Below are 227004 nucleotides of genomic sequence, written 5' to 3'. Positions count from 1 at the left end.
CGACCTGCAGGACGCCATCGCCGTGCTGAAGGCCGGCAAGTTCGAACTGCCGCTGCAGTTCAACAACTTCCGCGATTGATCGACGCCGGGGTGTAGCGCCGGCCCCGGTTGCCGGCCTCACTCGCGCAGCAGTCTGTACAGCGTTGTCCGCGAGATTCCGAGCTGGCGTGCAGCGAGGCTGAGGTTGCCGTCGGCGGCACGTGCGGCGCGGCGCGCTGCATCGCGCTGCTGGTCACGCAGTGGCGCCGCCTGCACAGGTGCCGCGGCCGTAGCCGGCGAACGCGACCGTGCAGCGCGCGGTGCCTGCAGATGCTGCAGATGGACCGCACTGCCCTCGCCCAGCCGCACCCGATGCGCAGGACCGGGCTGCAGCAGTCGGCGTCGCTGTGCGGCGCTGGCGCCGGCAAACAGCGTGTCCAGCGAAAGCAGCGGCAGCGGCCCACGCCGTGGCAGTCCGAGCAGACGCCGGGCGACGCGGTTGGCGGCAAGTAACTGGCCGTCTTCCTGCACCGCCAACAGGCCCTGCAGCGGTGATGCCAGCCAGCGCGGATCATGCTGCACCGCCAGCAGATGCGCATCGCTGAGCGTGTGCATCAAGCGGTTCTCGATGGCCAGCGCTGCCTGCCGGAAATAGCCCTGCAGCAATGCCGGGTCGCGTTCCCCCAAGCCGGTGATGTCGATCGCACCGCAGACCTGCCCCTGCAGGTCATGCAGCGGCTCACTCAGGCAGAACACGGGGGCAAACCGCTGCAGATAGTGTTCGTTGCCGCGCACCAGGGCGGGCATGTCGTCGGCCAGGCTGACCGCAGGCGCGGTGGTGCCGATCTCGGCCTCGCCCAGCCGCCGGCCCACCTGGATCGGCCGCAGCAGCGGCGCATCTTCCAGGCCATGGGCGCGATGCACGATCACCATGCCCTCGCGGTTGGCGCAGAACATCGTCCATCCCCGCGCACCGAACGCAGACCACAACTGCTCCAGCTCGGGCTGCACGCAACGTGCCAGGCGACGATCGTCGCGGGATTCCAGGTGGTGCCCGTTGCCCTGCAATGGCGGGTAGTACGGCTCCTGGCCGGGGCGCACACCGGCCGCATGCGAACGCTGCCAGGACTGCTGCAACGGCAAGGGCAGCATCGCCAGCGACTGCACATCGCCCTCGGCGAACGCGGCACGCGCCGCCACCAACTGCTGTTGCCCGACTGTCGTGGCCATCATGGACGCAGAGTACACCCGCGCACGCAATGCCCGCGTTACGTCCCGGCAACGGAGCGTTTCCGTTTTCGTCAGGCATTCAGGTGTCGACCAAGGTCGACACCCACCAACAGCAGCGGAGATCTGTCGAAGGCGGGGTGGGTCCGGTCGCGGGGGTGTCCGCGGCATGGATGCCGCGGCCAAGCCCCCAGGGATGGGTTCACGGCGTCCCCCGCCACCGGACCCACCCCGCCATCCCACGGAATACCCGCTTTTGCCGTTGCCGTTGCCGTTGCCGTTGCCGTTGCCGTTGCCGTTGCCGTTGCCGTCGATTCGGCGGTTGCAGGGCGCAGCCCTGCAAACCCTCACCTCACGCCGCGATCCGCAGGATCGGCTTCAGCGTGATGCCCCGCGTACTGTCCTCGGCCGCCTGGTTGATCTGCTCCAGCGGATAGAACTTCACCAGCCTGTCGAACGGGAAGCGCCCCTGCTGGTACAGCGTCACCAGCTGCGGAATGAACACCTGCGGCACGCTGTCGCCCTCGACGATGCCGCGGATGCTGCGACCACCCAGCAGCAGGTTGTTCACATCGAAGCTGGCGGTGGTGCCCAATTTCGGCGCGCCAACCACGCCCATCATGCCCAGCCCGCCCAGCGCCTCGATACCTGCGGAGAGAACCTCCGGACGACCAGTGGATTCCAGCGCGAAATCGGCGCCGCCACCGGTGATCGCACGCACGGCCTCGATCACATCGGTCTCGCGGCTGTTGACCACGTGGGTAGCACCCAGCTCCATGGCCAGCTGCAACCGCGAGGGCACCACGTCGATGGCGATGATGGTGGTGGCACCGGCGACCCTGGCCGCCATCACCGCGCTCAGGCCGACCGCACCGGCGCCATAGCTGGCGAAGCTGCTGCCCGATCGCACCTGCAGCGAGTTGAGCACCGCACCGGCACCGGTCTGGATACCGCAGCCCAGCGGGCCGAGCAGCTCCAGCGGCGCATCCTCAGGCACCTTGATCGCGTTGATCTCGCGCGCCAACGCAAACGTGGCAAACGATGACTGTGCAAAGAAGTGATCGTGCAACGGCTGGCCCTGTGCATCGGTGATGGCGGTATGGCCGTGGCCATCAACGCCACCGAAGTTCAGCGCGAAGAAATCGCGGCAATACGCACCATGTCCACCACGACAGGGATTGCAGTGGCCGCACTGGCCGTAGGTCAGCACCACGTGGTCGCCGGCCTTCAGTTCACGCACGTTGGGGCCGACCGCCTCGACGATGCCCGCGCCCTCATGGCCCAGCACCGCCGGCAGCGGCACTGGATAGTACTGGTCACGCACGATCAGGTCGGTGTGGCACAGCCCGGTCGCCACGATCTTCACCAGCACTTCGTCGTCCTGCGGGCCGCGCAGGCGCGCCTGCTCGATGACGAAGGGCTGTTCCTTGCCGCGCACCACGGCGGCGGTGATGTCACGCGATCCACTGTTGCTGCTCATCGTTGCGTTCTCCTCGATCAGATGGGATAGGCCGGGGCTTCGCCCTTGACCGTCATCCATTGCCACTGGGTGAATTCCTCCACGTTGGCCGGGCCGCCGATGCTGGTGCCGTTGCCGGACGCCCCGACCCCGCCGAAGGGATTGATGACCTCATCGTTAACGGTCTGGTCGTTGATGTGCAGCAGCCCGGTACGCAGGCGCTCGCCCAGCTTCAGCGCGCGGCCGACATTGCGGGAGACGATCGCCATCGACAGGCCGTACTCGCTGTCATTGGCCAGGCGCACGGCTTCGTCGTCGTCATCGAACGGCACCACCACCGCCACCGGCGCGAAGATCTCTTCGTTGAAGGCCGGATTGTCCGCGCTGACGTTGCCGAGCACGGTCGGTGCGAAGAACAGGTCCTGGTAGGTGCCGCCGGTTTCAAGGGACGCACCGGCCTTCACTGCGTCGTCGACCACGCGCGCCGCATGGTCGCGTTGCGCGGCATTGATCAGTGGCCCCAGCGCCACGTCCTCGCGTGCCGGGTCGCCCACCTTCAGCGACTTCGCCTTGGCCACCAGCTTCTGCAGGAACGCCTGATGGATGCTTCGCTGTACCAGCACACGGCCGGTGGCCATGCAGATCTGACCCTGGTGCAGGTACACGCCCCAGGCGGTGTTGGCCACGGCCAGATCCAGATCGGCATCGTCGAGGATGATCAGCGCGTTCTTGCCACCCAGCTCCAGTGACACTTTTTTCAGATGCTTGCCGGCGGCTTCGCCGACCTTGCGTCCCGCCGCCGTCGAGCCGGTGAACTGGATCATCGCCACATGCGGATCACTGGTCAGCGCGGCACCAGCGGCGCCGTCGCCGGGCAACATGTGCAGCACACCCTGCGGAAGACCGGCCTGTTCGAACAGGCGTGCGATCACCGCACCACCGCACACCGCCGTGCGCGGATCGGGCTTGAGCACCACGGCATTACCGAGAGCGATGGCCGGGGCCACCGCGCGCATCGCCAGGTACAGCGGGAAATTGAACGGTGAGATCACCCCCACCACGCCGAGGGGACGACGCCGCGCCAGATTCAGCCTGCCGGGCTCGGACGGCAGGATTTCCCCCACGCTGCGCGAAGGGAGTGCGGCGGCCTCATGCAGTGCCTTGATGGTCACCTTGGCCTCGAAGCCGGCCTTCAGGCGGGTGGAGCCGCTTTCGCGGACCATCCAGTCGACCAGCGTGTCGATGTTTTCCTCGGCCAGGCGTGCAGCCTTGCGCAGCACCTCGGCGCGCTGTTCGTATGGCGCCGCCGCCCATGCCTGTTGTGCCTGCGCCGCAGCGGCAGCCGAACGCGCGACCTGCGCCGCGTCGGCCAGGCCGATCTCACCAAGCGACTGCCCGGTGGCGGGTTCGATCACCGGCTGGCGCTGCTCAGCGGCGCTCCATTGACCATCGAAGAAGGCGCCTGACCAGAGTGCGTCCGGCAGCCATGGGGAAGATGCAGTCATGTGAAGTCCTCCTGTGTCGTGCCGCCATTGCACGCCTGGCCCGCTGCGTCGGCAATCGGCCATTGGCGTGATATCGGCAAGGGATTGAATCGATGGGAATTTCCAGCATCGCCGTTGTCCAGTTCCTGCACAGTGAACGGCGCCCCCGCACCGGCACGCCTACAATGGCCACCCACGCCAGCCGATGCGCCCGCCATGACCGACACCCCCCTGCCCACCGATGACCCGATCGCCGCCACCCGCCTGTGGCTGGAGCGCATCGTCATCGGCCTGAACCTGTGCCCGTTCGCCAAGGCGGTGTACGTGAAAGACCAGGTCCGCATCGTGCTGAGCGACGCGACCACACCGGAAGCCCTGGTGGAAGAACTGGCCGAAGAACTGGTGCTGCTGCGCGACACGCCGGCCGAGCAGATCGATACCACCCTGATCGTGCACCCGCAGGTGCTGACCGACTTCCTCGACTACAACGACTTCCTCGACAACGCCGATGCGGCGATCGAGGCGCTGGACCTGCAGGGCATCCTGCAGGTGGCCAGCTTCCATCCGGATTATCAGTTCGATGGTGTCGCCGCCGATGACGCCAGCAACTACACCAACCGCGCGCCCTACCCCACCCTGCACCTGCTGCGCGAAGACAGCGTGGAACGCGCGGTGGATGTCTACCCGGATCCGGACGTGATCGTCGAGCGCAACATCCAGACCCTGGACCGGATCGGTGTTGAGGGCTGGCACCGTCGCCTGCGCGGTGACGACCTGTCATGAGCACGGTGCCGCCGATTGCCACCTGGCCGGTTGCGCCGCTGCGCGGCAGGGTCGTGCTGGTCACCGGTGGTGCCAATGGCATCGGCCGCGGCATCGCCCAGGCGGTGCTCGGGGCCGGCGGCCGCGTGCTGATCGGCGATCTGGATGTGGAGGCAGGCCAGGCCTGCCTTGCCGAATGGCAGCGCGGCGATGATGCGGCGTTCCAGCGGCTGGACATCACCGACGAAACCAGTGTGCGCGGCTTCATCGCGGTGGCCCTGCAACGCTTCGGCCGCATCGATGGCCTGGTCAACAATGCGGGCATCGCCGGGCCGCACGGCACCCTGCTGCAGGACATGGACTGGGAAGAATGGCAACGTCGGCTTTCGTCGCTGCATGGTGCGTTCCTGTGCAGCAAGCATGCGTTGCCGGCGCTGTCGGTCGATGCAGGCGCGATCATCAACATCGCATCGACGCGCGCCTGGCAGTCCGAACCGCACAGCGAAGCCTACGCAGCGGCCAAGGGTGGCCTGGTGGCCTTCACCCATGCGCTTGCGATCAGTGCCGGACCGGCGGTGCGGGTGAACAGCATCAGCCCCGGCTGGATCAGCACCGATGCCTGGCAGGCGCCGTCGCGCCGGCACGTACCGCAGTATTCGGCCAGCGACCATGCCCAGCATCCGGTGGGCCGGGTCGGGCAACCGGAAGATATCGGCGCGCTGGCGGTGTACCTGCTGTCCTCGTTGTCCGGATTCAGCACCGGCCAGGATTTCATCGTCGACGGCGGCATGACCCGGAAGATGATCTACGCCGAGTGATCCCGGGCCACGACACCCGGTAGATGCCAACCTTGGTTGGCATGGTTCCCGTGCCAACCAAGGTTGGCACCTACCAGGGCATCAGGCATCGATTTCCAGTAGATCCACGCCATGCGTGGATGACGGTAGCGTACTCACGCCATGCCGGAATGTCGCAGCAGCGCATCGATCTGCGGCGCACGGCCGCGGAACGCCTTGAAGTTCTCGGCGGCCGGACGACTGCCGCCACGCGACAGCACCTCGTCGCGGAAACGCGCGCCGGTTGCAGCCAGCGCCTGCGGCGCTTCCTCGAACGCGGCGTAGGCATCGGCGCTCAGCACTTCGGCCCACTTGTAGCTGTAGTAACCGGCAGCATAACCACCGGCGAAGATGTGGCTGAACTGATGCGGGAAGCGATTCCAGCTCGGCGGATGGTTCACCGCCACCTCCGCACGCACGCGCTCAAGCAGTGCCAGCACGCTGTCCTGCGCTGCTTCGAACTGACTGTGCAGCAGCATGTCGAACAGGCCGAATTCGAGCTGGCGCACGGTCGCCATGCCGCTGTGGAAATTGCGTGCGGCCAGCATGCGCTCGTACAGCGCGCGCGGCAGCGGCTCACCGCTGTCCACATGCGCGGTCATGCCCTGCAGGTGGTCCCATTCCCAGCAGAAGTTCTCCATGAACTGGCTCGGCAGCTCGACCGCATCCCACTCCACGCCGTTGATGCCGGCCACGCCCAGCTCGCCGATACGGGTCAGCAACTGATGCAGGCCGTGGCCCATTTCATGGAACAGCGTGGTCACTTCGTTATGGCTGAAGGTCGCCGGCTTGCCGTCGGCACCACGGCCGAAGTTGCACACCAGGTACACCAGCGGCGTCTGCACGCTGCCATCGGCGCGCTCGCGGCGGTTGCGGCAATCGTCCATCCACGCACCACCGCGCTTGCCTTCGCGCGCGTAGAGGTCCAGGTAGAACTGGCCCACCAGATTACCCTGCGCGTCCACCAGGCGGAAGAAGCGCACGTCCTCGTGCCAGACCGGCGCGCTGTCTTCCTGCACGCGCAGGCCGTACAGCTGTTCGATCACCGAGAACAGGCCGCCCAGCACCTTGGGTTCGGTGAAGTACTGCTTCACTTCCTGCTCGGAATAGCTGTAACGCGCCTGCTTCAGCCGGTCGGCGGCGAACGCCAGATCCCAGGCCTGCAGGCTGTCGATACCGAGATGCTCGCGGGCGAACTGCTCCAGCTCGGCACGGTCCTTGGCCGCGAACGGCTTGGCGCGCGCAGCCAAGTCACGCAGGAAGCCCAGCACTTCGGCGGGGTCCTTGGCCATCTTGGTGGCTACCGAATAGTCGGCGTAGGAATCAAAGCCCAGCAACGCAGCCAACTCGGCACGCAGTGCAAGGATGCGATCGATGTTGCCGCCGTTGTCCAGTGCATCGTCGCCGAACTCGGAAGCGCGCTGCGCGCTGGCGCGGTACAGGATCTCGCGCAGGTCCCGGTCTTCTCCCCAGGTCTGCACCGGCAGGTAGCACGGCATCTGCAGGGTCAGCTTCCAGCCCGCCTTGCCGTCTTTTTCCGCAGCGGCGCGTGCAGCAGCCTTCACGTCGTCCGGCACGCCAGCCAGGCGCGCCGAGTCTTCGACGATCAGCGACCACGCATCGGTGGCATCGAGCACGTTCTGCGAGAACTTCGCCGACAGCGCCGACAGTTCTTCCTTGATCGCCGCGAAACGCTGCTGCGCGTCCGCATCCAGTTCCGCACCGCCCAGGCGGAAATCACGCAGGGTGTTGTCCAGCACCTTGCGGCGCGCCTCGTCGAAACCGGCCGCCTCGGTGCTGGCAGCCAGGGCCTGATACTGGCGGTACAACGCCAGGTTCTGGCCCAGCGCACTGGCGAAGCGGGTCACCCGCGGCAGGTTGCTGTTGTACGCCTCGCGCAGCTCGGGGGTGTTGATCACGCCCTGCAGGTGGCCGACCAGGCCCCAGGCGCGCCACAGGCGTTCGGTGGCATCGTCCAGCGGGGTAACGAAGGTCTGCCAGCTGACCGGCTGCACCTGCTCGGCAGCGCTGACCGCCGCCTCGGCCTGCGCCAGCAGCACGTCCAGCGCCGGCGCCACATGCTCGGGGCGGATCGCCTCGAAGCGCGGCAGGCCGGAAAAATCGAGCAGGGGGTTGGCAACGGTCACGGCAGGTCTCCAGAGTACGGGCCCGGCAGCGCGGGCAGCCAGATCGATATGGCGCTTGCCGGGCTGGCAGACAAGGGGCGGCAGGCCATTGTTCACGTCGGCCTTACGGCCGTCGGCTGAAGCTTGCGGCGCGGGGGAGACCGCAGCGGAACGTGTCGAGGAGGCCCCACATGGAAGGTCTGGCTCCAGCTCCATCCGCAGTACGTTCACCATCGCTGGCGCTGTCGGCCAGCCCGACCGAACTGGCCTGGATCGCCGCGCTGTGCGATGCGGGCGACGATGCGCCGCGCCACCTGCAGCAGCTGCAGGCACTGCAACACCAGGGCGGCAGGTTCAGCGACGAGCAGGAATGGTATCCGTTCGAGGTGATCGAACGCGGTGCCAGCCAGGTGCGGCTGGGCCACGAGCGCGAGTTCGTCATCTGCGTGCTGCTGTGGCTGCAGGCCCTGGCCCAGGGCCGGGCCAGCAGCCTGGACCCGCGCCTGCACCTGGACGACCGCGCCGTGGAGATCGAGGCCCTGCCCGATGCCCTGCGCGATGCGGTACTGGATGCCTTCATGGCCGCGGGGTATTGAGCGCGATCCAATGCGCCGCTGCGCTCGCCGGGCATGGCCCGGCGCTGCCGACCTGTCCTGGTAGCGCCGGGCCATGCCCGGCGGATGCCTGACGGGCTTACAGCGCTTCCAGGCTGCACCACGGCAATCCAGGCAGGCCCTGCCCGGCCGCTGCCGCCGCCACCTGCGCGTCGGCGGTTTCCACATCGATTCCCTGCCGCACATACCAGGCAGGGTCGTAATAGCTGTGCGCGTAGCGATCGCCGCTGTCGCACAGGATGCTGACGATGCTGCCCTGGCGGCCAGCCTCGCGCATCCACTGCGCGGCCTGCAGCACGCCGATGAAATTGGTGCCGGTGGAGCCACCGACGCGGCGCCCCAGCTGGCGGCTGACGTGGCGCATCGCGGCAAGGCTCAGGGCATCGGGCACCTTCACCATGGCGTCGACACTGGTCGGAATGAAGCTCGACTCCACCCGCGGCCGGCCGATGCCTTCCACCCGCGAACCGCCGTTGCAGGTCATGCCGCGCCACTCGTTGCCACCGGCCAGGGCGGCCTGGTAGCCGTCGAAGAACACCGAGACTTCCGGGTCCGCACACAGGATGCGGGTGTCGTGCCGGCGATAGCTGACGTAGCGGCCGAGCGTTGCGGCCGTACCGCCGGTGCCGGGGCTGCACACGATCCAGTCCGGAATCGGGCTGGGCTCCTCGGCCATCTGCTTGAAGATGGATTCGGCGATGTTGTTGTTGGCACGCCAGTCGGTGGCGCGCTCGGCATAGGTGAACTGGTCCATGAAGTGGCCGCCGGTTTCGCGGGCCAGCTTTTCCGAATCGCAGTTGAGGTCGCAGGCGCGCTCGACCAGATGGCAGCGGCCGCCGTGGAATTCGATCGCCGCGATCTTCTCCGGCGATGTCGTGGCCGGCATCACCGCGATGAACGGCAGGCCGAGCAGTCGCGCGAAGTAGGCCTCGGACACGGCGGTCGAGCCGCTGGAGGCCTCTATCACCGGCCGCCCTTCGCGCAGCCAACCGTTGGCCAGCGCATACAGGAACAGCGAGCGCGCCAGCCGGTGCTTGAGGCTGCCGGTGGGATGGCTCGATTCATCCTTCAGGTATACCTCGATGCCATCGAACCCGGGCAAGGCCAGCGGGATCAGGTGGGTATCGGCGGAACGGTTGAAATCGGCTTCGATCTTGCGGATGGCGGCGGCCACCCATTCACGCTGCGACATGGCGGGCAATGGTCATCAGGACGGAACGGTGCGATCCGGCCATTGTACGTCGCGGTGCCGTCAGCTGCCGGCCCGTAGAATGACGCCCATCCGGCCGGCAACGGCCTTGTCTGAAGGACCTCCCCCATGACCATTCCCGCCCTGCGCGATGTCCCCGGCGTCGCCGCCCAGGCCCCGGCCGAAACCACCGGTTTCGTCTTCAACCACACCATGCTGCGGGTCAAGGACGCCACTGCCTCGCTGGACTTCTACACCCGCGTGCTCGGCTACCAGCTGATCGACAAGCGCGACTTCGCCGAAGCCCAGTTCAGCCTGTACTTCCTGGCCTATGTTCCGGCCGGCGCCACGGTGCCGGAAGATGACAACACCCGCCGCCTGTGGATGGCCGGCCTGCCGGGCGTGCTGGAACTGACCCACAACCATGGCACCGAGAACCAGGACGGCGCGGTCTACCATGACGGCAACAGCGACCCGCGCGGCTTCGGCCACATCTGCGTGTCGGTGCCGGACATCGAAGCGGCCTGCCAGCGCTTCGAAGCCCTGGGCGTCACCTTCCAGAAGCGCCTGACCGACGGCCGCATGAAGAACCTCGCCTTCATCAAGGACCCGGACGGCTACTGGGTCGAGATCATCTCCAACGCCTGACCCAGAAAGGGGCACAATTCCGGTAGCGCCGGGCCATGCCCGGCGGCCTTGAGCAGGCCGCGCTGCGCGCTCGCCGGGTACGGCCCGGCGCTACCGACTCCGCCCCCCTTTTTTGCGAGGTTCGTATGGAAACGATGGAACTGCACCGTGGCCGCCTGATCGACCACATCCAGCTGGTCGTGCGCGATCTGGCCGCCAGCCGCCGCTTCTATCAGGCGGTGTTCGACACGATCGGCATCCCGGTGGCCGGTGAAGGCGATGACTACTTCTGGGCCGACGAGCTGTTCATTTCCAGCGCCAGCAGCGAGGCCGCTGCCGGCCAGCTGACCGGTCGCCACCACCTGGCCTTCCAGGCCCGCGATACCGCCACCGTCGATGCTTTCCACAGCGCTGCGCTGGCTGCGGGTGGCAAGGACAACGGTGCGCCCGGCGAGCGCCCTTACCATCCCGGCTACTACGGCGCCTTCGTGCTCGATCCGGATGGCAACAACATCGAGGTGGTCTACCACGGCCCGGCGAACTACAGCGCCGATTCGGTCAAGGTCAGCTTCTGATTCCTGCGCTACGCGCTCGCCGGGCATGGCCCGGCGCTACCAACGACGAAGCCGGGCAATGCCCGGCTTCATCTCATCGCACTGCGCAGGCCTCAGTGGGCCGCCATGTAGATGTCCTGCAGCACGGCCTTTTCCAGCTCCAGCTCGCCCAGCAGGTTCTTCACGATGTCACCCAGGCTGAGGATGCCGACCAGCTGGTTGCCATCGGTGACCATCAGGTGGCGACGACGCGAGTAGGTCATCAGGGACATGGCCTGCTTCAACGTGGCGTCCGGCGCAATGCCTTCCAGACCGGTGGACGGCAGGCTGGAAATCACCCGTCGGCCGGCCTGCGGACCATCATCGGCCAGGCTGCGGACGATGTCCTTTTCGGAAATGATGCCGACCGGGGCATCATCCTTCATCACTACCAGTGCAGCGATCCTGTTCGCGCTCATCTTGTGCGCGGCGGCACCGATCGTGTCTTCCGTGTCGATGGTGATGACAGCTTCTTTCTTGGATTGCAGGAGCTCGCGGACGTTCATTCTTGTTTCCTGGTGCAGGTCACTGAAGTCAAAAAAGTGTGCTCTGCCGATTCGCCCCCTCCCCGGGAACAGACCCTTCAGCGCACGTCTGGCGCACTTTGCCGGATCTGGCATTTCGCCAGCAGGCGGGCTAGGTGCTGCAACGCGAACGAGGCGGATTCAACGGCTCAACCCGGATCTCGGTCAACTCGATTCTACGACTGCGTCCATCGGTCACTAGCGGCATCGATGGGACAGATTGTCGTGGGAACCGGCCAACGATCCAGAGAATGGCACCGTGGGTGAAACCGCCGCTGAATGCTGCTTGCAGGGAGCCCTAAAGTTTGCCGATTGCCAACACCGGTCCTCACCCTGGGCGGACATGCTTCCTGCCACGAAGCATCAGACTGCCAGCCGCACAGGCAAGCATGGCAATGCCTGCCACAAGGAAGGCATCGCTGTAGGCCAACAGCAATGCCTCACGATGAACGATCCTGTCCAGGATCGCGAACGCCTGCTGCCGTTCCAGTGCATGTCCATTGCCGAACAGAGCGGTTGCGCTGTCCATGGGGGCTTTGGCCAGCATCCTGACCAGCTCGACCACGCGCGCCTGGGTCGCTGGCGCGAAGGATGTGACCGATTCCCCGATGTGCAACGCATGCAGCCGCTCCCGTGTCACGATGAATTGACTGGCCACGGCGATACCGATCGCGCCCCCCACATTGCGCACCATCGGGAACACGCCGGCCGCCGAGCCGAGCTCAGCGCGTTCCAGCCCTTCCACGGCCATCACACTGAGTGCGACCACGATCAGCGATTGGCCGATGCCACGCACGATCAACGACGGCACGATGACGTTGCTTGCCGCGTTGGCATCCAGGTGGATGTTCATCAGGCAGCCCACCGCCATGATGACGAAGCCCAGCACGATGACGGTCCGCACGCTGGTGCGCTTCATCAGCGGCGGCGTGGCGAAGGACATGATGAACTGCACGATGCCGTACGGAATCATGGTCAACCCGATCTGACGCGCGTTGTAACCATGCACGTCGGCAAAGTAATTGGGGATGAGGAACACCACCCCGAACACCACCGCGCCGAAGGTGAACTGCATCAGGCTGGCCAACCCGAAGTTGTAGCGGGAAAGCAGCCGCAGGTTGAGGAACGGCTCGCTGCGGCGCAGCTCGATGGCGACGAACGCCACCAGGCCCACTGCGGCAATGAGCGCTGCCTCGATGATGAACGTCGAAGAGAACCAGTCCTTGCGACCGCCCTCCTCCAGCATGATCTGCAGCGCGGACAAGCCCAGGGCCATGGCGATGATGCCGCCCCAGTCGCCGGTCCGGAACTTGTGCAGTGCCATCGGCTGCGGCCGGATCGACCAGCCGATGGCAGCCAGCAGCAGCAGGCCGGGCGGCACCTGCAGATAGAAGATCGCCCGCCACGAATAGACATCCGTCAGCCAACCGCCGAGCGATGGCCCCGCCGCCTGCGCCACGTTGTTGGCAATGGCGAACAACGCCATGCCAAACGGGTGTTTTGATGATGGCAGCTCGGTCACGATGAGCTGGAACGAGAGTGGGATCAGCACGCCGCCGAACGCGCCCTGCAGCGTGCGCGCCAGGATCATCGCGTTGATGTTGGGTGCGAGCGAGCAGGCCATCGAGAAGAGCACGAAGCCTGCGGCCCCCACCATCAGCACGCGGCGCACGGTGAAAACCGATGCCAGCCAGGCCGCCAACGGAATGACGATGATCTCCGCGACAAGATAGGCCGTGGTGATCCACGATCCTTCCTCGAAGGTGGCACCCAACGATCCGCGCACATCCGGCAGCGACGCATTGGTGACGTGCACGTTCATGCCCGCCATGAAGCAGCCAACCACACCACCGATCACCGCGACCCACGCACGCAGTGATACTGCATCCTCGGCAGGGGTTGCCATGGTGGCGCTCATGGCGCGCGATCCTTGCGTGTGTCGATGGCCGCCACCACCGACATCCCCGGCCGCAGGAACGACAGCTTGGCCTGGCCGGCATCCACGGTGATACGTACCGACATGCGCTGGACAATCTTGGTGAAGTTCCCGGTCGCGTTGTCGGGCGGCAACAGCGCGAACTGTGCGCCGGAGGCAGGGGCGAAGCTCTCCACGCGTCCTTTCAATGCGCGTCCGCCGAGTGCATCGACCTCGATCTCCACAGGCTGGCCCGGCGCCACGCGTTCCAGCTGCACCTCCTTGTAGTTGGCGACGATGTAGATCTGGTCCGGCACGATCGCCATCAGCGGTGCGCCGGCACCAACGTAATCCCCCATCCGCAAGCTGCGTTGACCGACCGTTCCGGCCTGCGGTGCGCGGATCACCGTGTGTTCCAGGTCAAGGGCGGCAAGGGCCAGACCTGCCTGGGCCTGCACCAATGCTCCCTGCGCCTGGTCAAGCGCGGCGCTCGCGCGCTCACGCTCGGTCACCAGTACCTTGGTGTAAGCCGTGCTGGCAGCCACCGCAGCGCGCGCAGCATCCGCGTTCGCTGCAGTGCGCTGTGCGCTGGCATCTGCGGCCTCCAGGTGCTTCGCATCCGATGCCTGCTGGTCGGCAAGCAGACGTTCCCGGCGATAGGCCTGGGCGGCCTGGCGGAGATCTGCCTGGTGCGCCCGCAGATCTGCCGCAGCAGCGGCAATCACGCTCTGCTGCCGCGTGCTCTGCGCGTCGAGGTTGGCGATGGCCGCCTGCTGCGCCCTTACCTGCGCCGTCGCCACTGCGACCGCGCCCTCGGCCTGGAGCAGACGCGAGCGATAGTCCCGATCGTCCAGCGTGGCCAGAATCTCACCCTCGGCCACGTGCTGGTTGTCGCGCACCCGGACCGTGGCGATGTAACCAGCGATTCGTGGATTGACCGTTACGATGTCGGCCCTGACGTAGGCGTTGTCGGTGCTGACCTGGAAGCGGCCTACTGTCCACCAGCGCAGGCCGGCACCGCTGCCGGCCAGGACGAGCAGCACGATTGCGCCGATGACGATGGGCCTGCGCTTCATCCGCAGGAGGGAGTGGGGCGAACGAACGGGTGCGCCGCGTGGATTGTCTGTGTCTGTCATGTCGTCTGTCGGGGGAGTGCGGGGGAAAAGGGTGGATCAGCGCGCGGCGTCATCGCTGCGGGTAATGGTGGGGAGATGTACGGCAGGCGCCTGCTCCCAGCCGCCACCAAGCGACCGGAACAACGCAATCTGGTCGGCGGCGACCTCCGCCTCGGCGGAGGCAGCCATGGCCTGTGTCTCGACATCGCGGCGCTCCGCCTCGAGCACGTCCAGCTCGCTCACGGCACCGGCGCTTCGGCCCACCTGCGCCAGCCGAAGCGCCTCACCGCTCCGCACAGCAGCTGTCTTCAGCGCAGCGTGCTGACGCAGTGCTGCCTGGTAGGTCGCCAGCGCCTGCTTCACGTCTTTCAATGTGGCCAGGATCACCGCATCGAAACGCGCAAGCGCGGCGTGTTCCTGCGCTTCGGCATCGGCGATCTGCGCGCGCGCCGCGCTGCGGTTCGGGAAGCGCCAGGACAAGGCCGGGCCCAGGTTCCAGGCAATCGACCCGTGATCGGTCAACCCGCCGGGCGTCGGCGCCGAACTGGCCACGGTGCCCAGAATGGAAACCGTGGGATACAGGCTCGCGGTAGCCACGCCGATCCGCGCGGTGCTGGCTTCCAGCCGGCGCTGTGCCTCCCGGATGTCCGGCCGTCGCTGCAGCAGCGCGGTGACATCACCGATCGGAAGCGGGGTATCAAGCTGCGGAACCGCGGCGCAGCTGGTTGCGTCTGCGGGCAGGTCGTCCGGCGTCCTCCCGGTAAGCACGGCCAGTGCATACAGGGCATTCTGCCGACCGGCCTCCAGCGCGGGAATGGCAGCGCGTGTCTGTTCGACCAGCGCAGCGGCACGCGCGACATCCAGTGATGTGGCATCCCCCGCATCGCGCTGGGCCGTTTTCAGCGCCAGGCTGCGACTGACAAGGGCCAGCGAGCGGTGGGCAATCCCGGCGCGCGAGGCGTAGCCACAACTGTCCACGTAGGCGCGCGTGGTTTCGGCGGCAACGACGACCCGCACGCTGTCTTCGGTGGCCTGGATCGCCTCGGCATCCGCCCGCGCCGCCTGGATGGATCGGGCAATCCGACCGAACAGATCCAGGCTCCAACCGGTTGCGAATCCCGCGCCGTGGCGTTGCCCGGTGCGAACCTCGGTCTGCTCCAGTGCGGCCGCGATCTGGTCGCTCATCGTGCTGCCATAGCCGACATCGGTGGACACCGTAGTGGTCGGCAGCCGATCACCCTGGCGTTCGCGGAGCACGGCGTAGGCAGACTGCAGGTTGGCCGACGCAACCCGCAGATCGCGATTGTTTTCCAGTGCCTGGATGACCAGTGCATCCAGCGTGGCATCGCCATACAGGCGCCACCATCGGGGCACGGCGGGCGCCCCCGTGATCGCGTCGTTGTCGACGACAGTCATCGGCGGCGGGGCGAGGGTGGAATGCGGCGAACTGCTGGGACCGACCGCGCACCCACACAGCGCGGAAGAGACCAGAAAAGACAACAGCAAAGGACGGAAGACAATCATTGGCGGGGGTACTTGGGGTGGCGTGTGCCCAGGACACACATCACATCACCCGCAACGCTGTCCTTCTCCCGCCTGCCGGACTACCATCGTCTAGATATGGACAGAAAACGCACTGTCAGGGCATGTCACGCAACCGAGCGCCCCGTTGCGGCATTGGCCACCCGGCATCTCCACGGCGAACACATTGCCGCGCACCGCCATGCGCGCGCGCAGTTGATCCACGCGCTGACCGGGGTGTTGACGGTTATCAGCGCGGGGGGAAGCTGGGTCGTGCCATCCGGCAGGGCCGTGTGGATGCCGGAGGACGTAGTGCATCGGATCCGCATTGCCGGCGATGTCGCGATGCGGACCATCTACGTTGCACCCGGGATACGGCCGGACCTTCCCACCGGTTGCGAGGTCATCGAGGTCTCCGCGCTGCTGCGTGAGGCCATCATCGCCGCCACCGGCATACCGCTGGACTATCGCGATGGTGGGCGGGACCACCGCATCATGGAGCTGATCCTGGACGAGATCGAAGTGGCGCCGCGGCTTGGACTGCACGTTCCATTACCGCGCAACGCACATCTGCTGCGTCTGTGCGAATGGATGATCGCCGAGCCTGCCGAGCCTGTAACGCTGGACGATCTGGCCGCCCGGATGCACGTCAGCGGGCGGACGGTGGCACGGCTGTTCCACCGCGAGGTCGGGATGAGTTTCGGCGACTGGCGGCGGCGGATGTGCCTGCTGCTCAGCCTGCCCCGCCTGGCCTCGGGGGCATCCATCCTGGAAGTGTCGCTGGAGCACGGTTATCTGAGCCCCAGCGCCTTCTCGGCGATGTTCCGCCGCTCGCTTGGGGTGTCGCCCACCGAATACCTGGTTTCCAAAGCATGAACCGCGCAGACTGGTTCGACGTATTCCCTGCGGTGCGCGCCGCCGAAGCCTCTGCTCTTGCCGGTGGCGTGCAGTCTGGCCGGTGTGGATGATGCGGGCCGCCGCCTTCTGCTCCAGTCACCAGCGGTCCGGATTGCCAAGGCGATATCGAATCACCGCAGAAATGCAGAAGGGCGAGAGCAACCGCGCCCTCGCCCCTCGTTCTTGATCAGCACGTCGTGGAATACACGGTCGTTCAGGCGGCCTGAGGCTTGCCTACTCCATACAGCGAACACATCGCGGGCAGCACATCACCCGCCAGCCACGTCCGGCCTTACTCCACCGTCACGCTCTTGGCCAGGTTGCGCGGCTTGTCCACGTCGGTGCCGCGCGCCAATGCGGTGTGGTACGCCAGCAACTGCACCGGGATGGTGTGCACCACCGGGCTGAGCACGCCGGCATGGCGCGGGGTGCGGATCACGTGCACGCCTTCGGACTCGTTGAAATTGCTGTCCTGGTCGGCGAACACGAACAGCTCGCCGCCACGCGCACGCACTTCCTGCATGTTGGATTTGACCTTCTCCAGCAGGCTGTCGTTGGGCGCGATCACCACCACCGGCATGTCCTCGTCCACCAGCGCCAGCGGCCCGTGCTTGAGTTCGCCGGCCGGGTAGGCCTCGGCGTGGATGTACGAGATTTCCTTCAGTTTCAGCGCGCCTTCCAGGGCGATCGGATAATGCAGGCCACGGCCCAGGAACAGCGCACTGCTCTTGCGCGCGAAGCGCTCGGCCCACGCGGCGATCTGCGGCTCCATGTTCAACGCATGCTGCACACTGCCCGGCAGGAAACGCAGCTGCTCCAGGTAGTCCGCTTCCTGTGCGGCATCAACGCGGCCATGCAGCTTGCCCAGCACCACGGTCAGCTGGAACAGCGCGGCCAGCTGGGTGGTGAAGGCCTTGGTCGACGCCACGCCGATCTCGGCACCGGCGCGGGTGTAACAGACCAGTTCGCTGGCGCGCGGAATCGCGCTTTCCGGCACGTTGCAGATCGACAGCGTGTGCTTGTGGCCCAGCGACTTGGCGTACTTCAGCGCTTCCATCGTATCCAGCGTTTCGCCGGACTGGGAAATGGTCACGATCAGGTGCTTGGGATTGGCATACGCGGCGCGATAGCGGTACTCGCTGGCGATCTCCACGCTGCACGGCAGGCCGGCGATGGCCTCGATCCAGTAGCGCGCGGTCAGGCCCGAGTAGTAACTGGTACCGCAGGCCAGGATCTGCACGCCCTCGATGCCCGACAGCACCGCTTCGGCATTCTTGCCGAACAGTTCAGCCGGGAAGCCACCGGCGTCGATCGCCGCTTCGATGGTGTCGCCCAGTGCGCGCGGCTGCTCGTGGATTTCCTTCTGCATGAAGTGGCGGTACGGGCCCAGTTCCAGCGAGGCCAGCGAGACATCGGAGAGATGCACATCGCGATCGATCGGCTGATCGTTGCCGTCGAAGATGCTCACCCCATCACGGCGGATCTCGGCAGTGTCGCCCTCTTCCAGGAAGATCACCTTGCGCGTGGCCGACAGTACGGCCGACACATCGGACGCCACGAAGTTCTCGCCCTCGCCCAGACCCACAAGCAGCGGGCAGCCCATGCGCGCGCAGACGAAACGTTCCGGCTCGGCACGGCTGATCACGGCCAGTGCATAGGCACCAGTCAGTTCCTTGACCGTGTGCTGCAGCGCGACCAGCAGGTCATCGCCGTTCTTCAGATGGTGATGAATCAGGTGGGCGATCACTTCGGTGTCGGTCTGCGACTCGAAGGTGTAGCCCAGCGCGCGCAGCTTCTCGCGCTGTTCTTCATGGTTTTCGATGATGCCGTTGTGCACCAGCGCCACGCCATGGCTGATGTGCGGATGCGCGTTCGCCTCGGTGACACCGCCATGGGTGGCCCACCGCGTGTGGCCGATGCCGAGGCTGGCAGTGAAGCCTTCGGCCTCGGCAGCGGTGGCCATTTCAGAGACACGTCCGGTGCGGCGCACGCGGCGCACGTCAGCGCGCTCGGCATGGTCGATCACGGCGATACCGGAGGAATCGTAACCACGGTATTCCAGTCGCTTCAGTCCTTCGATCAGGACCGGCACCACATCCCGTTGGGCGATCGCACCTACGATTCCACACATGTCACGCATTTCCTTGAAGACGGTCGGCGCATTCTAGCCTGCGTGTCCGCCAGCCCCCCCTCCTGTCCGCTTAATGAAAGTGTCCGGAAAGGTGTCCGCGGACACCCGGACAGTAGTGCCGCCTCTGCAAATCATTGATGGAAAAGGAAATAAAGTTGGCACGCTGTGTGCTTTGTGTAGGGCACCACTCTGGCACCACCGACAGGCACGAACCCGATGATCCGCGACACCTCCGCCCAGGACCAGATCGTTTCCTCCGCTTCGGCCAGTGCTCCCAAGGCCGCATGGCACCGCTACCGCTGGCCGGCGCTGGCTGGCATCGCCCTGCTCGCCGGCATCGGCTGGGCCGTGCATGCCTGGTCCAACGCCAGCCGCTCGTTCGACAGCAGCCGGGTACGCGTGGCCGAAGTGCAGCGCGGCGACCTGGTGCGCGACATCGCCGCCGACGGCCGCGTGATCGCCGCCAACAGCCCGGTGCTGTATGCGATCTCCGCCGGCACCGTCGACCTGAAGGTCGTGGCAGGTGACGTGGTCAAGAAGGGCCAGGAGCTGGCGATCATCGACAGCCCCGAGCTGCGCAGCAAGCTCGCCCAGGAGGAGGCCACCCTGGCCGGTCTGGAAGCCGAGGCCAGCCGTGCCAACCTGGATGCCACCCTGGCCCGTGCCAAGTCGCGTAAGGAAACCGACCAGGCCAGCATCGAGCGCCAGGCCGCCGACCGCGACCTGCAGCGCTACCAGCGCGGCTTCGATGGCGGTGCGGTGCCGCAGATCGATCTGGCCAAGGCCCAGGACACCCTGAAGAAGGCCGACATCAGCCTGGCCAATGCCACCACCGATGCGCGGCTGCAGAGCCAGGGCGCGGATCTGGACGCACGCAACAAGCGCTTGCTGGCCGACCGCCAGAAGGCCGTGGTGGCCGAAGTGCGGCGCCAGGTCGACGCACTGACCCTGCGCGCACCGTTCGATGGCCAGGTCGGCCAAGTGCAGGCTGTTCAGTCCACCAACCTGGCCGCCAACGCGCCGGTGCTGGGCGTGGTCGACCTGTCCAAGTTCGAAGTCGAAATCAAGGTGCCGGAAAGCTTCGCGCGCGATCTGGCGATCGGCATGCCGGCGCAGTTGACCGGTGGTAATGGCCAGCCGTTCCCGGGCGAGATCAGTGCGGTGTCGCCGGAAGTGGTCAATGGCGAGGTCAACGCGCGCGTCCGCTTCGCCGCAGCCCAGCCGGAAGGCCTGCGCCAGAGCCAGCGGATGTCGGTGCGGGTGCTGCTGGATACCCGCAGGAATGTCATGAAGGTCGAGCGTGGCCCGTTCGTGGAACAGGGCAACGGCGTGGCGTACGTGATGGATGGCCGCACTGCGGTGCGCCGTCCGATCGAACTGGGCGTCAGCAGCCTGGGCGAAGTGGAAATCAAGTCGGGTGTGCAGCCGGGGGACCGCATCGTGGTCTCGGGCAGCGACCTGTTCAAGGACGCCGAACGCGTCTCCGTCAACTGACAACCCATACATCCTGGAGAGAGGACACCCCATGTACATGCTCGAAATGCGTTCGGTCGCCAAGGTCTTCCGTACCGAACAGGTGGAAACCCACGCGCTGCGTTCACTGGAACTGCAGGTCAAGGAAGGCGAGTTCGTCGCCGTCACCGGTCCGTCCGGCTCCGGCAAGACCACTTTCCTCAACATCGCCGGCCTGCTGGAAACCTTCACCAGCGGCACCTACATGCTGGATGGCCAGGACGTCAGCAAGCTTGGCGATGATGCGCGCAGCCGCCTGCGCAACCAGAAGATCGGCTTCATCTTCCAGGGCTTCAACCTGATTCCGGACCTCAACCTGTTCGACAACGTGGACGTGCCGCTGCGCTACCGCAAGATGAGTGCCGGCGAGCGCCGCGAGCGCATCGAGAAGGCACTGAGCCAGGTCGGCCTGGGCTCGCGCATGAAGCACTACCCGAACGAACTCTCCGGCGGCCAGCAGCAGCGCGCGGCGATTGCCCGTGCCCTGGCCGGCAGCCCGCGCCTGTTGCTGGCCGACGAACCGACCGGCAACCTGGACACGCAGATGGCGCGCGGGGTGATGGAACTGCTGGAGGAGATCAACGCCGCCGGCACCACCATCGTGATGGTCACCCACGACCCGGAACTGGCCGCACGCGCGCAGCGCAACGTACACATCGTCGACGGCCAGGTCACCGACCTGGTGCGCGAGCCGGTGCTGGCCACCCCGCGTCGCATCGTCGCCGTCAACGAGTGAGGGCACGACCATGTTCGCCTACTACGCCCGACTGGCGGTGCGCAGCTTCCGCCGCAACAAGGTACTGACCGCGCTGATGGTGGTGGCCATCGCGCTGGGCATCGGTGCTTCGATGACCACGCTGACCGTGTTCCATGTGCTGTCCGGCGATCCGATCCCGGACAAGAGCGACCGCCTGTTCTACGTACAGGTCGATCCGCGCCCGCGCTCGGGTTACCTGACCGGCGAAGAGCCGGAGACCCAGATGACCCGTTTCGATGCCGAAACGCTGCTGCGCGAGAAGCGTGGTGAGCGCCAGGCGATGATGAGTGCCGGCGATGTGACCGTCGAGCCGGAAGGCAGCACGTTGAAGCCGTTCAACATCGATACGCGCTGGACCTCGGCCGATTTCTTCCCGATGTTCAACGTGCCAATGCTGTATGGCCGCGCCTGGACGGCCAGCGACGATGACGGCCGCGCCCGCGTGGTGGTGCTGTCCAAGGTGATCAACGACAAGCTGTTCCAGGGTGCGGACAGTGTCGGCCGCCAGGTCCGTGTCGATGGCCATTCCCTGCGCGTGATCGGCGTGATGGACACCTGGAATCCAGAACCGCACTTCTTCGACCTGACCGTGGGCAACTACGGCCGCGAAGAGGATCTGATGATGCCGCTGTCCACCGCGATGGACCTGAAGTTCGGCAGCAACGGCAACATGAACTGCTTCCGCGACGGCGCCCCCGACGACGACAGCAATTCGATCAACGCTCCGTGTACCTGGATCCAGTACTGGGTGGAGCTTGACCCGTCCAAGGCCGAGGACTACCGCCGCTATCTGGTCAACTATTCCGACCAGCAGCGGGCTGCCGGCCGTTTCGAACGCCCTGCCAACGTGCGCCTGCGCAGCGTGATGGAGTGGCTGACCTTCAACAATGCAGTGCCCAGCGACGTGCGCCTGCAGATGTGGCTGGCGCTGGGTTTCCTCGGTGTCTGCCTGGTCAACACCGTCGGCCTGCTGCTGGCCAAGTTCCTGCGCCGCAGCGGTGAAATCGGTGTGCGTCGCGCACTGGGCGCCAGCCGCGGGCAGATCTTCCTGCAGTGCCTGGTCGAAGCGGGTGCGGTGGGCGTGGTCGGTGGCGTGCTCGGTATCGGCCTGGCGCTGCTGGGCCTGTACGCGGTACGCCAGCAGCCGGTGGACTACGCCAAGCTGGCCCACCTGGACGGCAGCATGCTGCTGCTCTCCCTCGGCCTGACCCTGCTCGCCAGCATCGCTGCCGGCTTCCTGCCCGCCTGGCGCGCGATGCAGGTCACCCCGGCCATCCAGCTCAAGTCGCAGTAAGCACGAGAACGAGGACTTCCCATGGACATCCGCCCCATCCTCAGCACCCTGCGCCGGCACAAGACCGCAGCCGCATTGATCGTGCTGGAAATCGCCCTCACCTGCGCCATCGTCTGCAATGCGCTTTTCCTGGTCACCCAGCGCGTGGAAAAGATCAGCCAGCCCAGCGGCCTGGTCGAGAACGAACTGGTGATGGTCCGGGTCAACGGCATCGGCAAGCAGACCAACGCCATGGCCCGCACCAACGAAGACCTCGCGTCGCTGCGCGCAATCCCCGGCGTGACCAACGTGACCAAGGTCAACCAGCTGCCGTTCCGCCGCAACTCGAGCAACACCAGCATCTCGCGCGAACGTGACCAGGAACGCCCCACCGCCTTCGTTTCACTGTACATGTTCAGCGAGAACGCTCTGCCGACACTGGGCCTGCAGCTGGTCGCCGGCCGCGATTTCCTGCCCAGCGAGTACATCGACTACGAGGAGGCGCAGAAGAATCCCAAGCCGGACCGCGCCGCGCCGGTGATCATCAACCAGCAGGTCGCTGCAAAGATGTACCCGGACCAGAGCGCGCTGGGCAAGACGTTCTACATGGGCAACCAGGCGCTGCATGTGGTCGGCGTGGTCGCCCACCTGGCCACCCCCACCGACTACAACGACAACAGCACCCTGTCGATGATGCTGCCGGTGCGTACCGACTTCACCCGCGGCCCGTACATGCTGCGCACTTCGCCGGAACGCCGCGATGAAGTGCTGAAGGGTGCGCTGGCCGCGCTGGAGCACAACGACCCCAACCGCCTGGTGCGCGAGAAACTGACCTACCAGGAACAGCGTGCCGACTACTTCAAGAACGACCGCTCGATGGTCGGCCTGCTGGTTACCGTGTGCATCGCGCTGCTGGTGGTCACCGCACTGGGCATCGTCGGCCTGGCCAGCTTCTGGGTGCAGCAGCGCAGCAAGCAGATCGGCATCCGTCGCGCATTGGGCGCCACCCGTGGGCAGATCCTGCGTTACTTCCAGACCGAGAACTTCCTGCTGGCCACGCTGGGCATCGTGCTGGGCATGCTGGCGGCCTATGCCATCAACCTGGCGCTGATGAACATGTACGAGCTGCCGCGCATGCCGCTGCTGTACCTGCCGCTGGGCGCGGTACTGCTGTGGATGCTGGGCCAGATCGCGGTGTTCGGCCCGGCCCGCCGTGCCGCTGCCGTGCCGCCTGCCGTCGCCACGCGGGGGGCGTGAGATGCGCGCCGGCCTGCTGCTGGTGTTGTTGGCCCTGCCGCTGCCGGTACTCGCCGGCAGCAGCAGCGCGCAGACGCTGGAGTGGCGCCAGGACGATGCGCGGCTGGCGCTGCGCTCGACCGAGGGCGTGGTGCGGGTGGATGTGGCCAGCCCGGAAGCCCGCTTCGGTGTGCGCAGCGGCGACCGCATCCTGCGCGTGGACGATTCGCCGGTGCGGCAGATCGAGCAGCTCGCCGATGCCATGCAGGCGGCATCGACGGCCACCGTCTACCTGCTGCTGCGGCGCGATGGGCGGATGCTCACCGTGCCGGTGAACGTGGCCCAGTGGCGCCCCGCGCTGACGCCGCCACCACCACCGCCGGCTCCCCCGCCTCCGCCACGGCGCTGAGGCCCGGCGGCTCCTGCGCCGCCATCGGTTTGGCTATGCTTGGTGGGTGGCGCCGAAAGCTCCGGCGTCATCCACCCTTTTCCGTGCGCGGCGCCGACGCTTTCCGGCGCTTCCCTGCCCTCCCAGAAGCCGCCGAATGCCCGCGATCCTCATCATCGACGACAACGCCAGCGTGGGAACCGCGCTGGACGTGCTGTTCTCCCTGCACGACATCGACACCCTGCTGGCGCAGAGCCCGGCCGAAGGGCTGGCGCTGCTGGAGTCGCAGGCGGTCGACCTGGTGATCCAGGACATGAATTTCAGCGAGGACACCACCTCCGGCGAGGAAGGCGAGGCGCTGTTCGCGCAGATCCGCGAACGCCACCCCGATCTGCCGGTGATCCTGCTGACGGCCTGGACCCACCTGAGCAGCGCGGTGGACCTGGTCAAGGCCGGTGCCGCCGATTACCTGGCCAAACCCTGGGATGACCGCAAGCTGCTGACCACGGTCAACAACCTGCTGGAACTGTCCGAAGCGCGGCGCGAACTGGACCAGCGACGCCAGCGCGAGCAACGCCAGCGCCATGCACTGGAAGACAAGTACGCGTTGTGCGGCGCGGTGTTCGCCGACCCCGCCAGCGAACGGGTGATCGCCCTGGCCTGCCAGGTCGCGCGTTCGGAGCTGCCGGTGCTGATCACCGGCCCCAATGGCGCGGGCAAGGAGAAGATCGCGCAGATCATCCAGGCCAACTCGCTGGTGGCCAAAGGCCCGTTCGTTGCGGTGAACTGCGGCGCCCTGCCCTCCGAACTGATCGAGGCCGAACTGTTCGGTGCCGAGGCCGGCGCCTATACCGGCGCCAACAAGGCGCGCGAAGGCAAGTTCGAGGCGGCCGACGGCGGCACGCTGTTCCTGGATGAAATCGGCAACCTGTCGCTGGGCGGGCAGATGAAGCTGCTGCGCGTGCTGGAGACCGGGCGCTTCGAACGCCTGGGCTCCAACCGTGAACGCCAGGTCAAGGTGCGCGTGGTCAGCGCGACCAATGCCGATCTGCCGGCGATGATCCGCGAAGGTACGTTCCGCGAAGACCTCTACTACCGGCTCAACACGGTGGAACTGGCGCTGCCGCCGCTGGCCGACCGCCCCGGCGACATCGTGCCGTTGGCCGAGCATTTCCTCAGCATCGGCAAGCCGCTGTCCAGCACGGCGGCCACGGCGCTGCAGCGACACCTGTGGCCGGGCAACGTGCGCGAGCTGCGCAACGTGATCCAGCGTGCCGAACTGCTGGCCACCGGCAACCGCATCGAGGTGGCCGATCTCAATCTGCCGCGTGCGCCTGCGGCACCGCGCCCGACGCCAAGCGCCGGCAATGATCCCGACCGCGCACGCATCGAAGAAGTGCTGGCGCGCAACCACGGGGTCATCGCACAGGCGGCCAACGAACTTGGACTGAGCCGGCAGGCGCTGTACCGGCGCATGGACCGTCACGGTATCCCACGCGAATGAAGCGACGCTCCTTCACCTTCCGCCTGTTCCTGCGCCTGCTGCCGGTGCTGGCGCTGGCTGCCGCGCTGCCGTGGCTGCTGGCGTACTGGATGGACCATGGCTGGGTGGTGACCACGGTCTCCACGATCATCCTGCTGTCATTGATGTGGTGGACGCTGCGCCGCGCCACCGCACCGGTGCGCTCGTTGATGCGGGCGCTGTCCGGCACCACCAGCAGCTACCGCGACGGTGAGTACAACTTCGGCGTCTACTGGCCCGGCAATGACGAACTGGGTGACCTGGTGCAGGCACACCGCGAACTGGGCGAAGTGCTGCGCGCACAACGCCAGGGCCTGGTGCAGCGCGAACTGCTGCTGGACACCATGGTGCAGAACACACCGGTGGCGATGCTGCTGATTGCGGCCGGTGGCGATGGTATTTCCCGCGTGGTGTTCTCCAACCTGGCGGCGCGCAAGCTGCTGCACGGCGGCTGGAAGCTGGAAGGCCAGCGCATGGAGGACGTACTCGAGCAGCTGCCGGTGGAGCTGCGCGATGCCATCAGCCGCGGCGGCGACAGCCTGTTCGCGGTGAAAGCTGAAAACGAAGACGGTGTGGAGGGCGACGAGGATGACGAACAGGTCTATCACCTGTCGCGGCGCGCGTTCCAGCTCAACGGCCGTCCGCATGACCTGCTGCTGGTGCGCCAGCTCACTGCCGAACTGCGCCGGCAGGAAGTACAGACCTGGAAGAAGGTGATCCGGGTGATCAGCCACGAACTCAACAACTCGCTGGCGCCGATCGCATCGCTGGCGCACTCCGGTGGCGAACTGGTCAAGCGCGAGCGCTTTGACCGGCTGCCGGAGATCTTCACCACCATCGAAGACCGCGCACGCCACCTGGAAGGCTTCATCCGCGGCTACGCGCGTTTCGCCAAGCTGCCGCAGCCGCAGCTGCAGACCGTGCACTGGGCGCCGTTCCTGTCCAGCCTGTGCCAGCAGATTCCGTTCACGATGGAGCGTGAACCCGACGAGGAGCTGAGCAGCCGGATCGACATCGCGCAGTTCGGCCAGGCCCTGCTCAACCTGCTGAAGAACGCGCACGAGGCCTGCGCCGAAGCAGATCCGCCGAACGACGACGTGCAGGTGCAGCTGACCCGGCTGCCGCAGTGGTTGCGGCTGGATGTGCTGGACCGTGGCAAGGGCATGAACGAGCAGGTGCTGCAGAATGCGCTGATGCCGTTCTATTCGACCAAGCGCAATGGCACCGGCCTGGGGCTGGCACTCACCCGCGAGATCGTCGAGGCGCACGGTGGCAGGGTATCGCTGCAGAACCGCACCGACGGCGGACTGTGTGTGTCGATCCTGTTGCCGGTGGGGTAGGTTTGTCCTTCCTTCTTCTGTTGATTGCTGAAGGTTGATCATTGTTCATGGGTGTCACTTTTCTTTTCGCGCGAAAAGAAAAGTGACACCCATGAAAGATGAGCAACCATCAGCAATCAACAGAAGAAGCAAAACTAAAGCACCCGTCGCATTGCCACCCGCAGGTGCATCGGGAACCCCAGCCCCGCTTCCTCGGCCATCACCCCTCGCAGGCCCGCGCCCCACCCTGCCTCCGGCAGCACGTTGAATCCTTCGCTGGCATAGAAAGGCGCATTCCACGGCACATCGAACAGCGTCGTCAGCACTGCGGCCGCGTAGCCACGTACCTTGGCCTCGGCCAGCGCATGGCGCAGCAGCGCTCGCCCGTAGCCACGCCGCGCGTGGCTGGGATCCACATCCATCTGCAGCACATGGAAATCACCGTCGAGCGCACCGCCCAGCAGGTAGCCGGCGATGCCGCCATCGGCGCCTTCGATGATCCACAACAGACCACGCTGCAGTCCAGCCTCCAACGTGAGCAGGTCCAGTCCATGGTCGGCGAACACCGGGTACGCCTCGTGCCCGCGCAGCAGTTCGCCCGCACGCTGTTCGATGCGGCGCAACGCGTCGAGCTCGTCGACGCGCGGTGGCCTCGGCTCAGCTCTTCTTGATGGGACGCTGCCAGCCATCGATCGTTTCCTGGCGCGCGCGCGCCACGGTCAGCTTGCCATCCGGCGCAGTGCGGGTGATGACCGAACCTGCAGCAATCGTCGCCCCTTCACCGATCAACACCGGCGCCACCAGCGAACTGTTGGAGCCGATGAAGGCGTTGTCGCCGATGGTGGTGGTCGACTTGTTCACGCCGTCGTAGTTGCAGGTGATGGTGCCCGCACCGATGTTGACCTTGCTGCCGATCACCGCATCGCCCAGGTAGGTCAGGTGGTTGGCCTTGCTGCCTACCCCCAGGGTGACCTTCTTGGTTTCCACGAAGTTGCCCACGTGCACGCCATCGGCCAGCACCGTGCCCGGGCGCAGCCGCGCGAACGGGCCGATCTGGGCCGCGCCCTCGCTGACGACGCCTTCGACATCGCAGTGCGCGCGCACTTCGGTGCCCGCGCCAAGGGTGACGTCCTTCAGCCGGGTGAACGGGCCGACGGTCACGCCATCACCGAGCACCACCTTGCCTTCAAGGATCACATCGACATCGATCATCACGTCTCTGCCGACGATCACCTCACCACGGATATCCACCCGTGCCGGATCCCGCACGCGCGCGCCCTGGATGCACAGCGCGCGCACCGCGCGTCGTTGCCAGGCGCGTTCCAGCTGCGAGAGCTGCCAGGGATCGTTCGCGCCTTCCGCGTCCTGCGCATCGGCCACCAGGGCCATCTCCGCCGGAGTGAACTCGCGGGCGGCGAAGGCGAACACATCGGTCAGGTAGTACTCGCCCTGCGCGTTGCTGTTGGACAGCTGCGACAGCCAGCGGCGCAGCGCGGTCGATTCGGCAGTGATGATGCCGGTGTTGATGATGCGCACCCGTCGCTGTTCGTCATCGGCGTCCTTCTGCTCGACGATCGCTCCCACCTTGCCTTCGGCGTCGCGCAGCACGCGACCATAGCCGGTGGGATCGTCGACATCGGCAACCAGCACCGCCAGCCGGCCCGGCTGGGCCAGCAGCTCGCGCAGGGTCTGCGCACGGATCAACGGCACATCGCCGTACAACACCAGCACCTGTGCGGCGTCGGGCACCTCCGGCATGGCCTGGGCCACGGCGTGGCCAGTACCCAGCTGCTGCGCTTGTTCAGCCCACAACAGGTCCGGCTGGTCGGCAAAATAGCTGCGCACCTGGTCCCCGCCGTGGCCGTACACCACATGGATGGCAGCCGGCTGCAGTTCGCGCGCGGTGGCGATCACATGCGCCAGCATCGGTTGCCCGGCAATCGGCTGCAGGACCTTGGGCAGCACCGATTTCATGCGCTTGCCGGCGCCAGCGGCGAGGATGATGACGTGCAGGGGTTGGGTCATGCGGGCGGTCCACGATTCGATGGCGGTGATTCTAGAACGAGGGCCGTTAACATGGAGCCCCCACCATGACCCCGGCGCCATGAGCCTGCTCCGCCAAGGCCGTTCCTATCTCATCATCGGCGTGCTGCAGCTGCTGCTGGACTGGGCGGTATTCGTCCTGGCGACGGCCGCCGGCATGCCTGCTGCGCCCGGCAACGTCTGCGGACGCGTGGCCGGCATGCTGCTGGGTTTCTGGCTCAATGGACGCATCACCTTCGCCGACGCCAACGGACAACGCCTGGGGTGGCGCCGCTTCGCGCGATTCCTGCCGCTGTGGTTGCTGCTGACCACGGCCAGCACGCTGCTGGTGGCCGCCGCCGACCATGCGCTGGGCCTGCAGGACGCCTGGCTGGCAAAGCCGCTGGTGGAAGCGGGCCTGGCGGTGGTGTCTTTCCTGCTGCTGCGCCACGTCGTGTACCGGTAACGGCGTTTCCGCTGCGTCGTCGGCACATACAAAAACGCCGGCACGTGGCCGGCGTTCCTGCTTGATGGCGCTGGACCTCAGTGCTTGAGTGTCTTTCGCAGGCGCTCCAGCGCCTGCAGCTGGACAACGGCTTCGGCCAGCTTCTGCTGGGCTTCGGCCACTTCCATCGCTTCGCCACGGTTGGCCAGGATGCGCTCGGCTTCTTCCTTGGCCTTGCGGACCGAGGCTTCGTCGATGTCCTGTGCGCGGATCGCGGTGTCGGCCAGCACGGTCACCACCTGCGGCTGCACTTCCAGGATGCCGCCGGAAATGGCGAAATCCAGCTGCTCGCCGCTCGGCGTGGTCACTACCACCTTGCCCGGCTTCAGGCGGGTGATCAGCGGTGCGTGCTTGGGCGCGATGCCCAGTTCGCCCAGCTCACCGGTGGCCACGACCAGGGTCGCTTCGCCACGGAAGATTTCCTGCTCGGCGCTGACGATGTCGCAACGGATGGTGCTCATGTAACTCTCTTCGCTAGGGGGCGGGTCGAACCCACCGCAGGGATTCCGCAGCGGTGGGCGCAGGCCCACCCCGTGTCACGGTCGGGACGGGCGTGTGCCCGTCCCTGCCGCATCAGGCCTTCTCGGCCATCTTCTTGGCCTTCTCGACCGCTTCTTCGATGCTGCCGACCATGTAGAACGCCTGCTCCGGCAGGTGGTCGTACTCGCCATCGACGATGGCCTTGAAGCCACGGATGGTGTCCTTCAGCGACACGTACTTGCCCGGCGAGCCGGTGAACACTTCGGCCACGTGGAACGGCTGGCTGAAGAAGCGCTCGATCTTGCGGGCGCGCGACACGGCCTGCTTGTCTTCTTCGGACAGTTCGTCCATGCCCAGGATGGCGATGATGTCCTTCAGTTCCTTGTACTTCTGCAGGGTCTGCTGGACGCGCTGGGCGGTGTCGTAGTGCTCGTGGCCGATGACCAGCGGGTCCATCTGGCGGCTGGTGGAATCCAGCGGATCGACCGCCGGGTAGATACCCAGCGAAGCGATCGAACGCGACAGGGTCACGGTCGAGTCCAAGTGGGCGAAGGTGGTCGCCGGCGACGGATCGGTCAAGTCATCGGCCGGCACGTAGACGGCCTGGATCGAGGTGATCGAACCATTCTTGGTCGAGGTGATGCGCTCCTGCAGGACGCCCATTTCCTCGGCCAGGGTCGGCTGGTAACCCACGGCCGACGGCATACGACCCAGCAGTGCCGACACTTCGGTACCGGCCAGGGTGTAGCGGTAGATGTTGTCGACGAACAGCAGCACGTCCTTGCCCTTGCCGTTCTCGTCCTTCTCGTCGCGGAAGTACTCGGCCATGGTCAGGCCGGTCAGGGCGACGCGCAGACGGTTGCCCGGCGGCTCGTTCATCTGGCCGTACACCATCGCGACCTTGTCCAGGACGTTGGAGTCCTTCATCTCGTGGTAGAAGTCGTTGCCCTCACGGGTACGCTCACCCACGCCGGCGAACACGGACAGACCGCTGTGCGCCTTGGCGATGTTGTTGATCAGTTCCATCATGTTGACGGTCTTGCCGACGCCGGCGCCGCCGAACAGGCCGACCTTGCCGCCCTTGGCGAACGGGCACATCAGGTCGATGACCTTGATGCCGGTTTCCAGCAGCTCGGTGGCCGGGGACTGGTCTTCGTACGACGGAGCAGCACGGTGGATTTCCCAGGTGTCGCTGGCGGCGACCGGACCGGCTTCGTCGATCGGACGGCCGAGCACGTCCATGATGCGGCCCAGGGTGCCAGCGCCGACCGGCACGGAGATGCCGCGCTCGGTGTTGGTGGCCACCAGGTTGCGCTTCAGGCCATCGGTGGAGCCCAGCGCGATGCAGCGGACCACGCCGTCACCGAGCTGCTGCTGCACTTCCAGGGTGATTTCGGTGTTGTCCACCTTCAGCGCGTGGTACACCTTCGGCACCGACTCGCGGGGGAATTCGACGTCGACGACGGCGCCGATGATCTGAACGATCTTGCCCTGACTCATTGCTGCATCCTCTAAATGTGTGCTTTTAACGAACGCGGTCAGACTGCTGCCGCGCCGCCGACGATTTCGGAGATTTCCTGGGTGATCGCTGCCTGGCGGGCCTTGTTGTAGACCAGCTGCAGGGTTCCGATCAGCTTGTTGGCGTTGTCACTGGCCGACTTCATCGCCACCATGCGAGCGGCATGTTCGGAAGCGACGTTTTCCAGCAGCGCCTGGTACACCAGCGACTCGATGTAACGCGTCATCACGTGCTCGAGCACGGTCGCGGCATCGGGTTCGTACAGGTAGTCCCAGTCGTGGTGCGCAACCTGCTTCTCGGCGGCCGGCAGCGGCAGCAGCTGATCGAAGCTGGCCTTCTGCACCATCGTGTTGACGAAGCGGTTGTAGACCAGATACACGCGGTCGACCTTGCCTTCGGTGAAGGCGTCGAGCATGACCTTGATCACACCGATCAGCGATTCCAGCTTCGGCGTGTCGCCGATGTGGGTCACCGTGCCGACCATGTTCACCTTGACCCGGCGGAAGAAGGTCGATGCCTTCTGGCCGATGGTCACCAGGTCCACTTCGGCGCCCTTGTCCTGCCAGGCCTTGGCTTCACCAAGCATCTTGCGGAACAGGTTGTTGTTGAGGCCGCCGGCCAGACCGCGATCGGAGGAGATCACGATGAAACCGACCCGCTTGACCTGCTCACGCTCGACCAGGAACGGATGCTGGTAATCGGTGCTGGCCTGCGCCAGGTGGCCGATCACCTGCTTCATCGCCTGCGCGTACGGACGCGAGGTCTTCATCCGATCCTGCGCCTTGCGGATCTTGGAGGCCGAGACCATTTCCAGGGCGCGCGTCACCTTGCGGGTGTTCTGCACGCTCTTGATCTTGGTTTTGATTTCGCGTCCGCTTGCCATCTTTTATTCCCGTGGCGCGGGGCCTGGGCCCCGCGTTGTTCAACCGTTTGATCGTCTGGTCCAGCGGAGCATCGCTCCGCTCTACAGGACCTCGATTACCAGCTGCCGGTGGTCTTGAACTCGACGATGCCCTTCTTGAAGGCACCTTCGATGTCGTTGTCCCAACCGCCGGTGGCGTTGACCTTGCCGATCAGCTCGCCCTGGGTATTGGCGAAGTGCGCGTGCAGGCCTTCTTCGAACGCCAGCAGCTTGCTGACCGGCACGTCGTCGAGGTAACCCTCGTTGACGGCGTAGATCGACAGCGCCTGGTTGGCGATCGACATCGGTGCGTACTGCTTCTGCTTCATCAGCTCGGTGACGCGCTGGCCGCGCTCCAGCTGCTTGCGGGTGGCTTCGTCCAGGTCCGAGGCGAACTGCGCGAACGCAGCCAGCTCGCGGTACTGGGCCAGCGAGATACGGATGCCGCCAGACAGCTTCTTGATGATCTTGGTCTGTGCCGAACCACCGACGCGCGACACCGAGATACCGGCGTTCACGGCCGGGCGGATGCCGGCGTTGAACAGATCGGTTTCCAGGAAGATCTGGCCGTCGGTGATCGAGATCACGTTGGTCGGAACGAACGCGGAGACGTCGCCGGCCTGGGTTTCGATGATCGGCAGCGCGGTCAGCGAACCGGTCTTGCCGGTGACCTTGCCTTCGGTGAACTTCTCGACATATTCCTCGGACACGCGGGCAGCGCGCTCGAGCAGACGGGAGTGCAGGTAGAACACGTCACCCGGGTAGGCTTCACGGCCCGGCGGGCGCTTCAGCAGCAGCGAGATCTGGCGGTAGGCCACGGCCTGCTTGGACAGATCGTCGTACACGATCAGCGCGTCTTCGCCGCGGTCCATGAAGTACTCGCCCATGGTGCAGCCCGAGTAGGCGCTGATGTACTGCATCGCGGCCGATTCGGACGCGGTGGCAGCCACCACGATGGTGTGCGCCAGGGCGCCGTTCTCTTCCAGCTTGCGCACGATGTTGGCAACGGTCGAGGCCTTCTGGCCGATCGCTACGTACACGCACTTGATGCCGGTGCCCTTCTGGTTGATCACCGCATCGATGGCCAGCGCGGTCTTGCCGGTCTGGCGGTCACCGATGACCAGCTCGCGCTGGCCACGGCCGATCGGGATCATCGAGTCGACCGACTTGTAACCGGTCTGCACCGGCTGGTCGACCGACTTGCGCCAGATCACGCCCGGCGCAACGCGCTCCACCGGAGCGGTCAGGTCGGTGCCCAGCGGGCCCTTGCCGTCGATCGGCTCGCCGAGTGCGTTGACGACGCGGCCCAGCAGTTCCGGACCGACCGGCACTTCCAGGATGCGGCCGGTGGTCTTGGCGACGTCACCTTCGCGCACTTTCTCGTAGCCACCCAGGACCACGGCGCCGACCGAGTCGCGCTCCAGGTTCAGGGCCAGGGCGAAGGTGTTGTTCGGCAGTTCGATCATTTCGCCCTGCATCACGTCGGCCAGACCGAAGATGCGCACGATGCCGTCGGACACGCTGGTCACGGTGCCTTCGTTGCGCGATTCCGCGGCCAGCTTGACCTTCTCGATGCGGTTCTTGATCAGTTCGCTGATTTCGGAGGGGTTGAGCGTGGTTGCCATCGTCAAGTCCTAGTGCCGGCAGCAGGGCCGGACGTTAAATGAATTCAGTTAGCGAGCGCGGTCTGCAGACGGGCCAGCTTGCCCTTCAGCGAACCATCGATGACCACGTCGCCGGCGTCGATCACAGCGCCGCCGATCAGCGAGGCGTCGACCGCGGTGGCCACTTCGACCTCGCGGTTGAAGCGCTTGCGCAGCGCGGCCTTGATCGCGTCCAGCTCGGCAACCGACAGCTCGGCCGCGGAGGTCACCGTGGCCTTGACCACGTGCTCGGCCTCGGCGCGCAGCGCGTCGAACATGCCAGCGATTTCCGGCAGCAGCGGCAGACGATGCGATTCGGCAAGCACAGCCAGGAAGCGCGAGTAGGTCTCGCCGCGGGACTCCGGCGCCAGCAGGGCGACGGCGTCATCGCGACCCAGCTCCGGGTTGGCGAGCAGGGCCGCCACGCGCGGGTCGGCGGCGACGTGGGCGGAGAACGCCAAAGCGTCCGACCACGGCGCGAACGCGCCTTCGTCACGCGCGGTCGCGAAGGCGGCGCGGGCGTACGGGCGGGCAAGCGTGAGGGCCTGGCTCATCCTTAAATCTCCGAGGCCAGCTCGTCGAGCAGCGCCTTGTGGGCGTTGGCGTCGATTTCGCGCTTGAGCAGCTTTTCGGCACCGGTCACGGCCAGCGCGGACACCTGCTTGCGCAGATCTTCACGGGCACGGTTGGCGGCGGCGTCGATTTCGGCCTGGGCCAGGTCCTTCTGACGGGTGGCTTCGGCAACAGCTTCGTTGCGGGCCGCGTCGACGATCTGGTTGGCACGCGCGTGGGCCTGGTCGATGATCTCGTTGGCCTTGGTGCGGGCTTCCTTCAGCGCTTCATTGACCTTGTCCTGCGCCTGGGCCAGATCTTTCTGGCTGCGGTCGGCAGCAGCGAGGCCTTCAGCGATCTTCTGCTGGCGCTCTTCGATCGCGTTCATCAGCGGCGGCCAGATCTTGGTCGCGATGAGCCAGATCAGGGCGGCAAAGGCCAGGGCCTGGGCGATGAGGGTAAAACCGATATCCATGGGGTTCGCTCAGTCGGTTGTGACGGGATGGACGCGCCGCCACATGGGCGGCGCCTCCGAACCTTCATCCGCGACCAGGCGCCTGCGGCGCCCGGTCGTTTCGCTTTCGCTGGATCAGCCAGCGATTGCCGGCAGGCGCGAGACGAACTCGCCGACCATCGGGTTGGCGAAGGCGAACAGCAGGCCCACGGCGACCGAGATGATGAAGGCGGCGTCGATCAGGCCGGCGGTGATGAACATGCGGACCTGCAGGACCGGGATCAGTTCCGGCTGGCGCGCGGCCGACTCCAGGAACTTACCGGCCATGATGGCCAGACCCAGACCGGCGCCCAGCGCGGCCAGGCCGATCATGATGCCGACGGCGAGGACGGTGGAGCTCTGAACTTGGGCGAGATTGGTCAGGACGGCGAAGTACATGGTTTTCTCCAGGAACTTGATTGCTAAGGGTTTAGAAACAAACGGATGAAGGGTGAAGCGAAACTCAGTGAGCGTCTTCCGACAGGCTCAGGTACACGATGGACAGCATCATGAAGATGAAGGCCTGCAGCGGAATCACCAGAAGGTGGAACAGCATCCAGCCGAAGCCGGCGAACGCGCCTGCAAACATGCCGGCGATACCTGCACCGCCCAGCACCCAGATCAGCAGGAACACGATTTCACCGCCGAACATGTTGCCGAACAGTCGCATCGCCAGCGAGATCGGCTTGCTCAGCCACTCGACGATGTTCAGGATCAGGTTGAACGGCATCATCCACTTGCCAAACGGTGCGGTCAGGAATTCCTTGGCGAAACCGCCAAAGCCCTTGGCGCGCAGCGCGAAGAACAGCATCAGGAAGAACACGCTGATCGACATGCCCAGGGTGGCATTGACGTCGGCGGTGGGGACCGGCTTCCAGTACGGCACGCCCATCAGTTCGAGCGGCTTGGCGATGAAGTCGGCCGGGATCATCTTGATGAGGTTCATCAGGAGGATCCAGAAGAAGATCGTGATCGCGATCGGGGTCACCAGCTTGCTGGTGCCGTGGTAGGTGTCCTTGGCCTGGCGGTCAACGAACTCCAGGCAGATCTCGACGAACGCCTGCCACTTGCCCGGCACGCCGGAGGTGGCCTTGCGGGTGCCGAGCCAGAAGGCGACGACCATCACCAGGCCCATCAGCAGCGAGGTCACCAGCGTGTCCACGTGGATTGCCCACGGAGAGCCATGACCTGCCGTCAGATTGTGCAGGTGATGCTGGATGTAGGAGGTGGGTGTAAGCGCCTCGCCTGCCATGTGTCCGGAACCTTAAGTTAAATGAATTCGATTAGCGCCTGGCCATGGCCAGGACCTGGAACATCAGCCCGACGGCGATACCGGCCAACAGCGCCAATGCAGGCAGCTTGAAGACCAGGAACCCCACCATCAGGACACCAAAAACGAGCGCCCACTTGGCCACGATCGCAACGATCAGACGCGCCATGGCCGAACCGGCCCCCAGCGCACCACCACCCAGTGCCATCCGTGCCGCCACCCAACCACCGGCCGAAACCGCCACACCGGATGCCAGGGCACCAAGGGCATATTTCGGCCCTACCAGCAGGAAGGCCAGAGCCAGGACAGCCACTGCGGCCAGCGGGTAGACCGCGGCGCGCAGCATCAGTCGCCGACCCGTTTCTACGGAGTTCAGCACAGGACGTCCCGCGTGGTTACAAGTGGATGGCTGAGGCGACTACAGCAGGGGGGCCTCATCGAGCCGCCAAATTATAGCAATGGGACAATTTGCGAGACAACCGGTGCCTGTTCATATCGGAACAGCGCAAGTTGCGGTAAGGGCTGCGCTTCTACAGCCCACCACGGGGACAATGACATCTGCGCGATGTTGCGCCGCAACGTATTGAACTTTGGTCGCAGGCGACGGAACTTTCCGCCGACGGCGATGGTCCGATCCTGCGACCTGCCTGCAGCTACCTCGTCGACGCTTCGCCTCCAGGTCCCCATGATGGCCCCGAAGCGCCGCTCCGGGGCCATCTTTTTCGCACGGCAGCGACAGCGCTGAACCGTCCACACCGCGTGGACCATACTTTCACGAATGGTGGACAGCGACGTCCGGCAAAGTGGCCTTCATTCCGATGAACCACTGCAAGGACTCTTTCGATGCGCTCCGTCCCCACCCTGCTTGCCCTCTCGCTTTTCGCCGCCGGCGCGTCGTTCGCCTCCGCCGCCCATGCCGCCGAAGGCGATGACCGCTTCGCCCTGCGCCTGGGTGCGATGAACATCGACTCGGACAACACCCTGCGCGGCAATACCAATGTCGCCGGCCAGGACATCGGCTTCTCCGAGGACTTCAAGCTGGGTGGCAAGGAATGGGAGCCGCGCATCGACGGCATGTTCCGCATCAGCAACCGCCAGCGCCTGCTGTTCAACTACTTCAAGTACGACAAGGACCGCCGCGAGACGCTCGGCCAGGATATTTCCTTCGGCAACGTCAACGTGCCGGCCGACAGCTTCGTCAAGGCAGAGCTGAAGTATCAGGTGGCCAGCCTGGTGTATGACTACTCGGTGGTGGACACCGAGAAGTTCGACCTCGGCCTGCAGCTGGGTGCCGAGTACGCGAAGGTCAGCACCAAGGGCTACGCCGACCTTGGCACGGTGTACGAAGGCCAGTTCCTGGACGAGAAGACCGACGGTGTTGCGCCGGTGGTCGGTGCACGCCTGAGCTTCACCCCGTCCGAAAAGTGGATGATCACCCTGCAGGGCCAGTACCTCAACACGCGCTGGGGCAGCTTCGACGACTACAAGGGTGACCTCAGCCGCGCCAACGCGATCGTCGATTACCGCTTCACCGACAACTTCGGTGTGTTCGCCGGCTACGACTGGTTCAAGCTGGACGCGGACAAGAAGGGCAGCGACGGCACCATCGGCCTGAAGCAGGAATTCAAGGGCCCGGTGGCCGGTATCAGCGTGACCTTCTAAGCCCTACGCCTCTTCCACAACGCTCTCTCCTGGCGCGGCCTCCGGAACATCGGGGGCCGCGTTTTTTGTGCTGTTGTTCCGTGCAGGGGCAAGAGCAGGATGGTCGAGCGCTGGAGGGAGAGGGGGCTGGGTGCGAATGTCCCCCGGCGCCGGCCTGCGGCCGTCACCTCCTCCTTTACTTCGCACCCAGCCCCCTCTCCCTCCGTGTGTCAGGCATCCACGCGGCCGTTGCCGTGGCAGCGGCTGTGGCTCCTCTTTCCGCAAGCCGAGCCGCTGCGCGGACGGCAGGCGTTTCGACAAAGTAAAGGAGGAGGCGACCGCCACAGGCGGGCGACGGGGGACATTTGTCGAAATGCCTGCCGCCCGTGCAGCGGCCCCACCGCTCGCAATGAGATTGATCGAAGCCCAACAGAAAACCCCGGCAGATGCCGGGGTTTTTTGTTCGGAAAGGCGCAGGCGCCTTATTTCTTCTTCGGCATGTACAGATCGGTGATCGTGCCGTCGTAGATTTCCGAGGCCATCGCCACCGATTCGCTCAACGTCGGGTGCGCATGGATGGTGTGGCCGATGTCCTCGGCCTCTGCACCCATCTCGATCGCCAGGCCGATCTCGGCCAGCAGATCACCAGCATGCACACCGACGATGGCACCACCGATGATGCGGTGGCTGTCCTCGTCGAAGATCAGCTTGGTGAAGCCCTCGGTGCGACCGATGCCGATCGCGCGGCCGCTGGCGGCCCACGGGAACTTGGCCACGCCGACCTTCAGGCCCTTGGCCTTGGCTTCGGTCTCGGTCACGCCGACCCAGGCGATTTCCGGGTTGGTGTAGGCCACCGACGGAATCACACGGGCCACCCACTCCTTCTTGTGGCCGGCAGCCACTTCGGCCGCCAGCTTGCCCTCGTGCGTAGCCTTGTGGGCCAGCATCGGGTTGCCGACGATATCGCCGATGGCAAAGATGTGCGGCACGTTGGTGCGCATCTGCCGGTCGACCGGAATGAAACCGCGGTCGGTGACCTGCACGCCGGCCTTGTCCGCGTCGATCTTCTTGCCGTTCGGCGAGCGGCCCACGGCCACCAGCACGCGGTCGAAGGTGCCCTGCGCCAGTGCCGGCGTCTGCCCTTCCTCGGCGGCTTCGAAGGTCACGGTGATGCCCTTGGCGTCGGCGGTCACGCCGGAGGCCTTGGTCTTCAGATGGACCTCGATGCCCTGCTTCTTCAGGCGGTCGGCCAGCGGCTTGACCAGGTCCTTGTCGGCGCCCGGCATCAGCTGGTCCATGAACTCGACCACGGTCACCTTGCTGCCCAGCGCACCGTACACGGTGGCCATTTCCAGGCCGATGATGCCGCCACCGACGACCAGCAGCGAACCCGGCACTTCGGCCAGTTCCAGTGCGTCGGTGGAGTCCATCACGCGCTTGTCGTCCCACGGGAAGTTCGGCAGCTTCACCGCCTGCGAACCGGCGGCGATGATGCACTTCTGGAAGCGCAGCAGCTGGGTGCTGCCGTCTTCAGCCGTGATCAGCAGTTCGTTGGCCGACACGAATTTGCCCACGCCCTGCACGTTGCGGACCTTGCGCTGCTTGGCCATGCCGGCCAGGCCCTTGGTCAGCTGGTTGACGACCTTTTCCTTGTACTGGCGCAGCTTGTCCAGGGTGATGGTCGGCTTGCCGAACTCGACGCCAAAATCACCGGCGTGGGCGACTTCGTCGATCACCGCTGCGGCATGCAGCAGTGCCTTGGACGGAATGCAGCCCACGTTGAGGCAGACGCCGCCGAGGCTGGCATAGCGCTCGACCAGCACCGTATCCAGGCCGACGTCGGCGGCGCGGAAGGCGGCGGTGTAGCCGCCCGGGCCCGAGCCCAGCACGACCATTTCGCATTCGATGTCGGCGGCCTTGCCACTGGCCAGCGCCGGCTTCGGTGCTGCCGGCTCGGCCGGGGCGCGGTGCGACGGGGTCACCGGCGGCTTGCTGGCCGGAGCGGCTGCAGCCGGGGCCGGCGCAGCAGCCTTGGCTGGCGCTTCAGCGGCGCCCTCGGTCTCCAGCAGCACGACGACCGCGCCTTCGGACAGGGTGTCGCCCAGCTTGACCTTGATTTCCTTGACCACGCCGGCAGCCGAGGACGGCACTTCCAGGGTCGCCTTGTCCGACTCCAGGGTCACCAGACCCTGGTCTTTCTTCACCGTATCGCCAACGGCGACCAGCACTTCGATCACCGGTACATCGCTGTAATCGCCGATGTCGGGAACCTTGATTTCAATCGTGGCCATGGTGGATTTTCCTCGTGCCCGACCGGCGTGGCCGGCGGGCTGTCACTGCGTTTCGACAGGCGGCCGCGCCAGGGGCAGCGGCCGCACGGTGGGGGCGAAGCGGTGCCTTACAGCAGCACGCGGCGCATGTCGGCCAGCACCTGCGAGAGGTACGTGGTGAAGCGTGCGGCCAGGGCGCCATCGATGACGCGGTGGTCGTAGCTCAGCGACAGCGGCAGCATCAGCTTCGGTGCGAATTCCTTGCCGTTCCAGACCGGCTGGATGGACGACTTGGAGACGCCGAGGATGGCCACTTCCGGTGCATTGACGATCGGGGTGAACGCGGTGCCGCCGATGCCGCCCAGCGAGCTGATCGAGAAGCAGCCGCCGCTCATGTCGGCCGGGCCCAGCTTGCCGTCGCGCGCCTTCTTGGCCAGCTCGCCGGTTTCCTGCGCGATCTGCACCACGCCCTTCTTGTCGACATCGCGGATGACCGGAACGACCAGGCCGTTCGGGGTATCGGCCGCGAAACCGATATTGAAGTACTTCTTCAGGGTCAGGTTCTCGCCGCTGGCATCCAGCGAAGCGTTGAACTCCGGGAACTGCTTCAGCGCCGCAGCGCTGGCCTTGATCAGGAAGGCGAGCATGGTCAGCTTGATGCCGGCCTTCTCGTTCTCCTTGTTCAACGCCACGCGCAGGCCTTCCAGGTCGGTGATGTCGGCCTGCTCGAACTGGGTAACGTGCGGGATCATCGCCCAGTTGCGGGCCAGATTCGCACCGGAGATCTTCTTGATGCGCGACAGCGGCTGCACTTCAACGTCGCCGAACTTGCTGAAATCGACCTTCGGCCACGGCAGCAGGTTGAGGCCACCGCCGGCGGCCACGGTGCCACCGGCAGCCGCCGGAGCGCCGCCGCTGAGCGCGGCCTTGACGAATTTCTGCACGTCGGCCTTGGTGATGCGGCCGCCCTTCTCGCTGCCGCTGACCTGCAGCAGGTCGACACCCAGCTCACGGGCGAACACGCGTACCACCGGCGATGCGTAGGGCACCTTGGCCGGCAGCACGCCATCGGCGTTGAACTGCACCGGCGGGCTGCTCGGCGCGCCGGCCGAGGGGGCGCTGGCGATCTCGCGGGCGGCCAGCTTGTCCGGCTGTGCCGGCACGGCGACCGGCTCGACCTTGGTGGCCGTCTCGGCGGCGGCCGGGGCGGCGGCAGCGGCGGCCTTGCTCGGGGCCGGGGCGGCAGCGCCTTCGGCTTCGATGATGGCGACCACGTTGCCCTGCGACAGATTGTCGCCGACCTTGACCTTGATTTCCTTGACCACGCCAGCGACCGACGACGGCACTTCCATGGTGGCCTTGTCGCTTTCCAGCGTGACCAGGCCCTGGTCCTTCTTCACCGTATCGCCCACGGCGACCAGCACTTCGATGACCGGAATACCGCTGTAGTCGCCGATATCCGGCACCAGCGCTTCAACCGCGCCGCCGCTGGCAGCGGGGGCGGCAGCGGCCGGAGCCGGGGCGGCAGCAGGAGCCGCCTGGGTGGCAGCGGCCGGAGCAGCGGCCTTGGCCGGCGCCGGTGCAGCGGCAGCAGCGGCCGGCTGGGCAGCCTCGCCGTCGGCCACTTCGATCAGTGCCACGACCTTGCCTTCGGACAGGCTGTCGCCCAGCTTGACCTTGATTTCCTTGACCACGCCGGCCACCGAGGACGGCACCTCCATGGTCGCTTTATCGCTTTCCAGCGTGACCAGGCCCTGGTCCTTCTTCACCGTATCGCCGACGGCAACAAGCACCTCGATTACCGGGATATCGCTGTAGTCACCGATATCGGGGACACGTGCTTCCTTGATTTCGGCCATGGGGAGAACTCCGGCAATCTGGTGTAGGGAAACGTCTATTGTGCGGCCAGCGGGGGCCTGCGCCAACCGTTACAGGTGTTTTCAGTACGCACGCAGCCGGGACACGCTGTTGCTCACGGCCTGCCGGCGCTTCCAGTCGGTAGCGTATTGTCCTGTCGATGTCCGCTTGATGTCGCCAGTGCGACGGCCACCGGCTGCCAGGCCTGGCGCAGGCGCGGCAACGACCATGCTGCATTGGCCGGGCTGGTGGACGGCAGCGCCAGCACTGTTGGCGAGGCGGCCAGCTGCGGCAGCACCCAGCGCTGGAAGGCCTGCATCGCTGCGCCGCCATTGCAGCCGATCAGCTGCAGGTCAGGCAACGCGGCGATCAGTGCGGGAAGCGCATTGGCCACTTCCGTGCCACGCACGATGTCCGCATCCAGGCTGCCGCGTCGCTCGCAGCGGCCGATCACATCCCACAGGCCGACCCCATTGGCTGCCAGTGCCTGCAGTCGCTGCGCGTACGGCAACGACGGATCGAAGCCGCACAGATCGCCGAGCAAGGGCCAGAAGCGATTGCGCGGGTGCGCGTAGTAATGCTGTGCCTGCAATGACGCGATACCGGGCATTGAACCCAGCAGCAACACCCGGCAAGCCGTGTTCACCTGCGCAGGCAGGCCGATGCACAACGTTGCGGTGCTCACATCTTCTCCAACTGCATGAATATTCCTGGATGACAGAAACCGCATGAAAACAAGCGTTTCGCGCTGTTCGCTGAACAATGCGAACTAATTTTTAACGCGCGTCGGATTCGATTCATGTTGGGGCGACTACGGTGTGCTCGCCCCGCAACCGGGGGCCCAAAACAAGAAACATTAGGAGATTCCCCCATGCGCTCCATCCGTATCCTGAGCCTCGCCCTGCTGACCTCCGCCGCGTTCGCACCGGCTGCCTTCGCGCAGGACAGCAGCACCGACACCGCCTCGGGCAAGCATTTTGCCGTGGTTGGCGGCGTCTCGCTGCTGCAGCCGAAGAATGACCCGATCGACGGCATCAAGAAGGTCGATGGCGGCCCGGCACCGACCGTCAGCTTCAGCTACTACATCAACGACAACTGGGCCGTTGAACTGTGGGGCGCTGCAGACAAGTTCGACCACAAGGTGAAGGGCCCGGGCAATGCCCGCCTCGGCAGCGTCGAGCAGCAGCCGGTCGCACTGAGCGGCCAGTACCACTTCGGCCAGGCCGACAACGTGTTCCGTCCGTTCGTGGGCGTGGGCTACTTCCAGTCGGCTTTCAGCAATGAAACCCTGGCAGACGGCAGCGACTCCGACATCCGCCTGAAGGATGCCAAGGGCGTGATCGGCACCGTCGGTGTGGACATGAACATCAACTCGACCTGGTTCGCCCGTGCCGACGCCCGCTACATGCGCTCGCGTCCGGACGTGAAGGTCGGCGGCGAGAAGATCGGCGAAGCGAAGATGGATCCGTGGACCGTCGGCTTCGGCATCGGCGCCCGTTTCTAAGCGCTTCTGCGTCATTGTTGTACCGCGACGGGCCCTTCGGGGCCCGTCGTCGTTTCCGTCACCCGCATTGGGTAAAGTCGACAAACGGGATGCGGAGGCGCGATGGACGAGGTCGACCTGCTGGTGATCGGCGGTGGCATCAACGGTGCCGGCATCGCCCGTGATGCCAGTGGCCGTGGCCTGAAGGTACTGCTGTGCGAACAGCACGATCTGGCAGCGCACACTTCCAGCGCCAGCAGCAAGCTGATCCATGGCGGCCTGCGCTACCTGGAGCAGAGCGAGTTCGGTCTGGTGCGCAAGGCGCTGGGCGAGCGCGAGGTGGTGCGCCGGCAGGCGCCGTTCCTGGTGCGGCCGCTGTGTTTCGTGCTTCCGTGGCAACCCCACCTGCGTCCACGCTGGATGCTGCGCCTCGGGCTCTGGCTGTACGACCACCTGGGCCGGCGCAGCCCCGCCTTCCCTGCGTCGCGCGGCGTGGATCTGCACGACGATCCGCTCGGCGAGCTGCTGTCGCCCCAGCTGCGGCAGGCCTTCAGCTACGCCGATGCGCAGGTGGATGATGCGCGGCTGGTCATCCTCAACGCGCTTGACGCTGCGCGACGGGGCGCACGCATCCTGACCGGCACGCGCTGCGTGGATCTGCGACGCGAGCACGGGCGCTGGCGCGTCGTGCTGGAAGGCACGTCAGGCCATCAGCAGACCGTGCAGGCGCGGGCGGTGGCCAACGCCGCAGGCCCCTGGGCGGGCGGCCTGCTGGAGCGCATGCACGCCCGCAGCGGCGGACCTGCGCTGCGCTTGGTACAGGGCAGCCACATCGTGCTGCGCCGCCCCTGGCCGAACGACAGGGCCTGCCTGCTGCAGCAGCCCGACGGCCGCGTGGTGTTCCTGCTGCCCTTCCACGACCATCTGCTCGTCGGCACCACCGACACCGACTATAGCGGTGACCCCGCACGCTGCAGTGTGCTGCCTTCGGAGGTGGGCTACCTGTGCAGCGCGGCCAACGGCTACCTGCGCGACCCGATCACACCTGCCGAGGTGGTCTGGCAGTTTGCCGGCGTGCGCCCGTTGCTGGCCGACCCGGACCCGCGCGCGGCGAAACTGAGCCGCGACTATCGCCTGCAACTGGACGCCGACGGTGCGCCCGCGCTGCACGTGCTGGGCGGCAAGCTGACCACGTACCGGGTGCTGGCCGAGGAAGCACTGGATCTGCTGCGCCCCCATCTGCCCCACGCAGGCCCGGCCTGGACAGCGGCAGGCGAGCCGCTGCCCGGCAGCGACTGGGGCGATGCCGGGCAGGCACGGCAGCAACTGCAGCAGCGGGCCCCTTGGCTGCCGGAAGCCACACGGCGACGCTGGGCAAGCGCCTATGGCAGCCGCAGCCTGGATCTGCTGCAAGGCGCACACAGCCTGCTCGATCTGGGCGAAGACTTTGGCGCGGGCCTGCACGCACGCGAGGTGGCGTTCCTGTGCGACCACGAGTGGGCCCGCAGCGCCGAGGATGTACTGTGGCGACGGAGCAAGCTGGGGCTGCAGATGGATGCGGCGCAGGCGGCACGGCTGCAGGCATGGATGGATTCACATTGCCGGTAGTGCCAGGCGCGGCCCGGCGCCGCCGATGCATTACGATTCCAACATCGCCACCGGAGACGCTGCATGACGCCCCGCTACGTGCTGGCCATCGACCAGGGAACCACCAGTTCGCGCGCGATCTTGTTCGATCGCGCCGGCGACACCGTCGGCAGTGCGCAGCGCGAGTTCGCCCAGGTGTTTCCACAGCCGGGCTGGGTCGAGCATGACCCGCGCGAGATCCTGACCAGCGTCTACGCCACGATCACCGAACTGCTCAGCCGCGAACAGATCGATCCCCGCCATATCGCGGCGCTGGGCATCACCAACCAGCGCGAAACCACTGTGGTCTGGGACCGCGCCAGCGGCCAGCCGATCCACAACGCCATCGTCTGGCAGTCGCGGCAGAGCCAGGCCATCTGCGAGCGGCTGAAGTCCGGCGGCCACGAAGCGCTGATCCGCGAACGCACCGGCCTGCTGATCGACGCCTATTTCTCGGCCACCAAGATCCGCTGGATCCTCGATCACGTCGAAGGCGCGCAGCAACGCGCCGAACGTGGCGAGCTGCTGTTCGGCACCATCGACAGCTGGCTGGTGTGGAATCTCAGCGGCGGCCAGGCGCACGTGACCGACTACAGCAATGCCGCGCGCACGCTGCTGTTCAACATCCATACCCTGGAATGGGACGATGACCTGCTGGCACTGCTGGACATCCCACGCGCGATGCTGCCGCAGGTGCGCGATTCCAGCTCGGTGTATGCGCACACACGTCCGCAGTTCTTCTTCGACCACCCGATCCCGATCGCCGGCATCGCCGGTGACCAGCAGGCTGCGCTGTTCGGCCAGGCCTGCTTCCAGCCGGGCATGGTCAAGAACACCTATGGCACCGGCTGCTTCATGCTGATGCACACCGGCACGCAGGCCGTACGCTCGCGCAATGGCCTGCTGACCACCATTGCCTGGGGCTTGGATGGAAAGGTGGAGTACGCGCTGGAAGGATCGATCTTCGTCGCCGGCTCGGTGGTGCAGTGGCTGCGCGATGGCCTGCGCATGATCGATCGCGCCGCCGACAGCCAGGCCTTGGCCGCACAGGTGCCGGACAGCGCGGGGGTGTATCTGGTGCCGGCCTTCGTCGGCCTGGGTGCACCCTACTGGCGCAGCGACGTACGCGGTGCGATGTTCGGCCTGACCCGTGGCACCCGCAAGGCGCACTTCGTGCGGGCAGCACTGGAGGCGATGGCCTACCAGACCCGCGACGTCCTGGACGCGATGCAGTCCGACGCGGGCATCTCGCTCAGTGAACTGCGCGCCGATGGGGGTGCGATCGGCAACGACTTCCTCGCCGGCTTCCAGGCCGACATCCTCGGCGTGCCGCTGCTGCGCCCGCGGCTGACCGAGACCACCGCGCTGGGTGCGGCCTACCTGGCGGGGCTGGCGGTCGGCTTCTGGGAAAGCCGCGAACAGATCGCGGCACAGTGGGGGCTGGATCGCCGCTTCGAACCGCAGATGGCGGTAGCCCGGCGCGAGAAGCTCTACGCAGGGTGGCAGCAGGCCGTGGCCGCCACCCTCGCCTTCCACGTCGATTGACATTGTAGAGCCGAGCCATGCTCGGCTGCCGTTGGTGGAATGCCGAAAACAGCAGAGCCGAGCGTGGGCTCGGCTCTACAGGAAGGGCAGTGTCGACCAAGGTCGACATCTACCTTTCAAATCAACAGATCAGCCGCAGTCAGAACGCCGGCAGCACCGCGCCCTTGTACTTGGTCTCGATGAAGGTCTTCACCTGCGGACTGGTCAGCGCCTTGGCCAGCTTCTGCACGCGGGCGTCGTCCTTGTTGTCCGGGCGGGCAACCAGGAAGTTCACGTACGGTGAGTCCTTGCTCTCGATCGCCAGCGCGTCCTTGGTCGGGTTGAGACCGGCATCCAGCGCATAGTTGGTGTTGATCAGGGCCAGATCGACCTGGTCCAGCACGCGCGGCAGCATGGCCGAATCCAGCTCGCGGAACTTCAGGTTCTTCGGGTTGGACACGATGTCGCGCTGCGTGGCCAGCGCATTGGTCGGGTCCTTCAGCTCGATCACGCCGGCCTTGTGCAGCAGGATCAGCGCACGGCTGTTGTTGCTCGGGTCGTTGGGGATCACCACGTCGGCCCCTTCACGCAGCTCGGCCAGCGACTTGATCTTGCGCGAGTACGCACCGAAGGGCTCGATGTGCACGCCCACCACCTTGGTCAGGTCGGTCTTGCGATCGCGGTTGTAGGCGTCCAGGTACGGCTCGGTCTGGAAGTAGTTGGCATCCACCTGCTTCTGCACCAGCTGGTCGTTGGGCTGCACGTAGTCGTTGAACACGCGCACGTCCAGCTCCACGCCTTCCTGCTTGAGGATCGGCTTGACCACTTCCAGGATCTCGGCGTGCGGCACGGCGGTGGCGGCCACCACCAGCTTCTGCGAAGGCTCGCCGGACTTGCCGCAGGCGGTCAGTGCCAGCGCAGCGGCGAACAGGGGCAGCAACAGGGTCTTCTTCATGGGCGCAATCGATCTCGGGGGGGAGGTGTCAGGATTTTTCGTAGTTGGTCAGGGCCAGTTCCAGCAACGCCTTGGCCTGCTCGCGCAGCATCATCGGCTCGACGATCTCGGCATCGGACCCGTAATGCAACACGTCCATCAACAGTTCGCGCGACACGCTGTAAGGCACCTTCAGTTCGTAACGGCCATCGGCGAGGAAGCGGCCCTGCTGCTTGGAGTGCCAGTGCTCATCGGCCACCCAGCGTGCGGCCTTGGCACTGAACAGGATGGTTGCCCAGCCCTTCGGCGCACCGGAGAAGATGCCGTAGCTGGCGCCCAGCTGCTCGTCCAGCTCGCTGTCGGCGACATCGCGGGCGGTGCTGTCGATCACCCGCGCCTTGTAGATGCGGTCCACCGCAAAGCTGCGCAGGGCCTCGCGATCATGGTCCCAGCCGTCCAGATACCAGTTGTCGCGGTAATGGGTCAGCCGCTGCGGCGATACCGTGCGCTTGGTCGCTTCGTCGGTCGAGCGGGCACGGTATTCAAAGCCCAGCTGCTTGCGCTCCAGCACCGCCGAGGCGACCGAACGGAAGCTGGCTTCATCGAACTTGCGGCCACGGTGCGGAATCACCCGGACCCGGTCCACCGGCCAGCTGGAAACACCTGCCTGGGCGGCCAGCAGGCTCTCGATGCGCTGCTGCAGCGGCGCCAGCACCGAAGACAGCACGCCGCCGCCGGTACGGGCCAGCAGGTGCTGCGAGGCCAGCAGGGCGTGCAGCTCCTCCGAGCTCAGCCACAGCCCGGGCAGCTCGAAGCGGTCGCTCTCGTCGGCCATGTAGCGGAAGCCGGCCTCGCCATCGCCCTCGATCGGCGCCATCAGCGCATCGCGCAGGAACGCCAGGTCGCGGTAGACGGTGGCCCGGGAGCAACCGAGCTTGTCCTGCAGGGTCGCCACCGTCACCGGATAGCGTGCGGACTTGAGCAGACGATGCAGGGCGGTGATGCGTTCGTATCGGTCCATGCCCCCGATTATGTCCGAGTCTCGGGCGTTGTGGCGGACGATTGGGCTATCGTGGGCGCCCCCTGCCCTGCGGAGCGCCCGATGCGCCGGTTGTCTGTCCTGCCCCTGCTGGCCTGTTTGCTGCTGGCCGCCTGCGACCGCGCACCGGCGCCCACCGGTACTGCAACGCCCGTCCCCGCTGCCGATCCGGCACAGGCAGTGCTGTCTGCCAGCCAAAGGTTTGCCGCCCTGCGCAGCTTCCACGCCGAGCTGGAGGTGCTGGGCGCGCAGCAGCCGGTGCGCACCGCGATGGACTTCGTCGCCCCGGATCGCTTCCGGGTGCAGACCCCCGCCGGGCCGCAGGTGATCATCGGCGACACCATGTTCCTGCAGGCCGACGATGCGATCCGCCAGGTGCCGACCCCACCGGGGTTGCTGGAGCAATGGCGCAGCCCGCTGCCCGCCGATATCCCCGCACAGACCCTGCAGGCCGAAGACCTGGGCGAGCAGACGCTGGATGGCGTCAGCATGCGCCACTACCGCCTGCGCGGCGCCACCGCTGGTGAACGCCTGGAGTACTGGGTGGATGCGCAGGGCCTGCCACGGCAGATCGTGCGCAGCGGCCACAACAACGGCAAACCCTTCCAGCTGCGGCTGCGCTACTCGCGCTTCAACGATCCGGCCCTGCAGGTCGATCTGCCCTGAATGGGGCTCGCCGACAACGCCTGCTGAAGCAGGCGGGACGGGCGATTCGGACGGTCATCACGCTTCCAGTATCATCACTGGCTGCCAATCGCTTCGGAGAAGCCTCGATGTCCCTGCGCGTGTCCCTGCTGGTCCCCTTGCTGCTCTGCGCCCCGCTGGCGTATGCGCAGGATGCCTCCGAACTGGCGGCGATGTCCTCGCCGTGGAGTGGCAGTGGTGGCGAACTCGGCTTCGCGTCGGCCCGTGGCAACAGCAGCACCGAGAGCTTCAACGGCCGCCTGCGCCTGCGCTATACCGATGGCGACTGGGTGCACAGCATGGACCTGTTCGGCCTGCGCTCCAGCTCCAAGGTGATCGAGACCAGCGACGACGGCACCACCACCCGCCGCAACAACACCACCGCCAACCGCTACACCGGCAGTGCTGGCAGCGCGCTGCAGCTGGGCGAACATCGCCAGTTGACCGCCACGGTACGTACCGAGCGTGATGATTTCGCCACCTACGATCGGCAGAGCTCGTTCGGTCTGGGTTACGGCACCCGGTTGTGGAACACCGAGCGCTTCTCGTTCGACGCGCAGATCGGCCCCGGTGTGCGCCGCACCCACAGCACCGAGGACGACCGCACCCGCACAGGCCTGATCGGTCGTGGCCTGTTCGACCTGAAGTACTCGCTGACCGACAACACCGACCTGATCAACACCCTGCTGGTCGAATCCGGTTCGTACAACACCTTCGGCCAGAACGATTTCGGTGTCTCGGTGAGCATGAACGAGCACCTGGCGCTGAAGGCCGGCTGGCAGGCGCGTTACAACAGCGACGTCGCCGTGGACAAGCGCAAGACCGATACGCTGACCACCATGAACGTGGTCTACAAGTTCAAGTAAGCGAAACGGGCGCCAGGCGCCCGTTTTCTTTTCCGGTAGGTGCCTACCTTGGTGGGCACGATCCAGCGAACTCAGACGTTCAACAGCTCACCAGCGCCGGCATCCAGCAGCATCTTCGCCACGCGCTGGCCCAGCGCTTCCGGGTCGCTGGCCGGGCCCACGGCGTCGGCACGCACCGCGCGGCCGTCACTGGCGCTGCCGACCAACCCCTGCAGATGCAGGTTCTGGCCCTGCCACTGCGCGATCGCCGCCACCGGCACATGGCAGCTGCCGTGCAGCGCGCGGTTCATGGCTCGCTCCGCTTCCACACAGGCGCGCGTGGCGGCGTCATCCAGGCCTGCAAACAGCGCCATCAGCGCGGCGTTGCCGCCATCGCACTCCACCGCCACCGCGCCCTGCGCCGGTGCCGGCAGCCACTGCGGCGGCTGCAGGCGGGCGACGATGCGCCCCCCAAGGCCCAACCGCTCCAGCCCAGCCACGGCCAGCACGATGGCGTCGTAGCCACCGTTGTCGAGCTTGGCCAGGCGGGTGTTAACGTTGCCGCGCAGGTCCAGCAGTTCAAGGTCCGGGCGCAGCGCGCGCAGCTGGGCCTGGCGGCGCAGTGACGAGGTACCGACGCGCGCACCGATCGGCAGCGCATCCAAGGATGCGTACAGGTTGGAGACAAAGCCGTCTGCCGGATCGTGCCGGGGGAGCATCGCCGGCAGCGCGAACGGCGCATCCAGTTCCATCGGCACGTCCTTCAGCGAATGCACCGCGCAATCGGCCTCGCCCCGCAGCATGGCCAGTTCCAGTTCCTTAAGGAACAGGCCCTTGCCACCGATGGCTGCCAGCGAGCGATCAAGCACTTCATCGCCGCGGGTGCTCATCGGCACCAGTTCCACGTGCAGATCGGGATGTGCCTGGCGCAGGCGGTCGGCGACGTGTTCGCTCTGCCAGAGGGCGAGCGGGCTCTTGCGGGTGGCGATGCGGACGGTTTCCATCCGGTCATTATCGCGCCTATCGGCGGGATACGGCCAACGGCGGAGCCCCTCGTGGCTGAGAGCAACAGCCGGGCTTGGCCGGGCTGGGTGGGTGCGCGGGGGACGCCGTAAACCCATCCCTGGGGGCTTGGCCGCGGCATCCATGCCGCGGACACCCCCGCGCCCCCACCCCGCCCGGCCTCTGACAGTTTCCGTGTGCGTCAGCCACGGAAGATCAAAAGAAAAGCAGAGCAAAAGCGGGTCGCTTCGCTCGGAGCCGAGCGTAGCTCGGCACTACATTTTTCTCCCCACCCGATAACAACAATGCTTTTGCCGTCCGTCACCTGGAAATTCGCGAGGGTGAGGCGGGATGGGCGGGTGGGACCGTTGGCGCCATGGATGGCGCCATCGAGCCCCCATGGATGGTTTACGGCGTGTCCCGCCCGCCCATCCCGCCTCACCCAACACGCAACAGCACAGAGCCGACAACCTGCTGTCGCTGTCGCTGTTGATTTCGAAGCAGTCGCGGCCGCAGGCCGCGCGGAACACTCACAGATGCCGCAATTCCTGCTTCAGCGTCGCCACGCAGCGCCGACTCACTTCCAGCGGCTGCTTGCCATGCCGCAGCACGGCCTGCACCTGGCCACCACTGCCACGCCGCAGCTCCACCAGCTCATGGCGCGCCACCAGGCAGTTTCGGTGGATGCGCACGAAGCGGCTGGCGAACTCTTCCTCCAGCGACTTCAACGATTCCTCGATCAGGTCCTCGCCACGGGCGTGATGCACCACCACGTACTTTTCTTCGGCCTGCAGGTAGTGGATGTCATCCAGCGGAATCAATCGCAGGCTGCCACGCAGGCGTGCACACAGCATGCTGCGGGCCTGGCCGCCGGTGTGCTGGGGTTGGCCGTCGCGGCCAGCAAGGAACGTGCGGGCGCGGGCGATCGCCGCCGCCAGCCGTTCGGCGCGCACCGGCTTCATCAGGTAATCGATGGCCGCCGCCTCGAACGCCGACAGCGCGTGCGCATCGTAGGCGGTGCAGAACACCACGGCCGGCCTCGGCTCGAAACTGGCCAGATGGCGGGCCGCTTCCAGCCCGTCCAGGCCGGGCATGGCGATGTCCAGCAGGACCAGGTCCGGCTGCAGTTCGGCGCACGCGTGCAGGGCCTGCTCGCCGTTGCCGGCCTCGGCCACTACGTCCACCCCTTCCTGCGCGGCCAACAGGCTGCGCAGGCGCTCACGCGCCAGCGGTTCGTCATCGGCGATGACTACCCTCACGATCGTCCCCTCACTGGATCGGCACTGTCACCTGGCAGGCATAGTAGCCCTCGCTCCAGCCAGCCGTCATCCGCGCGGCGCGGCCAAAGCGCCAGGTCAGGCGATGGCCGATGCTGTGCTGGGCATGGCCCGCTCCCTGCGCCAGGGCCAGCCCGGGCACCTGCGGATCGGGCGCGGGATTGCGTACGCGGATCTGCAGCTCGCTGCCCACACAGGCCAGATGCAGCTCGATGGTGCCGCCTTCGGGCAGACGCGAGATGCCGTGCAGCACCGCGTTTTCCACCAGTGGCTGCAGTACCAGCCGCGGCATCGGCAGATCCCAGGGCAGGGGTTCGTCGCGCTGCCAGTGCACCCGCAAGCGGTCGCCCAGACGCAGCGATTCAATCGACAGATAGCGCTCGGCCAGTTCGCACTCATCGCGCAGGGTCGAATCGCCCTCGCCCGCGCCCAGTGCGGCGCGGAACAGATCGGACAGGTCGAGCACGGCACGCTCGGCCACCGCCGGGTCGCGATGCAGCAGGCTGGCGATCAGGTTCATGCTGTTGAACAGGAAGTGCGGGCGGATGCGCGCCTGCAGAGCGTCGGCCTGCGCGCGGGCATTGGCCTGCACCTGCGCCGCCCAGCGGTCGCTGACATAGAAGTAGCGCAGCGCCAATGCGGTGATCAGCGCCGTGGTGGCCGCGCTGCCCAGGGTGAAGCGCCAGAAGCCGATGCCGCGCGCGAAGTTGTCGCCCAGCACGGCATACAGGGCATGGATGATGCCCGCACACAGGATGGCGATCAGCGCGGCCAGGCCGACAGCCGCGACGGCACCCAGCATTTCCGGCAGCTTCGACAGTGCCTGCCGCAGCAGGCACAGGCTGGCGGTCACCGCCAGCGCCAGCCACAGTGCGAAGCCGCTGGCCGAGGCCAGTTCACCCATCGTCCAATGGCGGCTGCCATCGGGCGCCAGCGCCAGCACCACAACCACCAGTTCGGCCAGGCCGAGCATCGCCGCCAGCCGCGGCAGGCGGCACAGTTCCGGCATCCACGGGGTGGCAGCGCTCGCGGCCATGGCTCAGGCGGCGCCCAGGCGTGCCTGCAGCCAGTCGCCCAACGCGTCGATTTCCTCGGCGCAGACCTGGTGGGCCATCGGGTAGCTGTGCCACTGCACGTCCAGCCCAAGCGCGCGCAGCTTCTCGGCGCTGTGCGCGGCCACTGCCTGCGGGATCACCGGATCGCTGCTGCCGTGGGCCATGAACACCGGCACGTCCACTGCGCCATCGACGCGTGACGCGCTTTCGGCATCCGGCAGGTAGGTCGACAGTGCGATCAGGCCGGCCAACGGTGCAGTGCGTGCCAGCGCGGCACTGAGGATCACTGCCCCGCCCTGCGAGAAACCGGCCAGGAAGATGTGATCGGTGGCGACGCCGCGTTCGATCTCGCGGGCGATCAGGGCATCCAGCTGCACCACCGACTCCTGCACGCCGGTCATGTCGGCGCGCGAGCGGAAGTCCATGCCGACGATGTCATACCAGCCGCGCATCGGCACGCCGTTGTTGATCGTGATCGGCCGCACCGGTGCGTGCGGGAACACGAAACGCAGCGCCGGCCAGTGCGGGCGCACCAGCTCGGGCACGATCGGCGCGAAATCATGGCCGTCGGCACCGAGGCCGTGCAGCCAGATCACCGACCACTGCGGCGAGGCGCCGGTTTCCTGTTCCACCGTTTGCAGCATGTTGCGGCTCCTGTACGTTCGAGCCGCATTATGCCGCTGGCACGGTGCGATCAGTACAGCGGCGGTTGCTCGGCGGCTTCCCGGCGCAGCTGTGCGGCGCGCACCAGCACCGGCGGCGGGATGTTCTCTTCGGGGATGTCGAGCAGGCCGAGACGATGCAGGAAGGCACCCGGCCCGCGCAGCGAGGTCAGTGCCACCACCGGCACCGCCAGCACCATGCCGATCACCACCGGCGCCATCCAGGCCGCCAGCGACGGCGACACCGCCCACGCCAGCACGCCCATGAAGGCGCCAAACACACCCAGGCCGCCGTAGCCGCGCACCAGCGAAATCCACGAGATGCCACCGTCATCGCGCTGCTGGGCATCCCAGCCCGAGTCACGCCCGGACAGCACCTCGGCCACGCCGCGCGACTGCACGTACATCACCACCGGCGCCATCAGTGCGGCCAGCACGGTTTCCACCAGCATCGACAGGAATGCGCGGATCGCGCCACCGCAGCCACGGCGTTCGACCGGGTCGAGCAGCATTGCCAGGTACCCCAGCACCTTGGGCATCAGCAGCACCGCCATGGTGGCGGCGAACAGGCGCACCACCTGCTCTTCATCCTGCGCGCGCCAGTACACGCTGGGCGACAGATGCAGCAGCGCATTGAAATCGATGCCTTCCTGGAACAACGGGATGGCGATGCCGATCAGCATCAGCATCGCCCACATCGGTGCGGTGAAGTAATGGCCGATGCCGATCAGCATGTGTACGCGGCTGATCCAGTGCAGGCCACGGCTGCCCACCACCTTGCCGTGCTGCAGGTTGCCTTGGCACCAGCGGCGATCGCGCACCAGCAGGTCGGTCAACGTCGGCGGGCCTTCTTCGTAGCTGCCACCCAGGTAGGGCACCATGTGCGCAGCCCAGCCACCACGGCGCATCAGCGCCGCTTCCACGAAATCATGGCTCAGCACGTGGCCGCCGAACGGCTTGCGCCCCGGCAGCTCCGGCAGGCCGGCGTGGTCGGCGAAGGCCCGGGTGCGGATGATCGCGTTGTGCCCCCAGTAATTGCTTTCGGCACCGTGCCACCAGGCCACGCCACGAGCGATCACCGGGCCGTACACGCGCCCGCCGAACTGCTGCATGCGCGAGAACAGGGTGCGGCCGCCGATGACCGATGGCAGGGTCTGGATCAGGCCGACGTCGGCGTTGTGCTCCATGCCGGCCACCAAGCGCACGATGCTGTCACCGGTCATCAGGCTGTCGGCATCCAGGATCAGCATCTGCGGGTAGGCACCGCCGAAGCGGCGTACCCAGTCGGCGATGTTGCCGGCCTTGCGCGCGCTGTTGTCACCACGGCGGCGATAGAACAGCCGCGCCTGGCCATCGGGCACCAGTTCGCGCAGCTCGGCGAACACCTGCTCTTCGGCACGCGCGATGTCCTCGCGACGGGTATCGCTGAGCACGAAGAAATCGAAACGCTGCAGCTGGCCGGTGGCCGCCACCGATTCGTAGATCGCGCGCAGGCCGGCCAGCAGCCGGCGCGGGTCTTCGTTGTAGGTGGGCATCAGCAGCGCGGTGCGGCTATGCACGGTCGGCAGCGGCTTGTCCGGATCGATGCCCAGGCGGTAGCCGCGGTCGAACACGGCCGTCAGGAAGCCGGCCACGGCACTGGCAAAGGACAACGCGATCCACGCGAACAGGCCGACGAACAGCACCAGCAGGCAGGCCTCCAGCACACTGATGCCGTTGCCGGACAACACCCGCCACATCATGCGGGTAGCCACGGCGGTCATCGCCACCGTGCCGCCAAGGATGTACAGGCGACGCAGGCCGATCATGCGCGGCGAGGTGCGATGGCGCCGTACTTTCAGCGCGCCTTCGCGCAGCGTCTGTTCGGGCATGACCAGTGGCGCTTCGGCGGGCAGCAGGGCCCAGCCCGCGTCGGGACCGGCCGTGACCGGTTCCGCGTCGATGGTTTCACTCCCCATGGCCGCCTACTCCCTGCAGGCCGCAGGACCGGCCGTCCCGGCCGGGCTGCATGCACCAAGGTTCCTGGCACGCGTTCCCGGCGTCCGCACTTGTCCTGTCTGCCACGGCGTCACGCCGCGCAGTCGATGTCTGTCACTACCGGAACCCACACGATCTCCAACGGGGCGGAATCGAAAAATGCGGCTCAGTCTATGGCCCCGAATGTAAGCCGGGTGCGAAGGTCTACGCCGGGAAATCTCCCCATTCAGCAATCAGCAGGCGAACCGCGGCACGCAGCCCGGGAATGTCGATTCATCCCGGGAAGTACTGGATCGTAACAAACGAGAACGGTTATCATTCCGTTAACCAGGCAGGTCACCGCGCTTCGCGCACCGGACCCACCCAGCTGCGCCGGACCTACCGCGCGCCCGACGACCCAGGGAAGGGGTGGCTGCCTGCTGTCTGCGTGCGCCTGCTGCTTCCACCGGGTCTCTCCTCTCCCTTGGAAGCCGTCATGTCCCCTCTTCGTTCCGCGCGCCTGTCGCGCACCCGCCTGGCCAGTGCTCTGGCCGCCGCCTGCCTGCTGACCCTGCCCGCCCTCGCCGCCGCTGAAGCCAGCGCCGATGCCTCGACCAAGGACCTGGATACCGTGGTGGTCACCGCCTCGGGCAACCAGCAGTGGATCAAGGATGCCCCGGCCAGCATCAGCGTGATCAGCCGCGAAGACATCGAGCGCCAGCCGGTGCACGACCTGGCCACCCTGCTCAGCCGCATTCCGGGCGTGACCGGTGGGCTCAGCGCCGCCGGTGAGCAGTCCAAGATCAAGCTGCGCGGGATGCCGTCCAACTACACGCTGGTGCTGGTGGACGGCAAGCGCATGGGCAGCTCGGCCTCGACCAACTACCGCCCCGACCTGGGCCGCCAGGACCTGAACTGGATTTCGCCCGATCAGATCGAGCGCATCGAAGTGGTGCGCGGTCCGATGTCCTCGCTGTATGGCTCGGACGCGATGGGCGGGGTGATCAACATCATCACCAAGCGCATCGGCGACAGCTGGAACGGCAGCGCCACCCACAGCTACACCCGGCCGCAGGATGGCGACCGTGGCGACACCCAGCAGATCGGCGCGACCTTCTCCGGCCCGCTGGGCGAGCGCTTCGGCCTGCGCATCGGTGCCAACAGCATGCGCCGCGATTCGGACCGCTCCAACGGCGGCGTGTATGGCAATGCCTATGCCGGCGAAAAGGACCGCAATGTCGACGCGCTGCTGCAGTGGAAACTGAGCGAGGCACAGGAAGTGTCGCTGGAAGCGGGCCATGGCGTGCAGCAGGCCTTCATCGCCCAGGCGCTGGAGAAGCAGGACGAAGGCGCATGGGGTGCCAGTGAACTCAAGCGCAGCTCGCTGGCGTTGAACCATGACGGCAAGTGGGATTTCGGTACCTCCAAGCTCAGCGCGTACTGGACCGAGTACAAGAACGACATCGGCGCCACCGGTCGCTCCGAGGCAACCGATACGATCATCGAAGGCAGCCTGAGCACGCCCTTCACCCTGGGCGTGGACCACCAGTTCGCGGTGGGCGGCCAATGGAAGCGCCAGGAGCTGACCAACACCGACACCATCGGCCAGGCACCGATCGACTACGCCGGCAAACCGGTGGTCGGTTCCACCCTGGAAGTGGATACCTGGGCGCTGTTCGTCGAAGACGAGCTGAAGCTGCACCGCACCCTGGCCCTGACCCTGGGCGCGCGCCTGGACCACCATGAGCAGTTCGGCAGCCATGTCAGTCCGCGCGCCTACCTGGTCTGGCACCCGAGCGAGCAATGGACGATCCGTGGCGGCGTCTCCAAAGGCTTCCGCGCGCCGAGCCTGACCGAGAATTCGCCCAGCGCGGCGACCCAGTCCGGCGGCCGCGGCTGCACCTCGCTGTACCCGCTGGGCTACGTGCGTGGCGGCTGCTACATGGCCGGCAACCCCGACCTGGACCCGGAAACCAGCACCAACCGCGAGATCGGCGTCAGCTTCGACAACGATCTGGTCGACGCCGGCCTGACCTACTTCCATACCGACTTCAGGAACAAGATCGAATACGAAGCGCTGGGCTTCTTCAACGGTTACTGGTGGACGCGCATGAGCAACGTGCAGCGCGCGCGCACCAGCGGCATGGAAGGCAACCTCAACTTCCGCTTCGGCGATCACTGGCGCTGGCGCACCTCGGCGACCTGGATGAAGGAAGCCAAGAACCTGACCACCGGCCGCAACCTGATCGACACCCCGGAGTTCTCAGGCTATTCGTCGCTGGACTGGACGCCGAACACGGTGTTCTCCAGCAGCCTGTCGGCGCAGTACACCGGCAAGCAGACCGGCGTGGTCAATACCTTCCTGAAGGCCTACACGCTGTATGACCTGACCGCTGCCTGGAACGTCAACGAGGTGCTGACCCTGCGTGGCGGCGTCAGCAACCTGGCCGACAAGAAGCTGTACGCCGACGGCGCCACCGACTACTTCGTCGCCGGCCGCAGCTACTTCCTCAGCATGACCGCGCGCTTCTGATGCGCACGGCGATCGCGCTGGCAACAGGCCAGCGCGATCGTGGGGGCTTTTTCAGGCTCAGTCGTTTTCCAGCACAGCCGGTGCAGCGTCGCGGCTGGCCGCGATGCGCGCACGGTCCATCGCCACCGCCAGTTGCTGGCGGGCGAGCAGTTGTTGTGCCTGCACCACTTCGGGTGTCGGCAGGAGCACCGGTCCGGGTGCGTTTTCCGGTGTAGCAGGTGTGGTCATGCAACCTCCATGGACATACCGCTGTTACCCATGAAACACCGGGGTGGCAGCGGAACTGCGCACCCTATCCTAAAAACAAGGCGGATGGGTGACGGTGCGGCACCGGGACGCAAGCCCTTTGCCGTAGGAACGTCACATTTTTGACGCTCCAAGCTGGCTTGCTGAATGCGACTCACTTATTATGAAAACGTTTTCCTAACAGGGAAGTCCCTACTCACATGAATACCGTCGACCTGACCCGCTTCAGCCCGAAGTGGCAGTTCCGCTTCAACTTCTTCCAGCAGCACGGCGCCCCCAAGGAGCCCGGCTTCAAGCAGGCGTGGAAGGCGCTGTCCTTCGGCGACCGCCTGAAGATCAACCTGAACTTCTTCGCCTTCTTCTTCGGCGCGATCTATCTGTTCATCCTGGGCATGTGGCGCAAGGCGCTGGTGGTGATCGGCATCAACATCGTGCTGATCGCGGTCAGCCTGGTGCTGCCGGACATCGTGGCCCGTGCACTGTTCATCGCGATGAACTTCCTGGTCGCGTCGAGCACCAACTACAGCTACTACCTGGAACAGGTGAAGGGCAACACCAGCTGGAACCCCTTCGAAGGCATGTTCTAAGCCGCAGCGTTCAACAGCGCAGCAGCACATCGACGCCCGGCCTTGGCCGGGCGTCTTCGTTCACGGCCCCGGTCAGGCAGCGCGCAACGTGGCCGTGGGGCGGGTGTCGGCCTGCAGGCGGAAGCGTGACACCGCCACCGCCAGCTGCTCGGCCTGTTCTTCCATCGCCCGCGCCGCCGCCGTGGCTTCTTCCACCAGCGCAGCATTCTGCTGGGTGGTCTCGTCCATCTGCACCACGGTCTGGTTGACCTGTTCGATACCGGCCGACTGTTCGCGCGAGGCGGCCGAGATCTCGGCCATGATCTCGTTGACCCGGCCGACCTGGCCGACGATCTCCTGCATCGTGCGGCCGGCACCATGCACCAGCTGCGCACCGGCACCGACATGGCCGACCGAGGCGTCGATCAGCTCCTTGATCTCCTTTGCCGCGCCCGCCGAGCGCTGCGCCAGCGCGCGCACTTCGCTGGCGACCACCGCAAAGCCACGGCCCTGTTCGCCCGCGCGCGCCGCTTCCACCGCCGCGTTCAATGCCAGGATGTTGGTCTGGAAGGCGATGCCATCGATCACCGAGATGATCTCGGCGATACGCTGCGAAGAGGTCTCGATCTGCTCCATGGTCTGCACCACCTGGCTGACCACCTGCCCGCCTTCGCTGGCAACGCCCGCGGCCGAGGCCGCCAGCTTGTTGGCCTGAAGGGCATGATCGGCGTTCTGGCGCACGGTGGAGGTGAGTTCCTCCATGGACGCGGCGGTTTCTTCCAGATTGGCCGCCTGCTGCTCGGTGCGGCGTGACAGGTCGCTGTTGCCGGAAGCGATCTCGCCTGCGGCCAAGCGGATGCTGGATGCGGACTGCTGGATCTGGCCGACGATCTGGGTCAACTGCTGCACGGTGCTGTTGGCATCATCGCGCATCACCGCGAACACCCCGTGGAAGTCACCCTCCATCCGCGTACTCAGGTCACCGGCGGCGATGGCGCGCAGCAGCGTCGACAGCGCGGCCAGGTTGTGGTCACTGACCTGCATCATGGTATTCAGGGTTTCCACCATGCGGCGGAAATCATGCTCGAAGCGCTGTGCATCGCCGCGCACCGCGAAATCACCCGCTGCGGCGGCGGCGGCCAACTGCTGGATCTGCTCGTTGATCGCCGCCAGGTTGCTCTTGGTGGTTGCCATGGCAGCGGTGAATACCGCCTTTTCGCCCGGCAGTGCGTCCATGTCCACGCTCAGGTCGCCCACCGCGTAGCGCTGCATCACTTCAACCAGGCGTTGGGTGACCGCGTTGCTGTCGGCCACCAGCTGGTTGCTGTCGGCCACCATGCGGCCGTACTCGCCCGGGAACACCGAGGCATCCATGCGGTAGCTGATTTCACCGGCATCATGGCGGCGCGCCATTTCCGCCTGTGCGGCCATTACTGCCTGCAGCTGGCCACGCATACCCTGCATCGCGTCCAGCAACCGGCCCACTTCATCGTTGCCCAGCGCCGGCATGGCGGTATCCAGCTTGCCCGCGGCCACGTCGCCGGCGATGCGCACCGCCTGCGCCAGCGGCCGCACGGCCAGCCGCTGCAGCAGCAGGTAGACACCGCCGCTGAGCACCAGCGCGGCCACCACACCCACCAGCAGGATGATCCACAGCAGCTCGCGGGCCTGCGCGATGATCACCGCGTGCGGCACCACCACACCCAGCGCGAAACGCTGCGGCGCGTCCCCCACCTGCAACGGCACGTACAGGCGGACGTTGCCGGCAGCGTCGGGCTCGAACGCTTCGTAGGTCTTGTCGGCGGCGATCTGCGCCAGCATGCCGAGGGTGGCGGCATCGGTGCGCGCCTTGCCGATCTCGGCAGCATCGGCCGAGGCCAGCACCACGCCCTTCGGCGACAGCAGCTCGACACGGCCGGCACCCATCGGCGTCAGCGTGGCCAGGTGCTTCTGCAGCGCGTCCAGCGAGAAGTCGACGGTGAAGACGCCGAGGAAGGTACCGTTCTCGACGATCGGCGTGCTCAGCGTGCTCATCAGCACCTGCTTGCCGCCGATGTCGTAGGCATACGGTTCGCTGACCAGCGGCAGCTTGTCGCGGCTGGGCACCATGTACCAGTTGCCCGAGCCGCTGGGCGTCTCGGTGTAGTCGGTCATCGTCGACTGCTGCGGCTTGCCGTCCTGCCAGGCCCAGTAGCTCATGTAGCGGCCGGTGGCGTCGTGCGCCTCGCTGTTGACGAACTCGGCATCCTTGCCGTCGAAGGCATTGGCTTCCCACATGGTGCTCTTGCCCAGCCATTCCGGGTGCGCGTGCAGCTGCTCGCCGATGACGTTGGCCAGGCTGGCACGATCAGGCGCATCACCGCGCGCACGCTGGGCCAGCACGGTTTCCACCATCGCATCGTTGCTGGCGAAGGCCGTGCCCAGGTCGGCAGCCACCTGGCGCGCCTCGGCACGGGCTTCACTGGCCATGGTCTGCCGCGAGGACGACACCAGCGCCGAACTGGCCTGGTGATAGATCAGGAACGCGGTCGCGCCGAAGCACAGCAACGCGATCACCGCGGTGCCCAGCATCAGCTTGTGGGCGATGCTGCCGGGGCGACGGGCAGCGACGGAACGGGAAGAAGACATGGGAGGATCCGCAGGCAGTTCAGGTCGACCGGTGCCACCAGGGCACCGCGCAGATGCGCGATCCATCGCGCGGGCCGCCTGCCCTGCCGGATCGGAACCCGGCGCAGGAAAGCGCGCACCGGGTTAGCGGCCATGGCCGGGCGAGGTTGAGGCTCAGCGCACGCACAAACCTGAACCTGCTCAGCTGCGGCCGTCGACAGCGGCCCGTGCTACTCGGCCACGCGGTCGCGGATCCACTCCGCGCGGGGCAGGACCTCGATGCTGCCCGCGGCGTACTGCTGCAGGACGTCCTCTGGACCGAAACGCGGCTGCCAGCCCAGCGCTGCGCGCATCCGGCTGCTGTCATAGACCCGGTCGATGCTGAGCGGCAGCGGCCAGCCACGGCGCTCGAACTCGGCCAGCAGCTGCGGTGCGCGGCGCGCCAGCACCTGGCGCGGATCGGCCGCCAGCTGCAGGCAGTCCTCGCGCCGGAACGGCGTCGGCGCACAGGCGAGGTAGCGCTGGAAGGGTGCGCCTTCATCGTGAAGCAGCGCGGCATGCGCGCTGGCCACGTCGCGCGCGTCGATACCGCGGTGCAGGCGGAACATCGCCATGCGGTCAGGCGGCTCGGGGAAGCAGCGTGCCATCCGCAGCACGCGCACGGTGAACGTTGCACTGGCCGCCGCTTCGGCAGCGGCCTCGGCCTGCAGCTTGGTGCGGTGATAGATCGTGCGTGGCAGCGGCTCGGTGTCCTCGTCGATCCAACGGCAGCCGCCGGACACCACGGCATGGCCGTACAACGCCGTGGTGCTGGTCAGCACGAAGCGCTGCACGCCAGCCTCGCGCGCAAGCTGCAGCAGGTTCGCGGTGGCCTCCACGTTGATCTGCTGGAACACCGCGTCGGGTACCAGGCCCACGTGGGGTGCGTGCAGTGCCGCGGTGTGGATCACGGCATCGACCCCCTGCACAGCGCGCTCCAGCGCCCGGCGGTCGGTCACATCGGCAATCACCCGCGTGGTGGCGAAGGGACTGCGATCCAGCCCCACCACCTCATTGGCACCCGCCAGCGCACCGAAGATCGCGCGCCCTATCCGCCCGGAACTTCCGGTCAACAGAATCTTCATTGAATCCATTCACTCGACAGCGCCCGGGACCTACCGGGATATACCGATTCTAGGCAAGCCCGATGGCATCGGCGATAGGAACCGATGACATTCTGCATGCCATCCGCATCAGGCCGATGGCCCATACTCGACCGTGACAGGGTGCCACCGCTCACCGCCATGGTGACCGGCTGCTGGTCTCGGCGCTCCCTGCGCGGTAACGGGTTGTCAAACGCATGCGCAGGGCATGTGAGTCCAATGTGGCCGACGTCCACCTGCCGTTAGCCCCCGATGTGGAGCATGAAGCCGTCGCTGATGGCGGCATCCCATTCCACCTCCGGAGATCGGCAATGGCCAACTCACGCACTGGCAGCAGCAATCGTGGCTTCGCCTCGATGGACGAGGACAAACAGCGCGCGATCGCATCGAAAGGCGGACGCGCCGCACACGCATCCGGCAATGCGCACCAGTTCAGTCCGGATGAGGCCCGCGTGGCGGGCCGCAAGGGCGGCGAAGCGATCAGCCAGGATCGCCAGCACATGGCCGCGATCGGGCGTGAAGGTGGGCATGCACGGCATGCCAGTGCCCGCCAGCAACAGCAACAGCAGAACATGCCCGGCAAGCCTGGCGGCAACCAACAGGGTTGAGCGATCACTGCCAGCGTCGAAGGGCGGATTAGCCGCGGTCTTCCAGTCAGCGGTGGGCGAGTATGTTCAACAGGCGACCGAACGGGTCGCGCACGTAGAAGCGACGCACGCCCCATGGCTCTTCGGCCGGGCCATATTCAAGCGCGATGTTCGCGTGTCGCAGGCGTTCGAGCACGCCCTCCAGGTCGTCCACCTCGATCGAAAGATCCGGCACCGGCGTACCCGATCCGCCTTCGCTGGCGACGCTGAGCTGTGCCAGTGCTGTGCCCTGCCCGCCGTAGGTGACGATCCAGCCGTGGTCCATCACGATGTCCATGCCGAGGATGTCTCCGTAGAACGCAGCCGCCTGCGCAGGATCGGCACTGGCGATGTTGGCGACGACGCGTTTTACAGCCATGTGGCGGCTCCAGACGATCACGACCGCGGACCACGTGCCTGCGGCCGGGTGGAAAGGGGCCCATGGTTCGGGCCCCCCAATGCGAACGGTATGCAGGCCTCAGACGGCGCCGCACCTGTCCATGACACAGCGATCGTATTCGAACTGGCACTCCATGGCATCACCGCCGCCGGAAACGCAGGCCTGGTACGCCTTCCAGCACGGGAAGTCGCACGGCTGCACCGGACCGGCCACCGCCACCGAACCGGTACACGCAAGTGCAAACACTGCAGCAGCGATCACTTTCCTGATGGCTCGCATCGATATCACTCCTTGATAGGCCTGGTGACTCCAGGCCGGATCACCCTACCCGCGTGTACGGGAGAGGAAGTGAAAGTGCCGGTTCAGCCTGCCAGCAGCTGCAGATGGCGGAGCTGCGCGCGCAGCTCCGCGATGTCGTGCCACGGCAGTATCGGCGAGTTCCCGCGCTCATCGGGAGGGTTGCCGGGAAGACCATCCGACCAGCCACCCGCGCCCACCAGCGGCAGCAACGGCCGCTTGTGCAGCCAGGCCAGACATACCTCGGAAATCGTACCTGCGCGCCCGCCGATGACGATGCAGGCATCGCCGGCCAGGGCCATGATGAGATTGCGGGCATCGCCCATGCCGCAGGGCACGACCACCGTTGCCGGCCAGTCCGCTGCGGGCATGCTGCCTTCCGGAATCACACTCAGCACCGTGCCGCCAGCTGCGACTGCATGCTCGGCTGCCACCCGCGTGGCCGGGCTGCCGCAGCCGCTGACCAGGGTGATTCCACTTTCGGCGAGGAATCTCCCCGCCTGTGCAGCGAGGTCGAACGCCAGTGAACCGGGATCGGCACTACCAAGGATCGCGATCTGGGGCTTGCGGAAGGATGGTGTCATGCAGCGACCTGGACAATGGCAAGGAAAGCAGGGAGGCAGAGTCGATCCACACAGCGCGTTCGATTGCCCGAGGCGGGAAAGTAACACGCTCATCCATCCCTTTCTGATGCTGGCTGCTCACTTCACGACCGTCGCAGCATCAGCAGACCAACCAGGCTCAGCGACGGCAGCAGCAGTCCATAGGCCACCAGCGGCCAGACCGTGTCGCCCGGCAGCAGCAGCGTCGCGAGCGTGCCAAGCGTGGCCACGATCAGGCTCTGCACGGCGTAGTAGAGCGCCACCGCCGTGCCGGATGCATCGGCGAAATCACGCAGTGCACCGTTGGCTGCCACCGCCACCACCATCACGATGCCGATGGCCACAAGCCACATCGGCAACACGATAGTGGCAAATGAAGGCGGCAGCATCGCCGCCGTCGCCATGACCAGCACGCCGCCGATCATCACCATCAATCCACGCAGGAAGCTGCCACCCATGCCCCATCGCCCGATGAACCACGCGGCGAAGCGCGAGGTAACGATCATCACCAGCGCAACCGTCGCGAAGGCCAGGCTGAAGCCCATCGGCGAATAGCCTGCGCGCCCCATCAGCACTCGCGGGGCGATCGAGAAGAACACGAAGAACGTGCCCATCGCCGCACTGAATCCCACTGCGTGGACCCAGAACCCGGCATTGCCGAGGATGCGCGCGAAGGCGGGCAATGCGTTGCCGTGCTGCGGTGGCCGCGTCTCCTGCCAGTCCCTGCATGCACGCACGCCTGCCAGCAGCCCCAGCACGCCCAGCGCGATGAAAATGGCTCGCCAACCCAGCGCGTAGGCGATCAATGCGCCGAGGATCGGGCCGAGTGCCGGCACGAATGCCAGCATCGAGGCGAACAGACCGTAGAGCGTGACACCCTCGGCCGTATCGGCATACACATCGCGCACCGTCGCGAAGGTGGCGACCAAGGCCGCCGACGCACCGATCGCCTGCACGCCGCGCCAGGCCAGGAACCCCGCACCACCACTACACGCGGCGAGCGCGAACGACGCCAGCGTGAACAGCAGCGCGCCCATCAGCAGCACAGGCCGTCGCCCGATCCGGTCCGACAGTGGGCCGAAGATCAGCTGACCCAGCCCGAGTACGAGCATGTACAGACTCAGCGTCAACTGGATGATGGCAGGCGATGTGCCGAGTGCATCCGGCATGGCCGATACAACAGGCAGGTAGATATCCATGGCCAGCGAGGCCAGGAGGTCGAAGGGAGCCATCAACGCGATGGCGGCCGGCAGGGAATGGGCCCAGCGAAGGGCTTTTCGATCAGACATGGGGAAACATCCGCTCAGGAGGGAATCCGGCGGTGATCAACCCAGTGCGTGGAAATCGCAGGTAAAGACCACCGCAACAACGTGCGTATCGTTGTTGCGGCTCAGCGGACTGTCTGCGGACCGTTCCCGTTGTTCATCTGATGATCCGGTGGAAGATCGAATGCGGCCAGTGTAGCAAGGCAATTACGGGGTAACCGGCAACGGCGTCCGGCACGGCGTCAGGGCAAGGGCAGCATGTCGATGCGCCGGGAGGGCGTGCACCGCACCTGCTCGATGAGCCGACGCACCACCGGCGACGTTTCCTGTTCACGGTACAGCGCAGCGATGGTCGAGGCGATGACCGGCCCCGCGATCGGCAGATAGACCACGCCCGGCAGCAGCAGCGTCCGCTGCAGCACCGACGGCACGATCGCCAGCGCGCCATCGCCCACCGCAACCTGCGCGAGTACGGCGGCAAGATGACCGGGACGGGAGCGGATGTCCGGCACGAATCCGCCACGGCGGGCGACTTCCAGCGTGCCTGCGGGCTGCTCCGGCATGATGAACGCCTCCTTTGCCAGCAGCTCCGGCTGCACCGGCAACGCCGCGCGGGCCAGCGGGTGCGATGCCGGCAACGCTACGCAGAACTGGTCTTCGATCAGGATGTGCGAACCGAGCGCATCGGGAATTTCCATAGGAAGCCTGCAGAACACCACATCGATGCGACCGTCCAGCAGCAGGTCCGGCAGGTCGGCCATCGGCCATTCGCCGACCTGCAGAACCACATCGGGCGAGGCGCTGCGGAACCGCTGCAACTGCTCCTGCAGTGCGCCCGCATGGACCGCCGAACCCACATAGCCGATCTCGATCCTGCCGATCTCGCCGCGACCGGCGCGGCGGCCCACCGCCTCTGCCTGCTCGAACTGGCGCAGCACGTTGCGCGCTTCGGCCAGGAAGATCGCGCCGGCCGAGGTCAGCGTGACCTCGCGTCGGCTGCGATCGAACAAGGGCGTACCCAGGCGACGCTCGATCTCCTGGATCTGCACGCTCAGCGTCGGCGTAGCGATACCCAGGCGCAGCGCGGCGCGTCCGAAATGCAGCTCCTCGGCCAGTGCGACGTAGTACTGCAGATGTCGACGGTCCATGCGCGTCCGATCGTTAGCTTGGGCCTAACGTACTTCAAGAACATGGGCAATGAAACAAACCATCGAAGCTGCTTGAATGGGCATTCTTCTTCCACCCGAGTACCTGGTGCCCCTCTCCCCTCCCCGCCGCAGGCCGCCCAACTGGATCCTGATCATCGCCTCGCTCGGCTGCACGATGACAGTGCTGGAAACCAACGCCGTGGCCGTCGCGCTGCCGACCATCGCGCGGGATCTGCAGGCTGACTTCGCCGACATCGAATGGGTGATCAGCTGCTACATCCTGTCCTTCACCTCACTGCTTCTCCCCGCCGGTGCCATCGCCGATCGCCATGGTCGCAGGCGCGTACTGCTGATCGGCATCGCACTGTTCGCCATCTCATCGCTGACCTGTGCGTTGGCACCGACGGCCAGCGCTCTGTATCTGGCCCGCGCGTTCCAGGGCGTGGGTGCCGCCTTCCTGCTGGCGCCGTCACTGTCGGTGATCGGCCACGAATTCCACGAGGGCAAGCAACGCGACGATGCCTGGGCATTCTGGGGCACAGCAATGGGCATGATGATGGTGCTCTCGCCACTGATCGGCGGACTGTTGTCCTCGCTGTGGGGATGGCGATCGGTGTTCATCGCGATCCTGCCCTTCCTCGCCTTCCTCGCCTACGGTGCGGTCCGCTGGGTACCCGACTCCGCCGACACGGTGGTACGCCCACTCGACCCACCCGGCATCATCACCTTCAGCCTGGCGATCTTCGGCATCGTGTTCTTCCTGGTGGAAGGGCTCGCGCAGGGATGGACATCGGTGGTGGCGCTTGCTGGTCTGGGCCTGGGCATCGCGATGGGTGCGTTGTTTGCCTGCATCGAACTCAAGCGTCGGCATCCGATGGTCGACCTGCGGCTGCTTGCAAGCCCGCGCTTCGTCGGTGCACTCATCGCCATGATCGGCTACGCGGTCAGCGCGCAGGTGATGGCCTCGATGCTGCCGCAGTACCTGCAGAACGGCGTCGGCCTGAGTGCGCTGGCCACGGGTGCAGGCATGCTGCCGTTCGCCGCGGCAATGCTGTTGTTCCCAAGCGTCGGCAGGCACCTGGGCCGTCGGTTCTCGAGTGAGATGGTGCTGGCCATCGGCCTGTCGGTCACTGCCGCTGGCAACGCGCTGGCCGGTATCGGCGCGTGGCACCACATGCCGGCGCTGGCCCTGCTGGCGATGATCATCATCGGGGCGGGCGGTGGCATCCTCAACGGCGAAACCTCCAAGGCCATCATCGGCTCGGCACCTCGTGACCGCGCAGGCATGGCCTCGGGCATCAGCGCCACGACGCGCTTCGTCGGCATCCTGCTCGGCTTCACGGTGCTCTCCAGCGCCTTGACCGTCGGCATCCGCGCCGGACTGTCAGCACGCGTTCCCGCCGACGACGTCATGCGCCTGGCCGACAGCATCGCCACGGGTGCGCTGACCAAGGGAGCCCCGGTCGATCTCGCACGGGCGATGTACAGCCAAGGCTTTGCCGCGTCCCTGTGGACCGCCGCGGCTGCAGCGACGCTGGCCAGCCTGGCCGTTGCCCTGCTCAGAAAACGCGCCTGAGCGCAGATGACAGGTGCAGAAACGGCCAGGGCAGCGCGAAGCTGCCCTGGCCGTGGCGATGTGGGGGACGATCGCCAGATGCGATCAGGCAGCCTTCATCGCATGCTTGCGAGCGCGCATCACCGAATGACATTCCTGCACTTCCGGCAGCCACTGGGTCACTTCCTGGCGCACCGCCGGCGGCAGGTCGTTGTCCTTCAGCACGTCCTTGAACGCGCCCAGCAGGCGATCCTCGGACTCCTCAAGTTCGGCCACGTAGCCGTAGTTGGTATCGCCGAAGGCAGCGCGCACCTTGCCGTAGAGCTGCTGCATGGAACCGACCATGGTGCCGTGCTCGGCCGGCTTGCCACCGGTGGCGGCCACCGAGCTGCTCAGCGAGGACACGATGCGGCCCTTTACCCCGGCGATGCGGACGAACAATGCCGACAGCTCGGCATCCTTCACTTTCGTTGCGGCTTCCTCGTAGAAGGACTTGCCATCACGTGCGATCTCGATCAGGTCGTTGAGGCGATGCTCGATGGTGGACTGGGTGCTCATGTGTAGTCTCCTCGTTGGGGAAAGGACAACAGTGGTATCCGTTGCCTGCGACACCAGACTGGCCGAACGCGCGTGGTTCGCGGGTGAGCACCGATTGATGCGGCGATCATGCTGCCCAACGGCACCCCACTGGATCACGCGGGCGACGCGGCGTCTTCACTGCATCTGAATCAGCACTCAGCCGTCCTTGCCCATCAACCAGCGAATGGCCTGCGGGAACGAGGTCTTCCAGTCGTCCGGATAGAAATGGCCGCCGCCATGCGTGCGCGAACGCACTTCGTTGCCTTCGCTGAACAGCGCGCGGAAATCCGCGCTCATCTTCTGGTTCGCCGGCCCTTCCTGTTCGCCATTGATGACGAACACGCGCTTGCCGTGTGCGCTGCTCTGCGTAGGCACCGGCTGGCGCCAACCGCCCGGCGACACCAGCAATGCACCGGCGTAGTCATCGGGGTGCTGCGCCAGCAATGCACCGGCATGCTGCGAGCCCTGCGAGAAACCCATCAGGTAGACCTGCTTTCGATCGATACACCGGCGCGCGGCCAGTGTATCCAGCCCCTTCTGCACCACCGTGTGCGTGCCTTCATAGGGGCCGGTCCAGCTGAAGCTGTCGAACGACTCGCGCATCTCCGTACCGTTGATGCCCAGCAGCACCACACCGGCATCGGCCAGTGGCTGCTTGCTGCTGTCCAGGTGGCCGTTGATGCCGTAGCCGTGCAGCCACACCAGTACCGGCGCACAGGCCGGCATCGCAACACCCTTGGAAGGCTGCAGTACCGAGATGGCGCCCACCTTGCCGGCCGACACCTGCGCGTAGCGTGCCTGCGTGTTGGCCAGCACCTGCTTGAAGAACTTGGTTCCGCGCAGGTGCTCGAAGTCATCGTTGTCGGCCAGCGCGGGCGCGAACCACATGCCACGCTCGTCGGCTTCACGCAGATAGCGCTCGGCAAGCGCATCGTCACCGCGGCGAGCGAACAATGCCGCTGCGCGGTACGGCGCCAACGCCAACGTTGCGTCTTCGCGGGTTGCCACCAAGTACAGCGCCAGCGACTGCAGCAGCGTGGCGTCGTCCTCCTCGGCCTTCTGCATCAGTTCCTGCGCATCATCGGCGTTGATCAAAGCATTCAGCACAGGGCTGATCGATTTGAACGCGATGGTCGACGCGCTGTCCTGTTCGTCGGCGTGCGCGCTCGTCGTGCAGACAGCGAGCGACAGGAAAACAGCAAGAGCAGACAGCTTCGGCATGGGGAATCTTCCGTGATTGCGGCAACGCGCGGGGCGCGCAGTCTAGCAACCTCGGGGGCCAATCAGATCACCGTGCACTCAACCGTAGGCAGGATGGCTGCCGGTGAGCACGCCCATCGAAAACGCGTAGCCCGCTTCTTCCAGCAACAGCCGCATGCGCAGCTCCGCGCGGCGCGGAACGCACAGCCCGCTGGGGGCGTACAGCGCATAGACGAAGCCGGTGCCTTCCACATGCTCGCGCCGGACCGAACAGTTGTTGGTCTCGGCGGCATCGGACCACACGGCCCGCAGCTTCTCCGGACCGATGGACTGGCCGTTGCGCAGACGAAATGTCAGCCAGCGCACGCCCAGCGGCGGATGGTAGGTCAGGTTAGCCATTGCGCACCTTCAATGCGGCAGCGGAGGCGGTTCAGGACGTCAGGTTGCAGATCGGGATGCTCGTTGCGCGTCGAGACCGGCAGGTCGATGCGGACAGCGCCGTTGACCACTGCAGGAGTGTCCGAATACAGGTCGATCCACCATCCATCGGGAAGGCGAAGCCCGCGACCGTTCCTGTCATAGAGGTTGATCGGAAAAGACATGACGCTCGCTCCCATCGGAACTCGAGCATACGCCTGCACAATGTCACTCCAGACTGCGACCCGCCAGTGCGGTCTCCTCGATCCGTTTGGCGCAGACGAAGACGAACGCCTCGTCCTGCTGCACCTTCAGGAAGGAATCCAGCCATCGTGCCGCTGCGCCGCGGTTACCGATCACGCCACCGAGTTCCTCGGTAAGGCAGCGCGCGCACTCCATCCCACCCGGACTGGGCGCCTGGCAGACGCGGCAGCGCGCCATCGTCGTCGTTCTCGCCGGTCGGCACTGGTACATGATCTTCGTCATCAGGCTTACCGCACGGGCATGGGATGGCATCAGCGCTCTTCCAGAACGTTGGACACAGGAAAGCCGCGCAACGCGCGGCCTTTTCTTTGCTTACTGGTCAGCGGCGAGTGTCACGGCCCTGATCGCTCTTCTGTTCCTGTCCGGACTTCTGCGGGCAGCTCGGTTGCCCATCCTGCTGCTGTTCCTGCTGGCGCTGCTTGCCGTCCTGCTTCTGGTCACCGCCCAGTTCGTTGCCATCGGTCTGCCCCTGCTGGGCAGCCTGCTTGGTATCGGTCGGCGCGTTGTTGCGGTCGGTCGGGCCTTGCGGCGTATTGTTGTTCATGTCTTGCTCCACCGCAGCGATCTGCTGCAACGCCACTGTGTGCGTCGGCCGGTTACGCAGCTGCATCGGATCGTGCGAATAATGAACAGCCACCATGAACGGACCGGCAGCACCAACACAGGGTGCTGACACGCGGAGGTATACGTTGGCGTTCCAACAGGAGAAGTCTCATGGAACGCATCACCAACAAGGACTTCGTTGACGTCGAGCGCGAGCTGCAGCACTGGCAGGCCGCGTTCCAGACCGGCGATCTGCCCGCCATCAACTTCCGCCACGAGGTCGCACCGGTCATCCGCCTGGCGTGCGACATCTACGTCCGCAACCCACACGGCACGCGCACGGCGTGGCTCACCGACCTGCAGTCACGGCTCGCGCTGCGCACCAGCCTGCGTGGCCACCCGGGCTCGGCGGAAATGGCGATGGGCTGCTGGGCCCGCCTGTCCGGCCCGGCATTGGTCCCGCAAGCAGGCTGACACGCCCTGCGGGCAGCTCACTCCTCGCCTGCGTGCAGGTTGCCTTCCTGCATCAGCTGATCGTTCAAGCGGTTCACCAGCGCAATCACAGCATCGGCCAGGGCACGCGCATCGGCGATGGAGCCATGGAAGGCGATGCGGGTGCCCTCCACCTTCACTTCCGCCAATGAAAGCTGCGACGCCAGCGTCGCGCAGTGCTGCAGGAAGCGATCAGTCCACTGTTCATCGGGCGCCTGGTCCAGAAGCGCAGTGATCGCTTCATCGGCAGCTGCATCGACCTGCTGGTGAAGGCGCGGCACGTCGAACCCAACGATCCTCGGCAGTCTGGACGTGCTCACGTACTTCCCCAAGGGTGTGCAGAAGGGCAGTATCGCGTCACCACGCATCCCATGCGAACCGCGCCACGTGAACCGTTCATCCTGCCGGCCATGACCTGCGTGCTGGGCGATCACCTGTGTCGATTCCAGGGTTTCTCGCACGTCGATTGAGAGAAGGCCGGCCAATCAGGTCGGCTATCGCCGATGGACAACCCGATGACCCCGATCCTGACCGCATTCAAGCATTCCCCGGACCGTGGGCAGGGTCTGGCCCGCGACATGCGCGTGCGCTGGGCGCTGGAAGAACTGGGCGTAGCGTACGACGTCCATCTACTCTCCTTCGAGGAGATGAAGCAGCCGGCACACCTGGCGCGGCATCCCTTCGGACAGATTCCTACTTACGAGGATGGAGACCTGGTGCTGTTTGAATCAGGCGCGATCGTTCTGCACCTGGCCGAAAAGCACCCTGGATTGCTGCCCGCCGATGCGAGCGCACGCATGCGGGCGATCACCTGGATGTTCGCCGCACTGAACACGGTTGAGCCGCCAATCGTCGAACGCTCCATGGCCTGGGTGCTGGAACGCGAGCAACCCTGGTATGCGCAGCGGCTGGTGATGCTGGACGAGCGCGTGCGCAGACGGCTGGGGGAGCTGTCCGCGCGACTGGGCGATGCACCGTGGCTGGATGGAGACTTCAGCGCCGGCGATCTGTTGATGGTGTCGGTACTGCTGCGGCTGCAGAGCAGCGGCATCGTCGATGAGTATCCCGTGTTGGCCGCCTACATCGCCCGCGCAACGGAGCGGCCGGCGTATCAGCGCGCGTTCGCAGCGCAGCTGGCGGTGTTCCAGAACCAGTAGCGCCTCGTCGCCTCCAGTAGCTCCACGCCATGCGTGGAGAACGCCATCTGCACACTGCAACCATTCCCCAGCGAATGGTGAACACCCAGTAAAACGTGCATCCCGCTGCATATCCATCGCCACGCACCATCGCCTACGCTCCGGTTTCGCCACTGCCCGGAACCGGATCATGCCCCTGATTGCCGTCGCACTTGCCTCCGCACTCTCCGCCCTGCCCGACATTGCCTGGGAACGCGAGCGATCCGAAGATGCGCACCAGCTCACGCTGTGCCAGATCCACCGCGATCAACTGATGGATCGTGCAGAGAGCATGGACACGCACCAGCAGGCTAAAGCGGTCTGCGATCTGCTGGCACGCGAATACAGGCAGAAGTGGGACTTCGACGCGCACGATGCGCTCGCCGCACAGGCGGTGGATATCGACGAGCTGGTGCGGCGTGGAGATGCGGTCGAAGTGCCCCCGGGCAAAGCGGATTACGTTTTTGATTGATGCCGACGGTCCCGCCTGCATCGCTTGAAGGCAAGCCAGCACCAGTACTGATCGATGCCTATTCCCTGAAGAGGCCTGCAAAGGTCTGGATGACGATCTTGCCATCGCGGACGATGAGCGTATCGGTCGCCATGATCGCGTTCTTCGCGCGCCAGCGGATGTAGGCGGCCTCACCATGGACGGCGAGCTCATCGATGGTGATGTTGCGCGTGCCGTCCGGGAAGTAGTCACGGTAGACCTGCACGAAGGTCTCGTGGATCTCTGCGTGTCCTTTGATCACAGACCCCGTCCCATTGATGATGATGGCGTCCGTCGCGTAGTCCGCCAGAGTCCGGTCCACATCACCCAGACGGAAGGCCTCCAGATGCCGGTCCAGCACCATGCGGGTTTGTGACGACTGCTCGGTGAGATTCTGCGGAAGCGTTTGCGTGGTCATGGCATATCCAGAATGGGGAGAGGCGCCGCCTGTCTGGCGGCACGGCTAGGATCGGGGCGCCTACTGTTTCCCGGTAGTCATCAATCGGTTGAATCACTTGTGAGGATTGATTGAGAATGCCTCCATGGAGACCTTGTCCAACCTTGAGTGTTTTGCCCGGGCGGCGGCCACGGGAAGCTTCTCCTCGGCCGCAAAGCAGCTGGGGCTGACGCCTTCAGCGGTCAGCCGCAATGTCGCGATGCTCGAGCGGAATCTTGCGGTCCGGCTCTTTCACCGGACCACCCGCAAGCTGACACTGACCGAAGCCGGGGAGCGCTTGGCGGACTCGATCCGTTCCAACCTCGAGGGCCTGCAGGATGCGATTGCCGAAGCCTCCGACCAGCAGCAGGAGCCCTCGGGTGTCCTCAAGGTCAGCATGGCGAGCGTGTTCGGCATGGATTACGTCCTGCCCCTGCTGCCTGGCTTCCTGGCGGCATACCCGAAGATCAGGATCGACTGGCAGCTGGACAACCGGCATGTCGACCTGGTTGCCGAAGGTTACGACGCGGCGATAGGGCGAGGCTCTGAGCTGACTCCGGGCACCATCTCCAGGACGCTCGCCCGCGTGCGCATCGTGGCAGTTGCATCGCCCGCCTACATGAAGGCACGGCGCCCTCCCGCGTCGCCACAGGACCTCGCCGGACTCGACCTGATCGACATGCGCTCCACGCGCACGGGGCGACTCGTGCAATGGATGCTGCGGGACGAACACGGCAATGAAGCCGTGTCCCCTGTCGGTGAGCGCATCATCTTCGACGACCCCGGCGGCCTGTGCAAAGCAGCCGCTCTCGGCCTTGGCGCCGCCTTCGTGGCGACCTCGCATGCCCTGCCCTACCTGCAGCGCGGGGAGCTGATTCAACTGCTGCCGGACTGGTCAGCCGACGGCGGACCGATCTCCATCTACTACGCCAATCGCCGCTACCTGCCGCCGAAGACGCGGGTCTTTGTCGACTACGTTGCCGACGCATTCCGGGATCAGGATCTGGCGGGTAGGTTCTGACGGATTCCGCACGGGAATCTTCTTGAATCTGCCGCGGCCGCTGAAGTGTGCGGGCGCGGGCGCGGCGGGGCGTTTCAAGCACGGCTCGGGCTGCTCGTCCCTGTCCTGACGATGCAGTGCGGCGCGGTCAGGTGGTAGCATGCGGCCCCACATGGAGCGCGAAAAATGGGCACGCAGCAACGAATGGACTCGCTACAGTGCCTGCGCGGCGTGGCAGCGCTTGCCGTAGTTCTGTTCCATCTCCGCGGTGTCGAAATCAAATACCTGCAAGGCCCGGCGATGCTCGACGCGGTGGCAAGGTATGCCGATGCCGGGGTCGATCTGTTCTTCGTGGTGTCTGGCTTCGTGATGACCACCATCGCCGCCGGTCGTTATACGAAGGCGGGCGCGAGTGCGCAGTTCCTGGTCAAGCGTGCCTGGCGTGTGCTGCCGATGTACTGGATCTTCACCACCCTCGTCGTGGCGCTGATGGCAGTGGTTCCCTCAATGGTGAACAGTTCGTATGCCGGCCAGAGCGTGCTGGCCTCCTATCTGCTGATTCCTCACGCCCAGTTGCCCGTACTGACAGTGGGCTGGACGCTGGTGCATGAGGCCTACTTCTATCTGGTGTTCGCCGGTGTCATCGCGTTTGTACCGGAGCGCTTCGTGCCGGCCTTTCTGTTGCTCTGGGCAGCAGCCATCGGCGTTGCGCCATGGTTGCCGCCAGGTCCGACTACGCCCGCCCACGTTCTTGTCACCAACCCGCTGACCTATGAATTCATCGCCGGTGCCCTGCTCGGGCTTTACTGGCGTCATATCCCGGCACGGCTGGGATTGCCGTTGGTCGTCGCTGGCGTCGCAGTCGCCGTGTCTGCAGCAGTAGCGCTACCCGAGGCAGGACCAGCGACAATGGCGGTCGGCACTCGGGTCGCATGCTTTGGCAGTGCTGCTGTGCTCCTGCTGGCTGGCGCTGTTGTCTGGGAAGCCAGGGGCGGGTTGCAGGCGCCGCGCTGGCTGACCCTGCTGGGCGATTCGTCCTATTCGCTGTACTTGACCCACATCTTTGTCATATCAGCCATGGGGCGCGTCTGGGCAATGTTCTCGCCAGCGCCTGGCTGGGCCGGGCACCTGATGTTCGTGGTGGCAAGCGCGTTCGCTTGCTGCGTCGCAGGCTACATCGTGCACGCTCTGCTTGAGCGTCCTCTGCTTGCGCTACCCAAGCGCTGGGGCGCCGCGCGGAGACAGCAGGCAAGCTAGCCGCCTGGGCGATCAGGCCGAAGATGAGCCGCCCGCATGCGGCTTGTCGGAGGCGCGGAGTTCGTTACAGGCCGGGCAGTCCAGATCGGCTACGTCGAAGTAGTGACCGGTCATCTCGATACCGGCATGTCCAGCGCTTGGCAACGCTTCATTCGCACGGCGATGAGCGAGGGAGTAATCGCCGAGGATGAGCGGTTCTCGATGCACGGTCGAAAGCACCGGGAAATTACCGGCACCGAGGGCAACCGTGGCGACAGGCAGGATGCGGCCGGGCACAAATCGCCAACCACTACGGGTCGCTACGATCACGACGTGCCAGTCGTGAAACAACCGCGCGAGCGCTGATTCTTCCCGTGCAGTTTTCCCTGCGGCACAAAAAAGGCACCTGGGCAGAAGCCTAAGTGCCTTTTTTGGTGGCCCACCAGCAACCGAATTGTAATTACAAGTTATTGATATAAATGCACATGTATTTACGTACATGTCTCACTGACTCGCTAACTGACTCGCTTTTGCGACGGCTGTCCCTGAAATCCCGTTGGCCGATTTCATGGGTTCCGGCACGGCCCGCACTGTGGCAGGGTGATCGGGGACACGTAGGCGGAGATCTAGATGGACACCTCTGAACCCGACATTTCCCTGCAGGACGAGATCAAAGCTCTCCGCCAGCAGTTGGCGGTCCTTCGTTTCGATATTTCAGGAAAGGAGTGGCTCACTGTTGACGAGGCGGCGCACTATTGCGGCGTGTCGTCCGGTCAGTTCCGGAAGAACGCTCCCGATCTCGGCCTTGTCCCTAGGAACTTCATGGGCAAGCAGCTCTATGAGAAGAATGAACTCTATCGGGCTATTCACAACGCTAGCGACTGGACCACGCGTGGGCGTGTTGGCTCCAACACTCCATCTATGGCTCCAAGGTCTGCGCGGGTGGAAGAGGCTCTTGCTCGCCTGAGGCGCTTTGACCAACGAAGAGGAAAGGGCTGATGGATCTGGCCGACAAGCTGATGACACTCGCTCAGGCGGCCGAGCTTTGTGCATGCCACCCTCGAACCCTTCGTAGGGCGATCAACGATGGCCAGCTCACCGCGATGCGTCTGGGGCAGGGCGCGAAATCGGATCGAATTCATGCCGCCGATCTAGAGGCATGGTGGCAGCGGTCGCGGTACGTGCCCCCACCCATGCCGGTCCTCCCGAAAGTCTCTTTCACCAAGCCACTCACATCATCTGCTGAGGAGCGGATTGCAGAACTACTGGCAACGAAGCGAACCAAGTCCGCTGACAGGACGGCGACTGTGCGTCGAAAAAGGAAGTAGTCCGTGAGGCGGAAATGTCCAGGGACCGGACTAGCGCGTCTGCAGGCCTTCGCGGCTAGGGCCAGATCGTCCGACGCCAGAGGTTGTTCTGGCGTCCGATCCGGTGGGAAAGCCGCGCTATACCACTCGCGAGCTATATGTCAGTGGGAGCCCAAGAATGACGAGTCGTGGAACACGGCTTCGATGTTGTTCCCATCCGTGTCTAGCACGAAGGCCGCGTAGTAGCCGGAATAGTACTGTGACCTGTATCCAGGCGGGCCGTTATCGCGAGCGCCGGCTGCCATCGCGGCCGCGTAGAAAGCATCCACCGCTGCTTTGCTCTGCGCCCGGAATGCGAGGTGCACAGCGCCAGCGGCTTTCGGTCCTGCGCTGATCCACAGCATGGGTGCGTCCTTCCCATAAGCGACCGTTGTGAGCTTGTCGGTCTCCGAGGTAAAGAGCTTTGCGTAGCCGAGCGCGTTCAGTGCCTCATCGTAGAAATGCACTGCCGCTCGATAGTCGGACATGGTTACGGAGATATGATCGATCACGTTGTCAGCCTAAAGTAACGTTGATGTGGAGTAGTCGCCTAGATCTGGCCGAGTAGCCGAATCGCAGCAATTCATTAGTCGCGCGCATTGGCGGACATGTGCGTCAGTGCGTATGGAGACACCCCCTCCCGCACCGCGTTCTGCGTGGCAAACGAGGTGAGAAGCAGCACAAGACCCACTAGGGCAGGCACGGAATCCTTCAACTTCCCCGCGCCTATATGGGCGATTGCTGCGAGCCCCAGGTGGTAGAGGACTCCCGCATAGGCGAGATCGCTGAGCGGAACGCTAAAGCGCCAGAGAATCACCATCGGTGCCGCCACTTTGATGACCACCATGAGCGGGACAAGGTAAGGCGCCGCGTAACCGAGCCGCGCCTGGGCCTCACGCACAAAGACCGGCTTCACCAAGTACAAGGCAGCCGATGAGAAGTAGAGGGCGCTCAGTAGCGCGGTACTAGTCCAATAGATGATTGAGGTTGACATAGGTCACGTCGGATCGCTGGGGTATGCTCAGCATCCGAGACAACATCAGTCATCGCAAGTAGGATGAATTCGTCATGCCTAGTATTAAAAACAATACCAATGCAGATGAAGTGAACATGCACGAGGAAATGCGCCGCGCCTTCGCCCTTCTCTCTGGCAAATGGAAGCTGGAAATAATGTGGCATCTTAATCAGCGCGTGTATCGGTTTGGCGAGCTTAGAAAGGCGATCCCAGGCGTCACGCAGCACATGCTAACCGCTCAGCTTCGGGAGCTGGAAGACGACGGGTTAGTAACCCGCACAGTCTTCGCGGAGATACCGCCCCGTGTGGAATACGCAATGACGGACAAGGCTCGCGGACTAGGTCCAACGATGGAGGCGTTGATGGCATGGTGGGCTGAGTATGGGAAAAGCATCCCCCCAAGGCCGACGGGGAGAGGCCGCAGGCCAAACGGCCAATCTGCCACCTAGCCGCCTCGATATGACGCACATGATCTATTTCTCCGCCGATCAAGATGACGCGACCTCCCTGAAGATCTATCGCGGCATGACCTCTCAACAGTGGAAAACTCGTCAAGGCATTGCGCGAAAAGGCACGGAACGCGAGGCACAGTTCCATGCGGGAGATACGGAAATCTCTGCGGGATCCACTGACGTCTACGTCACAAGCTGCATTCGGAATGCTCTGACCTTCACGGCGATTGACTCCTCCCGCTACAAGCAGAGCTGGTTGAGTTTCACCAGCGACAGGACCGTTGCTACGTTCTTCGCGCTGAATGAGCTAGACGAGTCCGACTCAGACGGCGGAGTGGTTATCGAGACGACCTTGGCAGCGCTTCGTGAACTTGGGATCGCTTACGCTCAGAACGACCTCCGAGTCCTGTGGGAGCAAGAGATCAGTGTCGACCTCTTCGATCATCCATTCTTCCCGGAATCTGCCATTGCCCAAGTGCACCACGTCCCTTACACGGAGCTTTGGCGCGCGGCGGTAGCGCTCCAAAGTCGCTGGGGAGGAACCGGGGCCTACACACGGCACACTTACACCATCTAAGTGGCCGGGGATGCACTCTTCCGCGTGCATGGGCGGTTCGTCCGACACCGAAGATCGTTCTGGCGCCCTCCAATCAGGTGGAAAAGCCACGCGGTGCCACTTGGGAGCCGGGTTGCCGTCCCCTCTGATGCGCTCTACCCGCCCCTACCCAAGCCTTCATCGGGTCTTTCGCCCTGGGCTTGGTCACCGCTGGCGGCCGACGTGGCTTCAGGGCTTCCTTGACCCGCTCCAGCTCCTTCAATCCGGCCTGGGCCAAGCGGCGAGCCTGCTGCAACTGCTCGGGTGTCGGCGACAGGCCGGGCGGCGGAGGTAAAGGCTCCCTCGGGCTGTCGTCCACCATCCTAGCCACAGCGGCTCGCAGGCGCATCTCAGGGTAGAGCCTGGCCGCGCACCACCGCTCGGCGTAGCGCTTGCCCTGGTCGACACTCGCCGCCCATGCATCCTTGGTCTGCCACATCTTCCGGGCATCGAGGTGCACACGCACCCCGCGCTCCTTCGCTGGCGAAACCTGGGCGATCTGCCGGCCGCTCCACCACAGCACCCAGGTATCCCTCAGCTGGACCCAGCCAGAGGGTGGTGGCGCAGAGCGAAAGCCTTGGTAGCCGTGCGAGGGAAGCATGGCCGGAAGGATACGGCTGGCCGTCGCAGATGCTGCGAACGCGCCAGCCACCTACCTGAATCGCTCACACCTCGACACGCGTCACATAGCTGGCCACCGTGGGCCTTTACCTACGCCGTTCTGGGCGGTTTTCCGATTGAACCGAGGCCGGGGTGTTGCGACCGTGCGCGGGCAGTGCAGCACTACCACCCTACTCATGGAGAGATGGAAGTGAATTCGAAGCGAAACGACGTCAGAACTGCCCGCTCAGCCCTTCGCCGCTCACTACTGGGCGCATCCCTTTGCCTGATGTCAGTCGGCCTTGCCCAAAATGCATTCGCAGGCCAGTGGGTTCAAACTGGCCGCGTGCTCCTGCTAGATACCGAGGGTGTCGCGCCTTACATCGTCTCGTGGACCAACACGTGCCAAGGCGGAGTGGAAGGACCTTCCGGTCTCTACACCTACGGGGATTGGGGTCCGGAAGGTCTTGGCTCGTGCCCGTCTGACGCGAACACGGGCTGGGCGCAAAATATGGGGGGAAGCTTTGGCTACTGCAGACCCGAACCCGAAAATCTTGGTGGGGGCTACTCCTGCACCGAGTACTCGCACACATTCGGCGGCCAAACCTACACTGGAGCAATTCCGGCAACGTGTAACGTGCCTGGTACCTACGCCATCAGCTACATGCGGCGCGCAGAACTCGTTTATTCCGGCAACGGAAACATGCCCAATGACTATTATGACCGGGTCAACGAAGTCTCAGCCGAGTTCTACTGCCAGCAGTAGACTGACGCAGGACACCTGACAGTTTCAGAGCCAACAGTCCCCGCGCAAGCGGGGACACTTGCCTAGAACCCCTGCCAATTTCATATCGCCCCGAGGTCCTTCACGACGGCTTGGCTCTTCTGCAGGAACCCCACCAGCAACCGTCCACCAGCCACCTGCCGCCCCATCCGCTCGTTGAGGTAGCCGGCCTGCAACCGCGCATGGGCCATCAGATCCACCTGCACCATGCTTGGAGTCGCTGCCCGTAGGGGCTCGCCAGGCGATGCCAGCTGCCCCACGATCGGCTGGACCATGGTTAAGCGCTGGCTGTCGCTCTTGGCATACGCCGTGGCCATCATCCGGCCGTTCTTCGGCGACCAACCACCCAACACCAACTCGGTTCCGAGCTGCTCGCGCGGAAGACCCGCCTCGGCTACCGCCTTCTCGTAGTTCGGCCACAGCTGGTCAATCACGAGGCCCAGCTCGGTGGAGAGTTGCTCCATCGTGAAGTCCGCGCGGAAGCTGGCCTGCAGGGCCAACTCGTAGATGCGGAGGAAGAACTGGGCAGAGCCGCGCGTCGCCAGCACTAGGTTGTGCTGGGGGATCAGCAGCAGCTTAGCGCCGGCAGAATGGGCACCTGTGTGGGCATCTTCCGCCAGGGTATCGACCGCCACGACTAGGTGGTCAGGGCTAAGCAAAACGTTGAGGATGCTCATAGCGCGAATCCGTGGGCCCGCGCCGACTATCTCCGCTCCGCAACCACCTGTCTAGAGACGCCAATGTCAGAAGCAATCGCCGAAATACTGCAGCGCCTTGACGCCTGCGAGACGTCCCTGGAGGCCCATCGCGGCTACCTGAAGGCGTTCGAGTACGGACTTCGTGCAGCGGTAATTACCCATCCCAGACCGGAAGAGAGCTTTGCCGCGTCTGGACGCAGTTGCTTCCCGGGATTGCAGAGAAGCACTCCGGGGACGGTGGCGCCGTCTACGTGGCGGCCCTGCAGCAAGCGCTCGCGCTGCTCACAGATCAGATCGGGACGCCGACCTAGATTCGCCGCAACCTTTTGCCCGGCGTGTGTCGTTACCTCGCCACCCTACAGAACCCCGTTGGCCACATTGGGAGTAGCCAGTGCGAACGCATCCGAAAACGATGCGAACGCATCGGAAACACCATGCGAACGCATTGCGAACGCATCGCCCAAGCATGACGAACGCAATAGGTGCACGGGGCGTACAGATCAGCTGCGTCAACAGCATGCCCATAAGATGCACTAAGGGGCCATCGTAGCCCTATCAATCGGTGACGTAACGCGTGACGTAACGGTTACGTTACCAAGCTCAGCAAGTTCAAGGCGCAGCACGGACCTCAGTGGTACACCGTGCCTATGGCCAATGTTGCTTTAGCAACTTGAGCCATTTCCCAGGGATGTGGACATTATCCCGTAACGCAGCAGCTACGGATCTTCTAGCCGCATCGCTTAATCGACCGATGCAACGATAGCGCTTGTCATTGGCTAAGGCACGCTCCAGCGTGTCTTGGCCATACTCGTGCGAAAGCCAGTCGCATCCAATGATGCTGTCGTACTCTAGAAAGTCGTGCTCAGCCGCTGCGATTTCGGCCTGTGCCATGGCGCGATCCGGACGAGCCTTCTGAAATTCCGTCATTTCAGAATTGATCAGGAATAGCTTCAGCGGCTCCGCCAACGCGACAACAAAGAACTTGTCCTTGGGAGGATTGCAAAGCGTACACCGAAGAAAAAAAACGTCCCCAACTGCAGCTGCCATAGCATCCCTGCCCTGTCTGCTTACCCGTGCCTAACATTCGCCTCACCAGGATGGCTATCCATCAGGTGTTTAAGCAACATATCGCCATCATCCAGCGTTCGAGCGATCTCCTTGGGTTCAATGCAGCCACCGCGCTTTGCGTGAGCTGCCTTTTTCCCCCAAGCAATGCGCCAAGCGTCGTCATGGGAAAGATCCCTTACAACCCACTTCCCGACGTTCTGATAGGCATCAATGATGGCTTGAATGCACTGCTGTTCAGAGATGCTGAGTTCATCAAGATCCGGATCGTGCTTAAGCGTTATCCGATGGCCGGCCAAGTAGTCAAAGCAGAGCATCGCCGAATCAAGCGCGTCTCCCTTAACAACCCCCTCCTTCACTCTCTTGAGCATGTCATACGACAGGCTCGGAACCGGCCCCTCCTTCATCGCACAATATTCATCGCCCACGATGAAACGGCCATACTCATGCAGATGGCGCTTATCGGCTAGGTACATCATCTTCATGATCGGGTACAGCGTTTCGCCGGTCCCCTTCACGAACATGCCAATTGCTGCAATGGCTTTCGGCACATCAAAATTGTGAAGCGCCTTTTGCGTAGCCATGACTAAGTTCTCCAAGTGATGACACGTGCATTTGCATCACGCAAATGCTGAGCGCGCTTCCTGCGCACATCCTCTTTCATATGCGAATAGTAGAGCACCGTTGTCTCAGCACCTGAGAGACACGTAGAGATCGAGGGAGTGCGCGCGCGGGATCCAGCCAACCTTGAATGGCCGCCCAAGATGTTGATTTAAAACAAAATTTTAGATGGGTGGCGATAGGGCGGGCAGAAGGCAACTGATCAAATTCATAGCCACCAACCACTTATCAAGCTGAACCGGGGTCAGCCCAATTCGAGACCCGCCTTCACAGAGCGTGACGTGTGGGGCTTAGTGAAGGGGGTAAATATCCTGGACCGAATGGAACATGTCCACCTCAGCCACCCACCGGCCATTGCTGAAACAGCTAATCAGGCCACATTGGCAGTGTCCGCCCGTCCAAGCAGAGCACCGCCCGTCGTGCAGGTCGTAGGCCCTCCAGGGCTCGCCGATTGCGTCCCTGGCCACCTCCGCTCGGCCCTCGAAATCTTCCGGCAGACACTGCCGCTCAGCGGCGTACACCACGTAGGTCACGCCATCCCAAGTCTCTTCGGATCTATCTGTTTCTACGGTAGAGATTGGCGTTTGATCATCAGCCACGGTCGCCCTCCGGCTCGGAGTCTGGCGTCATAGCCACCAGTTGCACGGTGATGGCCTGGACGGGCACCGAATCAGGGTCTACCCCTACCGACTGGACCGGCTTGCCATAGCCACGGTCCAGCAGCGCCTCGCTGGCCGCCTTAGCCAGAGCAGGGTTGTCGCCCCGCATGATGGCTACCAGCTTCTCAATGGCCTCCTGGCCGTACTCCCGCGCCAACTGACGCACCTCAAAATCCACCTTGGGCCGGCCGCTCGGATTGCCCGATTGTCCAGGCTTGAATGCCATAGCTGTCACCTATTGTTTTCAGTTGTTACCAATGTGAGCCCATACCTACGGAAGGCCTTGTCCGCAACATCCAAGCCCACCTCCTCGACATGTCGCTGGAGGAAGCTCGCGGCCATCTCGGTGATGTCTAGGCCGCCCAGGTAGACACGTTGTCCCGCATTGGCTCGGAGCATCACTGCAGCGATGCCCTTCACGGCTGCTGGGGATATAGACGACGACATAGCTACTTCCTCGGTTCTGCCACCCATCAGTTCTGGTTGAGGCCGCGTCGATTGATCCTTTCCTGGAACGAGCCGCGAGCGCCGCCCGGCCCCATGCCACTGCTTGGGCTGAAGCTGCCCACCTGCATGCCACGGTTGGCACCAGCGCTACCGCCTCGACCTGCGCCACCGCTGGCAGCGTTTGCGCCCGGCGAGTAGTTGCCGAAGTTGAGGTTCGATCCCTGCCCCTCTTGGATGCCCTGGCCCCAAGTGCTGGCCGGAGACCAATTGCCGGGGACACTTGCCATCCCATTCCCAAACGGCGTGTTGCCGAAGTTGTTAGCCGAGCCCTGACCCTGCAGGTAGCCGTTCCACATGCCGCCTGGAGACTGGGACGGAAAGCCGAGGTTCGGCGTGGCACTGGGCGGCGCTGCGACGAAAGCGGATTGAGCAGACGCCGGGGCTCCGTAGATCGGGACAGACTCGGGCTGCACCCTACTGATTCCATAGTCCGCTCCACGAGTCACCCAGCCGCTCAGCCCCCTGTCTGCCAGCTGTGCCGCAGGCGCCCCGCCGAACAGGCCAGCGGCGAACTTCAGCGCAGTTGCGACGGCTGCCCGTCCACCGTTGCCCATGTAGTTGCCGCGACTGTCGAAGACGTTTCCCGGGATGGCGCCATTGGCGATCCGCCTACCGGCCCCCTTAAAAAAGGCCGTAGCCCTTGAATCAGTCATACGCTCTCCTGGGGCGCGGATTCCGCCCCCTTCATGTGGTTTTGTGAGATCCCAGACGACAAGCCAGGTGTATGCTGACCCGGCCTTCCTGCGGATGGACTTCGATGGATGCTTGGAAGAAGACCCGCTACTCCCTCCCCAAGTCCTGGGAGGAGAGTCAGCAAATGGATGATCGAAAGGACGGCCGTTACGGGCTGGCCTTCGTCTCGCTGCTTGTTGCGGTCCCTGTGCTGCTTATCGCGCTGGTAGTGCTTGCCTACTCTGGCTTTGCGGCCGCTTCGTAGCTTCAAGCTGATCCGCAAACTCCGCTACGTCGTCGTTTCCTTCCGAGTCGGCAATACGACGCAGCGTTTGAACCTGAGAGATCAGTTCCCCGACCGGCTTCTCTCCGTTCTGGGCCACCCAGCGCACAAAGCCCGGACTGGTCATCAAGCGACCGAGGCCGTTAAACGCTGCGGCCAGCAGGGCGGAACTGGTGACGATCCCCGCCGCGAGCAGCGGACTCCCTGCCGCTAGTGCACTCGCTGCGCTACTCGCTGTACCTGCCGACTGGGTGATGAGCGAAATCAGCCGCCCCGAGCCAGACGGGTTGCGAAACACCGCGCTCCCCTGCCGGATTCTGTCAGTCATGCGAGCGATCTTTTCCATATCCTGACGGAAGCCCATCCCATGGCGGTCGAACAACACCCGCTTAGCCTCCGGGCTCATGTTCGCCCAGTTGGTCAGAAACGTTTCCATGCTAAAGACGTCGCTATCGGCGTTCTGCTGGCTGCCCGTCGCCCGCCCCATTCGGCGAATGAAGGAAGCTGACATCTCTCGCTGCGCATCTTTCGGAAGGGACTGCATCACTGCATGTAGCGTCGTGGCCCCTTCCTTCGTATTGCCAAACGCGGCCTTGTAGACGGCCTCTGGGCCGCCACTCTTGTCCACCACGTGTGCGATGGAATCGATACGGTTGCTCCTGGCCGCGTAGTAGGCATTTGCACGCTTCCAGGCTTGCTGCGCCTCCGGAGCCGTAGCGGCCGCCTCCATATCCCGCGTGAGGGCTCCGTAGAGCGTCTTCCACTTGTCTCGTGGCACGCTATCCGCTAAGGAGTAGTTGTCTAACTCCTTGCCCACAAGCGTCCGCAGTTTGGTCAAAGCTTCGTACGGAATCTGGTTGTCCGCCATCCCTGCGATTGCCGTCTTGACCTGCTCGTCAATCTGCCGAGGACTCGCGACGGGTTGCGAGGCACGCATTCCCAATGTCTGGAGACGCATGTTCTCCGCCCGCGCCTGATCCGCTTGCGCGTTGAGCTGCTGCCTAAGTGTGTCCGCCTGTTGGCGGACATCCGGGCGCTGCAGGGCGGCCTCCGCCCCCCCGATATCCTTAGCTAGCGCAGACTCAATGCCTTGGATTCGCGCATTCTGGAAGAGCTTGGCAACGTTTGGCGCCCCCTCAATGGAAGCATTGAGATCAGACAGTGCCTGCTTGGTGTTCTCGACCTGAACCCGCGTACCCGGCGCAACTTGCTGGGATACCCGGTCATATAGCTCATCAGCCTTCTTCGCTGTCTTTGGAACGAACGCCACCGGACTCTTGCCCTCAACACCCTCCAGGACAGCTCTACCGGCCTGTTCGGGACTCATAGGCCGCCCGCGTGGGGAAAGCTGTTCCGCATAACGCTCAATTGCCTGGCCAGTAGCACTGGATTGCTTGGCCCCCAGCCGTGCAATCGGGCCAGCGCCACCGGGCACATTGCCAAGCATCGTCTCCATAGCTTGGGAGAGCCGGCCACCAGTCGCCTGCCCAACACTCGGTGTGGTCCCTGCAGCGGCGAAATCAGTGATCGCTCGATCGATGTCTTGGGCAGTCACTCGATCACCGGCAGCGTTACGCCCTCTGAGAGCTCCCCGTGTCATATCTGCAACCGTCTGCGGGACGAACCCGCTACGCATACCGGGAAGTGCCGAGATGGTGCCCGGCGCGAAACCGCCAACGACACCTGCTGCGATCTGGGCGGCGGTCCCGCCACCAGCCTCTCGGACGGCGGAACTAGCCCCGGTACCAGATACTGTGGCTGCAGTCTGTAGGACCGGGTTGGCAGCGAAGAACTCGCCAGCAGCCTGCGTGAGGCCGCGACCGCCACTCGCGGCGGTGCCCGCTCCCAGCGTCAAAGCAGTGCCGGTCAAGCCCTCGCCGATGTCAGAGACGATCCGCTGAGCCTTTGTCTGGGGCCGCTGCATGCCAAGGTCATCCGCAATCTGTTCGCCGATCTGACGGTAGGATGCCGTAGGAACGAAGCCATCACGACCGGCTGCAATGTCTCCTTCAGTCGGCACATGGAACCGTCGCCGAATCGGATCTACGACGTAGTGATTGAACGCATCGCCGCCAATGGCGCCCAGCAGCCCACCGACACCCTGCAGTACCTGCCGCCCTCCGTATTCGCCCAGCGACCGACCGACTGCAGTGCCCGGCTGGTCAGCAGTGCTCTCCCAGCTGGAGGTCACATCGCTGAAGTCGGGTCGCACCGCCTGCACGGTTGGGAGCGTCACAATGTCATCGGGTTGATCAAACTGGTCAAAGGCGTTCTGGCCAGGGCTAGCTAGGTCTTGCACGGGGCCATCGAACTGATCGAATGGATTTTTCGCCATTGGTTACCTCAGGTAGTCGTCAGCGCTGACGCCATACTTCTGCTCGAAGGCCGCGCGCATGTTCGGGTTCTTTCGGAGGAAGTCCACAGCTGCCGGGGGCACTTGGCCTTCCTTGCGAGACGACGAGTCCCTGCCCACGATGCGCTCTGGCGAGTAGTTGTATTCCTTTGCCAATCCGGAGTACTGCTCCCGGTACGCGTCAATCTGCTGCTGGGCCTGGTCTCGCAACCCCCTTGCGGAGCTGACGAAGCCCGTTCGCTGCTCGGGGTTCAACCGTTCACCGTTGATTGCCTTGTTGTAGGCATTTCGGATCTGATCCGGTACACCGGCTGCGTTCTGTGCCGTGGCGAACTCCCCCTCCCGAACCACAGACGCGGGATCAAGCATGCGCATGTAAGAAAAGATCAATGCCAAGTCATTCTGCGCAGAGGGGTTGGTGGCTGCCTGTTCGATCTGCCGGTACGAGTTAACAACTGTCTGCGGAGTTTTGATCTGCGAGGAGTACTCCTTTCGCAGCGCTTGCTCAGCTTGCGCCAGGTCGCCAGGGGCGGGGTTATTCTTTCGATCTGCAGGACCGCCAGGAATTGGTGCAAGACTTCCGCCATCGGCGGTATACCGATATCCAGAGGGTGCCTGTCGCTCTGCTTGGCTCGGCTCCTTTGTCGGGCGAAAGCCGATCTGAGGTGCTGCCGCAGTTTGCGTGCCAGAGCGCTGAAGCACCTTGGGCACGTACGCGCGGGTCTCTGCCGGGGCACTGGCAAGCACCGCGTCCACATTGCCGCCATGCGCTTGCATCGCACGATCAACGTTGCGCGGACCCCAGTTGTAGGCGGCCAAGGCCAAGCGCGGGTCACCGTACTGGCGGAGCATTGCCTGCAGATAGTCCTTGCCCACCCGCTCCATCTCAGCCGGTGACTGATCGCGGGCAGCAGTGACGCCATAGCCCGGATCTCGGAGAGTGCCGGGCATCGTCTGCATGGTGCCCATGGCGCCCTTGGACGACACCGCAGCCGGATTGCCGCCCGACTCGACCTGCATCACAGCCTGTTCAAGGCCCGCCAGCACATCGGCGCCCAGTAGCCCAGCCTTCGGCATCTGTGGCTGTACTGCATCGGGGGCGAGCAGACCACTGCTGATCGGGTTGTTCTGCAGGTCTCGAACCTCGCGAGTGTCCTTGTTGATCCACACATCCAGCAGGCCATCCCTACCCGTCTTGGGATCTCGGTAACCAATCTGTGTAGGTTCCCATTTCGCCCTTGGGCTCGCCTTCTGGCGAAATTCTTGTGCACCCACCGGATCGACACTCGCCCACTGACTCCATGAGTCCTCATTGAGTGATCCATCAGGATTCAGCACGCCTTTCTGAGCCTGCTCGATGGCCGCGTTACGCTCCATCCCCTGACGAGTACGAGCCAGGATGTCGTTCTTGTACCGGGCATTCTCGGTATCGATGACACCCTCGTTAACAGCAAGGAGGCCAGATTTGAGGCCGTCTGCGAGGGACGCCCCGAAGTTCCCACCGTTCCGGGCGCTGAGCAGTGCCAAGCCGGAGGCTAGCAGGCCCTGCCGAGCTATCGCACTTCGGTCCTGGTCGTTGAGGTTCTGCCAACCGGGCGTGACTCGCCCCAGAAAGTTCTGCAGTTTGAAGGTCATTGGGTTGTCCTGTACTCAAGGCGTCTATCGCGCCATAGGGGGAGAGGCGGCGCCACCGAAGTGGTCGCCGCCAGGAGCCCGCCCTTGGGTAGTAGAGCCCCTATTACTTAAGGCGTTTGGCGGGTGTAAATCGCTCCCGTGCGATCAAGTCGTCGAGCAATAACCCAGCAGAAAGGGTTGGCTTTTTTTTCCCGCCTCTCACATCGATAGATCGAGCGCTTTCCCCTCGCCGACTTCCCACCCACTGCTCTCGCCCAACTCCTCCAGTAGCGCGTAGCAGGCTCGCTCCAGCCAGTCCCAGAGGATGGCCTGCACCTTGGACACCAGCTCTCGATACGTGGACTCTCGCATTCGGAACGAACGCGCACCATCTCTATAGCTTCGAGCTTCCCTAGGCTTCAGAAGCTTGGCCGCCGCCTCTCGCGCCACTTCCGGCCTGTGCCCCATGGCAGACAGGTACATCTCAACCTTGGGCCAGAACTCCATCCGTTGAGCGGCGTAGACCATCAGCCAAGCTTCGAGCGGGCCATCAAGTGATGCCTCGGAAAGCGCCAGCAGCACAGGGCGTACCGGCCTCACAGCAGGGATGACTACGGTGCCCGCAAACTTGTGGTTGTCCCAACGTCGCACCCGTCGTACACGCGTGGCGCACGCGTCGGCACGCATGTTCGCCTTGCGATCAAAGTCCTCCGCCAAGGAACGAGCGTCCGCACGGATGCCGCGCAGTGCGATAGCCCTGGAGGCTGCATGTGAGGGGAGATATCTCCTAGCGTCCTGCACCACTCTTCCTCGCGAGTGAATAGCGAGCCCATCGGGATCAAAGGCCCCATCCTCATCTGGCAAGGACTCCACCCACGACGCCTGCCACGACACCGCCATGCAGGGCCCACAACCGAATGCAGCAGCCAATGCCCTAGAAGCTCGATCCACGTTGATCGAACCCTCTGTCCAAGGCTTGGCAAGACCGGGAGCTTCCGGGGCTTGCACCTGCTTGGACCGGGCTCGGTACTGTGCCGACTGGTTCAAGGGGCGCCCCCCTCAAGCCAAGGCTTCAAGAAGATCTGAAGCGGTGAAGAGCGCGCTGCGCTTGGTAGATATCTATAAGGGAGTACACATAGCGACCTCGAAGGCTTGTGGATAACCCCCTGACTGGCCCACATAGCGACCTCGTAGGTCTGTATGCGGGCCAGCTGTTTCGAGAGTTGGCCTACATAGCGACCTAGTTGGCCCACATAGCGACTACCCATTGTGATTTCGCCTCCAGTGATTGGGCGCTGTCACAGTCGATGGCTCAAGGTGCTTTTCTGATTCGTCAATCGCGTAATAGGTGAGCGCGAACAGGCTGCACATGTTCTTGCCGCCCTTGCGAGTCTCAAGGATCCACCGTGCATCCAGCAGCTCTCTTTTTGCTGCCTGAACCGTTGCCTTGCTCCGCCATCCTCGTTTGGAAAGCATGGACCAAGGAATACTGAGATCCCCGTTCCTACCCGGACGGTACTGACGAGCAAGTTCAAGCAGCAGCTTCACCGCATTTCCCGAAAGAAGGCCAAACTCTTCGGAGTCCGAGATCTGGTGCTGGATTGAAAGAAAGGGCGCTCCCTTACCCCGCCCCTTCAATCTCTGGTGGCGCTGCTTGTTTTGTTGCCGGCCGGGAATAGCAACTCCGTGCCCAGCCGGCCTGCTGGCTGGGTCTTGGCTGAAACTGTGCATACACCCCCCAAGGGCATAGGTGGGAAGCCAATCAGGTGTTCTTGGGCCGCACCTTCGCGGCTCGCACGCTAGGGAGATGCGCCCAGGTTTGGCCGGTGCGGATCTGGTTCACCGTGCGAGGCGCTACCCCGAGTCGCTTGGCCCACACCCTCGAGGGAATGGTGTCTACGCTGTCGCGTATCGCTACCGCTTGCTCTGGGGTCAGCTTGCAGTAATGGGACCTACAGCCGTAGCGAGCGATGTTTCTCTCGGCCTGCCTAGCTCGGTTCTCCTGAGGAGTTACCAAGTCAAGATTGGAAAGCGCGTTGTTGCCTGCATCGCAATCAAGGTGATCGATCTGCATGCCCTCTGGAATAGGACCGTTTGCAGCTTCCCAAACCAAACGATGCGCATACCAAGTGACTCGCGAACATGCCGCTGTCGCCCTCCGGATTACCCTGACATAGGTATCCGAGGTCTGGATTCCGACCTCAAAACCATCTGTGTCAAAGATGCGGCCGGTGGAAAGGCAGACCTTGAGACCTGAGGAAGGGTGGGGAACGAGTTGGGCAGGATCGTGTGGCTTCACAGCTCCACCTCCACCGACTCACCCTGCTGTTCCCGTCTCGCTTGGAGATCTCGCCAGGCGCTCTGAACTTCCTGGGGTGCGTGGTATTCGGTCACCCGGTACGAACCGTGCTCGTCTTCATGGGTAGCTGTGTACGTCTCCAGAAGTCCCCGGCTCACCAGTTCAGCCGCCGCGCGCCGAGACGGCGCAGCCCGACCGCAATCAGAGGTCCAACCGCCCACGTCCAGGAGCCCCACTTGATCTCGATTGAGATTTGAGAAATCGAAATGGTTCACGCTGCGACCTCCATAGAGGCCGCAGCGAGGCGTGCGGGAAGTGTGTAAAGACTATCGAGGTAGACGAATCGACGCGTGCCGATACTGACCGTCTCAAGCAGACCGGCCTTCGCTAGCTCATAAGCCTTAGACCGGCCAATTCCTACCTTCGCGCATTCCGGAATGAAGGGCCGGAAATCCCGATGTCCATATGTATCCATTGACTGCACCGTGTGGCCGCTATGCGCGGCGGGTGAGTCGAAATTTATGGATGCGCGACCCCGAGGGACATGCCGTCAAATCCCCAAGTTATGGATCTGGCTCAGCTGAATCAGAATCAGGATTTACGATTCTGATTCAGTGTCACCGGACTACGCCCTCTTCGGGACAGGAGCAAGCTTGGAGATTGCAGCCTCGTCAAGGTCGTCAGTGCTAAAGAACACCGATGTCAGTGCGAGTACCAGCGCCCGGTGTGGCGTGCCGAACTCCCTCACGAAGTTGCTAGTCACTCGCCGGATAAAGCGCAACCTCCTTACGTTAGAGTCGTTCGGCTTCTTGACCTCACTCTCCAACTCGGCAAGGCGAAGCGCACCATTGTGGATTGCGTCAAAGACGAGCCCTAAGTCATTCTTGAACCCGTGATAGATAGAGAACCGAATTCGGTTGAACAATTCCTCTCTTTCGTCTTCGTCAAGAGCCTCGAAATCATTTGGATGTGCATCCTGATAGTTGATCGCGCTGTTGAGCGCAGCGAGATCGAGATCGGGCTGAAAGGGCCAATCTAGGCCGCTTTTCTCGTCATAGAACGGTATGAGCAGTTCCCGCAGAGCCTCGCAGTGGGCGACCATCCTCTTTGAGGCTTCTTGCCGCTGCTTGGATGTCATCTTTTCGAATGGCTCGAGTTCTGCAAGGCCATGCATCACTGCGCGGCTGATCCAGTCCTCCAGCGTCCCTGCCAACATCCCAAGCTTTCGATCTTTGCCCTTCAGGGACTCCAGGCACAGCGCATACTCTGCAGATGCCGTCAGCTTCCGCCAAGCGGCTTCCGCCTCCTGATGCATGAAATGACGAGGCGAACTCATAAGTGGCTCCCTATGTGGTCTCCAGCCTGGGGATTCCCGAGCTCCATGCATCCTACCTAGCGCCCTTCAAGTGGGCGATAGTCTCGTCTACTAGCTCGCGGGCCGCCCGCCTAGCCTGGACCATTGATCGAAGGTCAGGGCCACCAGCAGGTGGATTGCGCAGCAAGTCCTCCGCAAGCCTCTCGAGACTCTGCCTTGCCTTCTCCCGCGCCCGCTTGGCAGTCTCCTGCTGTGCGCGTTTGGAGCGTCCATCTGCGGCCGCATCGCGTCGGCGCTGCCGCTTTAGGCTTGCTCTCAGCGCAACTTGAGGAAAGCCAAGGGGAAGCATCTCGTCAGTAGCATCGTGAGCGCTCGCATACCAGTGAACGCCTCGCCGGAGATTGTACGAAGCCTCTTCGAAAAGGTGGCAGCCCGCGCCAGACTCCATAGGGTCTTCCACAGGCTGCCAACCGATTTCTAGTGCCCGGGAGAGGAGTTGATCGGCGCCCATTGTTTCCGTCACAACTGCGCCTGTGCTGTCGTAGTAGCACAGACAGAACCTGTCTAGGCGGTGCGCTGCCAACCAGTCCATGCAGACGAGTTGATGGGAGACAAGCAAGCGAGGAGCTATCCCCATCGCCAAGAGTTCGTCAATCGGGTCGGGGGCCTGAATGGCCAATACACCACCGCTGGGATCTTTACGCTCGCTCTCGAAGGCAGCACTTATACTCAGGTTATCCATGATCGACTCCTCAATAGTCGGTTGTGGTAGGCCGAGCTAGGGGTTGCCGCCCCTTCCTCGGCCGCTTTGTTTATGCGGCTGTACTTCTCTGACTGGCCATCGTTAAAGGCATCTCTGGGGTTTAGGCACGCTTGGACTTGAAGGCCAGCACCTTAGGCTCTTGTGCTCGCAGCTGATCGAGATAGTCCGACCAGGCTTGCATCATCTTCCGGCGCTCCGGCAGGTGGGTTGCCCGGTTATAGGCCCGCCCAAGGGGATCTTTCACGGCATGAGCCAACTGATGCTCAATGTAGTCCGGGCGATAGCCAAGCACTTCGTCCAGCACCGTTCTCGCCATCGCTCGGAAGCCATGGCCAACCATCGTGTCTGAGTCGAACCCAAGATTCCGGAGCGCCGCGTTCAACGTGTTCTCGCTCATCGGCTTTAGAGCACTACGGACACCCGGGAAAACGAACTCGCTGCGCTTGGTGTAGGGATACAGATCCCGAAGCACTGCCACGGCTTGAGTCGAGAGCGGCACGATGTGCGGCGTTTTGGTCTTGCTGGTGACGTAGCGCCACTCTGCAGCATCGAGGTCGATGTCAGCCCACTTCGCCTGCCTCAGCTCCCCGGGACGGACAAATAGCATCGGAGCCAGCTTTAGCGCGGCCTGTGTGACCAGTGCCCCTTGGTAGCCCCACAGCGCGCGCAGGAGGCCCGCTATAACGGCTGGATCAGTCACGCTAGCGAAGTGCTTGATCTGAGGCTGCTCAAGTGCTCCTGTGAGGTCCTGAGCGGGATTTCGATCAGCACGGCCCGTAGCGATGGCATAGCGGAAGATGCGACCGGCGTGGGCCCTCGCCCGATGGGCAGTCTCGACTACGCCTCGCTGTTCCAGCTTCCTAAGCGCAGCCAGTAGAACCGGAGCAGTGATGTCCCCAACCGGCAGATCCGCCAACCCAGCCAGATCCTTCTCGATCAGCCGACGCTCGCGCACAACGGATCCAGGGGAAAGGCCTTCCTTTGTCCGCTTGGCGAGCAACTCCAAGCCAATGGCACCGAAGGTGTTTGCCGCGCGCTCTCCTTGCACTGCCTTCTCGACCCTTGCCACTTGAGCGGGATTGGCTCCGCCGCGCAGCAGCGAACGCAGACGGTCACGCTCGACGCGGGCGGCCTGCAGGGACATAGACGGGTACTCGTCGAGGGTGACGATGCTGGCCCTACCGGCGTACCTATAGCGGTACCGCCAAGCCTTCGACCCCGTTGGACGCACCTCAATGCACAGCCCATTCGAGTCGGCGATCCGGTAGGCCGCCGCCTTGGGCTTCAGTGTGCGAACTTTGGTGTCGGTGAGCATGTGAGTCATCCGCCAGTGAGTCAGGGTCAGGGATTACCTACCCTCGACTCACAGCCTGACTCACTTTTTTTACGGATGCAAGTGGATGCCAACGGATGCCGATGGACGGTCAATCGCCGTAAAACCCCTATTCCGCCTGCACTCTTGGACATCCTCGGACGTCGCTGGACGTCAATGTGGTGGGCCCACCAGGATTCGAACCTGGAACCAAGGGATTATGAGTCCCCTGCTCTAACCGTTGAGCTATAGGCCCTGCGCAGCGTCACAGTGTAGTGGAGCACGACCGGAATCGGCTACTCAGTCGGCAGCGTCAACCACTTCACCGACGCGCAGCAACCGTCTCTCCGCCATCCCAGCCAACCGCTCCATCTCCCGCAGATGCGCCTGGAACAGCGCCACCGCCTTCATGGCACCTTCCAGCCCCTTGCGGTTGCCACCGGCAAACCCCGCAATCAACTGCTCTCCTGACTGCGTCAGCACCGCCAGCGTCGCCCGCCGAGCGAAGCCCAGCCGGTCTTCCCGTTCGTCCTGCACGACGTCCTCCCACGTCATCAACGGCGGGAAATCCAGGGCAGCGACAACAGGCACATCATGTTCAACAGCATTCATGGCCAAGCTCCAGATGCTCAACAGGGTTGATGCCGCAGATGCACGCATTGCACGTGTCCCTGCAGCGCGTCCGCATCGGTGCCGGTGATCCGGCCCGCCCACGAGGTGTGTTGAGCACCTGCAAAGCCAGAGTGCGTTTGTCGCCCCGGAACGTCAAAGGGCGAATGCGTCACCGCCAACCGCGGCCGAGCATGGCCGCAGCTCCACAGCAGATTTCCCCCAAAGAAAAACCCCGCCGAAGCGGGGTTTTTCTCAACACATCAGCACTCGCTGGAGATCAATCGATATCCAGGAAGCTGCGCAGCTGCTCCGAACGGCTCGGGTGACGCAGCTTGCGCAGGGCCTTCGCTTCGATCTGGCGGATGCGCTCGCGGGTCACATCGAACTGCTTGCCGACTTCCTCAAGGGTGTGGTCGGTGTTCATGTCGATGCCGAAGCGCATGCGCAGCACCTTGGCTTCCCTCGGGGTGAGGCCGGCCAGCACGTCGCGCACGGTTTCAGACAGATTGATGTTGGTGGTGTTCTCGATCGGGGACTCCACGTTGGTGTCCTCGATGAAGTCGCCCAGATGGGAATCCTCGTCGTCGCCGATCGGGGTTTCCATCGAGATCGGCTCCTTGGCGATCTTCATCACCTTGCGGATCTTGTCTTCCGGCATGTCCATTTCCTTGGCCAGCTCCTCCGGCGTAGCCTCGCGGCCGTACTGCTGGAGCATCTGGCGGGAAATGCGGTTCAACTTGTTGATCGTTTCGATCATGTGCACCGGAATACGGATGGTGCGCGCCTGATCGGCGATCGAACGGGTGATGGCCTGGCGGATCCACCAGGTCGCATACGTGGAGAACTTGTAGCCGCGACGGTACTCGAACTTGTCCACGGCCTTCATCAGGCCGATGTTGCCTTCCTGGATCAGGTCGAGGAACTGCAGACCGCGGTTGGTGTACTTCTTGGCGATGGAGATCACCAGGCGCAGGTTGGCCTCGACCATTTCCTTCTTGGCCTTGCGCGCCTTGGCTTCGCCGTAGGCCATGGCACGGCTGAGTTCCTTCAGCTCGTCCAGGTCCAGCAGGGTGACCTTCTCGATGTCGATGGTGGCCTGCTGCTCGGACACGATCTGGTCCTTCACTTCACGCAGCGCCGAAGACCACTTCTGCTTGCGCTTCAGTGCGTCTTCCACCCATTCCAGGTTGGTCTGGTTGCCTTCCCAGGAACGGATGAAGTCCTTGCGCGGCATGCGGGCAGTGACGGTGGCCAGGTTCAGCACGCGGCGCTCGTGGGCCTTGACGCTGCCCATGGTGTCGCGCAGCTGCTTGGTCAGCACGTCGGTCAGCGGCAGCGGCAGCTTCAGGGTGACGAACACCGCCGACATCTCCTCGCGGAGCTTCAGCAGGTTCTTCTTGTCGCCCTTGGCAGCCGCCTTCTTGAAGGCGTTGAGGGCATCAGCCAGCGCCTGCATGCGCGCGGCGACTTCCTCCGGATCCGGACCGGTCGGTGCGGCTTCTTCATCGCCGCCGTCGACGTCGTCTTCTTCCTCGTCGGCGTCCGCGTCGGCATCGTCCGCGTCATCGGCCACGGCAGCGGCGGGAGCCGGCACGTCGTCGGTCAGGTCGTTGAAGCCGACGATCACTTCGGCAAGGCGCTTGCGGCCTTCCTTGTGCGCTTCGTAATCGGTCAGCAGCGATTCGACCGACACCGGGAACTGGCCGAGTGCGGCCTGGACCTGGGACAGGCCTTCTTCGATGCGCTTTGCAATGGCGATTTCGCCTTCGCGGGTCAGCAGCTCGACGGTACCCATTTCGCGCATGTACATGCGCACCGGGTCGGTGGTACGGCCACCTTCGGTGTCGAGCGCGCTCAGCGCGGCGGCCGCTTCTTCGGCTGCGGTGTCGTCGACCTCACGGTTGCCCGTGTTGCCGTCGTTGAGAAGCAGGGTTTCCACATCCGGAGCAACTTCATGGACATCAATGCCCATGCCGTTGATCATGCCGATGATGTCTTCGATCTGTTCCGGGTCGACCATGTCGTCCGGCAGATGGTCATTGACTTCGGCATAGGTCAGGTAGCCCTGTTCCAGGCCCTTGCTGATCAGTTGCTTGATTTCGGATTGGGCAGGACGTTCGTTGGCCATGTAGTGCTCGCGCCACCGGCTAGGGGGAAATAGGGAACGTAGCATTATACCAGCCCGGGGCCCGGCCTGCCGGGCGGTGGTCCCGGTGGCCTAGGGCCTGAGGAGGAAGGTCACGGGACCGTCATTGACCAGGCTGACGACCATATGGGCACCAAAGCGGCCCGTTTCCACCCCTGGCGCGTGATTTTCACGACAGATCCCGACAAATCGATTGAACCCGCGTTCAGCCTCCTCTGGCGGTGCCGCGCTGGTGAAGCTGGGCCGCATGCCGGAACGGGTGTCCGCGGCCAGGGTGAACTGGCTGACCAGCAACAGGCCGCCGCCGGTATCACGCAGCGAGCGGTTCATTTTGCCGGCCTCATCTGCAAACACACGGTAGCCAAGCAGGCGTTCGGCCATCCGCTGCAGCTGGGCCTCGGTATCGCCCGGCTCCATGCCGACCAGGGCCAGCAGGCCGGGGCCGATCTGCCCTACCGCCTCACCTTCCACATGCACGGCGGCCTGGCTGACACGTTGAATCAGGACGAGCATCGGCGGGCTTCCAGGCAAGGGGCCGGCCACGATAGCAGCGCCCTTGGCTAAACTGGGGGTGATGAATCCACACCGCAAAGCCCGGCTGGTCTACCGCGCCACCACCCTGTTCGCCCGCCTGCCCTGGCCGCTGCTGCGCGGATTCGCGCATGCCCTGGCCTGGATGTGGGTGCGCCTCGATGCCCGCGAAAGCCGCGTCACCCGCCGCAACCTGGAGCTGGCCTACCCCGAGCTGGACGCGCCGGCACGTGACCGCCTGCAGCGCGACCTGCTGCGCTCCACCGCCCTGCAGGCCATCGAGACCCTGCGCCTGTGGAGCCGGAAGCCCGAAGACAACCTGCGCCTGTACCTGAAGGAGCGCCACGGCCAGGCGCTGTACGACGCGGCGCTGGCCAGCGGCAAGGGCGTGATCGTGGCGGCCCCGCACTACGGCAACTGGGAGCTGCTGAACCAGTGGCTGGCCTCGCGCGGGCAGATCGCCATCGTCTACAAGCCACCGGAGGACGAGGCCAGCGATGCCTTCCTGCAGATCGTGCGCGGCGGCCACAACGTGCAGCAGGTGCGCGCCGAGGGCCCGGCCGTGCGCCAGCTGTTCAAGGTACTCAAGGACGGCGGTGCCACCGGCATCCTGCCCGACCAGCAGCCCAAGGCCGGCGACGGGGTGTTCGTGCCGTTCTTCGGCGTGCAGGCACTGACCATGACCCTGGTCAACCGCCTGGCCGAGCGCACCGGCGCGACGGTGCTGTATGGCTGGTGCGAGCGCATCGGCCCGGACATGGAATTCGCCCTGCACATCGAGCCGACCGACCCGGCCGTGGCCGACCCGGACCCGCAGGTCGCCGCCACCGCGCTCAACGCGGGTATCGAACGCATCGCCCGCCGCGACCCGGCGCAGTACCAGTGGACCTACAAGCGCTATACGCTGCGGCCACCGGGCAGCGGCGAGGAAGACCCGTACGCGACCGACGAGCATCCGCACTGAAAGCCGCTGCACCCGGCCTGCGACACACCGCCGCAGCACGTTGAATACGACGCTGGCGCCCCCATAGAGACACCGATGTCCGCCTCCCCCGGTCCTGCCATGTCTGCTTCCTCCCTGTTCGGTGATCCGGCGGCGATCCGCTGCGAGCGCGCGGTCGCCGAACTGCGCGCCGGTCGTCCGGTCCTGCTCCACGATGGCCAGGGCCAGCGCCTGGCGGTGATCGCGCTGGACAGCGCTACTGCCAGCAGCTTTGCCGCCTTCGCCAGCGCCGCGCGCGAGCGCCATTACCTGTACCTGACCGCGACCCGCGCCCGCGTGCTCGGCGTGGAGGCACCCGAGGGCGCGCGCCTGCCACTGGCCGGCGTCGCCTTCGATGCCCTGCCCTCGCTGGGTTACCTGCGCGAACCAGGGCCGATGCCCGCGGCCTGGAGCGCAGGCGATGCGTTCGATGCCGGCGCGGTGGAACTGGCCCGGTTGGGCCTGCTGCTGCCGGCAATGGTGGCCGTGCGCCTTGAGGCAGCTGACAGCACCTTCGATGGCGCCGCCGAGGTCGGCCTGTGCGATCTGGCCGAAGGCGCTGCACATGCGGCACATGATTACGAACTGGTGGCGCGTTCTCCGGTGCCGCTGCGCGATGTCGGCATGACCACGTTCGCGGTGTTCCGCGGCGGCGTCGCCCAGCGCGACCAGGTGGCGATCATCGTCGGCGAACCGGACCTGTCCGCCGTGGTGCCGGTACGCGTGCATTCGTCGTGCCTCACCGGCGACCTGTTCGGTTCGCTCAAGTGCGACTGCGGCGACCAGCTGCGCCGTGGCCTGCGCAAGCTGAAGGAGCTGGGCGGCGGCGTGCTGCTGTACCTGGACCAGGAAGGCCGCGGTACCGGCATCGCCGCGAAGATGCGCGCCTACGGCTACCAGCATGACGGGCTGGATACCATCGACGCCGATGCGCAGCTGGGCTTCGGCGCCGACGAGCGTCGCTATGGCAGCGCGGTGGCGATGCTGCGCGGCCTGGGTGTGTCCCGTGTCGCCCTGCTCAGCAACAACCCGACCAAGGCACAACGCCTGCGCAATGCCGGCATCGAAGTGCTGGACTGCATTCCGGTGACCGGCGAGATCACCGCCGAGAACGAGCACTACCTGCGCACCAAGGCCGACCGCGCCGGCCACCTGCTGGATGTCGACGCGCTGATCCAGGCCGCCCAGTAACGCGGGCGACCTGCTAACGTCTGCGCGGTGCGGCCATCACCGCGCCTGCCCGCCCTGCTGCCCGACGGACGCCCGCGTGACCGAACTTCCTTTGCCTGTTGCTGCCGCCGAAATGCCCCTCGACCACTGGCAACCCCTGCCGCGACGCGCTGCCCGGTTGGCGGCGCTGGAGGGCGCCTTCGGCGGACTCTTCATCCCCGGCGCACCGCTGGCGGCCGTCTGGTGGTTCTTCGATCTTCCCGGTGGCCTGTGGGCTGCATCGCTGGGCCTGCTGGTCGGCCTCGCCTTCGGTGGCTGGATCGGCCATCGCCGACTGACCCGCACCCGCTGGCGACTGGATGCACAGGGCCTGGGCCTGCGCCGCGACCTGATGTGGCAGCTGGAGACCCGCATTCCCATTTCGCGCGTGCAGCACCTGGACCTGAGGCGCGGGCCGCTGGAGCGGCGTGCTGGCCTGGCCACGCTGATCGTGCACACCGCCGGCACCCGCCTGAGTGCGGTCACCGTCAACGGCCTGGACGAAGCCGATGCCGAGCGCCTGCGTGACACCCTGGCCCATCAGCTCGACCAGGACGCCGACGCCCTGTGAGCCTGCCACCGCCCCTGCCGCCGTCGCTGCCCAACGGTGGCGAAGAGCATCGCCTGCACCCGTGGTCGTGGTTGTTCGTGCTGCTGATGCAGTTGCGCCACTATCTCCTGCCGCTGGTCGCGTTGCTGGTGTTCGGCCAACGCAGCGACCGCGATCCGATGTGGGCACAGTTGATCCCGCTGACTGCCATCGCCGCGCTGGTGCTGGTCTCGGTACTGCAGTACCTCAGTTACCGCTACCGCATCGGCAACGATGCGATCACCGTGCGCAGCGGCCTGCTGGCGCGCAACCGGCGCGAGATTCCCTTCGCCCGCATCCACAACGTGGAAGTGCGGCAGAACCCGTTGCATCGGTTGTTCGGGGTTGCCGAACTGCGCCTGGAATCGGCCGGTGGCGTGCGCCCGGAAGCGGAGATGCGGGTGCTGCGGCTGGATCAGGCGCTGGCCCTGGAACAGCTGGTGCGCCAGCGTGGACAGGCGCCCGAGCCAACGCCGGGCGACGCGCCGGCTGCCAGTGTCGTGCCCTCCGACGACGAGCAGGTACTGCTGCGCCTGTCGAGCTGGGATGTGCTGCGCATGGGCCTGCTGTCCAACCGCGGCTGGGCGCTGGCGATCGCCGCCTTCGGTGTTCTGTTCCAGACCGTACCGCGCCCGGTGATGGACGATGCCATCCAGCGCGGCGGGCGCGAGGCCTTCGGCTACGCCAGCCATCTGCACACCGGGGTAACCGGTGGGCTGGTGCTGCTGGCCGCGGTATTGCTGCTGGGCTGGCTGCTGCTGCGAGTGTTGTCGGTGGTGCTGACGCTGCTGCGTTACCACGGCTTCACCCTCAGCGAGCGCGAACGGCGCCTGACCGTCTCCACCGGCCTGCTCAGCCGCACCCGCAGCAGCGTCGCGCGCCGCCGCATCCAGGCATGGACGCTGGGCGAGAGCACCCTGCAGCGCTGGTTTGGATTGCGCCAGCTGCGCATCGACAGCGCCGCCGGTGGCCCCTCGCGCGACGACGACCGCGCGCTGCGCGAGCTGGCTCCGCTGGCTGGCGCCAGCGCCTGCGACGGGCTGGTGCGCCACCTGCTGCCGCAGCTGCAATGGCCGCCGCAGCAATGGCAGGCGATACCGCAACGCGGATGGTGGCGATTGTCGCTGTCCACGTTGCTGATGGTGCCGTTGCTGACCGCCGCGCTGTACTGGCGCTGGGGCCTGCCGGCCCTTGCACTGCTGGCCTGGCTGCCGGTCAGCCTGTTGATCGCGCACCGGCAGATGGCACGGATGGGGTGGCACCTGGATGGCCAGTTCGTGGCGGTGCGCGGCGGCTGGTGGAAGCGCTGGTGGCGCTGGGCCGAGCTGGACAAGGTGCAGGGCCTGCGCCTGCAGCGCTCACCACTGGACAAGCTGCTGGGTACGGCCAGCCTGCAGCTGGACACCGCCGGTGCGCATGGCGATGTGGCGCTGGCGCTGCGCTACCTGCCGCAGGCGCGTGCGCATGCGTTGATGGAAGAACTGGCGACGGCGCTGGCGCGGCGCAAGCTGCGCTGGTAAGCGGCCGAGCGTTGAATCGACCATCCACGCATGGCGTGGATCTACCGTAGAGCCGAGCCCATGCTCGGCTTGCCGCAGCCGAGCATGGGCTCGGCTCTACAGGACCTACGTCACCGCTGCGACGGCCCCCAGTAGCCCAGGTCCTTGCGGATCTGCAGGTCACGCATCCAGCTGCCAAACGGCTTGCGACGCAGCGCGCCCATCTCGCCGGACAGGAAATCCTCGGTGGCGGCGATCACCCGCTCGCTGGACAGGCCATCGCGGTAGGGGTGGATCGCATCGGCGTAGCGCACGATCTCCGCCTGCAACGCCGCATCCGGATGCAGCGCGCGCGCCAGCATGGCCGGCAGCTGCTGCGGATCGTCGAAATCGATCATGTGCGGCTTCGGCACGCGGTTGCGGAAGGTCACCACCGGCTTGTGCTGGACGATGAACTCGGAAACGATCGATGAGGTGTCCGATACCAGCACGTCGGCGGCGCGCTGGGCGGCCATCACCTGTTCCGGTTCAATGAAGCGCGCATTGGCGCCGGCCAGCGCGCGGTAGCGTTCAAACAGTTCCGGCGGGCACTTCGGGTGCAGGGTCAGCAGCCAGTAGTGCTGCCCGGTGGCAATGTCGGCCGCGATCTGCGCATGCAGGTGCGGGGCCGCACTCAAGCGTTCGGTGAAGGTTGAACCGAACAGGATCACTGGGCGGCCACCGGCCGCACTACGCAGCGCGGCACTGTCGCCGCCGTCATCGCGGAACAGCGGGTCCAGTTTCGGCCAGCCGGTTTCCGCCACGGCAAAATGACCCTGCAATGCCGCGATCTCGCGGAACGGCGCGGTGGTGGCAGGGCCCTGCGTGCAGTAAAGGTCGAACATGCCGCGCACCCGGAAGTGGCCACGCGCACTGTCGCGCTTTTCCACGTTGAAGCCGTGGAACAGCTGCACCTTGGCCCCCGACAGGAAAGTCGGCACCCAGTTGGCCGCGCTGAACACCGCCCGCGGACGCATCGCCAAGGCCTGCTTCAGGCCGATGTTGGGCACGCCGGGCAGCTGGCTGCCAGCCGCACCATCTTCGAACCAGGCCGCCACTTCCTGGCCGGAAGCGTGCAAGGCCTGCACCAACGGGGCGAGAATAGGCAGCGCATAGCGCTCCGTCGCAAACAACAGGTACCCGGCCATCATGTCCTCCACGACCGCTCCCATCGAACGGCCTCGCATCTCGGCCTGCATTATCGCGTTCAACGAGGCCGGGCGCATCGGCGACTGCCTGGCCTCGCTGGCCTTCTGCGACGAGATCGTGGTGGTGGACTCCCTGTCCACCGATGCCACGGTAGCCATCGCCGAGGCGGCCGGCGCCCGCGTGCTGCAGCGCCCGTTCGATGGCTTCCGCAGCCAGAAGGCGTTCTGCGTCGAGCAGGCCCGCCACGACTGGGTACTGTGTCTGGACGCCGACGAGCGCGTCAGCCCGGAACTGCGCACGGCCATCAAGCAAGCCCGCGACGGCGGTTTTGCAGGTCATGCGGGTTACCGCTTCGCCCGCCTGTCGGAGTACTTCGGCAGATTCCTGCGCCACGGCAATGCCTATCCGGACCGGGTGCTGCGCCTGTTCGACCGCCGCCACGGCGGCTGGCGCGGCAAGCGCGAGATCCACGAAGCGGCCAGCGTCGATGGCGCCGTCGGCACCCTGCGTGGGGACCTCATCCACTTCCCTTACCGCTCGCTGCAGCAGCAGCTGGCCAAGACCGAGAAGTACGCGCGGATGATGGCCGAGCACGAGTTCGCGCGCGGCAAGCGGGCCACCCTCGGCAAGCTGGTGCTGGCGCCGGCCTGGCGGTTCTGGCGCGGCTTCCTGTTCCGTGGCGGCTTCCGCGACGGCTGGCATGGCCTGGTGTATGCCTATGTGCGCGCCAACTACGTGCGGCAGAAGACCATCATGCTGTGGATGCTGGGCAACGGCCAGGCCGTGTCCGACCCACCCAACCGCTGAACGGGGAATCGGCCTGGGTTGGACGCTATCGGGCGTTCCTTGCCCGGTGTCGCGCACCTTCCACGATCGACAGGCCGGTCAGCAGGCCGACGATGGTGACGTAGAAGCTGGCGGTCATCTGGTGCGCGAACATCGACTGGGTCAGCCCGCACAGGATGTAGGACACCACCACCATCACGCCGGCGGCGGCCGGCCCACGGAAGGTACCGTGCCCGCTGCGCCGGTGCAGGCGCACGAATACCCACAGGGGCACGCCATACACGGCCAGCAGCAGCAACACGCCCGGAAGGCCCTGGGTAGCCCCCCACTCGGCCAGATCGTTGTGCGCATGGCGGAGGTGGCAGCGGATTTCCTGCGGGTTCTCGCGGCAGACCGGCACCCGCTTCATGGCCGTGTCGAAGTGGCCGATGCCTACCCCGGTCAGCGGATGATCGAGGAAGGTCTCCCATGCCACCTGCAGTCGCTCGACGCGCGCCCCGGCCGAAGAGTCGCTGTCACCCTGCTCCATGCGCTGCACATCGCTGTGCAGTTCGGACAACCGCACCTGGTGGCGCAGTTCGGGCACCGACAGCAGCAGGGTCGCGCCGATGGCCAGCATGCCGGCAAGCACTGAAAGACGCGCCACGCCGGTGCGCCAGCGCAGGCTCAGTGCCAGTACCACCAGCAGCGCCAGCAGTGCTGCGAACACGCCGCGGCTGCCGGTGAGGATGATGGTTCCGCAACCAGCAGCCATGCCGACGATCACCAGCGACCAGCGCCGCGACGGTCTGCAGAACACCAGCAGCACCATCAGCATCATCACGATGTCGGCGAGCACGATCGCGTTGGTGGACAGCTCGGCGCGTGGCGCCCCGTGGAACACCTGCAGTGCCGAAAGCACGAAGGTACCCAGCAGGCCGGCGAACGCACCGCGCCACAGCCAGCGCATGTCCGGGCGCAGCGCACAGACCCACAATGCGATCCACGGGATGACCAGGAAGCGGGATCGATTGTCGACATCGCGCAGGCCCTGTTCGAACAGCACGACCGACACGATGGCCATCACCAGCACCGCCAGCATCAGCCAGCTGAGGACCTTGATCGGCTGCACGTCCATCCGCCGGGCCTGCCACAGCAAGCCGGGCACCATCGCGGTGCTGACCAGCAGCAGCAGCGCGTAGGGCAACAGGTTGATCGGGATGGTCAGCACCAGTGCCGGCATGCAGAACAGGCCGATCTGCGCCAACCAGTGCGCAGCGCGCGGGCGACCACCAATGGGTACGCCCAGCGGATCACCGACCGTGGATTCCAGGTTGTTCTGTGAAGCTGCCACGTCGAAAAAGTTCGCTGCAATCCGGCGGAATGAACGGGATCGCCGGCACGGCCGATCCCACACTGATGTTTTACTGCCTTTGCGGTCGCTTGGGCAGTCTGGACAAGCGCAGGCCTGGGTGGTTACTCCTCACGCTGCAATCGCCGTTCACGTTCCCGCTCGTCGGCGCTGGCCACGCACGGCCCCTGCACCGCAGCGGCAGGCACCAGCCACCAACGGCGGCGGTTGGCGATACCGGCCAGTTCGGCGCGACTGCGATCGACGCAGGGCAGCAGCGCGTCTTCGTGGACCAGCAGCCAGCGCCGCTGCGGTGCCAGTTGCTGCCACTGCACGGCCGCAGCCAGCTGAGCATCCCAAGGCTCGTTGAAACCGAAGGTGGCGGCCGGGCGGTCGGCCATCAGCAGATTCTGCTCCTTCCAGGCCACCAGCCCCAGCTCGGCATCGGCGCCGATACGCTGGCCGGTATGCCGCATCAGGCCGCGCGCGGAACTTGAATCATTCAGCAGCGGATAGCCGATCAGGCTGTACAGCACCCACACGGCAGTGAGGGTCGAGACCAGCGCCAGCTGGCGGCGGCCGCGGCCGAACAACAGCAGGCTGGCCGCACCCCAGCCGCCCATCGCCATCGCCGCCCAGGCCAGGGCGTTCATCTCGCCATTACCGATGCCGCGCGTCTGCATCAGCCGCGTTTCGAAGCCGGGCTTGCCCAGCAGGGCCGCCAGCCCGGCGGCCAACGTGCCCAGCGACAGCAGCAGGGTGAACGCGCCCAGCAGCCACTGCACGTCGCGCCGGCGCAGCAGCCCCGGCAGCAGCGGCGCCAACGCCAGGCAGAACATCGGCAGCGCCGGCAGGATGTAGACGTCGCGCTTGCCATTGGGGATCGAGAAGAACAGCACGATCAGCGCCCACCAGCCCAGCAGCAACAGGTAGCGCGCGTCCCGACGCTGCAAGCGGCGCCGCCAGGCGGGGATCGCCCACGGCAGCGCCAGGAAGGCCGGAATCCACATCGACGGCATGGTGCCCAGGAAGTACCACCAGGGCTGGTGGTGATCCCATGATTGCGCATAGCGCTTGGCGGTCTGCCGGAACAGGATGTCGTCCATGTAGGCCAGGTACTCGCCGGAGCGGGTCGCCAGTGCGGTCATCACCATCGGCACCAGCCACAGCGCGATGGCCAGCACGAACGCCAGCGGCGCCAGCCAGAAGCGCAGGTCGCGTGCATGCAGCCGTACGCGCGGCCAGTGCAGCGCCGAACCGATCAGCGCTGGCACGATCATCAGCAGCGCGATCACGCCCACGCCCTTGGTGATCACCCCGATGCCGGCAAAGAACCAGCCCAGCCACCACCAGCGCCAGGCGGGCCCCAGCAGCAGGTGGCGCAGCAGACCGTAGTTGGCCAGGGTGATGAACAACACCACCAGCGGGTCGATCTGCGCCTTCTTCGCCTGGAAGGTGAACTGCAGGGCGAACAGCAGCGCCCAACCGGCGTACAGGCCAACCTGGCGTGTCCACAGGCGCCGGCCCAGGTCGACCACGCACCACAGCGTGCCGAGGGCGGCGATCAGCGAGGGCAGCAGGAACGCCACACGCCAGTTGCCGACCACGCTGTACAGCGTGGCCTGCCACCACATCAGCATCGGCGGCTTGTCCGAGTACAGCTCCAGCCCACGGTGCGGGAACAGCCAGTCGCCGCTGTCCACCATCTGCTTGGCGACCAGGGCGAAGCGCGGTTCGTCCGAGGGCCAGGGATCACGTAGTCCCAGGCCGGCGCCCAACACCAGCAGGGCCATCACAACGAACAGCCACGTCTGGCGTGACGCACGGGTTTTCAGCATGGGGGCTCGGACAGCGGTTGGGTCAGGCCTTTTTTAGCAGACGCGCGTAGAAAAATCCGTCAGCATCGTTTTCACCGGGCAGGCGCTGGCGAGCGATACCGTCACAGTCCAGACCAAATGCGTCACCCAGCGCGACCGCTTCCGCATCCGCGTGCCACTTCAGGAAGCCCTTCACCTGATCGACGTTTTCCGCGCGCAGGATCGAGCAGGTGGCATACAGCAGCACACCGCCGGGGCGCAGCATCGACCAGCAGGCCTCCAGCAACCGGGCCTGGATGCCGACCAGCGCATCGATATCCTCCGCACGGCGATGGAACATCACGTCCGGCTGCCGGCGGATGACGCCGGTGGCCGAGCACGGTGCATCCAGCAGGATCGCATCGAACGGAACGCCGTCCCACCATGCCCCCGGATCGCTGGCGTCGGCCACCAGGACCTCGGCGCCTTCGCCCACCCCGGTACGGGCGAACGTATCCTTGGCGCGCGCCAGGCGACGGGCGTCGATATCCAGCGCCAGCAATCGCAGGCTGGGGTCGCGCTCAAGCAGGTGCGCAGCCTTGCCACCCGGCGCGGCACACGCGTCGAGCACACGGCTGCCGGCCGGCGGCGCCAGCGCGTCGGCAGCACACTGCGCCGACAGATCCTGCACCGACAACAGGCCTTCGCCGAAGCCGGGCAACTGGTTCACCGGAACCGGCGCGGCCAGTCGCAGCGCATCGGCGCTCAGCGGGCTGGCTTCGGCGGCAATGCCCGCCTCGGCCAGAGCCGCCATCATCTTGTCGCGCCCGCCCTGCTGGCGGTTGGCACGCAGCCACAACGGCGCCGGCTGCAGGCTGGCAGCGAAGATCGCCTCGGCCTGTGCCGGCCAGTCGCGTTCGACGGCCTCGGCCAGCCAGAGCGGAAATGCGTCGCGTGCCGGTTGTTCGGGGAAGCCCTCGCGCTGGGCACGGCGCAGGATCGCGTTGACCAGGCCCGCCTGGCGTTCACGGCCAAGTGCGCGTGCAGCATCGACCGTGGCCGACAGCGCCGCATGGGCCGGCAGCTCCAACACATCCAACTGGGCGAAGCCCACCATCAGCAGCGTGCGCAGGTCGGCATCGCGCGCGGACAGCGGCTTCTGCATCCATCCCTGCAGGGCGGCGTCATAGGTGCTGCGACGGCGCAGCACCGCAAAGCACAACGCTTCAAGCAGCGCACGGTCGCGGGTGTCGGCCAGTTTCGGCAGCGCCCAGGCCAGCTCCGCCTTGAGCGAACGGCCGCGGGTGAACACCTGCGCCAGCACGCGCGCCGCCAGCATGCGGGTGGCTGCGCCCGGCGCCGCTTTGGCGATGGAAAAATCGTTTGCCTTGCTCACCCGTCAAACCCCCACGCGCAGGTCACGGCGGGCATTGAGGTAGTCGGCGGCGGTGATGGCCTTGCCGCCTTCCCGCTGCAGCACGCGCAGGCGCAGTGCGCCCTGCCCGCAAGCGATGTCGATGCCCTCGCGGCCAGCGGCCAGCACCGTGCCCGGTGCCTGGCCATGCGCAACATCCAGCGCCACCGCGCCGTGGATGCGCACGCGCTCACCGGCCAACAGTGCCTCGGCAATCGGCCACGGATTGAACGCACGCACCGTGCGCGCCAGCGCTTCTGCGTCCTGCACCCAGTCCAGTTTTGCCTCGGCCTTGTCCAGCTTGTGCGCGTAGGTCACGCCCTGCTCCGGCTGCGGCCGTGCGATCGGCTTGATGCCGGCACGCAGCAGGCCCAGCCCATCGGACAGCACCTGCGCGCCGAGCTCGGCCAGCTTGTCGTGCAGCTGGCCACCGGTATCGGTGGCGGCGATCGGCAGCTCCTGGTGCAGCAGCACCGGGCCCGTATCCAGGCCTGCTTCCATCTGCATCAGGCAGATGCCGGTCTTCTCGTCACCGGCCTGGATGGCACGCTGGATCGGTGCGGCGCCGCGCCAGCGCGGCAGCAGCGAACCATGCACGTTCCAGCAACCGTGGGTCGGGATGGTCAGCACCGCCTTGGGCAGGATCAGGCCATAGGCCACCACCACCATCAGGTCCGGCTGCAGGTCACGCAGCTGCTGCTGGGCCGCCTCGTCCTTCAGCGTTTCCTGCTGGTACACGGGGATGCCGCGGGCGACCGCTTCCAGCTTGACCGGCGAAGGCGCCAGCCCACGGCCGCGACCGGCCGGGCGATCAGGCTGCGTATAGACAGCCACCACCTCGTGATGACGCGCGGCCGCGCGCAGCGACGACACCGCGAATTCCGGCGTACCGGCAAAGACAATCCTCATGGCAACCCCACTTGCAGGATGAAATCGTGCAGGAAAAAAAACGGCGCCGTCGACCGGCGCCAGGCAGCCCGCGCGTCACGCACAGGCGCGAGCCACCCCGAAAGGGCGGCCCGCAACAACCATCACGCCACGTGCTTGCGCTGTTTGGCCAGCTTCTTGCGGACCATCTCGCGCTTCAGCGGCGACAGGTAATCGATGAACAGCTTGCCGTCCAGATGGTCCATCTCGTGCTGCACGCAGACCGCCAGCAGGCCATCGGTGGTCAGTTCCTGCGGCTGCCCCTGGCGGTCCAGGAACTTGACGGTGATGGTGTCGGCACGGGTCACGTCGGCGAAGATGCCCGGCACCGACAGGCAGCCTTCCTGGTACACCTGGCCCCCGTCCTTGGCGACGATTTCCGGGTTGATGAACACGCGCGGCTCGTTCTTTTCTTCGCTCACGTCGATGACCATGAAGCGCTGGTGCACGTCCACCTGGCTGGCAGCCAGGCCAATGCCGGGGGCGTCGTACATGGTCTCGAACATGTTGTCGAGCAGCTCCTGGAACGCCGGCGTGGTCACTTCGGCGGCATCGATCAACGCAGCCTTGGTACGCAGGCGCGGATCGGGGAACTCAAGGATGGGGAGTAAAGCCATGGCAGTTTCCGGGGTTGGGGCCGGGTTACGCCGGCATACGTCGCAGATTCTAGCTCCAACGCTTGCCTTGCGCCCCGGTTTCTGGACTATAGTGCGCGGACCTGTTGGGGAATCAGGGCTTCACACCTATGTTGCTTCGTTTTCGTACGGTCGTCGCCGCGGCGATGCTGACCGTGGCTGCCTATGCTACCGCCGTGGAAGTGAATGGCGGGCACCCGGACACCTATGTGGTCCGCAAAGGGGACACCCTGTGGGATATCGCAGGACGTTTCCTGCAGAAACCCTGGCTGTGGCCGGAGATCTGGCAGGCCAATCCGCAGGTCGCCAATCCACACCTGATCTATCCCGGTGACGTCCTCAGCCTGGCCTACCTGGACCGTGTGACGGCCCAGCCCGGCCCGCGCCAGGAAGCCCCGGTGACCGGCGTACCGCTGGCCCAGGTCGAGCCGTTCCTGAAGCAGCTCAGCGTGGTCGACAGCATCGAACAGCTGCCGTACGTGGCCGGCCTGGAAGACAACCGCCTGCGCGCCACCGGTGGGCAGACCGCCTATGTGCGCCTGGCCGACGCCCAGGTCGGGCAACGCTGGGCCGTGGTCCGTCCGACCGTGCGCTACGCCCAGCCCAAGCCAACCGAGGACCTGACCGCCAACGGTGATGTCACCCCGGGCAGCGGCAACCTCTGGAAGGCCTTCAGCGCTCCCAACCACCGCCGTGGCGTACTGGGTTACGAGCTGGCACAGGTCGGCACCGGCACCATCACCAAGGTGGCCGGCGGCAAGACCGAAGCGTCGACCCTGGTACTGGACAACGCCAGCGGCGGCCGTGAAGTGCGTGCCGGCGACCGCCTGGTACCGGTCGAGGCCACGCCGTACGACCTGCAGTTCTTCCCGCATGTACCCGCAGCGGGTGTGGAAGGCGTCGACGTGCGCGTACTGGCGGTCACCGACATGTTCAACGCCGGCGGCCCGCGCGATGTGATCGCGATTTCCGCTGGCCGCGCCCAGGGCGTGGACAACGGCACCGTGTTCTCGCTGTGGCGCCAGGGCAGCCACGTGGCGCACCGGATGAAGTTCCCGGGGTCCTCGCGCATGGACGACTCGACCAGCACGGGCGCCGGCCGGGTCAGCCTGCCGGATGAGTACGCCGCGCATGCCATGGTCTTCCGCACCTTCGACAACGTCAGCTATGCGTTGGTGATGCAGGGCGTGAAGCCGGTGCGTGTGGGCTACAGCGCGCTGCATCCGGACGCGAAATGATCCGGCGCCGGGCCCCGCCCGGCCTCGGCAGATGGCGCCGGCCGCATCGGCCGGCAACCTCCGGGATACCCTGACAGCAATACGCGAAGGCGCCCTAGGGCGCCTTTGTTGTGTGGGGCCGATAGTCGGGGGATGACTGAGCATGGACATGAGGCGCTGCTGCGCCTGTTGATCGCCGGTGGTTCCCTGGCACCCAGGCGCGCGCTGTTGCAGACCACCGGCAATGCGGATGCAGCGTTGGCACTGGGCGTTGCAGGCTGGCGGGCCCACGGCTGCACGCCGGAACAATGCGCTGCGCTGGAGCGTCCCGACACCCGCGCCCTCGCGCTTGCGCAGCGCTGGCTGCAGCAGCCGGATCATCATCTGCTGGCCTGCAACGATCCGGCCTTCCCGCCCCTCCTGCTCGATGCACCCAATCCGCCCCTGGCGCTGTTCGTTGCCGGGGATCCGGCCATCGCCTGGCGTCCCGCGGTAGCCCTGGTCGGCAGCCGTTCACCCACTCCCGCCGGGCGTGCCCTCGCCGCCCGGTTTGCCACCTGCTTCGTCGAGGCCGGGTTGGCCGTGACCAGTGGATTGGCGGCAGGTATCGATGCCGCCGCCCACCAGGCGGCGTTGGACGCAGGCGGCTGCACCCTTGCGGTGATCGGCACCGGCCCCGACCGCGCCTATCCCACCAGCCACACCCGTCTGCAGGCAAGAATCGCCGCCGAAGGTGTGGTGCTCAGCGAATACCTGCCAGGCACGCCCGCACGGCCGGGCCACTTCCCCGCGCGCAACCGGCTGGTGGCCGGGCTGGCCCTGGCCACGGTGGTGGTCGAGGCCGCACAACGCTCGGGCGCCCTGATCACCGCCCGGCTGGCGGCTGAAGCGGGCCGTGAGGTCTGTGCGATACCCGGCTCGGTGCTCAATCCGCGCGCAGCCGGCTGCCACCGGCTCATCCGTGAAGGGGTTGCCCTGGTCGAACGCCCCGAGGAAGTGCTGGAACTGCTGGCCCCGGCATTGCGCCTCCAGCTTCCGGGCTTGCAAACCCGGCTTGCCACCCCCACTGAACAGGCAGCGCCGGCGGACCTGCCGGCATGCTGGGCGAACGACGCTGACTACCAGAGCTTGTGGCGGGCACTGGAGTACGACCCCATCAGTATGGATTCACTGATCACGCAGTGTGGATTGACGGCGTCGGAGGTGTCCTCCATGCTGCTGGCCATGGAACTTGCGGGGATCGTGGTGTGCGTACACGGCCGCTACTGTCGACGTCCCTAGTTTCTTCACCTCCACAGCGTCGCGCGACGCAGGCCGAGGGGCAATGAAAGAGAGCATCCTGGATGTACTGTTGTACCTGTTTGAACACTATTTCAGCGAAGATGCGGACCTGATCCGTGACCGCGACTCACTGCAGAATGGCCTGATCCAGGCCGGTTTCAGCCCCACTGAGATCAACAAGGCATTCGAATGGCTCGATGCCCTGGCAGCGCAGCGCCCAAGCGCGGCCCAGGCCCGGGTCGATGGCCCGGTGCGCATCTATCACGGCCCGGAGCTGGACAAGCTTGATGTGGAATGCCGTGGTTTCCTGCTGTACCTGGAACAGCACGGCATCCTGGATGCCGGCCAGCGCGAGCTGGTGCTGGACCGGGCCATGGCCCTGGATCAGGACGAACTGGACCTGGACGACCTGAAATGGGTGGTGCTGATGGTGCTGTTCAACCAGCCCGGCGCCGAGGCGGCTTACGCCTGGATGGAAACGCAGATGTTCGTGGACGAGCCAGAACCCCTGCACTGACCGTACACTTGGGGGCCGTGCGCATTCAGGAGCGTCCCCCGTGAGTGAGTGGTTCCATGCCGAAGGCAACCGCCAGCAAGGCCCGTTGCCCTCGGAACAGTTGATCGAGCTGTTCCGTAGCAACCAGATCACCCTGGACACCCTGGTATGGCGCGACGGCTTGCCGCAATGGCAGCCGTTGCGCAATGTGGTCGACGAACTGGGCCTGATCGTGCCCGCCGTTGATGCACCCGTCACTGCGGCACCGCCGCCGCCTGCCGCTCCTCTGCCGCCGACCCTGCCGCCTGCCTCTCCGTACGCGACCACGCCGATGGACGCTGCACCGGCCACGAAGAAGGGCCTGTCCGGCTGCGCGTTGACCGCCATCATCGGCGGCGTTGCCCTGCTGGTGGTGGTGCCGATCCTGGCCATCCTGGCGGCCATCGCGCTGCCGGCCTACAACGATTACACGATCAAGGCCAAGGTCGCCGGCGCGATCACCGCGCTGCAGCCGCTGAAGGACAAGGTGCAGCATTTCGCCGATGACCAGGGCCGTTGCCCGGGCGCCAACGACGCCGGTTTCCCGGCCGTGGACGAATTCGCGGGCCAAGGCCTGTCGGCCGTGCATATCGGCCGCTTCAACAATGGCCACTGCGGTATCGAAGCGACGCTGGCGTTTCCGGGCAAGAGCCAGGATGGCGACCTGCTGTGGCTCGAGTACGACCGCGACAGCGGACGCTGGGAATGCAGCGGCGAAAGCGACGACAAGTATCTGCCCACGCAATGCCGCGGCTGAGCCGCGCATCGGGCAACCCACCAAGGACGACCCAACAGGGGACATGCAATGACTGAGTGGTACTACGCCGAAGGACAGCAACGCCAGGGACCGCTGGAGGTCACCGAGATCCGCCAGCGTTTCCAGCGCGGCCAGTTGACCCTGGACAAGCTGGTCTGGCGCGAAGGCATGGGACAGTGGGCACCGCTGCGGCAGATGGTGGACGAACTGGGCCTGCAGACCCTGGCCGATGCCAGCACCTCCACCGCGACCGGTGGCTTCGACCTGCGCAACGACTACGCCGCGATCGACAACGGCACCGCGCCACTGCCGGGCACCGGCGCCCTCAGCAGCTCGCCGTACACTGCGCCCGGTGCAGGCGGCGGTGACTATTCGCAGCCGGTGCAGGGCGGCGAAGTGGTCTATGCGGGCTTCTGGAAGCGCTTTGCCGCCTACCTGATCGACTATTTCGTCCTGCTGATTCCCAGCGGCGTGGTCGGTGGCGTGCTGGGCTTCGTGCTCGGCGCCGGCATGGGGGCGACCGGCAGCGGCGAAACAGCAGTGGAAGTGGTTACCCAGCTGATCAGTGGCCTGGCTGGCCTGTTCATCGCCGCCGCCTACTACGGCTGGTTCCATGCCTCCCGTGGCGGCGCCACCCTCGGCAAGATGGCCATCGGCATCAAGGTCGTGCGCGGCAACGGTGATCGCCTGACCCTGGGCCGCAGCATCGGCCGCTATTTCGCCACCATCCTCAGTGGCCTGACCCTGTGCATCGGCTACCTGATGGCCGCCTTCACCGAGCGCAAGCAGGGCCTGCATGACCTCATCTGCGACACCGTGGTGGTCGACCGCTGGGCCTACACCGACCAGCCGCAGCTGCAGCGTCGCGAACTGGGCACGGTGACCATCGTGATCCTGGTGCTGGGCGGCCTGCTGATGCTGGCCGGTTTCGCCGCGATCATCATCGCTGTCGGCGTCATCGCCAACATGGCGTCCTGATGGGGGATCGAGGGCCAATGCGCCGTCGCAGACGGCCATCCTCACGCCCCCCTGCTTGACAATGGCAGGCCGGGCGTGATTCCTCTAATAAGGTGAAACCTGAACGCCCGGCACAGTCCCGGGCGTTCAGTTTATTGATTTGCCCGTGGCCGCTTCACTAATGCGGCCGTTTGCTCCACCCTAGCGGCCCTTCCCCGCGGCTTACCCACAGACCCTGCTGCCATGCCCAAGCACCTGCTCATCGTTGAATCGCCGGCCAAAGCCAAGACGATCAACAAATACCTCGGCAAGGACTACACGGTCCTGGCCTCGTATGGGCACGTGCGTGACCTGATCCCGAAGGAAGGCGCGGTTGACCCGGACAACGGGTTCGCCATGCATTACGACGTGATCGAGAAGAACGAAAAGCATGTCGATGCGATCGCCAAGGCCGCAAAGGGCGCCGACGACATCCTGCTGGCAACCGATCCGGATCGCGAGGGTGAAGCGATCAGCTGGCATATCGCCGAGATCTTGAAGGAGCGCGGGCTGGTCGGGGACAAGCCGATGCAGCGCGTGGTCTTCACCGAGATCACGCCGCGCGCGATCAAGGAAGCCATCAGCCAGCCGCGCGAGATCGCCAGCGACCTGGTCGATGCCCAGCAGGCGCGCCGCGCGCTGGACTACCTGGTCGGCTTCAACCTGTCGCCGGTGCTGTGGCGCAAGGTCCAGCGCGGCCTGTCCGCAGGCCGCGTGCAGAGCCCGGCGCTGCGCATGATCGTCGAGCGCGAGGAAGAGATCGAAGCCTTCATCGCCCGCGAGTACTGGTCGATCGCCGCCGAGTGCGCGCACCCCTCGCAGCACTTCAACGCCAAGCTGATCAAGCTGGACGGGCAGAAATTCGAGCAGTTCACCGTCACTGACGGCGACACCGCCGAGGCCGCCCGCCTGCGCATCCAGCAGGCGGCACAGGGCGCCCTGCACGTCACCGACGTGGCCAGCAAGGAGCGCAAGCGTCGTCCCGCGCCGCCGTTCACCACCTCCACGCTGCAGCAGGAAGCCTCGCGCAAGCTGGGTTTCACCACCCGCAAGACCATGCAGGTCGCGCAGAAGCTGTACGAAGGCGTGGACATCGGCGGCGACGAAGGCACGGTCGGCCTGATCTCGTACATGCGTACCGACTCGGTGAACCTGTCGCAGGACGCGCTGGCCGAAATCCGCGACGTGATCGCCCGTGACTACGGCATCGCCTCGCTGCCCGACCAGCCCAACACCTACCAGACCAAGTCCAAGAACGCCCAGGAAGCACACGAAGCGGTGCGTCCGACCTCGGCACTGCGTACCCCGGCCCAGGTCGCGCGGTTCCTGACCGACGACGAGCGCAAGCTGTACGAGCTGATCTGGAAGCGTGCAGTGGCCTGCCAGATGATTCCGGCCACGCTCAACACCGTCAGCGTGGATCTGTCGGCCGGCAGCGAACACGTGTTCCGCGCCAGCGGCACCACCGTGGTCGTGCCCGGCTTCCTGGCCGTGTACGAGGAAGGCAAGGACAGCAAGAGCGCCGAGGATGACGACGAAGGCCGCAAGCTGCCGGCGATGAAGCCGGGCGACCGCGTGCCGCTGGAACGCATCGTGGCCGACCAGCATTTCACCCAGCCGCCGCCGCGCTTCACCGAAGCGGCGCTGGTGAAGGCGTTGGAAGAATATGGCATCGGCCGTCCTTCGACCTACGCCTCTATCATCCAGACCCTGCTGTTCCGCAAGTACGTGGAAATGGAAGGCCGCAGCTTCCGCCCGTCCGATGTCGGCCGTGCGGTGTCCAAGTTCCTGTCCAGCCACTTCACCCAGTACGTCGACTACGACTTCACCGCCAAGCTGGAAGACGAGCTCGATGCCGTCTCGCGCGGCGAGGAAGAGTGGATTCCGCTGATGTCGCGCTTCTGGGGCCCGTTCAAGGAACTGGTCGAAGACAAGAAGGAATCGGTCGACCGTGCCGAGGCCAGTGGCGCGCGCGAGCTCGGTACCGACCCGAAGACCGGCAAGCCGGTCAGCGTGCGCCTGGGCCGGTTCGGGCCTTACGCAGCCATCGGCAGCACGGCCGAGGATGCCGAGGACAAGCCCAAGTTCGCTTCGCTGCGGCCGGGCCAGTCGATGCACACCATTTCCCTGGAAGACGCGCTGGAGCTGTTCCTGATGCCGCGCGCGCTGGGTGAGGACAAGGGCGAGGACGTCAGCGTCGGCATCGGCCGCTTCGGCCCGTTCGCCAAGCGTGGCAGCACCTACGCCTCGCTGAAGAAGGAAGACGACCCGTACACCATCGACCTGGCCCGCGCCGTGTTCCTGATCGAAGAGAAGGAAGAAATCGCGCGCAACCGGATCATCAAGGAATTCGAGGGCAGCGACATCCAGGTGCTGAACGGTCGTTTCGGCCCGTACATCAGCGACGGCAAGATGAACGGCAAGATCCCCAAGGATCGTGAGCCGGCATCGCTGACCCTGGCCGAAGTGCAGCAGTTGATGGAAGAGACCGGCAAGCCGGTGCGCAAGGGCTTCGGTGCCAAGAAGGCCGCCGCGAAGAAGGCCCCGGCAAAGAAAGCGGCAGTGAAGAAGGAAGCCGCGCCGAAGAAGGCGGCTGCCAAGAAGGCGCCGGCAAAGAAGGCGGCGAAGAAGGCCACCAAGAAAGCGGTGAAGAAGGCCCCGGCCAAGAAAGCCGCCAAGTAGATCCACGCCATGCGTGGATGATCTGCCAAGGTGTGCGGACCAACGGTCCGCACCCACTGCTCCACCCGTTGTGCACGCAGCGGGGGGATAATGAAGGCCCACGCCGGGCCCGGTCGCCGCCATGAAAGAACTCACACTGGACACCGCAGTCGCCACGCTTCGCAGTGGCGGGGTGATCGCCTACCCGACCGAAGCAGTCTGGGGCCTGGGGTGCGACCCTTCGCATGAGGCAGCGGTGCACCTGCTGCTGCGGCTGAAGCAGCGCCCGATCGAGAAAGGCATGATCCTGGTGGCCGCGGAACTGTCGCAGCTGCAGGGCTGGGTGCGCCTGCAGGCGCTGCCCGATGCACGCCAGCGCGCGGTGCTTGCCAGCTGGCCCGGCGCCAACACCTGGATCCTGCCCGCCGGTGCACGCGCCCCCGACTGGATCACCGGCGAACACAGCGGCATCGCGGTACGGATCAGCGCCCACCCCTTGGTCGCGGCACTGTGCCAGGCCTGGGGTGGCCCTCTGGTCTCTACCAGCGCCAACCTTGCCGGCGAGCCACCCGCGCGCAGCCGCGAAGAGCTGGACCCACGCCTGCTGCGCCTGCTCGACGGCATCCTCGATGGGCAGACCGGCGGCCTGGCCCAACCCACGCCGATCCGCGACGCGCTCAGTGGCAACGTACTGCGCTCCTGACAGGCTGATTGCGTCGGCGTTGCCGATCGCGCACGCTGCGCACATGACCCTGCTGCGCCCTGTCCTGTGCCTGGCCCTGCTGCTGCCGTTGCCGGCACTTGCCGCTGACGACGTGCGGGTCTACCGCTGCGTCGGCAGCAATGGTGCCGTCGCCCTGCAGGACAAGCCCTGCACTGCCGGCCGCCAGGAAGTGCGCGACCTGCAGCGTCCACGCGATCCGCCGCCGCGAGTGGTCAGCACCGATGCCGCAGTGCCCGCACCGGCGCAGACATCGCCGATGCGCGAGCGCGAGGTGCGCCATGTCTACATCCAGCCGCCACAGCCGATGTACGAATGCGTGAGTGAAGACGGCGACCGCTACACCAGCGACAACAACGAAGGGAATCCGCGCTGGGTGCCGCTGTGGACAACGGTCTGGTATCCGCATGGCCATCCTGGCGGCGGGCGACCCGGACCGCATCCAGGGCCGCGCCCGGCCGGTAGCGGCAGCACCATCGGTACCCCCATCGGCGTCGGGCCGCCGGTGTATCGCCCGCCGTCAGTGGGCGTCGGCGTCAACGTGCCTGCCGGCAACATCCTGGTTCGCGATACCTGCCACGCCCTGCCCCCGCAGGAAGTGTGCGCACGCCTGCGTGACCGTCGCTGGGAACTGGACCGGCGCTACAACAGCGCACTGCAGAGCGAGCGCACCGCGATCAGCAACGAGCAGCGCGGCATCGATGCACGGCTGGCGCAGGATTGCGGCCGCTGAGCCCCGCGCCGGGGGTTGTGCCGCGCGCTTTGGTAGAGGCCCACCTTGGTGGGCGCTGGCAGACAGCAGTGCCAACCAAGGTTGGCAGCTACCAGGGCGTGTGAGTCCTGCGCTGAGGGCTGTGCCGCGCTTTGGTAGAGGCCCACCTTGGTGGGCGCTGGCAGACAGCGGTGCCAACCAAGGTTGGCAGCTACCAGGGCGTGTGAGCCCTGCGCTGAGGGCTGCGCCCCGCTTTGGTAGAGGCCCACCTTGGTGGGCGCTGGCAGACAGCGGTGCCAACCAAGGTTGGCAACTACCAGGGCGGGGCTGTGCCGCGCGCTTTGGTAGAGGCCCACCTTGGTGGGCGCTGGCAGACAGCAGTGCCAACCAAGGTTGGCAACTACCAGGGCATGTGAGCCCTGCGCCGTGGCAGACAGCGGTGCCAACCAGGGTTGGCAGCTACCAGGGCATGGGCCACGGCTGTAGGCTGCTCGCATGAGAAGACTGATCTGGCTGGCCATCGGCCTGTTGCCCGGCCACGCGTTGGCCGATGACATGGTGATCTACCGCTGCACGTCGGCCAGCGACGTGCAGACCATCCAGCGCATGCCTTGTCCCGAGGGCAGCACGCAGCGCGTGCAGCGGGTGGCCGATCCGGCACGGACAGCGCCTGCCGCTGCCACACCGGACGCTCCTCCACCGAGCGCCAGGGCCTTGCCCACGTCGCCCCCCACCTCAACGCCCAGCGTGCCCACTGCCGCGTCGGCCAGCCCGCGCGCCGGCGAGGAACGTCCGATCATGGAAGCCCGCATGGTCGACAGCGCAGAGGGAGACACCATCCTCGACAGCGCGACGCTGCACCAACGCGGTGAGGGCGCTGCAACGGACAAGGACGCGCCAGCAAAGCCTCCGTTACCGGCGATCTTCCAGTGCGTTGACACGCAGGGCGGCTCCTACCTGCATGAGTACGAGGCTGCGCCAGGTCGCTGCGAACTGTTGAACATACAGGGCCTGGGTGGGGCAACACCGGTCAACGCCGCCAGTTGCGAGGTGGTCAGCGACCGCTGCACGGAAGTGACCGAAGCACAGCGCTGCGGCAGCTGGCAACAGCGCTTCCGCGATGCACGCGGTCGCGAGCGGTTCGTCGCACCGGAGAATCAGCAGGCGGCGCGCGGCGAACGCGAGCGCCTGCAGGCCGTGCTGGAAGCCAGCAATTGCCCGGTGCCGCAGTGAGCAGCCGCGATCAGAACCCGTAACGCAGGAAGCCGCCATCCACCGCGATGCATTCGCCGGTGACATAGCTCGACGCCGGCAGGCACAGGAAGCCCACCGCCGAGGCCACTTCTTCCGGCTCACCGATGCGCCGCATCGGCGTGCGTCCGATCACTTCTTCGTAGTAGTCGGTATCGGACAGCGGGCCGGAGGTACGACGGGTGCGGATGTACCACGGTGCCACGGCATTGACCCGGATGCCGTCCTCGGCCCATTCCACCGCGAGGTTGCGGGTCATCTGGTGCATCGCCGCCTTGGTCATGCCATAGACCACGCCACTGCGCACATGGGTCAGGCCGGACACGCTGCCGACGTTGACGATGGCCGATGACGCGTGGCGCGCGAGCAACGGATGCGCATAGCGCGACAGTTCGAACGCCGAGAACAGATTGGTCTCGAAAATGCCACGCCACTCGTCTTCGGAGTACTCCGTGGCGGGCTTGGTGATGTTGCCACCGGCATTGTTGACCAGGATGTGCAGGCCATCGGCGTGGTCCTCGACCCAGTCCAGGATCTGCCGACGGTCTTCGTCGTCGGATACATCGGCGGCCAATGCGTGAACCTGGTGCTGCGGATACACATCCAGCAGCTCATCGCGGGCGCTCTCCAGCATGTCGAGGTCGCGGCCGACGATCATCAGATCGGCGCCGAGACCGGCCAGTTCATGCGCGATCGCCAGGCCGATTCCGGCGCTGGCACCGGTGATCAGGGCCGTCTGCCCGTCCAGGCGCCACCGTTGCTGGGTCATATGTCCTCCGGGGCCGCGCCCACTGTGTTTCGATGCGGCAAGGATACGCGCTCACGACCGTCCCCCGTCCGTGATGCGACACTGGCCCCACATCCCTTGTGGAGAGCTGCCATGCGCGTCCTGATTCCCGCCCTGCTGTCGGCCGCCGTGCTGGCCGGGTGCCAGCGCCCTGCACCGCCGAATCCGGAACGACCACCGGAACCGCAGGCATTGGCCAAGGCAGTCAAGCAACCACTGGACCGCGCCAAAGGCGTGCAGAAGACCATGGACGAGGCGGCCGAACGCGAGCGCAAGGCAGAGGCCGACGCGCAGTAGATCCCCGCATGCAACAACGCCCGGCCAAGGCCGGGCGTTGTGCGTTCAGTAGATCCACGCCATGCGTGGACATCCTGGATCGGGTATCAGAACCCGCAGAAGCAATACGCCAGCGACTTCACCGGTGCACCGTTGCCCTTCTCGCGGGCCGCGTTCTCAACGAAGCGCAGCTGCGTATCGATTTCCGGCATCGTGCGCGCCAGCATCATCCGGCCCACGCCGGAATCGGCCAGCATCCAGGCGCCGGCGTGGCTGCCAGCGAAGCCGCTGACGAACTGCGCGAACGGCGTCGCCGCCTTCTCGATGTAACGCACACGGTACTTGTCGGTCGCACCCAGCTTGGCCCGACCGGCAGCGTCAGCCACGGCGTCCTTCAGGCCACCGAACGCATCGACCAGACCGCGTTCCTTGGCCTGCGCACCGCTCCAGACACGCCCGCGGGCTACTTCGTCGATCGCCTCGACCGGCTTCTTGCGGGCCTCGGCGACACGGCCGGTGAAATCGGCATAGCCCTTGTTGATCACCGACTGGATGACCTGTCCCACCGCCGGATCCATCGGCCGGGTGACATCGAAGGCACCGGCGAAACGGGTGGTGCCGACGCCATCGGTGTGCACGCCGAACTTGTCCAGCGCACGGCTGAAGTTCGGGATCATGCCGAAGATGCCGATCGAACCGGTGATGGTCGAGGGATCGGCATAGATGCGATCGGCGTTCATGCTGATCCAGTAACCACCGGACGCAGCGAGGTCGCCCATGGACACCACCACCGGCTTGCCCGCAGCCTGCAGGGCCACCACTTCGCGACGGATCTGCTCGGAGGCGTAGACTTCGCCACCGGGCGAATCCACACGCAGCACTACGGCCTTGACGTCGTCATCGTCGCGCGCCGCACGCAGCAGCGCCGAGGTCGATTCACCGCCGATGCGGCCGGCCGGCAGATCGCCGCCGCTGATTTCACCGGAGGCCACGATGACGGCAACCTGCGGACGCGAATCAACCGGGTTGCGACGCGCATCGAGCTGGGCCATGTAGGTGCCGAAATCGATGTTGCGGAAACCACCGTCGGCGTCTTCATCAGCCACGCCGCGTTCGATCATCAGATCCTCGAATTCCTCGCGGGTCTTCAGCGCGGTCACCAGCTTCTGCTGCAGGGCGAACTTGGCCAGGTCGCCACCAGCGGCAGCCACACCTTCAGGCAGGGTATCGATGCCGGCCGCCAGCTGCGCCGGATCCAGGCGGCGGGCCTTGGCGATGTCGCCGAGGTAGCGCTGCCACACATCGTTCATCCAGAACAGATCGGCTTCCTTGGAGGCCGGCGACGCCGCGTCGAGCACGTACGGCTCGGCGGCCGACTTGTACTCGCCCACCTTGAACAGGTGCACGTCCACGCCCAGCTTGTCCTGCAGGCCGGTGCGGAAGTACTGGCGGTAGCGGCCCAGGCCTTCCAGCACCACCGACCCCATCGGGTCCAGATAGACCTCGTCGGCCTGTGCGGCCAGCAGGTACTGCGACTGCCCCATGCTCTCGCTGAAGGCGACCAGCTGCTTGCCCGAAGCGCGCAGGTCCTGCAGCGCAGCGGACACTTCGCGCAGCGAGGCGAAACCGGACGGCTGCAGCTTGTCCAGTTCCAGCACCACGCGCTCGATCTTCTTGTCATCGCGCGCGTTCTCGATCACCCGGATCAGATCGCGCAGCTGCACTTCCTCGGCACCGTTGTCACCAACGGCCTTGGCCAGCGCGCGGCTGACCGGATCGGCGCTGTACTGCTCGACCAGGCGGCCTTCCGGCGCGATCACCAGGGTGGTGCGGTCCTGCAGCGCCTTGCTGGCGCCAGCGCCCATGCCCGCAGCGACGATGAACATCACCAGCACCAGCAGCAACAGGCCGAAGAACACCAGGTTGAGGATCAACCGGCGGGTGAAATTCATCACGTCCCACAGCCCGATGAAGAAGCTGGCGACTGGATTGCGGTTCGCCGGGGGCAGCGGCGGCACGGGTTGGTTCATGGAGCACTCCGGATGGCTTCTTGCCGTGGTGACAGCATAGCCGGTGCCGCGTGAGGCAGCATCGGACACAAGTCAGGGGATCGCCGGTCACAGTTGCCCTGGACCGGCGTGATGTCAGGCCAGCGTGGACTGGCCGATGCGCTTGCTGCTGCGGCTCAGGCGCCAGCCCATCAGGATTGCCGCCGCGGTCAGGCCGACGATCAGGCCGATCCACATGCCCTGCGGGCCCATGTCCAGGCCGAGGCCGAGCCCGGCGCCCAGCGGCATGCCCAGGCCCCAATAGGCGAACATGGCGATGAACATCGGCACGCGGGTGTCCTTCAGTCCGCGCAGCGCGCCGGCCGACAGCACCTGGATGCCATCGGGGAACTGGAAGGTGGCCGCGTACAGCAGCAGGGTCGAGGCCAGACCGGCCACGGCCAGGTCGTTGGTGTAGACGCCGACGATGGCGTCGTGGCCGAACAGCAGCGCCGCCGCCGACAGCGTCTGCGTACCCATGATGATCGCGTAGCCGGCCCACGCCGCACGGCGCACGCCGAAGCCATCGCCACGGCCGACCGCATGGCCGACCCGCACGGTGGTCGCCTCGGCCACGCCCATCGGGATCATGAAGCACAGCTGCGCCACGTTGATCGCGATCTGGTGCGCAGCCGCTTCATTGGCACCCAGGCGACCGATCAACAGTGCGGTGACGATGAACAGGCCACCTTCCATCAACACGGTGATGCCGATCGGCAGGCCGGTGCGCAGCAGGTCCCAGATCGCTGACCAGCGCGGCCCCTCGAAGTGCGAGAACAGCTGCAGGTGGGCAAAGCGCTTGGTGAACCACAGGTAGGTACCGAAGGCGATCGCCTGCAGCCACATCATCACCGCCGAGGCGATGCCCAGGCCTTCGGCGCCCATTTCCGGGAAGCCCAGCTTGCCGTTGGCCAGCACGTAGCCCATCGGCGCCAGCACCAGCAGACCGCCAAAACCGAGCAGCATGGTCGGCAGCGTCCAATGCATGCCTTCACTGAGATAGCGCATGCAGAAGTACAGGGTCAGCGCCGGGCCACCCCAGCGCACCGCATGCAGGAACGCCGTTGCGCCCGGCACGATGTCCGGCGCGATGCCGAAGGCCGGCAGCAGCGGCGGCACCACGGTGAGGAAGGTGAACATGATCAGGCCCAGGCCCAGCGCCAGCCACAGCGCCTGCCGGAACAACGGGCCGATCTCGCGCTCACGGCCGGCGCCATGCAGCTGCGACACCGAGGCGGTGAGTGAGATCAGCGTGCCGATCGGGATCAGCATCGGCAGCCACAGCAGCGCGGTGCCGATGGTCACCGCGGCCAGGGTGGATGTCGCATGGTGGCCGGCAATCACGTTGTCGACGAAGGAGATCAGACCGGTGGAGACGTGCCCGAGCACAAGCGGCAGGGCAAGCAGACCGGTGGCGCCGACTTCCTTGCTGAAGCGCGGCGTGGAGGTTGCAGTAGACATAAGGTGCTTGACGCGAACTACGGTTGCGCGCGAAGGGCACAGGCACCGGGTTGCGGCCGGCCATCTTACGCGCGCTGGGCGGCCATTCCCATGACTGCCCCATAAAGGGGACGGAGGGAATCAAGTCGTATCCGGCACAGTCGGGCCAGAAATGACCTAGTTCCCTCCCTCCCCTTTTTCTTACTGCCCGGCCTGGCGCTTGAGCCAGGTGTCGCGTTCGGCGGCGGGGACGGTAAGGAATGCGCTGCGTACGCTGTCGCGTTCCTGCGGCGGTGTGCGCTGCGCGACCAGGGCCAGCTGCGCCAACTGCGCCGGGCTCAGCTGGCGCAGCACGGCAAGGACCGCGTCGCGCTGTTGCGGCGGCACGAAGCCGAACAGGCCGTGCAGCTTGGGGAACTCGGCGCCCAGTTGCGGGCCCAGACGCCAGCCTTCGCGGAAGGCCTGGTCCTGTGCCAGGAACTGCGTGCGCAGGCGCTGCTGCTGATCGGCCGGCAAGGCGGCGAAACGGCTGGCGGCCTGACGGATGCGTTCGCGCTCACCCTCTGGCAGGGCCCGCCACGCGGCGTAGTCGCTGCGACGCTGACGTTGCTGGGCGGGATCGAGTTGCGCGAATGCCGCCGCTGCGGTGGGCGCGGCCGCCGACGGTGTTGCCGAAGGTGCGGGCAGCGGCACGTTCAACGATTGCGGCGCAGCGGCCAGCGACAGCGGCAAGGCCAGCAGCAGGCCAGCGAAGAGGAGCTTATTCATCGGCAGCAGAGGTTTCCAGCGCTGCGCCGACCGGTTCCGGGCGGGTCGGCTTGGGTTGTGACTCGTCCACCGGCAGCGGGCCACCGGCAGCACTCCAGGCATGCATGTCGGCCTCGGCCAGCAGCGGGTAATCGCGGTCGGCCAGCATGGCGGCATCTTCGCTGGCCTGCGCATCGCCGCCTGCAGCGGGGCGGACATCGCTGGCGGGCAGTGCCTCGACGGTGACCGGCCCGGCCTCACCCACCACGCCCTCGGGCAACGGGCCATCGGCCGTCAACGCGCGGCCCTGCCAATGGCGCCAGCCCAACGCAGCCAGCAGCAGCACCGCCACGGTGATCAACAGGATCACCGGGCCACGCCAGCGCGGCTTGGTATTGGGGCGACGACGCTTGCCGCTGGCAGGCGCGCGTTCGTCGCGCGGCGGCGCACGCCAGCTGGAAGCAGGCGCCTGGTTGTTGGCCGCTGGCGCGGACGGTTGCGCCAGCTGCTGCAGACGCTTTGCCGGCAGGTCGCGGATACGCAGCTGCACCTGTTCGGCCAGGGTCCGCCATGCGGCGGCATCGGGCTGGCCATCGGCATCGCGTGGGCAGGCGGTGGCCAACAGGCGTTGATAACCCTCCTCGTCGACATCCAGAACGCGGGTGGCGATGCCCTCGTCCAGGCTGCCGCCCACCCGCAGCAGCAGCGCCAGCCGCGGCAGGGCGGCCATCTCGCCCAGCGCGGCCAGCGACGGCGGCCACTGGCCGGTGGTCGGCTCGCGCAGCGCCTGGCGCTGGCCCAGCAGGGTCCAGAAGCGGCCGGGCCACTGCGCCATCGGCAGGTCGCTGGCGACGGCGGCGAAGGCGCGCATCACCGCCACCAGCGTCTGTTCGGCACGGGCGGGGTCACCGCACTGCAGTTCGGCCACGACCAGGGCACGGCGTTCGACGCCACGCAGAAAAGCCGACAGCGCGCCGGCCGCGGTCGAGGAAACAGGGGCGGGCACAGCCGTCATCGGTCACTCCAAAGGTCTGCCGGCATGATAGCGGCAGCCCATCGCTGCCCGGCAGGCTTGCGATTCCAGACACTTCATGCTGCAGGTTGTGCACAGCATCACGCGGGAATCGGGCGATTCCTCGATGAATGGCTGAATTCACCCTGTTTCAGCAATGTTTCACACTTAAGTTATTGATTTTAATGTACTTTAAAGTATGGCTATTTTTTGACCAACCCAAGCGTGAGGCCGTCGCCATCGGCCTCATGCGGCGCCACGAGCCGCTAACGCACAGACTTATCCACAGAAGATGTGGATAAGACTGAATCTCCAATAGACACCGATATTTAGGTGACATTTATGATTCGCCGAAGGGCATGCCAGTCGCATCTGCCTCTGCAATGCGCCCTCGCAGGGGCCGTTACACTGACCCGATGCTCGCCCCCGATTCCGGCCCCGTCCCGACCCTGCAGGTCGCCCTGCCCGTCCCCCTGCCGCGCCTGTTCGATTACCTGCCGCCACAGGGCGAGGGCCCGACGATGGCGGTCGGCTGCCGGCTGAAGGTGCCGTTCGGCAACCGCGAACTGATCGGCGTGGTGGCCGGCCACGGGCAGGCCGAGGACAGCCAGGGGCTGCGCCAGGCACTGGCCTGGTGTGACTCCGCGCCGCTGCTGCAGGGCGAGCTGTGGCAGAGCCTGCAGTGGCTGGCCCGCTATACCCACGCCCCCTTGGGCGAGGTGCTGAGCACCGCCCTGCCCGGCCCGCTGCGGCACGGCGAACCGCTGCCCGATACCCATCACTGGGGCTGGCAGCTGACACCGGAGGGCCACGCCCAGCGCGAAAAGCTGCGCGCCGGCAGCCGACCACGGCAACTGGCCGAGCTGCTGGCCGACGCGGTGGTGGACGAGGATGTCCTGTCCGCGCGCATGCAGGACTGGCGGGTGGCCGCACGCAGCCTGGGCAAGCGCGACCTGGCCGAGCGCATCGCCCTGAGCGTGGCGCCGCAGCACGCCCAGCCCCTGCCCGGCCCCACCCTCAATGCGGAGCAGGCCGAGGCCGTGGCCGCGATCACCGCCGCCGAAAGCTTCCAGGCCTTCCTGCTGGACGGGGTGACCGGCAGCGGCAAGACCGAGGTCTACCTGCAGGCAATCATCCATTGCCTGGCGCAGGGCAGGCAGGCGCTGGTGCTGGTGCCCGAGATCGGCCTGACCCCGCAGACCCTGGCGCGCTTCCGCGGCCGTCTCGGCATTGCCGTGCACGCGTTGCACTCGGGGCTGACCGACAACGAACGCGCGCGGGTCTGGGCCGCGGCCTCACGCGGCGAAGCGCGGGTGATCGTCGGTACGCGTTCGGCGGTGTTCATCCCGCTGCCGCAGCCCGGCCTGCTGATCGTCGACGAAGAGCACGACGGCAGCTACAAGCAGCAGGACGGCATCCGCTACCACGCGCGCGATTTCGCCCTGGTGCGGGCCAAGGCGCAGGGCGTTCCGGTACTGCTGGGCAGCGCCACGCCCTCATTGGAAACCCTGCACAACGCCTACGCCGGCCGTTATGCGCATCTGCGCCTGAAGCAGCGCGCCGGTGATGCCCGACCGCCGCGCGTGCGCATCCTCGATGTGCGCAAGCGCCCGCTTCGCGATGGCCTTTCCGCCGACGTACTGGCCGGCATCGGCGAACACCTGCAGCGTGGCCAGCAGGTGCTGGTGTTCAAGAACCGGCGCGGCTATGCGCCGGTGCTGCTGTGCCACGACTGCGGCTGGACCGCGCCCTGCAACCGCTGCGATGCACCGATGACTGTGCATGGCGGTGGTCGTCGCCTGCAATGCCATCACTGTGGTGCGCGGCAGCCGGCACCGTTGGCCTGCCCCGCCTGTGGCAGCCTGGCGCTGCAGCCGCAGGGCATCGGCACCGAGCGGCTGGAAGAACACCTGGTCAGTGCCTTCGCCGATTTCCCGGTGGTGCGCATCGACCGCGGCACCACCGCACGGCGCGATGCGCTGGAGCAGCAGCTGGCCAAGCTGGGCAACGAACCCGGCATCCTGGTCGGCACGCAGATCCTGGCCAAGGGCCACGACCTGCCCAAGCTGACCCTGGTGGTGGTGGTGGGCATCGACGAAGGCCTGTTCTCGGCCGATTTCCGCGCCAGCGAAAAACTGGCGCAGCAGCTGATCCAGGTGGCCGGCCGCGCCGGTCGCGCGCGCGATCCGGGCGAAGTGTGGCTGCAGACCCATCACCCGGGTCATCCGCTGCTGGAGACGCTGGTGAGCGGTGGCTACCACCCGTTCGCGCAGGCTGAATTGAACCAGCGCGAAGCGGCGGGTTTTCCACCGTTCGCGCACCTGGCGCTGATGCGCGCCGAAGCGCAGCAGCTGGAGCATGCCAATGCCTTCCTGCTGGCCGCGCGCACACTGCTGGGCGAACAGAACGTGGTGGAGGCCTATGGGCCGATGCCCGCACCGATGCCGAGGCGTGCCGGCTACCAGCGCACGCAGTTGTTGTTGTCGGCAGCGCAGCGGCCACCGCTGCACGGGGTGCTGGCACAGCTGGTGCCGCAGCTGTACGCGCTGCCGGAGGCACGCAAGGTGCGCTGGTCGCTGGATGTGGATCCCACCGACCTGTATTGATCGGCAGAGCGCTGCCGAGCATGGCTCGGCACTACAGGTGCCACCTTGGATCCACCGTTACGTCATCGGTGACATCACGCCGCGCTGGTACGCCGGGCGCTCGCGCAGGCGTGCATACCAGTCGGCCAGGTGCGGCAGGTCCGGGCGCTGGATCGGCAGCTCGAACCACGCGTAGATCAACGAGCCCAGGGCGATGTCACCCATGGCGAATTTCTCGCCCGACAGCCACGGCTGCTTGGCCAGGGTCGCGTTGGGCAGCGCCAGGAAATCACCGGCGCGCACGATCGCCGCATTGATGCGCGCCTCATCGCGGTCGGCCGGCGCGGTGCGCATGATCCCCCAGATCAGTTCGGAGTACAGCGGCGCCATCCGCGAGGTGCTCCAGTCCATCCACTTCTCGGCCTGCGCACGCTCCATCGCGTCTTCCGCGTACAGCGTGCCCAGCGAATAGCGCGCACTGAGGTAGCGCACGATGGTGTTCGACTCCCACAGCGGCAGGCCGTGGTCTTCGATCACCGGCACCAGCCCGTTCGGGTTCATCGCCACGTACTCCGGCGACTGCGTTCCACCGTGGCTGCCACCCACTTCGATGGACTGGTACGGCAGGCCGATTTCCTCGGCACACCACAGCACCTTGCGGACGTTGCTGGAATTGCGGCGACCCCAGATCTTCAACATGCGGATTTCCTTGCGTGCAGCGCTGCGCCAAGAGGGCGCGGAGCCGTTACGATACGCCGATCCACAAGGAGAAACGGCATGACCGCATGGGATGCAGTGAATTACGTTCTGCTGGCAGCAGGGCTGGTGGCGCTGGTGCTGGGGTACCGCCGATCCAACCGCAACATGCTGCTGTGTGCCGGGCTGTTGCTGCTGGCATTCAACGGAGTTGAGGATTTCGCCGATGGCTTTGCTGCGGGCTACGCGGGGTCCGACGCACGCGCGCTGTAGCGCGTGCGGAAAGCAGCCGAGCGTGGCTCGGCTCTGCTTTGCACCGGCGTTTTCCGGCGTTACCGGTTCTTCTTCGGCAGCGCGCGCACGTAGGAGGATTTACCGTCCTTCTTCAGTTCGAACAGACCGATCGCGGCCAGCAGGTCGCTGAGTTTGCCGTACCCGTAGTTCCGCGGATCGAACGAGGCCTGGTTGCCGATCTGGCTGCCGACCGGGCCCAGGTGCGACCAGCCATCCTCGCCTTCTGCCGAGGACACCGCACGGCGCAGCATCTTCACCAGGCGCGTGTCGCTGCGCATTTCCGCACCGCTCTTGCGCGGGCGCGCATCGTCGCTGCTCGCCTGTTCGCTGGGCGCCTGTTCGTTCGATGATGGTTCGTTCGATGCCTGCTCGACATCCTGCACGCTGGCGTGGGTCTGGCCCAACGCTTCGAGATAGGTGAACTTCGAGCACGCGTTGACGAAGGGTTCCGGGGTCTTCTTTTCGCCGAAGCCATAGACCTTCACGCCGTCGGTCAGCAGGCGCATCACCATCGGGGTGAAGTCGGCATCGCTGGACACGATCGCGAAGCCATCGAGGTTGCGCGCGTACAGCAGATCCATCGCGTCGATCACCATCGCCATGTCCGACGCGTTCTTGCCCTTGCTGTAGGCGAACTGCTGGATCGGCCGGATCGCGTATTCGTGCAGCACCGCCTCCCACCCTTTCAGCCGCGGGCTCTTCCAGTTGCCATAGGCACGGCGCACGTTGGCCACACCATAGCGAGCGACCTCGGCCAGGACTTCGTCGATCTTCGAGGCCGGTGCATTGTCGGCGTCGATCAACAGGGCGATGCGCTTTTCCGGTTCGCTCATGGACTCCTCACGGGCAGTTGCCTGAACCCGAGTATCGCCGATCCGGATGCACGCTGACGTGACAAGGACCGGCCGTGCGAAGATGCCAGGCACTTCCCCCATGCCCCCCCTGGAGTGAGTCGATGAGTCGTGATCGCGTCCCCCACCTGGTCGTTGTCGGCGGCGGTTTCGCCGGCCTGTGGGCCACCCGTGCGCTGGCCCGCGAACGCATACGCATCACCCTGGTCGACCGTCGCAACCATCACCTGTTCCAGCCGCTGCTGTACCAGGTGGCCACCGCAGGACTATCGGCTCCGGATATCGCCGCACCGCTGCGCCACATCCTCGGCCACCAGCGCAACGTGGAGGTGCGGCTGGGCGAAGTGGTGGCCATCGACAAGGAAGCCCGCCAAGTGCGCATGGCCGATGGCAGCACGCTGGACTACGACAGCCTGCTGCTGGCCACCGGCGCCACCCACGCCTATTTCGGCCATGACGAATGGGCCGACGATGCGCCGGGCCTGAAGACGCTGGACGATGCCATCGCCCTGCGCCGCAAACTGCTGCTGGCGTTCGAGCGCGCCGAGGCCGAGCCGGACCCGGCAAAGAAGGCCGCATGGCTGAGCTTTGCCGTGGTGGGTGGTGGACCGACCGGCGTCGAGCTGGCCGGCACCCTGGCTGAAATCGCCCGGCATACGCTGCGCAATGAGTTCCGCCACATCGATCCAGCCAGCGCCAAGGTGCGGCTGGTCGAGGCCGGTCCGCGCGTGTTGTCGACCTTCCCGGAAGTGCTTTCGCTGAAAGCACGCCGGCAACTGGAAAAGCTGGGCGTGGAAGTGATGACCGGCACGCCGGTCAGCCACATCGATGGACAGGGCTTCAAACTGGGCGACCAGTTCGTGCCCGCGCGCACCGTGGTCTGGGCCGCCGGCGTCGCAGCCTCGCCACTGGCGCGCACGCTGGACGTGCCGCTGGACCGCGCCGGACGCGTGCCGGTGCAGCCGGACCTGACCCTGCCCGGCCATCCCGAACTGTTCGTGGCCGGCGACCTGGCCGCACTGAGCCAGGCCAACGGCAAGCCGGTACCGGGCGTGGCTCCGGCCGCCAAGCAGATGGGCAAGTACGTGGCAGAAACGCTTCGCGCACGCCTGCACGACAAGCCCGCGCCGGGGCCGTTCAAGTACGCCGACTTCGGCAACCTGGCCACCATCGGTCGCATGGCCGCGATCGTGCACCTGGGCAAGCTGCAGCTGTCGGGCGTGCTGGCCTGGTGGTTCTGGCTGGCCGCGCACGTGTTCTTCCTGATCGGTTTCCGCAACCGCGTCGTGGTGCTGCTGAACTGGGCGGTGGCGTACTGGAGCTACCAGCGTAGTGCGCGGATCATTTTTGGCGATGACCGCGAAGACCGGCGGCCGAAGCGGTAGGTAGCGCGGGAGAGCGCCCTCGACCGTCACAGTAGATCCACGCCATGCGTGGATGAATTTGTGTGCAGGCTGCATGGAGCGTAGCCACGCGTGGCGTGGCTCTACTGCTTCATCGGGCCGCTGGGCACCCGCTCATGTCCGGCAGAAATCTTCGCGATAGGTAGTGCCGTGGGCGCGCCCTCGACCGGCACAGTAGATCCACGCCATGCGTGGATGAGTTTCTGTGCAGGTTGCATGTAGCGCAGCCACGCATGGGGGGGCTCTACTTCGGCTTCGGGTACCACAACGCGTTGACGATGACCCAGCGCTGCTCGAAGCGGCCCATGTGGAAGTAGTCGACGAACCACGGCGTTTCCAGCCGCACCGAGGCCGCGTTGCCGGTCACGTCCAGCACCGTGCAGCGGCGATCCCATTGATCCTTCGGGGTCTTCAGCGCGCCTTGTTTCGTCAACGCGACCAGCTCTTCCTTCGACATCCGGCGCAGGCCGAGGCGTTCGTCGGGCGTATCACCGAGCACCGCGCGCTTGGCCAGGTCCGGATGCAGGGAACGGGCGACGCGCTGCGGGTCGGCTTCAAGCTGTCCGTCGACGTAGTCGTGGCAGGTCGCTTCGATGGCCGCGATCGTGGTGGCGTCGGCGGCGGGGCTTGCCGCTGCTGACAGTGCGAACAACAGGGCAACGGTGGACATCCGGGTCTCCAGCGCAGAGGGCTGGGCGATCATGGCATGGCCGGATGCGCCCCATCCACGCATGGCGTGGATCTACCGGCGAAGTTGTAGAGCCGAGCATGGGCTCGGCTCTACAGAACAGCCTCGGCCGGCGCCTGCAGCCAGGCCAGCTTGCGTTCGCGCGGCTGCTGCTTGAGCTCCCATTCGGCGCGTGAGGCCGCTGCCCTGTCCGGGTACTCGCGCACCGCCAGCACCCGCAGCGGCGGGCGCGACCGCGTGTAGCGTGCCCCCTTGCCCGCCTGGTGGGCGGCGAAACGGGCCTGCACGTCGGTGCTGATGCCGGCGTAATAGCTGCCGTCGCGGCATTCGAGCAGGTACAGGAACCACGGGCGGGAAGGCGAAACCATGCCCGGATTATGCCGTGCTGCACTGCAGCGGATATACTGGCGCCCGAATGCAGGAGAGAGGCGCCGCGCTGGCGCCCGCCGAAGGCGCAGGCTCCCATGATCGCTCAGGCCGGTGGGCTGGAATCCCACCAACCATGCATTCGACTCGCCGAGCTGGAGAGAGGTCACCGGGCATGCCCGGGACGATCCGCCGAAGGGGCACGCGGCTCACGCCGCTGAACTCTCAGGCAAAAGGACAGCGGGAGCGGCACCGGTCATCGTCATCCCGTCATTGCGCAGGCAACGGCGGTGGTCGCGCATGGCCGGCCCCACCGCGTCCGGAGCCTGTCCATGCTGCTATCCATCATCTACCTGATCGCCATTTCCGCCGAAGCCATGACCGGTGCCCTGTCTGCGGGCCGCCGCCGCATGGACCTGTTCGGCGTGGTCATGATCGCCTGTGTCACCGCGCTCGGCGGCGGCTCGCTGCGCGACATCCTGCTCGGCCACTACCCGCTGGGCTGGGTGAAGCATCCCGAGTACCTGGGCTTCACCGTGTGCGCGGCGCTGATCGCGACCTGGGTGGCGCGCTGGATGCATCACTTCCGCCGCACGTTCCTGGTGCTGGACGGGCTGGGCCTGATCGCCTTCACCCTGATCGGCTGCTCGATCGCGCGCGAGGCCGGCCATGCACTGCCGATCGTGCTGATCGCCGGCATGCTCACCGGCGCCTTCGGCGGCGTGCTGCGCGACATCCTCTGCAACGAGGTACCGCTGATCTTCCAGAAAGAGCTGTACGCGATCATCTCGCTGCTGACCGGTGCGGTGTATCTGCTGTTGCTGCACTGGGGCGTGGCCGATGCCACGGCGATCCTGTGCTGCCTGGGCGGAGGGTTCGCCGTGCGCCTGCTGGCGATCCACTACCGCTGGGAAATGCCGAAGTTCGTGTACCACGACGAAGTGCATTGATCGTTTGACGGTGATGCCGGCCGTCAGTCGGCATTTCCGGCTGCGTTGCATGACCAAGGTCACGCGGCGACGGCCCGCGTAAACCGCTACCATTGGCGCCCCGTCGCACGCGCGACGGCATCCAGCCACGCCGCGTCCGCGGCCCCGCCAGACAATCCCCCTCCCCCGCTGCCCGTGGCCCTTCGTGGTGCCGACGGGCCCGCATGACCCTGCGTGCGCGCAGGGCGCAGGATGCCCCATGTCTGTCGCCGAAAACTCCCGCTTCCGCCGTGCCCGTCCGCTGCTGGTCGTTGCCGGTCTTGCCCTTGTCGCTGGCCTGGCGTGGTGGCTGTGGCCGCATGCCGAGGCGGACGGTGGCAAAGAAGCCGGTGGCGGCAAGGCAGTGCCGGTACGCATCGCCCGCGCCAGTGCCGAACCACTGGTGCTGCGGATGAAGGCGGTTGGTACGGTCACCCCGCTGCACAGCGTGGTGGTGCGCAGCCGCGTGGATGGCGAGCTGATGCGCCTGCATTTCCAGGAGGGTCAGCAGGTCAAGGCCGGTGACCTGCTGGCGCAGATCGATCCCCGCCCCTACCAGGTGAAGCTTGCGCACGCACGGGGTACGCAGCAGCAGAACCTGGCCGAGCTCGAGAACGCCGAGCGCCAGTTGCAGCGCTACCGCGAACTGCAGCGCCAGAACTACGTGTCCGCGCAGGAACTGAGCGACCAGCAGAGCAAGGTGCGGCAACTGCAGGGGCGTCGCCTCAGCGACCAGGCATCGGTGGATGAAGCACGACTGCAGCTGCAGTACACCCGCATCGTCGCCCCGGTCAGCGGCCGCGTCGGCCTGCGCCGGCTGGACGTAGGCAACCTGGTGCACGCCAGCGATGCCGAAGGCCTGGTCACGCTGGCGCAGACCGCGCCGATCAGTGTGTTGTTCACCGTGCCCGAGCCGGAGCTTCCCGCGCTGCTCGATGCCGTACAGGCGCAGCCGGCGCTGGCGGTGGAAAGCTGGGACCGCGAAGAACGCCGGCAGCTTGCCAGCGGCACCCTGTCCAGCGTCGACAACCGCATCGATACCGCCACCGGCACACTGAAGCTGCGCGCGCAGTTCGACAATGCCGATCAGGCGCTGTTCCCCAACCAGTTCGTCAATGTGCGCCTGCAGCTGGGTGAGCATCCCGCACTGCTGGTTCCCGATGCCGCCGTGCAGTTCGGCAGCCAGGGCAATTACGTGCACATCATCGACAAGAACAACAAGGCACAACGGCGCACGGTGGTACTCGGCCCGGCCGATGACGGTCGCGTTGCGGTGCGTTCCGGCCTGGTGGCCGGTGACAAGGTGGTGATCGAAGGCATCGACGGGCTGGAAGACGGCACCGCGGTGGAGATCATCACCGAGGAGGCATCGACCAAGGCCGGCGCATGAACCTCTCGCGCGCCTTCATCCTGCGCCCGGTCGCCACCACGTTGCTGATGGTGGCGCTGCTGCTGTCCGGGGTACTGGCTTATCGCCTGCTGCCGGTGGCGGCGCTGCCGCAGGTCGACTACCCGATCATCCAGATCACCACGCTGTACCCCGGTGCCAGCCCCGAGCTGACCACGCGCACCATCACCGCGCCGCTGGAGCGCCAGCTCGGGCAGATTCCCGGCCTGAAACAGCTGTCGTCCACCAGTTCCGGTGGCGCCTCGGTGATCACCCTACAGTTCGGCCTGGAGGTGTCGCTGGGTGTGGCCGAACAGGACGTGCAGGCCGCGATCAACGCGGCCGGCAGCTTCCTGCCCGGTGATCTGCCGGTGCCGCCGGTGTACCGCAAGGTCAATCCGGCCGATACACCGATCCTGACCCTGGCGGTGACCTCGCAGGGCCTGTCGCTGCCGCAGGTGCATGACCTGGTCGACACCCGCATCGCGCAGCGGCTGGCGCAGCTGCCGGGTGTGGGCCTGGTCAGCCTGGCCGGTGGCCAGCGCCCGGCCGTGCGCATCCAGGTCAATCCGGGCGCACTGGCCGCCAACAACCTTGGCATGGACCACATCCGCACCGCGATCGCCGCGGCCAACGTCAACCTGCCCAAGGGCAGCTTCGATGGTCCGATCCGCGCGGTGATGCTCGATGCCAACGACCAGATGCGCAGCGTGGCCGAGTACCGCGCACTGGTGCTGGCCTGGCGCGAGGGCGCACCGCTGCGTCTGGGCGATGTGGCGACCATCACCGACGGCGCCGAGAACCGCCAGCTGGCGGCATGGAGCGGCACCACCCCGGCGGTGCTGGTGAACATCCAGCGCCAACCCGGCGCCAACGTCATCGCCGTGGTCGAACAGGTGCGTGCGTTGCTGCCGCAGCTGCAGGCCACGCTGCCGGCCGGCGTGCAGATGAGCGTGCTCAGCGACCGCACCGAATCGATCCGCGCGTCCGTGCGCGGCGTACAGAAGGAACTGGTGCTGGCCATCGCGCTGGTGGTGCTGGTGACCTGGGTGTTCCTGCGCAACCTGCCGGCCACGCTGATTCCCAGCGTGGCGGTGCCGCTGTCGCTGATCGGTACGTTCGCGGTGATGCTGCTGGCCGGCTATTCGCTCAACAACCTCACGCTGATGGCGCTGACCATTGCCACCGGTTTCGTGGTGGACGATGCGATCGTGATGCTGGAAAACATCGCCCGCCACCTGGAAGACGGCGAAAGCCCGCGCGAGGCGGCACTGAAGGGAGCCAGCGAGATTGGCTTCACCCTGGTGTCGCTGACGGTCTCGTTGATCGCCGTGCTGATCCCGTTGCTGTTCATGGCCGACCTGGTGGGTGCGCTGTTCCATGAGTTCGCGGTGACGCTGGCGGTGGCCATCGGCATTTCGCTGCTGGTGTCGCTGACCTTGACGCCGATGTTGTGCGCGCGCTTCCTGAAGCCGCATGCCAAGCAGGCAGCTGTGCCCGATGTCTTCGATCGCATCATTGCCCTCTACGACCGCCAGCTGCGCTGGGTACTGCAGCGCCAGCCGCTGATGCTGCTGGCGACGGTGGCCACGCTTGCGCTCACCGTGGCGCTGTACTTCGCCGTACCCAAGGGCTTCTTCCCGGTGCAGGATGCCGGCCTGGTCCAGGGCATCAGCGAAGCCCCGCAGGCGATCTCGTTCCAGGCCATGCGCGAGCGCCAGCTTGCCCTGGCCACGGCCATCGAACAGGACCCGGCCGTGGCCAGCCTGTCCTCCTACATCGGCGTGGACGGCAACAATGCCGCCCTCAACACAGGCCGCCTGCTGATCGAACTGAAACCACACGGCGAGCGCGAGAGCGCCGACGTGGTGATGGCGCGGCTGCAGCAGCGCGTGGCCAGAATTCCCGGCATCACCCTGTATCTGCAACCGGTGCAGGAGCTGGGCATCGAAGATCGCATCAGCCGCAATCAGTACCAGTTCACCCTGACCACACCGGATCTGCAGACGCTGGAAACCTGGACACCGAAGCTGCTGCACGCGCTGCGCCAGTCGCCCGCGCTGCGCGATGTGGCCAGCGACCTGCAGATGCAGGGCCGACAGGCCAAGGTGAGCATCGACCGCGATGCCGCCGCACGCCTGGGCGTGAGTGTGGAAGCGGTGGCCGACGCACTGTACGACGCCTACGGGCAACGGCAGATCTCGACCATCTTCACCCAGGCCAGCCAGTACCGGGTGGTGCTGGAGGCCGATCCGGCGCGGCAACCGGGGCCGGAGGCGATCACCGGCCTGCGCGTGCGCAACAGCAACGGCCAGACCGTGCCGCTGGGGGCGGTGGCGCGCGTCGAGCAGGGGCCGACGGCGCTGCTGCGCAACCATGTCGGCCAGTTCCCGGCGGCCACGCTGTCGTTCAACCTTGCGCCCGGTGCATCGCTGGGTGAAGCGGTGGATGCGGTGCATGCCGCGCAGGCGCAGGTGGCATTGCCGCAGAGCATCGAGCTGCGCCTGCAGGGTGCGGCGGCGGCCTTCAGCAGCTCGCTGTCGAGCACGCTGTGGCTGATCCTGGCGGCGGTGGTGGTGATGTACATCGTGCTGGGCGTGCTCTACGAGAGCTTCATCCATCCCATCACCATCCTCTCCACATTGCCCTCGGCAACCGTGGGCGCCTTGGCCGCGTTGTGGGTGAGCGGACGCAGCCTGGACCTGATCGCAGTGATCGGCATCGTGCTGCTGATAGGGCTGGTGAAGAAGAACGCGATCATGATGATCGACTTCGCGCTGGACGCGCAGCGCACACGCGGCATGAGTCCGCGTGAAGCGATCCACCAGGCGGCGCTGCTGCGCTTCCGGCCGATCCTGATGACCACCCTGGCGGCGTTGTTCGGTGCGGTACCGCTGATGCTGGCCACTGGCTCGGGCGCCGAGCTGCGGCAACCGCTGGGCTGGGTGATGGTGGGTGGCCTGATGGTCAGCCAGGTGTTGACCCTGTTCACCACGCCGGTGATCTATCTGGCCTTCGACCGTCTGCAGCGTCGCCGCGCGGCGGCACCGGCAACAGCAGACGAGGCCCGGGCATGACCCCTGTGGCACGCCTGGCACAGGCCTGCGTGCAGCGTCCGGTGGCGACCCTCCTGTTGGCGGTGGCGCTGGTACTGGCCGGCCTGCTGGCGCTGCGCCTGCTGCCGGTGGCACCGCTGCCCCAGGTCGACTATCCCGCCATTGAAGTCAGCGCCAGCCTGCCCGGCGCCTCGCCCGAATCGATGGCGGCGACCGTGGCCACGCCGCTGGAGCGTGCGCTGGGCAGCCTGCCCGGCATCTCGCGCATCGATTCAGCCAGCACCCAGGGGCAGACCGAGATCGAATTGAAGTTCGTGCTCGGCCGCGATATCGACGAGGCCGCGCGCGAGGTGCAGGCGGCGATCAACCTCGCTCGCGGCCAGCTGCCCAGCGGCATGCCCGGCATGCCGCAGTACCGCAAGGTCAACCCGTCGCAGGCACCGATCCTGGCGCTGGCGCTGACTTCGGACATGCTCTCGCCGGGCCAGCTGTACGACCTGGGTTCGACCGTGCTGGCACAGAAGCTGTCGCAGGTGCCGGGCGTTGGCGAAGTGCAGGTGGGTGGCAGCGCGCTGCCCGCGGTACGCGTGTCGCTGGACCCGAATGCCCTCAATCACGCGGGCCTGGCGCTGGAGGATGTGGCGCAGGCGATCAGCCGCGCCAACGCGGTGCGCCCACTGGGTGCGGTCGCAGGCGCGCAGCAGCACTGGCAACTGGAAGCACCGCTGCAGCTGCGTCAGGCCGCGCAGTACCGGGAACTGGCGTTGAAGGCCAGCGATGATCGCCTGCTGCGGCTGGGCGATGTCGCCGCCGTCGCCGATGGCGTGGAGGACCGCTATGCCAGTGGCTTCCACAACGAACGCCCCGCCGTGCTGCTGATCGTCAGCCGCCAGCCCGGCGCCAACATCATCGCCACCGTAGATGCGATCCAGGCACAGCTGCCGCAGCTGCACGCCCTGCTGCCGAGCACGGTGGACATGCGGCTGGTGATGGACCGCTCGCCGGTGATCCGCGCCACCCTGCACGAAGCAGAAGTGACCCTGCTGCTGGCGATCGCGCTGGTGGTGCTGGTGGTGCTCGGCTTCCTCGGCCACTGGCGTGCGGCACTGGTACCCAGTGTGGCGATTCCGGTGGTGCTGTTCGGCACGCTGGCGTTGATCGCGCTGATGGGCTTCTCGCTCAATACGCTCTCGCTGATGGCCCTGATCGTGGCGGCGGTACTGGTGGTGGACGACGCCATCGTGGTGCTGGAGAACATCGCGCGCCATCGCGAACTGGGCGCCGACCGCTGGCAGGCGGCGGTGCGCGGTGCATCGGAAGTGGGCGCTACGTTGCTGTCGATGAACCTGGCGCTGGCGGTGGTGTTTGTTTCGATCCTGTTCCTGGACGATTTCGTCGAGCGCCTGTTCCGCGAATTCTCGCTGACCCTGGTGGCGGCGATGACGGTGTCGGTGCTGGTGGCACTCAGCCTGGTGCCGATGCTGTGTGCGCGCCTGTTCGTCGATGACGCACAACAGCCCTCGCGCTGGCAGCGCGGCAGCAATGCGCTGTTCGAGCGCGTGCGTGGCGCCTATCTGCGCACCCTGCAGGCCAGCCTGCGGCACCTGCGCTGGCCATTGCTGGCCTTCGTGGCAGTGATCGCACTCAATGCCTGGCTGTTCCAGCAGATACCCAAGGGCATCGTGCCGCAGCAGGACACCGCACAGCTGCGCGGCTTCGCGCGTGGCGATGACGGCCTGTCTTTCCAGGCGATGCAGCCGAAGATCGATGCCTACCGCAAACTGCTGCTGTCCGACCCGGCCATCGAGGACATCATCGGCTATATCGGTGGCAGCAACGGGGTCAACAACGCCTTCATCATGATCAAGATGAAGCCGCTGGCCGAACGCGGCGTCTCCAGCCAGCAGGTGATCGACCGCCTGCGTGCACGCCTGCCCAAGTTGCCCGGGGGCAACCTCTATCTGTGGGTGGACCAGGACATCCGCCTGGAAGGCGCGGGTAGCAGTGGCAAGTACGAGTTCCAGCTGCTGTCGGCTGATACCGCGCCACTGCGCCAATGGGCACCGAAGGTCGCTGCTGCACTGCGTGGCCTGCCGGAACTGGTGGACGTGGAAGCGCAGGGCGAGGCCGGCATGCGCCAGGTGATGCTGGACATCGACCGCGAGGCCGCCGCGCGCCACGGCGTGGACCTGCGCACCGTGGCCAACATGCTCAACAACGCCTTCAGCCAGCGCCAGGTCGCCACGTTGTATGACAGCCTCAACCAGTACCGGGTGGTGATGGAGCTGGACCCGAAGCACACGCAGGACCCGGGCACGCTGGCACGGTTGCAGGTGATCGATGGCGGCGGCCAGCGCATTCCGCTGTCGAGCATCGCCAGCTGGCGCTACGGCATGGCGCCGGACCGCGTATACCACAGCGAGCAGTTCGCCTCGATCTGGATCGAGTTCGCGCTGGCGCCGGGCGTGGGCCTGGAGCAGGCCACGCAGGCCATTGATGCTGCGATGGCCACACTGATGCTGCCGCGCTCGGTGCAGGCCAAGCTGTCCGGCGAGGCCGGCGGCCTGGAGCAGCTGCGGTCGCGCCAGTTGTGGCTGGTGCTGGGTGCCACCCTGGCGGTGTACCTGGTGCTGGGTATCCTCTACGAGAGCTTCCTGCAGCCCTTGGTGATCCTGTCCACGCTGCCGTCGGCCGGTATCGGCGCGCTGCTGGCGCTGTGGTTGTTCGGCAACGAACTGAACCTGATCGCGTTGCTGGGGCTGTTCCTGCTGGTGGGTGTGGTGATGAAGAACACTATCCTGCTGGTCGATTTCGCATTGGCCGGCGAACGCCGCGGGCTGAGTGCGCGCGATGCGGTGATGGAAGCGGCACGATTGCGCCTGCGGCCGATCCTGATGACCTCGCTGGCGGCACTGCTGGGCACGTTGCCGCTGATGCTGGCCAACGGCGAAGGCTGGGAGCTGCGGCAGCCGCTGGGCATCGCCATTGTCGGCGGGTTGCTGGTCAGCCAGTGGCTGACGTTGTACACGACACCGGCGATGTATATGGCGCTGGCACGGCTGCGGGCGAGAGGGTGAGCGCGGCCGTGCGCCATCCACCTATGGCGTGGACCTACTGCAGAGCCGAGCCATGCTCGGCTGGGATCGGTTGTCAGTGGCGCACGACGAACCCGCCGGACCGACCGCTGGATGGCGCCCGCAACTCCTCATTGAACGCCGCTTTGATGGCCTCGATCGCCACGTGCGGGTCCATGCCCTGGCTGGCCGCCAGCGCGTCGGCCACGTGCTGGGCAACATCAGCAAGGATGCGCCCCCAGGCACGCTCTTCGCGGATGTCTGCACAGTCCTCGTAGAGCCCCACCTTCAACGATGTATGCAGCCCTCGCTCGGCGATCCACACGCGGATCATTTCGATCGATGATTCGTCGCGTTGAGCAGCGTCAGGGATGATCAGTTCGTTCATGGCGGCAGCGGCAAGGAGGGTTGCCGCATTGTGCCCATATCCACGCATGGCGTGGATCTACCGTTCACACCACCCCGGCGATGTACCTGGCACTGGCAAGGTTGCACAGCGCCAGGCGCATCGCCGGTGCAGACGGGCCGGTCTCCAACTCCGACCGGCCCTGATCGCGGCCGCACCCCCGCAGGCGCTGGCCGCCATCCACACACGTGCCGCCGTCAGGCGGCGTCAATCACGCAGCTTCCGACACCTTCACTTCGCGGCGGGCGCGGACGGCCGCAGCCAACCGCTCCAGCACCGTCACGGTGGTATCCCAGTCGATACAGCCATCGGTGATGCTCTGGCCGTAGACCAGCGGCTGGCCTTCGACCAGCTCCTGACGGCCACCGACCAGATGGCTTTCAACCATCACACCGACGATGCGCTGCTCGCCGTCTTCCAGCTGGGTGGCGATGTCTTCGATCACCTTCGGCTGGTTTTCGTGGTTCTTCAGGCTGTTGGCGTGGCTGGCGTCGATCATCAGGCGCGTCGGCAGCTTGGCCTTGGCCAGTGCCTGGCAGGCATCGGCCACGCTGGCCGCATCGTAGTTCGGCTGCTTGCCACCACGCAGGATCACATGGCAATCCGGGTTACCGGTGGTGGAGACGATGGCCGTGCCGCCCTGCTTGGTGACCGACAGGAAGTGATGCGGATTCGAGGCCGCGCCCACGGCATCGGCGGCGATCTTGACGTTGCCGTCCGTACCGTTCTTGAAGCCGACCGGGCACGACAACCCCGACGCAAGCTCGCGATGCACCTGGCTTTCGGTGGTGCGTGCACCGATCGCGCCCCATGCCACCAGGTCGGCGATGTACTGCGGCGAGATCACGTCGAGGAACTCGACACCGGCAGGCAGGCCCAGCTTGTTGATGTCGCGCAGCAGGCCGCGGGCGATGCGCAGGCCCTTGTCGATCTTGAAGCTGCCATCCAGGTCCGGATCGTTGATCAGGCCCTTCCAGCCCACCGTGGTACGCGGCTTTTCGAAGTACACGCGCATGACGATTTCCAGTTCACCGGCCAGTGCATCGCGCAGCGGCTTCAGGCGCTGGGCGTACTCGATGGCGGCTTTCGGGTCGTGGATCGAGCATGGCCCGACCACCACGGCCAGGCGGTCGTCGCGGCCGTGCAGGATCTGGTGCAGGGCCGCGCGCGAGGCGCTAACGGTGTCGGAGGCTTCGTCATCACAGGGCAGCATCGCCAGCAGCTGGGCAGGCGGTGTCAGCGGTTCGATGGTGCGGATACGCAGGTCGTCGGTGTGCGGGGGCATGGTGGGGGGTCTCTACGGAACGTTGGGGGTCCGCAGCGTGGCGACATGAAAAAAGCCGCCAGGTTCGCTGGCGGCTTTCGGGAATGCGTCTGAAGCTTTCTTCAGGGTGAGCGCAATCCTTCCTCCGCCGGGGGCTTCGGAAAGTAATACCAATAAAAGCAGGCGTGGGTTGCGTTCATGGGATCTATTGATAACACAGGGTTTTGGCAGGTGCCAACTGTTTCATCCGCAACTGCGGGCGCGGTTCAGCGGACTATCGGCCGCCATGCACTTCCACGTCCAGCAACAGCGTCTCGTGGATGTCGACCCAGCGCTCCACCACGCGGTCCAGTTCCTGCCTGGCCTCATCCAGCTGTTCGGGGTTGAGCATGGATCGGGCCGTATACAGATCGGACACCAGCTGCCGCAGGGTGGCTTCCTGGATGGCCACCACCGGCCCTTCCAGGCCGGGTACCTGCAGCGCAGGACTGCTGCCCAGCGCTCCGTACAACGTCACCTGGATCTTGCTCTGCATGCTCGACTTCCCTGCGGATGGATACGGCCGAGCGCCATCTTTACCCGGAATGGATGGCACGCGCATGTGCCATGGCCGTGTCGGAGTGCAGTCCGTCGAGAGGATGGGACGAGGGGGATTCGTTGAAGATCATGAGGTTGCCGGCCAGCGGCCGGCATCAGCGGGAAACGGGTGAACGGTGCTGCGTTACAGCGAGCGCAGCGCACGCTTGCGGATGTAGGCGTTGGCGACGCTGTCGCGGGTTGACTGCCACCTCGTGCACACAGTGCGCACCCAATCAGGTTGGCTCTTGCCGGCGTCGTTGAGCCAGTTGCCCACCGAGTCCTGCACGTAGCGCTCGGGATCATCGGCCAGTGTTTCCAGCAAGGGCAGCACGTGCTCGGGCTGCTGCTTGAACAGCGCAATGTGCGTGGCCCAGACACCGCGGGGGCGCAGCGCTTCACAGGCGAAGCGGCGTAGATGTGGCGAAGGCTGCTGCGTCCAGGGTTGCAGCAGGGCGAGCGCCTCAAGTGGCGCGCCGACGATATCGCTGCGTAGCGCCAGCCACGCCCATTCGCGCACACCGAAGTGCGGATCATCTGCCAGTGGACGCATCGCCTGCAGCTTGTGGGCCAATGTCGCCTGCGCGTCAGCGCCGATCAGATAGCACGCCCACCCCCGCACGGTGTCGGATGGATGTGCCTGCCAGTGCTGCACCTCGCCCTGCCCTGCCTCGCGCAAAAGCGCTGCGGCCAGGGCCATGCGCTGGGTGATTCCCTTGCCCGCGGCGGCGCGCATGCGCTGTATGGCGGCCGGTGGCAAGGTCGGTGCCACTGCCTGCAGCAACGCAGCAAAGTCCACCGCCAGGCACTCGGCCAGATGCGTGCTGGCGGCGCTGCCCGCATTGAGTGCCTGCAGGCGTGCGAAGGCGATGGCAGTGCTCATGTGCCTGTTTCCTGGCCTGCGTCGGTGTGTCGCCAGACCTTTTCCAACAGCAGCGACAACTGCGCCTGTTCGCTGGAATCAAGACCGTTGAACAGTCCGCCGATCCATTGCGTGTGCTGGTCGAACAACTCATCTGCCAGGCGTTTGCCGCGTGCCGTTAGCACGATCTGCAGACGTCGACCATCTTCGGCGTCGCTGCGCCGCTGCAGCAGGCCGTCACGCTGCAGGCCATCGAGCAATCCGCTGATGGTGGCGCGGGTGACGCCGGCACGTTCGGCCAGCTCGTGCGGCGGCAACATGCCGCCGGCGCCGTGCAGCAGGAACAGCACGACGAAGCGGCCTTCGCTGAGGCCGTGCGGTGCCAGCCGTGCAGCGCAGTCACGGTCGATCGCACCGGACAAGGCGAGCAGCTGGAAGCACAGGCGCAGCTGCGCGACATTGGCGTGACCACGCCGCTGCGCCTCCTCGACGAGGGCCTGGTGCTTCAACTCAAGCATTTTGAATCCAGATCTGATTAGTCGGCTAATCATAATCCGCGAGACAAGAACTGCAAGCCTCCGCAGCTCAGCAATCGCGGAGATGCATCGCTACCATTCCATCACCCGCGACGGTGGGCCGGGATGCGAAGGAAACAACGGCAGCACCTCTTCGGCCAGTTCCTGCAGCACATCGGCAGCTGGGCGCTGCGTGAACTGGATGCCGAGCGCGGCATGGTTGACTCCCGCACGCTGCCAGGCTTCCAGCAGCGCGATCAGCCCCTTGCGCCCGGTGCGCAGGCAGTAGCCACCCTCCAGCGGCACGCGCGGATGGTCCGGGTCATCCACCAGATCCAGCCATTCATTGGTCATGTGCGGACGGAAGCCGCCGTCGGGAATCTGCGCGCGCCATGCGCGGATCTTCGCCGCCAGCCGCTGTGGTCCTGCCGTGTCATGGGTCGCGTCGGGATAGGTCAGCCAGCCGTCGGCGTGCTCGCCGATCCATTCCAACGGCTGCCGGGCACCACCGGTAACGATCAGCGGAATGCGACCGCTGACCGGCGGCGGCAGCAGCTGCACACCCTGTGCGGCCCAGGGGTGGCCGGCCAGCGCTCCGTCGGCGGGCTGCAACCATTGCCGGAAGGCCACCACGGCGTCGGCGAACCGTTCACCACGTTGGGCGTGGTCGAGGCCATAGGCGGGAAACTCAAGCGGTCGATCACCCGAGGCAATGCCCATCACCAGCCGCCCTGCGGACAACTGATCGATCGACGCGGCAGCCTTGGCCAGGTCGATGGGATGCCGCAGTGGCATCACCACGCTGCCTGTCGCCAACGCGACGCGATGGGTGCGCGCGGCCAGCCATGCGAGATACGTGAACGGATCGAACACCTGTCCGGCATCACCGAACTGGGGATCGAACAGCGGAACATCGCGCACCCAGACCGCGGCGAAACCATGGCGGTCGATGGCTTCCACCAGCGCGGTCTGTCCCTGCAGTACCGCCATGTCGCCCTGGTAGAAACGCAGCGGCAGGAAGATGCCCAAGGTCAGCGCATCGGCGCGGAACATGCGCTGGTAGCCTGCATGGCCGGCGAAGGTTGCTGCCGAAGCACCGTGGATCGAAAGGGAGGCTGTCATCGCAGGGATCTCCTCAAGGCCCGGTCGCGGGCTCAGGCAGCAGCACGCCACGCTGCACCGCGGGCCGTCCGGCTACGCGCTGGTACCACGCCGAAAGATGGCGATGGCGCGAGAAGTCGATGTCGATCACGCGGAGCACATGCAGCCAACCGAAGTGGGCGATGTCGGCGATCGAGTAGTCATCGCCGGCCAACCAGGGACGCGCGGCCAAGCGTGCATCGAGGATCGCGAAGATGTCTTCGGAGAGGTTCCGGTAGCGCTCGATCGCCGGCAGATAGCGCTCCTGCGCGAAGTGTTCGAAATGCACGCGCTGGCCGAAGATGGGACCGACGCTGGAGGCATGGAACATCAGCCAGGTGATGGCGTCCCAGCGCGCGGCCGGTGCCTGTGGCAACAATGCGCCGCCCTGCTCGGCCAGGTACAGCAGGATCGCCGCCGATTCGAACAGCACGATGCCCCTGGCGCGGTCTTCGAGGACCGGAATGCGACCGTGCGGATTGAGCCGCAGGAAATCGGGATGGCGATGTTCACCCTGCTCGATGCGCACATGGTGCAGGCGATAGGGCAGGCCCAGCTCCTCCAGCGCGATGGTGGCCTTGTAGCCATTGGGTGAGCTGTCGGTATGCAGGTGCAGCGAAGGTTCGGTCACGGAGACGTCCTGGAGGCAGAAATCGGGTGCACACGCGCTGCCCTCCCACACCATGGGCAGGGCGAAGCGATGCGGAAAAGGCGCTGCAGCGACCGTGCAACCAGTCTAGGAACCGGGCATGCAGGTGGGAAACGATGTCTGCTGACGTTGCAGTTGAGCCCAGCTCAACACCGCGCGCACCGGCGCGACAGCCATCGACCCGGCCGATATGCTGTGCCCTGCGCTGGCCGGTGAACGTGCCGACGGCTCGCCAGCATCGTCACGGGAGAGGAGAATGGAAGATGGGTGCGGTACTGCCCTTGCTGGCCCTGCGGGCCTTCGTTGAAACCAGCCGCCACGGCAGCCTGACAGCGGCCGCCGAAGTGATGGGCGTGACACCCGGTGCCGTCAGCCAGCAGCTGCGGCAGCTGCAGGAACGGCTCGGCGTCAGCCTGTTCGATCGAACCCGCCATGGGGTGGTGCTCAGCGCGGCCGGCAGCCGCGTCTACCCGGAACTGCGTCAGGCCTTCGATCAGATCGCCAGCAGCCTGCACGCACTGGAAGCGTGGCAAGGCAGGTCATCGTTGCGGATCAGCGCCGCGCCCAGTTTCGCCGCGCACTGGCTGGCGCCGCGACTGGCCGATTTCAGTGCACGGCATCCAGAAATCGACGTGCAGCTGGATGCCAGCCCCGCGCTGGTGGACCTGCGCCGTGATGGCGTGGACATCGCGATCCGGCACGGCCTGGGCCAGTATCCGGGGCTGCATGCAGAGCGCCTGTTGGCACCGGCGTTGCTGCCGGTGGCAAGCCCCGCGCTGCTGGCAACCGTGCCAGCGATCACCCGCGTGCAGCACTGCCTGCGGCTGCCGCTGCTGCAGGACAGCGAACGCAGTGACTGGCGTCTGTGGTTCCAGGCCCTGGGCCTGCCGCAGGATGCGCGCCTGCAGCGCGGCCCCGCCTTCGACGACGATCTGTTGTTGATACGTGCGGCGGCAGCCGGCCAGGGCATCGCGCTGGTGCGCGACATCCACGTGGCCGACGAGGTGGCCAGCGGTCGCCTGCAGGTGGTCCTGCAGCAGCCGTGGCCGCAGTCCTTCGCCTACTACGCCGTGACCCGGCCTGGCAGCGATGGCAGCGACCGACCGATGGTGGCAGCGTTCCTGGCGTGGCTGCAGGACACCATGCCAACAGCACGCGCAGCGTAGCGACGGGTAATCCCGCACCGCGCCCGTAGATCCACCCCAGGCGTGGATGCAGCCCACAAAAAAACCCCGCCTTGCGGCGGGGTTTTTCATTGCAGCAGGGAAGCGTGCCGACCTGGGTCGGCCGCTACCGGTGCAGCGGGACTTAGAAGTCCATGCCGCCCATGCCACCCATGCCGCCCATGCCACCAGCGCCGCCCATGGCCGGCTCGTCCTTCTTCGGAGCGTCGGCAACCATGGCTTCGGTGGTGATCATCAGGCCAGCGATCGAGGCTGCGTTCTGCAGTGCCGAACGGGTCACCTTGGTCGGGTCCAGGATGCCGAACTGCAGCATGTCACCGAACTCGCCGGTGGCGGCGTTGTAGCCGAAGCTGCCGGTGCCTTCCTTGACCTTGTTGACGATGACCGACGGCTCTTCGCCGGCGTTGGCGACGATTTCGCGCAGCGGGGCTTCCATCGCGCGCAGGGCGATCTGGATGCCGTGGTTCTGGTCTTCGTTGGCACCCTTCAGGCCAGCCAGCGCGGAGACCGCACGGACCAGGGCAACGCCGCCGCCCGGAACCACGCCTTCTTCAACGGCCGCACGGGTCGCGTGCAGGGCGTCGTCGACGCGATCCTTCTTTTCCTTCATTTCGATTTCGGTCGACGCGCCGACCTTGATCACTGCAACGCCACCGGCCAGCTTGGCCACGCGCTCCTGCAGCTTCTCGCGGTCGTAGTCCGAGGAGGTGTCTTCGATCTGGGTCTTGATCTGCGCAACGCGCGAATCGACCGCAGCCTTGTCACCCACGCCATCGATGATGGTGGTGTTTTCCTTGGAAACCTGCACCTTCTTGGCGCGGCCCAGGTCCTTGATGGTGGCCTTTTCCAGCGACAGGCCGACTTCCTCGGAGATCACGGTGCCGCCGGTCAGCACGGCCATGTCTTCCAGCATCGCCTTGCGACGGTCGCCGAAGCCCGGCGCCTTGACGGCCACGACCTTGACGATGCCGCGGATGGTGTTGACCACCAGGGTCGCCAGCGCTTCGCCTTCGACTTCCTCGGCGACGATCAGCAGCGGCTTGCCGGCCTTGGCGACGCCTTCCAGCACCGGCAGCAGGTCACGGACGTTGGAGATCTTCTTGTCGTGCAGCAGGATGTACGGGTCATCCAGGTCAGCGGTCTGCGACTGCTGGTTGTTGATGAAGTACGGGGACAGGTAGCCGCGGTCGAACTGCATGCCCTTGACCACGTCCAGCTCGTTGTCCAGGCCCGAGCCTTCTTCAACGGTGATCACGCCTTCCTTGCCGACTTCCTTCATCGCGTTGGCGATGATCTGGCCGATCGACTCGTCCGAGTTGGCCGAGATCGTGCCGACCTGGGCAATGGCCTTGTCGTCAGCGGTCGGCTTGGAGATGTTCTTCAGCTCGGCGACGGCAGCCACGACGGCCTTGTCGATACCGCGCTTGAGGTCCATCGGGTTCATGCCGGCAGCAACGGCCTTGGCGCCTTCGCGGATCAGGGCCTGGGCCAGCACGGTGGCGGTGGTGGTGCCGTCGCCGGCGTCGTCGTTGGTACGCGACGCGACTTCCTTCACCATCTGCGCGCCCATGTTCTCGAACTTGTCAGCCAGTTCGATTTCCTTGGCGACGGACACGCCGTCCTTGGTGATGGTCGGGGCGCCGAAGCTCTTCTCGAGCACGACGTTGCGGCCCTTCGGGCCCAGGGTGGCCTTGACGGCATTGGCGAGAACGTTGACGCCGCGCACCATGCGCGAACGGGCGTCTTCACCGAAACGAATATCCTTGGCAGCCATTGCAGTTACCTCATTGGTAGCGCCGGGCCATGCCCGGCAGCTGGGTGTTTGGAATCAGGGTATGAAGCAGGTCGCGCCGACGCTCAGCCGATGACGGCGAGCACGTCGTCTTCGCGCAGGACCTTGTACTCGACGCCTTCGCTCTTGTACGAGCTGCCGGCGTACTGCCCGTAGATGACCTTGTCACCGACCTTCAGCGACGGCGCGCGCACGGTGCCGTTGTCCAGCGGCTTGCCCGGGCCCACGGCCACGACTTCACCCTTGGTGGACTTTTCCTTGGCGGAGTCCGGGATCAGGATGCCACCGGCGGAAACTTCGTCGGCTTCGATCGGCTTGACCACAACGCGGTCGTGCAGCGGCTTGATGCTCATGTGGGACCTCTTAAGTTATTGATTGGTCTGAAAAAGTCCGGCGATGTTAGCACTCACACCAGGTGACTGCCAGCAACGCGCGTGAAAAAGCCCGACAGGTCGGGAGCACGACAGAGATGGAGACCTCCAGAGGCCTTTCAAGGCCCGCCGCCGAAATTTTTCTGCGGAGACCCGGCGGCGCTCCATTCCTGCGCGGACGCCTTTATAGGGATGCGACGCGGCAAGCCAAGGGGGAAATCGCGGGCATTTGGTGACCGCCGTCTCACTGTCAGATATCTGGCGTTCATTTACGACAAAGTGTCACCAGATCGGCTTTAGGGTGGCCCGGCATTCCCAATCACAAGGAGTAGTCGATGCGATTGCTGTCCCCGCTCGCCGCCGCCTGCCTGCTGGCACTGGCCGCCGCGCCGGCCCAGGCCGAGGTCTTCATCAACGAACTGCACTACGACGACAGCACCGCTGCCGGTGACGTCGGCGAAGCCATCGAAGTGGTCGCCACCGCCGGCGAGGACCTGTCCGGCTACCGCCTGTACCTCTACAACGGCAGCAATCCGTCGGCCGCCACGGTCTACGCCAACAACGCGGTACCGGCGGGAACCGCCGCCAGCTGCGGCAGCGCCACCCTGGCCGTGGTCACCTACCCCACCAACGGCCTGCAGAACGGCCCCAATGACGGCATCGCCCTGGTCGACGCCAGTGGCAAGGTGGTCCAGTTCCTCAGCTACGAGGGCGCGATCACCGCCTCCGGTGGCCCCGCCGCCGGCATGACCAGCCAGAACATTCCGGTTGCCGAAACCAACAGCACCGCGGCGGGCACCTCGCTGCAGCTGACCGGCAGCGGCAGCCAGTACGCGCACTTCACCTGGGCCGAATCGGCCAGGCAGACCTTCGGCAGCTGCAACAACAACCAGACCTTCAGCGGCGGTGGCACCCCGGGCCCGAACACGCCGCCATCGGTGTCCACCACCACGCCGGCACAGGGCAGCAGCACCTTCCCGGCCGCCGCCGACCTGGAAGTGGTGTTCAGCGAGACGGTCAACCTCGCCAGCGGCGCCTTCGCACTGACCTGCGGCACCTCCGGCAGCGTACCGCTGACCTGGCCGGCCAGCGGCAAGAGCGTGAAGCTGTCGACCAATACCGCGCTGGTCGCCGGTGAAGCCTGCCGCTTCGACATCCGTGCCGCACGCATCAACGATGCGCAGGGTGCCCGCCCGGCGACCGACAGCCGCATCGCCTTCACCGTGGCCACCACCACCGGCAACCCGGACCCGGGCAATCCCGGCGGCCCGGCGGGCTACTACTCGAAGGTCAACACCAGCAGCCCCAGCCAGCTGCGCTGCTCGCTGCACGCCACCATCAAGGGCCACACCGCGTATCCGTACAGCGGCTCGGGCACCAGCACCTGGACCATCCTGGAGATCGCCGACGAAGATCCGAACAACAGCGGCCGGATCCTCGATGCCTATCGCAACCGCAGCTACACCAAGGTGACCGACCGTGCCGGCAGCGGCGGTGGCCTGAAGTACAACCGCGAGCACACCTGGCCCAATTCGCTGGGCTTTGCCAGCACCACCGGCGACAAGGGCCTGCCGTACGCGCCCTACACCGACACCCACATGCTGTACCTGACCGACGCACAGTGGAACGCCGACCGCGGCAACAAGCCGTTCGGCAAGTGCGATGCCAACTGTGGCGAGCGTGCCACCGAGGCCAACAACGGCCAGGGCGGCGGCAGCGGTGGTTACCCGGGCAATTCGAACTGGGTGCGCACGCCGGATGGCAATGGCGGTACCTTCGAGGTGTGGGGCCATCGCAAGGGCGACATGGCACGTGCGGTGATGTACATGGCCATCCGCTATGAAGGGGGCAAGGATGCGGCCACCGGCCAGTCCGAACCGGACCTGGAACTGACCGACGACCGCAGCAAGATCGTCAAGACCAGCAGTTCGCCGGCCTACATGGGGCTGCTGTCGACCCTGATCGACTGGCACCTGTCCGATCCGCCGGATGCCGCCGAGCAGGCGCGCAATGACGTGATCTACAGCTTCCAGGGCAATCGCAACCCGTTCATCGACCACCCCGAGTGGGCCACCCCGGCCCTGTTCACCTCGGCCAAGCCGGCCACCTGCCAGCTGGCCAACTGACCGCGCAACGCTGCGGTCCACTGCCGTCGCCGGGCCCTGCCCCGGCGACGGCCCTATACTCGACGGTCATGTCGAACGTCGATCCCGTCCTGCTGCTGTTGACCACCTGCCCGGACCGGGCCAGTGCCGAGCGCATCGCGCACGCGCTGGTCGCCGAGCACCTGGCTGCCTGCGTCACCCGCCTGGACGGCGCACAGTCGACGTACCGCTGGCAGGGCGAGGTCACCACCGACGCCGAACTGCAGCTGCTGGTGAAGACCACCGCAAGCCGTGTCGATGAAGCCATCGCCCGGATCGTCGAACTGCATCCGTATGAACTCCCGGAGTGCATCGCGGTCGAAACCCGGGCCGGCCTGCCGGCGTATCTGGACTGGATCCGGGCACAGACCCGGGAGGACACTGATTGAAGACTCTGTTTGCGCGTGGCGCCGCCTTGTGCGCCCTGTTGTGGCTTTCATTGCCGGCCTTCGCGCTGGATGAAAAAGATCTGCTGCCGGTGGACCAGGCGTTCGCGCTGACCGCCAGCGCGCCCGAACGTGGCCAGATCCAACTGCAGTTCAAGATCGCCCCCGGCTATTACCTGTATCGCCACCGCACCACGGTGAAGGCCGATCCTGCCTTCAATGCCGCTGCGCTGCAGATGCCCGCAGGCAAGAAGCACCACGACGATTTCTTCGGTGAGGTGGAGACCTACCGCGAGCGCCTGCAGGCCACCCTGCCCGGCGCGCCCACCGATGCCGCCGGCACCATCAGCCTGGAAGTGCGTTACCAGGGCTGCGCCGATGCCGGTGTGTGCTACCCGCCGCAGAAGCGCGTGGTGCAGGTGACCCTGCCCGGCGCGGGCGGTTCACCTGCCACGCTGCCGACCGCACGCGCCACCGGCGCCAGTGCGTTCAACAACCCGTTGGCTGGCGCCGGCAGTGGCGGTGGCCTGCGGCTGCCGGGCACCAGCAACAGCCAGGCACTGCCGCTGCCGTCGGAACAGGCATTCGGCTTCGATGCCATCGCCAGCGATGGCAACACGCTGCTGCTGCGCTTCAGCCCGGCACCGGGCTATTACCTCTATCGCGACCGCACCTCGCTGAAGCTGGAAGGCAGCCCCGGGGTACTGGCCGACAAGCCGCGTTGGCCGGCGGCGCAATCGCACCGCGACGAGCACTTCGGTGACGTGGCGGTCTATTTCAACCAGGTGGAAGTGCCGGTGCCGTTGCGCCGCAGCCGTGCCGAGGCCGTAGACAGCACGCTGGTGGTGACCTTCCAGGGCTGCCAGACCGATGGCATCTGCTACCCGCCGATGACCCGCCGGGTGAAGTTGTCGATCCCCGCCGGCAAGGCCAACGCCACCAGTGATGCACCTGCTGCACGCGACGAAGTGATCCGTTCGCTGCCCGCTTCGACCGCTGCCAGCACCCGCGAGGCCGCCAACGGCACGCCGCTGCGCCTGCTTCCGACCGTGCCCAACGACGCGCCGGCCAATGCCGGTGGTGCCGACGCCAGCAACGGCGCGCGCGATGCCTTCGCTGCCGACGCGCAGCAGGACAATGCGCTGCGTACCAAGGCCCCCAGCCGCGTGCCGAAAACCGACAGCTCGTTGCTGTGGGTACTGCTGCTGGCGCTGGGCGGTGGCCTGGTGCTGAATCTGATGCCCTGCGTGCTGCCGATCCTGTCGCTGAAAGTGCTGAGCCTGGCGCAGAGCGGCGAAAGCCCCGAACGCGCCCGCAGCCATGCCATGTGGTACACGCTGGGCGTGCTGGTTGCCTTCGCGGTGATCGGCGCGCTGATGGTCGGCCTGCGCATGCTTGGCAACGCGGTCGGCATCGGTTTCCAGCTGCAGCATCCCGGCGTGGTCGCGGCGTTGGCCTACATCATGTTCGCGGTGGGCCTGAGCCTCTCCGGCGTGTTCACCATGGGCGGCGGCATCGGCAACTTCGGCCAGTCGCTGGCGCGACGCAGTGGCCCGGCCGGCGACTTCTTCACCGGCGTGCTGGCCTGCGTGGTCGGAAGTGCCTGCGTGGGTCCGTTCTTCGGTCCGGCGGTGGCCTATGCCTTCGTTGCACCGCCGGTGGCGGCGATGCTGGTGTTCCTGTTCCTCGGCCTGGGCCTGGCCCTGCCGTTCCTGCTGATCGGTTTCGTGCCGGCGCTGGCCCGTCGCCTGCCCAAGCCGGGCCAGTGGATGGAAACCCTGAAGCACGTGCTGGCCTTCCCAATGTATGCCGCCGCATTGTGGCTGCTGTGGGTGCTGGGCAAGCAGCGCGGTGTGGATGGCATGGCGCTGGCGCTGGGTGGCCTGCTGCTGCTCACCGGTGGCCTGTGGCTGTTCGAGCGCAGCCGCTGGCGCAGCCAGCGCGCGGCCGGGCTGCTGGGCGTGCTGCTGGTGATCGCGGCGCTGGTGCCGGTGTGGGCCGTGACCCAGCTGGCACCGCCGGCTCGTGCCGCGCAGGCGAGCAGCGAGAACGTGGTGGAGTATTCGCCGCAGATGCTGGACCGCCTGCGCGCCGACAACCGGGTGGTGTTCGTCAACATGACCGCCGACTGGTGCGTGAGCTGCAAGGCCAACGAGCGCGCGGTGCTGTCGCGCCCGGAGTTCAAGGAACTGCTCAAGCGCACCAACGCGGTGTACATGCGCGGCGACTACACCAACGTGGACCCGCAGATCACCGCGTTCCTGGATGAGCACAAGGCCGTGGGCGTGCCGCTGTACGTGGTATACGGCCCCGGCGCACCGCCGACGGTGCTGCCCACCCTGCTGACCCAGGCGCTGGTGGAAGAAGCGCTGCTGCGCACCGCACGATGAAGTGGCAACGGCCAGCACTGCTGTGGACAGCGGTGCTGGCTGCCGGGCTTGGTCTGTGGGCCGGCAATCGGCTGGCGCCGGCGCCGGCGGCGCAAACCCCAGCGCCTGTTGCCGTATCACCGCCAGCGCTGCCGATGCTGCGCCCTGGTGATCCGCTGCCGGCGCTGGCCTTGCCCGATGCAGACGGCAACGCGCTGGATATCCGCGAACGGTTCAACGGCCGGCCATTGCTGGTCAATGTCTGGGCCAGCTGGTGCGGCCCGTGCGTGGAAGAAATGCCCGAGCTGGCCCGCTTTGCCGAGGGCCAGGGCACGCGCGGCGTACAGGTGTTGGGCCTGGCGCTGGATACACCGGACGGCGTGCGCGATTTCCTGCAGCGGGTGCCGGTGAACTATCCCATCGTGCTGGATACCCCGGGCCCACGCGATGCCAGCGTGCAGTTGGGCAATGCGCAGGGCCTGCTGCCGTACAGCGTGCTGTTCGATGCGCAGGGCCGGATGGTGAAGGCCAAGCTCGGCCCGTTCGCGCACGGCGAGATCGAAGGCTGGGCGAAGTAAGGTCGGCAGGGCTGCGCCCTGCACCTGCAGAGGCCGAAGCAACAGCAACAGCAACAGCGGGCATTCCGTGGGATGGCGGGGCGGTGTCGGAGTGCGGGGACGCCGTAAACCCATCCCTGGGGGCTTGGCCGCGGCATCCATGCCGCGGACACCCCGCAATCCGACACCGCCCCGCCTCTGACAGATTCCCGGTATCTGGTAGATCCACGCCATGCGTGGATGAATCTCCATCGAAATCGAATATTTCGACAATTGAACGAAGAGCATCCACGCATGGCGTGGATCTACGTGTCGACCAAGGTCGCCCCCTACCAAGAGCAGGCCGTGCCATTCCGACAGATCGCGGAAATCTGTCGAAGGCGGGGCTTGGTAGCCGCATCCATGCCACGGACACCCCGCACTCCGACACCGCCCCACCTCTGACAGATTCCCGGTATCTGGTAGATCCACGCCATGCGTGGATGACTCCATCGAAATCGAATATTTCGACAATTGAACGAAGAGCATCCACGCATGGCGTGGATCTACGTGTCGACCAAGGTCGACACCCACCAACAGCCGCGGAAATCTGTCGAAGGCGGGGTGGGTCCGGTTGCGGGGGCGTGAGCGCCATGGATGGCGCGACCGAGCTTACAGGGACGTACTTGCAGCGTCCCCCGCAACCGGACCCACCCCGCCATCCCACGGAATGCACGCTTCTGCCGTTGCTTCGGCTGTTGCCGTTGAGGTTGCCGGCCAGCGGCCGGCACTACCGCTTCGGCGGGTGCAGGGCGCAGCCCTGCCGGCAACCCCTCCTTGACCGCAGCGGCCCGCGACCCGGAGAATTACGAGATTAATTCTCATTTGCTGTTGCGCAGGATGCGGGCGGCAGCCTCGACGGCCCTCGATCCCGATGTTCAAGAACGTCCTGTTCCAACTGCACTGGCTGCTGGGCATCAGCGCGGGTGCCATCCTGGCCGTGATGGGCCTGAGTGGTGCCGTCCTGTCATTCGAGGATGAGCTGCTGCGCGCAGCCAATCCCGGCTTCGCCGCCATCGCCGAACACCATGCCGACAACCAGCAGCCGCTCGCCCTGAGCGAGCTGGTTCCGTTGCTGCAGGCGGGCAGCGAACGGCCGCTGCAGCGCCTGCGGGTGGATGCCAGCGGCCAGCGCCCATCGGTCGCACGCTTTGCCGGTGGCAAGGACCACTGGGTGTATTTCGATCCCTACAGCGGCGAGCGCTTCAGCGCGCTGCGCGGACAGGCGTTCTTCGATTTCGTCGAGGACCTGCACCGCCATATGGTTGCCGGAGAGCGTGGCTCGTGGATCACCGGCAGCTGCGCGATCGCCCTGCTGTTCTTCACCCTGTCCGGGTTGTACCTGCGCTGGCCACGTCGCTGGTGGCACTGGCGCAGCTGGCTCGCGGTGGAGTGGGCGCGCAAGGGCCGCGGCTTCCTGTGGAGCCTGCATTCGGTGATCGGCACCTGGGTGCTGCTGATCTACCTGATGAGCGCGCTGACCGGGTTGTGGTGGTCGTTCGATTGGTACCGCAACGGGCTGACCCAGCTGCTGGGCGTCGCGCCGCCCGCCAAGCACAGACTCGCCACGGATCTTCCCCTGGATCTGCACAATGTCGAGGCCGCGCTGTATGCGCTGCCCGGTGTGCGCCAGGGCTTCATCGACCTGCGCCTGCCTGAGAAGCCCGGTCAAGCACTCAATGTGCGGGTGATGTCGGCGGATCCCGCGCAGCGCGGCGGCCACCATGATCGTGCGCACGACCTGCTGCAGCTCGACCCGGCCACCGGCGCGGTTCTCGACGCGCGCCCGTACGCACGCCAGGGTGCCGGCGGCCAGCTCACCACCAGCATGTTCGCCCTGCACTCGGGCAGCTTCTTCGGCATGCCCGGACGCATCGTGGTGATGCTCAGCAGCCTGGGCATGTGTCTGTTCTTCGTCACCGGTTGGCTGCTGTACCTGGACCGCCGCCGCGGCCAGCGCGCCGCGCGCGCGCTGCGGCAGACCGTTCCGGCAGCAGCACTCCACGCCGGGGGCACACCGTGGCTGGTGGTGCATGCCAGCCAGAGCGGCCTGGCCGAACAGTTGGCCTGGCGTGCGGCGGCACAGCTGCAGGCGGCCGGCCACGGGGTGCAGGTACTGCCGCTTGCGCGCGTGACGGCCACGCAGCTGCAAGCCACCACACAGGCGCTGTTCGTGCTCAGCACCTTCGGTGATGGCGAGCCACCGGACAACGCACGGCGCAGCGCGCGCCAACTGCTGGCACAGATGCCGGCGTTGTCCGGACTGCGCTACGGCATGCTGGCATTGGGCGACCACCAGTACGAGCGGTTCTGCGGATTCGGCATGCAGATGGACGACTGGCTGACCCGCGCGGGCGCACAGCCGTTGTTCGCGCGAATCGATGTCGATGCAGCTTCGGTGGCGGCGCTGCGCCAGTGGCAGATGCAGCTGACCGGGCTGACCGGCATCGACACCGATGACAGCGTGCTGCCAGCCACCACGGTGATGCATGACTGGCGTCTGCTCGGCCGCACCCTGCTCAACGCCGGCAGCGTCGGTGGCCAGATCTGGAAGATCCGCTTGGCACCACCGGCTGATGTCGATTGGCAGGCCGGCGACATCCTGCATATCGCGCCACGCCATGACGCGCTGCATGTGCACACAGTGCTTCGAGCGCATGGCCTGGATCCCCTGCAACCGCTGCTGATCGACGGTGCTGCGAAAACGCTGTTGGAACAGGCCAGCGAACGCGTGCTGCCCGAAGCCGGCAGTGCAGTGCGAATACAGGATGCAGGGCAGTGGCTGTCAGGCCTGCCAACACTGCCCGGGCGTGAATACTCCATCGCCTCATGCGCCGCCGATGGCGAGGTGGAACTGGTGGTCCGGCTGGTCCACGACGCAGCAGGTCGCGCGGGGCTGGGCTCGGGCTGGTTGGCGCTGCATGCGCCGTTGGAGGGTGGGATTGCGGCCCGCGTGCATCGCAACTCTGGCTTCCATCGGCAGCCAGGCACGCCGATGGTACTGATCGGCAACGGCACCGGCATCGCCGGCCTGCGCAGCCTGCTGCGCGAAGCGGCGCATCACGGTGAGCACGGTCATTGGCTGCTGTTCGGCGAGCGCCAGCGCGCGCACGACTTCCTGTTCGCCGAGGAAATCATCCGATGGCAGGCTGACGCGCACCTGCTGCGGTTGGATCAGGCGTACTCGCGTGACATCGACGATGGCAGCTACGTGCAGCATCGCCTGCATGCTGCGGTGGATGAACTGCACGCGTGGCTGGCACGCGGTGCAGTGATCCATGTATGTGGATCGCTGCATGGCATGGCCGAAGGCGTGGATCAGGTGCTGCGCGAGGCACTGGGCGATGAAGCGGTGGAACTGCTGCTGGAGAACGGACGGTACCGGCGCGACGTGTATTGAGTCCATTCGCCGGGCATGGCCCGGCGTTACCCGTCATGGGTTTCAACAGTAGCGCCGGGCCATGCCCGGCGAAGGCGATCAGGCCATCACGCTGCCGCGCGCGGGCGTCGCTCGGGCAGTAGTCGGAACGCTGCCACCGCTTCGGCCAGCGCCTGCACCTGGGCCTGCATCTGCGCGGTCGATGCGCCGGCCTCTTCCACCAGGCTCGCGTTGCGCTGCGTGCTGGCCTCCATCTGCACGACGGTCTGGTTCACCTGGGCGATGCCCGCATGTTGCTCGTGCGACGCACTGCGGATACCCGCCAGCAACCCGGCCAACTGCTGCACGCTGCTGACGATCTCGTCCATCGTGGCGCCCGCCTGCTCGGCCTGCGTACTGCCCTGGCCTACCCGCGCCACCGAGTCCTCGATCAGTCCCTTGATCTGCTTGGCCGCGTCCGCACTACGCTGGGCCAGCAAGCGGACTTCGGCCGCCACCACCGCGAAGCTGCGACCCTGCTCGCCTGCACGCGCCGCCTCCACCGCCGCGTTGAGGGCCAGGATATTGGTCTGGAACGCGATGCCATCGATCAGCTGGATGATGTCGCCGATGCGACGCGACGACGCGCTGATGCCCTGCATGGTCGCCACCACCTGGCCGACCGCAGTGCCGCCACGCTCGGCAACCTTGGCGGCGTCGCGTACCAGTCCATCGGCCAGCCCCGCCGCGTCGGCATTGCGGCCGACGGTGTCGGTCAGCTCATGCATGGATGCCGCGGTTTCTTCCAGGTTGGCCGCCTGCTGCTCGGTGCGCTGGGACAGATCGTGATGACCGGCGACGATCTCGCTGACACCCACATCCAGGCGCACCGTGGCCTGCTGGATACGGGTGACGATGTGGCCCAGCTGCGCGACAGTGGCGTTGGCATCGTCACGCATGCGGGCAAACACGCCCTGCAGCTCGCCCTCCATGCGCACGCTCAGGTCGCCGCGTGCGAGTGCGGCCAGCAGCGCCTGCAGGTCGCCCAGGTTGGTCTCGAAAGTGGACAGCAGGCGATTGATGCTGGTCGACAGCGTGCGTACGAACCCCTGCTTGCCCTCCAGCGCGATGCGACCCTGCAGCTCGCCATGCGCCGCCGCATCGACCAGTGCCGCCACTTCGGTTTCCAGCAGCGTTTCAAGCGCGCGGCTGCGCCATTCCACCGCAACGCCAAGGAAATGGTCGTCCTCGACGATGGCATTGGCGATCAACTGATACCGGGTACCGGCGTGGCCGATCTCACGCTCTTCGCGCTGACGGACACCGATCAGTCCCGCCAGCGCCGGATGCAGACGGACCGCGTCGCTGCCGAGCAATGTCTCTGCGGGAAGCGCCAGCAGCTGCAGCAGCGCCGGGTTGGCGTAGGCCACCTGCCCTTCCGCATCAACCACCATCAAGCCGGTCTGGGCACTGTCCAGCGCCTGCCGCACGCGCGTGTTACCGCGTGCCAACGCGCGTTCGGTCTCGGTGCGCGCACGCAGGCGCTGCTGCATGTCGACCAGGCGCTGCGCGAGCTGGCCGATCTCATCATTGGCGTTGTGCACGCGCAGCGTGGTGTCGAGCCGGTCATCCGCGATATCGCCTGCAAAGCGCAGGGTGTCCTGGATCGGTCGACGCACCGCGCGCACCACCAGTACCAGGCTGGTGATCAGCACGCCGGCCACCAGCAGCAGGGTAGCCACGAACAGCACGCTGGCCATCCTTGCACCCGATCGCTGACGCAGTTGTGCCTGTTCCAGTGCTGCAACCTGAGCCTGCTGGAAAGCGGTCAATGCCGGGCCCACGGCCGCCGCAGTCTCAAGCAGCGACTGTGCCTCCACGTCCAGGCCGACGCGTGCAGCGGTATAGCCCAGCAATGCGGCCTGGTAGGCCTCCATTCCGTTGCGCACGCGCTCCTGCACGTCAGCTGGCAGGCCGGCCAACGCCAGATCGAAGGGCAGCTTTTCTTCGCTGGCACGATCGGCGTGGGTGGAATCGCCATCGAGCAGCAGCAATGCTTCCTGGCGCCGCATCCGCTGCACATGCAGGGACAGCGCAGGGCGCTCCAGCGCATCCACCTGCGCCTGCAGCGCGTCGGCGGCCTGCTGCAGTTGAGCGGCCAGACCAGCGTCGCCGCGCCCCATCTCATCCACCCGTTCGAACAACGCGGCGATGCCCTGTGAGAAGGCATCGACAGCCTCGGCCATCGCCTGCAGCACCTTGCGCCGGCCCGCGTCCATCGGCATGCCACGCAACGCCTGCAGGTCCTGCTTCAACATCTGTTGCGTGGCCAGCAACTGGCTGCGGTCCGCATCATCGAAACTGCGCGCATACTGGGTCTGCAGGCGCCGGGCCTCGGCCACCCGGGCGGCCAGCGAAGCAACGCGGTCACTGCCGTGCTGGTAGCTGGCCTGATCGCGTGCCGCCTGCGTGCTCGCATGGCTGGTCCAGGCGTGGACGGCGGCGATGGCCACCAGGCCCAGGCTGCAGACCAGCAACGTCGCCTTGAGCTTGTCGGCGACGCTGAGCCGATGTGGCTGCAGCCAGCGCAGCAGGCCAGGGAAACGGGAACGCAACCCGACAACGCGGCTACGCAGGGACCGAAGGTGGGGAACGACGGCCGACATGACAGACTCCAGGCGGAAGGACGCACCTTTATCGACCTAGTTCGACAGAACTTTAGGAAATTTCCGAATAATCTTGACGACGTCTGCATGTTCTACTAGAAGCAGGCGACGGGGCGATGACAGGCTCATTCCCCTTGTCTCACCGCATGAGAATTCTTGCAGGTAGAACCTACTCCTCGAACTGATTTCTCACGACAGAGGTCCAGATGCTCAATGGCTTTCTCCCCAATCAACTCGAGAATCTCGGAGTGCCGATCGGCGTAGTGGTAGTCGGACTTCTCCTCATCCACGCGCTTCGATGGTCGGTTGGATCCCCTACCGAGACGTTTCATCGCTGGCGTGAATCCAAGCAGCGTGACCGGGAGTTCCTACTAAAGCTCAGCGATCACGCAAGTGGAGATGTGGAGGCAAGATGGATAAAGGATCTCGCGCTCCAGGAGGAGTTCCGGCGGCACCACGGGATGATTCTTTCGCGGACAGAACGATTGGCGTACTTGAATCTTCTGTATCAACACGCTCCGACGATCAAGTGGCGCCACATCAAAGGCATAAGCCAGCTGGCGCATCGCAGCAGCGACGGGGATCATATTGAGTTGCGCTTGCCAAAATGGGAGCGAATTGCCCGGACATTTGTAGGCACTATCGGACTTCTTCTATATCTATTCGGCAGCGCCCTTTGGCTGCTCGGCCTCCCCGATCTCCTTCGAGGCGCCTTCCCAGAGATCGTCGCTGGCGTTTTGTTCGCGATACTCGGCGCTGTTACAACGAGGTGGATGATATTCCCGGTACAGAGTTACAGAGAGATAGCCAAGGTTTGCGGCGAAAAGGATGTTCCTGTGAGTATCAGCCTTCCAGTGCCCAAGTCCTGAACAAGCTTCAACATGCGTCAAGCCCGATACGGGTACGCCCCGAGGCTTGACCTCAACCCCGGTTGCGGTAGCACAGTGGAGCCCCCCGCCCGTGGTGCCTGCCATGTCCATCGACGTCCCCCGCTACCTGCAGCGCCTGCAGCTGGATGCCCCGCCACCGCTCACGCTGGCCGGGCTGACCCTGCTGCAGCAGCGCCACAACGCCCTGCTGCCGTTCGAGACCCTTACCAGCCTGCTGCGCGATGCGGTCGCCATCGACCTGGACAGCGTCCAGCACAAGCTGCTGCACGCGCAGCGCGGCGGCTACTGCTTCGAACTCAATGGCGCGTTCCTGGCCCTGCTGCAGGCCCTGGGCTTCGATGCGCAGCCGCTGAGCGCACGGGTGCTGCTGTCGACTGCAGAGGGCGAGCTGACCGCGCGTACGCACCTGCTCCTGCGGGTGCGTCTGCAGGAAGCGGACTGGTTGGTCGATACCGGCTTCGGCAGCCTGACCCCGACCGTGCCACTGCGCCTGCATGAGACCGCAGTCCAGGACACACCGCATGAGCGCTACCGCGTGCGGCTGCTGGACGATGGCGACTTCATGCTTGCCGCCGAAGCAGGGGATGACTGGCGGGCGCTGTACCGCTTCGACCTGCAGCCACCGGCGCCGATCGATAACGAAGTGGGCAACTGGTACGTGTGTACGCATCCGCAGTCGAGCTTCCCTGGCCAACTGCGTGCATCACTGACCGGGCCGGACTGGCGACGCACCATCGGCAGCGGCAACTACACCGAATATCGCCCGGGCCGGGTACCGGCCAAGCGCCCGCTGCGCGATGTGCAGGACGTGCGCGAGGTGCTGCAGCAGGGCTTCGGCATGCGCCTTCCGGACGATCCGCGATTGGATCCGGCCATTGCCGACTGGCTGCAGCGATCGCGCGCCGCGTCCGTGTAGCGCCACGCGATGTTCGGCTGCTGACCTCTGGGCTATGAGGTGACGGGCGCCTGCAGGGCGATCCGGTTGCCCTCGCTGTCGCGGATCTCGGCCACCCGCCAGACACCGGCCACGTCCGGGCCGAAGCACAGCACCGCGCCAGCCTGAAGGGCACGCTGCAGGCTGTGATCCAGATCGTCCACGCCCATGTAGATACGCGGACCCTGCTCCGAGGGCAGGTAGTCAGCACCGTGCACCAGCGCCATGCTGGCACCCGCGCCCCTATCGTTGAATGGCAGGTACGCCATCCGGCAGTCATGCACGTTGATCGGGGTAGCGATGTCCACCTGCAGCCATTGCCGATAGAACGCCATGGCACGGTCCAGGTCGGCAGCGGGAACTTCAACGTGCAGGATGGGATTCATGGTGATCAGGCTGGGCATGCAGGCGGATGAAACACAGGATCGCAGCTCTGCACACCACACGATACGGCCACAGCTGGCATGCTGGAACGCCCCGCCGTACCGGAGTCCACCAATGTCCCTGGCCGATCACCGTCATGCGTTGGCCCCGCTCGGCTACCTGCGCGTAGCCATCAACCTCGGCAACCCGGTGCTGGCCCAAGGCGACGCCGATGCACCACGCGGGCCATCGGTGGAACTGGCCACCGCGCTGGCACAGCGGCTGGGTGTGCAGGCCCGCTTCAGTTGCCACAACGCCGCCGCATCAGTGGTGGCAGCGGCGAGCGACGATGCGTGGGACCTGGCCTTCCTGGCGGTGGACCCGGCACGCGCCGACCGCATTGCCTTCAGTGCACCGTATGTGGAGATCGAAGGAACCTACCTGGTGCGCGATGACAGCCCAGCACGGCAGGTTGCAGATCTCGATCGCGACGGGCTGCGCATCGCGGTGGGACGCGGCGCCGCCTACGATCTGTTCCTCAGCCGCGAGCTGCGCCAGGCAACGATTGAACGTGCCGACACCTCGGCCGCCGCCATCACCCTGTTCGACCAGCAGCGGCTGGATGCAGCGGCCGGCGTACGCCAGCCCCTGCAGGCCTGGGCACAGGCACACCCCGGCCATCGCGTGCTGGCAGATCGCTTCACCGTCATCCAGCAGGCGGTCGCAGCGCCCGTTGCACGATCCGCGGCGGCGTTGCAGGCACTGTTCGCCGAAGTGGAAACGATCAAGGCCGAGCCGCTGCTGGGCGAGGCCTTCGCACGTGCCGGGCAGGCGGTCACGCTGCTGCGCTGACGCACACGCCACAGCATCGCGCCTGCGCGACGGGCGCTACCCCACGTCTGCGGCCTGCATGTGCCGCACGTGCTCGGCGGCCTGCGCGTGCAACCAATCGCGGAAGACCAGGAAACCACGGTGCCGCACCGAGCGCTGCGGATACACCAGCCAATGCGGCCACGCGGTCTTCAGGCGCAGGTCCGACAACGCAACCAACTGGCCGGAATCCAGCAGCAGCCGCGCCCGCGTGACCCGCCCCAGTGCAACACCAACGCCGTCCAGTGCCGCGCGATGGTGGGCTTCGGAATCATCCAGCACCGCCACGAACCGCGCAGGCGGGCGTTCGCCGATCAGCGCGAACCATGCGCCCCACGCGCCGTCGGGGTCTCCCAGCAGCGGCCACTGCGCCAACGGGACGTGGCCGATGCCGCCCATGCGCTCGATCAGTGCCGGGCTGGCCATGGGCAGCAGCCATTCGTCGAACAACGGTTCCACCACCAGTCCCGGCCATTGTCCGCTGCCCAGCCGCAGCGCTGCATCGAACTGCAGTTGCCGGTCGAAGTCGATCAGCCGCTCGCTCGACTGCAGATTGATTTCGATCTGTGGATGCGCGGCCACGAAGTTGCCCAGCCGTGGCACCAGCCATGCGCTGGCCATCGACGGCACGGCACTGATGGTGAGCACATGCTCGGGTCGCGCAGCGTAGGGCTGGAAGGCGTCGTTGATCGCATCCAAGTGGGGGCCGACCTGATCCAGCAGCCGCTGCCCTTCCAGGGTCAAGGCCACACCCCGCGCCTGCCGTATCAGCAGCGGCTGGCCCAGGCGCTCTTCGAGCTGGCGCATCTGATGGCTGAGCGCACTGACCGTCAGGTTCATCGATGCGGCGGCGCGGGACAGGTTGCCCAGGCGTGCGGCAGCGACGAAGCCCTGCAGGGCATGCAGCGGTGGGCGGGACATAAGCCTTGAATTCCTCTCAAGTCGACCTTGCGGAAATGTCGCTTTTTGCGCCCCCATGCTGCCCCTATCGTGCATTCCACTCAAGTGGAGGCACGATCATGAACATCTTCAGCGGTCTGTTGTTCCTGCAGGGTCATGTGACCAACGTTGCCCTGGCCCAGCGCCTGGCCGAACCGGTTCCCGCAGCGCCCGATGCGCGCCAGGCACCGCGGCCGGCCAACGTCCCGGCCACCTCGGGAAGTGTCACCACCCGCGCTGCAGGTGCTCCGGCAACCACGGCTCCGGATCGATAGCGAGCGCGCGATACGCATCGATGGCTTCGCGCAGTGCGGCCACACCGACCGGCGTGCGCAGGCTTTCCTCTTCCGGCACCTGCGCTGCGGCCCAGTCATGCAGCCGGTCCAGACGCTGGACCATCGCCGCCCGCAGCCACAGCCGCAGCGGATACGTGTGATAGCCCTGCTGTGCCAGCGCACGTACCGCCTCGGCCAAGGCGGCGTTGGCCCCGCGCACCCATTCGGTGCGCCCACCGGCCTTGTCCTGCACCGTCATCGGTGCCGGCGCACGATGCAGTTTGAAGGGCCGGCGCAACTGCAGTTCCAGGTCACGCGCATCCCGCTCTGATTCCGCCTCGACCAGCGCGCCCGCTTCCAGATCGAAGAACTCGAACCAGCGCCGATGCAGCGCACTGATCCGACCCAGCGGATCGCGCGAGAAACCAATCTTCGCGTAGTCCTCCCAGGCACAGGGAAAGACGTAGGCGAACACGCGGCCATCGATGCGGATGTCGGAATCCATGGCCACAGGATCACCTGACGGGCATTCGCAGGATGTGCAGCCAATGCCCGCGACAGGCAAGCTTCCGGCTACGCTTGCACGCCATGCCTTCATCACACGCCCCTCGCCTGCCGGTGTCATCGATCACGATCGATGCCCTCTCCCTCGACATCCTCCAGCAGCAGCATGCGGAACTGCGACGACCGCCGGCCTCGCTGACCAAGCTGATGACGGCCTACACCGCGTATGACCTGCTCGCGCAGTCGGGCGGTTCGTGGTCGGACACGATCGCCATCGATCCGTGCGACGTACGCGAGGTGGCCGACGATGAAACGCGGATGGGCCTGGTGCCCGGCGAACGCATCGCCCTCGGCAGACTGCTGGAGGGCCTGATGGTGGTTTCCGGCAACGATGCCGCGCTCGCCCTGGCCCGTCACCTGGCCGGATCGCAGGCGGCGTTCGCGCAGCACATGAACGACCACGCGCGGGCGCTGGGCCTGCACGATACGCACTTCATCTCCGCGTCCGGCATCACCACCCCGGGCCATCTGTCGACCGCGCGCGACATGGCGATGCTGGCCGCCCACCTGCTTGCCCGCTACCCCGATCTGCTGGCAATCACCGCACAGCGCAGCTTCGCGCACCGCACGCTGCAGAAGGCGAACCAGAACGCCCTGCTCGGCGAAAACGGTGTGGATGGCTTGAAGACCGGTTACACCCAGGCTGCGGGTTTCTGCCTGGCGGCCACCGCCCGTCGCTGGTGCGCTGGACACGCCCTGCCGCTGCGCCTGATCAACGTGGTGCTGGGCGCTGATTCCCGTGCGTCGCGCGATGAGCAGGTGCGGGCGCAGCTTGATGCGGGCTTTGCCATTGCCGCGGCGGCCGAGGCCCAGCGTGTGTGACGGGCAGACCGGGCAGACACCACGGGCAATGCGCTCTATAGTCCAGCGCCCGAAGGAGTACCCCATCGATGGATCGACGTCTCTTGTGCTGGATGCTTGCGCTGTTCTGCACGTTCTCTGCGGCACTCACCCATGCCGGTGAACTCGCTCCTGCCGAGAGCGACGCGCTGCAGAAGGACGTGCGATCGCTGCTGTCCACGTTCGCCCGCGGCGATACCGATGCCATGATCGCGCGCACCCATCCCAGCGTGAAGCGGTTTGCCGGCGGCGATGCGGCCTATGCCAAGGCCGCACGCGATGCGATGAAGACACTCGACGACATGGGCGTGAAGGTCATCAGCGATGATGTCGGTGAACCGACCCGCACCTATGCTGCCGGCGCCGAAGAAGTCTGCTTCGTGCCACGGACCACGGTGTTCACCGTCGACGCTCAGACGGTGAAAAGCCTCGCCTTCATGGTCGCCATCCGGCCGGTGGGCGGTACGCAGTGGCGCTACATCGATGGTGCCGCGATGCAGGCGATGCCGGAGCTGCTGCGACAGCTGTTGCCGGACCTGCAGCCTGACGTGCCACTGCCCCCGGTCCGCGTCGAGCAACTCCAGGTCGCTCCGCGCACATGATTCAGGTGCTGCGCTTGACGATGGCGACGATCACGCGCTCCAGCTCGGCCTCGGCGGCCGCATGTTCCACCGCATCGGCCGCAACCGCTTCAGACAGGGTTTCGGCGGCACCAAGGATGGCCCACAGGCCGCTGGCCGGTACGACCTCTCCCGCTGCGAACGGTCCCAGCCACTGCGCGCACTTGTCGATGAAATCCTGCTGATAGCGACGGCGCACCTCCCGCAGTTCCGGCGATCCCGCCAGCGCAGCGAGAATGTCCTGGATCTCGCTGCCCTGTGACAGCACGCAATCGATATAGCCGGAGGCGATGGCATGCGCGCGATCCTTCAGCCGCGCCTTCGCGCTGCCGATGCGCTCATCGAAGACCACGGTCTGCCTCTGGTCATAGTCGGCATACAGCGCAGCCAGCAAACCGTTGCGGGTTTCGAAGTGGTCGTAGGCCAGCGGTTTGGCGACACCCGCCGCCTCGGCCAGGCGACCCAACGTCAGCGCATCGGTGCCCTCTTCGCCGACCAGCGCCCACGCCACGTCCAGCAGCTGGCGGGCACGCTGTTCGCGGGTCAAGCGACGACGGGGCTCAGGCACGGCAGGGCTGGAAGACAAGGGTGATCGTCAGAGTGCAGGGGTTCCGATCTTACGTCCGATGTCCACCGCCGTCTGCAGATGCGTTTCGGCCATGCCGCTGTCGGCATCCAGCAGCAGCGTGGATGACAGCACCGGCGCTCCGCAGTAATCGAAGATGCCCTGATCGATCTGGGTCTTCATCGCCTCGCCATAGCCACGCCGGTCGATCATCTGCTGGCCGGCGCCGCCCAGCCCCACCAGATGCACCTGCAGCCGCTGCAGCTTCTTTTCCACCTTGCCATCGGCACCTTCGTCATAGGCCCAGCCCTGGGTGAACACGCGATCGATCCAGCCCTTCAGCAGCGCCGGGAACGACCACCAGTAGAGCGGGTAGACCAGCACGAGCGTGTCGGCCGCATCCAACCGCGCGTGCTCGGCAGCCACATCGGCCGGCAGCGCTGTGGTTCTGCGGAAGAACGCGTGGTCCTGCGCGTTGAAGCGAGGATCGAAACCTTCCGCCATCAGATCCACGGTGGTGACCGTGTTGCCGGCGTCGGCGTTGACGATGGCCTCGCCGATCCGCACCGCTATGGCGTGGGTAAGCGAGGATGGTTCAGGGTGGGCAACAACGATATGGGTGTGCATGGCAGCAGCTCTCGGGCTCATTAGCTACCAATAGTAACTAGCGAGCGGTCGAGCAACAGCATCACCGATAGGACGCTGTCGCGCGGCTCATGTGAGAACCCTACATGCATGGGAACCCACGCCCTCCATGCAGCGTTCACCGAACCTGCTCCGGACTGCAACGGACGCCCACGTAAGGTCACCGCTCTCCCCCAGCAAAGGTGTCGACGCATGGCCATCAAGACCGCAGAAGACCTGTTCATCCACGAACTGTCCGATATCTACAGCGCCGAGAAGCAGCTGACCAAGGCTCTGCCGTGGCTGGCCCGCGCAGCAGAAAATCCCGAACTGGCCACCGCCTTCGAGACCCACCTGGAAGAAACCCAGGGCCAGATCGAACGCATCGACCGGGTTGTCGAGCTGCTGGGCATCCGCCTCAAGCGGATCAAGTGCGCGGCAATGGAAGGCCTGGTAGAGGAAGGAAAGGAAGTGATCGATACCATCGACGAAGGGCCGGTGCGCGATGCCGCCTTGATCGGTGGTGCACAGAAGGTCGAGCACTACGAGATCGCTTCCTACGGCACCATCGCCGCCCTGGCCAAGCAGCTGGGCTACAAGGAGGCGCTGCCGCTGTTGCTGGAAACGTTGGAAGAAGAAAAGGCCACTGACGAGAAACTGACGTTGCTGGCCAAGAGCGGCGGTAACGCGCGGGCTGCTCAGGCCGCCTGATTCCATGGCAGACGCATGGCCGATGCCGCCAGGGAGGGCGGCCACGGCCAGCAGCAGAACACGCAGATCACAGTTGCGCCTTCGCGCCGAAAGCACACCAGGCAGCCATGGTCTTGATGCTGGAAAGCAGAAACTTTACGCACCACCGCAGCATTCGCACGACAACACACCATGCAAAGCAGCAATGAACGACCCGCGACACTTCCGCGCCTGCTCCTTGTGGAAGACCAGCTCGATCTGGCCGATCTGATGGAACAGGCCCTGACCGACGAAGGCAATGAGATCGCCCACGCCAACAGTGTCTTCGAGGCATTGGGCATGCTCGACAGTGGCCACTTCGACGGCGCTGTGCTGGACGTGGAACTTCGCGACGGCGTGGTGTTTCCCGTTGCCGATCGGCTTCTGGAGCTCGGCATCCCCTATCTTTTCGCTTCGGCGGTATACGACCAGCTGGTGCCGGTCAGACATCGGCGTGCGCCCTTCCTGGCCAAGCCGTTCCATGTGCAGGGCCTGCAGCGCGCGGTACGTGAAGCGCTCGGCAGGACGCCCCCCTCACCTGCACCGTCGCACTGACCGGCCCGTACCTACGGCTTGAACAACCCGTTGAGCTCGGCACCTGACGGGGTGCCCGGCAGCGCGTCGAATGAACCGCTGGCAAGCATCTGCTCGGACGCCCTGAGAAAACCGGCCCACGCACTGCGGGCCAGCGCACCGCCGACGCTGACCCGGCGCACGCCAAGGCCGGCCGCCTGCTGCAGCGTCATCTGCCCGGGCGAACCGATCAGCAGGTTGACCGGCTTGCCACCGGCGGCATCCACTACGGCGCGGATCTGCGCTGCGCTGCGGATGCCAGGCGCATACAGGCAATCCGCACCCGCCTGCGCATAGGCGCGGATGCGGGCCAACGTGTCGTCCAGATCGGGGCGCCCGACGAAGAAGTTCTCCGCGCGTCCCACCAGCATCACGTCGTGCCCGCTTTCGTCGATGGCACGGCGCGCTGCGCTGAGGCGCGCCACGCTGTCTTCGATGCTGCGCAGTGGATGCTCCGCATCGCCGGTGGAATCCTCGATCGACAGGCCGGCCACGCCGGTGACGATCGCCATCGACACACTCTCGTGCACCGCCTCCGGGCTGCTGCCGAAACCATCTTCAAAGTCGGCGTTCACCGGCAGATCGGTTGCCGCCACCATCGTCCGCAGATGGGCCAGGATCTCGCTGCGCCCCATCGCCCCGTCAGGCTGCCCGTGGGCCCAGGCATGGCCGGAGCTGGTGGTGGCCAGTGCCTGCGCGCCCAGCCGCGCCAGCGCCACCGCGCTGCCCACGTCCCATGGATTGGGCAGCAGGAAGCATCCGGATGCATGCAGCGCCCTGAAGGCAGCGCGGCGGTTCTGGATTGCGTCGGCACTCATCACGGACTCCTGGTTCATACGCCTTCCCAAGCTGCCAACAGGGCAACGGTCACTTGGCAGCGTGCTTCACGGCGCCGCCACCCGGTTCTGCCGTCGTCTGCAACGGCAGCCCCTGCAGCACCGCCTTGTCCACCTTCGCCGCCACGCCAACACTGCGCCCGGCCAGGTTGGCCACCTGGTACTGCACCGCCACGCCCAGCACCTGGGTCGCCTCGGACAACGTCAATCCATAGGCCTGGCGCAGCCACTGCAGCATGCCCGAGGTGGCGATGCGCAGCGCATCATCGCTGGAGCCGCCCTGGCCCAGGGTCATGATCTGCGTGGCCGATTCCACCCGCGGCGTTGCGATCGCATGCTGCTTCAGCAGCTCGACCTTCACCTCCACATCGAGCGACGTCTCCAGCGCCCACTGCGTGGTTTCGCCATCGCCCTGCAACGCATGGCCATCGCCCAGGTACATCAGCGCGCCGGGCTGCTGCACGGGCAGGTAGACCGTATTGCCTTCGACCACGGCGTTGAAATCCATGTTGCCGCCGAAATCGGCGGTATCGCCGGTGGAGAAGGGTGGATAGCCGAAGCCGGGCGCCAGCGCCAGGCCGCCGAGCATCGGCTTCACCGGCACTTCGAAATGCCGCAGGCCACCACTTGCGCCCTGCGGACGGGCGACGCCCCTGCTGCGGTCCAGTTGCCAGCGCACGGGCTTGCCCAGCCCGCTGGCTTCGGCGGCCACCCGCGGTGTCTTCAAGCGTCCCACCAGGCCATCCAGGCTGTCGGCATGGTCGCGGTTGAGCTTCAGCGAAGTGAGCGTGATCGCCAGCGTATCGCCCGGTTCGGCACCGACCACGAAGAACGGCCCGACCTGCGGATTGCCGAACAGCGCACGGGTAATGCCCTTCTCGTCGACGCCGCCGGAATCCAGCGTGCGGGTCTGCACCGAGTCGCCCGGCCAGATCACCAAGACCGGCGCGCGATCGGCGCTGAACGTATTGGAATAGTCGGTCGGCGTGAACACATGGCGCTGCGGTGCGGTCGAGCCCCGCGCCGGTACCTTCCAGGCGCTGAAGGCGTGGACGGCACGCGCATCGCGGTTGTTGGTGTCCGGCTGATCGCTCTGCCCCTGCATCCGTGTACCGTCAATGCGCCCATCGAACTGATAGCGCTGGCCCTGGCTGTCGATGGCGGTGAACACCATCTGCCCGGCGCTGAGGGTGCCGGTGACCGGGTCGGTATCCAGCCGGCCGGCGATACGCCCGTCATGCACGTCCAGATGCAGGGTCTGGTAGTTCCTGTTGCCCCACAGGTCGGTGGCAACGATCCATTGTTCGGCAGCCAGCGCATTCAAAGGCAGCAGTGCCAGCAGCAGTACGGGCAAGCGTGGCGAAATAGACACGGCGCAGGCATCCATGAACGCCGACATGGCGGGTAGGCGCAGTGTAGGAATGCCATGGCAACCTTCGCAGTGTCGAACGTAACGCGGCCCGGCGGTGGCGGCCCGGCATGGGGGATGGTCGGCACGCGCAATTTCCACTATCTATAGGAAGCCTTCCCGCGCCCGTCCACCACGCAACCACGCGGACGAAGGCATTTTTCAAACAATTGTTTTAAACACCACTAATTTCGCCGAACTGGACAGCATCCTCAGCTTCCGCCAGACTGCCGCCCTTTCCCGTCAATCGGATCCCATGGCGAAGCTGCTGGTCCTGCATGGCCCCAACCTCAACCTGCTCGGCACCCGCGAGCCGGAGGTCTACGGCCACACCACGCTGGCCGACATCGACCAGGCGCTGGTCGCCCAGGCCGCTGCCGCAGGCCACGCGCTGGAGAGCCTGCAGTCCAACGCCGAGCACGTGCTGGTGGATCGTGTGCAGGCCGCACGCAACGACGGAACCGCCTTCATCCTGATCAACCCGGCCGCCTTCACCCATACGTCGGTTGCCCTGCGCGATGCGCTGGCGGCGGTGGCCGTGCCGTTCATCGAGATCCACCTGTCCAACCCGCATACCCGCGAGCCCTTCCGCCAGCACAGCTATTTCAGCGACAAGGCGGTTGGCGTGGTGTGTGGCTTCGGCGCCGACAGCTACCGCTATGCGATGGACGCGGCATTGGCACGCGTGCAGGCTGCCGCCGCGTCATGAGCCTGTCGCGCGTCCTCGCCAGCGTTGTGCTGTGGGCCGGCCTGTGCGGCGCTGCCGCCGCGTCCGACCGTGAGGCCGAAGGCATCGACTGTGCGCATCCGACCACCACGATGGAGAGCGACCTGTGCGCCTCGGACGTGGCAGCGGCCGCCGACGTCGAACTCAACGCCGTCTACGCCCAGGCACGCAGGCAGCTGCGCACGCCGGCCAACGGCGGCAACTGCAGCTACTGCGGCAACGCCGAACAGGAACTGGTGCTGGCCCAGCGCGCATGGATGCAGCTGCGCGACCACGACTGCCAGGCGGTGTATGCCCTCAATTCCGACGGCACCGCGCGCAATGGCGCACAGATGCGCTGCCTGATCACCCTCGCGCGCGACCGCACCCGGCAGCTGCGCGACTTCTACGAACTGCTTTGACCCGAGCGCAACGCGCTTCCCACCACACTGACATCAAAGAGCAAAGAGGCCACCATGGATCTCCGCAAAATCAAGAAGCTGATCGACCTGCTGGAAGAGTCGAACCTGGCTGAAATCGAAATCAAGGAAGGCGAAGAGTCGGTGCGCCTGTCGCGCGCTCCGGTGTCTGGCTACGGCATGATGCAGGCCCAGCCGCAGATGATGATGGCCGCCCCGGCCGTCGCCCAGCCGGCCACCCCGGCAATGCCGATGCAGTCGCCGACCGAAGCCTCCACCGGCGGCACCGCCAAGCCGGGCAACGCTCTGCCGGAAGGCCACGTGCTGCGCTCGCCGATGGTCGGCACCTTCTACGCCTCGTCCGCACCGGACAAGCCGGCGTTCGTCAGCATCGGCCAGCAGGTCAAGGCCGGCGAGACCCTGGCCATCATCGAAGCGATGAAGATGTTCAACCCGATCGAAGCCGATGCGTCGGGCACCATCGTCGCCATCCTCGGCGAGAACGGCCAGCCGGTGGAATTCGACCAGCCGCTGTTCGTGATCGGCTAAGGGGCGGCTGCCATGCTCGACAAAGTCGTCATCGCCAACCGAGGGGAAATCGCGCTGCGCATCCTGCGCGCGTGCAACACCCTGGGCATCCGCACGGTGGCCGTGCACTCCACGGTCGACCGCAACCTCAAGCACGTGGCCATGGCCGATGAATCGGTCTGCATCGGTCCGGCGCCGTCGGCGGAAAGCTACCTCAACATTCCGGCGTTGATCGCCGCGGCCGAGGTCACCGACGCCCAGGCCATCCACCCGGGGTATGGCTTCCTGTCCGAGAACGCCAACTTCGCCGAGCGCGTGGAAGAGTCCGGCTTCATCTTCATCGGCCCGAAGGCAGACACCATCCGCCTGATGGGCGACAAGGTCGAAGCAATCCGCGCCATGAAGTCCGCCGGCGTACCGTGCGTGCCCGGCTCGGGCGGCCCGCTGGGCGATGACATCGTCGCCAACACCAAGATCGCCCGTGAGATCGGCTACCCGGTCATCATCAAGGCGGCCGGCGGCGGCGGTGGCCGCGGCATGCGCGTGGTGCATGCCGAAGCCTCGCTGAAGACCTCCATCGAGACCACCAAGAGCGAGGCCAAGGCCGCGTTCGGCAATGGCGAGGTCTACATGGAGAAGTTCCTGGAGAATCCCCGCCACGTGGAGATCCAGGTACTGGCCGACGGCCAGGGCAATGCCATCCATCTCGGCGAGCGCGACTGCTCGATGCAGCGCCGTCACCAGAAGGTGGTCGAGGAAGCACCGGCACCGGGCATCACCACCGAGCAGCGCGAGCAGATCGGCAAGGTGTGCGTGGAAGCCTGCATCCGTATCGGTTACCGCGGCGCCGGCACCTTCGAGTTCCTGTACGAAGACGGCCGTTTCTACTTCATCGAGATGAACACCCGCATCCAGGTGGAGCATCCGGTCACCGAGATGGTCACCGGCATCGACCTGGTCGCCGAACAGCTGAAGATCGCTGCCGGCCAGAAGCTGTCGATCAAGCAGAGCGACGTGGTGCTGAGCGGTCATGCGATCGAGTGCCGCATCAACGCCGAAGACGCCGAGACCTTCGTGCCGAGCCCGGGCACCATCACCGGCTTCCACGCACCGGGTGGCCCCGGCGTGCGCGTCGATACCCACATCTACAGTGGCTACCGCGTGCCGTCGAACTACGACTCGATGATCGGCAAGCTGATCGTGCACGGCCCGGACCGCGAGACCGCCATCGCCCGCATGCGGGTGGCGCTGAGCGAGATGGTGGTCGATGGCATCAAGACCAACATCGCCCTGCAGCAGCGCATCATGCGTGACAAGGGCTTCCAGGCCGGTGGCCAGAACATCCACTATCTGGAAAAGCGCCTTGCCGAGCGCAAGAGCAAGCCGATCGCGTTGACCTGATCGGCTGCGGTTATTGCTGCACACGAAAAGGGCGGGGATTTCCCTGCCCTTTTCTGTTTACCGTCCGGTAGCGCGCCGGGCCATGCCCGGCGCTACCTTCAACGCTTGTCGGCAACTTCCGCAGGAATCTGCGAGTTCGCCAAAGGACGCACGCCGTTCGGCGAGGTCGGATCGACGATCACCATGGTCTCGCTGGAGCCATCCGGCCACACCACCTGGAAGGTGCTGCCAGCCGGCAACGACGAGAACGGCACGCCACTCTGCGCGCGGTAAACGGCGGCAACCTGGCTGGCGCCTGCACGGCGCACGTCTTCCTGTGTCTTCACCGAGGTCAGTTCCACCTTCGACAGACGCCGGTAGCGGTCCTCGTAGGTGTCGATCATCAGCAGGCCTACCGCACCTGCCGAATACGCCACAAACAACACCACCCAGAACCAGAACTTGGCCCCATGCAGGAATCGACGGTAATTCATCGTCCGTCCCTCGTTCCAATCAATCGCTTGATCCATTCCTTCATTTTCCCCGCACCTTGCCGCGAAACCGCGGCGTCATACACAAAATCACGGAAGTCCTGCGTTCCATCCGGCGAACAGATCCCTCCATTCGCACAAAAGCTGTTGACCAGCACGCTGTCGGCTCCACAGGGAAGACCGAGTTCGCAGGCCGCAACCCGCCATGCCAGTTCACTGAGCTGTTCTCCGGCGACCATGCCGACGAGCGCCTTGTCGCCGGCCGCGCGCAACCCCATGCCCGGCGCGATCGCCATATAGGCTTCCGGATCGCGCGAGGTACGTACGCGCTCGACCAGGTCACGACGGTACTGCTCGTTGTCGTGCAGCGGCTCACCTTCGGCAAACAGTGCCGCTTCGGCAGCGAGGTTGCCCTGCTGGGCCGCACGACGCCGCTCGCCGAGCACCAGCGCCGGCCCCAGCTTGTCGCCGGGCACGAAGCCACCGCAGCGCTGCGCCACCCGCTCGCGCGCCTCCACCATCTCCGGTGCAGCACTCAGGCCAAGGCCGGACAGCACGTTGTTGTCCAAGCGGTAGCCACCCGGATCAACGGCGTACTGCGCGCAGTAGTCGTAGACCCGGCTGAGCATCCAGCGCGCCTCGTGGTTGCCCTGGTCGGCCTGCACACGCAGGCGCTGCGCGTAGGCGTACAGATCGGTGGCACCTTCGATGTCGGCGCGGATGTCCAGCGGCAGGCCCGAAGGCAGCGCGGTGCCACGTTCAAAAGCGGCGAGGCGGCGTGCCAGGGCTTCCGGCATCACCGGTGCCAGCGTCCCCTGCGTATCGCCGGCCTGGGCAGCCAGCGGCACATCGACGTGCGCGACCATGTCCCGGCTGTGGCCATTGGCCCGATAACCGGCCACGCCCAGCACGGCCACGGCCGGCAGGACGAGCAACCAGGTTTTCAGGGTCGGGGCGAAAGCCATCGGCAACGGTCGGTGGTACGGCGCACAGGAAAGCGCCGAGTTTAGCAAGGCCCGTCAGGCCTGTCTGAATCGGCTTCGTTCATCTCAAGGCATACGGAGACGCCCTGATGGTCTAGCATGGCCCCCTTTCCCGCGATTGCCCTCACCGCCATGCCGTTTCTGGAACTGACCCTGCGTTGCACCGAAGCCACCCAGCCCCGCTATGAGAATGCGCTGGAGGACGTCGGCGCGCTGGCGGTGACCCTGCTTGATGCCCAAGCCGACACCAGCAACGAGCAGGCCATCCTGGAACCCGGCGTGGGTGAGACTCCGCTGTGGGACACCCTCGTGCTCAGCGCGCTGTTCCCGGCCGACAGCAACGCCCTGCTGCTGCTGGCCGCGCTGGAAGCGTTCGACCCGGAGCTGGACTGGAGCAGCGGCAGCTTCCGCGCCGTGGAAGACCAGGACTGGGAGCGCGCGTGGCTGGACCAGTTCCAGCCGATGGACTTCGGCAGCCGCACCTGGATCGTGCCGTGGAACCATGAGCTGCCGGAGGCCGCGCAGGCTGCCGACGCCGCCATCGTGCGCCTCGACCCGGGCCTGGCGTTCGGCTCGGGCACCCACCCGACCACCGCGCTGTGCCTGCGCTGGCTGGACCAGTTGGCCGTTGATGGCCAGCTGCGGGGCCAGCGCGTACTCGACTTCGGCTGTGGCTCGGGCATTCTCGCCCTGGCCGCGTTGAAGCTTGGTGCCGCCCAGGCCATCGGCGTGGACAACGACCCGCAGGCGCTGATCGCCACCGCCGACAATGCCGAACGCAATGGCGAACAGGCACGCATGCAGGTGTACCTGCCGCAGGACGAGCCGGTTGCCACCTATCCGATCGTGGTCGCCAACATCCTGGCCTCCGCGCTGGATGCACTGGCCGAACTGCTGGCCGCCCGTGTCGCCACCGGTGGTCGCATTGCCCTGTCGGGCATCCTGCATGGCCAGGAAGACGAACTGCTGCAGCGCTATGCGGCGTGGTTCGACGACCTGCAGGCCACCCAGGATGGCGACTGGATGCGTATCACCGGCGTACGCCGCGCCTGATCGTGGTTGAATGACCGCTGGATCCGAGCCCGCGCCCTGAGCATGTCCGAGCCGAACCCACCGCGCCGTCCCCTGGCCACGTTCCTGCGCACCGCGCAGGAACGCGATGCCACGCCTGAAGCCACCGGACCGCGCGAACCGGTGGCGACCGATGCAGCGCCGGTGATCGACGACATCGACCCGGCAACGGACATCGTGGCGGCAACAGAAGCAGAATCGCTGGTTGCCGATGATCCAATAATCGAACCGGCCTTCACTGCCACACCCGGCATCGTTGCCACCGTCGCCGATGCGCCCAGCTTCCTCGGCGCGCGCCCACGGGCGCAGCCAACCCCTCGCTGGCATTGGCTGCTGGTGGCCGCATTGGCGCTGCTGCTGTTGCTGCAGAGCGTGCTTGCCGATCGTGCACGGCTGGCCGCCGATGCCGGCACCCGGCCGTGGATCGGCGCGCTGTGCAACGTGCTGCGCTGCACGCTGCCCGCCTGGCGCGAGCCCGCTGCGTTCACCATGACCAGCCGTGAAATCCGCCCGTTGCCGGCCCAGGCGGGCGTCCTGCAGATCCAGGCCAGCATCCGCAACGACGCGCGCTGGCCGCAGGCATGGCCGGATCTGCGCCTGTCGCTGTCCGATGCCGATGGTCGCGTGATCGGCACTGGCGTGTTCACACCGGCGCAGTACCTCGGTGAAAACCCCGGGGCGGCCCCGCTTGAACCGGGTCAAAGCGCGCGCATCGCCTTCCGCGTGCAGGAGCCTGCCGCATCCACGGTCGCATTCACCTTCGAGTTCCTTTGACCTTGGTCGGACCGTCCGGCCGTGGCAGGTCGGGCACGCTCGCGCTAGACTGACCGCCATCACCTCATCCGGTCCGGCGCCCCGCGTGCATGGACCAACCAGATCGGGAACCCCCTTGAACGCTGTCCTTTCTCGTCCTGACAACAGTCGTGGCGCTGCCCGGCCACCGCTGCGCGAACACGTGGCCCAGTCCGTGCGCCGTTACCTGCGCGACCTCGATGGATGCGATGCGGACGATGTCTACGAGATCGTGCTGCGCGAGATGGAGATTCCACTGTTCGTGGAAGTGCTCAACCACTGCGAAGGCAACCAGAGCCGCGCGGCCGCGATGCTGGGCATCCACCGCGCCACCCTGCGCAAGAAGCTGAAGGAATACGGCATCAGCGCGTAAGCGCAGCACGCCGGGCATGGCCCGGCGCTACCGATTCCGGGTCCGCCTGGTTCCAGTAGATCCACGCCATGCGTGGATAGCCCTCCCGCCGGATCAGCCGCCGCCGCCCGCCTTCCAGTAATACCGCACCACGTGGAAGAACACCGGCGCGGCGAAGCACACTGAATCCAGCCGATCGAGCATGCCGCCATGGCCCTCGATCATGTTGCCCCAGTCCTTGATGCCGCGGTCGCGCTTGATCGCCGACATCACCAGGCCGCCCCAGAACCCCATCAGGTTGATCAGCAGCGACAGGCCGAACGCCTGCAGCGGCGTGAACGGGGTGATCCACCAGAGCGCGGCACCCAGCGCGCTGGCACAGAGCACGCCGCCGACGAAGCCCTCCACCGTCTTCGACGGCGACAGCTTCGGCGCGATCAGGTGCTTGCCCAGCAGCTTGCCCCAGATGTACTGCAGCACGTCCGACGACTGCACCACGATCACCAGGAAGGCGAACAGCAGCACGTTGCGCGCCGGATCGTAGCCCGGCACACGCAGGTTCAGCAGCAGCGGCACGTGCGAGATGCAGAACACGCAGATCATCAGGCCCCACTGCACCTTCGACGTGCGCTCCAGGTAGTGGGTGGTATCACCGCCGATGGTGGCCAGGATCGGCAGGAACAGGAACGCATATACCGGAATCAACAGCGTGTACATGCCATACCAGTCGATCCACACCAGGTAGTACTGCCACGGCAGCACGATGTAGAACGCGGCCAGCAAGGCGTAGTAATCGCCTGATCGTGTCGGTGCCAGGGTGATGAACTCACGCAGTGCGAACAGCGAGATGATCGCGAACAGCACGATCACGCCGGCGCGTCCGAAGAACAGCGCCAGCCCCACCACGATGGCCATTACCCACCACGCGCGGATACGCGAGACCAGGTTGGCGATCACCGCGCTGGGCTTGCCGCGCTGGCGCCAGCGCAGGGTTTCTGACACCAGCGTGGCCAGCACCAGCACCGCACCCACACCGGCGAACAGCAGGCCGGTCTGCTGACCCACACTGCGTGCGGCCAGATCACCGGACATATCGATCATGAAGCTCATGCGCGGCCTCCGTTGGGGGCCAGGGCCAGCAGCGCCTGCCGGCTGCGCGCCAGGAACGCGGCCTTGTCCTCATCGGCCTGCAGCCGCAGCGGCGTACCGAACGTCGCCGTGCACAGCAGCGGCAGCGGCAGGAAACGCCCCTTCGGCATCACCCGCTTGAGGTTGTCGATCCACACCGGCACGAACTCCAGCTCCGGGCGTTGCCGGGCCAGGTGGTAGATGCCGCTCTTGAACGGCAGCAGCGGCTCGTCACCGATGTTGCGCGTGCCTTCCGGAAACAGGATCAACGAACAGCCCTCATCCACCGCATCACGCAGCACCTGCAGAGGATCCTGATGGCGGTTGCCCGCCTCACGTTCCACCAGCACGCCATTGAACACTGCGTCGATCAGATAGCGACGCAGACCATCGCGCTGCCAGTACTCGGCGGCGGCGACCGGCCGCACCTGGCGCCGCAGTGCCGGCGGCATCGACGACCAGATCAGCACGAAATCACCATGGCTGGCATGGTTGCCGTAGTAGACGCGGTGCTCGCTGGACGGCGCGCAGCCGACCCACAGCGCGCGTGCGCCGGTCACTACATGGATGGCCGCACTGCAGGCGCGGGCGATCAGTTCAGCGAACATCGGCGTCTCCGGTCAGGTCTGCGGCCACAGCACGGCCAGCAGCAGGGCAGCGAACTGCAGCAGCGTGGCGGCGTACTGGCGCATCAGCAGGCGACGCATGCCGATCCAGCGTCCGTCCCAGCCACGCGTCGGCGCCTGTGCGTCCAGCCTGCGCAGGCCGGCCGTATGCAGTGCCTGGTCCACCCGTTGTGCCGCGTCTTCGCCCTGCAGGCCCTCCTGCTGCAGCAAGCGCAACAGGCTGGCATCCAACTGCACCCGCACCGCGTAATACGCCTGCACAACGCCTGCAACCAGGCTCAACAGCAATAGGCCCGCGGCGAACATCGCCAGGCCCGGCTCGATACCCAGCAGCAACAGCGCCACCAGCAGCAGTCCCAGCGACAACGCGGCAGGCAAACGTCCCTGTCGCAGCAGCAGATGCATCATCGGCAGATCGGGCACAGCGCTCATGCAGCGGTCTCCTGCGCGGCAGCGGCCGCGATCACCTGTAGATGAACGTCATACAGCACGATGCTCGGCCGCGCGGTGCGTACCATCGCCACCGCTTCGGCCACATCGCGCGCACGGCCGCTGCGCAGCAACCAGGTCGCCACGCTGGCCGCGCTGCGCGAATAGCCCAGTGCACAGCAGACCAGCACGGGGCCATGATCGCGCAGGCGTTCGATGGCGTCCGCCGCGGCACGCAGCTGCGCCGCCGATGGCACCACCAGGTCCAGCATCGGCACGCTGGCATACGCTGCCCCTGGCGCACGACAGGAAAGCTCGGCACAGGTGTCGACCACGCCCACCAAGGGCACGGGCAGTGCAGCACTGGGCAGGCGACCCAGCCAGACCGCGTCGATGACCGGCACGGGCTGCGGCGCGCGGCGCGTCCACAACCGCGAGTTGATCCACGCCGCACCCAGGTACGGTGCCAGCAGCCAGCGCGCGGCCATCGTCAACCGGCCATCGGCGCGCTTCTGGAACACCGCCGTGCCCAGCCCGGCATAGGCCAACGACACCAGCAGCAACGACACCATCGGCCACAGCAGCCACAACGCGGTGCCGCGCAACATCACCACCGGCACCAGCAGCAGGCCGGCACCGAGTGCATACACCGCCGCCAGCCGCCAACGTTTCGGGTCGCCCGTGGCCTGCCACGCACGCAGCGGCGGCGTGCCCTGCTCCGGCCACAGCCACACGCACAGCCAGCCGGCCAGCAGCCCGGTGGGAATGTCGATGAAGTGGTGCTGGAACGTGGTCAGCACCGAAATGCCGATCAGCAGCGCCCATACGTGCAGCAGCAGCCGCCAGGCCCCGTGCAGGTACTGCGCGAACTTCACCCACAGCACGATCAGCAGCACGATGTGCAGCGACGGCGCCTGGTTGAAGGGCTTGTCGAAGCCCAACAGCACATCGAACAACCAGCCGAACACACCGCCGATTTCCGGCCGTTCGAAGCTGAAGCGCAAGGGCCACAGCAGGAAGCACGCCACCGCGATCACCTGCGCACTGAGCAGTCGCAGCGCGTGCCGGTCCAGCTCCAACCGGCGCCGGCACAGGAAGAACGAGATCGCATAGAACAGGTCGATCGACCAGTACGGCACGATCGTCCACGGCACGAACGGAATCCGTGCTTCCCAGGCGAACGCCATCACCGGCAGTTCGGCGTGGCGGCCGGCCATCCAGTTGGCGAAGCCATAGCTGGCGAAGAAGAACGGACCCAGCAGGGCCAGCCACAGCAGGGCGCGCCGCCACGGGCGCGCCTCGCTGGGTGATGCGGTTGCCACCAGCGTCGCCATCACGCGATCCGGCGTGCCAGCGATACGGTGAAGATGCCGAAGTCATCGATACGCTGGGCCACCTTCTGGAAGCCGGCCAGGCGCACCAGTTCGTCCATCTCGTGCTGGGTACGGCGGCGCATCACCCATGCCGCGCCACCACGGTGGCTGGTCAATGCACGCGCGATGAACTCCAGCTGCGGATGCCACGGCTGCCCGGTATAGGCCAGGTAACCGCCCACCGGCACCGTCGCGGCGATGCCCTGCAGCGAACGCAGTACTGCATCGTTGTCCGGGAACAGTTCGTACAGGCCGGACACCACCGCCAGCGTCGGCGCCGGGTCCACTGCCGCCAGCTGCGCCGGATCGAACGCATCGCCCTGTTCGAAGCGGGCGATGTCGGCCGCGCCAAGGCGCTCGATCAAGGCCTTGCCCTGGGTCACGTTCAGATCGCTGAAATCGCGCAGCACGATGCGGTCGGCACGCTGCTCGCCCTGGCCGAGTGCTTCCAGCACGTAACGTCCATGGCCGGCAGCCACGTCCAGCACGCGCACCGGTGCGCCCTGCCCGCGCAGTCGCTGGGCGGCATCGCGCAGCAGCTCCTGCAGGTGCTTGCCGCGCACGCGGATGCCGCGCCAACCGATCGCATCCAGATAGTTGCGGTCGACCATCCGGCCCAGCGGGCCCTTGCCCCGCGCCTCATCACGGTAGATGTAGTCCAGCGTGCTGCCCGAGTCGAAACCGGTCTGCAGGCCCAGCGCGATGCCTTCGGACAGCGTGCCACCGAAGCGCAGGCCACCGCGCACCACGCGCCAGCGCAGGTCGGCCAGGCTGTTGCGCTCCGGCGGCCACGACAGGATCTCCGATTCTTCGAAGGTCGGGCCGTGCCGATGCGCATCGCGCCGCGACAGTTCCTGCAGCGGTTCGGCAAAACGCGCCTGGATGAAGCTGCGGACGCGAGCCAGCGCCGGTGCACGATCGCGCTCGCCCAGGGTGTCGTGGAAGAAGCCCGGCAGGTGCACGCGCTCCTTGATCGGGCTGGACAGGCGTTCGTAGAAACGGTCCTGCGGGCCGCGATGCACCACGAAGTCCGAACCGGACACCAGCAACTGCACCGGCACGCTGATCGCCTGCGCGTCGGCCACGATGCGGTCGGCGGCTTCGTACAGGCCCAGCAGTACGCGCACCGAGATCGGCCGGGTGATCAGCGGGTCGGTGCGGTAGCTTTCCACCCGTGCCGGGTCGTGGGTCAGCCACTGCGGCTTGACGTAGCTGTTGACGAAGAAGTTGCCGCGCAGCTTCTGCATCAGCGCCAGCCCAGCGCGTGCGAACGGCACGTACAGCTTCACCTTGAAGGCGGGCGAGGCCATCACCAGCGCGCGCAACCGCGGCGCGTAATCGTGCACCCAGGTGGCGGCAACCACTGCGCCCACGCTTTGTGCGATGACCACGATGTCCTCCACCGCGATGCCATGCTCGGCACCGATGTGGGCGATGAAGCTGTCCAGGTCGCGTACCAGCGCCGGGAAGCCCGGTGCGTCGCCGCGCGTGCCGGGCGAGCGGCCGTTGCCGCGTGCATCCCATGCAAAGAAAGCCGTGTCGGGCAGGTCCAGTTCGTCGACCAGATGGGTGACCCGGCCAGAGTGTTCATGGCCGCGATGCAGCAGCACGATGGCCTTGGCCGGCGTGGTTGCCGTGGTGCTCGGCCAGTACCGGTAGAACAGCGGTACCTGGTCGAAGCTGTGGAATTCCCGTTCCTGCGCCTGACGCATGCAATCTCCGTATTGATAGGGCGTGTAGTCTTGTTGTGATTACCGCTGCGGTGTCGCTGCGGCTTCCTTCAATCCCTGGCGTACGCGGTTGACCATCGTCACCCCGCACAACACCGCCATCGCAGCGGCCACGCCACTGACCGTCATCGCACCGCCCCAGCCAAACGCCAGCAGCAGGCCCAGCACGCCAATCACGAACGCGCGGTCGCTCTTGCCCATCGGGCCGTCATAGCGGCGGCTCGCTCCGACCATCAAACCCAGTACGCCGGCGTACTCGCTCAGCGCGGCGGCCCAGGCCAGCAGCCACAGTGCCTCCGCACGCACGCCCGGTACGCTGAGCAGGCTCAGGTACAGCGCCGCGTCGGCGATCACATCGCACAACTCGTTCAGATAGGCGCCCAGCCGCGACTGCTGGCCGAACTCGCGGGCCAGCATGCCGTCAACCGCGTTGAGGGCCATGCGCAGCAGCATCCACAGCGGCAGCGCCAGATACAGCAGCGGCTGGGCGGGGGCGCAGTACCACACGGCGGCAGCCACCAGCAGCGAGACCACGGCCGCAGCCACGGTCACCGCGTTGGCGGTGACGCCCATGCGGTACAGGCCGCGTACGGCCGGACGCAGCAGGTCCTGGAAACGTCCTTTCAATGCATAGATCGACACGATCTGAACCCGCTAATCCTTGGCAGTGCGGGCACAGCCTACCTGATTGCGACAGCGCCACGTATCGAATTGCTCCCAATGCCGGTCCATGCGGGCGCTGCCGAGCGGACCGCGACGGGGGACTGCACCGGCCAATTTCCCCCACCAGCGCCCGCCACCGGCCCCCACCGCCTACAATATCGGCCCCGCTCCGCTGCCGATTGCCCTGTCCCCATGACTGCTGATCTGTTGCCCGTCCGTCGGGCCCTCCTCTCCGTTTCCGACAAGACCGGCCTGGTCGAGCTGGCCACCGCGCTGGCTGCACGCGGCGTGGAGCTGCTGTCCACCGGCGGTACCGCCAAGGCGATCCGCGATGCCTGCTTGGCCGTGAAGGACGTTGCCGAGGTCACCGGCTTCCCGGAAATGATGGATGGCCGGGTCAAGACCCTGCATCCAATGGTGCACGGCGGCCTGCTGGGCCGTTCCGGCCTGGACGACGCGGTGATGGCCGAGCACGGCATCGGCGCCATCGATCTGCTGGTGCTGAACCTGTATCCGTTCGAAGCGGTCACCGCCAAGGCCGACTGCACCCTGGCCGATGCGGTGGAGAACATCGACATCGGTGGCCCGGCGATGCTGCGCTCGGCGGCCAAGAACTTCGCCCGCGTGGCCGTGGCTACCGACCCGTCGCAGTACGCCGAACTGCTGGCCTCGCTCGACGCCAACGACGGCCAGCTGTCGGCCGGCACCCGTTTCGCGTTCTCGGTAGCGGCGTTCAACCGCGTCGCCCAGTACGACGCGGCGATCAGCAACTACCTGTCGGCGGTCACCGCCACCGACGCTGCCGTGCCGGCGCGTGCCGAGTACCCGGCGCAGATGAATTCCACCTTCGTGAAGGTGATGGACCTGCGCTACGGCGAGAACCCGCACCAGAGCGGCGCGTTCTACCGCGACCTGCGTCCGGTGCCGGGCACGCTGGCCACCTTCCAGCAGCTGCAGGGCAAGGAACTGAGCTACAACAACCTGGCCGATGCCGATGCGGCATGGGAATGCGTGCGTCAGTTCGATGCGCCGGCCTGTGTCATCGTCAAGCATGCAAACCCGTGTGGCGTGGCCGTTGGTGCCGGCAATGGCGATGCCTACGAGCTGGCCTACGCCACCGACCCGACCAGCGCCTTCGGCGGCATCATCGCCTTCAACAAGCCGCTCGACGCTGCTACCGCGCAGGTGATCCTCGACCGCCAGTTCGTGGAAGTGCTGATCGCCCCGGATTACGAACCGGCCGCGCTGGAATACGCGCAGAAGAAGGCCAACGTGCGCGTGCTGCGCATCCCGCACGGCGATGGCCTGAACAACTTCGACAACAAGCGCGTGGGCTCCGGCCTGCTGCTGCAGTCCTCGGACAACCGCGGCATGACCCGCGACGAACTGAAGGTGGTCAGCAAGCTGGCGCCGACCGACAAGCAGTTCACCGACCTGCTGTTCGCCTGGAAGGTCGCCAAGTTCGTGAAGTCCAACGCGATTGTCTATGCCAAGGACAACCGCACCATCGGTGTCGGTGCCGGCCAGATGAGCCGCGTGTACTCCGCGCGCATCGCCGGCATCAAGGCGGCCGATGCGAACCTGGTGGTGGAGGGCTCGGTGATGGCCTCCGATGCATTCTTCCCGTTCCGCGATGGCATCGACGCTGCAGCCGCGGCCGGCATCAAGGCGGTGATCCAGCCGGGCGGCTCGATGCGCGATGCCGAAGTCATCGCCGCCGCCGACGAGCACGGCCTGGCCATGGTGTTCACCGGCGTCCGCCACTTCCGTCACTGATTACTGGAGCGACACGGATGTCTGCAGTCTCTTTGAAACCGCTCGCCGTGCTCGCCTTCGTTGGCACGGCGCTGCTGGCCGGCTGCAAGCCGGCCGCCGAACCCACAGCTGCCCCGCAGGCAGAACCTGCAAAGGCGGCCACCGCCGAGCCCACTGCCCATATCAGCCGCACCGCGCGGCTGCAGGCGTTCCTGACCGGGCGCTACGGCAAGGACGCCAAGCTCTCAGGTGAGTGGCGCGGCACCTGGACCCAGGAAGGCGAAACCCGTCCCGTGGACTGGCAGGTCTGCGCCGAGCAGCCGGTGGTGACCGGCGACAGCTGGCAGCAGCTGCTGGCAGTGTGCGGTGCGCTGGCCGATGGCGCGCACATCGACCCGGGAACCATCGACTTCTTCGTGCTGCATCCCAAGGGCGAAGGCTTCGAAGTCGTGAGCGAACTGACCGGCGAGCGCTTCGGCAGTGGCGGTCAGCCCGGCAGCGCCAGCATCATCCGCGCTGGCAGCGATTTCTACGGCTTCCGCGTCGAAGATGGCTGGTTCGGCCAGGGCTTCTCGCTGCTCTCGCAGTCACTGATCCTGCCGGGGCCAAAGGGACTGGTCGCCACCGGCAACGTGCGCAGCCATATCGACAACGACGCCCAGTACGAATGCGAGAACGTCGACGCGGCCGCCGACCCCGACACTGCCGAGGACTGCCGCACCCGTCGCTTCAGCATCGACTTCGCGCTGCGTTTCGACGACAGCGACCGCAGCGCGCGCGTCTGGCCGCTGCTGATCGAGGAAACCGGCAGCACCTGCGGTGGCAAGCAGGTACGGCAGGAACATCGCTTCACTCTGGACCCGAAGTCCTGGACCTACTCCTTCCCCGAATCACTACGACGCGAAGGCTGCGAATGACGCACACGCGCCGCCGGGGACCTGGAACTTTCCTTCCCACGCAATCTGGAATCTCGTGATGAACGTACTTGTCATCGGCTCTGGCGGCCGCGAACACGCCCTGGCATGGAAGCTGGCCCAGTCCTCCCGTGTCACTGAAGTGCTCGTGGCGCCCGGCAATGCCGGCACCGCCAACGAAGACAAGTGCCGCAACGTGGCGGTGAAGGTCACCGACATCGATGGCCTGCTCGCCCTGGCCCAGGCCGAAGGCGTGGCGCTGACCGTGGTCGGCCCGGAAGTGCCGCTGGTGGCCGGCGTGGTCGACCGCTTCCGCGCCGCCGGCCTGCGCATCTTCGGGCCGACGGCTGCCGCCGCGCAGCTGGAAGGCAGCAAGGCCTACGCCAAGGACTTCCTGGCCCGCCACAACATCCCCACCGCGTTCTATTCGGTGCACACCGAGGTGGACGCGGCACTGGCCTACCTGCGCGAGAAGGGCGCACCGATCGTGGTCAAGGCCGACGGCCTGGCCGCCGGCAAGGGCGTGATCGTGGCGATGACCCTGGCCGAGGCTGAAGACGCAGTGCGCGACATGCTCTCGGGCAACGCCTTCGGCGATGCCGGCGCGCGCGTGGTGATCGAGGAATTCCTTGACGGCGAGGAGGCCAGCTTCATTTCGATGGTCGACGGCGTGCATGCATTGCCGATGGCCACCTCGCAGGATCACAAGCGCGTCGGCGACGGCGACACCGGCCCGAACACCGGCGGCATGGGTGCGTACTCGCCGGCCCCGGTGGTCACGCCCGAGGTGCATGCACGGGTGATGCGCGAGGTGGTCAACCCGACCGTGCAGGGCATGATTGCCGACGGCATTCCGTTCACCGGCTTCCTCTACGCGGGCCTGATGATCGATGCCAGCGGCGCGCCGAAGGTGATCGAGTTCAACGTGCGTTTCGGCGACCCCGAAACCCAGCCGGTGATGCTGCGCCTGCAGTCGGACCTGGTGGAGCTGCTGGAAGCGGCGATCGATGGCCGCCTGGACCAGGTCGACGCGCAGTGGGATCCGCGCCCGTCGCTGGGCGTAGTGTTGGCCGCGAAGCCGTACCCGGAATCGCCGATCACCGGTGAGGTGATATCCGGCCTGGATGAGGTGCCGGCAACGGCCAAGGTGTTCCATGCAGGTACGACGCTGGATGCGCAGGGCCAGGTGCTCAGCGCCGGCGGCCGCGTGCTGTGCGTGGCTGCACTGGGTGACAGCGTGCGCGATGCGCAGGCGAACGCCTATGCCGGCGTGGCAAAGGTGAGCTGGGCCAATGAGTTCCACCGCAATGACATTGGTTGGCGCGCGATCGCACGCGAGGGTTGAGGTCCACGCGGCATCGGGACATCCACGCATGGCGTGGATCTACTCGATCTTGCCGCATCCACACATGGGGTGGATCTACGCTGCGATTCGTTCATGCAGGGTGTGCCCCGTAGTAGATCCACGCCATGCGTGGATGAAAGCCCCACAAACAGAAAAGGCCCGGCAATGCCGGGCCTTTTCGTCACTCAAACGCCTCGCCACCTTACGCGGTAAACAGCGCCTTCATCTTCTTCAACGCGTTCGCTTCAACCTGGCGGATACGCTCGGCGGACACGCCGTACTCGTCCGCCAGTTCCTGCAGCGTCACCTTGCTATCCGCATCAAGCCAGCGGCGGCGGATGATGTCGCGCGAACGCGCATCCAGTTCCGCCAGGCCTTCGCGCAGCAGCTGCATCTGGTTGTCTTCGCTGTCCTCGCGCTCGTAGGCCATCGACGGGTCCTCGTCATTGGCCACCAGATACGCAGCCGGCGACGGCGGCGCGTGGTCGTTGTCTTCATCAGTCGGCGCATCGAAACCGATATCGCGGCCGGACAGGCGCGATTCCATTTCCAGCACTTCGCGCTCGGACACGTTCAGGTCCTTGGCCACCGCGCTGACTTCGGCAGCGTTCATCCAGCCCAGGCGCTTCTTCGACTTGCGCAGGTTGAAGAACAGCTTGCGCTGCGCCTTGGTCGTGGCGACCTTGACGATGCGCCAGTTCTTCAGGATGAACTCGTGCATCTCGGCACGGATCCAATGCACGGCGAAGGACACCAGGCGCACGCCCATGTCGGGGTCGAAGCGCTTGACCGCCTTCATCAGGCCGATGTTGCCTTCCTGGATCAGGTCGCCCAGCGCAAGGCCGTAGCCGTTGTAGCCGCGGGCCACGTGCACCACGAAGCGCAGGTGCGAATGCACCAGCTCACGGGCAGCGTCCAGATCATTGCCGTCGCGGAAGCGACGGGCCAGGTCCTGTTCGTTATCGACCGACAGCACCGGGATCTGGTGCACGGCACCGATATAGGCGTCCAGCGAACCGAGCGCACTGGGAATCGGCAGATTGTTTGCCACAAGGGCAGTAGAGGTGTTCTGGCTCATAGGCACCCATCTTAGCAGTCAGGGAATTGGACTGCTAAAGGAGGAAAAAGTTCCAGCATCCCACTGATGAAACACTGGTCCCAAACAGAGCCCTACCGTAACGCGATTTGATGACAGTGGCGAGCGCGCTTTTCGGGATACACAATCCCTTGTAATTCAATCCCCTGGCCCGGAAAACACGGCCATTCCGGGTCAAAGGGAGCTGAACGGGCGGCGGTTTCGCCCCTCAATCACCGGGCCGCGTTGCCCGCCGTTCAGCCCGAAGTCGCCAGCGAGGCCCGCGGCGGCAGCGACCAGTCGATCGGGGCCTGCCCACGGCGCTGCAGGTACTCGTTGGCCATCGAAAAATGACGGCAGCCAAGGAAGCCACGGTGGGCCGACAGCGGCGAGGGATGCGGCGATTTCAGCACGCGGTGGCGACCGCCATCAATCACCTTGCCCTTCTGCTGTGCGTAGGCGCCCCAGAGCATGAACACCAGGCCCTCGCGCTCGCGGTTGAGCACGTCCACCACGTGGTCGGTGAAGCCTTCCCAGCCGCGCCCCTGGTGGGCGCCGGCCTTGCCCTCTTCCACCGTCAGCACGGCGTTGAGCAGCAGCACGCCGCGCTGTGCCCAGGGAATCAGGCAGCCGTGGTCGGGGCGCGGGATGGCGAGGTCACCCTCGATTTCCTTGTAGATGTTCAACAGCGACGGCGGCACCGGCACGCCCGGCTGCACCGAGAAACTCAGGCCGTGGGCCTGGCCGCGGCCGTGGTACGGGTCCTGGCCGAGGATGACCACTTTCACCTGATCGAACGGGGTGGCATCGAACGCGGCGAAGATCTGCGGGCCGGGCGGAAACACCGCCGCGCCGCTGGCCTTGCGCTGCCGCAGGAAGCTGGACAGCTCGCGCATCTGCGGCTGCAGCAGGTAATCGCCCACACGCTGTTTCCAGCTCGGTTCCAGCTGGATCGCCGGGGTGTCCACTACTTCATAGATCATCGCAACACGTCATCGCAACAGGGGTCCATCATTCAACCGGGCCAGCCGCAGCTGGAACAGCACCTTGGTGATCAACAGGCGCTCTTCGATCGGCTTCAGCACCAGATCGTTGGCGCCAGCCTGCAGCAGGCCGGTCTGGTTGTGCGGATTGCCATCGCCGGTCATCACCAGCACCGGCAGGCGGCGCTTGCCGTAGCCGAAGTCCACGCGCACGCGCTGCACCACGTCACGGCCGCTCAGCTCTCCCTTCAGGGTCACATCGGTCAGCACCAGATCGATGCGATGGCGGCTGCGCCCCAGCGATTCGGCGGTCAGCAGGGTGAACGCTTCTTCGGCGCTGACCACATGCATCACGTTGAGCTGCTGGCGCTCGAGCATGCGCTTGGTCGCCTCGGCCACCACCCGGCTGTCCTCGATATAGAGGATGGTCGCGCCGGGAATGGTCTGCGGCTGCACGTAGCCGCGCACGAACGTCGCCAGGGCCTCGTGGCCCAGCGATTTGTCGAAGTAGTCGGTGACGTACTCGGTGAAACGGCGCTGCTCCAGGTGCTGCTGGGCATCGCCGGAGACCACGATCACCGGCACATAGGCCTGCCCGGCGGCTTCACGCACCGTCCGGGCCAGCGCCAGCCCGTCGCCATCGCGCAGGGTCAGCGAGGTGGTCACCAGATCGACCGGGCCCTGCGCCAGCGCATGCTGGGCGTCTTCGATGCTGTCGCAGCCGATCACCTCCACGCCCGGCAGATCGCGCTGCAGGACGTCGGCGATCAGCTTGCGCACCAGCTTGGAACCGTCAACCACCATCACCCGCGTCGCGGGCCCTTCAAGGTGCTTCAGCGCTTGCGGTTGCATGCCGGTCTCAGGTGTCGGTCGGGCGGGTCTGGCGGAGGAAGTGACCGGTCACCAGCCACGCCCCCAGCCAGCCCAGCAGCAAGGTGCCGAGCAGCACCAGGCTGCCATGCAGCAGGTCCAGGCCATGCAGCACGAACGGGCTGCCATAGCTGCGCGACAGTTCGGCCAGGGGTGCGCGCAGGGCGGCACCGGCAATGCCGATCAGGCCCAGCGCGACTGCGCCGGCGCCCAGGCCATACCAGGCGCCCAGGTACAGGAACGGGCGGCGGATGAAGCCATCGCTGGCGCCGAGCAGCTGCAGTACGCCGATTTCCTCGCGGCGGGCCTGGATGTCCAGGCGCACGGTGTTGCCGACCACCAGCGCAGCGCCGACGCCGAGCAGCACCGACAGCACCTGCACCAGCCGTGCGCCGAAGGCGAGCCAGGCATCCAGGCGCTGGCGCCACAACGCGTCGTGCTGCACCAGGTCTGCCCCGGGCAAGCTTTCCAACGCGCGTGCCAGCCGTGCATCGTCCTGGCCCTGGCCGGGAGTGATCACCAGCAGCGAGGGCAGCGGATTGTCGTTGAGTGCGTCGATGGCTTCGCCGAGACCGGCCTGGCGCAGTTCCTCCAGGCCCTGTTCCGGCGTGCGCACGGTGACGCTGGCCACATCCGGGCGATCGCGCAGTTCACCGGCCAGGCGCAGCGCACCGGGGCCGTCGACGTCGGCCTTCAGGAAGACGTTGATATCGCGCGACTGCTGCACGCTGCCGGCGAACTGCTTGAGGTTGTCCAGCGCGATCGACAGGCCCAGCGGCAGCGCCAGGGCCAGCGCCATGACCATCACGGTCAGCAGCGTCGCCCACGGTTTGCGGCAGGCGCGGCCGAGGCTGAACACCACGCTGTGCACGTGATGCTGGAACCACACGCCCAGGCGCGACGGCGCAGCGGCTTCGGTGTTTTCGTTCTTGGCCATGGTTACTCCGCCAGATCCTGCGGCGAGATGTCGTCCACCAGCCGGCCGTGGTCGAGGATCACCACGCGCTTGCGCATGTGGCGCAGCAGCGGCAGGTCATGACTGACCACCAGCACGCTGGTGCCGCGCGCGGGCAGCTCGGCGAACAGGGACATGATTTCCGCCGCCAGGGTCGGGTCGAGGTTGCCGGTCGGCTCGTCGGCCACCAGCAGCTTGGGTTCGCCGACGATCGCACGGGCGATGCCGACGCGCTGCTGCTCACCAGCCGACAGCTGCGAGGGCAGCGCCTTCTCGCGGTGCCCCAGGCCCATGCGCTCGAGCACCGAACGCACGCGCTTGTTGATGTCGCCACGGCGGGTGCCACGCAGGATCAGCGGCAGGGCCACGTTCTCGGCGATGGAGCGGTCCATCAGCAGGCGGTGGTCCTGGTAGACCGCGCCGACCGCGCGTCGATGCCGCGGCACATCGCCGCCGCGCACCTTCAGCAGGTTGCGCTCGTCGAACATCACCGCGCCGCGGCTGGGCCGCTCGTCGAGGTGGATCAACTTGAGCAGGGTGCTCTTGCCCGCCCCGGAGTGACCGGTGACGAACAGCATTTCGCCCGGCGCGACCTCGAAGCTGACATCGGTCAGGGCTTCGTGGCCACCGGCGTACTGTTTGCTGACATTGTCGAAGCGCAGGACACTCATGCCCCGATTATGCAGGACCGGCGCAACAGATCGGTAGCGCCGGGCCGCATGGTGGGTGCCGACCGTTGGTCGGCACACCCTTGATACCACCCGACCAACGGTCGGGTGCTACCGGATCAGTTGCCCGACAGCATCCGGCGGATCTTGCGGCCGATACGGGTCAGGAACGAGTCGCCGGCATCGGCGCTGGTACGCACCGGCTTGGCCACCACCTGCACCGGGGTGACCGGGCCGGCACTGTTGCCGGCGTTGCTTGCCACGCCCTCGGCACCCTCGACCGGACGGCCGTGGCGACGACGACGACGCTTGCGCGGCTTGCGCTCGCCGTCCACCGCACCTTCCGGCGCAACCTCAGCGCGCGGCGGACGCGGGGCCTGCACAGCAGCGGCTTCGGCCGTCACCGCGCCCTCGACGGCTGCGGCGGCAACCTGCTCGCCTTCCACACGCGGCTTGCGCGGGCCACGCGGACGGCGTTCGCCGCTGCGCTCGCCATCGCGGCCACCACGCCCGGCGCCAGCACCGCTGCCGGAACGACCGCCACTACGGCCGCCGCCACGACGCTCTTCCTCGGCGGCACGCGCTTCGCGTGCTTCGCGGAAGATCTGGCCGACGCTTTCGTTCTCGTCGCCTTCCTCACCCGGTGCCGGGGCGGCACGCTCCGGGCGCGGCAGCGAGGTCAGGATCTCGCTGGTGACCGCTTCAACCGGGATCTTCTGCTCGATGTAGGCCTCGATGTCCGGCAGGCCCATCGCGTACCGCTCGCAGGCGAAGCTGATGGCATCGCCTTCCTCGCCCAGGCGGGCGGTACGGCCGATGCGGTGCACGTAGTCTTCGGCGTCGAACGGCAGGTCGTAGTTGTAGACGTACTTGATGCCGTCGATGTGCAGGCCGCGGGCGGCCACGTCGGTCGCCACCAGGATTTCCAGCTGGCCCTTCTGGAAGCGGTTGAGCAGGCTCTCACGCTTCTTCTGCGGCACGTCGCCGGACAGCACGCCGACGCGGTAGCCAGCACGTTCCAGCGAGCGCGCCACGCGCTCGACGAACACCTTGGTGTTGACGAAGACCATGGTGCGCGCGCCTTCGCTGCGCGACAGCAGGCCCAGCAGCAGCGGGATCTTCTCTTCGTCGGCCGGGAAATAGATGCGCTGGCGCACGCGCGCGGCGGTGATGGTCTCGGCTTCGACCACCAGCTTCTGCGGCTCGTTCATGTGCTCATAGGCCAGCTCGAGCACGCGGTGGCTCAAGGTGGCGCTGAACAGCAGGGTCTGGCGGGTGGAACGCTCCGGCATGCGGCGCAGCAGGAAGCGGATGTCCTTGATGAAGCCCAGGTCGAACATGCGGTCGGCTTCGTCCAGCACGCAGATCTCGCAGGCGTGCAGCGAGACCACCTTGTGCTGCTTGACGTAGTCGATCAGGCGGCCGGGGGTGGCGATGATCACGTCCACGCCCTGCTGCAGGATCTCGCGCTGCTTGTCGTAATCCACGCCGCCGTACACCAGGGCGAAACGCAGGCCGAGGTCGGAACCGAACTTGACCGCATCCTTGTGGATCTGGATGGCCAGTTCGCGGGTCGGGGCCAGGATCAGCGCGCGCGGATCTTCCGGCTTGCGATCGGCCAGCGCCGGACGCGTCAGCAGGCGGTTCACGACAGCGACCAGGAAGGCCAGCGTCTTGCCGGTGCCGGTCTGGGCCTGGCCGGCGACGTCGCCACCGGGCAGCGCGACCGGCAGGGTCAGCGCCTGGATGGGCGTGCAGCGGGTGAATCCGGCTCCTTCAAGACCGGCCTGCAGGGCCGGATGCAGATCGAAGGAGGAAAAAGTCAAATCGGTCAGCGGTTTGTCGCTCATGTGTCCGTCTTGGTATGGCCACGCGCCTGCGGGCGGCGGCACTGAAATCTGTCTGGGGCTCCGTCGCAAACTGCGGCCCCTGCGGCGGGTCGGGCTGGCCGGGACCCCTCGGGTCCGCGCGCCGCACAATGCCCCAGTTTACCGCACTCGGGCCGGCAAACCGGAATCAGGCGTCTCAGAGCTTAAGGAGACGCACCTCTTCACCCCGCAGTACCGCGCTTGAACAGCGGCGCATGCGCCCATGGCCTACCGCGCCAGCACCCCCATTTCAGCCATGGACAGTGCAATCGGACACATACCGTGCTCAACCCCGATCACGATACGCTGGGTTCCAGCCAGCATCTGTCCGCGCCCTGCGATAGGGGTACACTGCCGGCCGTGAGCGTCCAGGCATCCCGCCGAACGCACCGTGGCAGTCCGCCGCGAGGCAACGACGAGGGTCACGCCACCGGGCATGGCCCAGTTCACCCACCTCCGGCCTGGCCGGGTGCAATCCAAGACGAGAAACCAAGATGAGCGACAAGGTTGTACACGTCGGCGATGCCGACTTTGATAGCGCCGTACTGAATTCCAAGGAACCGGTGCTGGTCGATTTCTGGGCCGAATGGTGTGGCCCCTGCAAGATGATCGCCCCGGCACTGGACGAACTGGCTGATGCCTACCAGGGCCGCGCCAAGATCGCCAAGGTCAACGTGGACAACAACCGCGCGCTGGCCGCCAAGTACCACGTGCGTTCGATTCCCTACCTGGTCGTCTTCAAGGATGGCGAGAAGGTCGGCGAGCAGATTGGTGCCGTTGGCAAGGCCCAGCTGGCCGGCCTGCTGGACAAGGCCCTGGCCTGATCCTGCGGGTGACCGGCAGCCGTTTTCCACGGCTGCCGGGCGGGCGCCCCGGCGCCTGACTGAATACCGTATCCGGCGACCCTTGCGTGGCGCCGCGGGCCGATGATAGTGTCGGCATATCCGGCCGCGTTCGCGTGCCGCATCTTCTGGACGCAGTTTCTTCCAGACCCATTCCCAATGTTCGCCGCCCCAGCCGGGCGCTCGCACCTTCAAGCGAGGAATAACGCTCTTGTCCGATAACACTTCCGAAACCGGTAGCGCTGATGCGCCCGCCGAAAAGCGCGTGCGCAAAGCCCGCGTAACCAAGGCTGCCGCTCCGGCCGCCGCCGAAACCAGCGCTCCGGCGCAGCCTGCCCTGCCGCTGGCAGCCGCGCCCGAAGCGCCGGCACCGGCCGCAGCGCCTTCCGCGCCGAGCGCACCCGCCGCCGAGGCCCCTGCCAGCAGTGGCGGTGGCGAAGGTGGTGAGGGCCGCGAATCCGGCCAGCCGCGGCAGTCGCAGCAGAACAACCAGGGCGGCGGCCAGAACCAGAACCCCTACAACCAGGGCGGCCAGCAGGGCCAGCAGGGCCAGGGCAACCGCCGTGACCGTTTCCGCAACCGCCGCGACCGTGATCGCAATGGCGGTGGCGGTGGTGGCGGCAACGGCGGTCGCTTCCGCGATGACGGCATGCCCAACGACAACGGTGAACAGCAACCGTTCGTACCGCGTCCGCACGCCAACGTGCCCGAGGGCTTCCCGGTCTATTCGCTGAGCGACCTCAAGCGCATGCCGGCCCAGAAACTGCTGGATATCGCCGAGCAGCTGCAGATTTCCGAAGGCGTGGCCCGTGCCCGCAAGCAGGACGTGATCTTCGCGCTGCTGAAGGTGCTGACCCGCCACGGTGACGGCGTGGCCGCCGACGGCGTGCTGGAAATCCTGCCGGACGGCTTTGGCTTCCTGCGCGCGGCCGAAGCCAGCTACCTGGCCGGCCCGGACGATACCTACATCTCGCCCAGCCAGATCCGCCGCTTCAACCTGCGTACCGGCGACCACCTGTCCGGCCGCATCCGCTTCCCGAAGGACGGCGAGCGCTACTTCGCGCTGTCGATCGTGGACACCATCAACGGTGAGCCGCTGGAAGCGTCGAAGAACAAGGTGCTGTTCGAGAACCTGACCCCCCTGTTCCCGCGTCGCCGCTTCACCCTGGAGCGCGGCAACGGTTCCTCGGAAGACATTACCGGTCGCATCCTCGACCTGATGGCACCGCAGGGCAAGGGCCAGCGTTCGCTCATCGTTTCCCAGCCGAAGGCCGGCAAGACGATGATGATGCAGCAGGTCGCCACGGCCATCACCACCAACCATCCGGACGTGCACCTGATCGTGCTGCTGATCGATGAGCGCCCGGAAGAAGTGACCGAAATGCAGCGCACCGTGCGCGGCGAAGTCATCAGCTCGACCTTCGACGAACCGGCCGCGCGCCACGTGCAGGTGGCCGAAATGGTGATCGAGCGCGCCAAGCGCCTGGTAGAGCACAAGAAGGACGTGGTGATCCTGCTCGACTCGATCACCCGCCTGGCACGTGCCTACAACAACGTGGTGCCGAGCTCGGGCAAGGTGCTGACCGGTGGTGTGGACGCCAACGCCCTGCACCGTCCGAAGCGCTTCTTCGGTGCCGCACGCAACGTGGAAGAAGGCGGCAGCCTGACCATCATCGCCACCGCGCTGGTCGATACCGGCTCGAAGATGGACGAGGTGATCTACGAAGAGTTCAAGGGCACCGGCAACAGCGAAGTGCACCTGAGCCGCCGCATCTCTGAAAAGCGCGTGTTCCCGGCCATCGACATCAACCGCTCGGGCACCCGTCGCGAAGACCTGCTGATCGAGCCGGAGCTGCTGCAGAAGATCTGGATCCTGCGCAAGCTGCTGCATCCGATGGATGAAATGACGGCGATGGAATTCCTGCTCGACAAGATGAAGAACACCAAGTCCAACGACGAGTTCTTCGGTTCGATGAAGCGCTGATCGCGCGGCATTGATGCACTACGAAAAAGCCCCGCGATGCGGGGCTTTTTCTTTGGAAGGCGGCAGGACAGACGGCTTCACTTCGCGGGCCGGCGTTTTGGCGATAATCTGCGGGACAAATGCCTGACTCTCCGCCCCGGCCGTGCTGGCCGGGCCGCCGATTCCCGCTGTTGCCCCATCCGGAGGATCCGGCGGGTCCAGCCCTGCCCGATCCTTCAACCGCATGCGCACACTGTCCCCCCGGCTCAACCTGGGCAAGCTGATCCTTGCCCTGGCCCTGCTCAGCGCCGTCATCGCCCTGGCCAATACGCTGCTTGCCAGCTATCGCGTGCAGCGCGACCAGCTGGTGGGCAACACCCTGGAAGCCAACCGCGTGTATGCCACCAAGCTGGCCGAGACCACGCAGAACTTCCTGCTGGCCGCGCAGCAGCAGCTGGCCTATGCCGCAACCCGGCTTGGCAACAGCGACATGGACCCTGCCCAGGCGCAGGATGAGGCCAGCCGCCTGCAGCTGCAGTCCAGCAGCTTCAACTCCTCGCTGGTGGTGGCCAGCGACGGGCGGGTGATCGCGACCTCGCCGCAGAGCCTGCAGTTGCAGGGCGAGATCCTGCGCAGCGCCGGCAGCAAGGCAGCACTCGATCGGCGCGAGCCGATGATCAGCGATCCCTACCAGTCGGCCACCGGCAAGCTGCTGATCTCGATCTCGCACCCGGTGTTCGACCGCAGCGGCCAGTACCGCGGCTATGTCAGCGGCACCCTGTACCTGCGCCAGCGCAGTGCGCTCAACACCCTGCTGGGTACGCACTACTACCGCGATGGTTCCTACCTGTACGTGGTGGACCGCCATGGACGTCTGATCTATCACAACAACGCCAAGGAAGTGGGCACCTACGCGTTGAACAACCCGGCGGTGAAAGAGGTGATGCGCGGCCAGCGCGGTGCGCAGCAGGTGCTCAACAACCACAAGGTGGCGATGCTGGCTGGTTACGCGCCCGTCGCGGCAACCGGCTGGGGCATTGTCGCGCAGCGCCCGACCGAGGCGACGCTGCAACCGCTGTCACGGCTGATGTCGGCGGTGATCTGGAATGCCATTCCGCTGGGCGTGTTGTCGCTGCTGATCACCTGGTGGTTCGCACGGCGTATTTCGCTGCCGCTGTGGCAGCTGGCGCGCAACGTGCAGGATGGCGAAGACACCGGCAATGCGATCAGCCACGTCAATGGCATCCGAGCCTGGTACTTCGAAGTGGCGCAGCTGAAACAGGCCGTGCTGTACAGCTTCAGTGCGCTGCAGGATCGGATCGGCACGCTCAACCGGGCCAGCCGCACCGATCCGCTGACCGGCCTGCTCAACCGTCGCGGACTGCAGCAGGCGCTCGACGCACTGCAGGCGCAGGGCCTGCCGTTTGCGATCCTGACGCTGGATATCGACCGCTTCAAGTCGATCAACGACAGCCACGGTCACGACGTCGGTGATGCGGCCATCGTGCATATCGCCGAACAGATGCGCCGCCATTCGCGCGAGACCGACGTGCTGTGCCGCGCCGGTGGCGAGGAGTTCCTGGTGCTGCTGCCGGGCGTTGGCATCGAAGCGGCCCGGCAGACCGGCGAGCGCCTGCGCCAGGCCATCGCCGACGAACCCTTCGCGCCGGTGGGCACGATCACCGTATCGCTGGGTGTGGCCCATTTCCCCAGTTTCCACACCGATCCGGAACAGGCACTGCGCCTGGCCGACAAGGCCCTGTACCTGGCCAAGGAGCAGGGCCGCAACCGGGTCGTGGTGTACCCGCACGCCGATTGAGCACATCGATTGAAGCGGGATGCGCCGGGACCGGTCCGGGGCATCCCGCAATGACGCATTAGCCCAGCGGGGTGAGCAGGCGCGGGCCTTCCTGCGCGCGTCCGACCATGTACACACCGCCTTCGGGCAGCAGATCGGTTCCGGCGACCAGGGCGTCCTCGCCGGTCTTCCACGGCGCCTGCTGGCGCGGGCCGGGGATGTAGGCGGCCCAGCGGCCGTAGCGCTCGCGCGAATCCTCGAAGGCGTAGCGCACCGGTACGCGTACGGTCCAGAAGTCGCGATCCTTTGCCTCGCCAGTGGTGGGTGGGGTGAACGTCCAACGTTTCGCATTCCTGACGCTGGCCTTGGCCAGGATATCGCGTAGCTGGTTCATCGCGCGCGCGGTGCCAATCACGGTCAGATTGGTCTGCTCGGCGATCACATCAGCCACCCTGCCATCACGGCCGACCTTGACCAGCAGCATGACCGTGCCCTCGCCCTGCATCGTCACCGCCATCGGTGGGTACTCCGGCGCGCGCAGTCCGTTGCTGGTCACCTTGTCGGTGCTGACCTCACGCTCGCCACCTGCTTTGCTGAAATTGGCATCGACCAGGCGCACACGCATGCTGCCTTCGTCCGGGTTGTCGGCGATCAGCCGCAGGCGCACCGCAGTGCGTGCCTGTACGGGCTTGCCATCGACCAGCACCGGTTCGAAACGCCAGCCCTGCACGGCGTTGTCCACGAAGCCGGCAATACCCGCATCGACTTTTTCGCGACGGTCGAGCTGGAACATTTCAACCTGGCCTTCGCGGCCGATGTCGATGACGCCGCTGAGGGTCATGCTTGCCTCGGCCTGCTTGCGTACCTCGCGCGCGGTCTGCGCAGCGGCGGTATCGACCAGGGCGGCACCGCCACCCACGGCAAGGGCCAACGCCAGGAAAAGAGAAGAACGCATCACAGCCACTCCTTGTGCATGAAAACGATGAAGTCTGACGCCCGGGCCTATGCAACCTGGGGTCGGTTGGCCGACATCACTGCTCGGCAAGCGGGGTCAACAGACGCAGCCCGCGGGTGGCGCCGTCGACCATGTACACGCCGCCGGCCGGCAACAGGTCACTGCCGACCTGCGCGGCATCCCCGGTGGTGCGCCACGGGGCCTGCTGGCGCGGGCCGGGAATGTAGGCCTGCCAGCGCCCGTAGGGGCTGGGCGGTTGCCTGCTGCCCGTCTCGCTCAGCGCGAAGGTGACCGGCACGCGCACGGTCCAGAACGCCAGGCCTTTGTCCTCACCGGAGGTCGGCGGCGTGAACGTCCACTTGCGGGCCTCGCTGATGCTGGCCTTGGCCAGCATGTCGCGCATCTTCTTCATTGCGTGCTCGGGGGCGACCACGCCCATGTTCACCTGTTCGGCGACGACATCGGCAACCGCGCCGTCACGCTCGACCTTGACCAGCAGCATCACCTCGCCCTGTGCACCGACGCGGAAAGCCGCTTCCGGATAGCGCGGAGGCCGCATCTGGTTGGCAGTCACCGCGTCGGTGGCCTTTTCGTCGTACTCGCTGAAGTCCACGCTGGTCATGCGCACTTCGGTGTTGCCGTCAGCCCCGGGCCGGCCCAGCAGACGCACGCGCAACGGTGCATGTTTCGCCACGGGCTTGCCGTCCACCAGCGTGGGCTCGAACTGCCACTTGCGGATCGTGCCGTCCACGAACGCAGCGATGGCAGGCGCGATCGACGCCCGCTGGTCGAGCACCAGGCCGGTGACCGCGCCATCTGCGGCGACATCGATGTTGCCGGTCAAGACCATGCTGGCTTCAGCGGTGGCCCGTACCGCGCGCGTACTCTGCGCTGCGGCATCGGTGCTGAGCAGGGAGCCAGCGGTGCCGATCGCAAGCGCGAAGGCGAGAAACAGCGGAGAACGCATCATGGCCCGATCCTTGGTGATGAAGATGCCGAGATTACCCGAGTTTCCAGCCGCCGGTACAGCCGATCACGCCAACCGCTGCACAGTCGAATACGGGGGTGTGTCCGGATAATCACCCGCCGCAAAGCGCGCCTGCAGCGCCTGCCACCAGGCGGGGTCGAACAGATGCCGATAGTGCTCGCATACCGCCGCCAGCTCCTGCGCCGGCAAGCCCATGAATGGCCCGAACCGCTCCGGGAACACATCGCGCGGACCGACATGGAACCAGGGCTCGTCGGCCATCGCTTCTTCGGCGGAGCTTGGCCTGGGCCAGGCGCGGAATACGCAGTCGCTGACCAGGCACAACTCGTCGTAGTCGTAGAACACGGCACGGCCGTGGCGCGACACGCCGAAGTTCTTCGGCAGCATGTCACCGGGGAAAATGTTGTTGCGCGCCATGTCGGTTATCGCCTGCGCATAGTCGAGCACGGCTGCACGCACGGCCTCGCCAGCCTGCTCGCGCAGGTAGAGGTTCAGTGGCCGGAAGCGACGCTGCACGTAGCACAACGCGATCTCCACCTCGTCGCCGTCCACGCGCACGCTCTGCGCGCACTGCTGCAGCAGCTCGTCCAGCAACGCCGGGGCAAAGCGTTCGCGCGGGAAACGCAGGTGCCGGTAGGGCTGTGCATCGAGCAGGCGGCCAACACGATCGAGGTTGAACACCAGCGCGTACTTTTCCTCCACCTGCTGGCGCGACATCGCCTTGGGCCAGGCAAAGCGGTCGCGGATCAGCTTGAACACCAGCGGATAGCTGGGCAGGGTGAACACCGCCATGACCATGCCCGGTGTGCCTTCGGCATGCGCCAGGCGCTCGTTCGGGTGTTCATTGAAGTGGCGGAAGAACGTCCGGTAGCGCTCGGTCTTGCCCTGCTTGGCGCGTCCGAGCACGGTGTAGATCTCGTCGATCGGCTTGCCCGGCAGCAGGCTGCGCAGGAACACCACGGCATCGCCAACGGTGCCCAGGTCGGCCTGGAAATAGCTGCGTGACACGCCGAACAGGTGGGCCACATCGCGACGCCGGGTCAGCACGGCATCGGCACGCAGGCCCTGGGCATCGTTGACCAGCGCGATCACGCACGGCGAGAAACGGTGTTCGCCGAACACGCGGCCGACCAGATAGGCGCGACGCTCGCGGTAGAACACGGTATCGAGCAGTTCGATGCTGCGTACTGGCGTGTCGCCCCAGTGCGCCAGATCGTCCTGCAGGCGCACGGCGATGGCGGCGGCACAGCGCAGCTGGTGCGCATAGGGAACATCAAAGCGGTAGTCGGCCAGCACCCGCTGCAGCGCTTCCACCGGCCGCGTCGGCGAAATGGCATAGGTATGCCGCGCCACCGGATGCGTGATTGCATCGGAGGGCTCGACATCGAAGGCGATGAACTCCACTTCCGGATCCACGCCACGGATGGCGAACAGCCGCCGCGCCAGGGTGTTGTAGAAGGTCTTGTACAGCTCTGCGTCGATCAGATCCTGCAGCAGAGCGCTGTAGTGCGCGTGCACCTGCAACCACAGCGCGCGTTCGCTGATGGCGTCACCGGCCAGCCGTCGCAGTGCATCCATCTGCTCGGCGATGCACTGGTCGTAGAGGGCGATGCGCTCCACCGCATCGTGGCGCGCCGCTGCCCAGTCACGCTGCTCGAAGCGCTTCCGCGCGCGGGCAGTGATCACCGCGAAACGAGTGTGGTACTGCTCGAAACCATCGCGGATGGCACCGGCAATGCGCGGCGCCAGCTCGGCAGCGATGTCAGGCTTGGACATGCACAGCTCACCCGGGAAGACCGGCTCCACCATACGCTGGCGTGGGGTAGCTTGTGTAGCGCCGAGCCATGTTCGACTGCTTCTGCCTGGGAGAACCAGACAAACGCAACCATTCCTACAGACCCGGCGCCCCCCTGCTGCTTACCATTTCAGGCCAAGTAACGGCAAAAGGTGACGCATGCAGCAAATGACCCTGATCCCACGCATGGAGGAAGGCAACGTAATCCCGCAGCGCGCCCGCGACGGCTACATCAGCGCGACAGCGCTTTGCCAGTCCGTCGGCAAGCGCTGGTCCGACTACCGCGCATTGAAATCGACAGGCGAGTTCATCGAGGAGCTGACCACGCAGACCGGGCTTGCGGAGGACCAGCTCATCCACGTGGTGTCCGGGGGCAATGCGGCGATGCAGGGCACCTGGATCCACCCCTACCTGGCCATCAATCTCGGCCAGTGGCTGTCGCGCAAGTTCGCGGTGAAGGTATCGCAGTGGGGGGTGGAATGGCAGCAGGGCCGTGCGAACGCGGTCATGCCCGCCCACATCGAGCGCTACATGCAGAACCGTTCGAAGGTACCTTATACGCACTTCTCGATGTTGAACGAGCTGACCCTGAACCTGATTGCGCCGCTCGAACAGGCCGGCTACACCCTGCCGCAGGAGCTGGTGCCGGACATCTCCGAGGGCCGGTTGTTCTGCAAGTGGCTGCGCGATCACAAGGGTATCGAGCCCAACACCTTCGACACCTATGAGCACAGCTATCCAGACGGCCGCAACGTGCAGGCAAAGCTCTATCCGAACGAGCTCTACGAAGACTTCCGCCGGCACTTCAACGAAACCTGGCTTCCCCTGCACGCGCCCAGATACTTTGCTGCGCGCGACACGCAGGCGCTGACGTTCGTACGTACGCTCCTGCTGCCTTCGACGTGACATCGCACCGGAACGATCCCTGGCGTGCCGTGCAGCAGCCAGGGATCGACGCCATCGAGCCGGTTCAGATCGCCAGCTCGGCCTCCACGTCCTGCACCTTGCGCCGCGCCAGGGCGAGGTTGGACTTGGTCCGGTCCAGCACGATGTAGAAGAACAGGCCCTTCTTCTTCGCCACCGGGCGCATGATGTGGTACGCCTTTCCGAGCGAGATCAGGATGTCCTCGATGCCATCGTTGAGGTTGAGCGAGGCGGCGGTTTTCATCTTCGCGCGGATCACTTCGGTATTGCCAGCGGCAGCCACTTCCATGTCCATGCCCGAACCGGCTTCGCCCAGCAGCATGCCGCTCTCGTAGTCGACCAGCGCCACGGCCTGCGCGCCATCGATACCCATCAGTGCAGCCAACGAATCATTCAATCCAGCCACGTTGCACCCCTCTCAATGTTGGTTCGAGCCCCTCGTTCCCCTGCGGCCGGGCTCACGATCCGCTGAGTTCGGCCAGGATCGCCTGGCCACATTCCCTGCTCTGCCACAGCACCTGGCCGATCACGCTGCGCTGGTCGCAGGCCGCCATCAGCAGCAGCGGCGCTCGTCCCTCGGCCTGGATGGCGAGCATCAGTACCTTGCCGCCGGCGGCCTCCAGCATCAGCGTCTGCAGATCGCCCAGTGCCAGCTCGCGCCCCACCGCCGCAGCCAGGGCCAGCATTGCGCTGGTCATCGCCGCCAGGCGTTCACCGCGCCCCTCCGCACCGGCGCTGACCAGGGCAAAGCCATCGACACTGGCCAGCACCACGGTCCGTACCCCTTCCACCCGTTGCTGCAGGTCCTGCAGCAACGGTTGCAGGCGCTCACGCTGCTGCGCGTCCGGCAACGGCGCGCCTTGTCCATCAGCCATGTGCGGCCACCAGTGCATGCGCTTCCATTTCGCTCATCAGTACGTCCATCAGCAGCAGTCCTTGTTCGCGATCACGGGCATCCACGGCCAGCAACGGCAGCGGCTGGCCATCGAGCCGGGCGCGATCGGCCCAGTCATCCAGTGCCGCTGCCGGCACCTGGTCAAGATGGGTCACCGCCACCACCAGGGCCAATGCCGGACCGAACGGGCGCAGCACCTGCAGGTAAGCGTCCAGCTCAGCGGCCACCCCGGCCCGACGCGCGTCGAGCAGCAGCACGGCACCGCGCGCGCCCTGCAGCAGGATCGGCCACAGGAAATCGAAGCGCTGCTGGCCGGGCGTGCCGTAGAGACGCAGGCGCTCGCCGTTGGGCAGGTCGATATCGGCGTAGTCCAGCGCCACCGTGGTCGACGCCTTGTCCGCACCCGCGCGGTCGCTGTTGGCTACATCGGTGTCGACCACCGCGCCGGCGGCGATGCTGCGCACCAAGGTCGATTTGCCGCTGCCCATGCCACCGAGCACCACCACCTTGTGCTCACGCATCGCGGTCACTCCCGCGCAGCGTGCGCCACAGGCGTGCGAGCAGGCCGGTGTCGGCAGTGCTGGCACGTGCGCCCGACAGCGGTGCGGCAGGCGCGACCTGCAGCTGTGCATAACCGCACAGGTAGGCGGCGTGGATGAAATCGCGCACGGCGGCGGCGGGAAGATCCAGCAGCATCGCGCATTCGTCCACCGTGCAGGCACGCTTGAGCAGCAGCGAACACAGACGGAATCCATCGTGATCGTGGCCGAGCACGCGGAAATCCGGCCAGCGCAGCAGCTTCACCGACGCCCCGCGCAGGCGCTCGTCCAAGGCCTGCCAGTGGCGGCTGCGCTGTGCCCATTGCCACAGCAGCGGACGCAGCGGCAATCGCGTGCGGTCACCCGCCAGTGCCTGCAGCTGCGCCGGCTGCAATGCATCCAGAAACAGATGCTCGAAGCCCTGTGCCAGACGTTCCACCAGCACCGTGGCCGGCTCGTGCAGCAGCACCGCCTGGTCCTGTTCCAGATCCAGCAGCAACAGCGGCTCTGCGCCCTCGCCCAACAGCGCCTGGCCCTGCCGCAATGGCAGGCGCTCGCGCAATAGACGGGTGATCGCGTGCGCACCGTCCGCCAGGCGGATCGGTGTCGCTGCGGCACCGGCCTGCATGCCGCGTAGTGCGCGTCCTATCGCGCCATCATCCAATACGTCCTGGCCACCATCGCCTTCGCGCAACTGGCCACCGAGGTCTTCGATCCAGCAGTGCAGCCGCGGGCGCTGCTGGCGCATGCGTAGTGCCGCGTTGCGCAGCGCTGGCGTATCGCGGATCACCAGCAGGTCGCAGTCGTCCAGGTCCTGGCTGCGGCGGATCTGCCCGTCGGGCAACGCCGAGGCCAGCCGCAACCGTTGCAGCAGGGCCTGTTCGCCTTGGATATCGGTTCCCACTACGAGCACGCGTGCCATCCGTGTTCCCCGTGCGACCACCTCCCCGGCGGTCTCGCATCGCCAAGGCTAGGCCATGGCTTGCCGCCATCGTCGTGATCGACTGCTCATATTGGTGGCAGTAGTGAACACGCACGCGTCCGTTCTGCGACGGCCATCGCGGGCAAGTTTCATGCCGTGTTGACGGCATTCCGACAGACGACGGATTTCACGGTTTTTGGCCCGAGTAGACCTACGCCATGGGTGGGGTCAGATCCCTCTGCGGTGCAGAGGGAGCTGACCCCGGCCCTCAAAAAAGAAACCCGCGCCGGAGCGCGGGTTTCAAGGTCACGACCGGGCAGCGATGGATCAGCCGCGCAACTGTTCCAGCGCAGCATTGAAGGTCGCGCTCGGACGCATCGCGGCAGCGGCCTTGGCCACGTCCGGACGGTAGTAGCCACCGATGTCCACGGGCTTGCCCTGCACCGCGATCAGCTCGTCGACGATCTTCTGCTCGTTGTCGGCCAGCGCCTTCGCCAACGGAGCGAAGCGTGCCTGCAGTGCGGCGTCTTCGTTCTGCGCAGCCAGCGCCTGCGCCCAGTACAGGGCGATGTAGAAGTGGCTGCCACGGTTGTCGATGCCACCGAGCTTGCGCGACGGCGACTTGTCGTTGTCCAGGAACTGACCGTTGGCCTCGTCCAGCGCCTTGGCCAGCACGCGGGCAGCGGCGTTGTCGTAACGATTGCCGAGGTGCTCCAGCGACGCAGCCAGGGCCAGGAATTCACCCAGCGAATCCCAACGCAGGTAGTCCTCTTCGACGAACTGCTGCACGTGCTTCGGCGCCGAACCACCGGCACCGGTCTCGAACAGGCCACCACCGGCCATCAGCGGCACGATCGACAGCATCTTGGCGCTGGTACCCAGCTCCATGATCGGGAACAGGTCGGTGAGGTAATCGCGCAGCACGTTGCCGGTCACCGAAATGGTGTCCTCGCCCTTGCGGATGCGGGCCAGCGAGAACGCGGTCGCTTCCACCGGCGGCAGGATGCGGATGTCCAGGCCGTTGGTGTCGTGGTCCTTCAGGTACGTCTCGACCTTGGCGATGACCTGCGCGTCGTGGGCACGGGCGGCGTCCAGCCAGAACACGGCCGGGGTGCTGCTCAGGCGGGCGCGTTCGACGGCCAGCTTGACCCAGTCCTGGATCGGCGCGTCCTTGGTCTGGCACATGCGCCAGATGTCGCCCGCTTCCACGGCGTGTTCGAACACCACCGCGCCGGCGTCGTCGGTGACCTTGACCACGCCGTCGGCAGCGATCTGGAAGGTCTTGTCGTGCGAACCGTACTCTTCAGCCTTCTGCGCCATCAGGCCGACGTTGGGCACCGAGCCCATGGTGGCCGGGTTGAAGGCACCGTTGGCCTTGCAGTCGTCGATGACGGCCTGGTACACACCGGCGTAGCAGCGGTCCGGAATGACCGCCTTGGTGTCCTGCAGCTTGCCTTCGGCGTTCCACATCTTGCCGGAGTCGCGGATCATCGCCGGCATCGAGGCGTCGACGATCACGTCGCTCGGCACGTGCAGGTTGGTGATGCCCTTGTCCGAGTTGACCATGGCCACGCCCGGGCGCTGTGCGTACTCGGCGGCCAGGTCGGCTTCGATGGCGGTGCGGGTGGCTTCGGGCAGCGACGGCAGGCGCGCGGCCAGGTCACCGATGCCGTTGTTGGCATCGAAACCGGCCTGCTTGAGCACGTCGGCGTGCTTGGCCAGCACGTCCTTGTAGAACTCGTTGACCGCTACGCCGAACATGATCGGGTCGGAGACCTTCATCATGGTCGCCTTCAGGTGCAGCGAGAACAGCACGCCCTGGGCCTTGGCATCGGCGATCTGCTCGCCGATGAAAGCGGCCAGTGCCTTGCGGCTCATCACCGCGGCGTCGACGATCTCGCCGGCCTTGACCGCGGTCTTTTCCTTCAGCACGACGGTGCTGCCGTCGTTGCCGTGGAAGGTGATCTTCAGCGACCCGGCGTTGGCCAGCGTGGCCGACTTCTCGCTGCCGTAGAAATCACCGGCGGCCATGTGCGCGACGTGCGACTTCGAATCGGACGCCCAGGCACCCATGCGATGCGGATGCTTGCGGGCGTAGTTCTTCACCGACAGCGGCGCGCGCCGATCGGAGTTGCCTTCGCGCAGCACCGGATTGACCGCACTGCCCTTGACCTTGTCGTAGCGCGCCTTGTAGTCGCGCTGCTGGTCGTCGGCCGGGGTTTCCGGGTAATCCGGCAGCGGATAACCCTGGTCCTGCAGTTCCTTGATGGCCGCCTTCAGCTGCGGCACCGAGGCGGAGATGTTCGGCAGCTTGATGATGTTGGCGTCGGGGGTGGTCGCCAGCTGGCCCAGCTCGGCCAGGTCATCGTTGACCTTCTGCGCATCGCTCAGCAGTTCCGGGAACAGCGAGAGGATGCGGCCGGACAGCGAGATGTCACGGGTTTCCACCGCGATGCCGGCGGTGGAGGTGTAGGCGTCGACGATCGGCAGCAGCGACTGGGTGGCCAGGAACGGTGCTTCGTCGGTCAGCGTGTAGAGGATCTTGGACATGGGGGACTTGGACTCTGTAGCAGTGCTCAGGGGAAGGCCGGCGCCAGCGCCGGGCCACGTGCAACCGTGTCGCTTTTCTCCGCCGCCGTCAGGGTGGGCGCGCGCCGGGGAAACCCCTGCATTGTCGCGTTTTCAGCCGCGCGGGGCAAAGCCGCGCCATACGCCGCGGTACTGCACCCCGGCAACGCTGTGATCCATCTACGCATGACGTGGATGGAAATGCCGCGTGCCTGGCTCCGGTAGATCCACGCCATGCGTGGATGGGCCCTTCCCGCAAAAGCCACAAACAAAAAAGGACGCAGCCTCGCGGCTGCGTCCATCGTGAGTCCAACCGGGAGAGAGTCGGCGGGACTTACTTGACCTCGAACTCCTGCGGCGTTCCGGCCGCCTTGCCATCGACCATGACTTCGGCGCGGTACTTGCCGGCCGGCCAGCCATTGGCATTCTTGAAGGTGATGTTGGTGGTCTCTGCACCGCTGGTGTTCAGGGTCGCGTTCTGCTCACCGGCCACCTGGCCATCCTGGTAGGTCAGCTTGGCGCCGACGGTGACATTGTTGGCCGCACCGTCAGTCTTCACCGAAACGATGACCTCGTCCTTCGGCGCGAACAGGGCGGCAGTGGCCACCGACTTGTCAGCAGCGGCAGACTTGCCGACGGTGACGGCCGACACCGCTACGGCCGATGCAGCCATCGGCGGCGGCGCGCCGGTCATCGGCGCGGGCGCTTCGGCCGGCGTGGTTGCCGCCGGAGCCGCGTTGTTGTCTGCGGTTTCTTCCTTCTTCTTGCAGCCCACCAGGGCGACACTGCCCAGCAGTGCGGCCAGCAGGGCATTCTGAAGCGGGGTCGTCTTGATCATTCGGGGTTCCTCACGGGGATTGTCGAACGGCGATTGGATCGCCGGCATTACTTCGGCGGCAGTTTCAGGGTCTGGCCCGGGAAGATCTTGTCCGGGTCGTCGAGCACATCGCGGTTGGCTTCGAAGATCTTCTTCCAGGCGTTGGCATCGCCCAGGTGCTGCTTGGCGATGTTCGACAGCGAATCACCCTTCTGCACGGTGTAGGTGCCACCGCTGACCACCTCGGCGGTACTGTCCACCGAGGCACTGACGCCGGAGAAGTCCGCCTTGGGGACCTGCTGGGCGGTACTGTCGACGCTGCCACTGACGCCGGAGAAATCGGCTTTCTTCTCGGTACTCATCCACACACTCCCGTCTGTATGACTACATGGCTGGCACGGTGTCATAGAGGTTGTTAAATGGGGATGGTGCCGATGTGAAGCCGCCCCCCGGGGCGCCTGAACAATCGAGGCGGAACGCCGCCGCTGGGCTCGCCGGGCATGGCCCGGCACTACCCGCCGCAAGGCGGCCCCGCGGTAGCGCCGGGCCATGCCCGGCGACGCTTATTGCCGCAGTTCGCGGTAGGTCGCGGCCGGGGCGGCGATGCCGTGGCTGGCGCGCCACGGGTTGATGTCCAGGCCACCGCGACGGGTATAGCGGGCTTCCACCTCCAGCCACTGCGGTCGGCAGCGCGCGGACACTTCACTGAAGATGCGCTCGACGCACTGCTCGTGGAATTCGGCGTGCTCGCGGTAGCTGACCAGGTAGCGCAGCAGGCCGGCACGATCGATCTGCGGGCCGCGATAGCGCACGCTGACGGTGGCCCAGTCCGGCTGACCGGTGACCGGGCAGTTGGACTTCAGCAGGGCCGAGACCAGGGTCTCCTCCACCAGCGCATCGGCGTTGGCCGACAGATAGTCCGCCTGCGGCGGGCCATAGCAGTCGATGTCCACATCAAGGCCGTCGATCAACTCGCCCAGCGGCGACTCGCGCAGCGCCGGCAGCCCGAACGTGACCTGGACCGGGGCACCGGCGCAGGCCGACAGGTCGGCGACGAGACGCTCACGCAGGGCTTCGACACTGTCCAGGCGGGTGCTGTTGAGCGAGTTCAGGTACAGCTTGAACGACTTCGACTCGATCAGCCGCGGCGAAGTGCACGGCACCTGCACGGTGGCGACGGCGACCTGCGGTTTGCCACGCGGGTCGAGCCAGCTCAGCTCGAAGGCGTGCCAGCGGTCGTGGCCGACGAACGGCAGCGCGGCCTCGTCGAGGCCGATCTCGGCGCGGGCACCGACGCGGGGGATGGGAAACAGCAGGCCGGGATCGTACTGCGACGGGTAACTGACCTCGCGACCGAGGCTGGAGTCCTGTGGGGTGTTCATGGTGCTTATTGTATCGCGCGCAGGGCGGGCCTTCGGCCGGGTCGGCCAACGGCGGAGCCCCTCCGTGGTGGGTGGGTGGGTCGCGTACAGCCGGGATTCTGGGTTTGGCCGGGCGGGGAGGCTGGGCAGGGGGCGCTGCAAGTACGTCCATGTAAGCTCGGTCGCCGCATCCATGCGGCTCACGCCCCTGCCCAGCCTCCCCGCCCGGCCTCTGACAGTTTCCTGCGCGCGGCCGCCACCACGGGAAAGATCAGGAAAATCAAAATCAAAAGCCGATGCTTCAGACGTTCATGACGTCCGCCGTGTCGACCAAGGTCGACACCTACCAAAGCAGGATGTCGTTCCGACAGCAGCAGGAAACCGTCGAAGGCGGGGTGGGTCCGGTGGCAGGGGCGTGAGCGCCATGGATGGCGCGACCGAGGCTACAGGGACGTACTTGCGCCGTCCCCTGCCACCGGATCCACCCCGCCATCCCACGGATAGCCAGATTTTGCCGTTGCTCCGGCTGTTGCCGTTGCCTTGGCGGGTGCAGGGCTGCAAGCCCTGCCTGCAACCCTCACCCTGCCGGGGTGCCGGCACCATGCAGATAATCCAGGCTCACCTGCAGCAGCGCGCGGAATCCGACATCCAGCGCCTTCTCATCCAGCAGGAACTTCGGCGAATGATTGGCCGGCGCCGTCGCCGGATCGATGCCCACGCTGGTCGAGCCGACGAAGAAGAACATGCCCGGCACTTCCTTGGCGTACAGCGAGAAATCCTCCGCGCCCATCTGCAGCGGCGGCTCGTACACGTTGTCCTTGCCCACCACTGCCTGCAGGCTCGGCAGCATCTTCGCGGTCAACGCCGGGTCGTTCACCGTGGCCGGGTTGCCTTCCGATTCGTAGATGTCGGTCACCGCCTTGGCCCCGTGCGCGGCAGCCGTATGCTCGGCCACGTTGCGCAGGTCGGCGAAGATCTGCTGGCGCATGCCTTCATCGAAGGTGCGGATGGTGCCGACCATCTCCACTTCATCGGGAATGATGTTGTAACGGATGCCGCCGTTGATCGCGCCGAAGGTCAGCACCGCTGGCTGCTTGGAGAGGTTGGCGCGGCGGCTGACGATGGTCTGTGCGGTGCCGATCAGATCGGCAGTGGCCACAATCGGGTCAACGCCGTTCCACGGTGCCGAGCCATGCGTCTGACGGCCGATCACCTTGATGCCGAAACGATCGGACGCGGCCATCAGCGGGCCACCGCGCACCGCGATCTGCCCTGCCTGCACACTGGAGAACACATGCAGGCCGAACACGGCTTCCGGCTTGAAGTCTGCAAACAGGCCTTCCTTCAGCATCAGCGCAGCACCGCCCTCTTCCGGCGGCGGCGCACCTTCCTCGGACGGCTGGAAGATCAGCATCACCTGGCCCGGCAGATCCTTCTTCATCGCCACCAGCGCTTCGGCCACGCCCAGCAGGGTGGCGGTGTGCGCGTCATGACCACAGGCGTGCATCACGCCTACGGTCTGCCCGCGGTACTGCGCAGTGGCCTTGGAGGCGAACGGCAAGCCGGTCTGCTCGGTCACCGGCAGTGCGTCCATGTCGGCGCGCAGGGCGATCTTCGGGCCGGGCTTGCCGCCTTCGATGATCGCCACCACGCCATGGTGGGCGATACCGGTCTTCGGCTTCAGGCCCATCGCACGCAGGCGCTTGGCGACCTCGGCGGAGGTGCGCTCCTCGCGGTTGGACAGCTCCGGGTGCTGGTGGAAATCGCGTCGCCACTCAACCACCTTGGCCTGCAGGCGCTGCGCGGCGGCGGTCACTTCCGGGCGCTGGGCGTCCTCGGCATGGGCAAGGGCCGGCAGGGCCAGCAGCAGGGCGGACAGCAGCAACGAACGGCGCATATCGATCTCCACGGAAGGGGTCTGCACCTGAATGTAGGGCAACCTTGGCGTTACGGGAACCTCCAGCGTCGTCCATCTGTCTGAGCGCCCGTCCCATCCGTCATGCAGGAAACCCGGTGGGCCACAGGTATGCTTTGCGCATTGCCACCCGGGGTGCCACCCCGTCCAGCCCTCTTGGAGTCTTGAATGTCACGTGTTTGGAAGATCGTGCTGCTGGTCGTGGCGGTACTGGTGCTGGCCGTGGTCGGCCTGCGCGTACTCGGTGGCGGCAAGGACAAGGCTGCCGGGCAGGAAGCAGGCGCCCGTGAGGGTGGTGAAGATCCCGATGCCGGCCCGGTGCCGGTGACCGTGGTCGATGCCGTACGCCAGGACGTGCCGGTGTATGCCAGCGCGCTGGGCACGGTGACCGCGATGAACACCGTGACCGTCAGCCCGCAGGTGGGCGGCCAGCTGATGAGCCTCAATTTCCGCGAAGGCCAGGAAGTGAAGAAGGGCGACGTGCTGGCGGTGATCGACCCGCGCACCGCCCAGGCCAGCTATGACCAGGCCGTTGCCTCCAAGCGCCAGAACGAAGCCCTGCTGGCCACCGCGCGCTCGAACTACCAGCGCTCGAACGCGCCGGAGTACCGCCAGTTCGTGGCCAAGACCGATCTGGATACACAACGAAACCAGGTGGCACAGTACGAAAGCGCAGTGGCGGCCAATGAAGCCAGCATGCGTTCGGCGCAGGTGCAGCTGCAGTACACCAAGGTCACCGCGCCGATCACCGGTATCGCCGGCATCCGCGCGGTCGACGCCGGCAATGTGGTCAACGCCGGCACCGCACTGGTCACCCTGACCCAGATCCATCCGATCCACGTGCTGTTCAACCTGCCCGAACGCCAGCTCGGCGACGTGCGCCAGGCGCAGGCCGCCGGCAGCGTGCCGGTCGCAGCGCTGGACCGCGCCGATTCGCACGTGCTCAGCGGCGACGGCAAGCTGGACGTGGTCGACAACCTGATCAGCGCCGACAGCGGCACCTTCAAGGCGCGCGCGGTGTTCGACAACACCGACAACGGCCTGTGGCCGGGCCAGTTCGTCAATGTGCGCATGCAGTTGCGCACCATCGGCGGTGGCGTGGTGATCCCGACCCAGGCGGTGCTGCGTGGCCCGGACGGCGAGTACGTCTACGTCGTGCAGGGCGACAACACGGTGAAGATGCAGACCGTGCGCAGTGGCGTGGAAGTGGGCGACAGCCAGGTGCAGGTCGCCGAAGGCCTGAAAGGCGGCGAGCGCGTGGTCAGCGAAGGCCAGTTCCGCCTGAAGCCGGGCAGCAAGGTGACCGCGTTGAAGCCGGGCGAAACGCCGGCCGCACCGACCGAGGCCGAACTGAAGGCCGCCGAACAGAAGAGTGGCGGCGGCCGCCGCGGTGGTGGCCCGCGCTGAGCGCAGGCCCCTGCTCTTCCCCGCGCCGGCGATCCCGCCGGCGCTGCCATTGAAGTGCCAGCAAGGATCAGTCCGTGGGCTTTTCGACGATCTTCATCCGCCGCCCGATTGCCACCTCGCTGTTGATGGCGGGCTTGTTGCTTCTGGGCATCCTCGGTTACCGCAAGCTGCCGGTGTCGGCGCTGCCGGAAATCGATGCGCCCAGCCTGGTAGTGACCACCCAGTACCCGGGCGCCAACGCCACCACCATGGCCTCGCTGGTGACCACGCCGCTGGAGCGCCAGTTCGGGCAGATCTCCGGGCTGGAACTGATGACCTCCGATTCCTCGGCGGGGTTGTCCACGATCATCCTGCAGTTCTCGATGGACCGCGACATCGACATCGCCGCACAGGATGTGCAGGCGGCGATCCGCCAGGCCACCCTGCCCTCGTCGCTGCCGTACCAGCCGGTCTACAACCGGGTGAATCCGGCCGACGCGGCCATCGTCACCCTCAAGCTGACCTCCGATACGCGGCCGCTGCGCGACGTCAACAACTACGCGGACTCGATCCTCGCCCAGCGCCTGTCGCAGGTGCAGGGCGTGGGCCTGGTGTCGATCGCCGGCAACGTGCGTCCGGCCGTGCGCATCCAGGTCAATCCGGCGCAGCTGTCCAACATGGGCCTGACCCTGGAAGAGCTGCGCAGCGCGCTCACCCAGGCCAACGTCAACGCGCCGAAGGGCTCGTTGAACGGCAAGACCCAGTCCTACAGCATCGGCACCAACGACCAGCTGGCCAGCGCCGCCGAATACCGCGACACCATCATCAGCTACAGGAACGGCCGCCCGGTGCGGCTGTCCGACGTGGCCGAAGTGATCGATGGCGTGGAGAACGACCAGCTGGCCGCATGGGCCGATGGCAAGCCGGCGGTGCTGCTGGAAGTGCGCCGCCAGCCCGGCGCCAACATCGTGCAGACCGTCGAGCGCATCCGCGCGCTGCTGCCGCAGCTGCAGGGCGTGCTGCCGGCCGACGTGCACCTGGACGTGTTCTCCGACCGCACCGAAACCATCCGCGCGTCGGTGCATGAAGTGCAGTTCACCCTGATCCTGACCATCGGCCTGGTGGTGGCGGTGATCTTCGTGTTCCTGCGCCGGTTCTGGGCCACGATCATTCCCTCGGTGGCGGTGCCGTTGTCGCTGGCCGGCACCTTCGCGGTGATGGCCTTTACCGGCATGTCGCTGGACAACCTTTCGCTGATGGCGCTGGTGGTGGCCACCGGCTTCGTGGTCGACGATGCGATCGTGATGATCGAGAACATCGTGCGCTACATCGAACAAGGCAAGAGCGGCAAGGAAGCGGCCGAGATCGGCGCACGCCAGATCGGCTTCACCGTGCTGTCGCTGACGGTTTCACTGGTGGCGGTGTTCCTGCCGCTGCTGCTGATGCCCGGCGTCACCGGCCGCCTGTTCCACGAGTTCGCCTGGGTGCTGAGCATCGCCGTGGTGCTGTCGATGCTGATCTCGCTGACGCTCACCCCGATGATGTGCGCCTACCTGCTCAAGCCCGATGCGCTGCCGGAGGGCGAGGACGCGCACGAACGTGCCGCTGCGGCCGGCAAACAGAACCTGTGGACGCGCACCGTCGGCCTGTACGAGCGCAGCCTGGACTGGGTGCTGGAACACCAGCCCCTCACCCTGGCCGTGGCCGCTGCCGCGCTGGTGCTTACCGTGCTGCTGTACGTGTTGATTCCCAAGGGCCTGCTGCCCGAACAGGACACCGGCCTGATCACCGCCGTGGTCCAGGCCGACCAGAACATCGCGTTCCCGCAGATGGAGCAGCGCACCAAGCAGGTGGCCGAAGCGCTGCGCAAGGACCCGGACGTGACCGGCGTGTCGGCCTTCATCGGTGCCGGCAGCATGAATCCCACGCTCAATCAGGGCCAGCTGTCGATCGTGCTGAAAGAGCGCGGCGAGCGCGATGGACTGGATGCGATCCTGCCGCGCCTGCAGAAATCCGTCGCCGGCATTCCCGGCGTGGCGCTGTACCTGAAGCCGGTACAGGACGTGACCCTGGACACCCGCGTGGCCGCCACCGAGTACCAGTACTCGCTGTCGGACGTGGACAGCGCGGAGGTGGCACTGCAGGCCAACCGCCTGACCCAGGCGCTGCGCCAGCGCCCGGAACTGGCCGACGTCGACAACAACCTGTCCAACCAGGGCCGCGCACTGGAACTGAACATCGACCGCGACAAGGCCAGTGTGCTGGGCGTGCCGATGCAGACCATCGACGACACGCTCTACGATGCGTTCGGCCAGCGCCAGATCTCGACCATCTTTACCGAGCTCAACCAGTACCGGGTGGTGCTGGAAGTGGCGCCGCAGTTCCGCACCAGCACCGCGCTGATGGAGCAGCTGGCGGTCGCCTCCAACGGCGCCGGCGCACTGACCGGCACCAACGCGACCAGCTTCGGCCAGGTCACTTCGTCCAACTCGTCCACCGCCACCGGTATCGGTGCGCAGAACACCGGCATCACCGTCGGTGCGGGCAGCATCATCCCGCTGTCGGCGCTGGCCGAGGCCAAGGTGTCCAGCGCGCCGCTGCTGGTCAGCCACCAGCAGCAGCTGCCTGCGGTGACGGTGTCGTTCAACGTCGCCCCGGGTTATTCGCTGTCCGATGCGGTCAAGGCCATCGAAGAGACCAAGGCCAGCCTGGACATGCCGGCGCACGTGCATGCGCAGTTCATCGGCAAGGCCGCCGAGTTCACCGGCAGCCAGACCGATGTGGTGTGGCTGCTGCTGGCGTCGCTGGTGGTGATCTACATCGTGCTGGGCGTGCTCTACGAGAGCTACATCCACCCGATCACGATCATCTCGACCCTGCCGCCGGCCGGCGTCGGCGCGCTGCTGGCACTGATGGTCTGTGGCCTGAGCCTGTCCGTGGACGGCATCGTCGGCATTGTGCTGCTGATCGGCATCGTCAAGAAGAACGGCATCATGATGGTCGACTTCGCCATCGAGGCGCGGCGCACCGGCGCCAACGCGCGCGAGGCCATCCGCCGCGCCTGCCTGCTGCGCTTCCGCCCGATCATGATGACCACCGCAGCGGCCATGCTCGGCGCGTTGCCGCTGGCGCTGGGCACCGGCATCGGCTCGGAACTGCGTCGCCCGCTGGGCATCGCCATCGTCGGCGGCCTGCTGCTGTCGCAGCTGGTGACCCTGTACACCACGCCGGTGATCTACCTGTACATGGAACGCTTCTCGGAATGGCTTGCACGTCGCCGTGAACAGCGCGCGCTGCGCGATGGCACGGTGCAGGAGCCGCAGGCATGACCCTGGTCCCGCACCTCCGGCGGGCCGCACGATGAATCTGTCCGGCCCCTTCATCCGCCGTCCGATCGGCACTGCCCTGCTGGCCATCGGCTTGTTCATGGTCGGCGTGATCTGCTACCTGCGGCTCGGCGTGTCGGCACTGCCGAACATCGAGATCCCGGTGATCTTCGTGCACGCCAGCCAGTCCGGTGCGGACGCAGCGACCATGGCCTCCACGGTGACCGCGCCGCTGGAGCGCCACCTCGGCCAGCTGCCGGGCATCGACCGCATGCGCTCGTCGAGCTCGGAAGGCAGCTCGCTGGTGTTCATGATCTTCCAGAGCGACCGCGACATCGATTCGGCCGCGCTGGACGTACAGACAGCGATCAATTCGGCGCAGGCCGACCTGCCCTCGGGCATGGGCTCGCCGATGTACCAGAAGGCGAACCCGAACGACGACCCGGTGATCGCCATCGCGCTGACGTCACAGACGCAGTCCGCCGATGAGTTGTACAACGTCGCCGACTCGCTGCTGGCCCAGCGCATCCGCCAGATCGGCGGTGTCGCCTCGGTGGATATCGCCGGTGCCTCGACGCCGGCGGTGCGCGTGGACGTCAACCTGCGCCTGATGAACGCGCTGGGACTGACCGCCGACGACCTGCGCAATGCCGTGCGCGCGGCCAACGTGACCTCGCCCACCGGCTTCCTCAGCGATGGCAACACCACCACGGCGATCATCGCCAACGATTCGGTCGCGCGCGCCGCCGACTTCGCCGATCTGGTGGTCAAGACCCAGGGCGATGGCCGGGTGATCCGCCTGAAGGACATCGCCAACGTCTACGACGGCCAGCAGGATGCCTACCAGGCCGCGTGGTTCGACCACAAACCGGCCGTGGTGATGTATGTGTTCACCCGTGCCGGCGCCAACATCGTCGAGACCGTGGACCGGGTGAAAGCGCAGATTCCCGCCTTGCGCGATTACCTGCAGCCGGGCACCACGATGACGCCCTACTTCGACCGCACCCCGACCATCCGGTCGTCGCTGCATGAAGTGCAGATCACCCTGCTGATCAGCCTGGCGATGGTGGTGCTGACGATGGCGCTGTTCCTGCGCCGGTTGGCACCGACGCTGATCGCTGCGGTCACCGTGCCGCTGTCACTGGCCGGTGCCGCGCTGGTGATGTACGTGATGGGCTTCACCCTGAACAACCTGAGCCTGCTGGCGCTGGTGATCGCGATCGGCTTCGTGGTGGACGATGCGATCGTGGTGATCGAAAACATCATGCGCCACCTCGACGAGGGCATGCCGCGGATGCAGGCTGCCTTCGCCGGTGCGCGCGAAATCGGCTTCACCATCGTCTCGATCACCGCCTCGCTGGTGGCCGTGTTCATCCCGCTGCTGTTCGCCAGCGGCATGATGGGCGCGTTCTTCCGCGAGTTCACCGTGACCCTGGTGGCGGCGATCGTGGTGTCGATGATCGTTTCGCTGACGCTGACCCCGGCGCTGTGCAGCCGCTTCCTCAACGCACACGACCACAAAGCTGCGCCGTCGCGCTTCGGTCGCTGGCTCGATGCCGGCCACGAGCGGATGCTGCGCGTCTACACCGTGTTCCTTGATTTCTCGCTGCGTCATGCGCTGCTGCTGTCGTTGACGCCGTTGATCCTGATCGGGGTCACCATCTTCCTGTTCGGTGCGGTGAAGAAGGGTGCGTTCCCGCCGCAGGACACCGGCCTGATCTGGGGCCGCGCCAACTCCAGTGCGACGGTGTCCTTCGAGGACATGGTCAGCCGCCAGCGGCGCATCACCGACATGCTGATGGCCGACCCGGCGGTGAAGACCGTGGGCGTACGCCTGGGCAGTGGCCGCCAGGGCTCCAGCGCACAGTTCAACGTCGAACTGAAGTCGCGCAAGGAAGGCCGCCGCGAAACCACCGCACACGCACTGGCACGACTGAGTGCGAAGGCCGACCGCTACCCGGACCTGCAGCTGCGCCTGCGCGCAATCCAGGACCTGCCCAGCAATGATGGTGGCGGCAACAGCCAGGGCGCGCAGTACCGCGTCTCGCTGCAGGGCAACGATCTGGCCGCGCTGCAGGAATGGCTGCCCAAGCTGCAGGCGGCATTGAAGAAGAACCCGAAGCTGCGTGATGTCGGCACCGACGTCGACAATGCCGGGCTGCGCCAGAACATCGAGATCGACCGTGCCAAGGCCGCGCGCCTGGGCATCTCGGTCGGCGCCATCGACGGTGCGCTGTACGGCGCCTTCGGCCAGCGCCAGATTTCCACCATCTACTCGGACATCAACCAGTACAGCGTGGTGGTCAATGCGCTGCCATCGCAGACCGCCACGCCCGCGGCGCTGGACGAAGTACATGTGCGCGCACGCAACGGCGAGATGGTGCCGATCACCGCGGTGGCCAGACAGGCGCCGGGCCTGGCGCCCTCGCAGATCACCCATGAAAACCAGTACACGACGATGGATCTGAGTTACAACCTCGCCCCCGGCGTCAGCATGGGCGAGGCCAAGGCCATCATCGACAGCACCGTGGCCGGCATGCGCATGCCCGGCGACATCCGCCTGGCCGATGACGCGGGCTTCGGCTTCAACTCCGACCCCAGCGACATGCTGATCCTGGTACTGGCGGCGATCCTCACCGTCTATCTGGTGCTGGGCATCCTGTACGAAAGCCTGATCCACCCGGTGACGATCCTGTCCACGCTGCCGGCAGCCGGCGTGGGTGCGTTGCTGGCGTTGTTCGGCACCAACACCGAACTGTCGGTGATCTCGATGATCGCGCTGGTGCTGCTGATCGGCATCGTCAAGAAGAACGCGATCATGATGATCGACTTCGCCCTGGTGGCGCAGCGCGAACATGGGCTGACTCCGCGCGAGGCGGCACGCGAAGCCAGCATCGTGCGTTTCCGCCCGATCATGATGACGACGATGGTGGCGATCCTGGCCGCGGTGCCGCTGGCGATCGGCCTGGGTGAAGGTTCGGAACTGCGTCGCCCGCTGGGCATCGCGATGATCGGTGGTTTGCTGTTCTCGCAGAGCTTGACCCTGCTCAGCACGCCGGCGCTGTACGTGATCTTCTCGTGCCTGGCCGAGCGCTGGAAGGCGCGGCGCGCGCGCAGGCGTGAAGCGAAGCTGCTCAGGCGCGCGCAGCGGGCGTAGCAAGGCCCATCCACGCATGGCGTGGATCTACTGCAATACCTGCCTCTGGTGGGTGCGGACCGTTGGTCCGCACCCCGATGGCATTTGACGCGCTGTAACGAAAAGAGAACAATTCTCATCCAGCCATGGTCCTGCGCCCCCTTGCGGCGCCCCGCTGCCGTTGCCGGCACGCCTGTGTGATCCCAGCCACCGACCTTTCCCCCCTGCATGGGCGGATGGCCCGTGGCCGCCCGCCGAGGATCTCCATCGATGTTGCCCATCCGCTCCCCCCGCCTGGCCGTGCTGGCCGTAGCGCTGTCCGCCGCCTGCACTGCCCACGCCGAATCCCCGGCCGAATCCCGCAGCGCCACCGATCTGGACGCAGTCAAGGTCATCGCCGAGCGTACCCACACCGAGGCTGGCGCCCTGGGCGATCGCGCCCTGCGTGATACCCCGTTTGCGATCACCGCGGTCGGCCGTGAGCAGATCGAACAGCGCCAGGTCGTGTCGCTGGGCGAAGCCTTCCTGCTCGACCCCTCGGTCACCACGCAGGTAAGCGCGTATGCCAGCGGCTGGAGCTCGCCGATCCGCAACCGCGGCATCGACCTGAACTTCGACAGCTACCGGGTCAACGGCCTGCAGGTCTCGTCCTGGGGCACCGAATGGCCGCTGGAAGTGATGGAACAGGTCGACCTGCTGAAGGGCCCCGGTGGGTTCCTGTACGGCTTCGGCGCACCTGGCGGCATCGTCAACTACATCACCAAGAAGCCGACCGAAGTACCGACCTTCTCCGCCCAGCTCGGCTGGCGCGAGCAGGGCATCGTCAGCGGCGGCATCGACGTCGGTGGCCGCTTCGGCAACGAGCAGATGTTCGGCTACCGCTTCAATGCGTACCAGGAGAAGGGCGAAACCTTCAACGGCGGCCATGTCGATCGCAAGGTCGGCGCGCTGTCGCTGGACGCGCGCCTGAGTGATGCGCTCACCTGGACCTTCGACGGCGTATTCCAGTCGCGCGACCTGCGCGAGGAATCACCGCAGTACTACTTCCGTGGCCTGACGTCGCTGCCGCGGCCGATCGCCGGCGATGTCGACAACAGCGTGCCTGGCACTTACTACGACACCCGTTCCAGCCTGCTGTCCACCGCACTGAACTGGCAGATCAACAGCGACTGGAAGGCCAGCCTGAGCTATGGCGTCACCACCTCGTGGAACGACGTCAACAAGATCTTCGCCTACATCGATGACCTCAACGGCGACTACGACGTCAATGTCTACGAACTCGGCGGCAAGAGCGAGTGGAAGCTGGCGCAGGCACTGGTGCAGGGCAGCTTCGGCACGGGCCCGCTGCGGCACCAGCTGGTGGCCGGCGTCAGCCACCAGACCGGGCTGGGCTGGGACCGTCCTTACGAGTTCAGCCTGATCGGCCGCGCCAACCTGTACCAGCGCCATGACATCCGCCACGACGCAGTCGGTTCGCGGGTGATGAGCCGCGGTGACGAGACCGTGCAGCAGGCCGTGTTCGTCAGCGACACCGTCGACCTCGGCCATGGCTGGTCGGTGCTGGCCGGTTGGCGCTACAACGATTTCGAGACCAAGGGCGCGTACCACACCTATCCGGTCACCCCGACCTATGCGGTGATGTTCAAGCCCAGCGAGGCCGTCACCCTGTATGCCAGCTACATCGAGTCGCTGGAAGCCGGCGGCCGCGTGGGCAACAGCTACGTCAATGCCGGCGATGTGCTCGACCCCACCATCAGCGAGCAGTACGAGATCGGCGCCAAGGTTGAAGCGGATCGCTGGAACGCGAACGTCGCTGCGTTCCGCCTGGAGCGCGGCGCCAACATCGATCAGCTGACCGATGCAGGCAAGCGCCTGGTGCAGGATGGCATCACCCTGTACGAAGGCATCGAAGCCAGCGCCGACCTGCACCTGACCGATGCGCTGACCGTCGGCGGTGGCGTGACCTGGCTGGACCCGACCTACGACAAGCTGTCCCCGGGCAGCGCGGCGCAGCAAGGCAACCGCACCGTCGGTGCTGCACGCTGGAGCGGCGTGCTGCACGCCACCTACCAGCTGCCGTGGGTGGACGGGCTGGAGACCTATGCCGCCGTGCGCTACTACGGCGATGTCTGGTATGACGCCGACAACACCCTGAAGCTGCCCGACTACACCCTCGTCAATGCCGGCATCGGCTACCGCCTGCTGGCCTCCGGCCATCCGGTGACCCTGCGTGCCAGCGTGGAGAACCTGGCCAACCGCAGGTACTGGTCCAATGCGGGCGTCGGCCTGCCGCGCACCTTCGCGCTGAGCGTGCGGTTCGACATGTAAGCAACCGGCAAACGGTAGTGCCGGCCGCTGGCCGGCTCCTCGCACCTTCGTCCGGGCTCATGAGGAGCCGGCCGGCGGCCGGCACTACCGGGTATCGAGCGGAAAATCATCCACGCATGGCGTGGATCTACCATTTCACGCGCGGCCCGCAATAATGGAGGTCGATCCTTCCGCCGAGCCTGCATGTCCGCACGCGAATCCCGCCTCAGCCGCCTGTGGGCCCACGAGAAGGCCAGCTATGGCCTGCGGGTGTTCATTGCCCTGACAGCGGCCCTGGCCGTGTGCTGGCACCTGGATGCACTGACCGCGCTGCCCGGCGTGTTCCTGGGCATCATCGCCAGCGCCATTGCCGAGACCGATGACAACTGGTGGGGCCGGACCAAGGCCGTGCTGCTGTCGCTGCTGTGCTTCTGCCTGGCGGCGGCCTCGGTGATCTGGCTGTTCCCCTGGCCGTGGATCTTCATCACGGCCTTGGCGCTGTCCACGTTCGGCCTGACACTGCTCGGCGCACTCGGCGAGCGCTACGCGTCCATCGCCCAGGCCACCGTCACCCTGGCCATCTACACCATGATCGGCCTGGAACAGCATGGCGCCCACGACCTGCACAGTGCGCTGGACGCGGTCAGCCACCTGCTGGCGGGTGCGGTCTGGTACGGGCTGCTG

210 protein-coding genes, 1 tRNA gene, 1 pseudogene and 2 riboswitches (2 of these 214 only partly in view) are annotated in these 227004 nt (G+C 66.0%); of the genes and pseudogenes, 89 read left to right on the top strand and 123 right to left on the bottom strand.

The window, feature by feature from the left end:
- Positions 1–79: the final stretch of a YajQ family cyclic di-GMP-binding protein gene (locus tag HFK18_RS07790; RefSeq protein WP_089236993.1), read on the top strand. 404 nt of this gene lie to the left of the window's left edge; 79 of the gene's 483 nt are visible here — the last part of the coding sequence; the start codon falls outside the window, past its left edge; its stop codon occupies positions 77–79.
- Positions 80–117: 38 nt separating this feature from the next.
- Here HFK18_RS07790 and HFK18_RS07785 read toward each other — a convergent pair whose 3' ends face one another.
- The 3 genes from HFK18_RS07785 to HFK18_RS07775 form a co-directional block, all read right to left on the bottom strand.
- Positions 118–1209 carry a helix-turn-helix domain-containing protein gene (locus HFK18_RS07785; protein ID WP_257216092.1) on the bottom strand — a complete coding sequence of 364 codons (1092 nt, stop codon included), beginning with the start codon at positions 1207–1209 and terminating at the stop codon, positions 118–120.
- A 349-nt stretch (positions 1210–1558) separates the two neighbouring features.
- Positions 1559–2686: an NAD(P)-dependent alcohol dehydrogenase gene (locus tag HFK18_RS07780; RefSeq protein WP_180165564.1), complete on the bottom strand. Its 1128-nt coding sequence runs from the start codon at positions 2684–2686 to the stop codon at positions 1559–1561.
- 17 nt (positions 2687–2703) lie between these two features.
- Positions 2704–4170, bottom strand: coding sequence for a benzaldehyde dehydrogenase (locus tag HFK18_RS07775; protein ID WP_180165562.1), 1467 nt, complete (start codon positions 4168–4170; stop codon positions 2704–2706).
- Between the two features lie 195 nt (positions 4171–4365).
- Between HFK18_RS07775 and HFK18_RS07770 the strand changes: the two genes are divergently transcribed.
- Positions 4366–4932, top strand: a complete 567-nt coding sequence (locus HFK18_RS07770; RefSeq protein WP_180165560.1) for a DUF1415 domain-containing protein — start codon at positions 4366–4368, stop codon at positions 4930–4932.
- Positions 4929–5729 (top strand): SDR family oxidoreductase, encoded by an 801-nt coding sequence (locus HFK18_RS07765; RefSeq protein WP_180165558.1) that lies wholly within the window; start codon positions 4929–4931, stop codon positions 5727–5729. Before HFK18_RS07770 ends, HFK18_RS07765 begins: the two co-directional genes overlap by 4 nt.
- 134 nt (positions 5730–5863) lie before the next feature.
- On the opposite strand, the gene HFK18_RS07760 is transcribed toward HFK18_RS07765, so the two are convergent.
- Positions 5864–7894 carry a M3 family metallopeptidase gene (locus HFK18_RS07760; RefSeq protein WP_180165556.1) on the bottom strand — a complete coding sequence of 677 codons (2031 nt, stop codon included), beginning with the start codon at positions 7892–7894 and terminating at the stop codon, positions 5864–5866.
- A 170-nt stretch (positions 7895–8064) separates the two neighbouring features.
- On the opposite strand from HFK18_RS07760, the gene HFK18_RS07755 reads away from it, so the two are divergent.
- Complete coding sequence (locus HFK18_RS07755) at positions 8065–8469, top strand: hypothetical protein (RefSeq protein ID WP_180165554.1); 405 nt, start codon at positions 8065–8067, stop codon at positions 8467–8469.
- A 97-nt stretch (positions 8470–8566) separates the two neighbouring features.
- Here the strand turns inward: HFK18_RS07755 and HFK18_RS07750 are convergent, their stop codons facing one another.
- Positions 8567–9679 (bottom strand): PLP-dependent cysteine synthase family protein, encoded by a 1113-nt coding sequence (locus HFK18_RS07750; protein WP_180165552.1) that lies wholly within the window; start codon positions 9677–9679, stop codon positions 8567–8569.
- A 126-nt stretch (positions 9680–9805) separates the two neighbouring features.
- Here HFK18_RS07750 and gloA point away from each other — a divergent pair, with 126 nt between their 5' ends.
- Together gloA and HFK18_RS07740 are read left to right on the top strand one after the other, a co-directional pair.
- Positions 9806–10324 carry a lactoylglutathione lyase gene (gloA, locus tag HFK18_RS07745; RefSeq protein WP_180165550.1) on the top strand — a complete coding sequence of 173 codons (519 nt, stop codon included), beginning with the start codon at positions 9806–9808 and terminating at the stop codon, positions 10322–10324.
- 125 nt (positions 10325–10449) lie between these two features.
- Positions 10450–10878, top strand: coding sequence for a VOC family protein (locus tag HFK18_RS07740; protein ID WP_025877330.1), 429 nt, complete (start codon positions 10450–10452; stop codon positions 10876–10878).
- 92 nt (positions 10879–10970) lie between these two features.
- Here the strand turns inward: HFK18_RS07740 and HFK18_RS07735 are convergent, their stop codons facing one another.
- The 4 genes from HFK18_RS07735 to HFK18_RS07720 all read right to left on the bottom strand — a co-directional run bounded on the left by HFK18_RS07735 (position 10971) and on the right by HFK18_RS07720 (position 15974).
- Positions 10971–11402, bottom strand: coding sequence for a CBS domain-containing protein (locus tag HFK18_RS07735; RefSeq protein ID WP_180165548.1), 432 nt, complete (start codon positions 11400–11402; stop codon positions 10971–10973).
- Between the two features lie 346 nt (positions 11403–11748).
- Positions 11749–13338: a DHA2 family efflux MFS transporter permease subunit gene (locus tag HFK18_RS07730; protein ID WP_180165539.1), complete on the bottom strand. Its 1590-nt coding sequence runs from the start codon at positions 13336–13338 to the stop codon at positions 11749–11751.
- Entirely contained in the window at positions 13335–14411 is a 1077-nt protein-coding gene (locus tag HFK18_RS07725; protein ID WP_218946582.1) for an HlyD family secretion protein, read from the bottom strand. The genes HFK18_RS07730 and HFK18_RS07725 overlap by 4 nt, the downstream gene beginning before the upstream one ends.
- A gap of 96 nt (positions 14412–14507) precedes the next feature.
- Positions 14508–15974 (bottom strand): TolC family protein, encoded by a 1467-nt coding sequence (locus HFK18_RS07720; protein ID WP_180165534.1) that lies wholly within the window; start codon positions 15972–15974, stop codon positions 14508–14510.
- Between the two features lie 96 nt (positions 15975–16070).
- Between HFK18_RS07720 and HFK18_RS07715 the strand changes: the two genes are divergently transcribed.
- Complete coding sequence (locus HFK18_RS07715; protein WP_180165532.1) at positions 16071–16847, top strand: helix-turn-helix transcriptional regulator; 777 nt, start codon at positions 16071–16073, stop codon at positions 16845–16847.
- 313 nt (positions 16848–17160) lie between these two features.
- On the opposite strand, the gene glmS is transcribed toward HFK18_RS07715, so the two are convergent.
- Positions 17161–18999 carry a glutamine--fructose-6-phosphate transaminase (isomerizing) gene (gene glmS / locus HFK18_RS07710; RefSeq protein ID WP_180165531.1) on the bottom strand — a complete coding sequence of 613 codons (1839 nt, stop codon included), beginning with the start codon at positions 18997–18999 and terminating at the stop codon, positions 17161–17163.
- Positions 19000–19215: 216 nt separating this feature from the next.
- Between glmS and HFK18_RS07705 the strand changes: the two genes are divergently transcribed.
- The 7 genes and pseudogenes from HFK18_RS07705 to HFK18_RS07675 form a co-directional block, all read left to right on the top strand.
- Complete coding sequence (locus HFK18_RS07705; protein WP_180165529.1) at positions 19216–20493, top strand: efflux RND transporter periplasmic adaptor subunit; 1278 nt, start codon at positions 19216–19218, stop codon at positions 20491–20493.
- A gap of 31 nt (positions 20494–20524) precedes the next feature.
- Positions 20525–21247 (top strand): ABC transporter ATP-binding protein, encoded by a 723-nt coding sequence (locus HFK18_RS07700; protein ID WP_032976565.1) that lies wholly within the window; start codon positions 20525–20527, stop codon positions 21245–21247.
- Positions 21248–21257: 10 nt separating this feature from the next.
- Positions 21258–22562: an ABC transporter permease gene (locus tag HFK18_RS07695; protein ID WP_180165527.1), complete on the top strand. Its 1305-nt coding sequence runs from the start codon at positions 21258–21260 to the stop codon at positions 22560–22562.
- Positions 22563–22583: 21 nt separating this feature from the next.
- Positions 22584–23798 carry an FtsX-like permease family protein gene (locus HFK18_RS07690; RefSeq protein WP_180165525.1) on the top strand — a complete coding sequence of 405 codons (1215 nt, stop codon included), beginning with the start codon at positions 22584–22586 and terminating at the stop codon, positions 23796–23798.
- Between the two features lies 1 nt (position 23799).
- Positions 23800–24186, top strand: a complete 387-nt coding sequence (locus tag HFK18_RS07685) for a PDZ domain-containing protein (RefSeq protein WP_180165523.1) — start codon at positions 23800–23802, stop codon at positions 24184–24186.
- Between the two features lie 136 nt (positions 24187–24322).
- Positions 24323–25669, top strand: coding sequence for a sigma-54 dependent transcriptional regulator (locus tag HFK18_RS07680; protein ID WP_099820581.1), 1347 nt, complete (start codon positions 24323–24325; stop codon positions 25667–25669).
- Positions 25594–27027 (top strand): annotated as a pseudogene (locus HFK18_RS07675) (ATP-binding protein); the annotation flags it as partial. The gene HFK18_RS07680 and the pseudogene HFK18_RS07675, both read left to right, overlap by 76 nt.
- Before the next feature lie 134 nt (positions 27028–27161).
- On the opposite strand, the gene HFK18_RS07670 reads toward HFK18_RS07675, so the two are convergent.
- Entirely contained in the window at positions 27162–27695 is a 534-nt protein-coding gene (locus HFK18_RS07670; protein ID WP_180165519.1) for a GNAT family N-acetyltransferase, read from the bottom strand.
- Positions 27664–29031: a bifunctional UDP-N-acetylglucosamine diphosphorylase/glucosamine-1-phosphate N-acetyltransferase GlmU gene (gene glmU / locus HFK18_RS07665; RefSeq protein WP_180165517.1), complete on the bottom strand. Its 1368-nt coding sequence runs from the start codon at positions 29029–29031 to the stop codon at positions 27664–27666. Before glmU ends, HFK18_RS07670 begins: the two co-directional genes overlap by 32 nt.
- A gap of 79 nt (positions 29032–29110) precedes the next feature.
- Between glmU and HFK18_RS07660 the strand changes: the two genes are divergently transcribed.
- The gene (locus HFK18_RS07660) at positions 29111–29494 is read left to right on the top strand and encodes a GtrA family protein (protein WP_099820577.1); all 384 of its coding nucleotides are present in this window, start codon (positions 29111–29113) and stop codon (positions 29492–29494) included.
- Positions 29495–29571: 77 nt separating this feature from the next.
- Here the strand turns inward: HFK18_RS07660 and HFK18_RS07655 are convergent, their stop codons facing one another.
- From HFK18_RS07655 to HFK18_RS07615, 9 genes are all read right to left on the bottom strand, one after another.
- On the bottom strand, positions 29572–29994 hold the full coding sequence (locus HFK18_RS07655) for a F0F1 ATP synthase subunit epsilon (RefSeq protein ID WP_025877355.1): 423 nt from the start codon (positions 29992–29994) through the stop codon (positions 29572–29574).
- Positions 29995–30106: 112 nt separating this feature from the next.
- Entirely contained in the window at positions 30107–31513 is a 1407-nt protein-coding gene (atpD, locus tag HFK18_RS07650) for a F0F1 ATP synthase subunit beta (RefSeq protein ID WP_089237045.1), read from the bottom strand.
- Positions 31514–31551: 38 nt separating this feature from the next.
- Positions 31552–32415 carry a F0F1 ATP synthase subunit gamma gene (gene atpG / locus HFK18_RS07645; protein WP_089237047.1) on the bottom strand — a complete coding sequence of 288 codons (864 nt, stop codon included), beginning with the start codon at positions 32413–32415 and terminating at the stop codon, positions 31552–31554.
- 95 nt (positions 32416–32510) lie between these two features.
- Entirely contained in the window at positions 32511–34058 is a 1548-nt protein-coding gene (gene atpA, locus HFK18_RS07640; protein WP_089237049.1) for a F0F1 ATP synthase subunit alpha, read from the bottom strand.
- Positions 34059–34102: 44 nt separating this feature from the next.
- Positions 34103–34630, bottom strand: coding sequence for a F0F1 ATP synthase subunit delta (locus tag HFK18_RS07635; protein WP_089237051.1), 528 nt, complete (start codon positions 34628–34630; stop codon positions 34103–34105).
- A gap of 2 nt (positions 34631–34632) precedes the next feature.
- Positions 34633–35103 carry a F0F1 ATP synthase subunit B gene (locus tag HFK18_RS07630; protein ID WP_025877365.1) on the bottom strand — a complete coding sequence of 157 codons (471 nt, stop codon included), beginning with the start codon at positions 35101–35103 and terminating at the stop codon, positions 34633–34635.
- A 114-nt stretch (positions 35104–35217) separates the two neighbouring features.
- Complete coding sequence (atpE, locus tag HFK18_RS07625) at positions 35218–35520, bottom strand: F0F1 ATP synthase subunit C (protein ID WP_089237053.1); 303 nt, start codon at positions 35518–35520, stop codon at positions 35218–35220.
- Between the two features lie 64 nt (positions 35521–35584).
- The gene (gene atpB / locus HFK18_RS07620) at positions 35585–36373 is read right to left on the bottom strand and encodes a F0F1 ATP synthase subunit A (protein ID WP_089237055.1); all 789 of its coding nucleotides are present in this window, start codon (positions 36371–36373) and stop codon (positions 35585–35587) included.
- Between the two features lie 31 nt (positions 36374–36404).
- Positions 36405–36737 carry a hypothetical protein gene (locus tag HFK18_RS07615; RefSeq protein WP_032952006.1) on the bottom strand — a complete coding sequence of 111 codons (333 nt, stop codon included), beginning with the start codon at positions 36735–36737 and terminating at the stop codon, positions 36405–36407.
- Positions 36738–37234: 497 nt separating this feature from the next.
- Between HFK18_RS07615 and HFK18_RS07610 the strand changes: the two genes are divergently transcribed.
- Positions 37235–38053 carry a hypothetical protein gene (locus HFK18_RS07610; RefSeq protein WP_180165515.1) on the top strand — a complete coding sequence of 273 codons (819 nt, stop codon included), beginning with the start codon at positions 37235–37237 and terminating at the stop codon, positions 38051–38053.
- 461 nt (positions 38054–38514) lie between these two features.
- Here HFK18_RS07610 and lpdA read toward each other — a convergent pair whose 3' ends face one another.
- The 3 genes from lpdA to HFK18_RS07595 form a co-directional block, all read right to left on the bottom strand.
- Complete coding sequence (gene lpdA, locus HFK18_RS07605; RefSeq protein ID WP_180165513.1) at positions 38515–40323, bottom strand: dihydrolipoyl dehydrogenase; 1809 nt, start codon at positions 40321–40323, stop codon at positions 38515–38517.
- Between the two features lie 107 nt (positions 40324–40430).
- Positions 40431–42161: a dihydrolipoyllysine-residue acetyltransferase gene (gene aceF, locus HFK18_RS07600; protein ID WP_100553630.1), complete on the bottom strand. Its 1731-nt coding sequence runs from the start codon at positions 42159–42161 to the stop codon at positions 40431–40433.
- Between the two features lie 113 nt (positions 42162–42274).
- Positions 42275–42844 (bottom strand): DNA-deoxyinosine glycosylase, encoded by a 570-nt coding sequence (locus HFK18_RS07595; RefSeq protein ID WP_180165511.1) that lies wholly within the window; start codon positions 42842–42844, stop codon positions 42275–42277.
- A gap of 186 nt (positions 42845–43030) precedes the next feature.
- Between HFK18_RS07595 and HFK18_RS07590 the strand changes: the two genes are divergently transcribed.
- The 3 genes from HFK18_RS07590 (at position 43031) to glpK (ending at position 46813) form a co-directional block, all read left to right on the top strand.
- The gene (locus HFK18_RS07590; RefSeq protein ID WP_165378166.1) at positions 43031–43663 is read left to right on the top strand and encodes an OmpW family outer membrane protein; all 633 of its coding nucleotides are present in this window, start codon (positions 43031–43033) and stop codon (positions 43661–43663) included.
- 102 nt (positions 43664–43765) lie between these two features.
- A complete protein-coding gene (glpD, locus tag HFK18_RS07585; RefSeq protein ID WP_180165509.1) occupies positions 43766–45250 on the top strand; it encodes a glycerol-3-phosphate dehydrogenase in 1485 nt (494 codons plus the stop codon).
- A 63-nt stretch (positions 45251–45313) separates the two neighbouring features.
- Entirely contained in the window at positions 45314–46813 is a 1500-nt protein-coding gene (gene glpK / locus HFK18_RS07580) for a glycerol kinase GlpK (protein ID WP_180165507.1), read from the top strand.
- Between the two features lie 139 nt (positions 46814–46952).
- On the opposite strand, the gene HFK18_RS07575 is transcribed toward glpK, so the two are convergent.
- Together HFK18_RS07575 and HFK18_RS07570 are read right to left on the bottom strand one after the other, a co-directional pair.
- Entirely contained in the window at positions 46953–47747 is a 795-nt protein-coding gene (locus tag HFK18_RS07575; protein WP_025877387.1) for a MetQ/NlpA family ABC transporter substrate-binding protein, read from the bottom strand.
- A 28-nt stretch (positions 47748–47775) separates the two neighbouring features.
- Positions 47776–48747 (bottom strand): YafY family protein, encoded by a 972-nt coding sequence (locus HFK18_RS07570; protein ID WP_089237071.1) that lies wholly within the window; start codon positions 48745–48747, stop codon positions 47776–47778.
- 81 nt (positions 48748–48828) lie between these two features.
- Between HFK18_RS07570 and HFK18_RS07565 the strand changes: the two genes are divergently transcribed.
- Both HFK18_RS07565 and HFK18_RS07560 read left to right on the top strand, forming a co-directional pair.
- A complete protein-coding gene (locus tag HFK18_RS07565) occupies positions 48829–49431 on the top strand; it encodes a hypothetical protein (protein ID WP_180165505.1) in 603 nt (200 codons plus the stop codon).
- Positions 49432–49538: 107 nt separating this feature from the next.
- On the top strand, positions 49539–50315 hold the full coding sequence (locus HFK18_RS07560) for a DUF481 domain-containing protein (RefSeq protein ID WP_089237075.1): 777 nt from the start codon (positions 49539–49541) through the stop codon (positions 50313–50315).
- Between the two features lie 71 nt (positions 50316–50386).
- Here HFK18_RS07560 and hemC read toward each other — a convergent pair whose 3' ends face one another.
- From hemC to mdoH, 5 genes are all read right to left on the bottom strand, one after another.
- Complete coding sequence (gene hemC / locus HFK18_RS07555) at positions 50387–51298, bottom strand: hydroxymethylbilane synthase (protein ID WP_180165503.1); 912 nt, start codon at positions 51296–51298, stop codon at positions 50387–50389.
- Between the two features lie 528 nt (positions 51299–51826).
- Positions 51827–52555: a LytTR family DNA-binding domain-containing protein gene (locus HFK18_RS07550; protein ID WP_025879008.1), complete on the bottom strand. Its 729-nt coding sequence runs from the start codon at positions 52553–52555 to the stop codon at positions 51827–51829.
- A 10-nt stretch (positions 52556–52565) separates the two neighbouring features.
- Entirely contained in the window at positions 52566–53609 is a 1044-nt protein-coding gene (locus HFK18_RS07545; RefSeq protein WP_180165501.1) for a sensor histidine kinase, read from the bottom strand.
- 3 nt (positions 53610–53612) lie between these two features.
- Positions 53613–54272, bottom strand: coding sequence for an alpha/beta hydrolase (locus HFK18_RS07540; protein ID WP_180165498.1), 660 nt, complete (start codon positions 54270–54272; stop codon positions 53613–53615).
- Positions 54273–54322: 50 nt separating this feature from the next.
- Positions 54323–56248, bottom strand: coding sequence for a glucans biosynthesis glucosyltransferase MdoH (gene mdoH, locus HFK18_RS07535; RefSeq protein WP_100553637.1), 1926 nt, complete (start codon positions 56246–56248; stop codon positions 54323–54325).
- Positions 56249–56742: 494 nt separating this feature from the next.
- Here mdoH and HFK18_RS07530 point away from each other — a divergent pair, with 494 nt between their 5' ends.
- Entirely contained in the window at positions 56743–58779 is a 2037-nt protein-coding gene (locus HFK18_RS07530; RefSeq protein WP_180165496.1) for a TonB-dependent receptor, read from the top strand.
- Positions 58780–58836: 57 nt separating this feature from the next.
- On the opposite strand, the gene HFK18_RS07525 is transcribed toward HFK18_RS07530, so the two are convergent.
- Complete coding sequence (locus HFK18_RS07525; RefSeq protein WP_162887695.1) at positions 58837–59007, bottom strand: hypothetical protein; 171 nt, start codon at positions 59005–59007, stop codon at positions 58837–58839.
- A gap of 218 nt (positions 59008–59225) precedes the next feature.
- Between HFK18_RS07525 and HFK18_RS07520 the strand changes: the two genes are divergently transcribed.
- Positions 59226–59612: a DUF2628 domain-containing protein gene (locus HFK18_RS07520; RefSeq protein ID WP_025879013.1), complete on the top strand. Its 387-nt coding sequence runs from the start codon at positions 59226–59228 to the stop codon at positions 59610–59612.
- A gap of 72 nt (positions 59613–59684) precedes the next feature.
- Here HFK18_RS07520 and HFK18_RS22015 read toward each other — a convergent pair whose 3' ends face one another.
- Both HFK18_RS22015 and HFK18_RS07510 read right to left on the bottom strand, forming a co-directional pair.
- A complete protein-coding gene (locus HFK18_RS22015; protein WP_180165494.1) occupies positions 59685–62219 on the bottom strand; it encodes a methyl-accepting chemotaxis protein in 2535 nt (844 codons plus the stop codon).
- A gap of 209 nt (positions 62220–62428) precedes the next feature.
- Positions 62429–63322: an NAD(P)-dependent oxidoreductase gene (locus tag HFK18_RS07510; protein WP_089237087.1), complete on the bottom strand. Its 894-nt coding sequence runs from the start codon at positions 63320–63322 to the stop codon at positions 62429–62431.
- Between the two features lie 329 nt (positions 63323–63651).
- Between HFK18_RS07510 and HFK18_RS07505 the strand changes: the two genes are divergently transcribed.
- Positions 63652–63948, top strand: coding sequence for a KGG domain-containing protein (locus HFK18_RS07505; RefSeq protein ID WP_180165492.1), 297 nt, complete (start codon positions 63652–63654; stop codon positions 63946–63948).
- 46 nt (positions 63949–63994) lie between these two features.
- On the opposite strand, the gene HFK18_RS07500 is transcribed toward HFK18_RS07505, so the two are convergent.
- From HFK18_RS07500 to HFK18_RS07485, 5 genes are all read right to left on the bottom strand, one after another.
- On the bottom strand, positions 63995–64345 hold the full coding sequence (locus HFK18_RS07500; RefSeq protein WP_180165491.1) for a VOC family protein: 351 nt from the start codon (positions 64343–64345) through the stop codon (positions 63995–63997).
- A gap of 99 nt (positions 64346–64444) precedes the next feature.
- Entirely contained in the window at positions 64445–64645 is a 201-nt protein-coding gene (locus HFK18_RS22010; protein WP_088101443.1) for a hypothetical protein, read from the bottom strand.
- Positions 64646–64728: 83 nt separating this feature from the next.
- Positions 64729–65247 carry a Rossmann fold nucleotide-binding protein gene (locus HFK18_RS07495; RefSeq protein ID WP_108268308.1) on the bottom strand — a complete coding sequence of 173 codons (519 nt, stop codon included), beginning with the start codon at positions 65245–65247 and terminating at the stop codon, positions 64729–64731.
- Positions 65248–65369: 122 nt separating this feature from the next.
- Positions 65370–66554: a CmlA/FloR family chloramphenicol efflux MFS transporter gene (cml, locus tag HFK18_RS07490; RefSeq protein WP_180165489.1), complete on the bottom strand. Its 1185-nt coding sequence runs from the start codon at positions 66552–66554 to the stop codon at positions 65370–65372.
- Between the two features lie 218 nt (positions 66555–66772).
- Positions 66773–67678 carry a LysR substrate-binding domain-containing protein gene (locus HFK18_RS07485; RefSeq protein ID WP_180165486.1) on the bottom strand — a complete coding sequence of 302 codons (906 nt, stop codon included), beginning with the start codon at positions 67676–67678 and terminating at the stop codon, positions 66773–66775.
- Positions 67679–67754: 76 nt separating this feature from the next.
- On the opposite strand from HFK18_RS07485, the gene HFK18_RS07480 reads away from it, so the two are divergent.
- On the top strand, positions 67755–69254 hold the full coding sequence (locus HFK18_RS07480; protein WP_257216089.1) for an MFS transporter: 1500 nt from the start codon (positions 67755–67757) through the stop codon (positions 69252–69254).
- Positions 69255–69338: 84 nt separating this feature from the next.
- Here the strand turns inward: HFK18_RS07480 and HFK18_RS07475 are convergent, their stop codons facing one another.
- The 6 genes from HFK18_RS07475 to HFK18_RS07450 form a co-directional block, all read right to left on the bottom strand.
- Positions 69339–69791 (bottom strand): PA2169 family four-helix-bundle protein, encoded by a 453-nt coding sequence (locus HFK18_RS07475; RefSeq protein WP_180165484.1) that lies wholly within the window; start codon positions 69789–69791, stop codon positions 69339–69341.
- A 177-nt stretch (positions 69792–69968) separates the two neighbouring features.
- Positions 69969–71033 (bottom strand): hypothetical protein, encoded by a 1065-nt coding sequence (locus HFK18_RS07470; RefSeq protein ID WP_180165475.1) that lies wholly within the window; start codon positions 71031–71033, stop codon positions 69969–69971.
- A 78-nt stretch (positions 71034–71111) separates the two neighbouring features.
- Positions 71112–71411 carry a hypothetical protein gene (locus HFK18_RS07465; protein WP_180165473.1) on the bottom strand — a complete coding sequence of 100 codons (300 nt, stop codon included), beginning with the start codon at positions 71409–71411 and terminating at the stop codon, positions 71112–71114.
- Positions 71399–71614 (bottom strand): hypothetical protein, encoded by a 216-nt coding sequence (locus HFK18_RS07460; RefSeq protein WP_180165470.1) that lies wholly within the window; start codon positions 71612–71614, stop codon positions 71399–71401. Before HFK18_RS07460 ends, HFK18_RS07465 begins: the two co-directional genes overlap by 13 nt.
- Before the next feature lie 43 nt (positions 71615–71657).
- The gene (locus tag HFK18_RS07455; protein ID WP_257216088.1) at positions 71658–71915 is read right to left on the bottom strand and encodes a hypothetical protein; all 258 of its coding nucleotides are present in this window, start codon (positions 71913–71915) and stop codon (positions 71658–71660) included.
- Between the two features lie 97 nt (positions 71916–72012).
- Positions 72013–72237, bottom strand: coding sequence for a hypothetical protein (locus HFK18_RS07450; RefSeq protein ID WP_180165466.1), 225 nt, complete (start codon positions 72235–72237; stop codon positions 72013–72015).
- Between the two features lie 170 nt (positions 72238–72407).
- Here HFK18_RS07450 and HFK18_RS07445 point away from each other — a divergent pair, with 170 nt between their 5' ends.
- Positions 72408–72710 carry a hypothetical protein gene (locus HFK18_RS07445; RefSeq protein WP_089237115.1) on the top strand — a complete coding sequence of 101 codons (303 nt, stop codon included), beginning with the start codon at positions 72408–72410 and terminating at the stop codon, positions 72708–72710.
- Between the two features lie 17 nt (positions 72711–72727).
- On the opposite strand, the gene HFK18_RS21795 is transcribed toward HFK18_RS07445, so the two are convergent.
- On the bottom strand, positions 72728–73213 hold the full coding sequence (locus HFK18_RS21795; RefSeq protein WP_240196587.1) for a hypothetical protein: 486 nt from the start codon (positions 73211–73213) through the stop codon (positions 72728–72730).
- Between the two features lie 30 nt (positions 73214–73243).
- On the opposite strand from HFK18_RS21795, the gene HFK18_RS07435 reads away from it, so the two are divergent.
- Entirely contained in the window at positions 73244–73885 is a 642-nt protein-coding gene (locus HFK18_RS07435; RefSeq protein WP_180165464.1) for a glutathione S-transferase family protein, read from the top strand.
- Between the two features lie 169 nt (positions 73886–74054).
- Positions 74055–74375 (top strand): hypothetical protein, encoded by a 321-nt coding sequence (locus HFK18_RS07430; protein WP_180165462.1) that lies wholly within the window; start codon positions 74055–74057, stop codon positions 74373–74375.
- A 58-nt stretch (positions 74376–74433) separates the two neighbouring features.
- Here the strand turns inward: HFK18_RS07430 and HFK18_RS07425 are convergent, their stop codons facing one another.
- On the bottom strand, positions 74434–74811 hold the full coding sequence (locus HFK18_RS07425) for a nuclear transport factor 2 family protein (protein ID WP_180165460.1): 378 nt from the start codon (positions 74809–74811) through the stop codon (positions 74434–74436).
- 124 nt (positions 74812–74935) lie between these two features.
- Here HFK18_RS07425 and HFK18_RS07420 point away from each other — a divergent pair, with 124 nt between their 5' ends.
- The 4 genes from HFK18_RS07420 to HFK18_RS07405 all read left to right on the top strand — a co-directional run bounded on the left by HFK18_RS07420 (position 74936) and on the right by HFK18_RS07405 (position 78064).
- On the top strand, positions 74936–75850 hold the full coding sequence (locus HFK18_RS07420) for a LysR family transcriptional regulator (RefSeq protein ID WP_180165457.1): 915 nt from the start codon (positions 74936–74938) through the stop codon (positions 75848–75850).
- Positions 75851–76015: 165 nt separating this feature from the next.
- Entirely contained in the window at positions 76016–77086 is a 1071-nt protein-coding gene (locus HFK18_RS07415; protein ID WP_180165455.1) for an acyltransferase, read from the top strand.
- Positions 77087–77122: 36 nt separating this feature from the next.
- Positions 77123–77431, top strand: a complete 309-nt coding sequence (locus HFK18_RS07410; RefSeq protein WP_257216087.1) for a hypothetical protein — start codon at positions 77123–77125, stop codon at positions 77429–77431.
- 264 nt (positions 77432–77695) lie between these two features.
- Positions 77696–78064, top strand: coding sequence for a hypothetical protein (locus HFK18_RS07405; protein ID WP_180165453.1), 369 nt, complete (start codon positions 77696–77698; stop codon positions 78062–78064).
- Positions 78065–78533: 469 nt separating this feature from the next.
- On the opposite strand, the gene HFK18_RS07395 is transcribed toward HFK18_RS07405, so the two are convergent.
- Positions 78534–78923, bottom strand: coding sequence for a VOC family protein (locus tag HFK18_RS07395; RefSeq protein ID WP_033832304.1), 390 nt, complete (start codon positions 78921–78923; stop codon positions 78534–78536).
- A 74-nt stretch (positions 78924–78997) separates the two neighbouring features.
- Positions 78998–79405, bottom strand: a complete 408-nt coding sequence (locus tag HFK18_RS07390) for a DoxX family protein (RefSeq protein WP_033832305.1) — start codon at positions 79403–79405, stop codon at positions 78998–79000.
- Positions 79406–79479: 74 nt separating this feature from the next.
- On the opposite strand from HFK18_RS07390, the gene HFK18_RS07385 reads away from it, so the two are divergent.
- Together HFK18_RS07385 and HFK18_RS07380 are read left to right on the top strand one after the other, a co-directional pair.
- Positions 79480–79875 (top strand): helix-turn-helix domain-containing protein, encoded by a 396-nt coding sequence (locus tag HFK18_RS07385; RefSeq protein ID WP_180165451.1) that lies wholly within the window; start codon positions 79480–79482, stop codon positions 79873–79875.
- A gap of 19 nt (positions 79876–79894) precedes the next feature.
- Positions 79895–80455, top strand: a complete 561-nt coding sequence (locus tag HFK18_RS07380; protein ID WP_152543234.1) for a hypothetical protein — start codon at positions 79895–79897, stop codon at positions 80453–80455.
- A 73-nt stretch (positions 80456–80528) separates the two neighbouring features.
- Here the strand turns inward: HFK18_RS07380 and HFK18_RS21790 are convergent, their stop codons facing one another.
- From HFK18_RS21790 to dtd, 16 genes are all read right to left on the bottom strand, one after another.
- Positions 80529–81074 (bottom strand): hypothetical protein, encoded by a 546-nt coding sequence (locus tag HFK18_RS21790; protein WP_257216086.1) that lies wholly within the window; start codon positions 81072–81074, stop codon positions 80529–80531.
- Positions 81075–81919: 845 nt separating this feature from the next.
- Positions 81920–82534 carry a hypothetical protein gene (locus HFK18_RS07375; RefSeq protein ID WP_180165449.1) on the bottom strand — a complete coding sequence of 205 codons (615 nt, stop codon included), beginning with the start codon at positions 82532–82534 and terminating at the stop codon, positions 81920–81922.
- Positions 82535–83200: 666 nt separating this feature from the next.
- Positions 83201–83602, bottom strand: a complete 402-nt coding sequence (locus HFK18_RS07370; RefSeq protein ID WP_180165447.1) for a hypothetical protein — start codon at positions 83600–83602, stop codon at positions 83201–83203.
- Positions 83603–83622: 20 nt separating this feature from the next.
- Positions 83623–84204 carry a Panacea domain-containing protein gene (locus HFK18_RS07365; protein ID WP_180165445.1) on the bottom strand — a complete coding sequence of 194 codons (582 nt, stop codon included), beginning with the start codon at positions 84202–84204 and terminating at the stop codon, positions 83623–83625.
- Positions 84205–84832: 628 nt separating this feature from the next.
- Positions 84833–85126: a DUF5681 domain-containing protein gene (locus tag HFK18_RS07360; RefSeq protein WP_099843815.1), complete on the bottom strand. Its 294-nt coding sequence runs from the start codon at positions 85124–85126 to the stop codon at positions 84833–84835.
- 247 nt (positions 85127–85373) lie between these two features.
- A complete protein-coding gene (locus tag HFK18_RS07355) occupies positions 85374–86060 on the bottom strand; it encodes a hypothetical protein (protein WP_180165443.1) in 687 nt (228 codons plus the stop codon).
- A gap of 234 nt (positions 86061–86294) precedes the next feature.
- Positions 86295–88697, bottom strand: a complete 2403-nt coding sequence (locus HFK18_RS07350; protein ID WP_180165441.1) for a hypothetical protein — start codon at positions 88695–88697, stop codon at positions 86295–86297.
- A gap of 3 nt (positions 88698–88700) precedes the next feature.
- Positions 88701–90350: a lytic transglycosylase domain-containing protein gene (locus HFK18_RS07345; RefSeq protein ID WP_180165439.1), complete on the bottom strand. Its 1650-nt coding sequence runs from the start codon at positions 90348–90350 to the stop codon at positions 88701–88703.
- Between the two features lie 198 nt (positions 90351–90548).
- Positions 90549–90911, bottom strand: a complete 363-nt coding sequence (locus tag HFK18_RS07340) for a hypothetical protein (protein WP_152543236.1) — start codon at positions 90909–90911, stop codon at positions 90549–90551.
- Positions 90912–91589: 678 nt separating this feature from the next.
- Complete coding sequence (locus HFK18_RS07335; protein WP_141134224.1) at positions 91590–91877, bottom strand: hypothetical protein; 288 nt, start codon at positions 91875–91877, stop codon at positions 91590–91592.
- Positions 91878–93253: 1376 nt separating this feature from the next.
- On the bottom strand, positions 93254–93964 hold the full coding sequence (locus HFK18_RS07325; RefSeq protein ID WP_180165437.1) for a hypothetical protein: 711 nt from the start codon (positions 93962–93964) through the stop codon (positions 93254–93256).
- 842 nt (positions 93965–94806) lie between these two features.
- Positions 94807–96021, bottom strand: a complete 1215-nt coding sequence (locus HFK18_RS07320) for an integrase arm-type DNA-binding domain-containing protein (RefSeq protein ID WP_180165435.1) — start codon at positions 96019–96021, stop codon at positions 94807–94809.
- A gap of 177 nt (positions 96022–96198) precedes the next feature.
- A tRNA-Ile gene (locus tag HFK18_RS07315) sits at positions 96199–96274 on the bottom strand.
- Between the two features lie 44 nt (positions 96275–96318).
- The gene (locus HFK18_RS07310; RefSeq protein WP_180165433.1) at positions 96319–96630 is read right to left on the bottom strand and encodes a hypothetical protein; all 312 of its coding nucleotides are present in this window, start codon (positions 96628–96630) and stop codon (positions 96319–96321) included.
- A 277-nt stretch (positions 96631–96907) separates the two neighbouring features.
- Positions 96908–98758: an RNA polymerase sigma factor RpoD gene (rpoD, locus tag HFK18_RS07305; protein ID WP_180165431.1), complete on the bottom strand. Its 1851-nt coding sequence runs from the start codon at positions 98756–98758 to the stop codon at positions 96908–96910.
- A 90-nt stretch (positions 98759–98848) separates the two neighbouring features.
- On the bottom strand, positions 98849–99289 hold the full coding sequence (gene dtd / locus HFK18_RS07300) for a D-aminoacyl-tRNA deacylase (protein ID WP_180165429.1): 441 nt from the start codon (positions 99287–99289) through the stop codon (positions 98849–98851).
- A gap of 61 nt (positions 99290–99350) precedes the next feature.
- On the opposite strand from dtd, the gene HFK18_RS07295 reads away from it, so the two are divergent.
- From HFK18_RS07295 to HFK18_RS07280, 4 genes are all read left to right on the top strand, one after another.
- Positions 99351–100271 (top strand): lauroyl acyltransferase, encoded by a 921-nt coding sequence (locus HFK18_RS07295; RefSeq protein ID WP_180165427.1) that lies wholly within the window; start codon positions 99351–99353, stop codon positions 100269–100271.
- A 75-nt stretch (positions 100272–100346) separates the two neighbouring features.
- Complete coding sequence (ribA, locus tag HFK18_RS07290; RefSeq protein WP_180165425.1) at positions 100347–101480, top strand: GTP cyclohydrolase II RibA; 1134 nt, start codon at positions 100347–100349, stop codon at positions 101478–101480.
- A gap of 112 nt (positions 101481–101592) precedes the next feature.
- Positions 101593–102069 carry a PH domain-containing protein gene (locus HFK18_RS07285; protein WP_100554223.1) on the top strand — a complete coding sequence of 159 codons (477 nt, stop codon included), beginning with the start codon at positions 101593–101595 and terminating at the stop codon, positions 102067–102069.
- Positions 102066–103607, top strand: a complete 1542-nt coding sequence (locus HFK18_RS07280; protein ID WP_180165423.1) for a PH domain-containing protein — start codon at positions 102066–102068, stop codon at positions 103605–103607. The genes HFK18_RS07285 and HFK18_RS07280 overlap by 4 nt, the downstream gene beginning before the upstream one ends.
- A 110-nt stretch (positions 103608–103717) precedes the next feature.
- Here the strand turns inward: HFK18_RS07280 and HFK18_RS07275 are convergent, their stop codons facing one another.
- Positions 103718–104776: a CDP-glycerol glycerophosphotransferase family protein gene (locus HFK18_RS07275; RefSeq protein ID WP_180165413.1), complete on the bottom strand. Its 1059-nt coding sequence runs from the start codon at positions 104774–104776 to the stop codon at positions 103718–103720.
- Here HFK18_RS07275 and HFK18_RS07270 point away from each other — a divergent pair.
- The gene (locus HFK18_RS07270) at positions 104775–105581 is read left to right on the top strand and encodes a glycosyltransferase family 2 protein (protein ID WP_180165411.1); all 807 of its coding nucleotides are present in this window, start codon (positions 104775–104777) and stop codon (positions 105579–105581) included. The genes HFK18_RS07275 and HFK18_RS07270 overlap by 2 nt on opposite strands.
- Positions 105582–105606: 25 nt before the next feature.
- Here the strand turns inward: HFK18_RS07270 and HFK18_RS07265 are convergent, their stop codons facing one another.
- The 5 genes from HFK18_RS07265 to def all read right to left on the bottom strand — a co-directional run bounded on the left by HFK18_RS07265 (position 105607) and on the right by def (position 111644).
- Entirely contained in the window at positions 105607–106893 is a 1287-nt protein-coding gene (locus tag HFK18_RS07265; protein ID WP_343202951.1) for an O-antigen ligase, read from the bottom strand.
- Between the two features lie 122 nt (positions 106894–107015).
- Positions 107016–108728 (bottom strand): glycosyltransferase family 39 protein, encoded by a 1713-nt coding sequence (locus HFK18_RS07260; RefSeq protein WP_180165409.1) that lies wholly within the window; start codon positions 108726–108728, stop codon positions 107016–107018.
- A gap of 22 nt (positions 108729–108750) precedes the next feature.
- On the bottom strand, positions 108751–110082 hold the full coding sequence (gene rsmB, locus HFK18_RS07255; RefSeq protein WP_180165407.1) for a 16S rRNA (cytosine(967)-C(5))-methyltransferase RsmB: 1332 nt from the start codon (positions 110080–110082) through the stop codon (positions 108751–108753).
- Between the two features lie 3 nt (positions 110083–110085).
- Positions 110086–111009 (bottom strand): methionyl-tRNA formyltransferase, encoded by a 924-nt coding sequence (gene fmt / locus HFK18_RS07250; protein WP_180165405.1) that lies wholly within the window; start codon positions 111007–111009, stop codon positions 110086–110088.
- Positions 111010–111131: 122 nt separating this feature from the next.
- Positions 111132–111644: a peptide deformylase gene (gene def, locus HFK18_RS07245; protein ID WP_025879059.1), complete on the bottom strand. Its 513-nt coding sequence runs from the start codon at positions 111642–111644 to the stop codon at positions 111132–111134.
- 128 nt (positions 111645–111772) lie between these two features.
- On the opposite strand from def, the gene HFK18_RS07240 reads away from it, so the two are divergent.
- From HFK18_RS07240 to HFK18_RS07200, 9 genes are all read left to right on the top strand, one after another.
- Complete coding sequence (locus HFK18_RS07240) at positions 111773–112900, top strand: LysM peptidoglycan-binding domain-containing protein (RefSeq protein WP_100553738.1); 1128 nt, start codon at positions 111773–111775, stop codon at positions 112898–112900.
- Between the two features lie 132 nt (positions 112901–113032).
- Positions 113033–114160, top strand: coding sequence for a DNA-processing protein DprA (gene dprA / locus HFK18_RS07235; protein ID WP_100553739.1), 1128 nt, complete (start codon positions 113033–113035; stop codon positions 114158–114160).
- Between the two features lie 43 nt (positions 114161–114203).
- Entirely contained in the window at positions 114204–114677 is a 474-nt protein-coding gene (locus HFK18_RS07230) for a DUF494 family protein (protein WP_025879062.1), read from the top strand.
- Positions 114678–114717: 40 nt separating this feature from the next.
- Positions 114718–115452, top strand: a complete 735-nt coding sequence (locus HFK18_RS22005; protein ID WP_180165403.1) for a GYF domain-containing protein — start codon at positions 114718–114720, stop codon at positions 115450–115452.
- Between the two features lie 48 nt (positions 115453–115500).
- Entirely contained in the window at positions 115501–116430 is a 930-nt protein-coding gene (locus tag HFK18_RS07220) for an RDD family protein (protein WP_180165395.1), read from the top strand.
- A gap of 222 nt (positions 116431–116652) precedes the next feature.
- Entirely contained in the window at positions 116653–119130 is a 2478-nt protein-coding gene (locus HFK18_RS07215; protein ID WP_180165393.1) for a DNA topoisomerase I, read from the top strand.
- A 121-nt stretch (positions 119131–119251) separates the two neighbouring features.
- The gene (locus HFK18_RS07210) at positions 119252–119812 is read left to right on the top strand and encodes a Sua5/YciO/YrdC/YwlC family protein (protein WP_180165391.1); all 561 of its coding nucleotides are present in this window, start codon (positions 119252–119254) and stop codon (positions 119810–119812) included.
- Positions 119813–119855: 43 nt separating this feature from the next.
- Complete coding sequence (locus HFK18_RS07205) at positions 119856–120563, top strand: DUF4124 domain-containing protein (RefSeq protein WP_180165382.1); 708 nt, start codon at positions 119856–119858, stop codon at positions 120561–120563.
- A 474-nt stretch (positions 120564–121037) separates the two neighbouring features.
- Positions 121038–121775 carry a hypothetical protein gene (locus tag HFK18_RS07200; protein ID WP_180165380.1) on the top strand — a complete coding sequence of 246 codons (738 nt, stop codon included), beginning with the start codon at positions 121038–121040 and terminating at the stop codon, positions 121773–121775.
- A 10-nt stretch (positions 121776–121785) separates the two neighbouring features.
- On the opposite strand, the gene HFK18_RS07195 is transcribed toward HFK18_RS07200, so the two are convergent.
- The gene (locus HFK18_RS07195; protein ID WP_025879399.1) at positions 121786–122562 is read right to left on the bottom strand and encodes an SDR family oxidoreductase; all 777 of its coding nucleotides are present in this window, start codon (positions 122560–122562) and stop codon (positions 121786–121788) included.
- A 111-nt stretch (positions 122563–122673) separates the two neighbouring features.
- Here HFK18_RS07195 and HFK18_RS07190 point away from each other — a divergent pair, with 111 nt between their 5' ends.
- Complete coding sequence (locus tag HFK18_RS07190; RefSeq protein WP_180165378.1) at positions 122674–122877, top strand: hypothetical protein; 204 nt, start codon at positions 122674–122676, stop codon at positions 122875–122877.
- A gap of 86 nt (positions 122878–122963) precedes the next feature.
- On the opposite strand, the gene sppA is transcribed toward HFK18_RS07190, so the two are convergent.
- The 4 genes from sppA to HFK18_RS07170 all read right to left on the bottom strand — a co-directional run bounded on the left by sppA (position 122964) and on the right by HFK18_RS07170 (position 128106).
- Positions 122964–124886, bottom strand: a complete 1923-nt coding sequence (gene sppA, locus HFK18_RS07185) for a signal peptide peptidase SppA (protein WP_089237192.1) — start codon at positions 124884–124886, stop codon at positions 122964–122966.
- Positions 124887–125000: 114 nt separating this feature from the next.
- Positions 125001–126365, bottom strand: a complete 1365-nt coding sequence (locus HFK18_RS07180; RefSeq protein ID WP_180165376.1) for an MATE family efflux transporter — start codon at positions 126363–126365, stop codon at positions 125001–125003.
- A 180-nt stretch (positions 126366–126545) separates the two neighbouring features.
- On the bottom strand, positions 126546–127112 hold the full coding sequence (locus HFK18_RS07175; RefSeq protein ID WP_180165374.1) for a DUF3106 domain-containing protein: 567 nt from the start codon (positions 127110–127112) through the stop codon (positions 126546–126548).
- Positions 127105–128106 carry a hypothetical protein gene (locus tag HFK18_RS07170; protein WP_180165372.1) on the bottom strand — a complete coding sequence of 334 codons (1002 nt, stop codon included), beginning with the start codon at positions 128104–128106 and terminating at the stop codon, positions 127105–127107. Before HFK18_RS07170 ends, HFK18_RS07175 begins: the two co-directional genes overlap by 8 nt.
- A 413-nt stretch (positions 128107–128519) precedes the next feature.
- On the opposite strand from HFK18_RS07170, the gene HFK18_RS07165 reads away from it, so the two are divergent.
- Positions 128520–130709 (top strand): primosomal protein N', encoded by a 2190-nt coding sequence (locus HFK18_RS07165; RefSeq protein ID WP_180165370.1) that lies wholly within the window; start codon positions 128520–128522, stop codon positions 130707–130709.
- A 57-nt stretch (positions 130710–130766) separates the two neighbouring features.
- Here HFK18_RS07165 and HFK18_RS07160 read toward each other — a convergent pair whose 3' ends face one another.
- The gene (locus tag HFK18_RS07160) at positions 130767–131387 is read right to left on the bottom strand and encodes a glutathione S-transferase (protein ID WP_180165367.1); all 621 of its coding nucleotides are present in this window, start codon (positions 131385–131387) and stop codon (positions 130767–130769) included.
- Between the two features lie 78 nt (positions 131388–131465).
- Here HFK18_RS07160 and HFK18_RS07155 point away from each other — a divergent pair, with 78 nt between their 5' ends.
- Entirely contained in the window at positions 131466–131657 is a 192-nt protein-coding gene (locus HFK18_RS07155) for a hypothetical protein (protein WP_100462249.1), read from the top strand.
- 59 nt (positions 131658–131716) lie between these two features.
- Here the strand turns inward: HFK18_RS07155 and HFK18_RS07150 are convergent, their stop codons facing one another.
- A complete protein-coding gene (locus HFK18_RS07150; protein ID WP_100553750.1) occupies positions 131717–132511 on the bottom strand; it encodes an NYN domain-containing protein in 795 nt (264 codons plus the stop codon).
- Between the two features lie 122 nt (positions 132512–132633).
- Here HFK18_RS07150 and HFK18_RS07145 point away from each other — a divergent pair, with 122 nt between their 5' ends.
- Entirely contained in the window at positions 132634–133914 is a 1281-nt protein-coding gene (locus HFK18_RS07145; RefSeq protein ID WP_180165365.1) for an NAD(P)/FAD-dependent oxidoreductase, read from the top strand.
- A 262-nt stretch (positions 133915–134176) separates the two neighbouring features.
- Here HFK18_RS07145 and HFK18_RS07140 read toward each other — a convergent pair whose 3' ends face one another.
- Positions 134177–134602, bottom strand: a complete 426-nt coding sequence (locus tag HFK18_RS07140; RefSeq protein ID WP_180165364.1) for a nuclear transport factor 2 family protein — start codon at positions 134600–134602, stop codon at positions 134177–134179.
- Between the two features lie 110 nt (positions 134603–134712).
- Positions 134713–134988: a GIY-YIG nuclease family protein gene (locus tag HFK18_RS07135; protein WP_099820506.1), complete on the bottom strand. Its 276-nt coding sequence runs from the start codon at positions 134986–134988 to the stop codon at positions 134713–134715.
- Positions 134989–135028: 40 nt separating this feature from the next.
- Positions 135029–135118, top strand: a riboswitch (glycine riboswitch).
- A 13-nt stretch (positions 135119–135131) separates the two neighbouring features.
- Positions 135132–135235, top strand: a riboswitch (glycine riboswitch).
- 83 nt (positions 135236–135318) lie between these two features.
- Between HFK18_RS07135 and HFK18_RS07130 the strand changes: the two genes are divergently transcribed.
- The 4 genes from HFK18_RS07130 to HFK18_RS07115 all read left to right on the top strand — a co-directional run bounded on the left by HFK18_RS07130 (position 135319) and on the right by HFK18_RS07115 (position 143474).
- Positions 135319–135936, top strand: a complete 618-nt coding sequence (locus HFK18_RS07130; protein WP_032952083.1) for a trimeric intracellular cation channel family protein — start codon at positions 135319–135321, stop codon at positions 135934–135936.
- 238 nt (positions 135937–136174) lie between these two features.
- Entirely contained in the window at positions 136175–137344 is a 1170-nt protein-coding gene (locus HFK18_RS07125) for an MdtA/MuxA family multidrug efflux RND transporter periplasmic adaptor subunit (protein ID WP_180165362.1), read from the top strand.
- Entirely contained in the window at positions 137341–140418 is a 3078-nt protein-coding gene (locus HFK18_RS07120) for a multidrug efflux RND transporter permease subunit (RefSeq protein WP_180165360.1), read from the top strand. Before HFK18_RS07125 ends, HFK18_RS07120 begins: the two co-directional genes overlap by 4 nt.
- Complete coding sequence (locus HFK18_RS07115; RefSeq protein WP_180165358.1) at positions 140415–143474, top strand: efflux RND transporter permease subunit; 3060 nt, start codon at positions 140415–140417, stop codon at positions 143472–143474. Before HFK18_RS07120 ends, HFK18_RS07115 begins: the two co-directional genes overlap by 4 nt.
- A gap of 73 nt (positions 143475–143547) precedes the next feature.
- Here HFK18_RS07115 and HFK18_RS07110 read toward each other — a convergent pair whose 3' ends face one another.
- From HFK18_RS07110 to HFK18_RS07080, 7 genes are all read right to left on the bottom strand, one after another.
- Positions 143548–143859, bottom strand: a complete 312-nt coding sequence (locus HFK18_RS07110; RefSeq protein ID WP_180165356.1) for a DUF5076 domain-containing protein — start codon at positions 143857–143859, stop codon at positions 143548–143550.
- Positions 143860–144088: 229 nt separating this feature from the next.
- Complete coding sequence (locus tag HFK18_RS07105) at positions 144089–145162, bottom strand: 3-deoxy-7-phosphoheptulonate synthase (protein ID WP_049467209.1); 1074 nt, start codon at positions 145160–145162, stop codon at positions 144089–144091.
- Positions 145163–145415: 253 nt separating this feature from the next.
- Positions 145416–145676: a hypothetical protein gene (locus HFK18_RS07100; protein ID WP_025878654.1), complete on the bottom strand. Its 261-nt coding sequence runs from the start codon at positions 145674–145676 to the stop codon at positions 145416–145418.
- A 186-nt stretch (positions 145677–145862) separates the two neighbouring features.
- Positions 145863–146600 carry a DNA alkylation repair protein gene (locus HFK18_RS07095; RefSeq protein ID WP_180165354.1) on the bottom strand — a complete coding sequence of 246 codons (738 nt, stop codon included), beginning with the start codon at positions 146598–146600 and terminating at the stop codon, positions 145863–145865.
- Positions 146597–147097, bottom strand: a complete 501-nt coding sequence (locus tag HFK18_RS07090) for a MarR family transcriptional regulator (RefSeq protein ID WP_180165352.1) — start codon at positions 147095–147097, stop codon at positions 146597–146599. The genes HFK18_RS07095 and HFK18_RS07090 overlap by 4 nt, the downstream gene beginning before the upstream one ends.
- 90 nt (positions 147098–147187) lie before the next feature.
- The gene (locus HFK18_RS07085) at positions 147188–148216 is read right to left on the bottom strand and encodes an LLM class oxidoreductase (RefSeq protein WP_180165350.1); all 1029 of its coding nucleotides are present in this window, start codon (positions 148214–148216) and stop codon (positions 147188–147190) included.
- A gap of 13 nt (positions 148217–148229) precedes the next feature.
- Positions 148230–148865, bottom strand: a complete 636-nt coding sequence (locus HFK18_RS07080) for a glutathione S-transferase family protein (protein ID WP_343202950.1) — start codon at positions 148863–148865, stop codon at positions 148230–148232.
- 281 nt (positions 148866–149146) lie between these two features.
- Between HFK18_RS07080 and HFK18_RS07075 the strand changes: the two genes are divergently transcribed.
- Positions 149147–150049: a LysR substrate-binding domain-containing protein gene (locus HFK18_RS07075; protein WP_180165346.1), complete on the top strand. Its 903-nt coding sequence runs from the start codon at positions 149147–149149 to the stop codon at positions 150047–150049.
- Between the two features lie 142 nt (positions 150050–150191).
- Here the strand turns inward: HFK18_RS07075 and groL are convergent, their stop codons facing one another.
- Together groL and HFK18_RS07065 are read right to left on the bottom strand one after the other, a co-directional pair.
- Positions 150192–151841, bottom strand: coding sequence for a chaperonin GroEL (gene groL, locus HFK18_RS07070; RefSeq protein WP_025878650.1), 1650 nt, complete (start codon positions 151839–151841; stop codon positions 150192–150194).
- An 83-nt stretch (positions 151842–151924) separates the two neighbouring features.
- A complete protein-coding gene (locus HFK18_RS07065; RefSeq protein ID WP_089237231.1) occupies positions 151925–152212 on the bottom strand; it encodes a co-chaperone GroES in 288 nt (95 codons plus the stop codon).
- 353 nt (positions 152213–152565) lie between these two features.
- On the opposite strand from HFK18_RS07065, the gene HFK18_RS07060 reads away from it, so the two are divergent.
- The 5 genes from HFK18_RS07060 to HFK18_RS07040 all read left to right on the top strand — a co-directional run bounded on the left by HFK18_RS07060 (position 152566) and on the right by HFK18_RS07040 (position 161125).
- A complete protein-coding gene (locus HFK18_RS07060) occupies positions 152566–154356 on the top strand; it encodes an endonuclease (protein ID WP_180165344.1) in 1791 nt (596 codons plus the stop codon).
- A gap of 68 nt (positions 154357–154424) precedes the next feature.
- Entirely contained in the window at positions 154425–154763 is a 339-nt protein-coding gene (gene cutA / locus HFK18_RS07055) for a divalent-cation tolerance protein CutA (protein ID WP_099820496.1), read from the top strand.
- Entirely contained in the window at positions 154760–157150 is a 2391-nt protein-coding gene (locus HFK18_RS07050; RefSeq protein WP_180165342.1) for a protein-disulfide reductase DsbD domain-containing protein, read from the top strand. The genes cutA and HFK18_RS07050 overlap by 4 nt, the downstream gene beginning before the upstream one ends.
- The gene (locus HFK18_RS07045; RefSeq protein ID WP_180165340.1) at positions 157147–157707 is read left to right on the top strand and encodes a TlpA disulfide reductase family protein; all 561 of its coding nucleotides are present in this window, start codon (positions 157147–157149) and stop codon (positions 157705–157707) included. Before HFK18_RS07050 ends, HFK18_RS07045 begins: the two co-directional genes overlap by 4 nt.
- A gap of 892 nt (positions 157708–158599) precedes the next feature.
- On the top strand, positions 158600–161125 hold the full coding sequence (locus HFK18_RS07040) for a sulfite reductase flavoprotein subunit alpha (RefSeq protein ID WP_180165338.1): 2526 nt from the start codon (positions 158600–158602) through the stop codon (positions 161123–161125).
- 86 nt (positions 161126–161211) lie between these two features.
- On the opposite strand, the gene HFK18_RS07035 is transcribed toward HFK18_RS07040, so the two are convergent.
- Complete coding sequence (locus HFK18_RS07035) at positions 161212–163749, bottom strand: methyl-accepting chemotaxis protein (protein ID WP_180165336.1); 2538 nt, start codon at positions 163747–163749, stop codon at positions 161212–161214.
- Positions 163750–163955: 206 nt separating this feature from the next.
- Between HFK18_RS07035 and HFK18_RS07030 the strand changes: the two genes are divergently transcribed.
- Both HFK18_RS07030 and HFK18_RS07025 read left to right on the top strand, forming a co-directional pair.
- Positions 163956–164618 carry a hypothetical protein gene (locus HFK18_RS07030; protein ID WP_180165334.1) on the top strand — a complete coding sequence of 221 codons (663 nt, stop codon included), beginning with the start codon at positions 163956–163958 and terminating at the stop codon, positions 164616–164618.
- Between the two features lie 103 nt (positions 164619–164721).
- On the top strand, positions 164722–165555 hold the full coding sequence (locus tag HFK18_RS07025; RefSeq protein WP_180165332.1) for an arylamine N-acetyltransferase: 834 nt from the start codon (positions 164722–164724) through the stop codon (positions 165553–165555).
- A 32-nt stretch (positions 165556–165587) separates the two neighbouring features.
- Here the strand turns inward: HFK18_RS07025 and HFK18_RS07020 are convergent, their stop codons facing one another.
- Positions 165588–165959 carry a VOC family protein gene (locus tag HFK18_RS07020; protein ID WP_180165329.1) on the bottom strand — a complete coding sequence of 124 codons (372 nt, stop codon included), beginning with the start codon at positions 165957–165959 and terminating at the stop codon, positions 165588–165590.
- A 112-nt stretch (positions 165960–166071) separates the two neighbouring features.
- On the opposite strand from HFK18_RS07020, the gene HFK18_RS07015 reads away from it, so the two are divergent.
- A complete protein-coding gene (locus HFK18_RS07015) occupies positions 166072–166788 on the top strand; it encodes a transporter substrate-binding domain-containing protein (protein WP_180165327.1) in 717 nt (238 codons plus the stop codon).
- Between the two features lie 36 nt (positions 166789–166824).
- Here HFK18_RS07015 and HFK18_RS07010 read toward each other — a convergent pair whose 3' ends face one another.
- Positions 166825–167727 carry a LysR substrate-binding domain-containing protein gene (locus tag HFK18_RS07010; protein ID WP_180165325.1) on the bottom strand — a complete coding sequence of 301 codons (903 nt, stop codon included), beginning with the start codon at positions 167725–167727 and terminating at the stop codon, positions 166825–166827.
- Between the two features lie 98 nt (positions 167728–167825).
- On the opposite strand from HFK18_RS07010, the gene HFK18_RS07005 reads away from it, so the two are divergent.
- Positions 167826–168020: a hypothetical protein gene (locus HFK18_RS07005; protein ID WP_180165322.1), complete on the top strand. Its 195-nt coding sequence runs from the start codon at positions 167826–167828 to the stop codon at positions 168018–168020.
- Here the strand turns inward: HFK18_RS07005 and HFK18_RS07000 are convergent.
- Positions 167971–168525 carry a GIY-YIG nuclease family protein gene (locus HFK18_RS07000; protein ID WP_180165320.1) on the bottom strand — a complete coding sequence of 185 codons (555 nt, stop codon included), beginning with the start codon at positions 168523–168525 and terminating at the stop codon, positions 167971–167973. The two genes, HFK18_RS07005 and HFK18_RS07000, sit on opposite strands and share 50 nt — an antisense overlap.
- Positions 168526–168608: 83 nt before the next feature.
- On the opposite strand from HFK18_RS07000, the gene HFK18_RS06995 reads away from it, so the two are divergent.
- Complete coding sequence (locus HFK18_RS06995; protein WP_180165318.1) at positions 168609–169406, top strand: serine hydrolase; 798 nt, start codon at positions 168609–168611, stop codon at positions 169404–169406.
- 68 nt (positions 169407–169474) lie between these two features.
- A complete protein-coding gene (locus HFK18_RS06990; RefSeq protein WP_180165316.1) occupies positions 169475–170026 on the top strand; it encodes a hypothetical protein in 552 nt (183 codons plus the stop codon).
- A 1-nt stretch (position 170027) separates the two neighbouring features.
- On the opposite strand, the gene HFK18_RS06985 is transcribed toward HFK18_RS06990, so the two are convergent.
- Positions 170028–170591, bottom strand: coding sequence for a TetR/AcrR family transcriptional regulator (locus HFK18_RS06985; protein ID WP_180165632.1), 564 nt, complete (start codon positions 170589–170591; stop codon positions 170028–170030).
- Between the two features lie 48 nt (positions 170592–170639).
- Entirely contained in the window at positions 170640–171236 is a 597-nt protein-coding gene (locus HFK18_RS06980) for an NAD(P)H-dependent oxidoreductase (RefSeq protein ID WP_180165314.1), read from the bottom strand.
- A gap of 210 nt (positions 171237–171446) precedes the next feature.
- Between HFK18_RS06980 and HFK18_RS06975 the strand changes: the two genes are divergently transcribed.
- Entirely contained in the window at positions 171447–171944 is a 498-nt protein-coding gene (locus HFK18_RS06975; RefSeq protein WP_180165313.1) for a DUF892 family protein, read from the top strand.
- A 171-nt stretch (positions 171945–172115) separates the two neighbouring features.
- Positions 172116–172517 carry a response regulator gene (locus HFK18_RS06970; protein ID WP_180165311.1) on the top strand — a complete coding sequence of 134 codons (402 nt, stop codon included), beginning with the start codon at positions 172116–172118 and terminating at the stop codon, positions 172515–172517.
- 11 nt (positions 172518–172528) lie between these two features.
- Here HFK18_RS06970 and HFK18_RS06965 read toward each other — a convergent pair whose 3' ends face one another.
- The gene (locus HFK18_RS06965; protein ID WP_343202953.1) at positions 172529–173356 is read right to left on the bottom strand and encodes an isocitrate lyase/phosphoenolpyruvate mutase family protein; all 828 of its coding nucleotides are present in this window, start codon (positions 173354–173356) and stop codon (positions 172529–172531) included.
- Positions 173357–173402: 46 nt separating this feature from the next.
- Positions 173403–174743 carry an acetamidase/formamidase family protein gene (locus HFK18_RS22060; RefSeq protein ID WP_218946576.1) on the bottom strand — a complete coding sequence of 447 codons (1341 nt, stop codon included), beginning with the start codon at positions 174741–174743 and terminating at the stop codon, positions 173403–173405.
- A gap of 292 nt (positions 174744–175035) precedes the next feature.
- On the opposite strand from HFK18_RS22060, the gene aroQ reads away from it, so the two are divergent.
- Genes aroQ through accC form a run of 4 tightly spaced genes read left to right on the top strand, consistent with a single transcriptional unit; the run spans position 175036 to position 177833 of the window.
- Positions 175036–175488 (top strand): type II 3-dehydroquinate dehydratase, encoded by a 453-nt coding sequence (gene aroQ / locus HFK18_RS06955; RefSeq protein WP_100462212.1) that lies wholly within the window; start codon positions 175036–175038, stop codon positions 175486–175488.
- The gene (locus tag HFK18_RS06950) at positions 175485–175907 is read left to right on the top strand and encodes a lysozyme inhibitor LprI family protein (protein WP_180165305.1); all 423 of its coding nucleotides are present in this window, start codon (positions 175485–175487) and stop codon (positions 175905–175907) included. The genes aroQ and HFK18_RS06950 overlap by 4 nt, the downstream gene beginning before the upstream one ends.
- A gap of 54 nt (positions 175908–175961) precedes the next feature.
- Positions 175962–176453, top strand: coding sequence for an acetyl-CoA carboxylase biotin carboxyl carrier protein (gene accB, locus HFK18_RS06945; RefSeq protein WP_180165303.1), 492 nt, complete (start codon positions 175962–175964; stop codon positions 176451–176453).
- A gap of 12 nt (positions 176454–176465) precedes the next feature.
- A complete protein-coding gene (gene accC / locus HFK18_RS06940) occupies positions 176466–177833 on the top strand; it encodes an acetyl-CoA carboxylase biotin carboxylase subunit (RefSeq protein ID WP_099820474.1) in 1368 nt (455 codons plus the stop codon).
- A 98-nt stretch (positions 177834–177931) separates the two neighbouring features.
- Here accC and HFK18_RS06935 read toward each other — a convergent pair whose 3' ends face one another.
- Both HFK18_RS06935 and HFK18_RS06930 read right to left on the bottom strand, forming a co-directional pair.
- Positions 177932–178306, bottom strand: coding sequence for a hypothetical protein (locus tag HFK18_RS06935; RefSeq protein WP_100462209.1), 375 nt, complete (start codon positions 178304–178306; stop codon positions 177932–177934).
- Positions 178303–179268: a hypothetical protein gene (locus tag HFK18_RS06930; RefSeq protein ID WP_180165301.1), complete on the bottom strand. Its 966-nt coding sequence runs from the start codon at positions 179266–179268 to the stop codon at positions 178303–178305. Before HFK18_RS06930 ends, HFK18_RS06935 begins: the two co-directional genes overlap by 4 nt.
- Positions 179269–179418: 150 nt before the next feature.
- Here HFK18_RS06930 and prmA point away from each other — a divergent pair, with 150 nt between their 5' ends.
- The 3 genes from prmA (at position 179419) to fis (ending at position 181522) form a co-directional block, all read left to right on the top strand.
- A complete protein-coding gene (prmA, locus tag HFK18_RS06925) occupies positions 179419–180339 on the top strand; it encodes a 50S ribosomal protein L11 methyltransferase (protein WP_180165630.1) in 921 nt (306 codons plus the stop codon).
- Positions 180340–180381: 42 nt separating this feature from the next.
- A complete protein-coding gene (locus HFK18_RS06920) occupies positions 180382–181131 on the top strand; it encodes a DUF3426 domain-containing protein (protein ID WP_180165300.1) in 750 nt (249 codons plus the stop codon).
- A gap of 115 nt (positions 181132–181246) precedes the next feature.
- The gene (fis, locus tag HFK18_RS06915; protein ID WP_006397198.1) at positions 181247–181522 is read left to right on the top strand and encodes a DNA-binding transcriptional regulator Fis; all 276 of its coding nucleotides are present in this window, start codon (positions 181247–181249) and stop codon (positions 181520–181522) included.
- 93 nt (positions 181523–181615) lie between these two features.
- Here fis and HFK18_RS06910 read toward each other — a convergent pair whose 3' ends face one another.
- From HFK18_RS06910 to HFK18_RS06885, 6 genes are read right to left on the bottom strand one after another with little or no spacing between them, the layout of a single operon-like run.
- Positions 181616–182611 (bottom strand): phosphatidate cytidylyltransferase, encoded by a 996-nt coding sequence (locus HFK18_RS06910; RefSeq protein WP_100553783.1) that lies wholly within the window; start codon positions 182609–182611, stop codon positions 181616–181618.
- On the bottom strand, positions 182608–183237 hold the full coding sequence (locus HFK18_RS06905) for a lysophospholipid acyltransferase family protein (protein WP_025878621.1): 630 nt from the start codon (positions 183235–183237) through the stop codon (positions 182608–182610). The genes HFK18_RS06910 and HFK18_RS06905 overlap by 4 nt, the downstream gene beginning before the upstream one ends.
- Positions 183238–183249: 12 nt before the next feature.
- Complete coding sequence (locus HFK18_RS06900; protein WP_180165298.1) at positions 183250–183687, bottom strand: hypothetical protein; 438 nt, start codon at positions 183685–183687, stop codon at positions 183250–183252.
- On the bottom strand, positions 183684–185018 hold the full coding sequence (locus HFK18_RS06895) for a phosphatase PAP2/dual specificity phosphatase family protein (RefSeq protein ID WP_180165296.1): 1335 nt from the start codon (positions 185016–185018) through the stop codon (positions 183684–183686). The genes HFK18_RS06900 and HFK18_RS06895 overlap by 4 nt, the downstream gene beginning before the upstream one ends.
- Positions 185018–186769: a bifunctional alpha/beta hydrolase/class I SAM-dependent methyltransferase gene (locus HFK18_RS06890; protein WP_180165294.1), complete on the bottom strand. Its 1752-nt coding sequence runs from the start codon at positions 186767–186769 to the stop codon at positions 185018–185020. Before HFK18_RS06890 ends, HFK18_RS06895 begins: the two co-directional genes overlap by 1 nt.
- A gap of 39 nt (positions 186770–186808) precedes the next feature.
- The gene (locus HFK18_RS06885) at positions 186809–187429 is read right to left on the bottom strand and encodes a CDP-alcohol phosphatidyltransferase family protein (protein WP_180165292.1); all 621 of its coding nucleotides are present in this window, start codon (positions 187427–187429) and stop codon (positions 186809–186811) included.
- Positions 187430–187642: 213 nt separating this feature from the next.
- Here HFK18_RS06885 and purH point away from each other — a divergent pair, with 213 nt between their 5' ends.
- From purH to purD, 3 genes are read left to right on the top strand one after another with little or no spacing between them, the layout of a single operon-like run.
- Entirely contained in the window at positions 187643–189226 is a 1584-nt protein-coding gene (gene purH / locus HFK18_RS06880; protein ID WP_180165290.1) for a bifunctional phosphoribosylaminoimidazolecarboxamide formyltransferase/IMP cyclohydrolase, read from the top strand.
- Positions 189227–189243: 17 nt separating this feature from the next.
- A complete protein-coding gene (locus HFK18_RS06875) occupies positions 189244–190122 on the top strand; it encodes a hypothetical protein (RefSeq protein WP_180165288.1) in 879 nt (292 codons plus the stop codon).
- A gap of 58 nt (positions 190123–190180) precedes the next feature.
- On the top strand, positions 190181–191464 hold the full coding sequence (gene purD, locus HFK18_RS06870) for a phosphoribosylamine--glycine ligase (RefSeq protein ID WP_180165286.1): 1284 nt from the start codon (positions 190181–190183) through the stop codon (positions 191462–191464).
- Positions 191465–191666: 202 nt separating this feature from the next.
- On the opposite strand, the gene rpoH is transcribed toward purD, so the two are convergent.
- From rpoH to rhlB, 6 genes are all read right to left on the bottom strand, one after another.
- Positions 191667–192542 (bottom strand): RNA polymerase sigma factor RpoH, encoded by an 876-nt coding sequence (gene rpoH / locus HFK18_RS06865; RefSeq protein WP_025878613.1) that lies wholly within the window; start codon positions 192540–192542, stop codon positions 191667–191669.
- A gap of 254 nt (positions 192543–192796) precedes the next feature.
- Positions 192797–193522 (bottom strand): uracil-DNA glycosylase, encoded by a 726-nt coding sequence (gene ung / locus HFK18_RS06860; protein WP_180165284.1) that lies wholly within the window; start codon positions 193520–193522, stop codon positions 192797–192799.
- 9 nt (positions 193523–193531) lie between these two features.
- Positions 193532–194374, bottom strand: a complete 843-nt coding sequence (locus tag HFK18_RS06855; RefSeq protein ID WP_100553793.1) for a response regulator — start codon at positions 194372–194374, stop codon at positions 193532–193534.
- A gap of 7 nt (positions 194375–194381) precedes the next feature.
- Complete coding sequence (gene ftsX / locus HFK18_RS06850; protein WP_089237302.1) at positions 194382–195329, bottom strand: permease-like cell division protein FtsX; 948 nt, start codon at positions 195327–195329, stop codon at positions 194382–194384.
- Between the two features lie 2 nt (positions 195330–195331).
- The gene (gene ftsE, locus HFK18_RS06845) at positions 195332–196018 is read right to left on the bottom strand and encodes a cell division ATP-binding protein FtsE (protein WP_180165282.1); all 687 of its coding nucleotides are present in this window, start codon (positions 196016–196018) and stop codon (positions 195332–195334) included.
- Positions 196019–196134: 116 nt separating this feature from the next.
- The gene (gene rhlB, locus HFK18_RS06840) at positions 196135–197865 is read right to left on the bottom strand and encodes an ATP-dependent RNA helicase RhlB (protein WP_180165280.1); all 1731 of its coding nucleotides are present in this window, start codon (positions 197863–197865) and stop codon (positions 196135–196137) included.
- Between the two features lie 512 nt (positions 197866–198377).
- Between rhlB and trxA the strand changes: the two genes are divergently transcribed.
- The 3 genes from trxA to HFK18_RS06825 all read left to right on the top strand — a co-directional run bounded on the left by trxA (position 198378) and on the right by HFK18_RS06825 (position 202507).
- Complete coding sequence (gene trxA / locus HFK18_RS06835; RefSeq protein ID WP_025878607.1) at positions 198378–198707, top strand: thioredoxin; 330 nt, start codon at positions 198378–198380, stop codon at positions 198705–198707.
- 229 nt (positions 198708–198936) lie between these two features.
- Positions 198937–200709 (top strand): transcription termination factor Rho, encoded by a 1773-nt coding sequence (gene rho, locus HFK18_RS06830; RefSeq protein ID WP_180165278.1) that lies wholly within the window; start codon positions 198937–198939, stop codon positions 200707–200709.
- Positions 200710–200932: 223 nt separating this feature from the next.
- Entirely contained in the window at positions 200933–202507 is a 1575-nt protein-coding gene (locus HFK18_RS06825; protein ID WP_180165276.1) for a sensor domain-containing diguanylate cyclase, read from the top strand.
- 58 nt (positions 202508–202565) lie between these two features.
- Here HFK18_RS06825 and HFK18_RS06820 read toward each other — a convergent pair whose 3' ends face one another.
- The 3 genes from HFK18_RS06820 to aceK form a co-directional block, all read right to left on the bottom strand.
- Positions 202566–203441, bottom strand: coding sequence for an energy transducer TonB (locus HFK18_RS06820; RefSeq protein WP_218946575.1), 876 nt, complete (start codon positions 203439–203441; stop codon positions 202566–202568).
- A gap of 76 nt (positions 203442–203517) precedes the next feature.
- On the bottom strand, positions 203518–204411 hold the full coding sequence (locus tag HFK18_RS06815) for an energy transducer TonB (protein WP_180165272.1): 894 nt from the start codon (positions 204409–204411) through the stop codon (positions 203518–203520).
- 63 nt (positions 204412–204474) lie between these two features.
- Positions 204475–206205 (bottom strand): bifunctional isocitrate dehydrogenase kinase/phosphatase, encoded by a 1731-nt coding sequence (gene aceK / locus HFK18_RS06810; RefSeq protein WP_180165270.1) that lies wholly within the window; start codon positions 206203–206205, stop codon positions 204475–204477.
- A gap of 178 nt (positions 206206–206383) precedes the next feature.
- Here aceK and HFK18_RS06805 point away from each other — a divergent pair, with 178 nt between their 5' ends.
- Positions 206384–207130, top strand: coding sequence for a KilA-N domain-containing protein (locus HFK18_RS06805; RefSeq protein ID WP_180165268.1), 747 nt, complete (start codon positions 206384–206386; stop codon positions 207128–207130).
- Positions 207131–207194: 64 nt separating this feature from the next.
- On the opposite strand, the gene HFK18_RS06800 is transcribed toward HFK18_RS06805, so the two are convergent.
- From HFK18_RS06800 to HFK18_RS06760, 9 genes are all read right to left on the bottom strand, one after another.
- Positions 207195–207554 carry a hypothetical protein gene (locus HFK18_RS06800; protein ID WP_180165266.1) on the bottom strand — a complete coding sequence of 120 codons (360 nt, stop codon included), beginning with the start codon at positions 207552–207554 and terminating at the stop codon, positions 207195–207197.
- Positions 207555–207606: 52 nt separating this feature from the next.
- Positions 207607–208023, bottom strand: coding sequence for a roadblock/LC7 domain-containing protein (locus HFK18_RS06795; RefSeq protein WP_032976421.1), 417 nt, complete (start codon positions 208021–208023; stop codon positions 207607–207609).
- Positions 208016–208564 (bottom strand): ATP/GTP-binding protein, encoded by a 549-nt coding sequence (locus tag HFK18_RS06790; RefSeq protein WP_089237316.1) that lies wholly within the window; start codon positions 208562–208564, stop codon positions 208016–208018. The genes HFK18_RS06795 and HFK18_RS06790 overlap by 8 nt, the downstream gene beginning before the upstream one ends.
- Entirely contained in the window at positions 208557–209504 is a 948-nt protein-coding gene (locus HFK18_RS06785; protein WP_180165264.1) for a hypothetical protein, read from the bottom strand. The genes HFK18_RS06790 and HFK18_RS06785 overlap by 8 nt, the downstream gene beginning before the upstream one ends.
- A gap of 327 nt (positions 209505–209831) precedes the next feature.
- Positions 209832–212054: an NADP-dependent isocitrate dehydrogenase gene (locus HFK18_RS06780; RefSeq protein ID WP_180165262.1), complete on the bottom strand. Its 2223-nt coding sequence runs from the start codon at positions 212052–212054 to the stop codon at positions 209832–209834.
- A 352-nt stretch (positions 212055–212406) separates the two neighbouring features.
- A complete protein-coding gene (locus HFK18_RS06775; protein WP_180165260.1) occupies positions 212407–212910 on the bottom strand; it encodes a hypothetical protein in 504 nt (167 codons plus the stop codon).
- Between the two features lie 47 nt (positions 212911–212957).
- Entirely contained in the window at positions 212958–213251 is a 294-nt protein-coding gene (locus HFK18_RS06770) for a LysM peptidoglycan-binding domain-containing protein (RefSeq protein ID WP_180165258.1), read from the bottom strand.
- Between the two features lie 201 nt (positions 213252–213452).
- Positions 213453–214271: an NADPH-dependent 7-cyano-7-deazaguanine reductase QueF gene (queF, locus tag HFK18_RS06765; RefSeq protein ID WP_180165256.1), complete on the bottom strand. Its 819-nt coding sequence runs from the start codon at positions 214269–214271 to the stop codon at positions 213453–213455.
- A 556-nt stretch (positions 214272–214827) separates the two neighbouring features.
- A complete protein-coding gene (locus HFK18_RS06760; RefSeq protein WP_176022107.1) occupies positions 214828–216147 on the bottom strand; it encodes a M20 family metallopeptidase in 1320 nt (439 codons plus the stop codon).
- A gap of 186 nt (positions 216148–216333) precedes the next feature.
- Between HFK18_RS06760 and HFK18_RS06755 the strand changes: the two genes are divergently transcribed.
- The 5 genes from HFK18_RS06755 to yccS form a co-directional block, all read left to right on the top strand.
- On the top strand, positions 216334–217572 hold the full coding sequence (locus tag HFK18_RS06755; RefSeq protein WP_180165254.1) for an efflux RND transporter periplasmic adaptor subunit: 1239 nt from the start codon (positions 216334–216336) through the stop codon (positions 217570–217572).
- A gap of 74 nt (positions 217573–217646) precedes the next feature.
- A complete protein-coding gene (locus HFK18_RS06750; RefSeq protein ID WP_180165252.1) occupies positions 217647–220880 on the top strand; it encodes an efflux RND transporter permease subunit in 3234 nt (1077 codons plus the stop codon).
- Positions 220881–220911: 31 nt separating this feature from the next.
- Positions 220912–224034, top strand: coding sequence for an efflux RND transporter permease subunit (locus tag HFK18_RS06745; RefSeq protein WP_180165250.1), 3123 nt, complete (start codon positions 220912–220914; stop codon positions 224032–224034).
- A gap of 249 nt (positions 224035–224283) precedes the next feature.
- Positions 224284–226341: a TonB-dependent receptor gene (locus HFK18_RS06740; protein ID WP_180165248.1), complete on the top strand. Its 2058-nt coding sequence runs from the start codon at positions 224284–224286 to the stop codon at positions 226339–226341.
- A gap of 183 nt (positions 226342–226524) precedes the next feature.
- A protein-coding gene (gene yccS, locus HFK18_RS06735; protein WP_100462181.1) for a YccS family putative transporter crosses the window boundary here: on the top strand, positions 226525–227004 show its beginning. The gene runs 1698 nt beyond the window's last position; the window shows 480 of its 2178 coding nt (coding positions 1–480); it begins with the start codon at positions 226525–226527; its stop codon lies beyond the right edge, outside the window.

This window comes from Stenotrophomonas sp. SbOxS2 (assembly GCF_013416715.1).
Lineage (GTDB): Bacteria > Pseudomonadota > Gammaproteobacteria > Xanthomonadales > Xanthomonadaceae > Stenotrophomonas > Stenotrophomonas lactitubi.
The sequence above is the reverse complement of the archived record's forward strand: the minus strand, read 5'-3'. Positions and strand labels throughout refer to the sequence as shown.

Excerpts from the sequence above, each read along its gene's own strand:
- HFK18_RS07785 (WP_257216092.1), bottom strand. The coding sequence starts at position 1,209 with ATGGCCACGACAGTCGGGCAACAGCAGTTGGTGGCGGCGCGTGCCGCG.
- HFK18_RS07780 (WP_180165564.1), bottom strand. The coding sequence starts at position 2,686 with ATGAGCAGCAACAGTGGATCGCGTGACATCACCGCCGCCGTGGTGCGC.
- HFK18_RS07775 (WP_180165562.1), bottom strand. The coding sequence starts at position 4,170 with ATGACTGCATCTTCCCCATGGCTGCCGGACGCACTCTGGTCAGGCGCC.
- HFK18_RS07770 (WP_180165560.1), top strand. The coding sequence starts at position 4,366 with ATGACCGACACCCCCCTGCCCACCGATGACCCGATCGCCGCCACCCGC.
- HFK18_RS07765 (WP_180165558.1), top strand. The coding sequence starts at position 4,929 with ATGAGCACGGTGCCGCCGATTGCCACCTGGCCGGTTGCGCCGCTGCGC.
- HFK18_RS07755 (WP_180165554.1), top strand. The coding sequence starts at position 8,065 with ATGGAAGGTCTGGCTCCAGCTCCATCCGCAGTACGTTCACCATCGCTG.
- HFK18_RS07750 (WP_180165552.1), bottom strand. The coding sequence starts at position 9,679 with ATGTCGCAGCGTGAATGGGTGGCCGCCGCCATCCGCAAGATCGAAGCC.
- gloA (WP_180165550.1), top strand. The coding sequence starts at position 9,806 with ATGACCATTCCCGCCCTGCGCGATGTCCCCGGCGTCGCCGCCCAGGCC.
- HFK18_RS07740 (WP_025877330.1), top strand. The coding sequence starts at position 10,450 with ATGGAAACGATGGAACTGCACCGTGGCCGCCTGATCGACCACATCCAG.
- HFK18_RS07735 (WP_180165548.1), bottom strand. The coding sequence starts at position 11,402 with ATGAACGTCCGCGAGCTCCTGCAATCCAAGAAAGAAGCTGTCATCACC.
- HFK18_RS07730 (WP_180165539.1), bottom strand. The coding sequence starts at position 13,338 with ATGAGCGCCACCATGGCAACCCCTGCCGAGGATGCAGTATCACTGCGT.
- HFK18_RS07725 (WP_218946582.1), bottom strand. The coding sequence starts at position 14,411 with ATGAAGCGCAGGCCCATCGTCATCGGCGCAATCGTGCTGCTCGTCCTG.
- HFK18_RS07720 (WP_180165534.1), bottom strand. The coding sequence starts at position 15,974 with ATGATTGTCTTCCGTCCTTTGCTGTTGTCTTTTCTGGTCTCTTCCGCG.
- HFK18_RS07715 (WP_180165532.1), top strand. The coding sequence starts at position 16,071 with ATGGACAGAAAACGCACTGTCAGGGCATGTCACGCAACCGAGCGCCCC.
- glmS (WP_180165531.1), bottom strand. The coding sequence starts at position 18,999 with ATGTGTGGAATCGTAGGTGCGATCGCCCAACGGGATGTGGTGCCGGTC.
- HFK18_RS07705 (WP_180165529.1), top strand. The coding sequence starts at position 19,216 with ATGATCCGCGACACCTCCGCCCAGGACCAGATCGTTTCCTCCGCTTCG.
- HFK18_RS07700 (WP_032976565.1), top strand. The coding sequence starts at position 20,525 with ATGTACATGCTCGAAATGCGTTCGGTCGCCAAGGTCTTCCGTACCGAA.
- HFK18_RS07695 (WP_180165527.1), top strand. The coding sequence starts at position 21,258 with ATGTTCGCCTACTACGCCCGACTGGCGGTGCGCAGCTTCCGCCGCAAC.
- HFK18_RS07690 (WP_180165525.1), top strand. The coding sequence starts at position 22,584 with ATGGACATCCGCCCCATCCTCAGCACCCTGCGCCGGCACAAGACCGCA.
- HFK18_RS07685 (WP_180165523.1), top strand. The coding sequence starts at position 23,800 with ATGCGCGCCGGCCTGCTGCTGGTGTTGTTGGCCCTGCCGCTGCCGGTA.
- HFK18_RS07680 (WP_099820581.1), top strand. The coding sequence starts at position 24,323 with ATGCCCGCGATCCTCATCATCGACGACAACGCCAGCGTGGGAACCGCG.
- HFK18_RS07670 (WP_180165519.1), bottom strand. The coding sequence starts at position 27,695 with ATGGCTGGCAGCGTCCCATCAAGAAGAGCTGAGCCGAGGCCACCGCGC.
- glmU (WP_180165517.1), bottom strand. The coding sequence starts at position 29,031 with ATGACCCAACCCCTGCACGTCATCATCCTCGCCGCTGGCGCCGGCAAG.
- HFK18_RS07660 (WP_099820577.1), top strand. The coding sequence starts at position 29,111 with ATGAGCCTGCTCCGCCAAGGCCGTTCCTATCTCATCATCGGCGTGCTG.
- HFK18_RS07655 (WP_025877355.1), bottom strand. The coding sequence starts at position 29,994 with ATGAGCACCATCCGTTGCGACATCGTCAGCGCCGAGCAGGAAATCTTC.
- atpD (WP_089237045.1), bottom strand. The coding sequence starts at position 31,513 with ATGAGTCAGGGCAAGATCGTTCAGATCATCGGCGCCGTCGTCGACGTC.
- atpG (WP_089237047.1), bottom strand. The coding sequence starts at position 32,415 with ATGGCAAGCGGACGCGAAATCAAAACCAAGATCAAGAGCGTGCAGAAC.
- atpA (WP_089237049.1), bottom strand. The coding sequence starts at position 34,058 with ATGGCAACCACGCTCAACCCCTCCGAAATCAGCGAACTGATCAAGAAC.
- HFK18_RS07635 (WP_089237051.1), bottom strand. The coding sequence starts at position 34,630 with ATGAGCCAGGCCCTCACGCTTGCCCGCCCGTACGCCCGCGCCGCCTTC.
- HFK18_RS07630 (WP_025877365.1), bottom strand. The coding sequence starts at position 35,103 with ATGGATATCGGTTTTACCCTCATCGCCCAGGCCCTGGCCTTTGCCGCC.
- atpE (WP_089237053.1), bottom strand. The coding sequence starts at position 35,520 with ATGTACTTCGCCGTCCTGACCAATCTCGCCCAAGTTCAGAGCTCCACC.
- atpB (WP_089237055.1), bottom strand. The coding sequence starts at position 36,373 with ATGGCAGGCGAGGCGCTTACACCCACCTCCTACATCCAGCATCACCTG.
- HFK18_RS07615 (WP_032952006.1), bottom strand. The coding sequence starts at position 36,737 with ATGCTGCGCGCCGCGGTCTACCCGCTGGCCGCAGTGGCTGTCCTGGCT.
- HFK18_RS07610 (WP_180165515.1), top strand. The coding sequence starts at position 37,235 with ATGCGCTCCGTCCCCACCCTGCTTGCCCTCTCGCTTTTCGCCGCCGGC.
- lpdA (WP_180165513.1), bottom strand. The coding sequence starts at position 40,323 with ATGGCCACGATTGAAATCAAGGTTCCCGACATCGGCGATTACAGCGAT.
- aceF (WP_100553630.1), bottom strand. The coding sequence starts at position 42,161 with ATGGCCGAAATCAAGGAAGCACGTGTCCCCGATATCGGTGACTACAGC.
- HFK18_RS07590 (WP_165378166.1), top strand. The coding sequence starts at position 43,031 with ATGCGCTCCATCCGTATCCTGAGCCTCGCCCTGCTGACCTCCGCCGCG.
- glpD (WP_180165509.1), top strand. The coding sequence starts at position 43,766 with ATGGACGAGGTCGACCTGCTGGTGATCGGCGGTGGCATCAACGGTGCC.
- glpK (WP_180165507.1), top strand. The coding sequence starts at position 45,314 with ATGACGCCCCGCTACGTGCTGGCCATCGACCAGGGAACCACCAGTTCG.
- HFK18_RS07575 (WP_025877387.1), bottom strand. The coding sequence starts at position 47,747 with ATGAAGAAGACCCTGTTGCTGCCCCTGTTCGCCGCTGCGCTGGCACTG.
- HFK18_RS07570 (WP_089237071.1), bottom strand. The coding sequence starts at position 48,747 with ATGGACCGATACGAACGCATCACCGCCCTGCATCGTCTGCTCAAGTCC.
- HFK18_RS07565 (WP_180165505.1), top strand. The coding sequence starts at position 48,829 with ATGCGCCGGTTGTCTGTCCTGCCCCTGCTGGCCTGTTTGCTGCTGGCC.
- HFK18_RS07560 (WP_089237075.1), top strand. The coding sequence starts at position 49,539 with ATGTCCCTGCGCGTGTCCCTGCTGGTCCCCTTGCTGCTCTGCGCCCCG.
- hemC (WP_180165503.1), bottom strand. The coding sequence starts at position 51,298 with ATGGAAACCGTCCGCATCGCCACCCGCAAGAGCCCGCTCGCCCTCTGG.
- HFK18_RS07545 (WP_180165501.1), bottom strand. The coding sequence starts at position 53,609 with ATGGCCGCGAGCGCTGCCACCCCGTGGATGCCGGAACTGTGCCGCCTG.
- HFK18_RS07540 (WP_180165498.1), bottom strand. The coding sequence starts at position 54,272 with ATGCTGCAAACGGTGGAACAGGAAACCGGCGCCTCGCCGCAGTGGTCG.
- mdoH (WP_100553637.1), bottom strand. The coding sequence starts at position 56,248 with ATGGGGAGTGAAACCATCGACGCGGAACCGGTCACGGCCGGTCCCGAC.
- HFK18_RS07530 (WP_180165496.1), top strand. The coding sequence starts at position 56,743 with ATGTCCCCTCTTCGTTCCGCGCGCCTGTCGCGCACCCGCCTGGCCAGT.
- HFK18_RS07525 (WP_162887695.1), bottom strand. The coding sequence starts at position 59,007 with ATGACCACACCTGCTACACCGGAAAACGCACCCGGACCGGTGCTCCTG.
- HFK18_RS07520 (WP_025879013.1), top strand. The coding sequence starts at position 59,226 with ATGAATACCGTCGACCTGACCCGCTTCAGCCCGAAGTGGCAGTTCCGC.
- HFK18_RS22015 (WP_180165494.1), bottom strand. The coding sequence starts at position 62,219 with ATGTCTTCTTCCCGTTCCGTCGCTGCCCGTCGCCCCGGCAGCATCGCC.
- HFK18_RS07510 (WP_089237087.1), bottom strand. The coding sequence starts at position 63,322 with ATGAAGATTCTGTTGACCGGAAGTTCCGGGCGGATAGGGCGCGCGATC.
- HFK18_RS07505 (WP_180165492.1), top strand. The coding sequence starts at position 63,652 with ATGGCCAACTCACGCACTGGCAGCAGCAATCGTGGCTTCGCCTCGATG.
- HFK18_RS07500 (WP_180165491.1), bottom strand. The coding sequence starts at position 64,345 with ATGGCTGTAAAACGCGTCGTCGCCAACATCGCCAGTGCCGATCCTGCG.
- HFK18_RS22010 (WP_088101443.1), bottom strand. The coding sequence starts at position 64,645 with ATGCGAGCCATCAGGAAAGTGATCGCTGCTGCAGTGTTTGCACTTGCG.
- HFK18_RS07495 (WP_108268308.1), bottom strand. The coding sequence starts at position 65,247 with ATGACACCATCCTTCCGCAAGCCCCAGATCGCGATCCTTGGTAGTGCC.
- cml (WP_180165489.1), bottom strand. The coding sequence starts at position 66,554 with ATGTCTGATCGAAAAGCCCTTCGCTGGGCCCATTCCCTGCCGGCCGCC.
- HFK18_RS07485 (WP_180165486.1), bottom strand. The coding sequence starts at position 67,678 with ATGGACCGTCGACATCTGCAGTACTACGTCGCACTGGCCGAGGAGCTG.
- HFK18_RS07480 (WP_257216089.1), top strand. The coding sequence starts at position 67,755 with ATGGGCATTCTTCTTCCACCCGAGTACCTGGTGCCCCTCTCCCCTCCC.
- HFK18_RS07475 (WP_180165484.1), bottom strand. The coding sequence starts at position 69,791 with ATGAGCACCCAGTCCACCATCGAGCATCGCCTCAACGACCTGATCGAG.
- HFK18_RS07470 (WP_180165475.1), bottom strand. The coding sequence starts at position 71,033 with ATGCCGAAGCTGTCTGCTCTTGCTGTTTTCCTGTCGCTCGCTGTCTGC.
- HFK18_RS07465 (WP_180165473.1), bottom strand. The coding sequence starts at position 71,411 with ATGGCTAACCTGACCTACCATCCGCCGCTGGGCGTGCGCTGGCTGACA.
- HFK18_RS07460 (WP_180165470.1), bottom strand. The coding sequence starts at position 71,614 with ATGTCTTTTCCGATCAACCTCTATGACAGGAACGGTCGCGGGCTTCGC.
- HFK18_RS07455 (WP_257216088.1), bottom strand. The coding sequence starts at position 71,915 with ATGACGAAGATCATGTACCAGTGCCGACCGGCGAGAACGACGACGATG.
- HFK18_RS07450 (WP_180165466.1), bottom strand. The coding sequence starts at position 72,237 with ATGAACAACAATACGCCGCAAGGCCCGACCGACCGCAACAACGCGCCG.
- HFK18_RS07445 (WP_089237115.1), top strand. The coding sequence starts at position 72,408 with ATGGAACGCATCACCAACAAGGACTTCGTTGACGTCGAGCGCGAGCTG.
- HFK18_RS07435 (WP_180165464.1), top strand. The coding sequence starts at position 73,244 with ATGACCCCGATCCTGACCGCATTCAAGCATTCCCCGGACCGTGGGCAG.
- HFK18_RS07430 (WP_180165462.1), top strand. The coding sequence starts at position 74,055 with ATGCCCCTGATTGCCGTCGCACTTGCCTCCGCACTCTCCGCCCTGCCC.
- HFK18_RS07425 (WP_180165460.1), bottom strand. The coding sequence starts at position 74,811 with ATGACCACGCAAACGCTTCCGCAGAATCTCACCGAGCAGTCGTCACAA.
- HFK18_RS07420 (WP_180165457.1), top strand. The coding sequence starts at position 74,936 with ATGGAGACCTTGTCCAACCTTGAGTGTTTTGCCCGGGCGGCGGCCACG.
- HFK18_RS07415 (WP_180165455.1), top strand. The coding sequence starts at position 76,016 with ATGGGCACGCAGCAACGAATGGACTCGCTACAGTGCCTGCGCGGCGTG.
- HFK18_RS07410 (WP_257216087.1), top strand. The coding sequence starts at position 77,123 with ATGCGGCTTGTCGGAGGCGCGGAGTTCGTTACAGGCCGGGCAGTCCAG.
- HFK18_RS07405 (WP_180165453.1), top strand. The coding sequence starts at position 77,696 with ATGGACACCTCTGAACCCGACATTTCCCTGCAGGACGAGATCAAAGCT.
- HFK18_RS07390 (WP_033832305.1), bottom strand. The coding sequence starts at position 79,405 with ATGTCAACCTCAATCATCTATTGGACTAGTACCGCGCTACTGAGCGCC.
- HFK18_RS07385 (WP_180165451.1), top strand. The coding sequence starts at position 79,480 with ATGCCTAGTATTAAAAACAATACCAATGCAGATGAAGTGAACATGCAC.
- HFK18_RS07380 (WP_152543234.1), top strand. The coding sequence starts at position 79,895 with ATGATCTATTTCTCCGCCGATCAAGATGACGCGACCTCCCTGAAGATC.
- HFK18_RS21790 (WP_257216086.1), bottom strand. The coding sequence starts at position 81,074 with ATGCTTCCCTCGCACGGCTACCAAGGCTTTCGCTCTGCGCCACCACCC.
- HFK18_RS07375 (WP_180165449.1), bottom strand. The coding sequence starts at position 82,534 with ATGAGCATCCTCAACGTTTTGCTTAGCCCTGACCACCTAGTCGTGGCG.
- HFK18_RS07370 (WP_180165447.1), bottom strand. The coding sequence starts at position 83,602 with ATGGCAGCTGCAGTTGGGGACGTTTTTTTTCTTCGGTGTACGCTTTGC.
- HFK18_RS07365 (WP_180165445.1), bottom strand. The coding sequence starts at position 84,204 with ATGGCTACGCAAAAGGCGCTTCACAATTTTGATGTGCCGAAAGCCATT.
- HFK18_RS07360 (WP_099843815.1), bottom strand. The coding sequence starts at position 85,126 with ATGGCATTCAAGCCTGGACAATCGGGCAATCCGAGCGGCCGGCCCAAG.
- HFK18_RS07355 (WP_180165443.1), bottom strand. The coding sequence starts at position 86,060 with ATGACTGATTCAAGGGCTACGGCCTTTTTTAAGGGGGCCGGTAGGCGG.
- HFK18_RS07350 (WP_180165441.1), bottom strand. The coding sequence starts at position 88,697 with ATGGCGAAAAATCCATTCGATCAGTTCGATGGCCCCGTGCAAGACCTA.
- HFK18_RS07345 (WP_180165439.1), bottom strand. The coding sequence starts at position 90,350 with ATGACCTTCAAACTGCAGAACTTTCTGGGGCGAGTCACGCCCGGTTGG.
- HFK18_RS07325 (WP_180165437.1), bottom strand. The coding sequence starts at position 93,964 with ATGAGTTCGCCTCGTCATTTCATGCATCAGGAGGCGGAAGCCGCTTGG.
- HFK18_RS07320 (WP_180165435.1), bottom strand. The coding sequence starts at position 96,021 with ATGCTCACCGACACCAAAGTTCGCACACTGAAGCCCAAGGCGGCGGCC.
- HFK18_RS07310 (WP_180165433.1), bottom strand. The coding sequence starts at position 96,630 with ATGAATGCTGTTGAACATGATGTGCCTGTTGTCGCTGCCCTGGATTTC.
- rpoD (WP_180165431.1), bottom strand. The coding sequence starts at position 98,758 with ATGGCCAACGAACGTCCTGCCCAATCCGAAATCAAGCAACTGATCAGC.
- dtd (WP_180165429.1), bottom strand. The coding sequence starts at position 99,289 with ATGCTCGTCCTGATTCAACGTGTCAGCCAGGCCGCCGTGCATGTGGAA.
- HFK18_RS07295 (WP_180165427.1), top strand. The coding sequence starts at position 99,351 with ATGAATCCACACCGCAAAGCCCGGCTGGTCTACCGCGCCACCACCCTG.
- ribA (WP_180165425.1), top strand. The coding sequence starts at position 100,347 with ATGTCCGCCTCCCCCGGTCCTGCCATGTCTGCTTCCTCCCTGTTCGGT.
- HFK18_RS07285 (WP_100554223.1), top strand. The coding sequence starts at position 101,593 with ATGCCCCTCGACCACTGGCAACCCCTGCCGCGACGCGCTGCCCGGTTG.
- HFK18_RS07270 (WP_180165411.1), top strand. The coding sequence starts at position 104,775 with ATGTCCTCCACGACCGCTCCCATCGAACGGCCTCGCATCTCGGCCTGC.
- HFK18_RS07275 (WP_180165413.1), bottom strand. The coding sequence starts at position 104,776 with ATGATGGCCGGGTACCTGTTGTTTGCGACGGAGCGCTATGCGCTGCCT.
- HFK18_RS07260 (WP_180165409.1), bottom strand. The coding sequence starts at position 108,728 with ATGCTGAAAACCCGTGCGTCACGCCAGACGTGGCTGTTCGTTGTGATG.
- fmt (WP_180165405.1), bottom strand. The coding sequence starts at position 111,009 with ATGAGGATTGTCTTTGCCGGTACGCCGGAATTCGCGGTGTCGTCGCTG.
- def (WP_025879059.1), bottom strand. The coding sequence starts at position 111,644 with ATGGCTTTACTCCCCATCCTTGAGTTCCCCGATCCGCGCCTGCGTACC.
- HFK18_RS07240 (WP_100553738.1), top strand. The coding sequence starts at position 111,773 with ATGTTGCTTCGTTTTCGTACGGTCGTCGCCGCGGCGATGCTGACCGTG.
- dprA (WP_100553739.1), top strand. The coding sequence starts at position 113,033 with ATGACTGAGCATGGACATGAGGCGCTGCTGCGCCTGTTGATCGCCGGT.
- HFK18_RS07230 (WP_025879062.1), top strand. The coding sequence starts at position 114,204 with ATGAAAGAGAGCATCCTGGATGTACTGTTGTACCTGTTTGAACACTAT.
- HFK18_RS07220 (WP_180165395.1), top strand. The coding sequence starts at position 115,501 with ATGACTGAGTGGTACTACGCCGAAGGACAGCAACGCCAGGGACCGCTG.
- HFK18_RS07215 (WP_180165393.1), top strand. The coding sequence starts at position 116,653 with ATGCCCAAGCACCTGCTCATCGTTGAATCGCCGGCCAAAGCCAAGACG.
- HFK18_RS07210 (WP_180165391.1), top strand. The coding sequence starts at position 119,252 with ATGAAAGAACTCACACTGGACACCGCAGTCGCCACGCTTCGCAGTGGC.
- HFK18_RS07205 (WP_180165382.1), top strand. The coding sequence starts at position 119,856 with ATGACCCTGCTGCGCCCTGTCCTGTGCCTGGCCCTGCTGCTGCCGTTG.
- HFK18_RS07200 (WP_180165380.1), top strand. The coding sequence starts at position 121,038 with ATGAGAAGACTGATCTGGCTGGCCATCGGCCTGTTGCCCGGCCACGCG.
- HFK18_RS07195 (WP_025879399.1), bottom strand. The coding sequence starts at position 122,562 with ATGACCCAGCAACGGTGGCGCCTGGACGGGCAGACGGCCCTGATCACC.
- HFK18_RS07190 (WP_180165378.1), top strand. The coding sequence starts at position 122,674 with ATGCGCGTCCTGATTCCCGCCCTGCTGTCGGCCGCCGTGCTGGCCGGG.
- sppA (WP_089237192.1), bottom strand. The coding sequence starts at position 124,886 with ATGAACCAACCCGTGCCGCCGCTGCCCCCGGCGAACCGCAATCCAGTC.
- HFK18_RS07180 (WP_180165376.1), bottom strand. The coding sequence starts at position 126,365 with ATGTCTACTGCAACCTCCACGCCGCGCTTCAGCAAGGAAGTCGGCGCC.
- HFK18_RS07175 (WP_180165374.1), bottom strand. The coding sequence starts at position 127,112 with ATGAATAAGCTCCTCTTCGCTGGCCTGCTGCTGGCCTTGCCGCTGTCG.
- HFK18_RS07170 (WP_180165372.1), bottom strand. The coding sequence starts at position 128,106 with ATGACGGCTGTGCCCGCCCCTGTTTCCTCGACCGCGGCCGGCGCGCTG.
- HFK18_RS07165 (WP_180165370.1), top strand. The coding sequence starts at position 128,520 with ATGCTCGCCCCCGATTCCGGCCCCGTCCCGACCCTGCAGGTCGCCCTG.
- HFK18_RS07160 (WP_180165367.1), bottom strand. The coding sequence starts at position 131,387 with ATGTTGAAGATCTGGGGTCGCCGCAATTCCAGCAACGTCCGCAAGGTG.
- HFK18_RS07155 (WP_100462249.1), top strand. The coding sequence starts at position 131,466 with ATGACCGCATGGGATGCAGTGAATTACGTTCTGCTGGCAGCAGGGCTG.
- HFK18_RS07150 (WP_100553750.1), bottom strand. The coding sequence starts at position 132,511 with ATGAGCGAACCGGAAAAGCGCATCGCCCTGTTGATCGACGCCGACAAT.
- HFK18_RS07145 (WP_180165365.1), top strand. The coding sequence starts at position 132,634 with ATGAGTCGTGATCGCGTCCCCCACCTGGTCGTTGTCGGCGGCGGTTTC.
- HFK18_RS07140 (WP_180165364.1), bottom strand. The coding sequence starts at position 134,602 with ATGTCCACCGTTGCCCTGTTGTTCGCACTGTCAGCAGCGGCAAGCCCC.
- HFK18_RS07135 (WP_099820506.1), bottom strand. The coding sequence starts at position 134,988 with ATGGTTTCGCCTTCCCGCCCGTGGTTCCTGTACCTGCTCGAATGCCGC.
- HFK18_RS07130 (WP_032952083.1), top strand. The coding sequence starts at position 135,319 with ATGCTGCTATCCATCATCTACCTGATCGCCATTTCCGCCGAAGCCATG.
- HFK18_RS07125 (WP_180165362.1), top strand. The coding sequence starts at position 136,175 with ATGTCTGTCGCCGAAAACTCCCGCTTCCGCCGTGCCCGTCCGCTGCTG.
- HFK18_RS07120 (WP_180165360.1), top strand. The coding sequence starts at position 137,341 with ATGAACCTCTCGCGCGCCTTCATCCTGCGCCCGGTCGCCACCACGTTG.
- HFK18_RS07115 (WP_180165358.1), top strand. The coding sequence starts at position 140,415 with ATGACCCCTGTGGCACGCCTGGCACAGGCCTGCGTGCAGCGTCCGGTG.
- HFK18_RS07110 (WP_180165356.1), bottom strand. The coding sequence starts at position 143,859 with ATGAACGAACTGATCATCCCTGACGCTGCTCAACGCGACGAATCATCG.
- HFK18_RS07105 (WP_049467209.1), bottom strand. The coding sequence starts at position 145,162 with ATGCCCCCGCACACCGACGACCTGCGTATCCGCACCATCGAACCGCTG.
- HFK18_RS07100 (WP_025878654.1), bottom strand. The coding sequence starts at position 145,676 with ATGCAGAGCAAGATCCAGGTGACGTTGTACGGAGCGCTGGGCAGCAGT.
- HFK18_RS07095 (WP_180165354.1), bottom strand. The coding sequence starts at position 146,600 with ATGAGCACTGCCATCGCCTTCGCACGCCTGCAGGCACTCAATGCGGGC.
- HFK18_RS07090 (WP_180165352.1), bottom strand. The coding sequence starts at position 147,097 with ATGCTTGAGTTGAAGCACCAGGCCCTCGTCGAGGAGGCGCAGCGGCGT.
- HFK18_RS07085 (WP_180165350.1), bottom strand. The coding sequence starts at position 148,216 with ATGACAGCCTCCCTTTCGATCCACGGTGCTTCGGCAGCAACCTTCGCC.
- HFK18_RS07075 (WP_180165346.1), top strand. The coding sequence starts at position 149,147 with ATGGGTGCGGTACTGCCCTTGCTGGCCCTGCGGGCCTTCGTTGAAACC.
- groL (WP_025878650.1), bottom strand. The coding sequence starts at position 151,841 with ATGGCTGCCAAGGATATTCGTTTCGGTGAAGACGCCCGTTCGCGCATG.
- HFK18_RS07065 (WP_089237231.1), bottom strand. The coding sequence starts at position 152,212 with ATGAGCATCAAGCCGCTGCACGACCGCGTTGTGGTCAAGCCGATCGAA.
- HFK18_RS07060 (WP_180165344.1), top strand. The coding sequence starts at position 152,566 with ATGCGATTGCTGTCCCCGCTCGCCGCCGCCTGCCTGCTGGCACTGGCC.
- cutA (WP_099820496.1), top strand. The coding sequence starts at position 154,425 with ATGTCGAACGTCGATCCCGTCCTGCTGCTGTTGACCACCTGCCCGGAC.
- HFK18_RS07045 (WP_180165340.1), top strand. The coding sequence starts at position 157,147 with ATGAAGTGGCAACGGCCAGCACTGCTGTGGACAGCGGTGCTGGCTGCC.
- HFK18_RS07040 (WP_180165338.1), top strand. The coding sequence starts at position 158,600 with ATGTTCAAGAACGTCCTGTTCCAACTGCACTGGCTGCTGGGCATCAGC.
- HFK18_RS07035 (WP_180165336.1), bottom strand. The coding sequence starts at position 163,749 with ATGTCGGCCGTCGTTCCCCACCTTCGGTCCCTGCGTAGCCGCGTTGTC.
- HFK18_RS07030 (WP_180165334.1), top strand. The coding sequence starts at position 163,956 with ATGCTCAATGGCTTTCTCCCCAATCAACTCGAGAATCTCGGAGTGCCG.
- HFK18_RS07025 (WP_180165332.1), top strand. The coding sequence starts at position 164,722 with ATGTCCATCGACGTCCCCCGCTACCTGCAGCGCCTGCAGCTGGATGCC.
- HFK18_RS07020 (WP_180165329.1), bottom strand. The coding sequence starts at position 165,959 with ATGAATCCCATCCTGCACGTTGAAGTTCCCGCTGCCGACCTGGACCGT.
- HFK18_RS07015 (WP_180165327.1), top strand. The coding sequence starts at position 166,072 with ATGTCCCTGGCCGATCACCGTCATGCGTTGGCCCCGCTCGGCTACCTG.
- HFK18_RS07010 (WP_180165325.1), bottom strand. The coding sequence starts at position 167,727 with ATGTCCCGCCCACCGCTGCATGCCCTGCAGGGCTTCGTCGCTGCCGCA.
- HFK18_RS07005 (WP_180165322.1), top strand. The coding sequence starts at position 167,826 with ATGAACATCTTCAGCGGTCTGTTGTTCCTGCAGGGTCATGTGACCAAC.
- HFK18_RS07000 (WP_180165320.1), bottom strand. The coding sequence starts at position 168,525 with ATGGATTCCGACATCCGCATCGATGGCCGCGTGTTCGCCTACGTCTTT.
- HFK18_RS06995 (WP_180165318.1), top strand. The coding sequence starts at position 168,609 with ATGCCTTCATCACACGCCCCTCGCCTGCCGGTGTCATCGATCACGATC.
- HFK18_RS06990 (WP_180165316.1), top strand. The coding sequence starts at position 169,475 with ATGGATCGACGTCTCTTGTGCTGGATGCTTGCGCTGTTCTGCACGTTC.
- HFK18_RS06980 (WP_180165314.1), bottom strand. The coding sequence starts at position 171,236 with ATGCACACCCATATCGTTGTTGCCCACCCTGAACCATCCTCGCTTACC.
- HFK18_RS06975 (WP_180165313.1), top strand. The coding sequence starts at position 171,447 with ATGGCCATCAAGACCGCAGAAGACCTGTTCATCCACGAACTGTCCGAT.
- HFK18_RS06970 (WP_180165311.1), top strand. The coding sequence starts at position 172,116 with ATGCAAAGCAGCAATGAACGACCCGCGACACTTCCGCGCCTGCTCCTT.
- aroQ (WP_100462212.1), top strand. The coding sequence starts at position 175,036 with ATGGCGAAGCTGCTGGTCCTGCATGGCCCCAACCTCAACCTGCTCGGC.
- HFK18_RS06950 (WP_180165305.1), top strand. The coding sequence starts at position 175,485 with ATGAGCCTGTCGCGCGTCCTCGCCAGCGTTGTGCTGTGGGCCGGCCTG.
- accB (WP_180165303.1), top strand. The coding sequence starts at position 175,962 with ATGGATCTCCGCAAAATCAAGAAGCTGATCGACCTGCTGGAAGAGTCG.
- accC (WP_099820474.1), top strand. The coding sequence starts at position 176,466 with ATGCTCGACAAAGTCGTCATCGCCAACCGAGGGGAAATCGCGCTGCGC.
- HFK18_RS06935 (WP_100462209.1), bottom strand. The coding sequence starts at position 178,306 with ATGAATTACCGTCGATTCCTGCATGGGGCCAAGTTCTGGTTCTGGGTG.
- HFK18_RS06930 (WP_180165301.1), bottom strand. The coding sequence starts at position 179,268 with ATGGCTTTCGCCCCGACCCTGAAAACCTGGTTGCTCGTCCTGCCGGCC.
- prmA (WP_180165630.1), top strand. The coding sequence starts at position 179,419 with ATGCCGTTTCTGGAACTGACCCTGCGTTGCACCGAAGCCACCCAGCCC.
- HFK18_RS06920 (WP_180165300.1), top strand. The coding sequence starts at position 180,382 with ATGTCCGAGCCGAACCCACCGCGCCGTCCCCTGGCCACGTTCCTGCGC.
- HFK18_RS06910 (WP_100553783.1), bottom strand. The coding sequence starts at position 182,611 with ATGAGCTTCATGATCGATATGTCCGGTGATCTGGCCGCACGCAGTGTG.
- HFK18_RS06905 (WP_025878621.1), bottom strand. The coding sequence starts at position 183,237 with ATGTTCGCTGAACTGATCGCCCGCGCCTGCAGTGCGGCCATCCATGTA.
- HFK18_RS06900 (WP_180165298.1), bottom strand. The coding sequence starts at position 183,687 with ATGAGCGCTGTGCCCGATCTGCCGATGATGCATCTGCTGCTGCGACAG.
- HFK18_RS06895 (WP_180165296.1), bottom strand. The coding sequence starts at position 185,018 with ATGGCGACGCTGGTGGCAACCGCATCACCCAGCGAGGCGCGCCCGTGG.
- HFK18_RS06890 (WP_180165294.1), bottom strand. The coding sequence starts at position 186,769 with ATGCGTCAGGCGCAGGAACGGGAATTCCACAGCTTCGACCAGGTACCG.
- purH (WP_180165290.1), top strand. The coding sequence starts at position 187,643 with ATGACTGCTGATCTGTTGCCCGTCCGTCGGGCCCTCCTCTCCGTTTCC.
- HFK18_RS06875 (WP_180165288.1), top strand. The coding sequence starts at position 189,244 with ATGTCTGCAGTCTCTTTGAAACCGCTCGCCGTGCTCGCCTTCGTTGGC.
- purD (WP_180165286.1), top strand. The coding sequence starts at position 190,181 with ATGAACGTACTTGTCATCGGCTCTGGCGGCCGCGAACACGCCCTGGCA.
- rpoH (WP_025878613.1), bottom strand. The coding sequence starts at position 192,542 with ATGAGCCAGAACACCTCTACTGCCCTTGTGGCAAACAATCTGCCGATT.
- ung (WP_180165284.1), bottom strand. The coding sequence starts at position 193,522 with ATGATCTATGAAGTAGTGGACACCCCGGCGATCCAGCTGGAACCGAGC.
- HFK18_RS06855 (WP_100553793.1), bottom strand. The coding sequence starts at position 194,374 with ATGCAACCGCAAGCGCTGAAGCACCTTGAAGGGCCCGCGACGCGGGTG.
- ftsX (WP_089237302.1), bottom strand. The coding sequence starts at position 195,329 with ATGGCCAAGAACGAAAACACCGAAGCCGCTGCGCCGTCGCGCCTGGGC.
- ftsE (WP_180165282.1), bottom strand. The coding sequence starts at position 196,018 with ATGAGTGTCCTGCGCTTCGACAATGTCAGCAAACAGTACGCCGGTGGC.
- rhlB (WP_180165280.1), bottom strand. The coding sequence starts at position 197,865 with ATGAGCGACAAACCGCTGACCGATTTGACTTTTTCCTCCTTCGATCTG.
- trxA (WP_025878607.1), top strand. The coding sequence starts at position 198,378 with ATGAGCGACAAGGTTGTACACGTCGGCGATGCCGACTTTGATAGCGCC.
- HFK18_RS06825 (WP_180165276.1), top strand. The coding sequence starts at position 200,933 with ATGCGCACACTGTCCCCCCGGCTCAACCTGGGCAAGCTGATCCTTGCC.
- HFK18_RS06820 (WP_218946575.1), bottom strand. The coding sequence starts at position 203,441 with ATGCGTTCTTCTCTTTTCCTGGCGTTGGCCCTTGCCGTGGGTGGCGGT.
- HFK18_RS06815 (WP_180165272.1), bottom strand. The coding sequence starts at position 204,411 with ATGATGCGTTCTCCGCTGTTTCTCGCCTTCGCGCTTGCGATCGGCACC.
- aceK (WP_180165270.1), bottom strand. The coding sequence starts at position 206,205 with ATGTCCAAGCCTGACATCGCTGCCGAGCTGGCGCCGCGCATTGCCGGT.
- HFK18_RS06805 (WP_180165268.1), top strand. The coding sequence starts at position 206,384 with ATGCAGCAAATGACCCTGATCCCACGCATGGAGGAAGGCAACGTAATC.
- HFK18_RS06795 (WP_032976421.1), bottom strand. The coding sequence starts at position 208,023 with ATGGCTGATGGACAAGGCGCGCCGTTGCCGGACGCGCAGCAGCGTGAG.
- HFK18_RS06790 (WP_089237316.1), bottom strand. The coding sequence starts at position 208,564 with ATGCGTGAGCACAAGGTGGTGGTGCTCGGTGGCATGGGCAGCGGCAAA.
- HFK18_RS06785 (WP_180165264.1), bottom strand. The coding sequence starts at position 209,504 with ATGGCACGCGTGCTCGTAGTGGGAACCGATATCCAAGGCGAACAGGCC.
- HFK18_RS06780 (WP_180165262.1), bottom strand. The coding sequence starts at position 212,054 with ATGTCCAAGATCCTCTACACGCTGACCGACGAAGCACCGTTCCTGGCC.
- HFK18_RS06775 (WP_180165260.1), bottom strand. The coding sequence starts at position 212,910 with ATGATCAAGACGACCCCGCTTCAGAATGCCCTGCTGGCCGCACTGCTG.
- HFK18_RS06770 (WP_180165258.1), bottom strand. The coding sequence starts at position 213,251 with ATGAGTACCGAGAAGAAAGCCGATTTCTCCGGCGTCAGTGGCAGCGTC.
- queF (WP_180165256.1), bottom strand. The coding sequence starts at position 214,271 with ATGAACACCCCACAGGACTCCAGCCTCGGTCGCGAGGTCAGTTACCCG.
- HFK18_RS06760 (WP_176022107.1), bottom strand. The coding sequence starts at position 216,147 with ATGCGCCGTTCGTTGCTGCTGTCCGCCCTGCTGCTGGCCCTGCCGGCC.
- HFK18_RS06755 (WP_180165254.1), top strand. The coding sequence starts at position 216,334 with ATGTCACGTGTTTGGAAGATCGTGCTGCTGGTCGTGGCGGTACTGGTG.
- HFK18_RS06745 (WP_180165250.1), top strand. The coding sequence starts at position 220,912 with ATGAATCTGTCCGGCCCCTTCATCCGCCGTCCGATCGGCACTGCCCTG.
- HFK18_RS06740 (WP_180165248.1), top strand. The coding sequence starts at position 224,284 with ATGTTGCCCATCCGCTCCCCCCGCCTGGCCGTGCTGGCCGTAGCGCTG.